Origin of the sequence: Curtobacterium aurantiacum, assembly GCF_018598555.1 — a bacterium.
Lineage (GTDB): Bacteria > Actinomycetota > Actinomycetes > Actinomycetales > Microbacteriaceae > Curtobacterium > Curtobacterium aurantiacum.
The window spans coordinates 57,672-219,720 of record NZ_JAHEWN010000004.1; the positions used below are offsets into that span (position 1 = coordinate 57,672).

152 protein-coding genes, 3 tRNA genes, 1 other RNA gene and 1 pseudogene (1 of these 157 running past the window's edge) are annotated in these 162,049 nt (G+C 71.2%); 87 read left to right on the forward strand and 70 right to left on the reverse strand.

Going from position 1 to position 162,049, the window contains the following annotated elements; genetic code table 11:
• The 11 genes from dnaG to KK087_RS05315 form a co-directional block, all read left to right on the forward strand.
• Positions 1-1,073: the 3' portion of a DNA primase gene (gene dnaG / locus KK087_RS05270; protein ID WP_214564434.1), read on the forward strand. 847 nt of this gene lie to the left of the window's left edge; 1,073 of the gene's 1,920 nt are visible here — the last part of the coding sequence; the start codon falls outside the window, past its left edge; it ends in the stop codon at positions 1,071-1,073.
• Between the two features lie 749 nt (positions 1,074-1,822).
• Positions 1,823-3,454 (forward strand): ABC transporter substrate-binding protein, encoded by a 1,632-nt coding sequence (locus KK087_RS05275; RefSeq protein WP_111224576.1) that lies wholly within the window; start codon positions 1,823-1,825, stop codon positions 3,452-3,454.
• A 48-nt stretch (positions 3,455-3,502) separates the two neighbouring features.
• Entirely contained in the window at positions 3,503-4,600 is a 1,098-nt protein-coding gene (locus KK087_RS05280) for an ABC transporter permease (protein ID WP_439647687.1), read from the forward strand.
• Between the two features lie 2 nt (positions 4,601-4,602).
• On the forward strand, positions 4,603-5,646 hold the full coding sequence (locus KK087_RS05285; RefSeq protein ID WP_214564435.1) for an ABC transporter permease: 1,044 nt from the start codon (positions 4,603-4,605) through the stop codon (positions 5,644-5,646).
• Complete coding sequence (locus tag KK087_RS05290) at positions 5,643-7,340, forward strand: ABC transporter ATP-binding protein (protein WP_214529832.1); 1,698 nt, start codon at positions 5,643-5,645, stop codon at positions 7,338-7,340. The genes KK087_RS05285 and KK087_RS05290 overlap by 4 nt, the downstream gene beginning before the upstream one ends.
• Before the next feature lie 147 nt (positions 7,341-7,487).
• Positions 7,488-8,417 carry an ATP-binding cassette domain-containing protein gene (locus KK087_RS05295; RefSeq protein ID WP_214529833.1) on the forward strand — a complete coding sequence of 310 codons (930 nt, stop codon included), beginning with the start codon at positions 7,488-7,490 and terminating at the stop codon, positions 8,415-8,417.
• Positions 8,414-9,424 carry a D-isomer specific 2-hydroxyacid dehydrogenase family protein gene (locus KK087_RS05300; RefSeq protein ID WP_307859995.1) on the forward strand — a complete coding sequence of 337 codons (1,011 nt, stop codon included), beginning with the start codon at positions 8,414-8,416 and terminating at the stop codon, positions 9,422-9,424. The genes KK087_RS05295 and KK087_RS05300 overlap by 4 nt, the downstream gene beginning before the upstream one ends.
• A 114-nt stretch (positions 9,425-9,538) precedes the next feature.
• Positions 9,539-9,611: transfer RNA gene (locus tag KK087_RS05305), tRNA-Asn, on the forward strand.
• A 129-nt stretch (positions 9,612-9,740) separates the two neighbouring features.
• A complete protein-coding gene (locus KK087_RS17290) occupies positions 9,741-11,273 on the forward strand; it encodes a hypothetical protein (RefSeq protein WP_250893047.1) in 1,533 nt (510 codons plus the stop codon).
• Positions 11,270-11,977: a pentapeptide repeat-containing protein gene (locus KK087_RS05310; RefSeq protein WP_307859996.1), complete on the forward strand. Its 708-nt coding sequence runs from the start codon at positions 11,270-11,272 to the stop codon at positions 11,975-11,977. The genes KK087_RS17290 and KK087_RS05310 overlap by 4 nt, the downstream gene beginning before the upstream one ends.
• 74 nt (positions 11,978-12,051) lie before the next feature.
• Positions 12,052-12,546: a hypothetical protein gene (locus tag KK087_RS05315; RefSeq protein ID WP_214564437.1), complete on the forward strand. Its 495-nt coding sequence runs from the start codon at positions 12,052-12,054 to the stop codon at positions 12,544-12,546.
• Between the two features lie 58 nt (positions 12,547-12,604).
• Here KK087_RS05315 and def read toward each other — a convergent pair whose 3' ends face one another.
• Positions 12,605-13,180 (reverse strand): peptide deformylase, encoded by a 576-nt coding sequence (gene def, locus KK087_RS05320; RefSeq protein WP_214529837.1) that lies wholly within the window; start codon positions 13,178-13,180, stop codon positions 12,605-12,607.
• A gap of 39 nt (positions 13,181-13,219) precedes the next feature.
• On the opposite strand from def, the gene KK087_RS05325 reads away from it, so the two are divergent.
• The 6 genes from KK087_RS05325 to KK087_RS05350 all read left to right on the forward strand — a co-directional run bounded on the left by KK087_RS05325 (position 13,220) and on the right by KK087_RS05350 (position 18,182).
• Entirely contained in the window at positions 13,220-14,134 is a 915-nt protein-coding gene (locus KK087_RS05325; RefSeq protein WP_214544528.1) for a DMT family protein, read from the forward strand.
• 113 nt (positions 14,135-14,247) lie between these two features.
• Positions 14,248-15,459, forward strand: a complete 1,212-nt coding sequence (locus KK087_RS05330; protein WP_214564438.1) for a glycosyltransferase — start codon at positions 14,248-14,250, stop codon at positions 15,457-15,459.
• A 13-nt stretch (positions 15,460-15,472) separates the two neighbouring features.
• Positions 15,473-15,547: transfer RNA gene (locus tag KK087_RS05335), tRNA-Ile, on the forward strand.
• Positions 15,548-15,554: 7 nt separating this feature from the next.
• Positions 15,555-16,679 (forward strand): AI-2E family transporter, encoded by a 1,125-nt coding sequence (locus KK087_RS05340; RefSeq protein WP_214529840.1) that lies wholly within the window; start codon positions 15,555-15,557, stop codon positions 16,677-16,679.
• Complete coding sequence (locus KK087_RS05345) at positions 16,676-17,512, forward strand: DUF1684 domain-containing protein (RefSeq protein WP_214564439.1); 837 nt, start codon at positions 16,676-16,678, stop codon at positions 17,510-17,512. Before KK087_RS05340 ends, KK087_RS05345 begins: the two co-directional genes overlap by 4 nt.
• A 169-nt stretch (positions 17,513-17,681) precedes the next feature.
• Positions 17,682-18,182, forward strand: a complete 501-nt coding sequence (locus KK087_RS05350; protein ID WP_027465337.1) for a DUF3145 domain-containing protein — start codon at positions 17,682-17,684, stop codon at positions 18,180-18,182.
• Positions 18,183-18,404: 222 nt separating this feature from the next.
• On the opposite strand, the gene KK087_RS05355 is transcribed toward KK087_RS05350, so the two are convergent.
• From KK087_RS05355 to aceE, 6 genes are all read right to left on the reverse strand, one after another.
• Positions 18,405-19,649 carry a beta-ketoacyl-[acyl-carrier-protein] synthase family protein gene (locus tag KK087_RS05355; RefSeq protein ID WP_027465338.1) on the reverse strand — a complete coding sequence of 415 codons (1,245 nt, stop codon included), beginning with the start codon at positions 19,647-19,649 and terminating at the stop codon, positions 18,405-18,407.
• Positions 19,650-19,736: 87 nt separating this feature from the next.
• Positions 19,737-19,985: an acyl carrier protein gene (locus KK087_RS05360; RefSeq protein ID WP_017886710.1), complete on the reverse strand. Its 249-nt coding sequence runs from the start codon at positions 19,983-19,985 to the stop codon at positions 19,737-19,739.
• A 122-nt stretch (positions 19,986-20,107) separates the two neighbouring features.
• Complete coding sequence (locus tag KK087_RS05365; RefSeq protein ID WP_250893048.1) at positions 20,108-21,160, reverse strand: beta-ketoacyl-ACP synthase III; 1,053 nt, start codon at positions 21,158-21,160, stop codon at positions 20,108-20,110.
• Positions 21,157-22,098, reverse strand: coding sequence for an ACP S-malonyltransferase (locus KK087_RS05370; protein ID WP_214564440.1), 942 nt, complete (start codon positions 22,096-22,098; stop codon positions 21,157-21,159). Before KK087_RS05370 ends, KK087_RS05365 begins: the two co-directional genes overlap by 4 nt.
• A gap of 119 nt (positions 22,099-22,217) precedes the next feature.
• On the reverse strand, positions 22,218-23,444 hold the full coding sequence (locus tag KK087_RS05375; protein ID WP_214529843.1) for a PucR family transcriptional regulator: 1,227 nt from the start codon (positions 23,442-23,444) through the stop codon (positions 22,218-22,220).
• 7 nt (positions 23,445-23,451) lie between these two features.
• Positions 23,452-26,196 carry a pyruvate dehydrogenase (acetyl-transferring), homodimeric type gene (gene aceE / locus KK087_RS05380; protein WP_214564441.1) on the reverse strand — a complete coding sequence of 915 codons (2,745 nt, stop codon included), beginning with the start codon at positions 26,194-26,196 and terminating at the stop codon, positions 23,452-23,454.
• Between the two features lie 242 nt (positions 26,197-26,438).
• Here aceE and KK087_RS05385 point away from each other — a divergent pair, with 242 nt between their 5' ends.
• Entirely contained in the window at positions 26,439-26,927 is a 489-nt protein-coding gene (locus KK087_RS05385; protein ID WP_110862105.1) for a peroxiredoxin, read from the forward strand.
• Positions 26,928-26,983: 56 nt separating this feature from the next.
• Positions 26,984-27,910, forward strand: a complete 927-nt coding sequence (locus tag KK087_RS05390; protein ID WP_214564442.1) for an alpha/beta fold hydrolase — start codon at positions 26,984-26,986, stop codon at positions 27,908-27,910.
• 15 nt (positions 27,911-27,925) lie between these two features.
• On the opposite strand, the gene KK087_RS05395 is transcribed toward KK087_RS05390, so the two are convergent.
• From KK087_RS05395 to KK087_RS05415, 5 genes are all read right to left on the reverse strand, one after another.
• The gene (locus tag KK087_RS05395; RefSeq protein WP_214564443.1) at positions 27,926-29,512 is read right to left on the reverse strand and encodes an alpha/beta fold hydrolase; all 1,587 of its coding nucleotides are present in this window, start codon (positions 29,510-29,512) and stop codon (positions 27,926-27,928) included.
• Entirely contained in the window at positions 29,509-30,480 is a 972-nt protein-coding gene (locus KK087_RS05400) for an amino acid--[acyl-carrier-protein] ligase (RefSeq protein ID WP_214564444.1), read from the reverse strand. Before KK087_RS05400 ends, KK087_RS05395 begins: the two co-directional genes overlap by 4 nt.
• Positions 30,477-31,652, reverse strand: a complete 1,176-nt coding sequence (locus KK087_RS05405) for an acyl-CoA dehydrogenase family protein (RefSeq protein ID WP_214564445.1) — start codon at positions 31,650-31,652, stop codon at positions 30,477-30,479. The genes KK087_RS05400 and KK087_RS05405 overlap by 4 nt, the downstream gene beginning before the upstream one ends.
• Positions 31,649-31,948, reverse strand: a complete 300-nt coding sequence (locus KK087_RS05410; protein ID WP_214564446.1) for an acyl carrier protein — start codon at positions 31,946-31,948, stop codon at positions 31,649-31,651. Before KK087_RS05410 ends, KK087_RS05405 begins: the two co-directional genes overlap by 4 nt.
• Positions 31,949-32,028: 80 nt before the next feature.
• The gene (locus KK087_RS05415) at positions 32,029-32,403 is read right to left on the reverse strand and encodes a holo-ACP synthase (RefSeq protein WP_214544516.1); all 375 of its coding nucleotides are present in this window, start codon (positions 32,401-32,403) and stop codon (positions 32,029-32,031) included.
• A 106-nt stretch (positions 32,404-32,509) separates the two neighbouring features.
• Here KK087_RS05415 and KK087_RS05420 point away from each other — a divergent pair, with 106 nt between their 5' ends.
• Together KK087_RS05420 and KK087_RS05425 are read left to right on the forward strand one after the other, a co-directional pair.
• Positions 32,510-33,562, forward strand: coding sequence for a nitroreductase family protein (locus KK087_RS05420; protein WP_214564447.1), 1,053 nt, complete (start codon positions 32,510-32,512; stop codon positions 33,560-33,562).
• Positions 33,559-35,133, forward strand: coding sequence for a phenylacetate--CoA ligase family protein (locus KK087_RS05425; protein ID WP_307859999.1), 1,575 nt, complete (start codon positions 33,559-33,561; stop codon positions 35,131-35,133). Before KK087_RS05420 ends, KK087_RS05425 begins: the two co-directional genes overlap by 4 nt.
• A gap of 73 nt (positions 35,134-35,206) precedes the next feature.
• Here the strand turns inward: KK087_RS05425 and KK087_RS05430 are convergent, their stop codons facing one another.
• The 5 genes from KK087_RS05430 to KK087_RS05450 are packed head-to-tail and all read right to left on the reverse strand — an operon-like array spanning position 35,207 to position 38,851.
• Entirely contained in the window at positions 35,207-35,758 is a 552-nt protein-coding gene (locus KK087_RS05430; RefSeq protein WP_214564448.1) for a hypothetical protein, read from the reverse strand.
• Positions 35,755-36,735 carry an aldo/keto reductase gene (locus tag KK087_RS05435; RefSeq protein ID WP_214564449.1) on the reverse strand — a complete coding sequence of 327 codons (981 nt, stop codon included), beginning with the start codon at positions 36,733-36,735 and terminating at the stop codon, positions 35,755-35,757. The genes KK087_RS05430 and KK087_RS05435 overlap by 4 nt, the downstream gene beginning before the upstream one ends.
• 35 nt (positions 36,736-36,770) lie before the next feature.
• Positions 36,771-37,304, reverse strand: coding sequence for a hypothetical protein (locus KK087_RS05440; protein ID WP_214544513.1), 534 nt, complete (start codon positions 37,302-37,304; stop codon positions 36,771-36,773).
• A gap of 42 nt (positions 37,305-37,346) precedes the next feature.
• On the reverse strand, positions 37,347-38,207 hold the full coding sequence (locus tag KK087_RS05445) for a hypothetical protein (protein ID WP_214564450.1): 861 nt from the start codon (positions 38,205-38,207) through the stop codon (positions 37,347-37,349).
• Complete coding sequence (locus KK087_RS05450; protein WP_214564451.1) at positions 38,207-38,851, reverse strand: SatD family protein; 645 nt, start codon at positions 38,849-38,851, stop codon at positions 38,207-38,209. The genes KK087_RS05445 and KK087_RS05450 overlap by 1 nt, the downstream gene beginning before the upstream one ends.
• Positions 38,852-38,936: 85 nt before the next feature.
• Between KK087_RS05450 and KK087_RS05455 the strand changes: the two genes are divergently transcribed.
• Positions 38,937-39,009, forward strand: a tRNA-Val gene (locus tag KK087_RS05455).
• 135 nt (positions 39,010-39,144) lie between these two features.
• Here KK087_RS05455 and KK087_RS05460 read toward each other — a convergent pair.
• Positions 39,145-39,735, reverse strand: a complete 591-nt coding sequence (locus KK087_RS05460; protein ID WP_214564452.1) for a TetR/AcrR family transcriptional regulator — start codon at positions 39,733-39,735, stop codon at positions 39,145-39,147.
• Between the two features lie 40 nt (positions 39,736-39,775).
• On the opposite strand from KK087_RS05460, the gene KK087_RS05465 reads away from it, so the two are divergent.
• Positions 39,776-40,933 carry an FAD-dependent oxidoreductase gene (locus tag KK087_RS05465; RefSeq protein WP_214564453.1) on the forward strand — a complete coding sequence of 386 codons (1,158 nt, stop codon included), beginning with the start codon at positions 39,776-39,778 and terminating at the stop codon, positions 40,931-40,933.
• A gap of 58 nt (positions 40,934-40,991) precedes the next feature.
• Here KK087_RS05465 and KK087_RS05470 read toward each other — a convergent pair whose 3' ends face one another.
• Positions 40,992-41,423, reverse strand: a complete 432-nt coding sequence (locus KK087_RS05470; RefSeq protein ID WP_214564454.1) for a MepB family protein — start codon at positions 41,421-41,423, stop codon at positions 40,992-40,994.
• Between the two features lie 131 nt (positions 41,424-41,554).
• Between KK087_RS05470 and KK087_RS05475 the strand changes: the two genes are divergently transcribed.
• Positions 41,555-41,929 (forward strand): HIT family protein, encoded by a 375-nt coding sequence (locus KK087_RS05475; RefSeq protein ID WP_214564455.1) that lies wholly within the window; start codon positions 41,555-41,557, stop codon positions 41,927-41,929.
• A 338-nt stretch (positions 41,930-42,267) separates the two neighbouring features.
• Here the strand turns inward: KK087_RS05475 and KK087_RS05480 are convergent, their stop codons facing one another.
• The gene (locus tag KK087_RS05480) at positions 42,268-43,152 is read right to left on the reverse strand and encodes an alpha/beta fold hydrolase (protein ID WP_214564456.1); all 885 of its coding nucleotides are present in this window, start codon (positions 43,150-43,152) and stop codon (positions 42,268-42,270) included.
• A gap of 89 nt (positions 43,153-43,241) precedes the next feature.
• Between KK087_RS05480 and KK087_RS05485 the strand changes: the two genes are divergently transcribed.
• Positions 43,242-43,679: a MarR family winged helix-turn-helix transcriptional regulator gene (locus KK087_RS05485; protein ID WP_214564457.1), complete on the forward strand. Its 438-nt coding sequence runs from the start codon at positions 43,242-43,244 to the stop codon at positions 43,677-43,679.
• Here the strand turns inward: KK087_RS05485 and KK087_RS05490 are convergent.
• Complete coding sequence (locus KK087_RS05490) at positions 43,673-44,071, reverse strand: helix-turn-helix domain-containing protein (RefSeq protein WP_214564458.1); 399 nt, start codon at positions 44,069-44,071, stop codon at positions 43,673-43,675. The two genes, KK087_RS05485 and KK087_RS05490, sit on opposite strands and share 7 nt — an antisense overlap.
• A gap of 71 nt (positions 44,072-44,142) precedes the next feature.
• On the opposite strand from KK087_RS05490, the gene KK087_RS05495 reads away from it, so the two are divergent.
• Positions 44,143-44,499, forward strand: a complete 357-nt coding sequence (locus KK087_RS05495) for a putative quinol monooxygenase (RefSeq protein WP_250900851.1) — start codon at positions 44,143-44,145, stop codon at positions 44,497-44,499.
• 15 nt (positions 44,500-44,514) lie between these two features.
• On the opposite strand, the gene KK087_RS05500 is transcribed toward KK087_RS05495, so the two are convergent.
• The 4 genes from KK087_RS05500 to KK087_RS05515 all read right to left on the reverse strand — a co-directional run bounded on the left by KK087_RS05500 (position 44,515) and on the right by KK087_RS05515 (position 48,757).
• A complete protein-coding gene (locus KK087_RS05500; protein WP_214564459.1) occupies positions 44,515-45,438 on the reverse strand; it encodes a PfkB family carbohydrate kinase in 924 nt (307 codons plus the stop codon).
• Positions 45,438-46,931 (reverse strand): purine-cytosine permease family protein, encoded by a 1,494-nt coding sequence (locus KK087_RS05505; protein ID WP_214564460.1) that lies wholly within the window; start codon positions 46,929-46,931, stop codon positions 45,438-45,440. The genes KK087_RS05500 and KK087_RS05505 overlap by 1 nt, the downstream gene beginning before the upstream one ends.
• A 93-nt stretch (positions 46,932-47,024) precedes the next feature.
• Positions 47,025-48,050 (reverse strand): ADP-ribosylglycohydrolase family protein, encoded by a 1,026-nt coding sequence (locus KK087_RS05510; protein WP_250900852.1) that lies wholly within the window; start codon positions 48,048-48,050, stop codon positions 47,025-47,027.
• Positions 48,047-48,757 carry a GntR family transcriptional regulator gene (locus KK087_RS05515; protein WP_214564461.1) on the reverse strand — a complete coding sequence of 237 codons (711 nt, stop codon included), beginning with the start codon at positions 48,755-48,757 and terminating at the stop codon, positions 48,047-48,049. Before KK087_RS05515 ends, KK087_RS05510 begins: the two co-directional genes overlap by 4 nt.
• Positions 48,758-48,930: 173 nt before the next feature.
• On the opposite strand from KK087_RS05515, the gene KK087_RS05520 reads away from it, so the two are divergent.
• Together KK087_RS05520 and KK087_RS05525 are read left to right on the forward strand one after the other, a co-directional pair.
• Positions 48,931-49,590 (forward strand): hypothetical protein, encoded by a 660-nt coding sequence (locus tag KK087_RS05520; protein WP_214564462.1) that lies wholly within the window; start codon positions 48,931-48,933, stop codon positions 49,588-49,590.
• 62 nt (positions 49,591-49,652) lie between these two features.
• Positions 49,653-50,144 carry a hypothetical protein gene (locus KK087_RS05525; RefSeq protein ID WP_214564463.1) on the forward strand — a complete coding sequence of 164 codons (492 nt, stop codon included), beginning with the start codon at positions 49,653-49,655 and terminating at the stop codon, positions 50,142-50,144.
• Between the two features lie 143 nt (positions 50,145-50,287).
• Here KK087_RS05525 and KK087_RS05530 read toward each other — a convergent pair whose 3' ends face one another.
• Positions 50,288-52,459 carry a phosphocholine-specific phospholipase C gene (locus KK087_RS05530; RefSeq protein WP_214564464.1) on the reverse strand — a complete coding sequence of 724 codons (2,172 nt, stop codon included), beginning with the start codon at positions 52,457-52,459 and terminating at the stop codon, positions 50,288-50,290.
• Between the two features lie 239 nt (positions 52,460-52,698).
• Here KK087_RS05530 and KK087_RS05535 point away from each other — a divergent pair, with 239 nt between their 5' ends.
• Positions 52,699-53,448 carry a GntR family transcriptional regulator gene (locus KK087_RS05535; RefSeq protein ID WP_214564465.1) on the forward strand — a complete coding sequence of 250 codons (750 nt, stop codon included), beginning with the start codon at positions 52,699-52,701 and terminating at the stop codon, positions 53,446-53,448.
• 84 nt (positions 53,449-53,532) lie between these two features.
• On the opposite strand, the gene KK087_RS05540 is transcribed toward KK087_RS05535, so the two are convergent.
• The gene (locus KK087_RS05540; RefSeq protein ID WP_214564466.1) at positions 53,533-54,867 is read right to left on the reverse strand and encodes a nucleotide disphospho-sugar-binding domain-containing protein; all 1,335 of its coding nucleotides are present in this window, start codon (positions 54,865-54,867) and stop codon (positions 53,533-53,535) included.
• 377 nt (positions 54,868-55,244) lie between these two features.
• Here KK087_RS05540 and KK087_RS05545 point away from each other — a divergent pair, with 377 nt between their 5' ends.
• Complete coding sequence (locus tag KK087_RS05545; RefSeq protein WP_214564467.1) at positions 55,245-56,582, forward strand: cation:dicarboxylate symporter family transporter; 1,338 nt, start codon at positions 55,245-55,247, stop codon at positions 56,580-56,582.
• Between the two features lie 17 nt (positions 56,583-56,599).
• Here KK087_RS05545 and KK087_RS05550 read toward each other — a convergent pair whose 3' ends face one another.
• Positions 56,600-57,112: a hypothetical protein gene (locus KK087_RS05550; protein ID WP_214564468.1), complete on the reverse strand. Its 513-nt coding sequence runs from the start codon at positions 57,110-57,112 to the stop codon at positions 56,600-56,602.
• A gap of 132 nt (positions 57,113-57,244) precedes the next feature.
• Between KK087_RS05550 and KK087_RS05555 the strand changes: the two genes are divergently transcribed.
• Positions 57,245-58,087 carry a hypothetical protein gene (locus tag KK087_RS05555; RefSeq protein WP_214564469.1) on the forward strand — a complete coding sequence of 281 codons (843 nt, stop codon included), beginning with the start codon at positions 57,245-57,247 and terminating at the stop codon, positions 58,085-58,087.
• A gap of 24 nt (positions 58,088-58,111) precedes the next feature.
• Here the strand turns inward: KK087_RS05555 and KK087_RS05560 are convergent, their stop codons facing one another.
• The 3 genes from KK087_RS05560 to KK087_RS05570 all read right to left on the reverse strand — a co-directional run bounded on the left by KK087_RS05560 (position 58,112) and on the right by KK087_RS05570 (position 60,711).
• Entirely contained in the window at positions 58,112-59,203 is a 1,092-nt protein-coding gene (locus KK087_RS05560; protein WP_214564470.1) for a tyrosine-protein phosphatase, read from the reverse strand.
• 191 nt (positions 59,204-59,394) lie between these two features.
• Positions 59,395-60,189, reverse strand: coding sequence for a trypsin-like serine protease (locus KK087_RS05565; RefSeq protein WP_214564471.1), 795 nt, complete (start codon positions 60,187-60,189; stop codon positions 59,395-59,397).
• A 24-nt stretch (positions 60,190-60,213) separates the two neighbouring features.
• Positions 60,214-60,711, reverse strand: coding sequence for a hypothetical protein (locus KK087_RS05570; RefSeq protein ID WP_214564472.1), 498 nt, complete (start codon positions 60,709-60,711; stop codon positions 60,214-60,216).
• Between the two features lie 187 nt (positions 60,712-60,898).
• Between KK087_RS05570 and KK087_RS05575 the strand changes: the two genes are divergently transcribed.
• Positions 60,899-61,552 (forward strand): TetR family transcriptional regulator, encoded by a 654-nt coding sequence (locus tag KK087_RS05575; protein WP_250900853.1) that lies wholly within the window; start codon positions 60,899-60,901, stop codon positions 61,550-61,552.
• A 37-nt stretch (positions 61,553-61,589) separates the two neighbouring features.
• Here the strand turns inward: KK087_RS05575 and KK087_RS05580 are convergent, their stop codons facing one another.
• From KK087_RS05580 to KK087_RS17840, 6 genes are all read right to left on the reverse strand, one after another.
• The gene (locus tag KK087_RS05580) at positions 61,590-61,961 is read right to left on the reverse strand and encodes a COG4315 family predicted lipoprotein (RefSeq protein WP_250900854.1); all 372 of its coding nucleotides are present in this window, start codon (positions 61,959-61,961) and stop codon (positions 61,590-61,592) included.
• Positions 61,962-62,246: 285 nt separating this feature from the next.
• Positions 62,247-62,759: a hypothetical protein gene (locus KK087_RS05585; RefSeq protein ID WP_214564475.1), complete on the reverse strand. Its 513-nt coding sequence runs from the start codon at positions 62,757-62,759 to the stop codon at positions 62,247-62,249.
• A gap of 47 nt (positions 62,760-62,806) precedes the next feature.
• Positions 62,807-63,229 (reverse strand): hypothetical protein, encoded by a 423-nt coding sequence (locus KK087_RS05590; RefSeq protein ID WP_214564476.1) that lies wholly within the window; start codon positions 63,227-63,229, stop codon positions 62,807-62,809.
• Complete coding sequence (locus KK087_RS05595; protein WP_214564477.1) at positions 63,226-63,798, reverse strand: TetR/AcrR family transcriptional regulator; 573 nt, start codon at positions 63,796-63,798, stop codon at positions 63,226-63,228. The genes KK087_RS05590 and KK087_RS05595 overlap by 4 nt, the downstream gene beginning before the upstream one ends.
• Positions 63,791-64,639, reverse strand: coding sequence for an alpha/beta fold hydrolase (locus KK087_RS05600; protein WP_214564478.1), 849 nt, complete (start codon positions 64,637-64,639; stop codon positions 63,791-63,793). The genes KK087_RS05595 and KK087_RS05600 overlap by 8 nt, the downstream gene beginning before the upstream one ends.
• Positions 64,640-64,755: 116 nt before the next feature.
• Positions 64,756-65,103 carry a cyclophilin-like fold protein gene (locus tag KK087_RS17840; RefSeq protein WP_214564479.1) on the reverse strand — a complete coding sequence of 116 codons (348 nt, stop codon included), beginning with the start codon at positions 65,101-65,103 and terminating at the stop codon, positions 64,756-64,758.
• Positions 65,104-65,432: 329 nt separating this feature from the next.
• Between KK087_RS17840 and KK087_RS05610 the strand changes: the two genes are divergently transcribed.
• Both KK087_RS05610 and KK087_RS05615 read left to right on the forward strand, forming a co-directional pair.
• Complete coding sequence (locus KK087_RS05610; protein ID WP_307860001.1) at positions 65,433-66,632, forward strand: MFS transporter; 1,200 nt, start codon at positions 65,433-65,435, stop codon at positions 66,630-66,632.
• Between the two features lie 32 nt (positions 66,633-66,664).
• Positions 66,665-67,240: a GrpB family protein gene (locus tag KK087_RS05615; RefSeq protein ID WP_307860002.1), complete on the forward strand. Its 576-nt coding sequence runs from the start codon at positions 66,665-66,667 to the stop codon at positions 67,238-67,240.
• 24 nt (positions 67,241-67,264) lie between these two features.
• Here KK087_RS05615 and KK087_RS05620 read toward each other — a convergent pair whose 3' ends face one another.
• The 3 genes from KK087_RS05620 to chrA form a co-directional block, all read right to left on the reverse strand.
• Positions 67,265-68,209, reverse strand: coding sequence for a nuclear transport factor 2 family protein (locus KK087_RS05620; RefSeq protein ID WP_214564481.1), 945 nt, complete (start codon positions 68,207-68,209; stop codon positions 67,265-67,267).
• Between the two features lie 229 nt (positions 68,210-68,438).
• Positions 68,439-68,834 (reverse strand): arsenate reductase ArsC, encoded by a 396-nt coding sequence (locus tag KK087_RS05625; protein WP_214564482.1) that lies wholly within the window; start codon positions 68,832-68,834, stop codon positions 68,439-68,441.
• Between the two features lie 14 nt (positions 68,835-68,848).
• On the reverse strand, positions 68,849-70,069 hold the full coding sequence (chrA, locus tag KK087_RS05630) for a chromate efflux transporter (RefSeq protein WP_214564483.1): 1,221 nt from the start codon (positions 70,067-70,069) through the stop codon (positions 68,849-68,851).
• Between the two features lie 45 nt (positions 70,070-70,114).
• On the opposite strand from chrA, the gene KK087_RS05635 reads away from it, so the two are divergent.
• On the forward strand, positions 70,115-70,783 hold the full coding sequence (locus tag KK087_RS05635; protein ID WP_214564484.1) for an arsenate reductase/protein-tyrosine-phosphatase family protein: 669 nt from the start codon (positions 70,115-70,117) through the stop codon (positions 70,781-70,783).
• 165 nt (positions 70,784-70,948) lie between these two features.
• On the opposite strand, the gene KK087_RS05640 is transcribed toward KK087_RS05635, so the two are convergent.
• Positions 70,949-72,082 carry a glycosyltransferase family 4 protein gene (locus KK087_RS05640; protein ID WP_214564485.1) on the reverse strand — a complete coding sequence of 378 codons (1,134 nt, stop codon included), beginning with the start codon at positions 72,080-72,082 and terminating at the stop codon, positions 70,949-70,951.
• A 532-nt stretch (positions 72,083-72,614) separates the two neighbouring features.
• Between KK087_RS05640 and KK087_RS05645 the strand changes: the two genes are divergently transcribed.
• Complete coding sequence (locus KK087_RS05645; protein ID WP_214564486.1) at positions 72,615-72,953, forward strand: DUF4333 domain-containing protein; 339 nt, start codon at positions 72,615-72,617, stop codon at positions 72,951-72,953.
• Between the two features lie 28 nt (positions 72,954-72,981).
• Here KK087_RS05645 and KK087_RS05650 read toward each other — a convergent pair whose 3' ends face one another.
• Positions 72,982-73,479 (reverse strand): hypothetical protein, encoded by a 498-nt coding sequence (locus KK087_RS05650; RefSeq protein ID WP_214531409.1) that lies wholly within the window; start codon positions 73,477-73,479, stop codon positions 72,982-72,984.
• Between the two features lie 136 nt (positions 73,480-73,615).
• A complete protein-coding gene (locus KK087_RS05655; RefSeq protein ID WP_214564487.1) occupies positions 73,616-74,449 on the reverse strand; it encodes an SDR family oxidoreductase in 834 nt (277 codons plus the stop codon).
• Positions 74,450-74,578: 129 nt separating this feature from the next.
• On the opposite strand from KK087_RS05655, the gene KK087_RS05660 reads away from it, so the two are divergent.
• The gene (locus KK087_RS05660) at positions 74,579-74,953 is read left to right on the forward strand and encodes a hypothetical protein (RefSeq protein WP_214564488.1); all 375 of its coding nucleotides are present in this window, start codon (positions 74,579-74,581) and stop codon (positions 74,951-74,953) included.
• A 15-nt stretch (positions 74,954-74,968) separates the two neighbouring features.
• Here the strand turns inward: KK087_RS05660 and KK087_RS05665 are convergent, their stop codons facing one another.
• Positions 74,969-75,298, reverse strand: a complete 330-nt coding sequence (locus KK087_RS05665) for a hypothetical protein (RefSeq protein WP_214564489.1) — start codon at positions 75,296-75,298, stop codon at positions 74,969-74,971.
• 131 nt (positions 75,299-75,429) lie between these two features.
• On the opposite strand from KK087_RS05665, the gene KK087_RS17845 reads away from it, so the two are divergent.
• From KK087_RS17845 to KK087_RS05680, 3 genes are all read left to right on the forward strand, one after another.
• A complete protein-coding gene (locus KK087_RS17845; RefSeq protein WP_214564490.1) occupies positions 75,430-76,386 on the forward strand; it encodes an AraC family transcriptional regulator in 957 nt (318 codons plus the stop codon).
• A 91-nt stretch (positions 76,387-76,477) separates the two neighbouring features.
• Positions 76,478-77,080 carry a DapH/DapD/GlmU-related protein gene (locus KK087_RS17850; protein ID WP_307860003.1) on the forward strand — a complete coding sequence of 201 codons (603 nt, stop codon included), beginning with the start codon at positions 76,478-76,480 and terminating at the stop codon, positions 77,078-77,080.
• A gap of 226 nt (positions 77,081-77,306) precedes the next feature.
• Entirely contained in the window at positions 77,307-77,723 is a 417-nt protein-coding gene (locus KK087_RS05680) for a VOC family protein (protein WP_214564491.1), read from the forward strand.
• On the opposite strand, the pseudogene KK087_RS05685 reads toward KK087_RS05680, so the two are convergent.
• Positions 77,704-78,650: pseudogene (locus tag KK087_RS05685) on the reverse strand (methyltransferase family protein). The gene KK087_RS05680 and the pseudogene KK087_RS05685 sit on opposite strands and share 20 nt — an antisense overlap.
• A 75-nt stretch (positions 78,651-78,725) precedes the next feature.
• Positions 78,726-78,872, reverse strand: a complete 147-nt coding sequence (locus KK087_RS05690; protein WP_214549988.1) for a hypothetical protein — start codon at positions 78,870-78,872, stop codon at positions 78,726-78,728.
• A 272-nt stretch (positions 78,873-79,144) separates the two neighbouring features.
• On the opposite strand from KK087_RS05690, the gene KK087_RS05695 reads away from it, so the two are divergent.
• Complete coding sequence (locus KK087_RS05695) at positions 79,145-79,483, forward strand: DUF3140 domain-containing protein (protein ID WP_214564492.1); 339 nt, start codon at positions 79,145-79,147, stop codon at positions 79,481-79,483.
• 23 nt (positions 79,484-79,506) lie between these two features.
• The gene (locus tag KK087_RS05700) at positions 79,507-79,722 is read left to right on the forward strand and encodes a hypothetical protein (protein ID WP_139179681.1); all 216 of its coding nucleotides are present in this window, start codon (positions 79,507-79,509) and stop codon (positions 79,720-79,722) included.
• Between the two features lie 65 nt (positions 79,723-79,787).
• Here KK087_RS05700 and KK087_RS05705 read toward each other — a convergent pair whose 3' ends face one another.
• A complete protein-coding gene (locus KK087_RS05705) occupies positions 79,788-80,642 on the reverse strand; it encodes a glycoside hydrolase family 16 protein (protein ID WP_214564493.1) in 855 nt (284 codons plus the stop codon).
• Between the two features lie 165 nt (positions 80,643-80,807).
• Complete coding sequence (locus KK087_RS05710) at positions 80,808-81,068, reverse strand: hypothetical protein (protein ID WP_214531398.1); 261 nt, start codon at positions 81,066-81,068, stop codon at positions 80,808-80,810.
• A gap of 75 nt (positions 81,069-81,143) precedes the next feature.
• Here KK087_RS05710 and KK087_RS05715 point away from each other — a divergent pair, with 75 nt between their 5' ends.
• Entirely contained in the window at positions 81,144-82,106 is a 963-nt protein-coding gene (locus tag KK087_RS05715; RefSeq protein ID WP_214564494.1) for an SDR family NAD(P)-dependent oxidoreductase, read from the forward strand.
• 234 nt (positions 82,107-82,340) lie between these two features.
• Here the strand turns inward: KK087_RS05715 and KK087_RS05720 are convergent, their stop codons facing one another.
• The gene (locus KK087_RS05720; RefSeq protein WP_214564495.1) at positions 82,341-83,567 is read right to left on the reverse strand and encodes a cobalamin-independent methionine synthase II family protein; all 1,227 of its coding nucleotides are present in this window, start codon (positions 83,565-83,567) and stop codon (positions 82,341-82,343) included.
• 335 nt (positions 83,568-83,902) lie between these two features.
• On the opposite strand from KK087_RS05720, the gene KK087_RS05725 reads away from it, so the two are divergent.
• Positions 83,903-84,925: an SLAC1 family transporter gene (locus KK087_RS05725; protein WP_214564496.1), complete on the forward strand. Its 1,023-nt coding sequence runs from the start codon at positions 83,903-83,905 to the stop codon at positions 84,923-84,925.
• A gap of 68 nt (positions 84,926-84,993) precedes the next feature.
• On the opposite strand, the gene KK087_RS05730 is transcribed toward KK087_RS05725, so the two are convergent.
• Positions 84,994-85,554, reverse strand: a complete 561-nt coding sequence (locus KK087_RS05730; protein ID WP_214564497.1) for a histidine phosphatase family protein — start codon at positions 85,552-85,554, stop codon at positions 84,994-84,996.
• Positions 85,555-85,601: 47 nt separating this feature from the next.
• Between KK087_RS05730 and KK087_RS05735 the strand changes: the two genes are divergently transcribed.
• The 4 genes from KK087_RS05735 (at position 85,602) to KK087_RS05750 (ending at position 90,029) form a co-directional block, all read left to right on the forward strand.
• Entirely contained in the window at positions 85,602-85,853 is a 252-nt protein-coding gene (locus KK087_RS05735; RefSeq protein ID WP_214531713.1) for a DUF4287 domain-containing protein, read from the forward strand.
• A gap of 141 nt (positions 85,854-85,994) precedes the next feature.
• Positions 85,995-86,975, forward strand: a complete 981-nt coding sequence (locus KK087_RS05740) for a putative endonuclease domain-containing protein (protein WP_214564498.1) — start codon at positions 85,995-85,997, stop codon at positions 86,973-86,975.
• 79 nt (positions 86,976-87,054) lie between these two features.
• A complete protein-coding gene (locus tag KK087_RS05745; protein ID WP_214564499.1) occupies positions 87,055-88,479 on the forward strand; it encodes an alpha/beta fold hydrolase in 1,425 nt (474 codons plus the stop codon).
• Positions 88,476-90,029 carry a GMC family oxidoreductase gene (locus tag KK087_RS05750; RefSeq protein ID WP_214564500.1) on the forward strand — a complete coding sequence of 518 codons (1,554 nt, stop codon included), beginning with the start codon at positions 88,476-88,478 and terminating at the stop codon, positions 90,027-90,029. Before KK087_RS05745 ends, KK087_RS05750 begins: the two co-directional genes overlap by 4 nt.
• Before the next feature lie 25 nt (positions 90,030-90,054).
• Here the strand turns inward: KK087_RS05750 and KK087_RS05755 are convergent, their stop codons facing one another.
• Positions 90,055-90,621, reverse strand: coding sequence for a GIY-YIG nuclease family protein (locus tag KK087_RS05755; protein ID WP_214564501.1), 567 nt, complete (start codon positions 90,619-90,621; stop codon positions 90,055-90,057).
• A gap of 421 nt (positions 90,622-91,042) precedes the next feature.
• Positions 91,043-91,888, reverse strand: coding sequence for a siderophore-interacting protein (locus KK087_RS05760; RefSeq protein ID WP_214564502.1), 846 nt, complete (start codon positions 91,886-91,888; stop codon positions 91,043-91,045).
• An 84-nt stretch (positions 91,889-91,972) separates the two neighbouring features.
• Between KK087_RS05760 and KK087_RS05765 the strand changes: the two genes are divergently transcribed.
• From KK087_RS05765 to KK087_RS05805, 9 genes are all read left to right on the forward strand, one after another.
• Complete coding sequence (locus KK087_RS05765) at positions 91,973-92,665, forward strand: biliverdin-producing heme oxygenase (RefSeq protein ID WP_214564503.1); 693 nt, start codon at positions 91,973-91,975, stop codon at positions 92,663-92,665.
• Positions 92,666-92,835: 170 nt separating this feature from the next.
• Entirely contained in the window at positions 92,836-95,490 is a 2,655-nt protein-coding gene (locus KK087_RS05770) for a phosphoenolpyruvate carboxylase (protein ID WP_214564504.1), read from the forward strand.
• A gap of 323 nt (positions 95,491-95,813) precedes the next feature.
• Positions 95,814-96,149, forward strand: a complete 336-nt coding sequence (locus KK087_RS05775) for an STAS domain-containing protein (RefSeq protein ID WP_017886068.1) — start codon at positions 95,814-95,816, stop codon at positions 96,147-96,149.
• Positions 96,149-96,562, forward strand: a complete 414-nt coding sequence (locus KK087_RS05780) for an ATP-binding protein (RefSeq protein ID WP_214564505.1) — start codon at positions 96,149-96,151, stop codon at positions 96,560-96,562. Before KK087_RS05775 ends, KK087_RS05780 begins: the two co-directional genes overlap by 1 nt.
• 103 nt (positions 96,563-96,665) lie before the next feature.
• Positions 96,666-97,649, forward strand: coding sequence for a helix-turn-helix transcriptional regulator (locus tag KK087_RS05785; RefSeq protein ID WP_214564506.1), 984 nt, complete (start codon positions 96,666-96,668; stop codon positions 97,647-97,649).
• 47 nt (positions 97,650-97,696) lie between these two features.
• Entirely contained in the window at positions 97,697-98,275 is a 579-nt protein-coding gene (locus KK087_RS05790) for an RBBP9/YdeN family alpha/beta hydrolase (protein WP_214564507.1), read from the forward strand.
• A 107-nt stretch (positions 98,276-98,382) separates the two neighbouring features.
• Positions 98,383-99,384 (forward strand): hypothetical protein, encoded by a 1,002-nt coding sequence (locus KK087_RS05795; RefSeq protein WP_214564508.1) that lies wholly within the window; start codon positions 98,383-98,385, stop codon positions 99,382-99,384.
• A 78-nt stretch (positions 99,385-99,462) separates the two neighbouring features.
• The gene (locus KK087_RS05800; protein WP_214544695.1) at positions 99,463-100,308 is read left to right on the forward strand and encodes a Nif3-like dinuclear metal center hexameric protein; all 846 of its coding nucleotides are present in this window, start codon (positions 99,463-99,465) and stop codon (positions 100,306-100,308) included.
• A 2-nt stretch (positions 100,309-100,310) separates the two neighbouring features.
• On the forward strand, positions 100,311-101,045 hold the full coding sequence (locus tag KK087_RS05805; RefSeq protein ID WP_214564509.1) for a zinc ribbon domain-containing protein: 735 nt from the start codon (positions 100,311-100,313) through the stop codon (positions 101,043-101,045).
• A gap of 404 nt (positions 101,046-101,449) precedes the next feature.
• Here KK087_RS05805 and rnpB read toward each other — a convergent pair.
• The 3 genes from rnpB to map all read right to left on the reverse strand — a co-directional run bounded on the left by rnpB (position 101,450) and on the right by map (position 103,675).
• An RNA gene (gene rnpB, locus KK087_RS05810) (RNase P RNA component class A) lies at positions 101,450-101,810 on the reverse strand.
• A gap of 169 nt (positions 101,811-101,979) precedes the next feature.
• Positions 101,980-102,735 (reverse strand): polyphosphate--glucose phosphotransferase, encoded by a 756-nt coding sequence (ppgK, locus tag KK087_RS05815; RefSeq protein WP_214530461.1) that lies wholly within the window; start codon positions 102,733-102,735, stop codon positions 101,980-101,982.
• A gap of 76 nt (positions 102,736-102,811) precedes the next feature.
• Positions 102,812-103,675 carry a type I methionyl aminopeptidase gene (map, locus tag KK087_RS05820; protein ID WP_214564510.1) on the reverse strand — a complete coding sequence of 288 codons (864 nt, stop codon included), beginning with the start codon at positions 103,673-103,675 and terminating at the stop codon, positions 102,812-102,814.
• A gap of 149 nt (positions 103,676-103,824) precedes the next feature.
• Here map and KK087_RS05825 point away from each other — a divergent pair, with 149 nt between their 5' ends.
• The 6 genes from KK087_RS05825 to KK087_RS05850 all read left to right on the forward strand — a co-directional run bounded on the left by KK087_RS05825 (position 103,825) and on the right by KK087_RS05850 (position 113,568).
• Positions 103,825-104,004 (forward strand): SPOR domain-containing protein, encoded by a 180-nt coding sequence (locus KK087_RS05825; protein ID WP_027465448.1) that lies wholly within the window; start codon positions 103,825-103,827, stop codon positions 104,002-104,004.
• Between the two features lie 96 nt (positions 104,005-104,100).
• Positions 104,101-105,438 (forward strand): type I glutamate--ammonia ligase, encoded by a 1,338-nt coding sequence (glnA, locus tag KK087_RS05830; RefSeq protein ID WP_027465449.1) that lies wholly within the window; start codon positions 104,101-104,103, stop codon positions 105,436-105,438.
• A gap of 36 nt (positions 105,439-105,474) precedes the next feature.
• The gene (locus KK087_RS05835) at positions 105,475-108,426 is read left to right on the forward strand and encodes a bifunctional [glutamine synthetase] adenylyltransferase/[glutamine synthetase]-adenylyl-L-tyrosine phosphorylase (protein ID WP_214564511.1); all 2,952 of its coding nucleotides are present in this window, start codon (positions 105,475-105,477) and stop codon (positions 108,424-108,426) included.
• Positions 108,427-108,975: 549 nt separating this feature from the next.
• On the forward strand, positions 108,976-110,589 hold the full coding sequence (locus KK087_RS05840; RefSeq protein WP_214530464.1) for a glycosyltransferase family 2 protein: 1,614 nt from the start codon (positions 108,976-108,978) through the stop codon (positions 110,587-110,589).
• The gene (locus tag KK087_RS05845) at positions 110,582-112,144 is read left to right on the forward strand and encodes a glycoside hydrolase family 26 protein (RefSeq protein ID WP_214564512.1); all 1,563 of its coding nucleotides are present in this window, start codon (positions 110,582-110,584) and stop codon (positions 112,142-112,144) included. The genes KK087_RS05840 and KK087_RS05845 overlap by 8 nt, the downstream gene beginning before the upstream one ends.
• The gene (locus tag KK087_RS05850) at positions 112,141-113,568 is read left to right on the forward strand and encodes a UDP-glucose dehydrogenase family protein (RefSeq protein ID WP_214530466.1); all 1,428 of its coding nucleotides are present in this window, start codon (positions 112,141-112,143) and stop codon (positions 113,566-113,568) included. Before KK087_RS05845 ends, KK087_RS05850 begins: the two co-directional genes overlap by 4 nt.
• Before the next feature lie 431 nt (positions 113,569-113,999).
• Here KK087_RS05850 and glnA (KK087_RS05855) read toward each other — a convergent pair whose 3' ends face one another.
• The gene (gene glnA / locus KK087_RS05855) at positions 114,000-115,424 is read right to left on the reverse strand and encodes a type I glutamate--ammonia ligase (protein WP_017886082.1); all 1,425 of its coding nucleotides are present in this window, start codon (positions 115,422-115,424) and stop codon (positions 114,000-114,002) included.
• Positions 115,425-115,564: 140 nt separating this feature from the next.
• On the opposite strand from glnA (KK087_RS05855), the gene KK087_RS05860 reads away from it, so the two are divergent.
• Complete coding sequence (locus tag KK087_RS05860) at positions 115,565-116,020, forward strand: RDD family protein (protein WP_214564513.1); 456 nt, start codon at positions 115,565-115,567, stop codon at positions 116,018-116,020.
• Positions 116,021-116,380: 360 nt separating this feature from the next.
• Here KK087_RS05860 and KK087_RS05865 read toward each other — a convergent pair whose 3' ends face one another.
• Entirely contained in the window at positions 116,381-117,097 is a 717-nt protein-coding gene (locus tag KK087_RS05865; RefSeq protein ID WP_214530468.1) for a DUF4191 domain-containing protein, read from the reverse strand.
• Between the two features lie 128 nt (positions 117,098-117,225).
• On the opposite strand from KK087_RS05865, the gene KK087_RS05870 reads away from it, so the two are divergent.
• Entirely contained in the window at positions 117,226-118,026 is an 801-nt protein-coding gene (locus KK087_RS05870) for a hypothetical protein (protein ID WP_214564514.1), read from the forward strand.
• A gap of 74 nt (positions 118,027-118,100) precedes the next feature.
• Here the strand turns inward: KK087_RS05870 and sucB are convergent, their stop codons facing one another.
• The 3 genes from sucB to KK087_RS05885 all read right to left on the reverse strand — a co-directional run bounded on the left by sucB (position 118,101) and on the right by KK087_RS05885 (position 122,697).
• A complete protein-coding gene (gene sucB / locus KK087_RS05875) occupies positions 118,101-119,606 on the reverse strand; it encodes a 2-oxoglutarate dehydrogenase, E2 component, dihydrolipoamide succinyltransferase (RefSeq protein WP_214530470.1) in 1,506 nt (501 codons plus the stop codon).
• A 73-nt stretch (positions 119,607-119,679) separates the two neighbouring features.
• Positions 119,680-121,053, reverse strand: coding sequence for a dihydrolipoyl dehydrogenase (gene lpdA / locus KK087_RS05880; RefSeq protein WP_214530471.1), 1,374 nt, complete (start codon positions 121,051-121,053; stop codon positions 119,680-119,682).
• Between the two features lie 153 nt (positions 121,054-121,206).
• The gene (locus KK087_RS05885) at positions 121,207-122,697 is read right to left on the reverse strand and encodes a leucyl aminopeptidase (protein ID WP_214564515.1); all 1,491 of its coding nucleotides are present in this window, start codon (positions 122,695-122,697) and stop codon (positions 121,207-121,209) included.
• Positions 122,698-122,773: 76 nt separating this feature from the next.
• Between KK087_RS05885 and KK087_RS05890 the strand changes: the two genes are divergently transcribed.
• The 13 genes from KK087_RS05890 to KK087_RS05950 all read left to right on the forward strand — a co-directional run bounded on the left by KK087_RS05890 (position 122,774) and on the right by KK087_RS05950 (position 137,912).
• Positions 122,774-123,703 (forward strand): proteasome assembly chaperone family protein, encoded by a 930-nt coding sequence (locus KK087_RS05890; RefSeq protein WP_214530473.1) that lies wholly within the window; start codon positions 122,774-122,776, stop codon positions 123,701-123,703.
• A gap of 157 nt (positions 123,704-123,860) precedes the next feature.
• The gene (locus KK087_RS05895; protein WP_214564516.1) at positions 123,861-125,180 is read left to right on the forward strand and encodes an MFS transporter; all 1,320 of its coding nucleotides are present in this window, start codon (positions 123,861-123,863) and stop codon (positions 125,178-125,180) included.
• A 193-nt stretch (positions 125,181-125,373) separates the two neighbouring features.
• Positions 125,374-126,633: an RNA polymerase sigma factor gene (locus KK087_RS05900; protein WP_027465462.1), complete on the forward strand. Its 1,260-nt coding sequence runs from the start codon at positions 125,374-125,376 to the stop codon at positions 126,631-126,633.
• A gap of 4 nt (positions 126,634-126,637) precedes the next feature.
• Positions 126,638-127,897 (forward strand): MurT ligase domain-containing protein, encoded by a 1,260-nt coding sequence (locus tag KK087_RS05905; RefSeq protein WP_214564517.1) that lies wholly within the window; start codon positions 126,638-126,640, stop codon positions 127,895-127,897.
• Positions 127,894-128,667, forward strand: coding sequence for a type 1 glutamine amidotransferase (locus KK087_RS05910; protein WP_214564518.1), 774 nt, complete (start codon positions 127,894-127,896; stop codon positions 128,665-128,667). Before KK087_RS05905 ends, KK087_RS05910 begins: the two co-directional genes overlap by 4 nt.
• A 127-nt stretch (positions 128,668-128,794) precedes the next feature.
• Positions 128,795-129,244, forward strand: coding sequence for a hypothetical protein (locus KK087_RS05915; RefSeq protein WP_214564519.1), 450 nt, complete (start codon positions 128,795-128,797; stop codon positions 129,242-129,244).
• 148 nt (positions 129,245-129,392) lie between these two features.
• Positions 129,393-134,729, forward strand: a complete 5,337-nt coding sequence (locus tag KK087_RS05920) for a DUF6531 domain-containing protein (protein WP_214564520.1) — start codon at positions 129,393-129,395, stop codon at positions 134,727-134,729.
• A 14-nt stretch (positions 134,730-134,743) separates the two neighbouring features.
• Positions 134,744-135,208, forward strand: coding sequence for a hypothetical protein (locus KK087_RS05925; protein WP_214564521.1), 465 nt, complete (start codon positions 134,744-134,746; stop codon positions 135,206-135,208).
• A gap of 176 nt (positions 135,209-135,384) precedes the next feature.
• The gene (locus tag KK087_RS05930) at positions 135,385-135,735 is read left to right on the forward strand and encodes a hypothetical protein (RefSeq protein ID WP_214564522.1); all 351 of its coding nucleotides are present in this window, start codon (positions 135,385-135,387) and stop codon (positions 135,733-135,735) included.
• Entirely contained in the window at positions 135,732-136,289 is a 558-nt protein-coding gene (locus KK087_RS05935) for a DUF6188 family protein (protein WP_214564523.1), read from the forward strand. Before KK087_RS05930 ends, KK087_RS05935 begins: the two co-directional genes overlap by 4 nt.
• Positions 136,286-136,702: a DUF6188 family protein gene (locus KK087_RS05940; protein WP_214564524.1), complete on the forward strand. Its 417-nt coding sequence runs from the start codon at positions 136,286-136,288 to the stop codon at positions 136,700-136,702. Before KK087_RS05935 ends, KK087_RS05940 begins: the two co-directional genes overlap by 4 nt.
• Positions 136,703-136,761: 59 nt before the next feature.
• Positions 136,762-137,424, forward strand: a complete 663-nt coding sequence (locus KK087_RS05945; protein WP_214564525.1) for a hypothetical protein — start codon at positions 136,762-136,764, stop codon at positions 137,422-137,424.
• Positions 137,421-137,912: a hypothetical protein gene (locus tag KK087_RS05950; protein ID WP_194630606.1), complete on the forward strand. Its 492-nt coding sequence runs from the start codon at positions 137,421-137,423 to the stop codon at positions 137,910-137,912. The genes KK087_RS05945 and KK087_RS05950 overlap by 4 nt, the downstream gene beginning before the upstream one ends.
• On the opposite strand, the gene KK087_RS05955 is transcribed toward KK087_RS05950, so the two are convergent.
• Complete coding sequence (locus KK087_RS05955) at positions 137,909-138,250, reverse strand: ribonuclease E inhibitor RraB (protein ID WP_214564526.1); 342 nt, start codon at positions 138,248-138,250, stop codon at positions 137,909-137,911. The two genes, KK087_RS05950 and KK087_RS05955, sit on opposite strands and share 4 nt — an antisense overlap.
• Positions 138,251-138,661: 411 nt before the next feature.
• Between KK087_RS05955 and KK087_RS05960 the strand changes: the two genes are divergently transcribed.
• Positions 138,662-139,006, forward strand: a complete 345-nt coding sequence (locus KK087_RS05960; protein ID WP_214564527.1) for a hypothetical protein — start codon at positions 138,662-138,664, stop codon at positions 139,004-139,006.
• Between the two features lie 355 nt (positions 139,007-139,361).
• Here the strand turns inward: KK087_RS05960 and KK087_RS05965 are convergent, their stop codons facing one another.
• Positions 139,362-140,585: an alpha/beta fold hydrolase gene (locus tag KK087_RS05965; RefSeq protein ID WP_214564528.1), complete on the reverse strand. Its 1,224-nt coding sequence runs from the start codon at positions 140,583-140,585 to the stop codon at positions 139,362-139,364.
• Positions 140,586-140,608: 23 nt separating this feature from the next.
• On the opposite strand from KK087_RS05965, the gene KK087_RS05970 reads away from it, so the two are divergent.
• From KK087_RS05970 to KK087_RS05985, 4 genes are all read left to right on the forward strand, one after another.
• Entirely contained in the window at positions 140,609-141,190 is a 582-nt protein-coding gene (locus KK087_RS05970; protein WP_214564529.1) for a DUF3000 domain-containing protein, read from the forward strand.
• A complete protein-coding gene (locus tag KK087_RS05975) occupies positions 141,187-142,518 on the forward strand; it encodes an HRDC domain-containing protein (protein WP_439647688.1) in 1,332 nt (443 codons plus the stop codon). The genes KK087_RS05970 and KK087_RS05975 overlap by 4 nt, the downstream gene beginning before the upstream one ends.
• A gap of 128 nt (positions 142,519-142,646) precedes the next feature.
• Positions 142,647-143,864, forward strand: coding sequence for a thiolase family protein (locus tag KK087_RS05980; RefSeq protein WP_214564530.1), 1,218 nt, complete (start codon positions 142,647-142,649; stop codon positions 143,862-143,864).
• A 2-nt stretch (positions 143,865-143,866) separates the two neighbouring features.
• Complete coding sequence (locus KK087_RS05985) at positions 143,867-146,005, forward strand: 3-hydroxyacyl-CoA dehydrogenase NAD-binding domain-containing protein (RefSeq protein WP_214564545.1); 2,139 nt, start codon at positions 143,867-143,869, stop codon at positions 146,003-146,005.
• 117 nt (positions 146,006-146,122) lie between these two features.
• Here KK087_RS05985 and dxs read toward each other — a convergent pair whose 3' ends face one another.
• From dxs to dut, 5 genes are all read right to left on the reverse strand, one after another.
• The gene (gene dxs, locus KK087_RS05990; RefSeq protein ID WP_214564531.1) at positions 146,123-148,060 is read right to left on the reverse strand and encodes a 1-deoxy-D-xylulose-5-phosphate synthase; all 1,938 of its coding nucleotides are present in this window, start codon (positions 148,058-148,060) and stop codon (positions 146,123-146,125) included.
• 132 nt (positions 148,061-148,192) lie between these two features.
• A complete protein-coding gene (locus tag KK087_RS05995; protein ID WP_214530485.1) occupies positions 148,193-151,030 on the reverse strand; it encodes an aconitate hydratase in 2,838 nt (945 codons plus the stop codon).
• A 128-nt stretch (positions 151,031-151,158) separates the two neighbouring features.
• Positions 151,159-151,938 carry a DUF3159 domain-containing protein gene (locus KK087_RS06000; protein ID WP_214564532.1) on the reverse strand — a complete coding sequence of 260 codons (780 nt, stop codon included), beginning with the start codon at positions 151,936-151,938 and terminating at the stop codon, positions 151,159-151,161.
• A 32-nt stretch (positions 151,939-151,970) separates the two neighbouring features.
• On the reverse strand, positions 151,971-152,693 hold the full coding sequence (locus KK087_RS06005) for a DUF3710 domain-containing protein (protein WP_250896641.1): 723 nt from the start codon (positions 152,691-152,693) through the stop codon (positions 151,971-151,973).
• Positions 152,690-153,181: a dUTP diphosphatase gene (gene dut, locus KK087_RS06010; protein WP_214564533.1), complete on the reverse strand. Its 492-nt coding sequence runs from the start codon at positions 153,179-153,181 to the stop codon at positions 152,690-152,692. Before dut ends, KK087_RS06005 begins: the two co-directional genes overlap by 4 nt.
• A 63-nt stretch (positions 153,182-153,244) precedes the next feature.
• Between dut and KK087_RS06015 the strand changes: the two genes are divergently transcribed.
• Positions 153,245-153,676 carry a DUF3093 domain-containing protein gene (locus KK087_RS06015; protein ID WP_214530482.1) on the forward strand — a complete coding sequence of 144 codons (432 nt, stop codon included), beginning with the start codon at positions 153,245-153,247 and terminating at the stop codon, positions 153,674-153,676.
• Between the two features lie 174 nt (positions 153,677-153,850).
• On the opposite strand, the gene KK087_RS06020 is transcribed toward KK087_RS06015, so the two are convergent.
• On the reverse strand, positions 153,851-154,150 hold the full coding sequence (locus tag KK087_RS06020) for a DUF4193 domain-containing protein (protein ID WP_017886098.1): 300 nt from the start codon (positions 154,148-154,150) through the stop codon (positions 153,851-153,853).
• A 297-nt stretch (positions 154,151-154,447) separates the two neighbouring features.
• Here KK087_RS06020 and sepH point away from each other — a divergent pair, with 297 nt between their 5' ends.
• The gene (gene sepH, locus KK087_RS06025; RefSeq protein WP_214564534.1) at positions 154,448-155,476 is read left to right on the forward strand and encodes a septation protein SepH; all 1,029 of its coding nucleotides are present in this window, start codon (positions 154,448-154,450) and stop codon (positions 155,474-155,476) included.
• Positions 155,477-155,510: 34 nt separating this feature from the next.
• On the opposite strand, the gene KK087_RS06030 is transcribed toward sepH, so the two are convergent.
• Positions 155,511-156,677 (reverse strand): alkaline phosphatase family protein, encoded by a 1,167-nt coding sequence (locus KK087_RS06030; RefSeq protein ID WP_214564535.1) that lies wholly within the window; start codon positions 156,675-156,677, stop codon positions 155,511-155,513.
• 43 nt (positions 156,678-156,720) lie between these two features.
• Between KK087_RS06030 and KK087_RS06035 the strand changes: the two genes are divergently transcribed.
• Positions 156,721-159,207 (forward strand): DNA gyrase/topoisomerase IV subunit A, encoded by a 2,487-nt coding sequence (locus KK087_RS06035; protein WP_214564536.1) that lies wholly within the window; start codon positions 156,721-156,723, stop codon positions 159,205-159,207.
• A gap of 275 nt (positions 159,208-159,482) precedes the next feature.
• Here the strand turns inward: KK087_RS06035 and KK087_RS06040 are convergent, their stop codons facing one another.
• A complete protein-coding gene (locus tag KK087_RS06040; protein WP_071244557.1) occupies positions 159,483-161,609 on the reverse strand; it encodes a DNA gyrase/topoisomerase IV subunit B in 2,127 nt (708 codons plus the stop codon).
• A gap of 167 nt (positions 161,610-161,776) precedes the next feature.
• On the opposite strand from KK087_RS06040, the gene KK087_RS06045 reads away from it, so the two are divergent.
• Positions 161,777-162,001, forward strand: a complete 225-nt coding sequence (locus KK087_RS06045; protein WP_017886093.1) for a DUF7455 domain-containing protein — start codon at positions 161,777-161,779, stop codon at positions 161,999-162,001.
• Positions 162,002-162,049: the final 48 nt, after the last annotated feature.

Below are 162,049 nucleotides of genomic sequence, written 5' to 3' on the forward strand. Positions count from 1 at the left end.
TCGCCACCTGCGGCACGTCGTTCGGCGTCGACCACATCAAGGTGCTCCGACCGATGCTCGGCGACCTGGCCGGAGCCGACCCGAACGCCAACGGTGAGGTCGTGTTCACGTTCGACCCGGACGAAGCCGGGCAGCGTGCCGCGTCGCGTGCGTTCGCCGAGGAACAGCGATTCGCCGCCCAGACCTACGTCGCCGTCGCGCCCGGCGGGCTCGACCCGTGCGACCTCCGGCTCGCCCGCGGTGACGACGCCATCCGCCGCCTGGTCACGAACAAGCGCCCGATGTTCGAGTTCATGATCCGTCGCACGCTCGACGGCCACGACCTCGAGACCGTCGAGGGGCGCGTCGGTGCCCTGCGGGCGGCCGCGCCCGTGCTCGCCGGCATCCGCGACCGCTCGCTGACCCAGGGCTACGTCCGCGAACTCGCCGGCTGGCTCGGCATGGAGATCCCCGAGGTCCGTCGGTCGGTCGAGACGGCCAGGCGCCGTGCGGGCTCCGCCGGGCAGGACGACCGGTCCGCGGGCTCGGGGCGCGATGGCCGTGCCGGCAACGGTACCGACGGGGCCGACACCCCCGACGAGCCCGTCGCCGGGATCCGCTCGCTGCCGAACGACCCGATCAGCCGCATGGAGCGCGACGCCGTGATGGCGATGGTGCAGCAGCCCACGTCCGTCGGCGCACCGATGCTCGGGCTCGCCGCGTCGGCCACGTTCTCGACGCCGATGCTCGCTGCGGTGCGGGACGCCGTGGTCGCCAACGTGGACGTCATCGGCGCGGGGGACTGGCTCGACCGCCTGCTGGCCGACGTGCCGGCCCCCTTGCGCACCCTGACGCACGAGCTCGCCCTCGCGCCGATCCCCGCTCGGAACGCCGAGGACCTGGCGGCCTACTGCCGGAGCATCGTCGTGGCCCTGGTCGAGCGCGACCTGCTCGCCCGGAAGGCCTCGTTGCTCGGACAGCTGCAGCGCGCCGACCCACACGAGCAGGCGGAGCGCCGCGCCGAGATCCAGCGGCAGCTCGTCGACATCGACGGGCAGCGGATGCGGTTGCGCGCCGACGCCGAGGCCTCCTAGCGCTCCTCGCGCGCCTCGAGCTCCCGCCGGCGCGTCGGGTCGTCAGCGGCCCCGAAGTCGTACGACGCACCCGACGCACGACACTCCGCCTGCCGTTCGCCCAGGTTCCGAAATCTGCGCATCTTCCGGCGTTCGAGCGGCACTTCGTGGAACCTCGGCGGGCCATGGTGGGGGCGGGACGCGACCGGACGTCGTAACCGAGGCCGTGCGGCGCGACCGCGTCGCAGCGGTGACGGGCGCTGTGGAGGTGTGGCGGGCCTCCCGGTCGATGCCCGAGGTTCCACAACACACCGCGTGCGGTGCGCCGAGATGCGGATGCGGGGCCGCACGTCCGCCGACATGCCGAGATTTCGGAACCTGGGGTGGGCGGGAGGTGTCCGCGCAACGCACGACGGGCGGGTTCGGGGGCATTCCTGTTCGGCGCGCCGAGGTTCCAGGAAACGCCGTGTGCGATGCGCCGAGGTGCCGATGCCGGGCCGGACGAGCGCCGACATGCCGAGATTTCGGAACCTGGGGCGGCCAGAGCGCCCCGGTTGCACCGCGCAACATTCCTGTGCGGCGCGCCGGACCGATGCGCACGAATCATGCATCACGCGACCGGGCCGTGCATTACAGCGGTGTAAACAAATCGCCCTCGGCTCGTTGGGTTCCGTGACAGGGTGGTACCAATGAGCGTTCCTGACCGGGCACACAGACGTTCCACCTCCGGCTCAGGGCCCTTGCATTCATCTTCAAGAGAGGCATCGAACATGGCATCCGTGTTCAAGAAGCACACAGGCACGTGGGGCAGGCGCGGCATCGCGCTCGGCGCCGGAGCAGCAGCGACGGCGCTGGTGCTGACCGGCTGCGCGAGCAGCAGCGTGAGCGACACCGAACTGAACGGCATGAGCATCGGGACGACGGACAAGGTGACGTCGCTCGACCCCGCCGGTTCCTACGACAACGGCTCCTTCGCCGTGCAGAACCAGGTGTTCCCGTTCCTGATGAACACGCCCGTGGGCAGCCCGGACGTCGAGCCGGACATCGCCACGAAGGCGGAGTTCACCGACCCGACCACCTACGAGGTCACCCTCAAGGACGGGCTCGAGTTCGCGAACGGCAACGAGCTCACGTCGAGTGACGTGAAGTTCTCGTTCGACCGTGAACTGAAGATCAACAACGAGAACGGCCCGCAGTCGCTGCTGGCCAACCTCAAGAGCATCGACACCCCGGACGACACGACCGTGGTGTTCAACCTCGACCACGCCGACCAGACCTGGCCGCAGGTGCTCTCGAGCCCCGCCGGCCCGATCGTCGACGAGGACGTGTTCTCGGCCACCGAGCTCACCAGCGCCGACGACATCGTCAAGGGCAAGGCGTTCGCCGGGCAGTACGAGATCACCTCGTACAAGGAGAACGAGACGATCCAGTACAAGGCGAACAAGGCGTACGACGGCCTCCTCGGCAAGGCGAAGACCGACGAGGTCACCGCCAGCTACTACACCAAGGAGACCGACCTCAAGCTCGCCGTGCAGAAGGGCGACGTCGACGTGGCGTACCGCTCGCTGACCCCGACCGACATCGCCGACCTCCGCAAGGACGACTCGCTGAAGGTCACCGACGGCCCCGGTGGCGAGATCCGCTACGTGGTGTTCAACCTCGACACGCAGCCCTTCGGCGCGAAGACGGACGACGCCGACGAGGCCAAGGCCCTCGCGGTCCGTCAGGCCGTGGCCGACGTCGTCGACCGCTCGGCGATCGCCGAAGAGGTCTACAACGACACCTACTCGCCGCTCTACTCGATGGTGCCGGACGGCCTCACGGGTGCGGCGAAGCCGTTCGAGGAGATGTACGGGGACGGCGACGGCGGCCCGGACGTCGACAAGGCGAAGAAGACCCTGTCCGACGCCGGTGTCACGGGGAAGGTCTCGATCGACCTGCAGTACTCGCCCGACCACTACGGCTCCACCTCGGACGACGAGTACGCGGCCCTGAAGACCCAGCTCGAGAACTCGGGCCTGTTCACCGTGAACCTGCAGTCCACGGTCTGGACGACCTACTCCGAGGAGCGCGTGAACGACGCCTACCCGGTGTACCAGCTCGGCTGGTTCCCGGACTTCTCGGACGCCGACAACTACCTGTCGCCGTTCTTCTCGAAGGACAACTTCGTCCAGAACCACTACGACGACGCCGAGATCCAGGACCTCATCGCCGCCGAGCAGCAGGAGTCCGACGCGGACAAGCGCGCCGACCTCATCGAGCAGGTGCAGGAGCGTGAGGCCACCCAGATCTCGACGCTCCCGCTGCTGCAGGGCAAGTCGGTGGCGGTCGCATCGAAGGACGTCAAGGGCCTGACCCTCGACTCCTCGTACAAGTTCCGTTACGCCACGCTCAGCAAGTAACACCAAGCCCCGCGTGCCTGTGCAACGGCGACGAAAGGCACCCACCCCGTGACCCTCAGCACCCCCGAGGCGATCGAGACCGAACCCACCAAGCCCCAGGCACAGCGACGTGCCGGCGGCGGTGGCGGCGGACTCGGCCGGTACATCCTCGTCAGATTCCTCCTCATCATCCCGACCGTCTTCATCCTGGTGACGCTCGTGTTCTTCCTGATGCGCGTGATCGGGAACCCGATCACCGCGTCCGTCGGCGGACGGCTCACCCCGGACCAGCTCCAGGAACGCCTCGCCGCCGCCGGGTACGACCGCCCGGTGCTCGTGCAGTACTTCGAGTACCTCGGCAACATCCTGCGCGGCGACTTCGGCACGACGTCGACCGACAACCGGCCGATCACCGAGGTCATCGTCACGTACGGCGGCGCGACCGCGGAGCTCGTGTTCTACGCGCTCATCGTCGCGCTGGTGATCGGCATCCCGCTCGGCATGGTCGCCGCCTACGTGCGCGACAAGTGGCCGGACGTGCTCTTCCGTGCGCTGGCGATCCTCACCTACGCGACGCCGGTGTTCTTCGGCGGGCTGCTGCTCAAGCTCGTGTTCTCGGTGTGGCTCGACTGGCTGCCGCTCGGCGACCGCGCCTCGACGCGGGTCTCGTTGATCCTCGACAACATCCCGGGGGCGAGCGGCATCTACATCGTCGACGCGCTCCGCACCGGCAACGCCCAGGTCATCGGCAACGTGCTCCAGCACGCCGTCCTGCCCGCGCTGACGCTCGGTCTGCTGACCGCCGGCATCTTCCTGCGCCTGGTGCGCGCGAACATGATCGGCTCGCTCGGCTCCGAGTACGTCGACGCCGCCCGGTCGCGCGGCGTGCGCGAGTCGCGGCTCGTCCGGACCCACGCGTTCCGTCCGGCGCTCGTCCCGATCATCACCGTGATGGGGCTGCAGATCGCGATGCTCCTGGGCGGCTCGGTGCTCACCGAGACGACCTTCGGGTGGCGTGGCCTCGGCTTCGAGCTCAACGAGTACCTGTCGGCCCGTGACTTCGTCGCGGTGCAGGGCATCGTCGCGATGCTGGCGGTGATCGTGGCGGTGACCAACTTCGTCGTCGACGTCGTCGCCGCACTGATCGACCCGAGAGTGAGGTTCTGACGATGGTCGACACCACCCTCGTCGACCGCCACGAGCCGCTGTGGAAGCGGCTCCCCGTGGTGGTCCAGCTGCGCAAGAGCACCGGCTGGCAGCGCGCCATGCTCATCGTCGGCGTGGTCATCTGTGCCCTCTACCTGCTCATCGCGGTGTTCGCCCCGCTCCTCGCCCCGTACGGCTTCGGTCAGCTGCAGGGCGCGGACGGCGAGAGCTTCCCGCGCACCGGCGCCCCGAGTGCCGAACACATCTGGGGCACCACGGTCGGCGGCTTCGACGTGTTCAGCCGCGTGCTCTACGGCGCCCGCACGGCCGTGCTCGTCGTGATCGTCGCCGTGATCGTCTCCATCACCGTCGGCGTCCTGCTCGGCATGGTCTCCGGCTACCTCGGTGGCTGGCTCGACCGCGTCCTGGTGGTCGTGGCCGACGCCGTCTACGCGTTCCCGTCCCTGCTGCTCGCGATCATCGTGTCGATCGTCATCTCCGGCGGCAACTCGAGCTACTCGGGTGGCATCATCGCGGCGGCGATCTCGATCACCGTCGTCTACGTGCCGCAGTACTTCCGCGTGGTCCGTGCCGAGGCCGTCCGGCTGAAGAACGACGCGTTCGTCGAGTCGGCGCGCGTGATGGGCACGAACCCGTGGCGCATCATGACGCGGCACGTCCTGCGGAACTCGACGCGCTCCCTGCCGCTCATCCTGACGCTGAACGCCAGCGACGCGATCCTGACCCTGGCCGGTCTCGGATTCCTCGGGTTCGGCATCGGCCCGACGTCCGGCGCCGAGTGGGGCTACGACCTCAGCCGTGCGCTCTCGGACGTCGCGAGCGGTGTCTGGTGGACCGGCGTGTTCCCCGGCGTCGCCATCGTGGTGCTCGTGCTCGGTGTGACCTTCATCGGCGAGAGCCTGAACGACATCTCCGACCCCCGCCTGCGTGCACGACGCCGGCTGAAGCAGCTGGTGTCCACGCGCGACACGCGCGGAACCCAAGCACCGCGCGGAGCCGACGATGCGCGCAAGGCCGGGAACGACACGGAAGGGACGGGCGCATGACCCCGACCACCCGCCTGCAACCGGGCGACACCACCACCGAACCCGTCGTCGTCGTCGACGACCTGACGGTCACCTTCGCGACCGACGGTGGCGCCGTCGACGCGGTCAAGGGCGTCAGTCTCGACGTCCGCCCGGGCGAGGTCCTCGCCCTGGTCGGCGAGTCCGGCTCCGGCAAGTCCGTCACGGCCCGCAGCATGCTGCGACTGATGCCCGAGACGGCGACGCTCGGCGGCGCGGTGCTCCTCGACGGCACCGACGTCGTGTCGGTCGGTTCGCAGAAGCTCCGCGAAGTGCGCGGGACCGCCGGCGCGATGGTGTTCCAGGAGCCCTCCACCGCCCTCAACCCGGTCTTCACGGTCGGGTGGCAGATCGCCGAGGGGCTCCGCGCCCACGGCGGCATGTCGAAGAAGGAGGCGCGGGCGAAGGCGATCGACTACCTCGGTCGTGTCGGCATCCCCGACCCCGAGACCCGCGTCGACCACTACCCGCACCAGTTCTCCGGCGGGCAGAAGCAGCGCGTGGTCATCGCGAGCGCGCTGGCCCTCGAACCGAGCGTGATCATCGCCGACGAACCCACGACCGCGCTCGACGTGACGGTGCAGGCCGAGATCCTCGACCTGCTGCGCCGATGCCGCGACGAGTTCGGCACCGCGATCGTGGTCATCACGCACAACATGGGCGTCGTCGCCGACCTGGCCGACCGCGTCGCCGTGATGTACCAGGGCGAGATCGTCGAAGAAGCGACCGCGACGGCACTCTTCGCGACACCGCAGGCCGAGTACACCAAGCGGCTGCTCGCCGCGGTGCCCCGGCTCGAGGCGTCGACCGGGGTCGCCCGGCGCGCCGCGATCACCGAGGACGTCACACCCCTGGTCGAGGCGAAGGGTCTCGAGATCGAGTACCCCGGTCGGCTCGGTGCGCCGGCGTTCCGGGCGGTCAAGGGCGTCGACCTGGCGATCCGTCCCGGCGAGGTCCTCGGCCTGGTGGGGGAGTCCGGCTCCGGCAAGACCACCATCGGCCGCGCGATGGCCGGCCTGACGAAGGTCACCGGCGGCTCGCTGAAGGTCCTCGGCGCCGAGATGCTCGGGTACCGCGAGCGCGACTTCAAGCACCTGCGCAAGGACATCGGGTTCGTGTTCCAGGACCCGGCGACCTCGTTCAACCCGCTGCTGACGATCGCCGAGTGCGTCGCCGAGCCGCTGGTCGTGCACAAGGAGGTCTCGAGCCCCCGTGCCGCCCGCAAGCGCGTCGACGAGCTGCTCGAGGCGGTCCAGCTGCCGGCCGCGTACGGCGACCGCTACCCGCACGAGCTCTCCGGTGGGCAGCGCCAGCGCGCGTCGCTCGCCCGGTCGCTCGCGCTCCGGCCGAAGCTGCTCATCGCCGACGAGCCGACCAGCGCGCTCGACGTCTCCGTGCAGGCCCGGGTCCTCGAGCTCTTCCTCGAGCTGCAGCAGGACCTCGGGTTCGCGTCGCTGTTCATCAGCCACGACCTCGCGGTCGTCGGCGCGCTGTCCGACCGGATCGCGGTGCTGTACCGCGGTGACCTGGTCGAGACCGGCACGACCGCGCAGGTGCTCGGTTCGCCGCAGCACCCGTACACGCAGCGCCTCCTCGCGTCGCTGCCGGTACCGGACCCAGCGGAGCAGGCGGAGCGACGGCGTACGCTGGAGCGACTGGAGAACGCCGGGTCCTGACCCGACGTGACCGCCCTGGAGGCCCGCCCTGCGTCGACGACGCACGCCGGGCCTCCAGGGCGGTCGCCTCCACTGCTGTACGCACGACGGGCCTGCCAGGGCGGCCCGTCGCGAACCGCCGCCAGGGGGCGGCGTGGAAGGGGACCCATGATCGCGGTCAACGGACCGGCGGTCGTCGCGGACGACGTGTCGATCGAGTACCGGGGCGGACGCGGGGGCGAGTCGATCCGGGCCGTCGACGGCGTGAGCCTCACCGTCCGTCAGGGGGAGATCCTCGCTCTGCTCGGTGAGTCGGGCTCGGGCAAGTCGACGTTCGCCGCGGCCATCGCCGGCCAGCTCGGATCCCACGGCGAGGGCGAGGGCGCGCTGCGTCGCCACATCGTCGGCGGCGAGCTCACCGTGCTCGGGCAGAAGACCCGGGGCCTCCGTCCCTCGTCCCGCAAGCTCGAACGGCTGAGCGGCCGGATCGGCTACCTGCCGCAGGACGGCGCGGACCGGCTCAGCCCGGACCTGACCGTGGGCGAGGCCGTCGCCGAACCGATCTACGCGCGCGACCGCCGGTTCGACCGGCGCGAGGCGGGGCTCATCGTCGCGCGGCTGCTCGACGCCGTGCACCTGCCGCTCGGGACGATGCGTCTGAACACGTGGGAGCTCTCGAGCGGTCAGCGTCAGCGGGTCGCCCTGGCGAAGGCACTCGTCCTCGAACCCCAGCTGCTCGTGGCCGACGAACCGGCCCGTGGTGTCGACGTGCTCGTGCGGCAGTCCGTGCTCGAGGCCCTCGCGACCCTGCAGCGCGGGCGGCAGTTCTCCGCCGTCGTCGTGTCGAGCGACCTGCGCGAGGCCCGCGCCCTCGCCGACCGTGTCGCCGTGATGGCCGACGCGCGGCTCGTCGGGCTCGGCACCTTCGACGAGGTCCTCGACAACCCCGTCGACCCCTACGTGAAGACGCTCGCGTCGACCGCTGCCCGGGGCGTGAAGCGTCGCCCGGCACCGACCACGGCGCGCCGTTCGTCGGCGCCCCGACGCCCGCTCGCCGCCGGCACCGGCCCCCGGACCGACCGTCAGGAGAACCCGTGAGCACCACGGACCGAGTCCAGCGCGGTCACCGCGCCGTCGTCCCGACGTCGGGTGCGCCGCTGCCGATCGACGCCCCGCAGGCCGGCCCCGTCGCCGTGCTGCCGGAGCCGACCGACCTGCACGCGGACGCCGTGACCGAGGCCGGTGGCACCGTCGCGCCGCTCGACACCGACACCCGCGGGATCGTCTGGCTCGACGCCTCCGACCCGTCCGGCCTCGCCGACGCGCTGTCCGCGGCCCCGGGGGTGGGCTGGGTGCAGCTACCGTTCGCCGGCGTCGACGCCTTCGCCCACCTGATCCAGGAGCACGGGGACCGCGTGCTCTTCACCTCGGCCAAGGGCGCCTACGCGGAACCCGTCGCCGAACACGCCCTGGCGCTGACGCTCGGCACGCTGCGGGTCCTGCAGAAGCGCGCCCGTGCGTCGTCGTGGGCGACCGAGCCCGAGGGCGTCTCGCTGTACGGGCGGAACGTCGTCGTGATCGGTGCCGGCGGCATCGCGCTCGAGTACCTCCGGCTGCTCGCCCCGTTCGACGTCGACGTGACCGTGGTGCGCCGTTCGGCCGACCCCGTGCCCGGCGCTGCGCGGACCGTCACCACCGACGACCTCGACCAGGTCCTGCCGGATGCCGACGTCGTGATGATCGCGGCGGCCATGACCTCGGGCACCGCGAAGCTGTTCGGCGAGCGGCAGTTCCGGATCATGAAGCCGTCGGCCCGGCTCGTGAACATCGCCCGCGGCGGACTCGTCGACACCGACGCCCTGGTCGCCGCACTGCGCGAGGGGGAGATCGCCGCGGCGGGCCTCGACGTCACCGACCCCGAGCCGCTGCCCGACGGTCACCCGCTGTGGTCCGAGCCCGGCGCGGTCATCACCCCGCACCAGGCCGACACCCCGGAGATGGTCGCGCCCCTGCTCGCGGAGCGCGTCCGGCTCAACACCACGGCGTTCCTCGGCGGCGACGGCGAGGGCTTCGTCGGGGTCGTCGACCCGGTCGCTGGCTACTGACGCGGGGCCTCGTCGCGCGGCGCGCCCGGGCGGCGTGTCCGATGCGGTGGAGGGCGCCAGGGTGCTGCTATGCTGTTACCCGTTGTTCGCACGTCTTTCGCCAGTGAACAGTGATCCTCGATAGCTCAATTGGCAGAGCAGCCGGCTGTTAACCGGCAGGTTGTTGGTTCGAGTCCAACTCGGGGAGCGACAGGTCCTCATCCCTCCGGGGTGGGGACCTTTTGCGTTGCGAGCGGCCCGCTGGCCTCCCCGTCCCCGAGGGGCGGCGCTGCTAGCCTGAGCCAGCGCACCCAGATCCACGGAAGGCCACTGTTCGATGTCGTTGACCACCGAGTCCGTCAGCGGGCCGACGGTCGGCGGGTGGGGCGAACGGGTCCTTCGTCGGACGGGCCGCGTCCTGGCGTCACGAGCGGCGTTCGTCGTCGTGCTCGTCGCCTTCGTCCTCATGGGGTTCCTGTTCGCCGTCACCATCCACGTGCCGGCGTCGGCCGCCCCGGATGAGGTCCGGCACATCGGCAACATCCTGCTCTACGCGGAGCGGCCCTGGACCGCCGGGCCGTTCCTGCACGACGTCGCGGCCTCCACGCTCCGGCTCGGTGAGGTCACGCGGTTCCCCGCGTACCTCTACTACTACGGGATGTCGTTCCCGGCGAAGGCGGCGCTGGCGATCGGCCTCGACCAGGAGCGCACCGTGATGGTGCTGCGCGGCATCGACGTCCTCGCTGCGGGCGCCGGTCTGTACGCCCTCCGCGTGATGTTCCGGAACGCCGGGGTCCCCGCCGCGATCGGTCTGCTCGCGATCGTCGCGACCGCCTTCACCGGTCGGTACGTCTGGCAGGCCGCGACGATCAGCTACGACGCACCCTCGATGGCGGCCTTCTTCCTGTTCGCCGCGGTGGCCGTGAAGGTCGTGCGGGGTGGCGGCCTCCGCACGCTCGCGTGGTTGGTCGTCACCGCGATGCTCGCCCTGATGCTCAAGTACTCGCAGGCGCCGCTCATCCTCGCCGGCGCGTTCTTCGCGATCCTGTTCCGGTACCGCGTCGACGGTTTCACCTGGCTGCGGCACCCCGTCCGCCGGGCGGTCGCCGGCTTCCGCGAGCGGCCGGGGCGGTCGCTCGTGCTCGTCGTGGTCGGCGCGGCGCTGCTCGCCCTGGTGCTCGAGCGGTTCGGCGTGAACCTGCTCGTGTACCGGGCACTGAACCCCGACTGCTCCGCGATCCACAGCCGTGCGGCGTGCATGAACTTCGACATCTTCCGCCGCAACTACAACGCGACGCGGACGCACGACCTGGCCGCCGCTGCCGGGACCCTCGAACCGTTCCACCCGCTCGCGTTCCTGTGGGCGTGGGCCACCACCTACTTCCGGTCGCTCTTCTTCTTCTGGGGCCCGACGCTGCCCTGGCGACCGAACCTGGCCGTCGTGGTCTTCGGCGCGACCGCCGTGCTCGCGGCCACCGTCGTCGCCACCACCCAGCTGCGTCGTGTGCTGCGCTCGGCCTCGACGTGGTGGCTCGCGGTCGTCCCGGTGGCCTACACGCTCGCGGTGCTGTGCTTCAACGCGGCGACGACCGTGAACCTGCGGCAGGAGTTCGCGTTCTCCGGTCGCTACCTGCTGCCGGTGATGCCGATGATCGTCGCGGTGGTCCTGCTCGGCGTGCACGCGTGGCTCCGCCGGCTGCGGGGGCGCGCCGCGACGGTCGCATGGACCGTCGTGGTCGTCGTCGGCGTCGCGCTGTTCGCGCTCTACAACCCGATCAGCGCCTTCTTCCCCTACGCCTCCTCGCCGGCGTGGTACTCCGGATGGGCGCAGAACGTGCTGCCGCACTGGCTGACCGGGGTCCGCTCGTGACCGCGTCACCGCGCATCCGCACGGTCATCGTGGTGGCGCTCACGGTCCTGTTCTTCGTGGTCATCGGCGTCGCGGCGTTCGCCCGCACCGGTGGCACGAGCGCCGGTGAACGCCAGGTCGGGTCCTGCACGGTGCGCATCGCCCCGCAGCCCGGGTCCGTCACGACGTGCGCCGGACAGGACCTCGGCGGAGTCGACCTCGCCACCGAGGACCTCCGGCTGGCCGACCTGCACGGCGCGGACCTGCGAGGCGCGGACCTGCGGCAGGCCGTCCTGTTCGGCGCGGACCTGCGGGGCGCGGACCTGCGCGGTGCCGACCTGCACGGGGTCGACCTGTACGCCGCCGACCTCACCGGGGCGGACCTCCGGCGGACGAGCCTCGTCGGCGCGAACCTCGTCGGCGCCGACATCACCGACGCGCGCCTCGACGGTGTCGACCTGACCAGCGCGAAGATCGAGCGGCTGACGGTCCGTGGAACGCCGATGGAACTCGTCGACCGCCGGCTGCGCAGTCCCGACGGCGAACGGGTCACGGTGCAGGTCGACCTGGACCTCCCGCGCGGGGTCACCTCGCGGAGCTGCGTCGACCGGGTACTCCACGCGAAGGTCGGCGTCACGGAACTCCGGTGCCGCATGAGCACCGACGCGCGACAGGGCCGGCTCGACCAGCGGGCCACCGTGACGGTCACCGCTCCGACGCGCTGACGGTCACCGCCCCGACGCGCTGACGGACGTCGGTCGTACGGCTGCCGCCCCGCCGATGCTGTTAGCGTTCACAGGTGCACCGTTCCCGTTCGCCTCGACTCGCCCTGCTCGGCGTGGTCGTCGCCGTGACGGCGGCGCTCTCCGGCTGCAGCAGCGTCGGCCCGGACACCGATGCGTCCGAGGACCCGACGAGCTCCGACACCGGACTCGGTTCGGGCGCGTCGCCCGTCGTGTTCGCCTTCGTGTGCGACGGCGACGGCGACGGAGCGGACCGCGAGACCTACACGACCTACTCGGCGGTGTGGGAGGCCGGTCGGTCCGACTGCGCGGCGAAGCGACTCACCGGCTCGGTGCCGTCGAGCCAGCAGCAGGCAGCGGTCGATGCGGCCCGTGGCGACGCCACCCTGGTCGAGCTCGCGAGCGCCTGCGCCGTGCGCGGCTCCGACCCGTGGACGTCGGCGGTCGCCGACGACCGCGGTGCGCACGTGGCCGCAGGGCTCCTGCGGTACTGCCCGGGCCACCCGGAGACCGACCGACTGCGGGACGCGCTGACGGCGTACCGGGGCTGAGCCGGGCCTCCAGGCCGACCGTCGGACCAGCGACGGTCCGACGGCGGCGGAACGGGCGTCAGCCCTCGGGGTGGTCGCGACCCGGCAACCAGGACTGGCCGGGGCCGCCCCAGCTGCTCTTCCGGATCGCCTTGGCGACCTGCTTGCCGTAGGGGTGCACCAGGCGGTCGGCGTAGAGCCAACCGTCCAGGTGGTCGTACTCGTGCTGGAAGATCCGTGCCAGCCAGCCGTGCGCCTCGACCTCGAAGGGCGTGCCGTGCTCGTCGACGGCGCGCAGCAGGGCGCCCTCGGAGCGGCGGAGCGGGAAGCGCTCGCCCGGGATCGACAGGCAGCCCTCCGACTCCTCGTCCTCGTCGAGCTCCTCGACGGACTCCGGGACCGGGGGCGTGATCCACAGGACGGGGTTCACGGCGGCGCCGCGGTGCAGGACCTCGTCGTCATCGGTGTAGGAGTACACGAACAGGCGCTTGCCGACGCCCACCTGCGGGCCGGCCAGGCCGACGCCGGGCGCCAGGTCCATGGTCTCGAACATGTCGGCGACGAGGGTGCGGAGGTCGTCATCGAACGCGGTGACCTCGGCTGCACGCTCGTGCAGGACGGGTTCGCCGGTGATGCGGATCGGGAGAACGGCCATTCACCCAGGTTATCCGGCGGGGAACGGTAGCCTCGACGCGTGACGACGGACCTCCAGCTGCCCGACGCCGTGAGCAACCTCACGCCGTTCCAGGCGCTGATGATCCCGGTGGCCCTGATCGGCGCGGTCTTCCTGTCGCTCGGGGCGCAGTTCCAGAGCCGTGGGGTGCAGCGGGTCGAGGCGCGTCTCGGTCGGCAGTCGAAGGGGCTGAGCGTCCGGCACGTCGTCGCGCTCGTCTCGAGCGGCTACTGGGTGCTCGGCACGCTGATGCTCGGCATCGCGGTGGTGCTGCAGCTCGTCAGCATCGCGTTCGCCCCCCTCATCGTGGTGCAGCCCCTCGGCGCGGTGGCCCTCGTCATCACGACGTGGTTCTCGTCGCGGTCGTCGGGCGTGCCGCTCGGTCGCCGTGCGCGACGAGCGGTGTGGACCTGCATCATCGGCGTCGGCATCTTCGTGGGGATCGCCGCGTTCGTGGGCAACGAGAGCGCGATCACCCGGCAGCAGCTCGTCACCGTCCTGGTGATCCTGGCCGTTGTGCTCGTCCTGGTGCTGGTGTCGTTCCGCCTGATGGCGAAGCACCGCAGTGCCCTCTACTACATCGTCGGGGCCGGGGTGCTCTACGGGTTCGTCGCGACGCTGGCCAAGGTGGTGCTGAACCGGTTCGTGCACAGCACCTTCGACTGGCTGACGGTGCTCGCGATCGTGGGGGTCGTCGTTGCGGCGTCGCTCGGCGGGTACTTCGTGCAGAACGCGTACTCGAGCGGTTCGGCCGACCTCGTGATCGCGGGGTTGACGGTGATCGACCCGATCGTCGCGGTCGGCATCGGCGTGATCGTGCTCGCCGAGGCATCGGGGGCGCCGTGGTTCGCGGTCGCCGGGTTCGTGGTCGCCGCGGGCATCGCCATCACCGGGGTGTTCCTGCTCGCCAAGCACCATCCCCAGACCCGGGCCTGATGCCGCACGCCCAGCCGTCGCCACCCTCATCCGCGCGGCTGACGCGGCCGTCGATCCTGGTGCGATAGCGTCACTGCCGACCAGCCATCGCCCACGAGAGGACGAACTCAGCCGTGTCAGGAGACGCCACCACCGCCACCGCCGGATCGACGGGTGCGACGGGCGGTCACCGACCGTTGCGCGTGCTGATCGCAGCGGACACCTTCGCCCCCGACGTCAACGGCGCCGCCACCTTCGCCGAACAGCTCGCCGTCGGACTGGCCGAGCGCGGGCACGAGGTGCACGTCGTGGCCCCGGCCTCGAGCCGCCAGTACGGCACGTTCGACGAGGAGCACCACGGCGTCACCCTGGTCGTGCACCGCCTGAAGTCGTACAAGTGGCCGCTGCACCCGTGGCTGCGCTTCGTGTGGCCGTGGAGCGTCCGGAAGTGGACCGGCCCGATCCTCGACGCGGTCGAGCCCGACGTGCTGCACATCCAGTCGCACGTGGTCATCGGCCGCGGCATGGTGCACGAGGCGAACGACCGCGGGATCCGGGTCATCGCGACGAACCACTTCATGCCGGAGAACCTGCTCGAGTACACGCCGTTCGGCAAGTGGACGCTGCCCATCGCGCTGAAGATCGCGTGGAGCGACGCTGCCAAGACCTACCGGCTGGCGGACACCATCACGACGCCGACCAACCTGGCCGCCGACTACCTGCGGAAGGCCATCGCCGGCCAGCAGGTCCTCGCGATCTCGTGCGGCATCGATGCGTCCCGGTACGTCGCCCGCGAGGGCCGCCCGGCGAACAACGACATCGTGTTCGTGGGCCGTGTGGCCCCCGAGAAGAACCTCGACGTGCTCGTCCGGGCGGTGGCGCTGCTGCCCGCCGAACTGTCCGCGACCCTGACCATCGTCGGCGACGGCGAGATGATCCCGAAACTCACCGCGTTGGCGAAGGAGCTCGGCCTCGAGGACCGCGTGCGGTTCCTGGGGTTCGTCTCCGACGAGCGCAAGCAGGAGGCGCTGACGAACGCGACGGTGTTCGCGATGCCGTCGACGGCCGAGCTGCAGAGCATCTCCTCGCTCGAGGGGATGGCGTCGGGACTGCCCGTCGTCGCGGCCGACTCGATGGCCCTGCCGCACCTCATCGACGGCAACGGGTACCTGTTCGCCCCGGGCGACGTGGACGACCTGGCGGCGAAGCTCACGACGGTGCTCACCGCGCCGGAGTCCGAGTACGTGGCGATGCGGGACCGCAGTCTGGCCATGATCGAGGCACACGACATCAACCGCACGCTGTCGACGTTCGAGTCGCTGTATCGTGGTGAGCCGGTGGCCTGAGGGTCTCCGGCGAGGGGCGGTAGCCAAGCTGGTCAAGGCAGTCGGCTCATAACCGAACGATCCGCGGGTTCGAGTCCCGCCCGCCCTACGTGCACATGCCAAGGAAGCGCGACACGTCGCAGGACGACCACGCACCGACACCGAACGTCACCTTCGAGGTGACCCGTGGCGGCACCGGCGTGCGCGTGAACGCCTTCCGCATCGGGTTCATGGGCGCCATCGGCGTGCTCGTCGCGCTGCTCGCCGGGTCGATCATCAACGAGCTGAGCACCGTCCTGGTCTACATCGGGGTGGCGCTGTTCCTCGCGCTCGGCATCGATCCGCTGGTGTCGTTCCTCGAGCGGATCATCCCGCGTTGGTCCGCCATCACGATCGTCGTGGTCGCGGTGCTCGGAGCCTTCGCCGGCATCGTGTTCGCCGTGGTGCCGATCCTGGTGGAGCAGGCGTCGAACCTGATCCAGAACTTCCCCGAGATCGTGCAGGACATCTCGCAGCAGCAGTGGGTGCAGGACCTGTCGAAGCAGTTCGCCGGGTCGTTCGACATCGACCACGCGCTGCAGTCGCTGCAGTCCTTCGTCGAGAAGCCGGGCAACCTGCTCAGCGTCGGCGGCGGGATCCTGGCGGTGGGCAGCGGCATCCTGTCCGGCGTCACCGGGGCGCTCATCGTCATCATCCTGATGCTGTACTTCCTCGCGTCGATGCGGGGCATGAAGCGTGCGACGTACCGGTTCGTCCCGGCGTCGCGTCGTCAGAACTTCATCGACGTGAGCGAGCAGATCACCCAGGCGGTCGGTCGGTACGTGGTCGGGCAGGTGTCGCAGGCGCTCATCAACGGCATCCTGAGCTTCGTGTTCCTGATCATCATCGGTGCGCCGTTGCCGGTGCTGCTGGCGTCGTTCGCGTTCCTCGGGTCGCTCATCCCGCTCGTGGGCACGCTCGCCGCGGCGATCGTGATCTCGTTGCTCTGCTTCTTCGCGTCGCCGGCGACCGCCCTCGCCGCCGCGATCTACTACCTCGTGTACATGCAGGTCGAGGCGTACCTGATCTCGCCGCGCATCATGTCGCGTGCGGTGCAGGTGCCCGGCGCGCTCGTGGTCATCGCCGCGGTCGCCGGCGGCACCATCGGCGGTGTGCTCGGCGCGCTCGTCGCGCTGCCGGTGGCCGCGTCGGTCATCATCATCGTGCAGAAGGTCATCTACCCCCGCCAGGAGCAGGCATGACCAGTGGCGCCGCGCGTACCGAGGGGGACGCGTTCGCCGCCCACGTTGAGGATCGCGACCGCTGGGCACGCGGTGCTCGCGGCCCGCTCGCCCTGGTGAACGCGCAGCACGTCGACCACCCGCAGCCGGTCTGGCCGGTCCCCGGCACGTGGGCCCCGGCTCCCGGCGGACTCACCGTCACGGCCGAGGCATCCGAAGGCATCGTGGTCGACGGCGTCCCGGTGGACGGCACGGTCCTGGTGGCGGGCGACACCGCCGTCGTCCCGTCCAGCGTCGCGTTCCCGGACAGCTTCGCCGGCACCGTCAGCGGTGACACCCTGCGCGTCTGGGACCCCGCTTCCGAGGCGATCGCCCGCTTCTCGCACATCGCGCGCTTCGAGCGGTCCGACGAGGGGGTCACGTCCGGCAGGTACGTCCCGCTGGTGGGCGACGACCTGGAGGCCCGTGGCAGCGTCCGCGACGCCGCCGGCGACGCCCTGCCGGTCGCCGGGCACGTCGAGACCACCGTCGGGACCGCCACGATGCGGTTCGTCGCCGTCCGGTCGGCCCCGTTCCGCGGAGCCCCGCGACTGCAGCTCATCGTGCAGGACGCCACGGGTGCCCTGCCCGAGGACGACCCGGGCAGCACGTACGCGATGGGGCGGTTCCTGTTCCTCGACGACCCCGGCACCGAGGCCACCGTCGAGCTCGACTGGAACCTGCTCGTGCTGCCGCCCTGCGCCTTCTCGTACCAGTACGCGTGCCCGATCCCACCGGACGAGAACCGTGTCCCGGTGCCGATCACGGCGGGGGAACGGCACCCGGTCGACGCGAGCGGGGCCGTCCTGCACTGATCGGTGCACTGATCCGGGTGGGTCCTTGCCGTTCCCAGGCGCGGCGCTGCATAATGGGCGTGTCCCGTCGGGACATCACAATCGCATACCGATGGTTCCGTGGCCCCTCGGGTCAGGGTCCTCCGCACCAGGTCGATGGGGAAGTCGCACCTGACGTATCGGAGGAACCGTGAACGGAACGACGACAGGAGTGCTCTACGTGCACTCCTCACCCCGCGCGCTCTGCCCGCACGTCGAATGGGCGGCAGGTCGTGCGATGAACCGTGCCGTGAACTTCTCGTGGCTCGACCAGCCCGCGCAGGACGGCGCGCGCCGGACCGAGTACACGTGGACCGGTGCGGTGGGCGCCGGTGCCGCGATCGCCTCGGCGCTTCGCGGCTGGGAGCACCTGCGTTACGAGGTCACCGAGGAGCCGACGAGCGCCTCCGACGGTGGTCGCTGGATGCACACGCCGGACCTCGGTGTGTTCTACGCGCAGACCGACGTCACGGGCAACATGGTCATCCCCGAGGACCGCGTGCGCTACGCGATGGAGGTCGCGGGCAGCAACGCCCTCGAACTGCACCGTGAGCTGCGACTCGCCCTCGGTCAGGCCTGGGACGACGAGCTCGAGCCCTTCCGCCACGCCGCCGAGGGCAACCCGGTCGTCTGGCTGCACCGCGTCGGCTGACCTGGACTCACGACACACCGGCGTCTCGGGTGCGCCAGACGCCGGCGTGTTGTCCTGACACCGCCACAGACTCGAGACGCCGCCGAACACGGCGGCGTCTCGTCGTTCCAGGGGCATCACGGCGACACGACGGCGTGCGCGGGCGGGGCGGTGGACCGGCCACCGGACGACGGAAGCCCGCCCCGACGACGCGGGACGGGCCTCCAGGAAGGGTGCGACGGATCAGACGCTGCGGAACGCGACCACGGCGTTGTGGCCGCCGAAGCCGAACGAGTTGCTGACCGCGAGCAGGTCGCCCTCGGGCAGCGCACGCGGTTCGCGGGCCACGTCCATGACGATCTCCGGGTCCTGGTCGTGCAGGTTGATCGTCGGCGGGGCGACGCGGTTGTGCAGTGCGAGGACGGTGAAGACCGCCTCGATCGCACCCGCACCACCGAGCAGGTGACCTGTCGACGCCTTGGTCGCGGACACCACGACGTCGTCGAGGTGGTCGCCGAAGACCCGACGCATCGCGTGGTACTCGGCGACGTCACCGACGGGGGTCGACGTGGCGTGCGCGTTGACGTGCACGACGTCCTCGATGCTCGCGTCGGCGTGCTCGAGGGCCTGCAGGACCGCACGGGCGGCGGCGCTGCCCTCGGGGTCCGGCGCGGTGATGTGGAAGGCGTCCGAGGTGATGCCGGAACCGGCGACCTCGGCGTAGATCGTCGCGCCGCGGGCCTCGGCGTGCTCCTTCGACTCGAGGATGAGCGCCGCGGCGCCGTCACCGAGCACGAAGCCGTCACGGGTCACGTCGTACGGACGTGAAGCGGTCTCGGGGGAGTCGTTGCGACGCGACAGGGCCTGCATGGCGGCGAACGCGGCCAGCGGGAGCGGGTGCAGGGCAGCCTCGGCGCCACCGGTGATGACGATGTCGGCGTCGCCGTCGGCGATGTGCCGGTACGCCTCGGCCAGCGACTCGGTCGAGGACGCGCAGGCGGAGAGGTAGGTGCGGGCACCGCCACGGGCGCCGAACTCCATCTCGATGGCGGCGGCCGGACCGTTCGCCATGAGCATCGGGACCGTCATCGGCAGGACGCGACGCGGACCCTTCTCGCGCAGGGTGTCCCAGGCGTCGAGCAGCGTGTTCACGCCGCCGATGCCGGTGGCCCAGTCGACGATGAGGCGCTCGGGGACGACCGACTCGTCGTCGATGCCGGCGTCGGCCCAGGCCTCACGCGCGGCGACGAGGGACAGCTGCGACGACGGGTCGAGGCGCTTGGACTCCGGGCGGGTGAGCTGGTCGGTGAGGAACCGACGTGCCTGGCCGGCGAACTCAACGGGGAGCTCGAGCTCGGCGTAGCGCGGGTCCTCGATGCGGGTGATGCCGGACTTGCCGGCGAGCAGCGCGTCCCAGGTGTCCGGGGCGGTCGCGGCGAGGGGTGAGATCGCACCGATCCCGGTGACGACGACGGTCTTCTTGGTCATGGGACGACGTGTTCTTTCGTTGGGGTGAACAAGATGAGCGCCACGGCCCGCAGGGGTCCGCGGGCCGCGGCGCTCAGGAAGCTCGTGTCAGGCCTGGGCCTTGACGATGTAGTCGACCGCGTTGCCCACGGTCTTGAGGTTCTTGACCTCTTCGTCCGGGATCTTCACGTCGAACTTCTCCTCGGCGTTGACCACGATGGTCATCATCGAGATGGAGTCGATGTCGAGGTCGTCCGTGAAGGACTTGTCGGCGGCGACGGTGTCGGTGGCGATACCGGTCTCGTCGTTGATCAGCTCGGCCAGGCCGGCGAGGACTTCTTCGTTGGACAGGGCCATGAGTGTTCTCCTTGAAGGGGGGTGTCGTTTGACCGTGGACCAGCCTAGGGCACGCGGGGTCCGGGTGCGCGGAGGCTCGTCGGGATGGGGACCGGTCGCGCGGGTGCGCGACCGGGGTGGGTTCAGGGGAGGACGACCACCTGGGCACCGAACACGAGCCCGGCGCCGAACCCGATCTGCAGGGCGAGGCCGCCCGACAGGTCCGGGTGCTCCTCGAGCAGGCGGTGCGTGGCGAGCGGGATGCTCGCGGCGGAGGTGTTGCCGGTGGTGGTGATGTCGCGGGCGATCGTGACCGTCTCGGGCAGGCCGAGCTGCTTGGCGAACTCGTCGATGATGCGGATGTTCGCCTGGTGCGGCACGAAGGCGGCGAGGTCCTCGGGGCGGACCCCGGCGGTCTCGAGCGCCTGGCGGGCGACCTTGACCATCTCCCAGACGGCCCAGCGGAACACGGTCTGACCGGCCTGACGCATGGTCGGACGGGGTGCCCCGGCCTCCCACTCGTTGTAGGTCGCGGTCATGCCGATGGCGTCCCACTTCGAGCCGTCGGAACCCCAGATCGTGGGGGCGATGCCCGGGAAGTCGCTCGGGCCGACCACGGCGGCGCCGGCACCGTCCCCGAGCAGGAACGAGATGGAGCGGTCGGTCGGGTCGACGACGTCGCTGAGCTTCTCGGCCCCGACGACCAGGACGTGGTCGGCGAGCCCGGACTTGATGAACGAGTCGGCCTGGGCGATGCCGTAGGCGTACCCGGCGCAGGCGGCGCTGATGTCGTAGGCGGCGGCCGGGGTGGCACCGATCCGCTCGGCGAGCAGCGACGCCATCGACGGGGTGGCCACCGTGTGGGTGACGGTGCTCACGAGCACGACGCCGATCTGGGACGGGTCGATGCCGGCCTTCTCGATGGCCTCGCGCGCGGCGGCCTCGGCGAGGTCCACCGCCTCGACGTCCTTGCCCGCGCGCTTGCGGGTGATGATGCCGGTGCGCTGGCGGATCCACTCGTCGGACGAGTCGATCGGGCCGACGAGGTCGTCGTTCGGCACGACGTTCTCGCCGCGGGCGGCGCCGAACGCCAGGATGCGGGTGAACTCGTGGCCGCGGCGCTGCTGGAGCAGCGGACGCGCGGATCCGGTCGGGAGGCCCGTGGGGGCGTCCGTCGGGGTGGTCGGGTCGGTCATGCGGTTGCGTCTGCTTCCTGGCCCGCGCGCTGCAGCAGGTCGATCGCTGCAGGCAGGTCGTCGGGGGTCTTGATGGCGACGGTCGGCGTGCCGCGGAGACCGCGCTTCGCCAGGCCGACGAGGGCACCGGCGGGTGCGAGCTCGATGATGCCGGTCACACCGGCGGCGGAGAAGGACTCCATGACCGCGTCCCAGTGCACGGGGCTCGCGATCTGCTGGACCATCAGGTCGACGAAGCGACGGCCGTCGTCGACCCGGGAGCCGTCGGCGTTCGTCCAGATCGGCAGGGTCGGGTCCTGCACCGTGGCGGCGGCCGCCAAGGGGGCGACCCGCTCGACGGCGGGGGCCATGTACCGGGTGTGGAACGCGCCGGCCACGGCGAGCGGGATCACGCGGGCCTTGGCGGGCGGGTCGGCGGCGAGGGCCGCGATCGCGTCGGCCGCACCGGCGACGACGGTCTGGCCGCCACCGTTGTGGTTCGCGGGCACCAGGCCGTGCCCGGCGAGGGCTGCAGCCACGGCGTCGGCGTCGCCACCGAGGACGGCGGCCATCGAGGTCGGCTCGAGCGCGGCGGCGTCGGCCATGGCTCGGCCGCGCTCGGCCACCAGGGCGACGGCGTCGGTCGGCTCGAGGATCCCGGCGACCGCTGCGGCGGTGAACTCGCCCACCGAGTGTCCGGCGACCCCGCCCACCAGGGCACGGCGGCCCTCGGCGAGCAGTGCGTCGGCGGTGACCAGGCCGGCGGCGACGATGAGGGGCTGCGCGAGCGCGGTGTCCTTGATGGTGTCCGCGTCGGAGTTCGTGCCGTGCTCGGCGAGGTCGACCCCGATCGACTCGGACCACTGCCCGACGCGTTCACGGACGGTGGCGTCCTCGAGCCAGGGGGCGAGGAAGCCGGGGGTCTGGGAGCCCTGTCCGGGCGCGACGACGACGATCACCGGACAATCCTCGCGTTCTCGTCCCGCGGGGCCCGTGTGGACTTCCCACACGAATCCGCGCGGGACATTGTCGGTTCTCTACCGTTCGGCGCGTTCGGCGCGTTCGGCCGTCGGGTGTTCTAGCGCCGGGGCGTGATGCGTCGGCGTCCGGTCGCGGACTCGGACATCGCACCGAGGATGAGCGCCGACTGCACGATCAGGGCGTCACGGGCGTGCGTGGCGTCCCACCCGATGATGTCGGCGACGCGGCGCAGCCGGTAGCGCACGGTGTTCGGGTGCACGAAGAGCTCCCGCGCCGTGGCCTCGAGCGAGCGGCCTGTGTCGAGGTAGCACCAGAGCGTCTGCAGGAGTTCGGTGGACTGGTCCTTGAGCGGGACGTAGATGCGCTGGACCAGGGCCGACCGGGCGAGGGGGTCGCCGGCCAGGGCACGCTCGGGCAGCAGGTCGTCGGCGAGGGCCGGTCGGGGCACCCCGCGCCAGGCACGCGCGACCGCGAACCCGGCGAGGGCGGCCTTCGCGCTGGTCGAGGCGTCGACGACCCCGGGGACCTCGTTGCCGAGCACCAGGTAGCCCTCGCCGAACAGCGGTTCGAGGGCCTGCGCGATGGTGGTGAAGGAGACGGGTTCCTCGCCCTCGGGCACGTCGTCGCGCGGGGTGGCACGACCGATGACGACGACGAGCCGTGATCCCTGGACCCCGACGAGGACGTCGGCGTCCAGGTGTCGTGCGGTGCGACGGACCTGGTCGACCTCGAGCTGCTTCGGCGCGGTGCCGACGAGCACCGCGACCTCGCCGTGCCCGTGCCACCCGAGGGCGGCGATGCGGGACGGCAGCTCGTCGTCGTACTCGCCGGAGAGGATCGAGTCGACCACGAGTGCTTCGAGCCGGGCGTCCCACAGGCCGCGGGCCTCGGCCGCGCGGGCGTAGACGTCGGCGGCGGCGAACGCGATGTCGCGGGAGTACTTGAGGATCGCCTCCTGCAGCATCTCGTCGTCGGCGGCGCGTTCCTCGACCACGGTGACCACCACGCGGATGAGCTGCAGGGTCTGCTGCAGGCTCACCGAGCGCAGGAGCTCACGCGGCGCGGAGCCGAAGACGTCGGCCGCGGCGATCCACGGCGTCGACGCGGTGCCCTCGAGCCAGCTGATGAACGAGGTGATGCCGGCCTGGGCGACGAGGCCCACGGCGGAGCGACGCCCCGGCGGCATCTCGCTGTACCAGGGGAGCGTGTCCTCGAGCCGCTTGATCGTCGCGGTGGAGAGTTCTCCGGACACCTGACGGAGCCAGGAGAGCGCACGCTCACGCGCGCTCTCCTGGCTCTCGTGGTCCGGGCGGACCGTCGTCACGGGTTGATCAGCTCTCGCCGCCCGCGCTGCCGGTGGTGCCGGCGGTGACGTCGTGCAGACGGTACTTGTCGATCGCCTGCTGGACGAGCGCGCCGTCGACCTTGCCCTGGCGGGCGAGCTGCTGCAGCGTCCGCACGACGACCGAGGGGCCGTCGATGTGGAAGAAGCGGCGAGCGGCCGGACGGGTGTCCGAGAAGCCGAAGCCGTCGGCGCCGAGCGTGGCGTAGTTGGTCGGCACGAACGGACGGATCTGCTCCTGCACCAGGTGCATGAAGTCGCTCACGGCGACGACCGGGCCCTCGGTGCCGAGCAGACGCTCGGTGACGAACGGCGTGCGGGCCGGCTCGTTCGGGTTGAGGAACGCCTGCTGCTCGGCGGCCACACCGTCGCGGTACAGCTCACCCCAGCTCGTGACGCTCCAGACGTCGGCCGACACGCCCCAGTCCTCGGCGAGGAGCTGCTGCGCCTCGAGGATCCACGGCACGGCGACACCGGACGCGAGCAGCTGGGCCTTCGGGCCGTCGTGCTCGCTCGGCTTGAGCAGGTACATCCCCTTGAGGATGCCCTCGACGTCGACGCCCTCGGGCTCGGCCGGCTGGACCAGCGGCTCGTTGTAGACCGTCAGGTAGTACATGACGTTCGGGTCGGCGTGCTTGGGCGAGCCGTCCTCGTTCGTGCCGTACATGCGGTCGAGGCCGGCCTTGACGATGTGGCCGATCTCGTAGCCGTACGCCGGGTCGTACGAGACGACGGCGGGGTTCGTCGTGGCGAGGAGCGGCGAGTGGCCGTCCGCGTGCTGCAGGCCCTCGCCCGTCAGCGTGGTGCGGCCGGCGGTCGCGCCGATCATGAAGCCACGGGTCATCTGGTCGCCGGCGGCCCAGATGGCGTCGCCGGTGCGCTGGAACCCGAACATCGAGTAGAAGACGTAGACCGGGATGAGCGGCTCGCCCTGCGTCGAGTACGAGGTGCCGACCGCGGTGAACGCCGCGAGGGCACCCGCCTCGTTGATGCCGACGTGGATGATCTGGCCCTGCGGGCTCTCCTTGTAGGCCAGGAGGAGCTCACGGTCGACCGACGTGTAGTGCTGGCCGTTCGGGTTGTAGATCTTCGCCGACGGGAAGTACGCGTCCATGCCGAACGTGCGGGCTTCGTCCGGGATGATCGGGACGACGCGGTTGCCGAAGTCGGGGGAGCGCAGCAGGTCCTTCAGCAGGCGGGCGAACGCCATGGTCGTTGCGACCTCCTGCTTGCCGGAGCCCTTCTTCACGACCTGGTACTTCGAGTCGTCCGGCAGCGTGAGCTGCGTGTACTTCGTGCGACGCTCCGGCACGTACCCGCCGAGCGTCCGACGACGCTCGTGCATGTACTGGATCGCCTCGTCGTCGTTGCCCGGGTGGTAGTACGGCGGCGTGTAGGGGTTCTCTTCCAGCTGCGCGTCGGAGATCGGGATGCGCATCTCGTCGCGGAACTGCTTGAGGTTGTCGAGCGTGAGCTTCTTCATCTGGTGGGTCGCGTTGCGCCCCTCGAAGCTCGGGCCGAGGCCGTAGCCCTTGACCGTCTTCGCCAGGATGACCGTCGGCTGGCCCTTGTGCTCGGTCGCGGCCTTGAACGCGGCGTAGACCTTGCGGTAGTCGTGGCCACCGCGCTTGAGGTTCCAGATCTGGTCGTCGGTGTAGTCCTTGACCAGTTCGAGCGCCTTCGGGTCGCGCCCGAAGAAGTTCTCGCGGACGTACGCGCCGTTCTCGGCCTTGTACGTCTGGTAGTCGCCGTCCGGCGTCTGGTTCATCAGGTTGAGGAGCGCGCCCTCGGTGTCGCGGGCGAGCAGGTCGTCCCACTCGCGGCCCCAGACGACCTTGATGACGTTCCAGCCCGCACCGCGGAAGAACGCCTCGAGCTCCTGGATGATCTTGCCGTTGCCACGGACCGGACCGTCGAGTCGCTGCAGGTTGCAGTTGATGACGAAGTTCAGGTTGTCGAGACCGTCGTTCGCGGCGACCTGGAGCTGTCCGCGGGACTCGACCTCGTCCATCTCGCCGTCGCCCAGGAACGCCCAGACCTGCTGGTCCATGGCGTCCTTGATGCCGCGGTTCGACAGGTACTTGGCCTGCTGCGCCTGGTAGATCGCGTTGATCGGGCCGATGCCCATCGACACGGTCGGGAACTGCCAGAAGTGCGGCATGAGGCGCGGGTGGGGGTACGACGAGAGACCGCCGCCGGCGTGCGACTTCTCCTGCCGGAAGCCGTCGAGCTGGTCCTCGGAGAGACGCCCTTCCATGTACGCGCGGGCGTACATGCCGGGGGAGGCGTGGCCCTGGAAGAAGACCTGGTCGCCACCGGACGGGTGGTCCTGCGCGCGGAAGAAGTGGTTGTAGCCGACCTCGTACATCGCGGCGCTCGACGCGTAGGTCGAGATGTGCCCGCCCACCGCGATGCCCGGACGCTGCGCGCGGTGCACCGTGATGGCCGCGTTCCAGCGGATCCAACGGCGGTACCGGCGCTCCAGCTCTTCGTCGCCGGGGAACTCCGGCTCGTTCTCCGGCGCGATGGTGTTCACGTAGTCCGTCGTCGGGACCATCGGCACACCGAGGTGCAGTTCCTTGGACCGCTTGAGCAGGCTCAGCATGATCTCGCGACCGCGCTGGTGTCCGTGGGTCTGGACCAGCCCGTCGAGGGACTCACGCCATTCGGCGGTCTCCTGCGGATCCTGGTCGTTCGCCCCGGTGCTGTACGGGTCCTGGTCGTTCACCGTCACCCTTGACCTCGTTCGTTCTCGTGGTGGTGGACATGGTGGCTCCGGTGGTCGGGTCACGACCGGCTGGGGCCCCGTCCACTCTAGGCCCCAGGACCGACGCTGATGCTGATGGTGACGTGCAGGTGGACGGGTGCTTGCATTCACGTGTCGTCGGCGTAGCATGGCCGATCGTGCGCACGCGATCTGCGAGTGCACGGACCCGACGGGCACACCCCACGCCCGAGGAAGAAGCACACGTAGCGATGGCACTGGAGATCGGCTCACTCGCGCCGGACTTCGAGCTCCCGAACCAGTTCGGTGAGCACGTCCGACTCAGCGACTTCCGCGGCAACCGCCCGGTCGCACTCGTCTTCTTCCCGCTGGCGTTCTCGTCCGGGTGCACGAACGAGCTCTGCACCCTGCAGGACAACATCACGATGTTCCAGGACCAGCGCATCGAGCTCCTCGGCATCTCGGTCGACTCGAAGGCGACGCTCCGGTCGTTCGCCGAGACGAACGGCTACGACTTCGAGCTGCTCGCCGACTTCTGGCCGCACGGCGCGGTCTCGAAGGAGTACGGCGTGTTCCTCGAGAAGAAGGGCTTCGCCACCCGCGCGACCTTCGTCATCGACGTGCAGGGCCGCATCAAGGCGTCGATCATCACCGAGCCCGGCCTGCAGCGCGACGTCGCCGAGTACAAGGCGGCCCTCGACCGGCTCGCCGCCTGCTCGGCACCCGTCCCCGTCGGTTAGCGTTCCGAATCCCTCCTGACGGACGCATCCGCGTCGACGGTCGGACAGGAGGCCCGGTGCACGCCATCGACACCGACCCACGTGGTCACGGGGTCGCCGCTGATGCGTACGCCCCATACCCGGTGCGCGTCACGCCCGGCGCCTGGGGGCTGAACCGCACGCTCGTGGCGGCCCCGACCGGGCCCGTCGTCGTGCACCACCGCGCCGGCCCGGACCCGCTCCTGCTGCTGCACGGCGTCGCCGGCTCCTGGTCGACGTGGACACCGCTGCTGCACGCCGCGGACGGGATCGGCGACCGCGGGCTGGTGCTCGTCGACCTGCCCGGCTGGGGATCGTCGCCGGCTCCGGACGGTCCGCTCGGGCTCGACGCCGTCACCGGTGCCGTGTCGGCCGTCCTCGGTGCGCTGGGCCTCGGCGCGGTCGACGTCGTCGGGCACTCGATGGGCGCGTTCGTCGGGCTGCACCTGGCGGTGGTGGCGCCCGAGCGGGTGCGGTCGCTCGCCCTGGTGTCCGGCACCACGGTCGCGACCGCCGGGGCTGCTCGGCACCCCGTGCGCGGGCTCCGGACGCTGCCGGCGTTCACCCTGCTGCGTGCGGGCCTCACGGTGACCGGGGGCGCCGCTCGCCCGCTCCTCCGGGGGATCGCGCGGATCGGGCTGCTGCCGCTCGTCGCCGCGCCGGTGTTCACGCACGTGCGGCGGCTCGACCCGAGCGTGCTCGACGCCTTCGTCGAGGAGCTCCGGCCGGAGCAGTTCACCGAGGCCGCGCGGTCGGCGGCGGCGTACGACGTCGACCGGTGGCGCACGATCACCTGTCCGGTGACCGCGATGGCCGGGCGCGACGACGTGTTCGCGCGGGTGTCGGACCTCGCGGCGCTGCGGGAGCTCCTGCCGCAGACGCGCACCGTGCTGCTCGACGACTGCGGGCACTTCGCCCACGTCGAGCGTCCCGACGCGGTCGCCGGGACACTCGGCCTCTGCTGAGCCGGTCGGGCCGCGTCAGGCGGGGACGGGGAACGTCGCGGCGACGCGGGAGCGCACCTCGGCGACGACGGCCTCGCGCATCGCGGGGGAGAACAGCGCGTGGTCGCCGTCCTCGACGCGGACGACGGACACCGACCCGCGACGGTCGTCACCGGGCCAGCGCCGGACGGCCTTCTGTCCGCCGAGCCGGTCGAACAGGGCGGCGTCCTCCGGGGCGACGATCACGACGACGTCGGTGCCGTGCTCGACGAGCGGGCGGACGTGGCCGACGACCCCGCCCATCCGGTCACGGCGTGCGATCCGGTCGCGGACGGCCTTCGGCACGAACCGGTTGTAGCGCTCGCGCACCCACATCCGAGCCGGTGAGGGAGCGTCGACCGCCCGGACGCCGTCTGCGTACGAGCCGGGCTCGGCCGGGCCGCGACGGTAGTCGTTCGGGCTGATCTCGATGACCAGGCGCGGGGCCTCCTCGACGGCGCGGCCCGCGACCCAGGCGCCGGCGCACATGCCGACGAGCACGAGCCGGTCCGAGGGAGTGGCGAGTGCGGTGACGACGGCGGACTGGTCCTCCACCCACTCCTGCGCGAACAGGAAGCTCCGCTCGTCCTCGTGCACGCCGGTGCTCTCGCCGGTGGCACGACGGTCGACCCGGACGACCCGGACACCGTCGCGGGCGAGCGCGCGGGCGAGTTCGACCTGGTAGTCGGTGGCCCCCACGCGGTGCTCGGCGCCGCCGCTGTGGAGCACCACGACGGGGGCGTCGTGGTGCTGGGTCGACGAGACGGTCTCGATCCCGAACAACCCCTGTTCGCCGAGGCGGACGATCCGCTCGGAGACGCGGCCGTCGACGTCGAGGATCTCCTCGAGGACGGGCGCCGTGACGGGCACCGCCACATCGGGTGCCCAGGAGTCGAGCCAGGCGACGACGGTGTCGACGGCGGCCCCGGGGATGCGGGCGTGGATGCTCGTGCCGTCGAGGAGCTCGGCGCTGCCGGTGACCTCGGTGACGGGCACGCCGCCCAGGCCCTTCGGCGGGGTCGCGCCCGGACGGACGAGTGCGACGGTGGGCCCGGTTCGCGGGGCGAAGGCGAGGTCCGACAGTGCGGCGGCCTCGTCGGGCTCGACGTCGAACCCGATCAGGCTCTCGACGTCGTCGACCACGCGGTCCGCACCGATCGTGATCGTCGCCAGGGCGCGCTGCCGACGGAGCCAGCCCTTGCCCGATGCCGGTGCGTCCCAGACGACGAGGCCGTCCGCGTCAGCGGCCGCGTTCGCCGCGACGAGGGCGGCCGAGGCCAGCCCGACGAAGGCGACGTGCTGCACCCCCGTCGTGCGGAGCACGGCGGCGGCGTGGCGTGCGGACCGGACCTGCGCGTCGGGCGTGGTGTCGGGGGCGCCGTCACCACGTCCGGACGGGTCGTAGCGCACCGAGGCGATGCCACGGGCCTCCAGGCGGTCCGCCAGCAGACGGAGCGTGCGGTACGCGATGACGCCCTCCTGCCCGAGCGGTGGACAGATGACGACGCCGGCGCGCGCCGTGGCGGGCAGCTGGACCGCGGCGCGGATCGCCGGCGATCCGGACCAGCCGTGCAGCGTGGTCACAGGACGAGGGCGGCACGGGTGGACGCCGGCCAGGCGTCGACGTCCGTGCCGTGGGCGGCGAACAGGGCGATGGTGATGCGCTCGAGGCCGAACGCGATGCAGGCGCTGTGCGCGACCTGTCCGTCCTCGGTGCGGAGGCCGAACGAGGTGCCGAAGTGGTCCTCGTGCAGGTTCGCGGAGCTGATCGCGGTGGCGTCGTGGTCGGGGCCGTAGACCGGCGTCACGAACTCGAACTTGAGCGCCTGCGCGACCTGGTTGCGGGCGAGCATCTGCCCGACGCGGCCGAAGAACGGGTCGTTCGCCGGCACGACGTCGATCTCGAGGCCGAACGACTCGAGCAGGGCGCGCATCACGGGGATGCTGCCGTCGCGGTGGGCGGCTGCGGAGGCGGGCGTGCCGACGTGCACGAACTCGTGCATGTGGAAGGCCTGCAGGCGCATCGGGTCGAGCGAGGGTTCGCGGCGGAACGAGTCGCCGAGGATGTCGAAGAACCGGCCCTGCTGGGGCACGGTGTCGCCGATCAGGCCGTAGACCGGGTGGCAGACGGCGGGGGTGAGCATGAGGTCGGCCGGCTCGAGGAACCCCTCCCAGCGCTCACCGTGCTCGCGGGCGGCGAGCAGTGCGCGGTGGGTGCGGTCGTCGCCGGTGAACCCTGAGATCGACGCGGCGAGGTCCGGGAACGACGCGATGTAGTCCGTGCGCTCGAAGGACGCGAGCGGCTCGACCGGGGGGAAGCGCAGGACCTCGGCGCCGAGGTGCTCCTGGCTGCGGACCGCGGCGGCGTCGACGGCGGTGTACACGCGCTCGAAGACGCCGGTACGGCCGTAGAGGCCGGGGGCGCCGAGGTCGAGGAGCACACCGTCGGTGAGCAGGCTGGCGCGGAGGGCGGCGCGGGCGGCGTCGAGTGCCGCGGGCGTGTCCGTGGTGGCGGTCGCGGTGGTGCTGGTGGTGGTGTCCGTGGGGGTCACAGGATCACTCCCGTCATGAGGGCCAGGTCGGCGTCGTTCTTGAGGAGACGGTCGTTGCTCACCATGACGGCGGCGCCGTGGGCGTCTCGGAGGTGCCGGGCGATGCTCATCGGACCCGAGGCCGCGTAGCCCGCGATCCCGACGATGCGCAGCGCCTTCGTGACGATGTCGGTGACGCGCTCGGACGCACCGATCTTCAGGGCGTTCGCGGCGAGGGCGTACGCGCTCGAGGCCAGCACGTCCGGGTCGTCGGCGGCGGCGTCGAACCGTTCGGCGGCGTGGCGCACCGAGTCGGCGAGGGCCTGCAGGTCGACCAGGAGCTCGGCGAGCCGGAGCGCACCGGGCGGGGTCGTCCCGACGGCGGCCCGGGCCTGCTTGCGGACGGCGCTGCGGGCACGTTCGGCGGAGGAGACCGCGATGCCGAGCCAGACCGAGGCCCAGAGCACGTGCGACACCGGCAGGACGGTCTGGGCGGAGATCGTGGCGTAGTCGTCGCGGAACACCCGGTCGGTCGTCGTCTCGGTGTCGAGGATCCACCCGTTGCTGCACGTGCCTCGGAGCCCCATGGTGTCCCAGGTCGACGTCTGCGACAGGAGCATCGCGTCCGTCCGGCAGATCAGCAGGCGCTGGTCCGACGCCGGGGCGTCCGGGTCGCGACGGGCGGTGACGAACACCGCGTCGGCCTCGGTGGCGTACGAGATCACCGGCGCGTCCTTGCGCAGGCGGATCCGGCCGTCGTCGGTCGGCTCGATGGAGCAGGTGGAACGCCGGGCGTCGCCGCCGACGCCACGCTCGGTGGTGGCTGACGCGACGAGTGCCCCGCCCCGGACGGCTTCGATGGTCTCGAGCACGCCGGCACCGTCGCCGCCGTGCCGCCAGAGCGCCACGACCTGGCCCTGGTGCATCGCGAACACCATGCCGGTCGCGGCACACGCCCGCCCGAGTTCGGTCGCGATCGCGGAGAGCTCCGACACGGAGGCACCCTCGCCACCGTGCTCGAGCGGCACGGCGGCGGCGAGCAGTCCGTACTCCCGCATCGCGGCGATGGCCTCGCGCGGGGGCCGGGCGTCGCGGTCGACCTCGTCGGCGAACTGTGCGGCGACCTCGGCCACCGCGCTCGCACGCTCGGCGAAACGGTCGACGACCGACGGTGCCGGCAGGACCAGGGTCACGAGACGAGCTCCGCGGCGAGCTCCGCCGCGGCGGTGATCGACTCGACGGTCGCGAAGGTGGACCTGTTGAGGACGGAGTCGGGGAACTCGACGTCCAGGTCGGACTCCACCGCGAGCATCACGTTGACGGTCGCGTGCGAGGTCAGGCCGAGGGCGTACAGGTCGGCGATCGAGGCGACGTCCCAGGCGTCGACCGTGAGCCGACCGTGGTCGGCGAGGGCGCGACGGACGGCCCGGTCGGTGGCCGGGTCGGCGATCGTCGCGGTGCTGCTGGAGGGGTTCGGGTCCTGTTCCATGACGGCAACCATAAGGAAGGTCCGGCCTCGGGAAACCGCCGTGCGGGTGCGGGAAACCGCACGGTGTCCGGAGCCGGCGGTCAGCGCTGGGAGAGGGCCACCGCCGTTGCCACCGCGAGGCCGCGTTCGTGCGCCAACGACACCGCGATGGGGCCGCAGCCGATCGACTCGGCCAGGGCCGCGGCAGCTCCGGACAGCTCGACGGTAGGGGCGCCGCTCGCGTCGAGCACGATGGCGATCTCGCGCAGTGGTACCGCCTGCTCGGGCGTCGGCCGCAGCAGCTTCACGACGGCCTCCTTGCCGGCGAAGCGTGCGGCGAGGCGCTCCGGGTCGTCGCCGGTGTCGGTCCGTTCTCGGGTGGTGAAGACCCGGTCCAGGTACCGCTCACCGTGGGCAGCGACGGCGTCGACGACGTCCTCGACCGCGGCGAGGTCGGTGCCGGTGCGGATGGTCATCACGAGGAGCAGGCTACGCACCGGTTGTCCACAGTGCATGCCCTGACCGGCATGGGGCACGCCGGGGGTTCGTATGATCGTCGCCAGGGACCACCGAGGGGGAACGATGGCATCACCGTGGACGGGCATCATCGAGGACGCGCGGCACTACCCGTCGCCGCACAACTCGCAACCGATCGTCGTGCGGGTCGAGGACGACCACACCGCGACCGTGTTCTACGACCTGCGACGGGGGTTGCCGGCGGAGTCGTTCGGCATCCCGTTCGGGCACGTCTGCGCCGGGGTGTTCCTGGCCGGGCTGGACGTGGTGGCGCGGGCGCACGGGTTCACCGTGCAGGAACGGCTCGACCACGCCGAGATGGACTTCGGTCGCCTGGACGCCGCAGGTGTCGACGCGGCGGGGGACGACCACCTGCACCGGCTGGGCACGGTGACGTTGCGTCCGCACACGGTCACCGCGGACGACCGGGAGGCCCTGGCCGGTTTCCTCGCACGGCGCACCTCACGCAGGCCCTACGACGCAACGCTCGTCGACGCCACCGCGATCGAGGCCGCGTCCGCCATCGCCTCGGCGGCCGGGCACCGCTTCCGCACCACCGACGACCGGGCAACCGTCGACGAGATCGTGCGCGTCAACCAGGAGACCCTGTTCGACGACCTGCGGCACGACGCCGTGCACGACGAGATCCTGCACTGGCTGCGGTTCTCGAAGCGGCAGGCGGCGGCCACCGGCGACGGGCTCTCCGCCGAGACGATGCTCATGCCCGGGGCGGTGCTCCGGTTCGCCATGGAGCACCGCGGACTCTGGCAGGCCCCGGGCGTCGGCGGGGTCTTCCGCCGGGTGTACCTGTCGACCATGCGGGGCGTCCGACAGCTCGCCTGGCTCGAGGGACCGTTCAGCACCCCGGCCGAGTACGTCGAGGCCGGACGGGTCTTCATGCGCATCTGGCTCGAGTTCTCCGCCCGCGGCATCGCCATGCACCCCTTCGGCACCGTGATCACCAACCCGCGGTCACACGCCGCGTTCGTGGAACGTGCGGGCGTCGACGAGTCCGACGGGCGGATGGCCTGGATGCTGTTCCGCTTCGGCCACAGCGACCCACCACCCCTGGCACACCGCCGACCCGCAGCAGCGATGACCGTCGGGGGGACCCGGTGAAGCGTGCAGCGGTGTTCTCGGTGGTGTGGGTGGTCGAGACGTTCGTCGCGCTGTTCATGCCCCGCGTCGGCACCCACAAGCTCCTGCTCACGCCGGGCATCGAGCCGCTCCGCTGGACCCTCGGACGCTGGCGCGCCTGGCGGACCGCGGAACGGGCTGCGAAGCGGGTCCCCGCGTACCGGGCGTTCCTGGCGGAGTCCGGACGCGCCTCCCGGCTCGACACCCGCGGCGGGATCGCCGCGGCGATGTCGGGACTGCCCGAGATGGACAAGGACTCCTACGTCAAGCGCTGGAGCATCCCCGAGCGCTGCGTCGACGGACGCCTGCCCCGGCGCGGGGTCGTCGTCGACGAGTCCAGCGGGTCGAGCGGCACCCCGACCAGCTGGGTGCGCGGCCCCGACGAACGCCAGGCCACCCGACAGCTGCTGCAGCTCGGGTTCTCCCGCACAGCGAAGGACCTGTCCAAGCAGCCCTTCGTGCTCAACGCCTTCTCGCTCGGGGCATGGGCCACCGGGATGAACGTGACCGCCTCGCTCACCGAGTCGTCCATGATCAAGTCGATCGGCCCCGACCGCGACAAGATCGTGCAGACGATGCGGGAGTTCGGCACCGACTTCACCTACGTCATCTGCAGCTACCCGCCGTTCCTGAAGGCCCTGTTCGAGGACGACCGGCTCGACTGGAGCCAGTACACGATCGTCGCCGCGTTCGGGGGCGAGGGCATCAGCGAGAACATGCGCGCCCACATCGAGCAGTACGCGCAGGCCGTGCTCGGCTCCTACGGGGCGAGCGACCTCGAGATCAACCTCGGCATCGAGACCCCGTTCAGCGTGCAGCTGCGCCGGGCGATCGCCGCCTCACCGGAACTCTCCGCCGCCCTGACCAAGCAGGCCGACTACGGGGTGCTGCCGATGGTGTTCCAGTTCAACCCGTTCGGGTACCTGATCGAGACGAACGACCTCGGCGAACTCGTCGTGACCATCGCCCGCTCCGAGAACATCAGCCCTCGCATCCGGTACAACATCCACGACCGCGGACACGTTGTGCGGATGAAGGAACTCCGGTCCGTGCTGCGGGCGACCGGGCACGCGGCGCTCGCCGACGAGGCCGAGCTCGACCTGCCGCTGCTGTTCCACTACGGCCGGTCCGACCTGTCCGTCGACTACAACGGGGCCGTCGTCGCACCCGACGTGGTGCGGGACGTCGTGTACGGCGACACGGAGCTGCTCGAGGCCGTCGAGAACCACCGGCTGATCAGCTACGAGGACGACCACGGCGACCGGCAGCTGCACATCGCGTTCCAGCTCGCCTCGGGTGCCGGCGGGTTCGACGCGGACGCCGCCCGCGGCGACGTGATCGCCGAGCTACGCCGGCTGAACAAGGACTTCTCGAACGCGATCCGCACGGCCCCGCCCGGCACGCTGCCGACGGTCGCGTTCTACCCGTACCGGACGGGGCCGTTCCGCGAGGACGGCAAGAAGCTCAAGAACGAGTACGTGTGGCAGCTGCCGGCCGGGTCGGTCGAGCAGTGGGACCTCGACCTGTCGTGGGTCGCGGCGAAGGAGGCCTGAGCGCTGCCGCGGTTCCGTGCACGGTGCGAGGTCCGACGGGGCGCACCGAGGACGGAACCTCGCACGGTTCGCGCTAGTCGTACTGCGGCGGCCAGTCGAAGGGGGCCGGCAGGTGGGGGACCTCGCCGACCGTCGTGACGATGAGGACGATCTGCCGCAGGTCCGTCAGCTCGATCGAGCGCGGGTTGCCGATCCGCCGGTGCCCGTCCACCCACACCGACAGTTCGCCGCGCAGGCCGCCGACGTGTTCTGGGCCGAGCGAGACACCCCACTCGTCGAAGAACTGCCCGAGCGTGAACGTCTGCTCCGTCGGGGACTCGACGTGCACGATGCCCGAGGTGTCGTGCGTGTGGATCTCAGCGGCGAACTTCCTGCTGTCGGAGTGTCCGACGTTCGCGGGGACGGTCACCGGTTCGTCGCCGTCCAGGATCGTCAGGTGCGTGTGCACGTGCTCGGCCAGCCGTTCGCCCCACACGTTCCGGAGCCCGGCGGACTCGGCGCGGGCCGTCAGGTCGGTCGGCCGTGGCCAGGGCGGAGCGTCGCGGGTGGTGGCCGGTCCGGATGCGGCACACCCGGACAGCAGCAGGAGTGCGGCCACCGCGACCGCGACGCTCCGCAGGGTCACCAGCGGTCGTGGACGCTCGCGCGGAACCATGTGTCGTACAGGTCGTGCACGGTGGCGTCGAGGCCTTCGATCGGTGGCAGGTCGCCGGCGGCGGCGTTCGACCGCGCCTGCTCCGGGTTGCGCGCGCCGGGGATCGCCGCGGTGACGCCGTCCTGCGCGATGATCCAGGCGAGCGCGGCCTGCGGGACCGAGACGGCGTCCGGCAGGGACGCCGCGAAGGTCTGCGCCGCACGCACGCCGTCGTCGTAGTCGACGCCGCTGAAGGTCTCGCCCTGGTCGAAGGCCTCGCCGTGACGGTTGTAGTTGCGGTGGTCGCCCTCGGCGAACGACGTGTCCGTCGTGTACTTGCCGGAGAGCAGCCCCGAGGCCAACGGGACGCGCGCCAGGATGCCGACCCCTGCCTCCCGGGCCGCCGGCAGCACGCGGTCGAGCGGCTTGAGCCGGAACGCGTTCAGGATGATCTGGACGCTCGCGACGCCGGGGCGGGCGATCGCGGTGAGCGCCTGGTCGGCGGTCTCGACGCTGACGCCGTAGGCGGCGATCGAGCCGTCGGCGACCAGCGCGTCGAGGGCGTCGTAGACGGCGTCGTCCTCGTAGACCGGGCTCGGCGGGCAGTGCAGCTGCACGAGGTCGAGGGTGTCCTGACCGAGGTTCTTCCGCGAGCGGTCCACCCACTCGCGGAAGTTCGCGGCGACGTAGTTCTCGGGGACCTGGTCGGCGCGACGGCCCATCTTCGTGGTGATCGTCAGTGGCACGTCGGGGTTCGCGGCTCGCCACGCGCCGATGAGCTGCTCGCTGCGACCGTCGCCGTAGACGTCGGCGGTGTCGAACAGGGTGACGCCCGACTCGACGGAGGCGTCCATGACGGCGTTTGCGTCGGCTTCGGATACGGGGCCCCAGTCACCGCCGAACTGCCAGGTGCCGAGACCGATGGGGGAGACGGAGCGGCCGGTGCGGCCGAGGGTGCGACTCTGCATGGGTCCGAGCGTAGTCAGGCGCGCACGGGCGGGGTTCAGCCGATCGTGGAGACGCCGCGGCGCAGGAGCGCTCGCGCCGCCCGGGCGCGGGGGATGACCCAGACGGCTGCCCACAGGGCCATCGCGCTCCACAGCAGGATGAGCATCGTCGTGATGAGCGTGCCGTGCTGGTCACGCATCGACCAGGTCATCGCGATCCACAGCACGCCGAGGACGACCTTGCCCCAGCCGGCGCCCTCGCGGTCGGCCTGCGCCTGGACGAGCGGGATCCACTGGTCCGCCGGGACGCCCGCGGGGACCTCGCCCTCGGCGATCCACTCGCGCACCGCGATCGAGCGCTCGTACCCGCCCTCGGCGCGCCACGCGCGGCGCTGCAGGACGACGGCGATCGCGGCACCCGCCGCCGCGGTCGGGATGCCGACCGAGACCAGGACGGTGGTGGTCGCCTCGGTCCACGACGACAGGACCAGCATGACCAGGACGACGGCGAAGGCCGCACCCGTCACACCCGCACCGAGCAGGCGGAGCCGCCCGGCTTCGTCGAGGACACCGACTCCGACACCGTTCACGGGGGAGAGCGTACCTGCGGTGGTCGGGGGCCGGGGCGTTCGTCAGCCCAGTGCCAGCAACCAGCACATGCCGGCGGCGGCGAAGGCCATCGCCCAGCTCACCAGGCTGCCGATCAGGAAGTACTCGGCCTGGTACCCGGTCGTCTCGCGGCGGATCTCGGGGAACCGGACGATCCCCTTCGCGGCGATCAGCGCGGCGACGACGGGGAAGGCGCCGGCCAACGAGAATCCGGCGAGCAGCAGGCGCTCGATCGGGCCGATCATGCGGCCGCCCTTGAGGGTGACCGTGCGGTCTCCGGGCCGGTCGTCGTCTTCGTCCGACGCCCTGCCGGTGCGTCGTCGGCCGAAGCGCTTCGGTCGGCCGGATGCTGCTGCCGCCGCTGTGCGCTGGGCGTCCGGGGAGAGTTCTGCTGGCAGTGCCTGGGCGACGACCACGTTGGCCGAGTCGACCAGGAACAGCGCCGATCCGATCCCGGCGACGATCGCGGCGAGCGGCACCGCGCCGACGAAGGCCGGGCCGACGTCCCGGTGCCAGTCGACCACGAACCCGGTGGCGTCGGCAGCTGGCGCCCAGAGCAGCAGGACCGCGACGGCGACGGCGAGCAGTGCTGCCGGCCAGGACCCCGAGCGGCGGAGCCAGGGGAGTGCTCGGTCACGGCTGCCGGCTCCGCCCCCGGACCGGACCGGGATCGTGGTCGCGACCCACGCGGCGGCGAGGACGACCGTGACCAGCACCGACCAGACGGCGAGGCCGAGGCCGAGCACCGCCACGGCCGTCGCGGCGACCCAGAGCAGGACGACCACGATGGTGGTCAGGACCCGCCGTTGTGCCGCGTCGGTCCCGGTCCGTGCGCGGACGACGTCGGCGAGCCCGACGAGGGTCAGGAGGACTCCGGCGAGCATCAGCGGCCCCCGTCCCCGAGGACACGCATGCCCTCGACCAGGGCAGCGACGCCCGACTTCTGCACGGACTGCGACACCGCGGACGGGGTGATGCCCTCGTCCGCGGCGATCTGGGCCTGGGTCCGGCCCTGCACCAGACCGAGTGCGATCCGGCGGGCGCGGGGTGCGAGTCGCGAGACGACGTGGTCGCGGCTGAGGAAGTAGGCGTTCACGAGTCGTTCCGTCGTTCCGTGGCGGTCGTCGGCGTCGTGGTACCAGGACCGCAGGAACGCGGTCCGGCCGTCCTCGCGCCGGTGGGTCTCGTTGATGGCGTCCCGCGCCGACCACCAGCCCGGGCCGTCCTGCAGCGGGCCGGCGCCGCCGGTGCCGATCGTCCGGACCTGCCCGCGGCCGATGCCGAGCCGGATCTGCACGGTCGGGGGGAGTGCGAGGGTCGCGGCCGTCGTGGCCAGCAGCGCGTCGGTGAGTGTGGCGTAGATGACCTGGAACTCGTCGCCGACGGTGGCGCGGAGAGGGTCGAGTGCGCTGACGTCCGGGGTGCTGTCGAAGGCGTGCTCGACGTCCTGCTGGGCTGCGGAGCGGTCCTCGAGCGTGCGGGAGTCGACGAGGTCGACAATCACGGCGATCACCGGTTCGGACTGCATGGGTTAAGCGTAGAGCTTCATATCGTCGAAAGTAAGTCTGGGGCTAAACTTCCTCGACTGCCGTGACGCTCTAGGATCGTCGTGAGGGCCTTTAGCTCAGCTGGTAGAGCGCCACGTTTACACCGTGGATGTCGTCGGTTCGATCCCGGCAGGGCCCACTGATGGAACCCCGGGTCGGCGTCTGCTCCGGGTGTGATGCTGGTCGTGGGGAAGACGACCTCGGCTTCAGCTTCGCCACGCGATGCATCGTCGGAGCCCTGTGGGCGGACACCGTCGCTCCGGTGGACGACCGACTATCCGTGCGACGGTGCGAGCGAGGCGCGCAGAGCCGGTGTGAGTTGTCGGATCACGTCGCCGCGGCTCGCCGTCCGGATCGGGCCCATCCCCAGCAAGTGGCGGGTGAAGAGCAAGCCGGCGATCGTGGTGAGCGCCGCACTCGCCCGGGCGGTCGCGGCGGGTCCACCGAGATGGTCGGCGAAGCGTGCGACGAGTTCGCGTTCCAGGAATTCCACAAGCGCCCGGCGGAGTTGGGGCTCTGCGAGAGCAGCGGTGACGACGCTCCGCAGCGACTGACCGTCGACGGGGTCATCCCACACGGCCAGTGCGACAGCCAGCAAGCGTTGCGGCAGTTGTTCGGCATCACCCTGCAACGCGATCGCCAGCGCCTCCGGCGGAGACACCGCTTCCAGGATCGCCTCGCTGAACAGGCCCCGCTTGGAACCGAAGTAGTAGCCGATCAGGGCGACGTCGACATCTGCCGTGGCGGCGACTGCTCGGAGCGTGGTCCGGGTGTAGCCGCGCTCGAGCAGACTCCCACGGGCCGCGTCGAGCAGTCGCGCCCGTGCGTCGGTCCTGCCGGACGGCCGTCCACGTCGTTTATTCATCAGCGTTGAGCGTACGGAGTCAGCTCGCCACGATCAGCGCATGACTCGCAACACTGTTCGCCCTGTCGACGTCCTGGTGGTCGGAGCCGGTCCCACCGGGCTCGCTGCTGCGATCGAGCTGCGTCGGCGCGGATGCCAGGTGCTGATCGTCGATGCTGGCGCCGAAGGCAGCAACACTTCCCGAGCGGCGCTCATCCACGCGAGGACCCTGGAGGTACTCGAACCGATCGGGGTGACGCCGAAGCTGCTGGCGGAAGGTGTCGTCGTACCGAGGTTCAGCCTGCAGGAGCGGGCAAGGGTCCTCGCGCGTCTCGACTTCTCGCACTTGCCCACGGAGTACCCGTTCACGCTGATGTTGCCCCAGTACCGCACCGAGCAACTGCTGACACAGCACCTGACGGAGCTCGGCGTGGTCGTTCACCGACAGGTCAGGCTCACTCGCCTGCAACAGGGGGACGGCTTCGCGGAGGCCGGGCTCACTGATGCCCGGGGTGTCGCGACGAGTGTCACGGCGCGCTTCGTCGTCGGTGCGGACGGTCTGCGCAGTACTGTCCGTGCACGAGCCGGCATCGCGTTCGACGGCAGCAGCTCCACCCAGCAGTTCGTGCTGGCCGACGTCAGGATGGACTGGCCGCTGCTGAACGACGAGGTGCAACTGTTCTTCTCCCCGTCCGGTCTCGTCGTCGTCGCACCGCTCCCGCACGGCCAGCACCGCGTCGTCGCGACTGTCGGAACGGCCGAGAAGCGCCCGGGTCTGCCCGAGGTGCAGGCACTGCTCGATGCGCGCGGGCCGGGCGCGACGCGCTTGCGCGAACTCGTGTGGTCGTCGCGCTTCCAGGTGCAGCACCGCGTCGCAGCCCGCTACAGGTGGGGAACGGCATTCCTGGCAGGAGATGCCGCACACGTGCACAGCCCCGCTGGTGGACAAGGCATGAACACCGGCATCCAGGATGCTGTCGATCTCGCCACGACCATCGCCGAGGTCCTCGGCGGCGCCGACCCCGCGACGCTCGATGGATACGAACAGCGTCGCCGCCCGGTCGCCCAGGAAGTCGTGCGGTTCACCGATCGGATGACCCGGGTGGCGAACCTGCGATCGCCCGTTGCCCGCCGCGTCCGCAACACGCTCCTCTCGACCGTGCTCCGCACCCCGTCCGTGCAGTTGCGCGTCGCGCAGCGGCTCGCGGAACTCCGCTGAGTCAAACCGCGATCGCACCCGGCCATGCCGATGGGCGATCGACTGCGGGCACTGCAGCTCACAACTCCTGGAACGCGGGAGCTTGAGCGCGTTGCGTCGTCGCGGCCTGCACGTTCAAGCCCACGCACCAGCTCGGGTACACCCGGAACCCACGTTTGCCCGGCCGCTCTCCTGACGTGATGCCGAGCTCAGTGAGCTGTGCACGGGTGAACCGGAACAGTCCCCGCCGACCATGGTGCTCCACGAAGACGAGCAGCCCTGCAGCGGGATCGTCATCGCTGAACGGCGCCGTGTTGCCCGCTTCGTCGCGGTGCCAGAACGCGACGAAGGCGCCCGGCTTGGTCGGGGTGTTCCGCCCAGTCCGGACGCGCCAGGCCTCGTCGCCGATCTGGACGATCCCGGACTCGTAGTCACTGTTCTGCATCTCCGGGATGACTTCAGCGGTCATGCCCATCCCGGCCGAGTAGGCCGCGAAGGCGTTGAACCGCATACAGCCACGCTATCGTGCCGAGCCGGCAGCCCTCGGGCCGAGGCGCCGAACACCAGGAGACGGCCCGCCGAGCGCTCCGGTTCCGACGACCGGTCGTTGAACCAGACGCGGAAAGACGGTTGAGTGGGGCAATGACAGCGACGTCCGTGTTCGAGCAGATCCCGCCCGACGAGTGGATCGCTGACAACGCTCTGGTGTTCGCGATCCGTGACGCGAACCCGGTTTCGCCTGGGCATTCCCTCGTCGTACCGAAGCGAGCGGTGGTGAGCTGGTTCGACGCAACCGCTGACGAGGTCGTCGCGATGACCGAGCTGGTGGCCGTCGTGAAGCGCCAACTCGACGAGAGCCACGGTCCGGACGGCTACAACGTCGGTTTCAACGACGGGACGGCAGCTGGCCAGACCGTCTTCCACGCCCACGTGCACGTCATCCCACGCTTCGACGGGGATGTTCCGTCGCCGGCGGGCGGCGTCCGTCACGCCGTGTCGGGCAACGGGTACTCCTGACCGAGCGTCCGGGGAACGCCGGGTCGCCCCCGGACCCACCGGTGGCGTCGCCGTCGAAGTCCCGGCGGTTGCCGGCGATCACCTGCTGGTGTTCCCGCACCCAGTCGGCGAGGGTGAGGGCCACGTACTGCAGCGACCGCCCGAGGTCGGTGAGCTCGTACTCGACTCGACTCGACTCGACGCAGGGCGGGGCGGGGCGGGGCGGGGCGGGGCGAGGCGAGGCGAGGCGAGTCAACCCTGCCCTCGACCAGTTCACAGAGCTGGCCGACGAGCTGCGCCTCCGGTCGGGATCGCCGCGGGCCTCGGTGATCGGTCCGGCACGTGCCGCTCCGGTGGGGTCAGTCCTGCTGGGTGAGGAAGGCCGTGATCGCGCCGGCGAGCCGGTCGGGCGCTTCCAGGGCGACGTAGTGCCCCACTCCGTCGACGAGGACACTGTCGACCGGCCCCTCGACGACCTGCGCGACGGTTCGCTCGGTGAAGGGCCCTCCGAACCCGCCGATCGCCAGTGCGGGGAGCGTGAGCTTCTGCTCGGCTCGGGTCTGGAAGTCGGCACCCTCGGAGAGCATCGACCGGTAGAGCCCGACGGCGCCGTTCCAGCCGTCGTGGCGGGAGTAGGTCCGGGCGAATTCGGCGATGTCGGCAGCGGTGACAGCGTCCGGGTCGGCCGACATGGACGGGAACGCCCACGTGCCGAGGACTTCCTCTTCGCGGCCGGTGAACAGCAAGTCGGCGATGCCCGGAGCGGCGAGCACGCCGATGTGCCAGGAGCCGCCGTGCGTGATGTCGCCGAGACCTTCCAGGCCGAAGCCGGCGAGTCCCATCTCGGTCGCGATGAGGCTACGGACGTCTTCGGGGTGCTCCGAGGCGAGTCGGTAGACGACCCCACCGGAGATGTCCTGGGCGGCGACGTGGACCGGCCCGACGCCCAGCTCGGCGATGAGGGCGTGGAGGTCCTCTGCGGCGTCGGCGCTGGTGAAGTCGTCGTCGGCGGTGGCGGAGTCGCCGAACCCGCGGAGGTCGACGGCGAACACCCGGTGGCCGGCGGCGAGCAGCGGGATCAGGCGGTGGAATGCCCACCAGCTCTCCGGGAACCCGTGGACCAGCAGGATCGGGGATCCGCTGCTGCCCGCTGAGACGTAATGCAGAGCGGTCCCGTTGACCGCGGCGGTGTGGTGCTGGACCTCGGGGATGGTGGCCCCGGGCGCGGCGATGGTGGTGTGCATGACATGCTCCTTGTTTGACAACCTGGTTGCCATCAGAACAGTAGTCAACCAGGTTGTCAAGCAGGGGTGGCGGTCGGTAGCGTTGCGGCATGGACGTCACCAGCGGCACGCAGTTCGCGCAACTCCTCATGCGGGCGTTCGAGGTGATGGTCGCGGACGTCCGCGTCAGCCTCGAGGAAGCCGGCCACCCCGGCCTGACGGTCACGAACGAGCTGGCGATGCAGGCGATCGACCACGGGGCTTCCAGTGCGGCGTCGCTCGCCCGCGAGACCGGCGTGAGCCGACAGGCGGCGGCGAAGACGATCAGCACACTCGAGACACTGGGGTACGTCACCCGAGACGTCGACCCGGCAGACGCTCGGAAGAAGAGCTTGCGCGTGACGCCAACGGGGCGAGCCGCCATCACTGTCGGAGCGGCAGCCTTCGACCGGGTCTTCGTCCGGTGGGAGCGCCAGGACGAAGCCGGTGCACGCGCGGCGATCGCGGCCCTCCAGCAGCTGATCGCGTCGGGTCAGGTCGATCAGTAGCCGGCACGCGCGGCCGTGCGGTACCGCCCCGGAGGGGAGGAGCGTTCGCGGCGGAAGGCACGGCTGAAGGCGTAGACGGAGGTGTAGCCGACGTCGGCGGCGATCTGCTCGAGCGTGTCGTCGGTGTCGCGGAGCCGATGCGCGGCGAGGTCCATGCGCCTCCGTGTCAGGTACGCGCCGGGCGTGGTCCCCGCGAACGTCGAGAAGCGGCGGGTGAGGGTCTGCTTCGACGTCGCGACCGCACGCGCGAGGGACTCGGTCGTCCACGGGTGCCCAGGGTCTTCGTGCATCCGGGTGACTGCGCGCAGGAGGAGCGGGTCGCGGAGCACGCCCCACCACGACGCGTCTGCCTGCGGGGAGGTGGCGAGCCAGGTGCGGAGTGAGTGCGCCATCGGCCGCTCCTAGCGTGGAGTTCGTCCCGAGCGCACGCCCGTGACGACCACACACGCAAGAAGGAGTCACCATGAGCACGACCGAGGACACCGTCCCCGACGGCCTGATGCCCGCCGACGTCCTGGCCTCGACCACCCCGGTGGCCGTCTACGGCTTCGCCCGCGCGAAGGCCGGCAAGGAGCGCGAGCTCGGGGAGGCGATCCGAGCGATCATCCCGGCGGTCCGGGTCGAGCAGGGGTACGAGCAGTACGCGGTCCACACGTCGGAGGAGCAGCCGGGAGCGTTCGCGTTCTACGAGCGCTGGTCGTCCGGGACGGACATCGCCCGCCACGTGCAGCAGCCGCACATGCAGGACTACTTCGGCAAGCTGGCCGACCTCGTGCAGGGTGACCTCGAAGCCGAGTGGCTCCGGCCCCTCAGCGACTGACCGCTGACGGCCGCGTCATGCGAGCCGGGTGAGGAACGCGTCCGTCTCCGCGGCCGTCGGGGCCGTGGCGGGGCCGTTCCTGGTCACCGCGAGCGCTGCCGCGGCGTTCGCCCGCCGGACGGCGTCGACGAGCGACGCGCCCCGGGACAGCGCGGCGACCAGGACCCCGCCGTGGGCGTCGCCCGCACCGTTCGAGTCCACCGCGTCGACCCGGAAGCCGGGCACCAGGACCGGAGGGGTGCCGGCCTCGACGACCCAGCAGCCCGCTGCGCCGTCGCGGACCAGGGCGGTGCCGCGGGCGGCCGCGGCGATCGTGGCGACCGCCTCAGGGAGCCCCGCGGACGTCGGGGACATGAGCCGAGCCTCCCGTCCATTGGCGCTGACCAGGTCGGCACGCGCCATGACGGAGCCCAGCACCGCCGGGGCCAGCGTGGCCACCAGTGGTGACGGGTCGAGGAGGACACGGACGGCGTCCGGCGCCGTGCCGAGCCAGTCGGCGATCGCCGGCCCGTTGACGGCGTGGGCGAGGCCGTAGCCGGACACGAAGACCGTGTCGTCGGGTTCGAGGGTGATGCGGTCGAGGTCCGCGCGGCTGAGGCGCCCCTCGGCGCCGACGCTCGTGACGAAGGTGCGCTCGGTCGAGTCGTCCACGAGCGCGACGCAGTACCCGCTGTCGACGTCGTCGAGACCGGGCTGCAAGACCTCGACGCCGGACGAGGCGAGCGCGCTGCGGACGACGTCGCCGAACGGCCCGGTGCCGTACTGTCCGCCGAAGGCGACGTCGAGCCCGTCCCGGGCGGCGGCGACCATCGTGTTCAGGCCGCCGCCCGCCGTGATCTCCGAACCGGAGGCGATGACGTCACCGCCGGGTTCCGGGATCGCACCGACGCGCATGACGATGTCGACGATGACGTTGCCGACCGAGACGAGGCGGGGCATCAGGCGCCGACCTCGGCATCGGTGGTGGTCGCCGGTCCGTGCTCGGTGAGCCGACCGCGTGCCCCGCCGGTGAGCAGGTACACGGCGGCAGCGACGATGAAGGTGACGATCCAGCCGAGGCCGTTCGCGCCGATCCACGTCCCGGACAGTGCGCCGACGAAGACCGGGGCCGCGTCGCCGACCTGCACCTTGGTGAAGAGGAACCCGATCACGATCGCGGCGATCCAGGCGGCGAGGGCGCCCCAGGCGATGCCGCCGCGGTACCAGTAGCGGCCACCGGCGCGCAGGTCGAGGAGCGCGGCCGGGTCGTACCAGCGCCGCTTCACCATGTCGGCGATGAAGACCCCGAGCCACGCGGTGATGGGGACGGCGAGGACGGAGATGAACGTGATGAAGGGGGCGTAGAAGCCGTCGGCGACGAGCATGAAGTACATCGCGCCGAGCGTCGTGACGACCACGTCGACCGCGACGGCCCAGACCCGCGGGACCTTGATGCCGAGCGTCAGCGTGGTGAGGCTCGCCGAGTACACGGACAGGTGGTTCGACAGCAGGAGGCCACCGAACGCCGCGATGAGGTAGGGGATCGCCATCCAGCTGGGCAGCAGGTCGCGGATCGCGGCGACCGGGTCGCCCGCCTGCGCCAGCGTCGGGTCGCCCGCGGAGACGAGCGCGCCGAGACCGACCAGGACGACGAGCGGGATGCCCGCACCGGCGGCGCTCGACGCGATCAGGGCGCCGGCCTTCACCGAGGTGCGGGTGTAGCGGGCGATGTCGGCTCCGGCCGTGGCCCAGCCGATGCCGGTGCCGGCGGCGATGGTGCCGATGCCGATGACCATCGCGGCGACGGGGCCCGCCGGCTGGGACCCGACGACGTCCCAGTCGACACGCAACACCAGGAAGACGGCGACGAACACGTTGAGCGCCCCGAACACCCACGTCGCCCACTTCTGCACGGCGACGATGAACGCGTGCCCGAGGCCGGAGACGAGCACCGTGGCGACGACGAACACCAGGATCGCGACGATCGTCAGCACCGGGTTCGCCTTCGCGTCACCGCCCGTGCCGAAGAGGATCGTGAACAGCGACAGCAGCACGAACGCCGCCGTGGTGGTGTTCACCGTCTCCCAGCCGAGCCGGGACAGCAGTGACACGAACGTCGGGCCGATGTTGCCCCGGACGCCGAACACCGCACGGCTGAGCGTCAGGCCAGGAGCCCCGCCGCGACGACCGGCGATCGAGATGACGCCGACGACCGCGAAGGAGCCGGCGGCGCCGATCACGGCGACGAGCAGCGCCTGCCAGATCGTCAGGCCCTGGAACGCGACCAGGGTCGCACCGAGCGGGAGGCCGAGGATGGAGATGTTGGCAGCGAACCAGACCCAGAACAGCGCGCCGGGAGTTCCGGTCCGTTCGTCGTGGGGCACGGGCTCGATGCCCCGCTGCTCGATCGTCGTCAGCGTGCCGCTGCTGAGCGTGGTGGGCTTCTCGGACATGGTTCGGTTCCTCTTACGTCGTTGGAAGGGTGGTGCACGAAGGTGGGCGGCGGTCCGTCGGGAGACGCCGCAGCCGGGGGAGGGGGAGGTGGGTCAGCTGCGCGTGCGGAGCAGGAGCAGCCCGTCGACGAGGTGGTCGAGCCGCAGGCCGTTGACGGTCATCACGGTGGTGACGGCGTCGGCGGGCCAGGCCTCGGGTCCGTGCACGGCACCGAGCACGGCACCGGCCATCGCGGCGATCGTGTCGGTGTCGCCGCCGACCGACGCCGCCGTGCAGAGCGTCTCCCACGGGTCGAGGTCGAGCGCGACGAGGGCGAGCGCGGCGACGACGGACTCCTGGCTGGCGACGCTCGTGCCGATGAGCCGCGCGACGGTTTCGATCCGTTCGGACTCGGGCACGGTCGGAAGGTGCCCACGCGCCCACGTCGTCTTCGCTGCGATGTCCGCGCCGGCGACCCAGTGGCCGCGCTCCGCGCCGATCGTGGCCGCGGCGACCGCGGCGTCGAGTGCGCCGGACCGGGTCGCACCGTCGATGCCGGCGCTCACGGCCGCTGCGACGGCACTCGCTCCGGCGATGCCGAGTCCGGTGTCGTGCGTGACACGGCTGGCGTCCTGGACGGCGTCCACCAGGTGGGCGAGGTCACTCGACGGCACCGCGACCCCGACCGGCGCGATGCGCATGGCGGCGCCGTTCGTCGTGCCGGTCGAGCCGGCCTCGGACGCGGGGACGCCGTCGAGGATCCGCTGCACCGCGGTCTTCGTGCTCGGGCCGAGCAGGTCGAGCGAGCCCTTCGCCTCCATCCTGCGCTCCCAGGCGATGAGCGCCTCGGCGAAGCGGGTGGGGTCCAGCCGTCCGCCGCCCTCGAGCAGCAGCTCGGCGACCATCACGGCCTGCTCGGTGTCGTCGGTGATCGAGCCCGCCGGCATGCGGGCGGCGATGCGCTGGTTCGGCCCGGCGTCCGCGAAGCCGCTGATGGTCCCGTGGTCGGCGCGGATCTGCGCACGCGACATCGACTGGGTCGGCATGCCGAGGGCGTCGCCGATCGCCAGCCCGGTCAGGCTGGCGAGGGCGTGGGAACGGAGGCGGAGCTGGTTCACGGAGTCCTGTCGCTGGGTCATCGTGCTGTGCCGAACCGCATGTGCAGCCGGAAGCGGTCGGGGTCGAGGAGGCTGTCGACGCGTTCGACGAACGCACCCTCGGTGGTGCGCGAGACGCGGCGGCTGCGCAGGAACGGCGTGCCCGCGGCACGGTCGAGGAGTGCTGCGTCGTCGACGTCGAGGGGGACGACGTCGATCCACTGCTCGGCACTGGCCGGCACCAGACCGGTCTCGGCGATCGTGGCGGTGAGGGAGTCGTCGACGAGTCCGTCGGCGGTCGCGGCAGCCAGGCGACCGGTGTGTGGCACCACGCTGCGCTCCAGTGACACCGGACTGCCGCCGACGACGATCCGCAGACGGTCGACCGCGACGAACGTCGCGTCGGCGGCGTCCACCTCGGCCTGGAGGGCCGCGTCGTCGAACCGTGCGATCCGCAGGATCCGGGTGGACACCTCGGTGCCCGACGCGGCGATCGACCGCGCCCAGCCGCCGCGGGGGTCGAGGGCAGCGCCGTCGAACGTGACGACTGACCCGATCCCGCCACGGGTGGCGATGTACTCGTCATCGGCGAGGTCGGCGAGGGCGGCTCGGACGGTACCGCGGCTCACCGCGAAGCGCTCGGCCAGGTCGTGCTCACCCGGCAGGCGCTCGCCCGCACGGTACCTGCCGGTCGCGATCGCGTCACGGAGGGCGTCGGCGACGAGGCGTCGCTTGGAGGTGACCGGCATGCTCCGACCATACATGTACAAGACCTGTTCTCTCAAGCGCCTGTCGTGTTCACGAGCACTGCCCACGCCGCACCGGAACGCCAGCACACGGGCGCGCCGTGCCACGGACCCGTAGGCTCGCGGGCGGACCCACCGGTGCAAGGGGCGCACGGCGGGATCCGAGGGGGAACCACATGTCCATCACATCCAGGATCACCACCGCGGGCACGGCGACCGTGATCGTCGTGCTCGCACTGTCCGGCTGCGCCGGCACCGGCACCACCGCACCGGGGACGGAGCGGGCGGCACCGCGGTCATCGGCACCGACACCGACCCAGGCACCGACGGAGACGCCGACTGCGCCGGCCACCGTCGACTCGGCAACGAAGGACCTCACCTTCGAGGACGGCGACGCGCTCTCGGCGAGCACGCTGCCCGCGTTCGGGCTCCAGGTCTCGGCGCTCGACGGCTGGGAGCAGACCGGCGAGGACCCGACCACCGGGTCGCGGGAGTACTCGAACGCCGACGGCTCCGTGGCGACGATCACGCAGCAGCGGCTCACCGACCTCGACCCGACGATCGGGGATCGCGCCGCCACCGAGCAGCTGTTCACCGCGGCGGGGCTGCCGGCCGACCGACTCGAGGAGCAGCTCCTGCCGACGATCACCGGCGGCACCGCGCAGTTCCTGTCGATCGCCGGGCACAACACGGACGGGTCCTGGTCGGCAACGGTCGCGCGTGCCTTCGCGAAGCCCGGAGCGGCGCTCATCGTGAAGGTCCGGACGACCTCGCAGGATGCGCTCCGTCCCGACCTGCACGACATCCTGGTCAACGCGCAGGTGGTCGTCGCCTAGCGAGCCGGTGCGACGGGGGCGCCGCGTCGGGCCGCCGGGACGGGTCCCTATGCTGAGTCCTCGTGCGCCGCTCCGTCCGTCTCCTGACCGTCCTCGTGATCGTCACCCTGTTCGCCGTCGGGGTCCTGTCGGCGGTGGTGTTCATCCAGCGTGTGCTGGCGGATCCGGCGAGCGACGTCGCCTGGGTCGGCACCGTCCGAGCGATGGGGTTCATCGTCATCGGGGTCATGCTGACACTGCTCGGACGGCGAGCGATGCCCGCGGCCGTCGACGCGGTCAACCTGCCCGCCAGCGCCGGTCCGGTGCGGCCGCTCACGGTCGTCGTGTGGGTCGTCCTCGGCGCCACCATCTACTCGATCCTGCGCGGCTGGACGGTGATCGTCCCCGTCGCGGCCGTCGTCGGCGCGATCGTGGTGGCGTTGCCGTTCGTCGAACGGTTCCTGGACCTTGTACTCGCCCGACAGGCGGCGCGAGCCGACGCCGACGCCGACGCCGCCGACGCCGCGACCCCGGTCACACCGGTAGCACCCGCCGGGACCGCCGCCGACGCGTGAGACGACGAGCGAGACGGCACGCGGGACGGACGTGAGACGGTCACGAGACGGGACGGGAGGCCCGGTGCCAGCTGGCACCGGGCCTCCCGTTCGTCGTCGACGCGGCCTGACCGTCCCTGCCGACCCACACGGGTCGGCGCGCGTCAGCGCTCCGCGCGCCCGGCGAAGCGGTACCGGAACCCGGGCACACCGTCCGCGGTGACGACCACGTCGTAGTACCCCCACTCGTCGAGCGGCCAGTGCATCGTCTTGTGCCCGGAGCCGCGGACGTGCGCGGTCTCGCGGTGCTGCACGAAGTCGTTGGCCACGAGCACGAAGCGGAGCTCGGCCCTGCCGGTGTTCTCGAGCAGGAGCTGCAGGGTGCGCCGACCGCGGGTGTCCCGGACGACCGAGACGTGCGGGACGCCACCGGTCGCCCGACCACCGACCGCGACGGTGCCGGCGAAGCGCCGGAGGAACCGGTCGGGTCCGTAGACGCTGACGTCGTAGGCGCCGTCGGTCGTCGTGGTGTCCCATGCCCAGTCGGCGGTCGCGCCCACGGGGACGGTCTTCGGGTGGGCGGCGAACGGCAGCGCGGTGTTCGGGTAGACCAGGAAGTTGACCCCCTGGCGACCGTCGTTCGTGAGCGTCACGGTGACCCGACCGGTGCTCCGGTCGACGGTCGCGTCCGCGTGCTGCCGGTAGGGCAGGCTCCGACGGCGGACGGTCCCGGGCTCCTGGACGGGCACGGTCTGCGCGCCGATCGCGGGTTCCTCGATGGGTGGCTTCACCTGGTCGGCGTCGGCGGCCGCCACGAGCGCCCGGGTCTGCTCGATGCCGGGGACGACGTCGGGGCCGGGGATGCTCGGGTCGATCGCGCTGAAGTCGAAGCAGCTCGTGAGGTCCCCGGAGACGGTCCGTCGCCAGGCGGAGATGTTCGGCTCGCGGACCCCCGTGACGTGTTCGAGGAACTGGATCACGGACGTGTGGTCCGCCACCTGCGAGTTGACCCACCCGCCTCGGCTCCACGGGGACACCACGGTCATCGGCACGCGGGCGCCCATGCCGATGGGCAGACCGTCGACGTACTCGTCGGGGGTGCCGGGTTCGGCGAACGGGGGGACGACGTGGTCGAAGTACCCGTCGTTCTCGTCGTAGTTGACGAGCAGGACGGTCGAGGCCCAGGTGTCCGGGTTGCTGAAGAGCGCCTGCACCACGGCGTTCGTGTAGTGGGCGCCGTAGTCCGGGCTGGCCGCCGGGTGCTCGCTCCAGCCGTAGGGGGCGACGACGTACGACACGGTCGGCAGGCTGTTGGTCGCGCAGTCCTGGCCGAACTGGCTGAGCAGGTGGGTGACGTCGAGGCCCTTGCCCGAGTTCGGCTTCCACCCGTCGTGCAGCCCCGCCCGCGCGGCGAGCTCCTGCTGGGCGGGGTCGGAGGACGCGAGCGCGCGGTGGTACTGCTCGAACAGCCAGAGCGGGTTGTCGCCGTAGTCGCCGACGTACGGGTCGGCGGAGCTGTCACCGACCTCGTCGTTGGCGTAGGTCTTCCAGGTGACCCCGGCCGCCTGCAGTCGTTCGGCGTAGGTGGTCCAGGCGAACACCGGTTCGTAGTCCGCCGGGTTGTCGGTCGCCGGTCCGCCCTGGGCGCCGCGGGGGTCGATGGTGCCCGACCACTGGTACAGGCGGTTCGGCGTCGTGGGCCCGTTGAGCGAGCAGTGGTAGTCGTCGCAGACCGTGAAGGCGCTGGCGAGTGCGCGCTGGTAGGGGATGTCCTCGCTGGTGAAGTAGCCCATCGTCTGGGCGCTCTTCGCGTCGACCCACCGGTTCCAGGCCCCGCCGTTCCACGCGGTGTGCCCGCCGCCCCAGGAGTGGTCGAGGCCGTCGGCGTTCTGCGCGTTGAACCGGGTGGTGTCGAGCCGGAACGGCAGCATGGCGCCCCCGTCGGTGCGGGCCGCCGCCGGCTGGTGGAAGACGTCGTGTCCGGTCGGCAGCTCGAGCGACTGCTTGTCCGAGAACCCGCGGACTCCGGGCATCGTGCCGTAGTAGTGGTCGAACGACCGGTTCTCCTGCATGAGCACGACGACGTGCTTCACGTCGGCGATCGTGCCGGTGGGGACGGCACGAGCGGTCGCCGCGCTGGCGCGGTCGGCCGCGCCCGGTCCGAACGCGGACCCGGCGGCGACGCCGGCCATGATCGCGGCTGCGCCGCCGACCAGTACCGTCCGGCGGCTCAGACCGGGGCGGACCGCGGCGGTGTACGCGGCGTCCGGGGTCAGGGGTGGTGCGGCGCCCAGGCTGACGTCGGGTGCGCCGTGTTCGGGCTTCCTCGTGCTCATCGCAGGCCTTCCAGGTCGGTGGGAGTGCGGGCGCCGCGGGGGAGGAGCGCCCGTCAGCATGACAACGAGGTGCGCTGAACCGTGCCTGGCCCGGTCGTGGCAGCGGGGTGAACGCGTCCGGTGGAGTCGGGATCGACCTGTCCAGGTGCGCCGCGGCTCGGCCCTGTGGTTCCGAGGCCGATCCACGAGAACTCCGACGCACCTGGACAGCTCGAGCCGCAGCGCGGGAGGATCACCGGGTGCGACCACTGTTCCGGGACATCGCCGAGGACATCGCCGACCGGGTGCTCCGCGGTGAGTTCGACGCCACCGGCGTCCTGCCGGGCGAGCACGACCTCGCCGCCGACTACGCCGTTGCGCGGGGCACCGTGCGGAACGCGCTCGGGCTGCTCCGCGACCGGCAGGTCCTGACGGCACGTTCCGGCTCCCGCTGGCGCGTCCGCACCACGACGCTCGGTCACGACGCCGGCGCGCTCGAGTCCTTCGGCCAGTCGGCCAGGGCACGGGGGCACGAGCCGGGTGGGCGTGTGGTGGCGGTCGAGGAACGGCCGGCAACCGTGCGTGAGCGGCGCGTCTTCCGCGCCGCGCACGACGAGCCCGTCCTGCACGTCGTGCGGGTGCGGTCCCTCGACGGTGTCGATGTCATGCTCGAGCGCACCGCCTACGCCCCGTGGGTCGCAGCCGTCATCAGGACGATCCCCGGTGGGCAGACGTCGGTGTCGGCGACCCTGGAGGACCGGTTCGGCATCCGGGTCGGTTCCGCCGTCACCACCGTGGACGCGCTGTTGGCCGACGACGCCGACGCCGCGCTCCTCGGTGTCCGGCCCGGCGCGGCGCTCCTGCAGGTGCGTCGGTCCAGCACCGCCGAGGACGGCCGCCCGCTCGAGGCCGGCGACGACCGGTACGTCGCGGGGACCGTGCCGCTCCGGATCCGGACGGCGTCCGCACCGGCACCGCGGGACCGCGCCGGGCACGACGACGCGGGATGAGCCGGACGGGAGGCGCGGTGGCAGCTGGCACCGCGCCTCCTGTCCGCATCTGCGCGACCCCACGACGTGGGCCGGCAGGCGGGATCAGCGTCGCAGGGTGCGGTCCGCGGCGGCTGCGACCGCCGCCGCCAGCCCGGCCTCGATGACGTCGACGGGGTCGGGCAGGGCCGCGATCGACGCCGCGACCCGACGGCCGCGGGCGCGGTGGGCCGGCGACGCCAGGACCTCGCGGACCGCCCGACGGATCGCGTGTGGCCGCGGTGTCCCCGAGCGCAGGTTCCGCCCGCACCTGGCCCACGCGACCCGGGCGGCGACCTCCGGCTTGTCCTCCGTCGACCCGGCGACCACCAGCGGCACGCCATGTGCGAGGGCACGCTGCACCCCGCCGAACCCGCCGTTCGTGACGACGACGCTGCACCGCGGCAGCAGCTGGTCGTAGGGCAGGAAGGTCGCCACCCGGGCGTTCGCGGGCAGCGCCGTGCCGAGCGCCCGTTCGACCTGGTCGACCGGGCGGCCACCCGTGGTCGCGACGACGAGGACGTCCTCGTCCGCCAGCGCGCGCAGGGTCGGCGCGAGGAGCCGGCCGAGGTCGACGGTGTCGATCGTGCCCTGGGTCACGAGCACCACCGGGGTGTCGGTGTCCAGGTCGTCCCACCACGAGGGCAGGTCGGCCTCGGCCGTCGGCGCCGTGCGGGTCACGACCGGACCGACGAACCGGACCGAGTCGGGGAGCTCGCGGCGCGGGTACTCGAGCTCCGCGACGCTCAGCTGGAACAGGGTGTCGAACGCGCGGTACGCGAAGTCGAACGTCCCGATCTGCGACGGCGGTGCCCCCATCTCGGCGAGCACGGCGTCGACGGCTTGCTGCAGCGGCCGGGTGAGGACGGGGCGGATCGCCGCCGTCAGCAGTCGGTTGCGCACGCGAGCCAACGGCCCGCGACCCGGCGCGAGCGCGGTGCCGAAGGGGGCGGCGTCGACGCTGGTGAGCGTCACCGGGGTGGTCGCGATCCCGAGCACGGGCAGGCGGTCGCCCGGCGGCAGCGCGAGGTACGGGGCGAGCCCGGTGAACGTCGCCTCGCCGAGCACCGCGTCGAACCGGCTCGTTGCCAGCAGGGCCGTCAGCGCGCGGTACTGGGAGGGGATCGGCCGGACGAACATGGCGATGATGCCCTCGCGGACGACCGCGATTCCGCGTGCAGCAGTGGCGTCGGCGAGCCGGTCCTGCAGGTCGGCGTCGTCGAAGTCGGCGTCAGCAGGCAGGGCCACGAAGCGGAGCCCGGCTCCGACGACGAGCTCGCGGTACTTGGACCCCGTCAGCACGGTGATCTCGTGGCCGCGCTCGGTGAGGGTGCGTCCGACCTCGACAAGGGGCGCGAGGTGGCCGTAGACGGGCGGGGCACAGAGCAGGTACGAGGACACGGGGGCCGCTTCCGTCGGGGGATGGCCGGACGTTCGGAGCGTAGGTGCGGCGAGCACGCGCGTGGCGCGGCACGGACTGGGAGTGGGTGAGAGTCCTCGAGCATCGGCACCCTGGTGACGGTCGGCATGCTCGTGAGGCGCGCGGTCGAGGCGAACGGCAGCGAGCTGCCCGCGGTGGCGCGTGCGGCCCGCGACGTGAGTGGATGACGGACTGGAGGCCCGGTGCCAGCTGGCACCGGGCCTCCAGCCCGTGTCGTGACGGCCCAGGACGTGGGCCGTCACGCGCGGGCCAGCCACCTGTTTCGGTGGGCACGCGGCGCGGCAGGTGGGAACAGGATCGCAACGTCGACGAAACACGCGCGCGGTGGGGTGGATGCATGGACGTCACCGCCACGGATCGTGCTCCCGCTCGCTGGTACCACTCGCTGTTCGTGCAGATCGCGATCGGGGTGGCCCTCGGCATCGCCGTCGGGGTCTGCTTCCCCGCGGCAGCGCCGGTGCTGAACGTGGTCGGGCAGGGGTTCATCCGGCTGATCGAGATGGTGATCGCGCCGCTCGTGTTCATCGTCGTGGTGACGGGCATCGTGCACGTCGGCGATCTGCGGTCCGTGGGACGGATCGCCGGCAAGGCGATGATCTACTTCCTGCTCGCGTCGTCGTGCGCGCTCGTGTTCGGGCTGCTGGTCGGCAACCTCGTGCGGCCCGGGGCCGGCCTGCGGATCGACCCGTCGTCGCTCGACGCCTCGGCCGTCGCGGCGAAGACCGCGGGCGGCACGGCTCCGGACGCGGGGACCTTCATCCTCGACCTCATCCCGTCGAGCGTCGCGAACGCGTTCGCGACCAACGACATCCTGCAGGTGCTCGTCTTCGCGGTGTTCGTCGGAGCGGCCGTCGCAGCGATCGGGAGTGACCGTGCGCGGCCGCTGGTCCGGGGCCTCGACCTGTGCCTCGAGGTCGTCTACCGCATCCTGGGCTGGGTGATGCGTCTGTCGCCGCTCGGTGCGTTCGGGGCGATGGCGTACGTGGTGGGGCAGTACGGCATCGACACCCTGGGGTCGTACGGACTCCTCATCGCCGCCTGCTACGGCGCCGCGGCGGTGTTCATCGTGGCGCTGCTCGTCGGCGGGCGGCTGCTGTCCGGGGTGCCGATCTGGCGGTTCGTCTGGCACACCCGCGCGGAGTTCGGGCTGGCCCTGGGGACGGCGTCGATCGAGGCGGTGCTGCCGCGGATGATCACCCGGCTCACCGAGGTCGGCGTTTCCCGCAGTGTCGCCGGGCTCGTCGTGCCGACGGGGTACTCGTTCAACCTCGACGGGGCGGCGATCTACCTGTCGATCTCGCTGCTGTTCCTGACCCAGGCGTTCGGGGTGCCGCTGACGCTCGAGCAGCAGGTCGCCGCCCTCGGGGTGCTACTGCTGACGTCGAAGGGCATGGCCGGGGTGCCGGGATCGTCGTTCCTCGCGCTGTCCGCGACGGCGACGAGCCTCGGGCTGTTCCCGGTCGCGGGCGTCGCGCTGCTGCTCGGTGCCGACCGGATCATGGACGCGATGCGGGTGAGCGTCAACCTGCTCGGCAACTGCGTCGCGACGCTCGTGGTGGCGCGGTGGCAGGGCGCGCTCGACCGTGAGCGGGTGGACGCGGTGCTCCGGCCTGGGCGCGGGGTGCGGCCGTCGCCGTCGCCGTCGACGTCGCCGTCGCCCTCACCGGTTCGGTGAGGGCTCGCGGCGCGCGGTCAGCGTTCGAGGACGGCGCGCTGCTGGTCGTACTGCTGGCGGGTCCGGTGTCCGCCCATCTTGCGGACGACGGCGCCCGAGGGGTCACGGGTGATCCGCCACCAGATCGCGGTGCAGAGCGCGTCGACCGGGACGATCGCACCGAGTCCGACCAGGAGCTGCCGACCGAGGTCCGTGCGCCACGGCAGCCCCGAGACCTCGAGCGCGGTCACGACGAGCAGGCACACCACGATGGTGATCGGGCTGAGCCAGAGCTTCCGCACGGTGCGTTGACGTGCCACGTCGATTTCCGCCAGCTGCGCCAACGGCAGCGTCGAACCGACGAGCTCGCGCGGCTCGCCACCGACGATGACGGCGGCAGGGCCGGGGGTGGGAGCTGTGTCGTCCGCGTCCGTGGCGGGTCGCCACACGACGTCGTCCAGGTGCTCCAGGTCGTCGTCGATGCGGAACCAGCCGCCTTCGAAGCCGTCGGCAGCGGCGTCGGGATCGGCGCGAGGCGTGGTCGTGGTCACGTCGGTCATCCTGGCAGGAACAGGGGCCGCTGGGGCACCACCGCTTCGGGGGTGGGGCGGAGGCGTCGCCCGCGGGCCCGGGGCGCGTTCTGCTGACAGGATGGTCCCGACACCACGGGGGCGGGGGCCGGTATGGGCACGGAACAGCAGGACTGGCGAGACCAGGGGAAGGGCCCGACGACGGGGCGGGGCAACGCGATCGCCATCGCGCTCGTGCTGCCGGTGCTGCTCGTCGTGAGCTGGGCGGTCCAGATCGGGGCGTACTTGGCGCGCGACTTCGGGTCGATGGACGACCGGCTGGGCGCCGTGGGCGTGTTGGCACGGCTGGTGATCGGCGCCGTGCTCGCCGTGGGGATCCCCGTGGTCGTGCTCGTCGTGCAGGTCCGGGCTCGGCGGCGTGCACCGCGGCACTCGCTGGCCGCCGTGGTCGCGGCGATCGTGGTGCTGGTCATCGCCGTGCCGTGGAACGGCCTGGTCCTGACGTCGCAGCTGCGGAGCATGGCCACCGACGCCCGGCAGTGGGCGCAGCCGGCGACCGCCGCCGAGCGGCACTTCGCCGACGGCGACGCCCGGGCCACGCTCGAGCGGATCGGGGACCGCACCGTGCGGATCCTCGGCGGCGACCGGAAGTCCGCCTACCGCGATGGTGAGCGAGCCGGTGGTGCGTACAGCGAGGAGTGCCAGCTGTCGAACGCGCACCAGGGAGTCCGGTGGCGGTACTGGTACCACCCGAACAACTACACCGACGAACACGGCGAGGAACTCCTGCCCGAGGACCACACGCTGATCGAGGGCGCCAACCGTGACGTGGCCGGCGTCCGCGCGTACTGGGCATCCGAGGGCATCGGTGCCCGCTCCGAAGCGGACATGGTCCCCGGCCAGATCGCGCCGACAGCCGACTGGCTCGAGAGCGGCTTGTCGTACACGCGGCCCGGTCCCGACGTCGACTTCAGCACGATCTGCCTGGTGCGCTGAGGACGCCCGGCCATCCGCTCATGGTCAGCGGTGCGCCGTCGTTCGACGAACGGTCAGGCGGTACCCCTTGGTCGTGGTGCCGTCCTGGGCGGTGACGGTGATGTGCGCGGTGCGGCCGGAGACGTGCACGCTCGTGACCGCGTTCGGGTTCGTGGTGTGCACGTGGACGTCGGCGACGCGCAGTGTCCGGACTGGGGCTGTGACCGTCGCGCCGTGCGACGAGGCAGCGGCTGGCAGGTGGACACGCACGCCCGCGACCGCGATCGAGGACACGGTGGCGTCGTTCGACACGAGGAAACGCTCGCGCAGGGCGGCGGCCTCGTGCTTGGTCACGCCGATCGTGTCGGCCAGGTACGAGCCCGTGCCGCCGTACTCGGTCGCGATGTCCTGCTCGAAGGTGCCCTGCAGCAGCTGCGGTGTGGCCCAGGTCACCCCGAGCTGCGTGTTCGAGAGCAGGTAGTCGTGCAGGATGTCCGCGCTGTCGACGCCGAGGATCCGGTCGAGCAGGTCCACCACGGTGCCGGTGCGGTCCATGCCGTGCGAGCAGTGGATCAGGACCGTGCCACCGGTGTGCGTGGCGAGGACCCGGAGCACCCGGCGGTAGGCGGTGATCATCGACCCGGGTGTCGCCTGGTCGACCCGTCCCTTGTCGACCAGGTCGTGGTACATCGCGGTGTCGTCGCTGTAGTCGCCGTCCGCGCCGAACATCGAGATGTCGACGTGTCGTGCGCCGGGGATCGCGACGTCCGGCTTCGCGGCGATCTGGGACGGGGTGCGCAGATCGACGACGAGGTCGACGTGGTACTCGTCGGCCAGGGCCGTGGCACCGGCCGGGGTGACCTTGTCCAATGACTCCGAACGGATCAGGCGCGGGGCGTTCACGGTCTGACCGGACCGGCCGTGGACCGCGGCGAGCTCGCGACCGTTGACAAGTCCGGGGACGTCGGTGATCGGGTGGTCGGCGCCGGTGAACGCCGGCTGCAGCGTGTCGTCGGCGTGGGCTGCTGTGACGGAGAACGCGGCGGAGGCGACGACGGCCAGGCCGGCGAGGGCGGTCGCGGCGACGCGGGTGGTGCGCGGGGAGCGGGTGAGTGGGGAGCGGCGGAGCGGGGACACGGGGCAACCTCGATCTGATCAGGACCCGGGGGTCGTGGGGAGCCGGACGTGGTGCCGTCCGGCTCCCCGCAGGATCGCGGCGCGGGTCGTCGGCGGTGTGGCGGCGAGGTGGCCGGGGCGTGTCCGGGTGATGAGGCAGCGCTCAGTCGCCCACCCGGCCGTGGGCGGGTGTCGACCCGTCCGCGGCCCACTCAGGAGGCAGGGGCCAGCCGGTACCGGAACAGCTCGGTGAGCATCTGCTGCACGGGTGTGTAGAGCATCACGGTCGTGCTGGTCGCTGTCGTCGTCGAGCTGCCCGAGATGATCCCGTAGAGCCGGTTCGTGGCGCTGAGCACCGGTCCGCCGGCGTCACCCGGCGCGACGCCCACGCCCACGGTGGAGCGTGCGGCGGCGAGGTGTCGGGAGTCGGCTCCGCTCCCCGCAGGGACGCCTGTGGGGGTCCAGGAGCACAGCACGCCGCTCACCGCGCCGCTGCTGCAGAAGGGATCCGCGTCCGGCCGACCGGTGCCGGTGACGGCTGCCCGTGCGAGGACCCCGTCGACGCGGGTGAACACGCGACCGGATGCCCGTGGGGTGAAGGTCGCGACGGACGGGTCGCAGGAACCGCTCGCCGCCCGGGCACGGGTGCACGCCAGGGGCGGGACGACGGCGAGTTCGAGGTCCGACTCCGCGGACTGCCAGACCACGCTGCCGACGGTCGCGCCGTCGAGCTGCACGGGCGCTTGCAGCGGCGCGCAGTGCTTCGCGAGCACGACCCACCGGGTCGCCCGCTGGTACTGCTCGAGCTGGCTCCGGAACCCCTTGGCGGCCAGCACGGCACCGACGGTGCAGGACCCACCGGGGACCCCGACCTCGGTGCCGGCGATGATCGGCGCTGCGACCCGGTCGGGGGCGCTCGTGGTGGCCGAGGCCGACGGGACCCAGGCGAGGGTGGCCCCGACGACGGCCGCCAGGGACACGGCGACGGCCAGGGTGCGGACGAGCATCGGTTGCGCGTGGCGGGACACGGGTCAGCCGAGCGTGCGGGTGCCGTTGACGCGTCCGATCACCGACAGGGTGTCCGGGTCGCTGAGACGGGCGTGCCAGTGCAACGTCGTCGTACCGCGCGGCAGGTCCGGGAACGCTGCGGTGAAGCGGTAGTGGCCGCTGGCACTGACGACGTCGTGCCCCGAGGTGACTTCGGCGATGTGCTTGTTGAACAGGCCGCGCGGCTTGCCCGGTGCGTCGTAGTAGACGATGACCAGGGTGCCGGGCTTCCCGGTCCCGGCGAAGGTGATGTCGGTGAAGCTCGTCCGGTCGGGCCCGCCGTGGGTCTTCGCGGTGAACGCCACGGCCGCAGCCCGAGGCGATGTGTGTGTGGCGTGCGTCGTGTGGGAGATCGTGGCGGCTCCGGCCTGTGCGGGGACCAGGACGCCGGCAGCGAGCGCACCGCCGAGGGTGACGCACGTCGCGAGCACGGTCAATCGGCGGACCGACGGGGAGCGGTGGGTGGACGGGGTGGAACGCATGGGGACTCCTCGGTTCGTGGGGGTGCGGGCCGGGGTGGCTCGGTGTGCGTGAACGCTAACAATGCGTCAGACGATCGTCTAGCGAAATCTTGAAGCTGAGGGGATCGGAGGCATCGCACTCGGCATGACTGCCGCCCTCGCCTGGTCAGACGTTCGTATGATGAACAAGACCCGACCGAGGAGTGCGATGAACCAGCGGCAGCAGGCGAAGACCCGGACCCGCGAGCAGATCATCGAGGCTGCGGCGGCGGCGTTCGCCAGTCACGGCTACGCGGGGACCTCGTTCGCCCGGGTCGCCGCCGCGATGGACCGCCCGAAGTCGGCGATCGGCTACCACGTGTTCTCGTCCAAGCACGAACTCGCCTTCGCCGTCATCGAGCGGCAGCAGGCGCGTTGGGCGGCGATCGACTCGTGGATCGATCAGCCCGCGGGGCTGGAGCACCTGCTCGTGATGCTCACGTCCGCCTGTTCGGACGCGATGCGGTGCTCGGTCGCTGCCGGGGCCATCCGCCTGAGCCACGAACTTCGCGGAGCGGGGGAGGCACTCCCGCGCACCTTCGTCTGGGACGACTACGTCCGTGGTCATCTCTCGGCTGCGACTGGCGGCGCCGGCCCTGCCGCCGACCCCGAGTGGGCACGTGCGGCGGACCTGGTGCTGACGTCGACCTTCGGGGTGATGTGGGCCCGGACGAGCGCGCGGCTGACGCGGGACACCGAGGGGCAGCTCCGGGATCTGTGGGCGGCGCTGTTCACCGGGGTCGGGCTGCCGGGTGTGCACGCGCTGCTCGAGCAGGTGCAGCCCGTGCGGGTGGGCGGGGACCCAGGCCCGGCCGAGGAGTGACCCCGGCGGTCCCGGCATCCCTGCCGTCCCGCCGGGCCTACTTCTTCTGCTCGGTGCCGTCCGGGTTCACGACGTACCAGACGCCCTTGTCGCCCTGACCCGTCACGTCACCGGCCTTCTTGTCCCCGACGAACGTGTAGATCGGTCGGCCGTCGATCGTGATCTGCCGTCCGCCGTCCACGCCCGTGATGGTGCCGACCTTGCCGGTGATGCCGGACACCTTCGGTGTCGCCGTCGTCGCCTCGATCGCGGGCCACGCGGTGGCGCAGCCACCGGTGCAGGAGCTCTTGCCGGAGCCCTTGACGTCGGCGTCGAAGTAGTAGGCGGTCATGCCCTTGCCGTCGACGACGACCTTGCCGAGGGTCGTCGCGGCGACGGTCACGTCGACCGAGGGGGACGAGTCGGTCATCGCGGGTGCGTCGCCCTGCGCGGCGGGGGACGGTGAGGGCGAGGGTGCTGCGGATCCGGCCGTGGAACAGCCGGCGAGTCCGAGGGTCAGGAGCAGCGCGACCCCGAGTGCGATGGACGCAGGTCGGGATGACGGGGTTCGGTGGGGTGTCGACACGGAGGCTCCTCGAGGTCAGGTCTCGCCGCTGACTGCTGGCTAGACGTTCGTCTAGCGAACGTATCCGCAGGACGGGACGTGAGCCAGCACCCTGCGCGCCCTCTCATCGAGCCGGCCGTGGATCGGTGGTCAACGCTCCGTGTGCTCGACGAGGTGGACGCCCTCGACGCGGCCGATGACGGCCAGTGACGCGGGGTCGATCAGTCGGGCGCTCCAGGATGCCCGATCGGCGTCACGGGGCAGTTCGGGCAGCGCTGCCGTGAAGGCGAACCGGCCGGTGGAACCGACGGCGCTGCTGCCCGGCTCGACCTCCGCGACGCGCTCGTTCCCGGAGTCGTCCCGGGGGCTGCCGTAGTGGACGACCACGACGGCACCGGGTGTGCCCGCCCCTGCGAACCGCACCCTGACGACTCCGCTGTTGCCGACCGTCCGTGGTGGGCGGATCGCGAACCGGTGCGCGCCGCTCGTCACGGCCGGTGCCCCGAGTGCGGCGCCGAGCGCCCCCGATGCCCCGAGTCCGAGCGTTTCGGGACCCGGCGCGGTCGGCGTCGGCGCGGGCAGGGCGAAGGCGACGGCGAGCGCGGTGATCCCGACGGCGAGGACGATCGGAGACGCCCGGACCCGATCGGTGCTCCGCGGCATGGTCGACCCCTTCGTGGACGGCTGTGGCGGAAGTCGCCACGCTCACGCTACCGCTTGGCCAGACGATCGTCTGTGCGCTCGCGCTCGCGCCGCACCAGCGCGCGCCACCGCGGCTGTTCCGAGACGACGACGGCGATGCACAGGACGGTGACGACGATCGCGACCGCCGTCGGCCACACGGCCCAGGCTGCCGCGACCGCCCCCACGAGGTGCGCGAGGACCGAAGCGATCGTGACCATCCCCGGTGCCGCGACGGGCGGGTCACCGCCGGGGCGGTCGCCCGGGGTGCCGAACACCGCCGGCGGCACGACGACGAGCAGCACGGCGGCGATCGCGAGCATCGGCGAGTGGGGCCAGAGCGCCCAGGGCACGGCCACCCACGCGACGAGCTCCGCCAGGAACCGCAGGCCGCCACCGACCGGGCCGTGACCGACGGGCATCGGCGGGCGCGCCGCCGTGGTGACGGTCATCGTGTCGTCGCGGCACGGAAGCCGCGGTCCAGGAAGTCGACCATCCACGCAGCACTCCCATCGACGTCCGTGTCCATCTGGAACCCGCCGGACGCCTCGATCGTGGCGAACCCGTGCAGGACGCTGCGGAGCACCCGGAGAGCGTGGACCTCGTCAGCCGGGTCGAGTGGGTGGTCGCGGAGCGCCGCGGCGAAGGAGGCCAGGGTGCGGCCGAGTGCGACCGCCAGGGGGTCCTCGGCATCGGTCGGCCGGACGGTCACGGCCGCCTGGTACCGCGCCGGGTGCTCCCGCACGCTCCGGCGGACGGTCTGCACCGCCGCCTCGATCGCGCTGCGGCCGCTGCGTCCCTGCATGGCGTCGCGGAGTGCGTCGCCGAGTTCGTTCGCCCCGAGGATCGCGATCCGGCGGGTGAGGTCGCCGAGTCCGTCCACGTGCTTGTACAGCGACGGTGCCTTCACCCCGAGGCGGTCGGCGACGACGCTCATGCTCAGCTGGGCGAGGCCGATCTCGTCGGCCAGCGTCGCCGCCGCGTCGGTGACGGTCGCCGGGTCGAGCCCCGCCCTAGGCAACGGGGCCTGCTGCGGGGAGCGTGCGGGCGAGGAACGGCAGCAGCAGGGCGAGGAGTGCAGCCGGCGTCTCGGTGTGGGGGTAGTGGCCGGCGCCGTCGATCACGGCGAGTTCGCCGAGGCCGTCGGGCAGGTCGGCGAGGATCCGCTCGCCCTCGGCGCGGGGGTCGGCCCAGTCCGGGTCGGCACTGCCCTCGACGACCAGCACGGGGCACCGGACAGCACCCAGCTGCTCGCCGGCGTCGGCGGGTGACGTCCGGGTCATGGCACGGAGGACCGCCATCCGCTCCGGTTGCCGCAGGGTCGTCTCGATGCGGCTGCGCTCCGTCGCCCAGTCGGCGGGCTTGGCGGGGACCGCGATGTCGAGGTACGCGAGCCATCCGGGCAGGCTGCCGCTCGTCATGACCCGCGCGAGCTGGACGGTGCCGGCTCGGTGTCGGCGGTTGCGCAGGAGTCCGCCCAGGTCGACGGACTGCTTGCGCGTGAACGGCGCCAGTTCGACGATGCCCGCGACCAGGTCCGGGGCGGTCGCTGCGGCGATCGTCGCCGCACCCCCGCTGATGGACTGCCCGACGATCACGGCCGGGCCACCGAGGTGTCGGGCGACCGCGACGAGGTCGCGAGCGATGTCGGCGCGCTCGTAGCCCGCCCACCCCGTGCTCGAGTCGCCGCAGCCGCGGAGGTCGACGTTCGCCACCCGGTAGCCGGCCGCGACGAGCTCCGGCACGACGAAGCGGTAGGCGCGCCGGCTGTCGCCCATGCCGTGGGCGAGGACCACGAGCGGCCCTGTCCCGGAGAGGTCGTAGGCGATCGTGCCAGCTTCGGTGTCCAGGTGTTCGAGCATGACGTGGCTCCTTCGGCTACGGGTAGTAACTCAAAAGCTAATACCCGTAGCCAGAAAAGGCAAGGGCTGTCGTCACGCGTCGGAGTCGAGCGTGGTCGACCGCAGGAGGACGGACCTCAGCCGCGCACTCGGACGGTGGCGGCCCCGGACGGCAGGTCGCGTACCGCCGCGACGTCGTCGACGGTGCCGATCGGCACGATCCCCGAGAAGCTGCCGACGTCCGTGTAGTACAGGACGATCGACTGGTCCGGCGCGTAGTACGCGATGGTGCCGGCCGGCGCATCGCTCGCGCTCGGGGCGCCGGTGGTGTCGAGCGGCGCGGGGAGCCGAGCGATCTGCTCCTGGCCGCCGTAGTCGGCGAACGTCAGCGTCGCCGGCAGCTGGGCTGCCAGCGCGCGTGCCGTCGCACTGTCGGTCAACCGGCCGGTCAGGGTCTCGCCGTCGAGCTCGATGGTGATGCGCACGGGGTCGGCCTCCGTCGGGGTGGTGATCGTGGGAGCTGCAGTCGCAGTCGCAGTCGCAGTCGCCGCCCCGGGCGTCTCCGCGCGGTCGACGCCGCTGCACCCGGCGAGCGCCCCTACCACCAGCACGACGACCGGAGCCAGCGCGAGCGGACCCAGCGCGACGTGCAGGCCCACGGCGGGACGGCGTCTGGTGCGGAAGTGCATCGGGGCTCCCTCGGTTGGTGGACACCACCATCGAAGCCCCACCACCCCGCGCCCAGTGAGGCTCCGGCGAAACGGGGTCCTGCAGAACCTCCCTGTGCCGCGGCACCTGCCCCTACCGTCGGTCCGTGACCACGACGACCTCCGACCTCCCCACGACCGACCGGGCGACCGACGGCCGACTGCCCTGGTTCCCGCTCGCCCTGCTCGCCGCGATCGGGTTCCTCCTCGTCGCCATGGAGACGATGCCGGCCGGGTTGCTGCCGGCGATCGCCGACGGGATGGGCACGAGTGAGGGCACGGTCGGCCTGTTCGTCAGCGCGTACGCGATGGGCACGGTCATCGCCACGGTCCCGGCGATCGCCCTGACCCGCGGCTTCCGCCGCAAGCCGCTCATCGTGGCCGCCATCGCCGTGCTGCTCGTCGCGAACACCCTGACGGCGTTCGCCCCGAACGTCACGGTCGCGCTGGTCACCCGGTTCGTCGCGGGCGCGATGTCGGGGACGATCTGGGGCATGTTCGCCACCTACGCCCGGCGGATCAGCCCGGCCCGCTTCGCCGGGGTGTCGCTCGCGATCGTCTCGACGGGCGCGCCGGTGGGGTTCGCGCTGGGCACCCCGGTCGGGTCCTTCATCGGCAACGCCCTGGGCTGGCGGTCGTCGTTCGTCGGGCTGAGCCTGGTCGGCGTGGTGGTCCTGGCGCTGATCGCGCTGTTCGTGCCGGACGCCCCGGGGCAGACGAGCGCCGCGAAGCTGTCCGTCGTGAAGGTGTTCCGGATCCGCGGCATCGCGGTCATCCTCGCCGTGATCGCGACGTGGATGGTGGCGCACAACACGATCTACACGTACATCTCGCCCTACCTCCGGGCGACCGGCACCGACCTGAGCGCCGGTCTGGTGCTGCTGGTCTACGGCGTCGCCGCGGTCCTGGGCGTCGTCATGACCGGCGCCCTGCTCGACCGGCACCCCCGACCCCTGCTGCACGGCAGCGTCGGGCTGTTCGTGCTGGCCGGCGTGGTCCTGCTCGTCGGGCACACCTCGCCGGTCGCGGTCCTGGTGGCCGCTGGACTCTGGGGCATCGGCTTCGGTGGTTCGTCGACGCAGCTGCAGGCCGCCCTGACGACCGCCGGGGGCGAGGATGCCGACGTCGCGAGCGCGTTCCTGCCGGTCGCGTTCAACATCGCGATCTTCGCCGCCGGCCTGTTCGGGGCCGCCCTGCTGACGGCCTTCGACGGGCTGGTGCTCGCCGTGGTGATGATCGTGTTCGGGTCGGTCGCGGCGCTCCTCACCGTGATCGGCCGCCGGTCGGCGTTCCCGCCGACCCTCTGACACGCATGACCGCAGGCTGCCATCATGTCCGGGTGCACCACGACGCAGACCACCCCCGGCAGGACGTCACGACCGTCGAGATCATCGGCGGTCCGGAACCGGTCACCGTGACCCTCCACCCACCGGACGCCGGGTGGGCTGCGGTCTTCGCGGACCACCGGCGACGCATCCTGGAGGCCCTCCCCGGCTCCGGTACGGACGCTCCGGTCGTCGAGCACATCGGCTCCACGGCCGTCCCCGGCCTGGCCGCGAAACCGATCGTCGACATCGTGGTGGTCGTCCCCGACATCACCGACGAGGCCACGTACCTCGACCCGCTGCTCGCCGCCGGGTACGAGCTCCGCGTCCGTGAACCCGGCCACCGCCTGGTCCGGACGCCCGCCCGTGACGTCCACGTGCACGTCTACGAGCGGGGTGCCACCGCGATCGACGAGTACCTGCTGCTCCGGGACCACCTGCGCGCTGACGCCTGTGACCGGGCGCTGTACGAGCGCACCAAGCGGGAGTTGCTCGACCGGAGCTGGGGCGACATGAACGAGTACGCCGACGCGAAGACCGCGGTGATCGCCGCGATCAAGGAGCGGGCGCACCGGAGCCGCGCGTCCTGAGACGCGCGGCTCCGGTGTCGAGCCTCAGCTCGTCGGGACGACGTCCCAGTGCTCGCGGATCAGGTTGCCGTCGACGCGGAACAGGTCGGCGGCGCCGAACGGTGCGTCGGCCTTCGCCCCGACCTGCTTCGAGAACGTCCACACCAGGTCGCCGTCGGCGAGTGAGATGACGGACTCCTGCTTCGGCAGGCTCTGCGCGGCGCTGCCGGCGAAGAACTGCTCGAGCGCGGCGGTGCCGTTCGCCGCGACCGAGTTGTGCTGCAGGTACGCCGGGTCGAACCGCTCGTCCAGCACGGACACGTCGTGGTCGCGGAACAGTCGGTCGTACGCGGTCACCGCGAGCACCCGGTTGTGCTCCTCCTGCCGCTCGGTCAGGTGGCGGTCGCGCTTCGCGGCCGGGTACAGGTCGCTGAACATGCTGTTCGTGTTGCCGCTGGCCGGGGTGCCGGTCGGTACGGCCTGGCGGAGCGCCCACCACTCGCTGATGCGACCGTTGCGCATGCGGAAGAGGTCGACGGCGGCGTCACCGGTGCGTTCGTCCTTCGGCTTCGCGGTGATCTGCCAGTGCACGGCCACCAGGTCGGCGTCCCCCGCGACGTGCTTGATCACCGCGTGGGCACCGGGCACCCGGGCGCGGTCGGCGGTGAACTCGGCGAGCAACGCGGACGGACCCGAGGCGCTCGTCGCACCGTGGGCGACGGCACCGGTCGCGACGGCGGTCCGAGCAGTCGCACGGGCCTTCGCGGACCCGGGGGACCGGAACGCGCACCGGAACAGGTGCCGGACCGTGGCCTCGTTGCGCTGCTCGGCGCGACGGTCGAGCCGTGAGACGGACGTGCCGCCCGAGGTCGTCCGCGCTGCACGGTTGACCGTGTGGTGCGCGGAGGTCGTGGAGGTGGAGGTGTGGAGGGGTGCCGCCACGGCCGGACCGGCCACGAGCGACACGGCGATGGCGACCGGAGCTGCCACCGCACACGCCTTGGCGATGATGGGGAGAAGTGATGTCGTCTGCACGCCAGAACGATGGAACCGGACCCTGGAAGCCCGCTCGTGCCCTGGAGCCGCCACGCGCTGCGACCGTGACCGGCCTCTCAGTCGCCGTGCGCGCCTCCAGGCTGACCTGCGAGCGCGCTGCCAGCGTGACCCGTTCCCGCTGGTGATCGACGGCCCGGACCTGTGGGACGGCTCACCCCGTCGCTCAGGCGATCGCAAGCCCGGAGAGCAGCTCCTGCACACGCGCCCGCACGTCGTCACGGATCGGCCGGACGGCGTCGAGGCCGAGCCCGGCGGGGTCGGTCAGCTCCCAGTCCTCGTAGCGCTTGCCGGGGAACACCGGGCACGCGTCGCCGCAGCCCATGGTGATCACGACGTCCGCGGCGCGCACCGCGTCGGTGCTGAGCAGCGCGGGCTGCTCGCTCCGGATGTCGATGCCCTCCTCGAGCATGGCCGCGACGACCACGGGGTTGAGCTGGTCGGCCGGTTCGGAGCCGGCGCTCCGGACGTCGACGCGGTCACCCGCCAGGTGCTGCAGGTAACCGGCGGCCATCTGGGAGCGACCGGCGTTGTGGACGCAGACGAACAGGACGGTGGGCATGCGGGGTGCTCCGATCAGAGGACGACGGCGCCGAGCAGGCCGGCTCCGATGACGACGGCCCACGGGGGAGCGGACCAGCGGGTGAGGGCGATGAAGGCCGCGACGGCGAGCGCCAGTGCCGGTGCCGAGCGGACCCCCTCGGTGATGACGGGGTCCCACAGGGCGGCGGCGAGCAGTCCGACGACCCCCGCGTTGACGCCGGCCAGCACGCGGCGTGCCCACGGCAGGGCGCGCAGGGCGTGCCAGAACGGCAGCGCCCCGACGACCAGGAGCGCCGCCGGCAGGAAGATCGCGACGAGTGCCACCGCCGCTCCGAGGAGTCCGCTCGGACTGCCGTCGGCGACGGCACCGAGGTACGCGGCGAAGGTGAACAAGGGCCCCGGTACGGCCTGTGCTGCACCGTACCCGGCCAGGAAGTCCGCGTGCCCCACCAGGTGTGTGGCCACGGTCTGGGACTCCAGCAGCGGCAGGACGACGTGCCCGCCGCCGAAGACCAGTGAGCCCGCCTGCGCGAAGACCCCGAACAGGCGGACGGCCCCGGTGCCGCTCGCGGCGATCGGCGCCACGACGAGCAGGACGGCGAACGCGGCGAGCGCCGACACCGCGACCCAGCGGGGGAGCCGCACGGCGAGCTGGGAGCCGGCGTCCTCGGTGCCTGCGACCTCGTCGACCGGGCCGACGACCCGACTCAGCCACAGCACGCCGACCACGCCGCACACCGCGATCACCGCGACCTGCGGCCCCGGGCCGGGGACGAGCAGCACCGTGATCGCAGCGGCGGCCGCGATGGTCGCCCGACGGCGGTCCGGTGTGAGCGAGCGCGCCATGCCGAGCACCGCCTGCGCCACGACCGCGGCGGCGGCGGCCTGCAGTCCGAGCAGCCAGCCGGCTCCGGCCAGGTCGGGTGCTCCGGACACGAGGAGGGCGAAGGCCACGAGCAGGACCGCGGACGGCAGCGTGAACCCGCACCAGGCGGCGAGCAGCCCGAGCAGGCCGGCGCGCTGCAGTCCGAGCGCCATCCCGACCTGGCTCGACGCCGGCCCGGGCAGGAACTGGCACAGCGCGACGAGGTCGGCGTAGGCGTCGTCGCTCAGCCAGCGCCGCCGGACCACGAAGGCCTCGCGGAAGTACCCGAGGTGTGCGACCGGTCCGCCGAACGAGGTCAGTCCGAGCCGCAGGAACACCAGGAACACCGACGTCACGGACGACCGCAGGGGCTCGGGGCTCGTCGTCACCCGCTCATCTTGACGACGGCAGATGGTTCAGTCAACATTGAACCGATGAACATCCGGCAGCAGGACATCGAGCGGCGCGCGGCGCAGCACGCGGCCCTCGGCGACGTCGCCCGCCTGGCGATCGTCGACCTGCTCGCCGCGTCCGACGCCAGCCCGAGCGAGGTGCGGGCCGCCCTCGGGCTCTCGGCGCCGCTGCTGGCACACCACCTGCGGGTCCTCGAACAGGCCGGACTCGTCAGCCGCCGACGCTCCGACGGCGACGGCCGACGCAGCTACCTGCACCTCGAGCCGATCGGTGTCCCGCACGGGTCGGCGGCGGTGCCGGGGCCGGTGTCCCGCGTGCTGTTCGTCTGCACCGGCAACTCGTCGCGCTCCCCGCTGGCCGCGGGCGTCTGGGCGCAGGTCAGCGACGTCCGGTCCCTGTCCGGCGGGACGCGTCCGGCCGCGGCCATCGCGCCGGGGGCGGTCGCCGTCGGCGAGCGCCACGGTCTCGACCTCGGCCGTCACGTCCCGCGTGCCTTCCGCGACCTCGTCGCCGACGGGGACCTCGTCGTCACGGTCTGCGACCGCGCGCACGAGTCGATCGACGACGGCGACAGCCTGCACTGGTCGCTGCCGAACCCCTCGCGCGTCGGCACGCCGGGCGCGTACGAGGCCACCTACGCGGACCTCCGGTCCCGCGCCACGGCGCTCGCTGAGCGTCTCGCCGCCTGACGCGGTCCCACGAACGGAACGCCCCGATGAGATCCCCCCTCCTCATCGGGGCGTTCTCCTTGCTCGACCACCTACGGACGGGAGGCACGGGGCGGGCCCGCACCGTGCCTCCCGTCCGTCGCGTGGTGCGCCCAGGGCGGCGCGCGCTCGCGGGGGAGCCCGCACTCAGGACCGGCGGCTGCCGGCGACCAGCCGGAGGACCTGATCGGTGTGCCGTTCCGACGTGCCGAGGCGGGCGTGCTCGATCGCGGCGGCGGTGTGCGGAGCGAGCAGTGCCCGGTCGGAGGCGAGTTCGATGATGGTCGTGGCGAGTCCGAACGCGGTCTCGTCGTCGGTCAGGACGGCGGCGGAGCCGAACTCGCTCGCCAGGCGGATGTCGGAGACGATTACCGGACGGTGGTCCCGGAACGCCTCCAGCGCGGTCATCGGCTGGCCGTCGTGCTCGAGCGAGCAGACCACCGCAGCGTGCCCGCAGAGCAGCAGGTCGTGGACGCCCTGCAGCGGCAGGCGGCCGTGCACCCGGACCGAGACCGGCGTGCGGGTCGGGGGGACGGTCCCGCCGGCGACGTCGACCCGCACGGCGTGGGCCCCGAGCCGGATCTCGACCAGCCGGATCGCGTTGAAGAGGACGTCGAGGCGCTTGTCCGGGGTGAAGCGCGACGCCCAGACGAGGCGGAGCGGGCCGGTCTCGGGCGGGGGCGATGGGGTGACCGGTCGGTTGCCGAGGGCGTTGGGCACGACGTGTACCTCTTGCAGGCCGGCGGCCCGCAGGACCGCGGCCTGTCGCGTCGTCGAGGTGACGACGACGTCGGCGGCCCGGGAGACGGCAATGGTCATGTTCCGGCGCGCGTCGTCCATGGCGCGCCCCGTGGTGCGGTGCCGTGTGGGCCGGAGCCCGGTCACGACGCGGTGGGTGTGCTGTGCGAGGGGGGCGAGCGCCGCCGCGGTCCGCCCCCGGAACGGTGCGGAACCGTGCACGGTGTGGATCGTCGGCAGACCGAGGGAGCGCGCTGTGGTCAGGGCAGCGGCGGCGAGACCGAAGTCCGAGTGCGTGACGACGAGACCGATCCGCTCCTCGAACATCAGCGTGCCGAGGGACCGGCGTACCCGGACGGAGTTGCGGACCACCGGCAGGTCCGCCCCCGGGACGGTGATCGACGGCTCGACCTCGGCCAGTCGGACGCCGGACTTCCGTAGATCGGCGGTGTCGCTCGTCGGGGGAGTCGCGACCCAGACGACGTGCCCGGACTCGGCGAAGGCCTTCGCCTGCTGGACCAGGGCGGCCCGTTCGCGACGCATCGCTGACAGGGGGAAGTCGCTGACCAGCAGGACCGTGATCTTCGCAGCCCCCACCGTCAACGGCCGGTCTGGGGGGAGGGGGTGGTCTGGCGCAGGGGACGCATGCGATCTCTCACGGGTCGGAGCAGGACGGGGTGCTGGGAACCGTAGGCGTTCAGAAGACGATCGTCTAGTGAAGCGCTCTGCTGCTGAGCGGGCCTTCACGACTCCCCAGGCGTACGTCCAGTCCGGGGTGCGCGACGGACGGGCGGAAGATGTCCGGTTCTTGCGGAACCTGTACAGGTCCGAGCCGTGGTCGTCGTACAGTCGCGGGAAGCTACCCCGTCGGACCCTACCGGCGGGTGCCCGACCCCCCGTTACCGGGCTGGCCTCGTCATGACCACCGCGTCGAACCCGACGGCGTCGTAGCGCGAGGACGTCTGCTCCTGACCCGAACTCGTGGCAGACGTCCTCGCACCTTCCCGCTATCGTCGAGGAACGGCCGGTCCCCGATCTCGGGGCGGCCAGCGGCCAGGGGACCACGGGGGACACCATGCAGCACCAGCGCGCCATCACCGCACTCACCACGACGATCGCCCTGGCGGCGACGCTCAGCGGGTGCACGGTGTCGGCATCGTCGTCGGCGTCCCGGACCGTCACACCGGACGCCTTCGAGCGGGTCGTCGTCGACGCGTTGGCGGACATCTCCGACGCGACCCCCGAGGTCGACTGCGGCGAGGACGACATCGCGATCGAGGACGGTGCCGAGGTGCACTGCGACGTGAACACCGCCGGCTACGACGTGGTCTACGACTCGGTGTCGACGATCAGCACCGACGGCGGCGACGACTACCACGTGGACGTGCAGGTGGCCGACCAGCCCAAGGGCTGATCGGCCACGGGACCATCCATCCCGACGACTAGCGGTCGGACGCCTCGACGACGCAGCTCTCGACCTGCTCAGCGGCCTTCGAGTCGTCGGCGAACGGCGACGGCGCGTCCGAGGTGGTGGTCGTCTCGTCGGCGACGGCCTGCTTGGCGACGTCGTTCACGGCGTACAGCGGCCCGTCGAAGTCGTCGGCCGACGGGTCAGCGGTGGTCGCCCAGATCGTGACCTCGTCGTCGTTCGAGTCGTTGCTGTCGGCGGGGACGATCGCCGCACCGAGGTACCAACCGCCGTCACCCTTCTGGGTGTTCGCGAACTCCGTGGTGTCGTGCGAGCCGACGGCCTCGTCGATCATGTCGACCACGGCGCTCGAGGCCACGTCGCACTGCGCCGACTGGGACTTCTCCTCGGAGCCCGGCACCTTGCCGACGGGGTTGATGTTCTGCGCTCCGCCCGGGTCGCAGGCGGTGAGCATGAGGGCAAGGGTGGCGGCACCGAACAGTGCCGTGACGGTCTTCGCTCGCGTGGACATGGCCCTGAACGTAGGCCGCGGGCGGTGGGTGGGGATTCAGGAGCAGCGTCCCCCGATGGCGGACGGGAGGCCCGGTGCACGACGTGCCCCGGGCCTCCCGTCCGCCTCCTGGTCCCGTTGCCGGGCCGGCGGCCCGCTACAGGATCGGGGTGCCGCCGGTGACGGCGACCCGCGCTCCGGAGACGTAGCTGCCGTCGTCACTGGCGAGCAGCACGTAGACGGGCGCGAGCTCGGCCGGCTGGCCGGGACGGCCGAGCGGCGACTGCTTGCCGAACTGCTCGACCTGCTCCGGCGGCATCGTCGAGGGGATGAGCGGCGTCCAGATCGGACCGGGCGCGACGCTGTTCACGCGGATGCCACGTTCGCCGAGCAGCTGCGCGAGTGCGGCCGACAGGTTCGCGACGCCCGCCTTCGTGACGTCGTACGGGGCGAGGTTCGGCTTCGGGTTGTCGGAGTTCACCGAGCTCGAACCGATGATCGACGACCCCGGTCCGAGGTGCGGCAGCGCGGCCTTGACCAGGTGGAAGTAGGCGCTGAGGTTCGTCGCGAGGGTGTGGTCCCACTCCTCGTCGCTGATCTCCTCGATCGTCTCGTGGGTCATCTGGTAGGCGGCGTTGTTCACGAGGACGTCGAGCCCGCCGAGCTCCGAGACAGCCTGGTCGATGACCGATCGGCAGTACGCGGGGTCGCTGACGTCGCCGGGGAAGAGCACGGCCTTCCGACCGGCCTCCTCGATCCAGCGTTTGGTGTCCTGCGCGTCGTCCTCTTCTTCCGGCAGGTAGCTGATCAGGACGTCAGCACCTTCGCGGGCGAACGCGATCGCGACGGCCTTGCCGATGCCGCTGTCCCCGCCCGTGATGACGGCGCGCTTGCCGGTGAGCTTGCCCGAGCCGCGGTACGACTCCTCGCCGTGGTCGGCCTGCGGTGTGAGCTCCTGGTCGCTCCCCGGGGGCTGCTGCTGCTCGGTCATGTCTCTCCCTGTGGTCGGTTTCCCTGGACGCCCCCGATGGTGGGCGACCCTGACTGAGCACCGGTCCAGGGTCGAGGCGTACCCCGTTTCGTCGGCGAAGATGTGTAGCGGGGACGACGACGGCCTACCGTGGCACCGGATCAGGGAGCCGTCACCGCGGCGGATGCTCCTCTTCGCCAGGGAGCAATTGTGAAGTACGTGAACTACGCGGGCACGGTCCGTGTCCTGACGAGCGATCCGATCGCGAACGCGGTGATCCGGTACGCGGCCGCGCTGCACCAGAGCCGGCTGAGCGACGTCGTGTCGATCCCGACCGCTGACGACTTCGGGGTGGCGAGCACCGTCGAGGTGTTGCTCGCGCAGGGGATCCCGGTCGCGATCGAGCCTGCACCGGACGACGACCTGGAGCCCGAGGGCGCCGCGTTCCTGCTCGAGATCGGGCGACGCACCGAGGCCGTGCTCGCCGTCGACACCAGCGCGGAACCGCCGGACATCGGGCGCTGAGCCCGCGCGCTGCCGCTACGCCATCGGCCCCTCGGTCAGGTCCGAGCGGGTGTCCGCGTGGATCACGTCGTCGTGCTCGAACGTCATCGCGGCGGCACGCAACCGTGCCACGAACACAGCGTCCTCGCGCTCGAGCTCGTCCTCGTCGGCGTCCTCGACGACGAGCTGGCTCGACGGGCCGATGAGCACCTTGGTGGTCGTCATGGTGCCGTCCTCGGCGACGGCCGGGATCGCCACCGTGTCGGCTCGGTTGCCGCCGGCGAGGGCGGCGGCGTACTCGATCACGGCGTCGGCCACGTCGTCGCTCGTCAGGATCGTCGAGCGGTCGTACTGGATCTGCTTCATGTGGCGACCTCCTGCAGCACAGCCAACAGCCCGGTTGCTGGTCGCCGCACAGGTACGCGCGGCGCCGCTCGTTGCGCGGACGCGGCGCGCCGCTCGTTGCGCGGACGCGACGATGCCGGGAGGATCATCACGTGCCCGAGACGATGCACCGCCTGTTGCGGGAGATCCAGACCGCCGATCCGTCGGTCGCGGCCGAGGCGATGGCGCGCACGCACATCACCCACGGCCTGTCGGTCGAGCCGACGGACGCCGAGTTCGTGTTCGAGGAACGCGTGCGCGGGACGGGGCTGCTGTCCCTCGAGTCGACCCGCTGCACCGGGGTCCTGAGCGGCGCGATCGAGCCGGGCGACGCGATGATGATCTTCTGGATGAAGTCGGGTGTCGCACAGCTCGACGAGAACCCGGTGAAGATCGGCCGGCCCACACTCTTCCGGCAGGGGCCCCAGCGGTTCCGCTGGATCGACTGCAACAAGGACGTCCTGCGCATCGACCGCACGATCGTCGAGCAGGTCGCAGCCGAGCGCGGTGACTGGGCTCCTGGTCCCATCGAGTTCCGTCCGCGGCACGTCCCGGAGGGCGCACCGCTGGCCGCCTGGTGGCTGATGGTGCGGTCCGTCGCACAGGAGGTCCTGGCCGGGCCGGACGCCGTGCCGGTCGAGCGCGAGCGGGAACTCGCGCGGTTCGCCGCGGGCGGCCTGCTCACCGCCATCCCGCACTGGCCGGTCGGGCAGCACGAACCCGCTGTGGCAGCCACCGCGCGGTTCGCCCGCGCCGAGACCTTCCTGCTCGAGCACGCCACCGAGCCGATCACCGTCGACGACGTCGCCGAGGCCGCGGGCTTGAGCGTGCGCGGCGTGCAGGCGGCGTTCCAACGACACCACGGGATCACTCCGACGATGTACCTGCGCCGCATCCGGCTGCTGCTCGCGCGCGAACAGCTCGAGTCGGGGGACGGCCGGAGCGTCGCGGAGATCGCCCGGGCGACCGGGTTCGCCCACCTGGGCCGGTTCGCGGGCAGCTACCGCGAGGAGTTCGGCGAGCTGCCCCGGCAGACGGCGTCCTCCGCGCGGGACGGCGCGCGCGCCTAGCCGCGCAACCGCCCGTCGTCCGGCCGGTCGACGATGATCGTCGCCCTACGTTTGCGCTGCAGGACATGCAGCCACGACGACTGGAGACCCCGTGGCCGGCTCAGCCGCACCACCCCGCCCGACCTCGGCGCCCGTCCCCTCGACGTTCGGCCGCCGGCTCGTCGAGGACGCCTCGCACGCGCGGGAGCACCTCGTGTTCACGGCGCTGCTCGGGTCGGTGTTGCTCCCCCGGATCGTCCGACGGTTCCTGCTGCGTGCCGCCGGGTCCCGCGCCGAGTCCGGCGTGGGTGCGGGCTTCTCGCTGACCGGCAACCCGAAGCACCTCACGATCGGCCGCGGCGTCTTCTGCAACCGGAACGTGACCGTCGAGGCCGTGGCCCCCGTGACCATCGGCGCGAACACCGCGATCGGGATGCAGGTGCTCATCATGACGAGTCACCACGAGATCGACGCCGAGGGCCGGTGGAGCGACGTCGCGACCGGCCGCCCCGTGGTCATCGAGGAGCACGTCTGGATCGGCGGTCGCGCCACGGTCCTGCCGGGGGCCCACATCGAGCACGACGTCGTGGTCGCCGCCGGGGCCGTGGTCGTCGGCCGCCTGACGGCGTACGGCGTCTACGCCGGCGTCCCCGCCAAGCGGATCCGCGAGCTGGCCCCGTCAGCGCGGCCGCCGGTCGTGGACGCCACCGTCTGAGGGTCGGGAGGCCCGTGGCGGCGCCGCCACGGGCCTCCCGTCCGACGTCGGTGCCGTTCTCAACACGCCGGTGTGGTGCTGCGACGCCGCCCCGCCGTCGAGACGCCGCCGAATCCGGAGGCGTCTCGACGACCTGGCGGCGCCGGACGAAGACGACGGCGTGTTCTTCATGCCAGCATGATCACGACGCGGGCGACGGCGCCCGCGCAGGACGAGGGAGACCGTCATGACCGTTCGCCTCAACCCCTACCTCGGGTTCCGGAACGGCGCCCGCGAAGCGCTCGAGTTCTACCACTCCGTCTTCGGTGGCACGCTCACGATCGGCACGTTCGGTGAAGCCGGCATGAGCCAGGACCCCGCTGACGCCGACAAGGTGATGCACGGCCAGCTCGACGGCGACCAGGGACTGCTGCTGATGGCATCGGACGCACCGTCCGGCATGCCCACGCCGGCGGAGAGCAGCATCTCGTTGTCGCTCAGCGGCGACGACCACGAGGTGCTGACGCGCTGGTGGAACGGCCTCGCCGAGGGCGCGACGATCGTCGAACCGCTCACCGAGGCACCCTGGGGCGACACCTTCGGCATGCTCACCGATCGCCACGGGGTGTCGTGGCTCGTGAACATCAGCGGCGCGACGCGCTGAGCGGCACCGAACCCACCCGCGCCGGCACCGGCCAGCGCGGCACCCAGCACCGGACCTCGTCGGCGTACCGGCGGAAGTGGTCGCCGAACCGTTCCTCGAGGTCGGATTCCTCGAGCGGGCGGACGATGCAGTTCCAGACCACGGAACCGGCGACCGCGTAGACGACGACGAGCCAGGACGACAGCAGCAGGCCGACGGCGACACCCTGGGTGATGCCGGCCAGTGCCATCGGGTTCCGCACCGACCGGTACGGACCGGCGACCACCAGACGGTTCGCGGTCGCCGAGGGCAGCGGGGTGCCGTCGCCCTTCGTCGACATCGCAGCGGCCGACGCGATGCCGAGCGCACTCGCTGCCAGCAGGACGACCGCGCCGAGCACGGTCAGGCCGGTGACCAGGGGCGTGGGCAGCGCGGGGTGGAGACCCCACCGGTGCTCCGCGAACGCGATGACGAGGGGGAGCACCCCGAGGAACAGGCCCCAGAACACCACGATCTGCAGCACGTCGCTGCGACGTGCCGGGAACGCGGGGCGTCCGCATCGGCGGGACGGATCCGCAGCGGGCCCGTCGTCACCCACTCGGTCGGGACCCGTCCGAGCAGGACGAGTGCGAGGGCGAGGACGGAACCGACGGTCGCGGCCAGCATGACGAGCACGCCCCAGCCGGCCTCACCGGTGACGGTCGCCCAGACGGCCAGTCCGCCGAACACCAGGGCGGTCCACACCGTCGTGACCACCGCGGCCGCCCGGACACCGGCCGACGCCAGGGCTGAGCCGACGACGAACAGCGGCACGTCGAACACGGCGACGAGCACCGGGTCGAGCGAGCCGAGCGTCGACGTCCGGACCCACGGCAGGGCCGCCACGGCGAGCCACCACGCCACTCCGCCGACGGCTTGCAGCGCGTAGTAGCGCCGGCCCCAGGACATGGGTGCACGGTAGCAGTGCTCGGCGACGGGACTGGCCGTCGGTGGGCCGTGCGGGCCGTCGCTCCCGCCGAAGGGTCAGTCGGTGTGGTTGATCTGCCCGAGCCAGCGGCCGAAGGACGGGGTGCGCTCGTCGTGCAGGCTGGGAAGCACGGGCTTCGGCAGGCAGGCGCGCTCGTCGGTGACGGTTCCGGTGCCGGTGCTCTTGTGGAGGTCGAGGCTCATGGTGGGCTCCTTCGTGGTCGGTGGAGAGTTCGACACCGGGCGGGGCCGATCCATTCCCACCCGGTGTCGTCGTGGTGCGGTCGCAGCGCGGTCCGGTCAGGCGGTGCCGATTTCGACCTTGATCCAGCCGTGCCACACGACTGCGCGCATGATGTGCCTCTTCCTGTTCAGGTGCGGGTCCGCCCGATCAGGAAACGCGCGACGGGCTGGGCGCCGTCGGAGCCGCGTCCGCCCTGCGCAGTCGTCCAGCAGCACCCGGTTGGCTCGACCCCATGAGCGAGCACGACGACGAGCAGACCCGGGCCGACTTCGACGACGCGGTGAACATGACCGCCACCGAACTGCGGACGTGGCTCGACACCGACGAGTCGAAGTCCGTCGGCCAGAAGCCCTCCGGCGGCGGTGAATCCACCGGACACGAGAGCGGTCGGCACATCATCCGGATCCTCGAGGAGCACCGGGCCGACCGCACCGACGACGACCTGGCGCACATGCGGAAGGTCGTCGGCTACGTCGCCCGGCACTCGGAGCAGCGGCCCGACGGCGACGTGCACGACACACCCTGGCGGTACTCGCTCATGAACTGGGGCCACGACCCGGAGAAGCACTGACCGCATCAGGCAGAATGGGTGGCGTGAACGAGACGGGCATGCCGCGCTTCCGACGGATCTGGTCGACCGTGCAGGTCGGTGTCCTCGCCATCGCCGTCGTGTTCTGCGTCGTGATGCTCGTGATCGGGCAGGGCAAGCTCGACCGGGTCTACGCGGTGGCGGCCGTGTTCTTCGGGCTCGCGCTCGTCGGCCACAGCACGTACCTGTGGCTCGTCGCCCGGGCCAACCGCCGTCCCTGACGAGCAGAACGGGCGGTCGAGCGGGTCGGCCGACTGAGCGGGTCGCCGGTGGAGCGGGGGGGCGATCAGGCGTTCTGGTACACCCGCAGCCAGTCGACGGTCATCTGCTGCGGGAACGGCGTCGAGGCGTCGGGCGAACCGGGCCAGGTGCCGCCCACCGCGACGTTGAGGATCACGAAGAACGGCTTGTCGAACACCCACGGGTTCGCGCCGACGTCGGCACGGGTGACCGTCCGGTACGCGACACCGTCGACCGTCCAGGTGATCGAGCCGGGGCGCCAGTCGACCCCGTACACGTGGAAGTCGTCGGCGAACGGCGCTCCGGACGGGCTCGGGAAGGACGCCGAGACGCCCTGCGCGCCGGAGTACCCGGGTCCGTGCACCGTCCCGTGCACGATGCCGGGCTCGTACCCGACGTTCTCCATGACGTCGATCTCGCCGCACGCCGGCCAGCCGACCTGCCCGATGTCGGCGCCGAGCATCCAGAACGCCGGCCAGATGCCCTGGCCGCGAGGGATCCGGATGCGCGCCTCGATGCGGCCGTACTGCGCGGTGTAGGTGCCCTCGGACTTCAGGCGGGCCGACGAGTACGAGCCGTCGGCCTCGCGCCGCGCGGTGATGACGAGGTTGCCGGCACCGTCGAGCGCCGCGTTGCGCCGGGAGTCCGTGTAGGTCTGCAGCTCGGCGTTGCCCCAGCCGCCGGCGCCGAGGTCGTACCGCCAGATGCCGGGGTTCGGTGCGGTGCCGGCCGGGCCGTCGAACTCGTCGGCCGCGAGCAGCACCGGCTCCGTGGGGGTCGCGGCGGCCTCCGCGGCCTGCGCCGTCCCGCTCGAGCCGATCGCCGTCGTGCCGAGGGCGGTGGCTGCGGCCCCCGCGAGTCCGAGCGCCACGAAGCGCCGTCGATCGATGTGCTGGTCCAAGCCGTGCTCCCTGCAGCGCGATGGTGGTGTGGTCGTCGGATCATGCACCATCAGGCCGCGTCTCACCAGGGTCGGCCCGTGGTTCGTCCGCGGGGCGCACGTGTCGACCCCGGGAACCGCCGGGAACAGCCGGGAGCAGCCGGGAACCGCCGACTGCCGCGACCGTCAGCCGAAGCGCAACGCCAGCGGCACGAGCAGCCCCGCGACCCAGACGAGCACCATCACGAGGGCCCCGACCGCGATGAAGCGCCGGCGGCGCCGCAGCTTCGGGCTCCGCTCCTCGCCCCACACCTGCGCACGGACGAGCACCCGGTTCGCCTGCTCGACGACCTTCCGCACCTCGGGGTCGTCGACGTCGAGCGCACCCGAGCGGGCGTGCTCCGCGATGACCGTGGCTTCGTCGACGGTCAGGTCGTCCTTGCGCATGCTCCATCTTCGCACCGGGCACAGGGGTACGACCCGGCTGTGCGGGAACGGACCAGCGGCGGGTACCAAGGACGCATGGGACATCGGTACCGCGGGAAGATCGTCGTCATCACCGGAGCATCGAGCGGCATCGGGAGGGCCGCCGCACACGAGTTCGCCCGGCAGGGCGCCACGCTCGTGCTCGCCGCACGAGGACGCGACAGCCTGGAGGCAGCAGCGGCGGAGTGCCGGAAGCTCGGCGCCGAGGCGATCGCCATCCCGACCGACGTCGCGGACGAGCACCAGGTCAAGGACCTGATCGGCACCGTCACGAGCCGGTTCGGCCGCATCGACGTCTTCGTCGGCAACGCGGCGCTGTTCGTCTACGGCCTGTTCGAGCAGACCCCCACCGAGGCGTTCAAGCGTGTCGTCGACACGAACCTGTACGGGCACCTCAACGCGATCACGCACCTGCTGCCGCACTGGAAGCAGCGTGGCACCGGCACGTACGTGCTCGTCGGCTCGATCCAGTCGCTGCTCTCCGCGCCGTACCAGTCGGCGTACGTGACGAGCAAGCACGCTGCGCTCGGCCTGGTCGACGTGCTCGGCGACGAGTTCGCGGGCACCGGCATCAAGTTCACCGCGCTGCTGCCGTCCACCATCGACACGCCGATCTACCAGAACGGCGCCAACTACACCGGCAAGACCTCGCACCCGCTGCCGCCCACGGTCTCCGTCGAGCGGGCGGGCCGCGCGGTCGTCCAGGCCGCGACCCACCCGAAGCGCTACCGCTTCGTCGGCCGGATCCAGGCCTCGCTCGTGCCGCTGCAGTACGTGTTCCCGGGCCTGTTCCACAAGATCACGAAGCCCATGGTGGAGACGTTCGCGCTCCGTGGCAAGGGCGCCCCGACCGACGGCAACCTCTACGCCCCCGCCGACGCGGACAACGCCACGAACGGCGGCTGGGTCGCGAAGCGACGCCGCGTCACGCGCCCCCTCGTCTGGCTCGGCGTCGCCGCTGCCGGCGCGGCGGTCGTGCTCGGTCGCTCGCGTCGGTAGACGCACTCGCTGACGGACTGGAGGCCCGGTGCCAGCTGGCACCGGGCCTCCAGTCCGTCGCTGCGTACCCCCGCAACCGGGCGTACCTCCACGAACCGGGCGTACCTCCACGAACCGGGCGTACCTCCACGAATCGGGCGTACCTCCACGAACCGGGCGTACCTGCCGTGTTCTTCGTGGCAGGTACGCCCGATTCGACCTGGGATCGCAGCCGTTCTGGGAAGGAACGGACTGCTAGAAGAGCTTCGCGCTCGCGCGCCGTGCACCCTCGCCGAGGGACTCGAGCTTCGCCGCGGCGATCTGCGGGTGGACCCGGCCGCCGAGGCCGCAGTCGGTGCCGGCGATGACGCGCTCGCGCCCGACGACCGAGGCGAAGCGCTCGATGCGCTGCGCGACGAGGTCGGGGTGCTCGACGACGTTCGTGGCGTGACCGACGACGCCGGGGACGATGACCTTCCCGTCGGGCAGGGAGACGTCCTGCCACACGGTCCACTCGTGCTCGTGGCGGGCGTTCGCGGCCTCGAACGAGTAGGCGCCGGCGTCGATCTCGAGCATGAGGTCGACGATGTGGCGGAGCTCGATGTCGGTGGTGTGCGGGCCGTGCCAGGAACCCCAGCACAGGTGGAAGCGGACGCGGCTGGTGTCGAGGCCCCTGAGTGCGTGGTTGAGCGCCTCGACCCGGATGCGCGTGAAGGCGCGGTAGTCCTCGATGCTCGGTTCGGGGTTGATCTGGTCCCAGTTCTCGGCGATCGAGGGGTCGTCGATCTGCAGCACGAGGCCGGCGTCGAGGATGGTGGTGTACTCCTCCCGCAGGGCGTCGGCCCAGGCCCAGATGTGCTCCTCGTCCGTTGCGTAGTACTCGTTCGCGATCCTGGCCGCGGAGCCGGGGGAGAGCGCGGTGATGAAGCCGTTGTCGGCGCCGGCAGCCTCGACCGCGTGCTTGAGGTTCGCGGCGTCGGTGGCCGCGGCCTCGTGGCCGGTGTAGGTGATCGGACCGGTGGTGGTCGGGAACGCGGTGGCGTTCTTGCCGGTGCCGATGCCCGACTCGGGGTCGGTGTAGGCGTCGCGGAAGATCGTCCAGTCGCGGCGGTCCGGGAAGCTCGTGAGGCGGATGTTGCCCGGGGCGGAGCGGACCGGCTGCTGCGAGAAGATGTTCTCGTCGGTCAGGCTCAGGCCACTGACGCGCTGGAACGAGTAGCCCCACCAGGCGCCGTAGTCGACGCTGTTGGACATCGCCTTGCCGAACTCGCCGTCACCGGGCTGCGTGATGCCGAGCGCGGTCTGCCGGGCGACGACGTCGTCGACGGCCGCGCTCGTCAGGGCACGGACCTCGTCGGTGGTCACGAGCGTGAAGCCGTCGGCTGCGACGGGTCGCGCGGCGTTCGCGGCGATGAGTTCGGGGGTGCGGGGGAGCGATCCGGCCGTGGTGGCCTGGATGCGGTCGGTGTTCTCGAAGGGCATGCGCTGCCTTCCTCTCGATGGGGTCTGGACTGTCGGGAGTCGGGGGCCGCGCGCGAGGCTTCGCGGTGCGCTGCAGAGCCACTCTTCCACGAGGGGTCCGGCCCGTTACGTTCTGCGTCCACGGCTTCGTGCGGACGCCGAACGACAGGGTCGTCGTCGTACGACACCGACTCGGTCGCCTGTTGCGTGCGCGGACGGTTGCACGCGCGTGTGAACGACAGGATCGATGTCGTACGACGTCGACGGTGTCGTTCCCCGTCGACCCTGCCACCGCCCTGACCCCCGGCCAGGGCACGCACGGGCGAAGCCCACACGTCCGGAAGAATGGTGCAGCCATGCCACGCCCCACTTCCCGCATCCCGCTCAACACCCTCGCCGTCCCGTTCGGCCTCGCCGGCTTCGCCGAGACGTGGTCGTACGCCGCCCCCGTGCTGCACCTGCCCGCCGTCGTGCCGCAGGTGTTCTGGGCGATCGCCGCCGTCGCCTGGGTGTGGATGCTCGCCGCCCACACCGTCCGGGGGCTCCGCGTCGAGGAACGGCTCGTCGACCAGCTCCGCCACCCGGCGCAGGGTCCGATCGCGGCGCTCGTGCCCGCGACGGCGATGCTGCTCGGGGTCGACCTCGCGCGGTTCGCCCCCGTCGCTGGACAGGTCGTCGTGCTCGCCGCCGTGGCCACCGCGGCCGGGTTCGCCGCCTGGCTGCTGAGCACCTGGTTCGAGGGCCGGCTCGCCCTCGAGTCCGTGCACGGCGGCTACCTGCTGCCGACCGTCGCCGCGGCCCTGGTCGCCTCGGTCGCCACCCACGAGGTCGGCGTCGGCTGGCTGTCCTGGCCGGCCCTCGGCGTCGGCGTGTTCTTCTGGGGCGTCATGACCGGCCTGCTGCTCATCCGGCTCGCGTTCCGACCCGCTCTGCCCGGACCGCTCGTGCCGACGATGGCGATCCTCGTCGCGCCGCCGGCGGTCGCCACGGTGTCGGTCTTCGCCCTCACTGACGGTGCCGTGACCCTGCCGGTGCAGGCCATCGCGGGGCTGGGCGTCCTGATGGTCCTCGTGCAGCTCGCCCTGCTGCCGCGGTACGTCCGCCTGGCGTTCTCGCTCGGGTTCTGGTCGTTCGTGTTCCCGGCCGCCGCGGTCGCCACCGCCGCGGTGGAGTGGTTCCGCGCACTCGCGCTGCCGTCCGCCTGGATCCCCACCACCGCGTTGCTGGTGCTGCTGAGCGTGCTCGTCGCGGTCGTCGGTGCCCGCTCGATCGGCCTCGCCGTGCACCACCTGCTCGGGCAGGCGGAGCGGGCGCTCCACGACGCCGACGACGAGGACGCCGCACCCGGCCCCGTGACGGGCGCGACGCGGGTGGTCTGATGAGGGGGCGGTCGGGTCGCGCAGGCGGCGGACGGGAGGCCCGTGGCGGCCCCGCCCCGTGCCTCCCGTCAGGTCGCGGGGACGCGTCTCCAGCCGCTGGTCGCCCGCCAGGCGGGCACGTCGAAGTGGAAGACGCTGCCCATGCCGGGCTGGTCGAGGGCGCGCGTGACCGGGACACCGCGCAGGTGGGCGAGGAGGAGCGCGCCGACCGCGCCGTGCGACACGATCGTGACGTCGCCGGTCGCGCAGAGTCGGCGGACGGCCGCGATGATGCGCTCCTGTGCGTCGACCGCCCGTTCCCAGCCGCGGACCGACTGCTCGGGCTCGGCGAAGAACGCGTCGACGACGGCCTCGAACTCGGAGGGCGGCAGGTAGCCGGTCGCGCTCCGGTCGATCTCGCCGAGCAGCGGGTCCCGGTCGACCGGCAGTCCCACCGAGCGGGCAAGGAGGTCGGCGGTCTCGACGGCCTTGCGCTCGGCGCTCGAGACGATCCGCCGGGAGCCCGGGGTCCACGCGAGCCGGTGCGCAGCGGCGGCGCGGGCGCGGCCCTCGGGGGAGAGGCCCCACGACTCGATCGCGACCGCGGGGTCGACGACCACCTCGGCGTGGGTCAGGAAGGACGAGACCATCCGCCGATCCTCGCACCGAACGACGCCCCGAGCGCTAGCGTTGCGCCATGACAGCGCATCGTGTGACCGCCCCGGAGTCCCCGGCCGACGGGGCGAAGGCGAAGGGGCCGGCGTCGTACTTCCCGAGCATCGAGACGACGTACGGTCGCCCGGTGCAGGAGTGGCTCGACCTGGTCGCCGACCGGCTCGACGACCACCAGCACATGGAGGTCGTCGGCTGGCTCAAATCCGAGCACGGCCTCGGGCACGGGCACGCGAACGCCCTGGTCGCCTACGTGAAGCACGCGCTGGCCTCCTGAGGCTTCGAGCGTGCCGCGGTGTCGCGGCGGGATCGGTCGCGCTGCGTGGGGCGACGGGTGGTGGTCGCGCTGCGTGGGGCGGCGGTGTCGGTTGTGCTGCGTGGGGCGGCGGGTGTCGGTGGTCGTTCCTAGCGTGGTGGCGTGGCCGAACCCGTCGATGCGTGGTGGCGCCGGCGACAGTGGTCGCGCGGCGAAGCGGTGCCGTACGCCGTCGGACAGTTCCGCGCCGAGTGGGCGCCCTACCCGGTGCTCATCCGCCAGTACCACCCCGACTGGAACCACGGCGTCGTCCTGACCCAGGTCCCCCCGGCTGCCGAGGTCCTGCTCACGTGGGAGTGCGACGTCGGGCACGTCTTCGTCGCGACCCCGTCCGAACAGCGGTCCCGCCCGGGCCGTGAACGTCGGCGATCCGTCTGGTGCCCCGAGTGCGCGGTGCAGGCGCAGCCGCAGCGGTGGCCGGAGCTGCCGTCGGACTGGCCCCAGGCGGTGCCCGTGCCGCAGCGGGTCGTCCGGAGTGCCGGACGACAGACGCTGCCTGCGGCTCCGGTGCGCGGGATCCCGGCCGGAGCCGTCGCGTCGAGCCGCTCCCGCCCCCGTCGGCCCGTCGCCGGGGCGGCCGGTGGGGCACCACGGCGGACCACCCAGTCCGCTCCCCGCACGATCTGCCCGAAGACCCCGCGGCTGCCGTCGGGTGAGTCGTTCACGAGCGTCTGCGCCCCGGCGACGGCCTCGGCAGTCGAGGCCGAGCTGCGGGCGATGCTGTCGGAGCGGTTCGCGTTCACGTACGACCACTCCGCGATCCGGCTCGACCGCCCGTTCTTCGACCACGTCGAGGCCTGGCCGGACATCATCCTGCCCGAGCTCCGCGTCGCCATCGAGTACGACTCCACCGGTCGGCACGGGCTCGAACACGTCGGACCCCGGCAGGAGACCGACCGGAAGAAGGACCGCGCCGTCCGGGCCGTGGGGTGGGAGGTCGTCCGCATCCGAACCGGACGGCTCCCGGCACTCGGCCCGTACGACCTCCAGGTCTCGGGCATCTCCAACCGGACGGTGGAGCGGCTGGTGGACACCCTGCGCGAGCTCCGGGGCGCGCTGTTCGTCGACGCGTACGCCCGGTGACGCCGTCGATCGGGGTACGCGGACGACCCGACGGGGTACGACTCGGCTGGGAGCGGTCGCGAGCGACGGGTAGGTATACATGGTGACCACCGTCTTCTGTCTCCATGCCCTCGGCGCCAGTTCCGAGGAGTTCGCGCTGCTCCGCGCCGAACTCCTCGGCGACCTCGACCTGATCGGCATCGACCTGCCCGGCTTCGGTCGCAGCCCGGCGTCGTCCGGCACCACCGTCGAGGAGATGGCCGTCCTGGTGGAGCGCGCGATCGGGGCGAGCGGCTCGACGGAGTGGATGCTCCTCGGGCACTCGATGGGCGGCAAGGTCGCCACAGTGGTGGCCGACCGCACGATCTCCGGCGCGAACGGCCTGTTCGGGCTGCGAGCCGTGGTGCTCCTCGCCGCGTCCCCGCTCGCCCCGGAGCCGATGGACGACGACCGCCGCTGGACGATGCTGTCGTGGGCTGCCGGTGGCCCGATCTCCGCCGAGGACGCCGAGGAGTTCGTCGCCGCCAACACCGCCGCACCCCTGGCACCCGCGCGGCACAGCCGGGCGGTGCAGGACGTCGAGCGGACCGACCCCGCGGCCTGGACGGACTGGCTGTCCCGCGGCAGCCGCGAGGACTGGTCGGACGTCGCACCGAACCCGGTGCCCGCCCTGGTGCTCGCCGGCGCCGAGGACGGCGACCTCGATGCCGACGCCCAGCGCCGCCTGACCCTGCCGCACTGGCCGAACAGCGAGCTGCACGTCGTCGACGGGGCTGCCCACCTGCTGCCCTGGGAACAGCCCGAGACCGTGGCCGAGCGCATCCGCGACTTCTGGCAGCGCCGCGTCACGGGATCGCCGGTCGTCCCGGTGGAGCACGCACGCGTGATCGCCTCCCCGCGGGTCAGCGCCCGGACGCGGGGCCTGCTCGCCGAGCGGGCCCTGCCCGACGACCCGGCCGCAGCACCCCACGCACTGACGCCGACGCAGTTGGACACCCTGCGTGCCGTCGCGCGGATCGTCGTCCCGCAGCCCGGCACCGACCAGGTCGACCTCGCACTGCGGGTCGACGCGCAGCTGGCCGCGGGGCTCGGCGACGGCTGGCGGCCGGACGGCCTGCCGGTGGACAGCGAGGCCTACCGTGCCGCGCTCGACGTGCTCGCCGCACCCGCCCGCGACGGGGTGCTCGACCAGGCCCTCGAGGCCGTGGCCGCCGGGCGGTACCGCGCCGATGGTGGTCTCGACGCCGAGCAGCTGCGCGCGTGGTTCGAGGACGCCAGCGTCGACCTCGTGAAGCACTGGCTCGCACACCCCGCGACGATGGCCGCCATCGACTTCGACGGCTACGCGAACGGCGGCGACGGTGTCCGCAAGCAGGGCTTCCAGCTCCTCGCGGCGGGCGAGCGCGAGGCCTGGGAACCGGACGCCCCGACGGGGGCCGGTGCCGCGACCCAGAAGGACGCACCCGCCGGTGTCCCCGCCGCCACCACGATCGACACCGCACCGACGACCGGAGCAACACGATGAGACTCGACGGACAACGCACGTACGGTACGGACGACGTCGTCGACGTGGTGGTGGTCGGCACCGGGGCCGGGGGAGCACCGCTCCTCGCATCGCTGGCCCGCCGTGGCCTGTCGGTCGTCGCGCTCGAAGCCGGTCGCAACACCGAGCCGGGCGACCACGTGCCGGACGAGGTCGCCGCCCCCGGTGACATCAACTGGATGGACGAGCGGCTGAGCGGCGGTGGAGCCCCCACGGCCTTCGGCCCGAACAACAGCGGCACCGGTGTCGGCGGCTCGACGCTGCACTGGGGAGCGTTCACCCCGCGACCGAGCGAGCACGACCTGCGACTCCGCACCGAGAGCGGCGCGGGGCAGGACTGGCCGATCAGCCACGCCGAGCTCACCGGCTGGATCGAGCAGGTCGAGCACGACGTCGGCGTCGCCGGCCCCGAGCACTACCCGTGGGACCCGTCCCGCCGCTACCGGATGCGTCCGCCGGCCCGGAACGCCTCGTCCGACATGATGATGCGCGGCACCGCAGCGGCAGGGATCATCGCGACCGATGCCCCGGTCGGCCTGACCACCGAGGACCGCCACCAGGACCACCACGGACTGCGTCAGGCCTGCGTCGCGTGCGGGTCGTGCCACCAGGGCTGTCGCAACGGCTCGAAGGTGTCGATGGACACGACCTACCTGCCCGCCGCCGTGGCGTTCGGTGCTGAGATCCGTCCGGAGTCCTTCGTGCACGGCATCGAGTTGGACGCCGCGGGTCGGGTCGAGGCGGTCCTGTACACCGCTGGCGGGCGCGAGCACCGTCAGCACTGCCGGTCCCTCGTTCTCGCCGCGGGCGGTGTCGAGACGCCGCGGCTGCTGCTGCACACCGGCGTCGGGAACGGCAGTGGGCAGGTCGGCCGGAACTTCACCGCGCACGGAGCCACCCAGGTGTGGGCACGGTTCGACGAGTCGATGCGGTCGTACCGCGGGTACCCGTCGTCGATCATCACCGAGGACTTCGTCCGACCGGCGGACGCGGACTTCGCGGGCGGCTACCTCATCCAGAGCCTGGGCGTGCAGCCGCAGACCTTCGCGACCTCGCTCGTCCGAGGTGGCGGACTCCGCGGCGCCGAGCTCGTCCGCGCGCTGCAGGACTACCCGTTCTCGGCCGGCGTCGGCATCAACGCCGAGTGCCTGCCCTACGACGACAACCGGCTCGAGCTGACCGACGAGCTCGACGAGCACGGTGTCCCGCGTGCCCGGGTCTCGTTCACGCCGGGCTCCAACGAGGAAGCGATCCGCCGCCACGCTGTCCGCACCATGACGACCATCGTCGAGGCAGCGGGTGGCACGGACGTCCGGGTCCTCGACCGCACCGCGCACACGATCGGCACGGCGCGGATGGGCACCGACCGTGAGTCCTCGGTGGTGGACCAGGACGGCCGCTCCTGGGACGTCCCGAACCTGTGGATCGCCGACAACTCGGTGTTCCCGAGCGCGGTCATCGCGAACCCCGCCCTGACGATCATGGCGCTCTCACTCCGCACCGCCGACCGCATGCTGCAGGCCGCGGCCTGAGCGCCGTCGGTCCGACACTGGAGGGTCAGCCCCGCAGCGCGAGCGCCTCGCTCGTCCACCGGGCGTGCAGGTCCCACGGGTCGTCGACCCCGGCGGCGACGGCGTCCACGTGGGCCAGGAGTTCCGGCGTCACCCGGAACCACTCGGTGCCCGGGTACCGGCTGGCGGCGAAGGTGGCGTGGCGGCGGCGTTCCAGCGTCCGGTCGCCCCGCTCGAAGGCCAGTAGGTCCTGGTGCGGGATCGCCGCGAGCCGCTGCCGCGGGTTCATCGTCGTGCCGATCTTGATGCGGTCGCCGAAGTCGTCCCGCATCCGCAGGTAGTAGACGACGTCGACCCGAGGGGGAGCGAGGTCCCCGTCGGGCACGTCACCCCAGCGCCACTCGCACCGGGCACACACCGCACCGGAGGCGTACCGCACACCGATCCGCGACCCACACGCCGGGCACGGGCCGGGCAGGGCGTCCTCGATTCCCGGGTGCTCGGTGGCGAACTCGGTGACCAGCGCGACGTGCGCGCCGCAGAGCGGGAGGCCCGCGAGCCCATCAGCGGGCTCGCCCGCGCAACCCGGCACGCAGCACGAGGAGGTGACCATGCGCCGAACGCTAGCCCGACCCACCGACGTGCCCCGGGCCTCCCGGCCGCTCGGCCGCCGCTGACGTACCGGGCGTCCTTGGCGGAACCGGGCGTACCTGGTCGAATCGGGCGTACCTGGTCGAATCAGGCGTACCGGATCCGTTGTTCCGACCAGGTACGCCCGTTCCCACCAGCCATCGCGCCCGCTCTGGGAAGAACCGGGCATGCCTGCCAACACCGGGCGTACCTACCAAGAACGGGCGTACCTACCAAGAACGGGCGTACCTGATCCGTTGTTCCGACCAGGTACGCCCGTTCCCACCAGCCATCGCACCCGCTCTGGGAAGAACCGGGCATGCCTACCAAGACCGGGCGTACCTGCCAAGACCGGGCGTACCTGCGAGAACCAAGCACCACCACCACCAGCCCGAACACCGCCGTCAGTCGGTGAAGATCACCCCGACGGGCTCGCGCTTCTCCTCCTGGAACTCGTCCTCACCACGACCGAGCGCCCAGTACGCCGACAACGACATCTCACGCTTCTCCAGCCCCCAGTCGTCCTGCAGCAGCCGACGGATCGCCTTCATCGCGGTCCGCTCGCCGTGCGCGAAGACCTGCACCGGCCGGGAGGCACGTGGCAGTCCGCGGGCCGTCTCCAGCAGGAGCGTGCCCGGCTGGGCGCCGGTGGCGTCCCGGTGCAGCCACCGCAGGTCGACCCCGGCCGGGTGCCGGAGGTCCTGCTCGTCTGCGGGCCCGGCCACCTCGACCAGGGCGACGCCCGTGGCGGTGTCGGGCATCGACTCGAGTGCGGCGCCGATCGCGGGCAGGGCGCTGTCGTCACCGAGCAGCACGTGCGTGACCGTCGGGTCGGTGGTCGGCGCGTAGCCACCACCGGGTCCGGACAGGGCGAGTCGATCGCCCGGCTGCGCGGACGCTGCCCAGGGACCGGCGAGGCCCTCGTCGCCGTGCACGACGAAGTCGATCGCAATGGTGCGGGTGGTGTGGTCGACCGCGCGCACGGTGTAGGTGCGGCGGGCGGGGCGGTCCTGCTTCGGCAGGGTCTCGCGCAGGGCCTCGAGGTCGTAGGGCGGCACGAGTCCGAGCAACGGCTTCGCGAGCAGGAGCTTGACGTACTTGTCGGTCGCGGCGAGCCGGTCGGGGTCGGCCTGGGCGACGAAGTCCTCGAAGGCCGAGCCGCCCAGGTGCACGCGCACCATGTGGGGCGAGAGCCGTTCGGTGCGGTCGACGACGAAGACGTGCTGGGGGCGCTTGGGTTTCGAGCTCATCGTGGGGGAGCTTCCTCTCGCAGGTTCGGCGTCACCTGGGTGATCCCTGCTTGACGCGCGCAGCACTAAGGTTAGCCTTACCTCATGGACTCGACCGTCATCCCGTTCTCCGAGCTGCTGCGGCGACGCACGCGGCGCTCGCACGGTGCCTCGGCCACGAGCGGCTTCATGCAGGACCTGCTCGGCGGTGACTGCGACGTCGCCGACTACGCGGACCTGCTCGGTCAGTACGCCTTCGTGTACGACGCGCTCGAACGGGCCGCGGAACGCATGGCGGACCACCCCGTGGCGGCACCGTTCGTCACCGCGCAGCTCACCCGGATGCCGGCGATCCGCGCCGACCTCGAGTACCTCATCGGCCCGGACTGGTCCGAGCTGGTGTGCCCACTCCCCGCGACGACGGCGTACGTTCGCCGGCTCAACGAGGTCGCGGCCGAGTGGCCCGGCGGCTTCGTGGCGCACCACTACACGCGCTACCTCGGCGACGTGTCCGGCGGCCACGTGATCGGCCAGGTGCTGGCCGAGCGGTTCGGGTTCGACACGAACGGTGTCCTCTTCTACATCTTCGACCAGGTCGCCGACCCGGGCGACTTCGAGCACACCTACCGGGCACAGCTGGATGTCGCGCCCTGGTCGGCCGAGGAGCAGGAGCAGGTCATCGCCGAGGTCGAGCTGGCCTACGAGCTGAACCGCGGGCTGCTCGCGGGACTCGATGCCCGGCGTGCTCCGTTCCGTCAGGAGCCCGGCGGCGCGTCGATCGGCGCCGTCACGGCCTGACCCCAGCGCCGGACCCGTCCGCGACGGCACCGTCACGGCCTGACCCGGCACCTGGACGGGTCCGCCTCGGTGCCGCGCGTCCGTCCGGACGGTCGACGTCATGCGCCCCCGCGTGCCGATACGCTGCTGGGACCCGGGACCAGCCTCCCGGACGACCCGGAAAGGACTCCATGACGGCGATCGACGGATCTGCACGCCACGAGCGCGCGCGGGACGACGTCAGCGGCGCGGTCGACAGTGACCTGCGCGCCGACGTGCGGTACCTCGGCAACCTGCTCGGCCGGGTGCTGCGGGAGAACGGGGGCGACGAACTGCTCCACGACGTGGAGTCGTTGCGCGCCGCCGTGATCGACGCCTACGAGGGCGACCACGCCGAGGGCGCAGCACGTGCCCAGGCCATCGTCTCCGGCATGTCGGCCGAACGCGCCGAGGCCGTGGCACAGGCGTTCACCACCTACTTCCACCTCACCAACCTGGCCGAGGAGCACCACCGCGTGCGGGTCCTCCGGCAGCGCGGCGACGACGGCGGCGTGGCGGGGGACTCGTTCCCCGCCACCTACGCCGAGCTCGTCGCCGAGGTCGGCGAGGCCGAAGCCGCCGAGCGGCTCCGGACCCTGCGGTTCCACCCGGTGCTGACGGCGCACCCGACCGAGGCCCGCCGGCGAGCGGTCACCACGGGCGTCCGCCGCATCACCGACCTCATCGACGAGCGCGACCGTGCCCGCAACGCCACGGCCCGCGCCGAGAACGAGCGTCGCCTGCTCGAGGAGATCACGACCCTCCTGCGCACCTCGCCGCTCCGGACCACCCGGCCGACCCCGCTCGACGAGGTCCGCACCGCCATGAGCGTGTTCGACCAGACGCTGTTCGAGATCGTCCCGCAGGTCTACCGCCTGCTCGACGACCGGCTGCAGGGCGACGACGCCGGCCGTGCTCCGGTGATCGCGCCCGCCTTCGTGCGCTTCGGCACCTGGATCGGCGGCGACCGCGACGGCAACCCGCACGTCACGGCCGAGGTCACGCGCCAGGCGGCGGAGATCGCGGCGGAGCACATCCTGCTCGGCCTCGCCCGCGCGACCACCCGCATCGGCAGCGCCCTGACCCTCGACGCGAGCGACACCCCGGCCGACGCCGGGCTCACCGCACTCGTCGCGTCGCAGGAGTTGCTCGACCCGGGCATCGCGGAGCGCATCGGTGTCCGCGCACCGAACGAGACGCACCGACGTGCGCTCCTGTTCGTCGCCGCGCGCATCGACGCCACCCGGACCGGCACCGCGCTCGCCTACGACGGCCCCGAGGCGCTGCTTGCCGACCTCCGTGTCATCCAGGCGTCGCTCATCGCCGCCGGTGCGATCCGACCGGCGAACGGCGAACTGCAGAACCTCATCTGGCAGGTCGAGACCTTCGGCTTCCACCTGGCCGAGCTCGAGGTCCGCCAGCACTCGCAGGTGCACCGTACGGCCTTCGCCGAAATCCGCGCCGGTGGCGAACTGAGCGAGACCACGGAAGAGGTCCTCGCCGTCTTCCGCACGATCGCCGGGCTGCAGTCCCGTTACGGCGTCCGCGCGGCGAACCGGTACATCGTGTCCTTCACGCAGTCCCCGGCGGACCTCGCGAACGTGCACGAACTCGCGGTCGCCGCCCTCGGGTCGGCCGAGGCCGCTCCGGTGCTCGACGTCATCCCGCTGTTCGAGACCTTCGCCGACCTGCACGCCAGCGTCGACATCCTCGACGAGGCCGTCCGCACCGAGGCGTTCCAGCGGCGCCTCGCCGCGACCGGTCGTCGGCTCGAGGTCATGCTCGGCTACTCGGACTCGTCGAAGGACGTCGGCCCGGTGTCCGCGAACCTGGCGCTCTACGACGCCCAGGCCCGCATCGCCGACTGGGCTCGCGACAACGACATCGAGCTGACCCTGTTCCACGGCCGCGGCGGTTCGCTCGGCCGCGGTGGCGGTCCCGCCAACGAGGCCGTCCTCGCACAGCCGCCGGGGTCGATCGACGGTCGGCTCAAGCTCACCGAGCAGGGCGAGGTCATCTTCGCCCAGTACGGCGACCAGGACATCGCAGCCCGCCACCTCGAGCAGATGGCCTCGGCGACGCTGTTCGCCTCGTCGCCGTCGAACGAGGCGCGCACCGCCGCCGCGGCCGCTCGGTTCGCCGACCTCGCCCAGCAGCTCGACGACGTCTCGCGCGTCGCCTTCTACGACCTGGTCAAGGCCGACGGCTTCGCGCCGTGGTTCGCCCGGGTCACCCCGATGGAGGAGATCGGCCTGCTGCCCCTCGGCTCCCGCCCGGCCCGTCGTGGCCTGTCGGTGGAGTCGCTGGAGGACCTCCGCGCAATCCCGTGGGTGTTCTCGTGGACGCAGGCGCGCATCAACCTCGCCGGCTGGTACGGGCTCGGCTCCGCGCTCGAGGCCGTCGGCGACGTCGACGTGCTCCGCGCCGCGTACACCGAGTGGCCGCTGTTCGCCGCGATGATCAAGAACGTCGAGATGTCGCTCGCGAAGACCGACGAGCACATCGCCCGCCGGTACCTCGAGCTCGCCGACCGCGACGACCTCGCCGCGAAGGTGCTCGACGAGATGGTGCGCACCCGCGACTGGGTGCTCCGTGTCTCCGGCGGCAGCGACGTGCTCGAGGACCGCCCCGTCCTCGCGCGCGCCGTCCGGCTCCGCAGTCCCTACGTCGACGCCCTGTCGCACTTGCAGCTCCGTGCGCTGCGCGCCATCCGCACGTCCGGCAGCACCGACCCGACGGACGCCGACCACCGGCTCCTGCTCCTCACCGTGAACGGGATCGCCGCCGGCCTGCAGAACACGGGCTGACGCCCGGAACCGCCGGACGGGAGGCCCGGTGCCAGCTGGCACCGGGCCTCCCGTTGCGTCCGTGCGCACGTCCGGGGCCGCTCCGCCGCGTGCTCGGGACATGCCGCGTGAGCGCTGGCGAGATGTCGCGAACCGTCGGACGCGCGGTCGCCGAGCGAACAATCGTGACCTCTCGGCGGACGTGAGCGGGGTGTCGTGACCGCTCGCGGCGGCGTCAGTCATGGTCCAGGTGACGGCGACTCGGCGACATCGTGACCATTCCGAGGCGTCGAGCCGGTAGGTTGCTGCTTGCAAGGCGCACCGATCTGAGGAGACCAACCGAGATGGACATCGTCGTACACGAGGCGGAGACCGACACCGCCGTCCTGGAGTGCAGCGGCCGACTCAACATGGTCTCGGCGCCCACGTTCCGCGAAACGGTCGCGCAGATCGTCGGGAACGGGCGTTCGCGGCTCGTCGTCGAGCTCTCCGGGGTCGAGTTCATGGACTCCTCCGGCCTCGGCGCACTGGTCGGCAGCCTGAAGACCGCCCGACAGGCCGGCGGAGACCTCCGTATCGCGGCACCGTCGGAGCAGGTCCAGATGGTCCTGAAGCTCTCGAACATCGACAAGATCCTGCGGACGTACCCCGACGGGGACGCCGCGGTGACCGACTGGTGATGACCGCCCCCGTCGCCGAGCACATGCTCGCACTGGCGTGCCCGCCGGACGACGTGTCGGCCGTGCACGACTTCCTCGCGGGCGTGTGGCAGCACGACCCCACCGTCTCCGCCGAGGACCGGATGGCCCTCGAACTCGCCCTCGTCGAGCTGACCTCGAACGTCATCGAGCACGGCGCCCGAGCCGACGGCGTGTCGTGCGAACTCCGTCTCGAGATCGGCATCGAGCGGTTCCAGGCCCTGCTGTCCGACGACGGGGTCGCTGCGACGGTCGACCCGGACGCGGCCGAGCTGCCGGACGACTTCGCCGAGGGTGGTCGTGGTCTGGCCCTCGTCCGCATGGTCGTCGACGACCTGCGGTACGAGCGCATCGCCGACCGGAACCGGTGGACGGTCCTGCGCGAACGCCACTGATCGCTCCGGACGGTCATCCGCGCAGCGCACTCGACGGGCCGTAAACCGCAATGACGCGGTGGGGATTGCTGCGCATCCCGGACACCGTGTCACGATCTGCGCGATGACTGTCGAACCCGATCCCCGGATCCGGTTCGAGACGTCCGGTTCCGGACTCGACGCCGCCGTGCAGCTGTACGAAGAGGCCTACGAGAGCAGCGGGTTCTCGGCGTCCCGGACCGATCGCCCGTTCGCGTACCGGTTCCAGGTCGTGGGCAACGACGCGATGACCTTCCGCTCCACCCGGTTCGACGGGCGGATGCAGGGCGAGGTCGAGGTCCCCGACGAGTACGTCGTGATGTGGACCTCCGACGGCGGGGGACGGGTTGACGTCGGGCGTCAGGAGGTCGACTTCGCGCCAGGGACGCCCCGGGTCTTCCCCACCAGGCGCCCCTTCGTGTTCGACCTGCAGGACATCCGGCAGAGCCTGGTGCAGTTCGACCGTGCGTACCTCGAGGGTGTCGCCGCCGAGGTGCACGGCACCCGGCCCGGTCCCCTCTTCTTCGACCACACCGCCGTGCCGCGGCCCGAAGACCTCCGCGCCTGGAACGCGCGGGTCCAGCGCGCCGCCTCGGTCGTGCTCGGCCGGGCGCCGCTCACCGAACTCGCCCTCGCCGAGACCGTGCGCGAGACCGCGCTGTCCTTCCTCCAGACGTTCCCGCACGAGTCGATCGCCCCCGACGTCGCCCTGCCGCAGGGCGCCACCGGCCGGGTACGCCAGGCCCTGGAGTTCATGCACGCCTTCGCCCACACGCCCGTGACCACCACCGACGTCGCCGAGCATGTCGGACTGAGCGTCCGCGGGCTGCAGCAGGCCTTCCAACGGCAGGTGGGCACGGCGCCGAACGCGTTGCTCCGCGGTATCCGGCTGGACCGCGTGCACGAGGAGCTCCGTCGGGGGTCGGCGGGTGAGCTCACCGTGGCGAGCGTCGCGCTGCGCTGGGGCTTCGCGCACCTCGGCCGGTTCTCGGCGGCCTACGCGGCGCGCTTCGGTCAGTACCCGCGCGACACCCTGCAGCAGCCGCGCGGCGCGGTCCCGCAGCCCTGACCCCGCGACACCGCGGTCCTCGCCGGCCCGTTCGCTACGCTGCCGGGGTGAGCAGACCGCGACCGTGGGTGATCGTCCCCGGGATCTGGAACTCGGACCCGGACCACTGGCAGTCCGTCTGGCAGCGGGAGCATCATCAGCGGCGCGCCGTCGTCCGCATCGCTCCGGCCTCCTGGAGCGAACCCGACCCGGACGACTGGCGTGCCGCGATCTCGAGGGCAGTTGCCGCGTGTCCCGAACCCCCGGTGCTCATCGCCCACAGCCTCGGCGTGCTGGCCGTCGCCGACTGGCTCGCCAGCACCACCGATGCGCCGGACCGTGTCGCCGGGGCGTTCCTCGTTGCCCCGCCCGACCCGCTCGGTGGATCGTTCCCGGCCGAGGCGTCCGGCTTCGCGGCGCCACGGCCCGTGCCCGCGGGGCAGCAGGTCCCGACGCGCCTGGTCGTGAGCGATGACGACCCGTACTGCAGTGCGGATCGAGCCCTCGCCTTCGCGCAGGTCATGGGCGCGCAGAGCGTGCGCATCGGGGCCCTCGGACACGTCAACGTCGCGAGTGGTGTGGGGCCGTGGCCCGCCGGTCGAGCACTGCTGCGGACGTTCGAGGACGGCATCCGACCGCCACGGTGAACCATGCGCGCGACACGCCGTTCAGGTTCGGCCCGATATGGCAGGCCGTGCAGCGACACACCGCGGATGTCCGACGTTTCGGCGTCGGCGATATTTATCCTTCGGACATGGAGACCCAGTCCGGCGCACGCACCCCGCTCGTGGACCCGTTCGGCCGCGAGCTCGAGGAGTGGCTCCGCGACGCCCCGGCGACCCGCGCCCCGTACGTACCGGACCTCGTCGTCCCACCAGTCACCGGGCCCGTGCAGCGCCCCGGCTTCACCGTGGCGCCCACGGCCGACGAGGCGGCCGCACCGGCACCGATCGGCGCTCCCGCCTTCCGTCGCGACCGTGCACGCCACGCCGCCGTGTGCGCCCCCTCGTTCCCGGAGCCACCCGAGCGCCTGGCGCTCCGCATCGAGGACCTGGCCGTCGAGGTCTCGTCGTCCACCGGCCGCAGCACCGTCGACCGCATCGTCCTGCTCGAGGACGAGGTCCGCCGCCGCGACGAGGACCTCGCACGCCTCGCCGCGTGGGAAGCCACCGTCGCCGGCTCCGACGACCCCGAGGTGACGGCCGCCCGCGCCTTCGCCCACACCGTCTTCGCCGACCTGCTGGCCGACGCCGCCGCCGAGGCGGACCGCCGCGACCGCGCAGCAGCCCGTCGCGCCGCGACGACCCCCGTCCCGCTCGTCACCCGGCGTGCAACGGCATCTGCACGGGCACAGGCACCCGCGCCGGCTGCCGCTTCCGCCGGGGCACCGATCGCGACCGTCGCGCCGGCCGTGGAACTCGTCACCCCGGAACGCGACGAACCCGTGCGACCGGTGCCGGGCCTCCCGGCCGTGTCCCCGGTGTCCGCGGCCACGCGACCCACCCCGCTCGTCCTGCCCGCCACCGGGCCGACGGTCATCGACCGCGCGGCCTTCGCCGCAGCGCTCACCGCGCACCAGGGCGTCACCGCCAGCACGCCGGTTGTCCTGCCGGACGCCGTCGCGGCGCCGGTCCTCGACACGTCGGACACCCTGACCGAGGCTCCGGCCGAAGCCGCCGAAGCCGCCGAAGCCGCTCCCGCCGGCTGGTGGTCGCGACTCGTCGCCCGTCTGCTCGGCCTGCTCGGTCGCCGCTGACGGACTGCCTGGAGGCCCGGATCGCCCCACGCGGACCGGCTGCCCCTGCCGGGGCGGCCGCCTCGGTAGACTGACGGGATGCCGACGCTCCGCGAACTCCAGGCCGTGATCGAGGACCTGTGGCCCGCCGCCGGTGCCGAGTCGTGGGACGCCGTCGGGCTCGTCGCGGGCGACCCGGACGCCACCGTCGAGCACGTGCACCTCGCCGTCGACGCGGTCCCGGCCACCGCCCGTGAAGCCGTCGAACTCGGCGCCGGTCTCCTCCTGACGCACCACCCGCTGCTGCTCCGTGGTGTCACGACCATCGCCGAGTCGACGTACAAGGGCAGCGTCCTCGCGACCCTCGTGCGCGGCGGCAGCGGGCTGCTCGCGGCGCACACCAACGCCGACGTCGTGACGACCGGCACCTCGGCCGTCCTCGCCGACCGCCTCGGTTTGACGGAGCAGCACCCCCTCGACCCCGGGGCGGACCCCGCGACGGGGATCGGTCGCGTCGGCGTGCTGCCGGAGGGGACGACCCTCGGCGCCCTCGCCCGGAAGCTCGTCGACCTGCTGCCGCCCACGGCGACCGGCGTCCGCGTCTCCGGCGACTTCGACCAGCCCCTCCGCACCGTGGCGCTCTGCGCGGGCGCGGGTGACTCGCTCCTCGGGCACCCCGCCGTGCTCGACGCCGACGTCTACATCACGAGCGACCTGCGCCACCACCCGGCCTCCGAGTTCCGCGAACAGGCGCTCCTCGGCGGCGGGCCGGCGCTCATCGACACCTCGCACTGGGCCACCGAGTGGCTCTGGCTCGACGTCGCGGCGGAACAGCTGCGCAGCCGCGCCGGGGTCCGCGTCACCGTGAGCGACCTCCGCACCGACCCGTGGGACTTCGCCGTCCTGCCGGCCGCCGAACCCACCACCCCCACAGAAGGAGCCTGACCATGAAGGCAGCACCCGAGGACCAGGTCATCCTCCTCGACGTCCAGCGACTCGACAACGACGTCACCCGGATCACGCACCGCATCACCTCGTTGCAGAAGGGCGACCAGCTGACCGAGCTCGGCAAGCAGGCCGCGGCGCTCCGGAGCGAGCTCGTCGCCGCCACCGGAGAGGTCGAGGACGCCGAGCGTGAGCTCGCCCGGCTGGAGTCCGACACCGCGATCGCGCAGGCCCGGGTCGAACGTGACACCACGATGCTGCAGAACGTCGGCAACGCGAAGGATGCCGCCGGGCTGCAGAGCGAGCTCGAATCGCTGCAGCGGCGCATCGGTGGTCTCGAGACCGCCGAGCTCGAGATCATGGAGAACCTCGACGGGCTCCGCGGCCGGGTCGGTGACATCGAGGCGAAGCTCGCCGACGTCGAGGCCGCCCGCGGTGGCCTGGTCGCCGAGCGTGACGCCGCGATCGCCCGGCTGACCGCCGACCGCGAGAGCGCCGAGCAGGCCCGCGCCGACGTCGCCGCCAAGGTGCCGGCCGAGCTGCTCGCGCTGTACGACCGGCAGCGTGCCCGCTACGGGTTCGGTGCCTCGCTGCTGCAGGGCGGCGTGTCGACGGCCTCGGGCGTGGCGCTCAACAACTCCGACCTGCAGACGATCCGTCGGGCCGCGCCCGACGACGTCGTGCTGTGCCCCGACAGCGACGCCATCCTGGTGCGGACGGCCGAGTCCGGGCTGTAGGCGCGCGACACAGACGGACGGGAGGCGCGGTGCCAGCTGGCACCGCGCCTCCCGTCCGTCGTGGGCCGGTCGCAACGCGTCGCTCGCCTGGCGCCGAGCGGTCACGAACCGTCGGTTGCGGTCGTGCCGGCCGACAGTTGGTGACCACTCGGCGAACCTGAGCGGGGAGTCGTGACCGCGCGCGCCGCCTGACGGGAGGCCCGTGGCGGCGCCGAACCGTGCCTCCCGTCCGTCGCGGGGTGGTCGCAACGCGTCGCTCGCCTGGCGCCGAGCGGTCACGAACCGTCGGCTGCGGTCGTGCCGGCCGCCAGTTGGTGACCACTCGGCGAACCTGAGCGGGGAGTCGTGACCGCGCGCGCCGCGCGCGCCGACCGATGCGGGCCAACCCGGCACGGAGAAGGGGGCGAATGGGCCGGCCGTACGCCGGGTTCTGTCCCGCCGCTTGCACGGCGGTGACGGCCATCTCTCTCGGACCGACGTTGCCGTCGGCCTCCAGCGGTCTACCCGAGGACTCGGCGAGCAGCCTCAGCGTCCTCTGTCTGACCTTGCTCCGGGCGAGGTTTACCGAGCGGATCCGGTCACCCGGACCCCTGGTGGTCTCTTACACCACCGTTTCACCCTTACCGACGTCTCCGCCGGCGGTCTGCTTTCTGTGGCACTGTCTCGCGGATTGCTCCGGGTGGGTGTTACCCACCGCCCTGCTCTGTGGAGCCCGGACGTTCCTCGGCGCTCCCGGGGGAGCGACGCGACCGTCTCACCGACCCATTCGCTGGTGCGAGTCTACCCGGCTCCACGGTGCCTGACGAGAACGGGCGTACCTGGAGAGAACGGGCGTACCTGGAGAGAACGGGCGTGCCTGGCGAGAACGGGCGTACCTGACGAGAACGGGCGTACCTGGTCGGAAGTTCCGACCAGGTACGCCCGATTCGACCAGCTATGCCGAGACGCTGCGCGCGGCCAGGGTCGCGGCGCCGATGATGCCCGCGTTGTTGCGGAGCGTCGCCGGGATGATCTCGGCCTGCAGGTCGAGCAGCGGGAGGAACTCCTCGTACTGCTTCGAGACCCCGCCGCCGACGACGAACAGCTCGGGGGAGAGCAGCGCCTCGAGCGTCGAGTAGTACTTCTGCAGGCGCTTCGCCCAGTGCTTCCACGACAGGTCGTCGCGCTCCTTGGCGGCGAACGAGGCGCGCGACTCGGCGTCGTGTCCCTCGATCTCCAGGTGCCCGAGCTCCGAGTTGACGATGAGCACGCCGTCGTTGATGAGCGCGGTGCCGATGCCGGTGCCGAGCGTCGTCACGATGACCAGCCCGTCCTTGCCCTTGGCCGCACCGAACTGCTGCTCGGCGAACCCGGCGGCGTCGGCATCGTTGACGAAGTGGATGGAGCGGCCGAGTTCCTTCTCGAACAGCGCCTCGGCCTCGAAGCCGATCCACTTCTTCGACACGTTCGCGGCGGACATCGTCTTGCCGTCCCGCACGATCGCCGGGAAGCAGACGCCCACGGGGACGTCGTCGGCCGGTGCGAGCTCGCCGATGATCTCCTTCACCACCGCCGTGATGTCCTGGGGCTTCCCGCCCTCGGGCGTGGCCTTCTTGATGCGGTCCGTGGTCAGGGCGCCGGACGCGACGTCGACGATCGCGCCCTTGATGCCCGTACCACCGATGTCGACGCCGACTGCGAGGGAGGTCATGAGGTTGTCGTGCCTTTCGGTTGCCTGCCGGAGGTGCCCGGTCAGGAAGAGGGTCCCGGTCCGGGAGCGGTCCCGGTCAGGAGACGGTGAGGAGCTCCGCGCCGCGTTCGGTGACGACGAGGGTGTGCTCGAACTGCGCGGTCCACGACTTGTCACGGGTCGAGACCGTCCAGTCGTCGGACCAGATGTCGGCCTCGATGCCACCGAGCGTGAGCATGGGTTCGATGGTGAACACCATGCCGGGTTCGATCACCGTGTCGTACTGCGGTGCGTCGTAGTGGGGGATGATCAGGCCGGAGTGGAACGCCCGACCGACGCCATGTCCGGTGTAGTCGCGGACGACGCCATAGCCGAAGCGCTTCGCGTAGGCCTCGATCGCGCGGCCGATCACGTTGACCTGCCGGCCCGGGGCGACGGCCTTGATGCCGCGACGCAGTGCTTCTTCGGTCCGGTTCACCAGGTCGGCCACCTCGGGCGCGGCCTGACCGACGACGAACGTGCGGTTCGTGTCGCCGTGCATGCCGTCCCGGTAGGCGGTGATGTCGATGTTGACGAGGTCGCCCTCCTGCAGCACGGTGTCGTCGGGGATGCCGTGGCAGATGACCTCGTTGAGGCTCGAGCAGAGCGACTTCGGGTAGCCGCGGTAGCCGAGCGTGGAGGGGTAGGCGCCGTGCGCGACGACGAACTCGTGCCCGATGCGGTCCAGCTCGTCGGTGGTCACGCCGGGGCGGATGGCCTCGCCGACGGCGTCGATGGCCTGCGATGCGATGCGCCCGGCGGCCCGGATGCGCTCGACCTCGTCCGGCGTGTAGGTGTCACCGAGACCGTGCTCGTGGGGCTCGACCTTCCCGACGTACTCCGGACGCTCGATGTCCTTCGGGACGGCGCGGTGCGGGGAGATGCGGCCGGCGGTCAGGTGTCCGTGTTCGTCCCGGGGCATGCGGACCACTCTAGCCGCGGCGCGACGCGCCGAGCGCAACCGCCCCAGGGTGCGGCCCGACGGGGTGGGCGCGACTGCCTGGAGGCCCGGTGCCGGTCCGCCGGACCGGCACCGGGCCTCCAGACGGTTGCGTGGGTACGGTGGGCGGCATGAGCGAAGACCGCATCGAGTCCCAGTGGTGGTTCAACGACAAGACCGGCCAGGTCGAGCAGGGCCCGCAGTCCCCGCAGCGCGACCGCATCGGCCCGTTCGCGACGCGCGAAGAGGCGCAGCACGCGCTCGACCGCATCGCCGCGAACAACGAGAAGTGGGACGCCGAGGACCGCTGAGCACCGCGGCGCGTCGCACGGACCCGCGCACACCGCCGGACCACTAGCCTGGGACGAGGCCCGCCAGCGGCCACCCGATACACGGAAAGGTCGTGCATGGACAAGCAGACGGACTTCGTGCTCCGCACCATCGAGGAGCGCGGGATCAAGTTCATCCGACTCTGGTTCACGGACGTCATCGGGACGCTGAAGTCGGTGGCGATCGCCCCGGCCGAGGTCGAGGGTGCGTTCGCCGAGGGCATCGGGTTCGACGGCTCCGCGATCGAGGGCCTCACCCGTTCGTACGAGGCCGACGTCCTGGCCCACCCGGACCCCTCGACCTTCCAGATCCTGCCGTGGCGTGGCGAGATCGACCCCACCGCTCGGATGTTCTGCGACATCACGACGCCGGACGGGCAGCCCGCCGTGGCCGACCCCCGCAACGTCCTGAAGCGCACCCTGGCGCGGGCGAGCGACCGTGGGTTCACGTTCTACACGCACCCCGAGATCGAGTTCTACCTGCTGAAGAGCCGCGAGTGGAAGGACGGCGGGCCGCAGCCCGTCGACCAGGCCGGCTACTTCGACAACGTCCCCGGCGGCAGCGCGCACGACTTCCGCCGCCGTTCGGTCCGCATGCTCGAGGACCTCGGCATCTCGGTCGAGTTCTCGCACCACGAAGCCGGGCCCGGGCAGAACGAGATCGACCTCCGCTACGCCGACGCACTGACGATGGCGGACAACATCATGACCTTCCGCACCGTGGTGAAGGAAGTCGCGATCGAGCAGGGCGTGTACGCCACGTTCATGCCGAAGCCGATCTCGGGCCAGCCCGGTTCGGGCATGCACACCCACGTCTCGCTGTTCGAGGGCGACCAGAACGCCTTCTACGAGGCCGGCGGCCAGTACCAGCTGTCGCAGACCGCCAAGCACTTCATCGCCGGTGTGCTCAAGCACGCGCCGGAGATCACCGCGGTGACGAACCAGTTCGTCAACTCGTACAAGCGACTCTGGGGCGGCGACGAGGCCCCGTCCTTCGTCACCTGGGGCCACAACAACCGTTCGGCCCTGGTCCGCGTCCCGCTGTACAAGCCGAACAAGGGCCAGTCCTCGCGCATCGAGTACCGCGGCATCGACTCGGCGGCGAACCCGTACCTGGCGTACTCACTGCTGCTCGCTGCCGGGCTCAAGGGCATCGAGGAAGAGTACGAGCTCCCCGCAGAGGCCGAGGACAACGTCTGGAGCCTCAGCGACTCGGAGCGCCGGGCCCTGGGCTACAGCCAGCTGCCCGCGAGCCTCGACCACGCCCTGAGCCTCATGGAGGACTCCGAGCTGGTGGCCGAGACCCTCGGCGAGCAGGTCTTCAACTTCGTCCTGCTCAACAAGCGGCAGGAGTGGAAGCGCTACCGCGACCAGGTCACCCCCTTCGAGCTCGACACCAACCTCGGCGCGCTCTAGAACCGAGCGCCCAGACCCCTCGGGAGCACGTTCCACATGACCGGTCGGACGACGACGTCACGTTCGGAGCTGGCCCGACTGGGGTTCGCCGAGCTGTCGGAGAGCCTCGCTCGGGCTGTCGATCTGGAGGCCCGGTTCGGCCCCGACGTGCCGCTGCCGGTGGGCGGGTCTGCCGTGCTCTGGGGCGGCACCGCCGACCCGGACGGCGCCTTGCGGATGCTCGAGCGGTTGCTCGAGCGCGCGCCGGAGGAGCTCCGCCCCGTCCTGACGGACGACGTGGCCACCGAGCGCCTGATCCACCTGCTCGGGGCGTCGATCGGCCTCGGCGAGTTCCTGCACCGGCGTCCCGCCGAGCTCGCCCTCTTGCTGGACCCGGTCGGAGCACCGTGGTCGCAGGAGCGGTACACGGCCTCGCTGACCGAGGCCGTCGACGGCGCGACAGGTGAGGACGCCCGGATGCGCCTGCGGGTGCGCTACCGCCGGCACCTCGCCCAGATCGCCCTGTACGACGTGCTGCACCCGGTGCCGACGGAGGCCTTCCCGGCGGTCGCTGCCGGGCTCGCCGACCTCGCCGGCGCCACCCTCGACGTGGCGGTCGACATCGCCCGGCGCGAGGTCCCGTTCCCCGCGGCCGAGGTGGCGGCGACCCCGCTCGCGGTGATCGCGATGGGCAAGGCCGGCGCCCGCGAGCTGAACTACGTGAGCGACGTGGACGTCATCTTCGTCACCGAGTCGACCGACGAGGTGTCCACCGACCGTGCCGTGCTCGTCTCCACCAGGATCGCGATCGCCGCCATGCACGCGATCACCGACCTCGCCGCCGAGCCCGCGCTGTGGGAGGTCGACGCGAACCTCCGGCCGGAGGGCAAGGACGGCGCCCTCGTCCGGACGCTCGAGTCGCACGTGGCCTACTACGAGCGCTGGGCGAAGGGGTGGGAGTTCCAGGCACTGCTCAAGGCCCGTCCGATCGCCGGGTCGGCCGACCTGGGGGAGCGCTACGCCGAGGCGGTCGCGCCGTTCGTGTGGAACTCGTCCACGCGGCCGGGGTTCGTCGAGTCGGTGCAGCGGATGCGCGAGCGGGTCACCGAGCACATCCCGGACGCCGACGTCGACCGGCAGCTCAAGCTCGGCCCAGGCGGGCTGCGCGACGTCGAGTTCACCGTGCAGCTCCTGCAGCTCGTCCACGGGCGTGACGACGTGTCCGTGCGGGTCCGCTCGACGTTGGAGGCGATGGACGCCCTGACCGACGCGGGGTACGTCGGGCGCGCCGAGGCCGCTCGGTTCGGGCCGGACTACGCCCTGCTCCGCGTGCTCGAGCACCGCATCCAGCTCCGCCGTCTGCAGCGGACGCACCTGATGCCCTCCGACGAGGAGGAGCTGCGGGTCCTCGCCCGGTCGAGCGGCGTCGCGGCGTCGGCCCAGGCCCTCGACGCCCGGTGGCGTGCCGTGAAGCTCGAGGTCCGCGGCCTGCACGAGCGCCTGTTCTACCGCCCCCTCCTGTCCGCCGTCGCCTCCACCGAGGACGAGATCGTCCTGACGAACGACCAGGTCGTCGACCGGCTCGCCGGTGTCGGGTTCGTCGACCCCGCCGGCGCCGTCCGGCACATCCGTGCGCTCACGCAGGGCACGAGTCGGCGCGCGGCGATCCAGCGCAACCTGCTCCCGGTGCTCCTCCGCTGGATGGCCGAGGGGCCCGCTCCGGACCGTGCGTTGCTGGCCTTCCGACGGTTGAGTGACGGCCTGGGGGAGTCGAGCTGGTTCCTCCGCATGCTCCGAGACTCGTCCGGTGCCGCCCACTCGCTCACCACCGTGCTGTCGGAGTCGGCGTTCCTGTCCGGGCTGCTCGAGCGCTTCCCGGAGGCCGTCGCCTGGCTCGACGAGCCGGAGTCGTTGCTGCGTCCGCGGCCGATCGACTCCCTGCTCGCCGAGATGACCGCGACCACCGCCCGGCACGGCAACGACGTCGACGGATCGGCCGCGCTGCTGCGTTCGGCACGGCGGCGGGAGACCCTGCGGCTCGGCATGGCCGCGGTGCTCGGGTCGCTCGACGTCGACGGGCTCGGGCCGGCACTGAGCGACGTCACCGAGGCCACGTTGGCCGGTGCCCTCGCGCTCGCCCGCCGTGACGCCCCGGAGGGCTTCGAGTTCGGGATCATCGCGATGGGTCGGTACGGCGGTCGTGAGCTCGGCTTCGGTTCGGACGCTGACGTGCTGTACGTGTACCGCGCACCCGACCTCGCCCCGGAGGTGGCGTCCCGCACCGCCCAGACGATCGTGCGGGAGCTCAACCGCCTCACCGAGGACACGATCCACCCGCTCGACCTCGACATCGACCTGCGCCCGGAGGGCAAGAACGGTCCCGTCGTGCGCACGCTCGAGTCGTACGGCGCGTACTACGCCCGCTGGTCGCTCACGTGGGAGGCGCAGGCGCTCCTCCGTGCCCGCGGCGCGGTGGGCGACGCGCAGCTCCTCCGCGACTTCGAGCACCTCGCCGACCGGACCCGGTACCCGGAGCAGATCGACGACCACCAGGTGCGCGAGGTCCGCCGCATCAAGGCCCGCGTCGAGTCGGAGCGGCTGCCCCGCGGCGCCGACCCCGCCCGGCACCTCAAGCTCGGCCGGGGATCGCTCAGCGACGTCGAGTGGTTCGTGCAGCTCCTGCAGCTGCAGCACGCGCTCGAGATCCCGTCGCTCCGGACCACGTCGACGCTGGAGGCGCTCGACGCCGCGGTCGACGCCGGACTGGTCGGCGCCGAGGACGGCGAGCGGCTCGGGGCCGCCTGGCGCTTCGCGTCGCGGACCCGCAGTGCGCTCGTGCTCTGGTCGGGCAAGACCACCGACGTCCTGCCCGTCGACCGGGTGCAGCTCGAGGGCGTGGCGCGGCTCATGGAGTACCCGCCCGGGTCCGCGAGCCGCCTCGAGGACGACTACCTCGGCGTCACCCGTCGTGCCCGTCAGGTGTTCGAACGCGAGTTCTACGGGGCCTGACGGGGCGCCTGGCCGACGCCTTGACGGGGCGCCCGGCGGGCCCCTGACAGGGTGCGACACGCCCGGGCGTCCTCCGAGCGGCCCGAGATGAGCAGCCATCGAAGGTGAATTCTGCGCGTCGCGCCGCGTCCCCCGATGTGACGTCGTTCGTACCCCTGTTCGAAGCGGCCTCCATGCTGTTACCGCACCGTGACCGGACTCCCACCGGACCGCCAGGGGACCTTTTCCGGTGCCCCCCGAACTACCCGGTGACCACCCGCTGACCGGGGCTTTCCGGCTGAGGGAACCCGCGCCTCCACACCGCACCTGTCGCCCATCCGGGCCGCCACCGACGCATGATCGGTCCGCAGGAGTGCTGTCAGCACGACGGGGGACCACTCTGACCCGCCGAGAGGGGGACCAGTGTGTACCCCGTAACGCGCCCGTAACGCCCCCGGACGGGGGTCGCGTTGCGCGGTCGTCCAGGTTCTGCATCAATTGCATCACCCGAACCGGCCCTGATTCCCCGATGAAGCGGAATCTCCACCTCGAACGTTGAAGCAGGGATCAGTGTTCACCTTCATTCTGCAGATCAGGCAGATGGTCGAAGGGCACCCCGAGTTCTACCTGTTCGCCGTGTACTCCGCGGTGATCTGGTTGCTCTGGTTGCTCAAGGTCGTCATCTCCGCCCGCTACCGCCCCTTCACCGGCACCTTCGTCGGTACCACCAGCGTCGTCGTCCCGGTCGTGGACGAACCGCTCGACCTGTTCCGCGACGTCATCGGCCGCATGGTCGAGCAGCGACCAGGCGAGATCATCGTCGTCATCAACGGCGCCCGCAACGAGGCGCTGGAGGAGGTCTGCGACGAGTTCGCCCCGCTCGTCCGCTGGACCCACACGCCCATCCCGGGCAAGCGCAACGCCGTCAAGGTCGGCACCGAGATGTCGAACGGCGACATCACCGTGCTCGTCGACTCCGACACCGTCTGGACCCCCGGCGCGCTCGAGGAGCTCCTCAGGCCGTTCGCCGACGAGTCCGTCGGTGGCGTGACCACCCGGCAGCGCATCCTCGAGCCGGAGCGCAGCTGGATCACCCGCTGGGCCGACTGGCTCGAGAACTCGCGGGCGCTGTACTCGATGCCGGCGCAGAGCGTCCTCGGGCAGATCGGCTGCCTGCCCGGGCGCACCATCGCGTTCCGTCGGAGCATCCTCATGCGGGTGATGGACCGGTTCATGCACGAGAAGTTCATGGGCGTCTTCCTCGAGGTCTCCGACGACCGCACCCTGACGAACCTCACGCTCAAGGAGGGGTACCGGACGGTCTACCAGTACACGTCGCTGGTCTACACGGACGCCCCGCTGCAGGTGAAGAAGCTGTTCAAGCAGCAGCTCCGCTGGGCCCGCGGCTCGCAGTACAACACGCTGCGGATGCTGCCGTGGATGCTCGGCCACGCCCCGATCCTGGCGGTGTTCTTCGTCACCGACATCATCCTGCCGTTCATGCTCTTCGGCGTGATCGCCGGCTGGATCTACCGGGCCTTCACGGGTCAGGGCGAGAACCTCTACCAGGGCATCCTGTCCCAGTACGGCTTCTCGACCGGCTTCGTCTACGTCGCGGCGCTCATGGTGATCTCGAGCGTGCTGAGCATGGCGATCCGCCAGATGCGGCACCTCTCCGAGAAGCCGAGTGACTTCTTCCGCCTGCCGATGTTCATCATCGTGTCGACGTTCTTCCTGATGCCGATCCGGCTCATCGGCTTCTTCCGCCTGGCGCACGCGTCCGGTTGGGGGACCCGAGCCGGTGCCTACGCCGGTGGGCCGATGCAGGAGGACCCCGCGGACGCCGCCCAGCCGCTGTCCTCGACCGCGCAGATCCCGGTCAGCCCGATCGACGCGGAACGGGCCCGGGCGACCGGGTCGGCGTCGGCGGCCCCGATCGACACCGTCGACCAGGTGGCCGTGGACCGAGCGTTCGACGAGCTCTTCGGTGCCGACGCGGCGACCAACTCCACCACGACCGTGCTCGCCACCCGCCGCGAGGCCGCAGCCGCGGTCGCCCAGCAGGAGGCCCAGCGAGCAGCCGCGCCGGCCCCCGCCCGAGCCCGTCGCTACAACCCGTACGCAGCGATCCCGTACGTGATCGGCATCGCGATCTTCGCCCTGGAGGCGTTCCTCATTGTCTGACATCATCCGTTCCTCGAGTGCGTGGTGGGCCCAGTCCAGCAAGCACGCCCGCCGGACGGCCATCGGCACGACGGCCATCGTGCTGGCCCTCGGGCTCATCACCTGGTCGGTCTGGATCTCGCCGACCGGCCCCGTCTCCACCGCCGTGCACCACGCGCTCGGCGTCGAGGCGCCGAAGGCCAAGAAGGTCTCGGCTGCCCAGTTGCAGACGCAGCTCGACGCCGCCCAGGAGCGCATCTGGGCGCTCGAGGGCAAGCTCGACTCCCGCACGGCCCAGGCCGGGTCGCGTGGCGACCAGATCACGGAGCTCAAGGCGCAGATCGCGTCGCTCCAGTCCCAGCTCGGTGCCGCGAAGAGCTCGGGAGGCTCGTCCAGCGTCAACGCATCGGGCTCCGGTGACGGCGGCTCGGGCTCCGGCGGTGCCGGTGCCGGTTCCGGGAACGGATCCGGTTCGTCGGACAACGGGTCCGGCAGCGGCTCGGGTTCGGGCAACGGCTCGGGCAACGGGTCCGGCTCCGGGTCGAAGCCGAACCCCGGCCCCTCCACCGACCCGGGTGCGACCCCGGTCGTGACGCCGACGAAGGCCGAGATCCTCGGGCAGCAGTCGCGCTGGTACGGGCTGTACACCGAGCAGTCCCCGTTCAACTGGGCCGAGTACGACGAGGTCTCCCGGCAGGTCGGCACCGCGTCGAACATGACCGGGTTCTTCCAGGGCTTCGACCAGGAGTTCAACGCCGCCGCGGTGCAGCGCTCCTGGGCCAACGGTCGCGTCCCGCTCATGACGTGGGAGACGGTGCCGGCGCAGACCGGCAACGACCAGAAGTACGTCCCCGGGTACACCAACGAGGACATCTCCGGCGGGTCGTTCGACGCCTACCTGACCAAGTACGCCAAGGCGCTCAAGGCCAACGGGCAGCCGATGGTCATCCGGCTCGACCACGAGATGAACGGCTCCTGGTACAACTGGTCCGAGGGTGAGGCCCAGAAGAACCCCGCCGGCTCCTACGTGAAGATGTGGCAGCACGTGCACGACGTCTTCCAGGCGAACGGTGCGAACCAGTACGTCATCTGGGACTGGTCCCCGAGTCGCATCGACAAGCTCGGCAACCCGAAGTACCAGACGCTCGACTACATGCGGCAGTACTACCCGGGCGCGGACTACGTCGACTGGGTCGGCATGAGTGGCTACTACCGCGACGCCACCGAGCAGCCGACCTTCGCCACGACGTTCGGTTCGACGCTCGCGCAGCTCCGGCAGATCGCGCCGGGCAAGGGCATCATGCTCAACGAGATCGGGGCGACCGAGACCGGCACCAGTGTCGCCAACCCGCAGAAGACGCAGTGGATCAACTCGCTCTTCGACGCCCTGGCGGACCCCGCCAACAGGGACATCGTCGGGTTCGCGTACTTCAGCGAGACGGCGACGACCATCGTCGACGGCAAGCGCACCACGAACGACTGGCGACTCAACTCCCGCGCCGACTCCCTGCAGGCATTCGCCCAGGGCATCAAGCGCAACGACATCGACTACGACCTGCAGGAGGTCAAGCAATGACCGCGTCCAAGAAGTCGCCCGACCAGGCAGACACCCGTCCCGCTCCCGTCATCAGCGTCATCGGCACCGGCTACCTCGGTGCCACCCACGCGGCCGCCATGGCCGAGATGGGCTTCGAGACCATCGGTGTCGACATCGACCCGTCGAAGCTCGCCGCACTGTCCGCCGGCGAGGTCCCGTTCTTCGAGCCCGGGCTGCCCGAGCTCATCACGAAGCACGTCGCGAGCGGCAAGCTCCGCTTCACGGCGGACATCGCCTCCGCGGTCGCCGCAGCGGACGTCCACTTCGTCTGCGTCGGCACCCCGCAGAAGGCCGGCTCGCACGCCGCGAACCTGGCGTACGTCGAGAGCGCCACCCGGGGCGTGGCCGAGAACCTCACCCACCCGGGCCTGATCGTCGGCAAGTCGACGGTCCCGGTCGGCACGGCAGCGCGGCTCCGCGGCATCGTCCGCGAGTTCACGCCCGCCGGCATCGACGCCGAGCTCATCTGGAACCCCGAGTTCCTGCGTGAGGGCAAGGCCGTCGAGGACACCCTGCACCCGGACCGCCTGGTCTGGGGCGGTGCCTCCGAGGCCGCCGACGCCGTGATCCGCGAGGTCTACGCGGCACCCATCAGCGAGGGCACGCCGGTGATCACGACCGACCTCGCCACCGCCGAACTCGTCAAGGTGAGTGCCAACGCGTTCCTCGCCACGAAGATCTCGTTCATCAACGCGATCTCCGAGATGTGCGCGATCACCGGGGCCGACGTGACGACGCTCGCCGACGCCCTCGGGCACGACGCCCGCATCGGCCGGAAGTTCCTGAACGCCGGTCTCGGGTTCGGTGGCGGCTGCCTGCCGAAGGACATCCGGGCCCTCATGTACCGCGCCAACGAGATCGGCGCTGGCCAGGTCGTCGGCCTCATGCAGCAGGTCGACGAGATCAACATGGGCCAGCGCCAGCGGGTCATCGACATGGCGATCGACTCCGCCGGGGGATCGGTGCTCAACCGTCGCGTGGCCGTCATCGGCGCCGCGTTCAAGCCCCTCACCGACGACGTCCGGGACTCCCCGGCGCTCAACGTCGCCGCCGCGCTGCACCTCCGCGGCGCCCAGGTGACGCTCTGGGACCCCGAGGCGATGGAGCCGGCCAAGCGCTCGTTCCCCACCCTGAGCTACGCCGCCTCGATGACGGACGCGATCGAGGGCGCCGACGTCGTCCTCGTGCTCACCGAGTGGGACGACATCATCACCGCCGACCCGGTCGCCCTCGGTGACCTCGTCGGTCGCCGCGTCGTGATCGACGCGCGCAACTGCCTCCCGGTCTCCGACTGGGTGAAAGCGGGGTGGACCGTCCGTTCCCTGGGACGTCCCACGCCGGTCACGGGTGCACCCGTGAGCGTCGCAGCGGGGACGAACGACGCGTTGGCCACGAGCCGCTAGTCACCGTTCGCGAGACGGGGTCCGTGCCGGGCGGCGCGGGCCCCGTTCCCGTGTGCCCGGGGTCCGTGGTCGTTTCGGGCGTACCTGGTCGGTTCGGGCGTACCTGGTCGTTTCGGGCGTACCTGGTCGATTCGGGCGTACCTGGTCGGGAGTTCTGACCAGGTACGCCCGATTCCGCTTTCCAGTCCACGTGCGATGGGAAGGAACGTGCGTCGCGACCGCCTGGAGGCCCGGCACCCGGCCGCCGGACCGGCACCGGGCCTCCAGGCGGTCGCCTCCGCGCCCCGCGCTCACGGTGGCCGCGTCGGCACGCGCTGGGCGACACCTCACGGGCGGCGCAGCCCGTGAGGTGTCGCCCACCCCGAAACGTGGCCGGCACGGCGAAGGGCCCCGCACCTGACGGTGCGGGGCCCTTCGTGCTGGCAGAGAACTCAGACGCCGAAGTACAGCTCGTACTCGAACGGGTGCGGGCGCTGGGCCAGCGGGAGGATCTCGTTCTCACGCTTGTAGTCGATCCAGGTCTGGATGAGGTCCTCGGTGAAGACGTTGCCCTTCGTGAGGAACTCGTGGTCCGCCTCGAGTGCGTCGAGTGCCTCGTCGAGGGAGCCGGGGACCTGGGGGATGCCCTTCGCTTCCTCCGGGGGGAGCTCGTAGAGGTCCTTGTCGACCGGCTCGTGCGGCTCGATGCGGTTCTGGATGCCGTCGAGGCCCGCCATCAGCTGCGCGGCGAAGGCGAGGTACGGGTTGCCGGAGGCGTCGGGCGCACGGAACTCGATGCGCTTGGCCTTCGGGTTCGTGCCGGTGATCGGGATGCGGATCGCCGCCGAGCGGTTGCCGGCCGAGTAGACCAGGTTGACCGGGGCCTCGAAGCCCTTGACCAGGCGGTGGTACGAGTTGATCGAGGGGTTGGTGAAGGCGAGCAGCGCCGGGGCGTGCTTGAGGATGCCACCGATGTACCAGCGGGCGAGGTCCGACAGTCCGCCGTAGCCGTTCTCGTCGTAGAAGAGCGGCTTGCCGTCCGACCAGAGCGACTGGTGGGTGTGCATGCCCGAGCCGTTGTCGCCGAACAGGGGCTTCGGCATGAACGTGGCGACCTTGCCCCACTGGTCAGCGGTGTTCTTGACGATGTACTTGAACTTCAGGATGTCGTCCGCGGCGTGGACCATCGTGTCGAACTTGTAGTTGATCTCCTGCTGGCCGCCCGTGCCCACCTCGTGGTGCGAGCGCTCGAGCTCGAAGCCGGCGTCGATCAGCTTGAGGGTGATGTCGTCGCGCAGGTCGGCGGTCTTGTCGACCGGCGACACCGGGAAGTAGCCGCCCTTGTACGGGGTCTTGTTGGCGAGGTTGCCGCCCTCTTCGTCACGACCGGTGTTCCACGCGCCCTCTTCCGAGTCGACCGCGTAGAAGGACTCGTTCTGCGTGACCGAGTAGCGGACGTCGTCGAAGATGTAGAACTCGGCCTCGGGGGCGAAGAACGCGGTGTCCGCGATGCCCGTCGACGCGAGGTACTTCTCGGCCTTCTTCGCCACCTGGCGCGGGTCGCGGCCGTAGATCTCGCCGTTCCGCGGGTTGTAGATGTCGAAGATCATGATGAGCGTGCGCTCGGCGCGGAACTGGTCGACGTACGCCGTGGTGACATCGGGGATCAGCTGCATGTCGGACTCGTGGATCGACGCGAAGCCGCGGATGGAGGAGCCGTCGAACAGCTGGCCGACCGAGAAGAAGTCCTCGTCGACGGTGGATGCCGGGATGTTGAAGTGCTGCTGCACACCGGGCAGGTCCGTGAAGCGGATGTCGAGGAACTTGACGTCGGTGTCCTTGATGAAGGCCAGGACCTCGGAGGAATCGCTGAACATGGGGCCGATCTCCAATGGGTTGGGTGATGTCGGAGGCACCGGTCAAGGCACCTCCGACGAGGCTATTGACACGGGGTTTCCCGGACATGACTGGATTGTTTCAGGCGTGTTACGCCCGGGCCGTCGCCTACGCTGGGACCATGGCCCGCAGCACCCCCAGTCCGTCCGCGTCCTCCGAACACCCGGACGGGTGGCCGGGCAAGGACCTCGGACTGCCGGAAGAGGGGCCGCGGAGCGTCGGTCGCATCGGTCGGCGGGTCGTCGCACTGCTGATCGACGGGCTCCTGGCCGACCTCGTCGCGTACGTCACCGGCGTGTGGTCGCCGATGAACGGCTCGGGTGACATCGCCCACACCTGGATCCAGCTCGCCATCTTCGCCGTGCTGCAGATCGTGTTCATCTGCCTGCTGTCCGGGTCGTTCGGGCACATCTGCGTCGGGCTGCGGGTCGTCCCGATGCGCGGCGGCTACGTCGGGGTGTGGCGGGCGATCGTCCGTACGGTGCTGCTCTGCCTGGTCGTGCCGGCGCTCATCATCGACCGCGACAGCCGGGGCGCGCACGATCGGATCGCCGGGACGGTGCTCGTCCGGCGCTGATCGCGTCGGCCGCGGGTGCGGCGCGCGGGCCATCCGCATCCGCACGGTGCGAGGTTGGTCGTCTGGTGCGAGGTTGCGTACTCCGTGCGCGCTCCGTCCCCTCGCACCGAGTACGCAACCTCGCACCATGCAGGGCCTCCGCTGCTCGCCCTCGCACCGTGCGAGGTTGCTCATCGGATCCGAGCTTGCCCGCCCCGTGCGCGGTCGGAGTCCCGCACCGAACTGGGAACCTCGCACGGTTCAGCGAAGGTCGCACGGTGCGGGCGTCGCGAACATCGACGCCCCGCCGTCACCTCACCCACACACGAGAACGCCCCCGACCATCTGGTCGGGGGCGTTCTCGTGCATGTGGAGCTTGGGTCAGCGCGGCCGTCCGGCACGGGCGCGCATCGGGTCCATGCCCTTCGGGATCGCTGCGGCGGGGCTCTGCGTCAGGGAGTCGAGGCGGTTCGCGACGGCCAGGACCTCGTTGCGGTTGAGCGACTTCTTCAGCTTGTTCATCGCGCGGGGGAGCTTGTGCAGCGTGAGGCTGTCACCCGTGCCGTCACCCACGTGCAGCACGTGCACGGCGACGTTCGGGACGATGCGCTGGACCTTGCGGCGCTCCTCGTCGACCTGGCGGTTCAGGTTGCCACGCTGGCCCTCGGTGATCAGGACGACACCGGGACGGCCGACTGCGCGGTAGACCGCCGCCTGCGACCGGCCGTGGACCGCGACGGGCATCTCGCTCGAGCGCCACTGGCGACGGAGGGAGTTCGACAGCACAGCGCCGACGGCACCCGGCTGCCCTTCGATCTGCGAGTACGCGGCCCGTTCGGCGAGACGCCCCAGCACGATCAGGAAGAGCAGCACACCGAGCAGCACACCGGCGACGATCCACAGGATGATCGCGAGCCAGTTCTGCCCCGGCAGGAGCAGGGCCAGCAGGACACCGAGGACGACCGGGCCGACGAAGGCGAGGGCGAACCACCAGACCGACGACGGGTCGGCCTTTCGGGTCATCTGGAAGACCTGGAACATCTGCTTGAGACGCCCCGGCTCCTTCGCCTTCTTGTCTGTGGAAGAGCTGCGTGCCATGCGAACAGGATACGGCCTCCGTGCGCCGGGGGAGACCGTCGCGCGTCCGGCTGTGCGCGAACACGTCTTGTCCACAGGTGCTGCAGGACAGCCTGGAGGCCCGCCCCGCCTCCGCCACCCTGGTCACCATGGAGACGAGCACCGACCACCACCCCGACCGCTGGATCGCCACCGGCGACGAGACCGATGTGCTCACGTGGGTCGCCGACCGCTCCGCGGCCGTCGAACGACACCTCGTCCCGGTGGCCGCCGTCGGTCGGACCCCGACGGGGCATCTCGTGGTCGACCTCGACCGGCCGACCGGCACACCACTCGTGGCGGCCCTCGAGCGACTGGGCACCCCCACCACCGGCGTCGCGGTGACCCTCGCGGTACCGCTCCTCGAGCTCCTCGTGGCGGCGCACGACGGCGCCGTCCTGCTCGGTACCGCCGGCATCGACGACGTGCTGGTGGACGACTCCGGCGCCGTCGTCCTCTGCGACCGCCCGAACAACGCGACGACCCCGACGACCCCGACGACCCTGACGCGCATCACCCACCCGGCGGACGCGACCCGGACCCTCGTGCTGGCGGCCCGGACGGTGTGGGACCGCGTCGACTCGGCCGAGCCCACCCAGGTCCAGGTGCTCGAGGCGCTGCAGGACGCCCTCGACGGCGACGGTCCGAGCGCCAGAGCGGCACTCGACGTCGTCCGTGCGAGTGCCCCGCCCCGCCCGTTCCGGTGGACCCCGGTGCCGAGCGACCTCGTGTTCGCCGAGCCGCCGACACCGAACGGGCAGGACGGACTGCTCGAGCGCCTCCGCGACGTCGTCGAACACGGCGTCCCGCTCGGAGCCGACCGGACACTCCCGCTCCGCCGGGTGCTCGTGGGGCTCGTCGTCGCCGTCGGCTCGGTGGTCGCCGCCCTCACCCTGCTCAGCCGCGGTTGACGTCGAACGCCCGGCAACGGGGACGGCCCCGGCCCCCACGAGGGGAACCGGGGCCGTCGGCCGTGCTGCTGGGATCAGTACCCGAGGTTCGGGGCGAAGTTGCCCTCTTCGAGGCGGTTCTTCACCGCGACGAGGTACCGCGAGGCGTCCGCCCCGTCGATGATCCGGTGGTCGTACGACAGCGCCAGGTAGACGAACGAGCGGATGGCGATGGCCTCCTGGCCGTCGACCTTCACGACCGCCGGACGCTTCGTGACGATGCCGGTGCCGAGGATCGCCGACTGCGGCAGGAACACCACGGGGGTGTCGAACAGCGCGCCGCGCGAACCGGTGTTGGTCAGCGTGAACGTGCCGCCGGCGAGCTCGTCGGGCTTGAGCTGGTTGTTCCGGGTGCGCTCGGCGAGGTCCGCGATGGACTTCGAGAACTGCGCCAGGTCCAGCGAGGCCGCGTCCTTGATGACCGGGGTCAGCAGGCCACGCTCGGTGTCCACCGCGATGGAGACGTTCTCGGTCTCCGGGTAGACGATCTCGTCGCCCTCGACCGTGGAGTTGATCTTCGGGTGGGCCTTCAGCGCCTCGGACGCCGCGAGGGCGAAGAACGGCATGAAGGAGAGCTTCGAGCCGGTCTTCTCGAGGAACTCCGCCTTGTGCGCGTCGCGGAACTGCGCCACCTTCGTGACGTCGACCTCGACGACGCTCGTGAGCTGTGCGGTCGAGGTCATCGACTGCACGGCACGCTCGGCGACCACCTTGCGCAGGCGGGTCATCTTCTCGCGGGTTCCGCGCAGCGGCGAGACCTCGGCGACGAACGGGCCGGACGCGGCGGCAGGTGCTGCTGCGGCCGAGGCGGCCGGAGCCTTCGCGGCGGCGGCGAGGACGTCCTCCTTGCGGATGCGCCCCCCGACACCGGAACCCGTGACGGTCGAGAGGTCGACACCCTGCTCGTTGGCGAGCTTGCGCACCAGCGGGGTGACGTAGCCGGAGGCTGCGCCGTCCTGCGTGGGGTTCGGGACCGCGGCGGCGGCCGTGGCGTTCGGCGCGGACGCCGGAGCCGGTGCAGCTGCCGGAGCGGCCTGGGCCGGGACGGCTGCCGGGGGAGCGGCGGCGGGCGGCGGGACCGGCGCGGCGGCCGGGACCGGTGCCGCGGCGGGCGGAGCGGACGGAGCCTGCGGCGCAGCCGGCTGCGTCTGTCCGGCCGGGGCCGGCTCGGGCTCGGTGGGCTCGGGCGCGGGGGTCTCGGACTCCTGCTCCGTGCTCGGAGCGGCTTCGGGCTCCTCGGCGTCGGCCGCGGCGGCGTTCGCGTCGGAGTCGGACGAGTCCGAACCACCGTCGGACGAGCCGGAGCCGTCGCCGATCTTCACGAGGGCGGTGCCGACCTCGACGGTCTCGTCCTCTTGCACCAGGATCTCCTCGACGACGCCGGCGATCGGCGACGGGATCTCGGTGTCGACCTTGTCGGTCGAGACCTCGAGCAGCGGCTCGTCGACCTCGACCCGGTCACCGACGTTCTTCAGCCATCGGGTCACCGTGCCCTCGGTGACGCTCTCGCCGAGCGCCGGGAGGTTGACGGATTCGCTCATCGGGTGGACTCCTCTTCGCGGGGGATTGCAGTGGTTGGTGTTGTCATGGTCACAGTGCGCGGACCGGTGCCGGTCACAGCGCGTGCAGCGGCTTGCCCGCGAGGTGCAGGAAGGCTTCGCCGAGGGCTTCGTTCTGGGTCGGGTGACCGTGCACCAGGGGAGCGATGTCCTCCGGGTAGGCCTCCCAGTTCACGGCGAGCTGGGCTTCACCGATGAGCTCGCCGACGCGGGCACCGATCATGCTGACGCCGACGACGGGGCCGTCCACGACGCGCACGACCTTGACGGAGCCGGAGGTCCCGATGATGTGGCTCTTGCCGTTGCCGGCGAGGTTGTACTCGTACGAGTCCACCTTGTCGGCGCCGTACTGCTCCTCGGCCTTGGCCTGCGAGAGTCCGACCGACGCGACCTCGGGGTCGGAGTAGGTGATCTTCGGGATGTTCTTGTCCTCGATGACCACCGGGTTGAGGCCGGCGATCTCCTCGGCGACGAAGATGCCCTGCTGGAAGCCGCGGTGGGCGAGCTGCAGACCGGGGACGATGTCGCCGACGGCGTAGACGTTCGGGATGTTCGTGGCGAGACGCTCGTTCGTGGTGACGAACCCGCGGTCCATCGCCACGCCGACCTCGTCGTAGCCGACGTTCTGCGTGACCGGGCCACGGCCGACGGCGACGAGCAGGACGTCCCCGTCGAAGGTCTTGCCGTCCTCCAGCGTGACGACGACGCCGTTCTCGTGCTGCTCGACGCCCTGGAACCGGACACCGAGCGAGAACTCGATGCCGCGCTTGCGGAACGCACGCTCGAGCTGCTTCGACATCGACTCGTCCTCGGCGGGGACGAGGTGCGGCAGGCCCTCGACGATGGTGACCTCGGCGCCGAAGGACTTCCACACGCTGGCGAACTCGACGCCGATGACGCCGCCGCCCAGGATGACGACCTTGTTCGGGACGTAGTCCATGCGGAGCGCGGTCTCGGAGGTGATGACGCGGCCGCCGATCTCGAGCCCCGGCAGGGACTTCGAGTAGGAGCCGGTGGCGAGCACGATGTTCTTGCCGGTCACGGTCTGGTCGCCGACCTGCACGGTGTTCTGCGAGGTCAGGCGGCCCCAGCCCTCGACGACGGTGATGCCGCGAGCCTTGATCAGGCCCTGCAGGCCCTTGTACTTGGAGTTGATGACGCCCTGCTGGTAGTCGATGACCTTGGGCACGTCGACGCCGGCGAACTCCGCGAGCACGCCGTACTTCTCGGCGTCACGCGCGCCGTCCGCGATCTCCGCGGCGTGCAGCAGCGCCTTCGTCGGGATGCAGCCGCGGTGCAGGCACGTCCCTCCGAGCTTGTCGCCTTCGATGAGCGCGACGCTCATGCCGAGTTCGGCGGCCCGGAGCGCTGCGGCGTACCCACCGCTCCCGCCACCGAGGACCACGACGTCGTAAGTCTGTTCCGTCACCTGGTGCAACTCCCTCGTGCGTGTCGGGCCGATCGGGCCCACTGGACACCGCGGTGGCGGCGTCCGACGGTCGGACCGCATGGTTCCGGTCCCGTCCCGTGCAGTACCGGTGGGAGGCGCGTCGGTGCGCCGTTCCCACCGGTACCAAACCTACTACTCGGACTGGAGGTCTTCTGCGAGAGCGATGAGCGTCCGGACCATCACGCCCGTCGCACCCTTGCCCAACCAGGCGTACCCGCCGCCCTTGTTCTCCGACGGACCCGCGATGTCGAGGTGCGCCCAGGGGACACCCTCGCCGGCGAAGCGCTCGAGGAACTTGCCCGCGAGCAGCATGCCGCCAGCCGGGTTCCCGACCGTGGCGTTGACGATGTCGGCGACGTCGCTGGACAGCCGGGCCTCGAGCTCCTCGGGCAGCGGCATCGGCCAGATCGGCTCCGCGACGCCCTCGGCGACGGCACGGACCTTCGCGACGAGGTCGTCACTGCCCATCAGGCCGGTGGTGCGGTCGCCGAGCGCGACGACCTGGGCACCGGTCAGCGTGGCGACGTCGACGAGGGCGTCGGGCTGCTCGAGCGACGCGGCGGCCATCCCGTCGCCGAGCACCAGGCGGCCCTCGGCGTCGGTGTTCGTGACCTCGACCGTGGTGCCGTTCTTCAGCGTCAGGACGTCGCCCGGGCGGGTCGCGGTGCCGGAGGGCATGTTCTCGGCGAGGGCGAGCCACGCGGTCACGCGCACGTTCAGCCCCAGGCGGGCGGCTGCGACGGTCGCGGCGAGCACCGTGGCGGCACCGGTCATGTCGGTCTTCATGCCGAGCATCGACGCCGCGGGCTTGAGCGAGAGGCCGCCCGAGTCGAAGGTGATGCCCTTGCCCACGAGGGCGAGGTGCTTCGTGGCGGACTCCGGCGCGTACCGGACGACGACCAGTCGCGGGGGACGCGCCGAACCGCGGCCGACGCCGAGGATGCCGCCGAACCCCTGCTCCTCGAGCGCCTGCTCGTCGAGGACCTCGACGGTGAGCGGCAGGTCCGAGGCGAACCCGGTCGCGACGTCGGCGACGTCCTGCGGCCCGAGGTCGCCCGCGGCGGTGTTCACCAGGTCGCGCACGAGCGACGCGGCGTCGGCGACGATCGCGGGGCGCACGGCGGCGTCGGCTGCGACGTCGGCCGGGGCGACGACCTCGATGCGCTGGTCACCGCGGGCCGGGGCCTTGGTGCCGGTGCCCTTGTGCCGGGTGAAGGCGTACGCGCCGAGCGCCGCGCCCTCGAGGGCGGCGTCGACGAGCTCGGCCGAGTCGGTGGGCAGGGCGAGCGTGATCGAGTCGACCCGGGGGAGCTGGCGCACCGCGCTGCCGGCGGCCGCACGGATCGCAGCGGCACCCGTGGCGGAGCCGAGACCGATCAGCGCGACGGACTTGGCGCCGACGCCGGTGGCGGGCAGGCGGACGAGCTGGTCCTTCGCGCCGGTCACCCCGATCGCGGCGAGGTCGAGTCCGGCGAGGGCGTCGACCGTCCCCAGGGCGGTGGGGGCGAGCACAGCGGTGCTGTCGGCCTCACCGGACGAGCCCGGACGGACCCCGACGACGAGCACGTCGGCGGTGGTGGTCTCGGGGGGTGAACTGGTGGTGGAGAGCGTCGGTCGGACCATGCCCCAACCCTACCGACGGCCTGTTCGCTGTCGGCGTGGTCGTCGCGCACCGGGGACGTCGGACGCCCCGCCTAGCATGGGGACGGTGAACCACCCCGAGGAGCTCTACACGTTCGATGCGGACGCCCCGACCGTGCCAGCAGGGTTGCACCTGATCGCCGGGCTGACCGGTTTCGCCGACGCTGGATCGGCCGTCGCGCAGGTGACGAACTCGATCCTCGAGGACCTCGACACCGAGCTCGTCGCGGAGTTCGACCCGGACGTGCTGCTCGACTGGCGTGCCCGTCGCCCCGTCATCACCTTCGAACACGACCACATCAGTGCCGTCGAACCGCCCCGTCTGGCGCTGCACCTGGTCCGCGACGAGATCGGCCAGCCGTTCCTGTTCCTGTCGGGCTACGAGCCGGACTTCCAGTGGAACCGCTTCGTCCGTGCCGTCACCGGCCTCGCGGCCGACCTGCAGGTCGCCGACACCACGTGGGTGCAGTCCATCCCGATGCCGGTCCCGCACACCCGTCCGATCAGCCTCACCGTCTCCGGCACCCGGGCCGACCTCGTCGAGCAGATGAGCGTCTGGAAGCCCGAGACCCAGGCCCCGGCGAACGTCCTGCACCTGGTCGAGCACCGGCTCAGCGAGACGGGGAAGCAGGTCACCGGGCTCGTGCTGCTCGTGCCCCACTACCTGTCGGACACCGAGTACCCGGACGCCGCCGTCGCCGCACTGTCCGGCATCGCGGCCGCCACTGGCCTGATCTTCCCGACCGACCCCCTGCGCGAAGCGGGCCGCGAGTTCCTCACCCGCGTCGACGAGCAGGTCGCCGGCAACGCCGAGCTGCAGCGGCTGGTCTCCGTGCTCGAGGAGCGGCACGACACGTACATGGAGGGAAACCCCGTCGCGTCGCCGCTCACGGGCGTCGACGGCGAGGTGCCCACCGCCGACGCGATCGCAGCCGAGCTCGAGCGCTTCCTGGCCGACCGACGCACGCAGGGCGACACGACCGACTAGCGGTCGCGGGATCCGGACGTTCCGACAGGACGGCCTGGAGGCCCGTGGCGGGCCCGCACCGCGCCCCCAGGCCGACCCGTGGTCGCCTTCACGGCGTGACGCGCGTCGGCGACGGTCGTCGCGTATCGACGCGGGGACGCGTCGGTAGCCTGGTCCGGTGAACTCCCGTCGTGCCTTCCTGATCTGGGGCGTCGCGGTCCTCGCGTACGTCCTCGCCGTCGTGCAGCGGTCCTCGCTCGGGGTGTCCGGTGTCGACGCGCAGGACCGGTTCGCCGTCTCCGCCGCCGTGCTGTCCACCCTCGCCGTGGTGCAGATCGCCGTCTACGCCGGTCTCCAGATCCCGGTGGGGATCGCACTCGACCGGGTGGGGCCGCGCAGGCTCGTGCTCCTCGGCGCCGCGCTGCTGGTCGTCGGGCAGGCGGTCGTCGCGGTCTCGCCGTCGATCGGGCCGGCCATCGTGGGGCGGGTGCTGGTCGGGGCCGGTGACGCGATGACCTTCATCTCGGTGATCCGCCTGGTACCGATGTGGTTCAGCGGTCGGATCCTGCCGCAGATCTCGCAGTGGACGGGCAACCTCGGGCAGATCGGCCAGATCCTCTCGGCGTTCCCGTTCGCGGTGCTCCTGCACACCGTCGGCTGGACGCCGGCCTTCGGGGTCGCGGCCGCTGCCAGCGCGGTGGGTCTCGTCCTCGCCGTGGTCTTCGTGCGGAACGGTCCCGTCCCGGTGCGCACCGACACGATCCCGCTGCCGCACTCGTGGGGTGCCGCGTTCAGCACCTTCGGCCACGCGCTCCGGCGCCCGGGCACGCAGCTCGGGTTCTGGTCGCACTACGTCACCCAGTCCTCGGGCACGGTGTTCTCGCTGCTGTGGGGCGTGCCGATGCTCCGGGGGCTCGGGTACTCCCCGGGTGAGGCGGCGGGGTTCCTCACGATCATCGTGGTCGTCGGGTTCGTCGCCGGCCCGGTGCTCGGTGTGCTCTGCGCACGGTTCCCGATGCGTCGGTCGAACCTCGTGCTCGGCGTGGTCGTCCTGCTCGCGGTGCTCTGGACGGCGATCCTGCTCTGGCCCGGGCACCCGCCCACGTGGTTGCTCGTGCTGCTGGTCGTCGCGATGGGGATCGGCGGACCCGGATCGCTCATCGGGTTCGACTTCGCCCGCACCTTCAACCCGGTCGGTTCGCTCGGGTCGGCGAACGGTGTCGTGAACGTCGGCGGGTTCCTCGCCGCCTTCGTGATGATGTACCTGATCGGCGTCGTGCTCGACGTCGCTGCGCGGGCTTCGGGCACCGAGGTGTTCGCCTGGGAGAACTTCCGGGTCGCCCTCACCGTGCAGTACGTGGTGGTCGGTTTCGGTGTCGGGATGCTCCTGCACGCCCGTCGTCGGACCCGACGGGTGCTGCACTCGGAAGAGGGAATACGTGTCGGGCCACTCTGGGTTGCACTCGTTGCACGCCTGCGGAAGCGGCACGTGCAATAATGTTCACGGACCCGTTCGGGACCCCTGTCTGTCGGAACACTTCGGTGCGCCGGTGAACTCGGGGGACTTGACATGGGTCCTAGTGCTGCCCTGAACGGTAGGACTCGTACGACGCGGGGGACTGCGGCGCGGGACCTGGGCGGCGAGGGAGGCCACGACCCCACGAACGTGGCACGACGAGAGAGGTGATCGCATGGCTGCCCGGAGCACGACGATCGATCCCACGAAGGACACCGAGCCCGAGGGCGCTGTGGCAGAGGACGCCACGGACACCGAGGGCACCGCAGCGCCGAAGAAGCGCGCCACGAAGGCCCCCGCCAAGAAGGCGCCCGCCAAGAAGGCGGCGCCCAAGGCGAAGAAGACCGACGCCGTCGACGAGGCGATCGCCTCCGACGAGCCCGTCGAGGAGCCGACCGACGAGGCCGACGACACCGACGACAAGACGGCCAAGCCGGACGCCGCTGCCGCGGTCGCCGCCGGTGCGCTCGTCATCTCGCAGACCGACGACGACGAGGCGCCGGTCTACTCGACGACCATCACGGGCGCCACCGCCGACCCGGTGAAGGACTACCTCAAGCAGATCGGCAAGGTCGCCCTGCTCAACGCCGAGCAGGAGGTCGAGCTCGCGATGCGCATCGAGGCCGGCCTGTTCGCCGAGGACAAGCTGCAGCACGCGACGGGGCTCTCCAAGCCCGCCGAGCGTGAACTGCGCTGGGTCGCCCGTGACGGACAGCGTGCGAAGTCGCACCTGCTCGGCGCGAACCTCCGCCTGGTCGTCTCGCTCGCGAAGCGGTACACCGGTCGCGGCATGCAGTTCCTGGACCTCATCCAGGAGGGCAACCTGGGCCTGATCCGTGCGGTCGAGAAGTTCGACTACACCAAGGGCTTCAAGTTCTCGACCTACGCGACCTGGTGGATCCGCCAGGCCATCACCCGCGCCATGGCCGACCAGGCCCGCACCATCCGCATCCCGGTGCACATGGTCGAGGTCATCAACAAGCTCGCCCGTGTCCAGCGCCAGATGCTGCAGGACCTCGGTCGCGAGCCCACTCCGGAAGAGCTCGCCCGCGAGCTCGACATGACCCCGGAGAAGGTCGTCGAGGTGCAGAAGTACGGCCGCGAGCCGATCTCGCTGCACACGCCCCTGGGCGAGGACGGCGACTCGGAGTTCGGTGACCTCATCGAGGACACCGAGGCGGTCGTGCCGGCCGACGCGGTGGGCTTCACGATGCTGCAGAAGCAGCTCGAGAGCCTGCTCGACTCCCTGTCCGAGCGCGAGGCGGGCGTCATCCGCATGCGCTTCGGCCTCGGTGACGGCCAGCCGAAGACCCTCGACCAGATCGGTGACACGTTCGGCGTGACGCGTGAGCGCATCCGTCAGATCGAGTCGAAGACGATGGCGAAGCTCCGCCACCCGTCGCGGTCGCAGTCGCTGCGCGACTACCTCGAGTAAGCCGGTGCGCTTCTTCATCCCGATCCTGATCGGGCGGATCCTCCGCGCCCTCGCCCGTGCGCGGGGCGGCGGGTCCGCGTACCCGGGGTTCATCGTCCTGAAGCTCGTGCCGGACTTCCTGCAGCACGTGACGAAGCAGTTCCCGAACGGCGTCGTCTTCGTGCTCGGCTCGAACGGCAAGTCGACGACGACGCACATGATCTCCGACATCGTGCGTGCCCACGGGCTCCGTGTCTTCACGAACCCGTCCGGCGCGAACCTCCCGCAGGGCATCGCGTCGGCACTGCTGTCCGAGGTCTCGCTGACCGGTCGCCTCAAGGCGGACATCGGCATCCTCGAGGTCGACGAGGCCTTCGCGGTCGAGCTCGCCGGCATCCTGTCGCCCTCGACGGTGACGATGCTCAACGTGCAGGTCGACCAGCTGTACCGGTTCTTCGAGACCGAGCGCGTGGCCACGATGATGCTCGACACCGCCGCACTGTCGACGGCGAACGTCATCACGAACCACGACGACCAGTTCCTCGACGGCTACACCGGCACCCCCGGGCAGCGCGTCCTGCGGTTCGGCGCGAGCGACGAGGTCATCGCGGCGGCACCGAACGGCCTGCAGAACGCCGACTCGTTCGACGCCGGTGACCGTGCTCAGCACACCGTCGACGCCGAGGTCGTGGCCCACACGGGCGACGGCGCGACGATCCGCTTCGACGGCACCGAGATCCCGGTCCGTCTGCCCGCCCGCGGCCTGCACTACGCGGTCGACGCGGCTGCGGCCACCGCGACGGCGAGTGCGGCCCTCGGAGCGCAGTTCCGCGCCGAGGCCGTGACGAAGGCGTTCGGCACGATGAAGCCGGCGTACGGCCGTGGCGAGCGACTGCCCATCGCGGGTGAGTCCGCCGAGTTCACGATGTTCAAGAACGCCGCGAGCCTGCAGCTCAACCTCGACGCCCTGCCGGACCAGCCCGAGCAGGTCCTCATGGCGATCGACGAGGGCACGCCGGACATCTCGTGGATCTACGACATCGACTTCTCGAAGCTCGACCACGTGGACGTCGTCTCCGGTGACAAGGCCTGGCAGATCGCGATCGCGCTCGAGCACGCCGGTGTCCGCATCGGTCGGGTCGAACCCGACGTCGAGGCAGCCATCAAGCACATGGAGCAGCTCGGCTCGACGACGCGCGGGACGAAGAACTTCATCGTCAACTACGAGATCATGATGATCGCCCGCAAGGCCCTCGGCCACCCGGACATGGAGAAGACCGCATGACGGCCGACCGGCTGACCATCCTGCACGTCTACCCCCGGCAGATGGGCGTCTCGGGCGACCGCGGCAACGTCGCGGCCCTCGTGCGCCGTGCGGCCGCCGCGGACATCGACACACAGGTCCTCGAGTACGCGCCGGGTGACGAGCTGCCCACCGCGGCCGACGTCGTCGTGATCGGCAACGGTCCGCTCAGCGCGATGCGGTCCCTGGCTGACGACGTCACGCGCATCGGCGGCGCGCTCCGGGCGTTCGCGAACGACGGTGTGCCGGTCGTCGCCGTCGGCGGTGGTTTCGACCTCGCGACGAACGAGGTCGTGCCGACCGAGGGTGCTCCGGTCGCGGGGTTCGGGGTGTTCGACGCCCGTGCCGTCCGCGGCGCCGAGCGTCGGGTGAACTACTTCGTGCTCGAGACCCGGTACCCGCTGCTCCCCGGAGCACCGAAGCGTCTCGCCGGGTTCGAGGACCACGCCACCACGATCGAGCTCGCGCCCGGGGTCAGCCCGTTCGCCGACGTCGTGTCCGGTGGTGGCAACCAGGCGGGAGCCCCGGTCGAGGGTGCGATCGTCGGGACGTCGTTCGGCACGCACACGCAGGGCCCGATCCTGCCGCTCAACCCGCAGCTGACCGACGGCGTCCTCGCCGCGGCCACCGCACGGCTGGGCCGGGCGTACGCGCCGGACGCGGAGCAGACGGCGACCATCGACCGCTACGCACGTGAAGCGCGCGCCACGGTCGACCGCTACGTCGACAAGGCGTTCAAGCGCATCGCCTGACGCACGAAGCAGAAGGCCGGGTCCCGAGGGGGCCCGGCCTTCTGCATGCGCAGAATGGCAACAGTTGCCAAGAGCGTCCACTCGGATTCAACATCTGACATGTTGGAAGTCGACAAAGGAGGCTCCCATGCACCACAACAAACTCGTCCTCGCCCTGGTCGGTGGACTCATCGTGACCCTGACCACTGCCGGCACGGTCGCCCAGACGGCTCCGGCTGAGGCCGCGACGACGCGGATCAGCTCCGCCTGCAGTTCGGTGCCGACGACCACGACCGAGTCGGACGGCGTCCCGGGGCCGATCTTCTACAAGCGACTCCAGTGCATGGCCAGCAGGGCCGGGTACTCAGGTGATATCGATGGTCGTATGACGTCGCCCGCTTGGTTCTTCGTCGCGAAGCGCCTCGCGGTCGGCGGGTACTACCAGTCGGGGAACTTCTACGGAACTGAGCACCCCCTGACCATCGCAGCGCTGCAGCGGTGGGCGGCCGCCCACGACCGCTACAGCGGTCCCATCGACGGGGTGTGGGGACCGAACAGCTATCGGGGCGCCGCCTGGGCGCTGAACCGCGAGTTCTAGGACGGGCTGCAGACAGACAGGAGGCGCGGTGCCAGCTGGCACCGCGCCTCCTGTCCGTTGCTCGTTTCGGATGCATGCGGTCCTCTGGCATTTCAGTCGCCGGCCGTGACAGGATGGGCCGGTCAGCACCATGGGGGGGGAATTGACGATGGCGAAGATCCACGGGAACGATCCGACCGGCTACTCGTACAGCGCGGCGGACGCACTCAAATCGGCTTCGACGGCGCTCGCGTCGGCGATCGGCGGCCAGTCCGGGTCGCGGTCGTCGTCGGTGACGACCGCGAGTGCGGAGTTCCGGGGGTACTTCTCCGAGGTCTTCGCCGACAACGCCGACATCGGAGCGCGCAGCGCGACCAAGCTCGTCGAGTCGTTGCAGAGCCTGTCCGGGTTCGTGCAGGAGCTCCGCGACGCCGCGAAGGACGAGGACGACCGCCGGAAGCAGGCGAAGGCGTGGGACGCCCGCAAGCGTGAACGCGAGGAGAACCTCCTCGTCGCTGCCGGGCACGAGGTCTCGACGTGGTTCGGCGGGGGCGACGACCCGAAGCCGCCGGAGCCCGAGCCGGAGCCGCGACTGCAGGCGGAGGAGGTCAACGTCAAGGGGCGGGAGATCCCCGCGGGTGGAGGGACCAGCGGTGGGACGTCGTCGGCCGTCCCCGAAGACCTCCGCTCCTTCGAGGCGAACACTCGCACCTTCGACGCCGACCTGTCGGGTGCCGTCTCCACGTTCCGCAACGCCCTGAGCGACTACGAGGCCGAGTGCAACCCCTGCTGGGGCACGCTGAACGCCCAGTCGCTGCTCACCGCCGTGAACGACTGGCTCGCCGCGAACGGGCAGGACGCGGACTGGGCGGGCACCGTCGCCACGCAGTTCGAGGCCGCCGGTGGTGGTGCCGGGCCCGCGACACTGTCGGACGCTGCGATCGCGGCGGCCCTGTCCGCGGCGGGGATCGACGCCGGCCGTGACGACTTCACCATCGGGCCGTTCTCGGCGATGGGGACGCCCCCGACGAACGGGTTCGCCGACGATCCCGTCAACACCGCCACGGGCAACTTCCTGGAGCCCGAGACCGACCTGTCGTTCGCCGGGCAGGCGTCGTCGCTCCGGCTCACCCGGATGTACAACTCGCTCGACGGCCGTGTCGGGGTGTTCGGGCTCGGGTGGTCCTCGATCCTCGACACCCGGCTGGAGATCACCGACGACGCCGCGTCGGTCGTGCTCGACGACGGCCGGCAGGTCGACTTCCCGCGGCAGGGCGACGGCTGGGACCGCGCGGTCGGCGAAGACTTGTGGCTCCGGGCTGAGGATGACGCCCTCGTCGTCCACGACAACGCAGGCGGTCGCTGGGCGTTCACGCGGTCCGGACTGTGGTCGAGCTGCGGTCGCGGAGCCGGCACCACCGTGACCGTGCGGCGTGACGAGCAGGACCGCATCACGCGCCTGTCGCACGTGTTCGGACGGTTCATCGACGTCGAGTACGCGGGCGACCGCGTGGCGTCGACGACCGCCTCGGACGGACGCCGCGTGGAGTACCACTACGACGATGCTCGTCGACTCGTCCGTGCGACGGACGCCGTCGGCAGTCGTCGGTACCGCTGGAACGACGGCGGGCTGATCGACCGCGTGACCGCTGCGACGGGTGTGGTCGAGTGCGAGAACACCTACGACGACCGCGGCCGCGTCGTCGAGCAGCGCACGCCGTTCGGGCGGTGCGTGCGGTTCGCGTACCTGCCGGGCCGCGTCACCTCGGTCTCCGACGTCGACGGGGACCACACGAACACGTGGATCGCCGACCGGAAGGGTCGGGTCGTCGGGATCATCGACACCGACGGGCAGCGCCAGTCGATGTCGTACGACCCGCACGGCAACCTCGTCTCGGTGACCGAGCGCGATGGTCAGGTGACCGTCCACGGGTACGACGAGCGGGGACGGCGCGTCCGGACCGTGACGCCGGAGGGCGCCGACCTGACCTTCGGGTACGACGAACAGGACCGCATGACCACGGTGGTCACCGCGAACGGCGGGGTCGTCGAGTACGAGTACGCGGGCGACGACCGGAACCCCTCCGTCGTCATCGACCCTGTCGGCGGTCGCACGCTGCTCGAGTGGCGGGACGGTCTGCTCGTGGGGACGACCGATCCGATGGGCGTCGTCGTCTCCTTCCACCACGATGCGTCCGGTGAGCTCATCGGGGTCGAGAACGCCGTCGGCGACACCGCGCAGTTGGTCCGCGACCCCGGCGGCAGGATCATCGAGGCGGTCACACCGCTCGGCAGCCGGACCCGGTACCGCTACGACGCCGCCGGACTGCTCACCGCGCGTGAGGACCCGGACGGCGGGCTGTGGCGGTTCGAGCACGGCGACGGCGGTCGGGTCACGGCGACGATCGATCCGACCGGTGCCCGCACCGAGGTCACCTACGGCCAGCACGGCGAGATCGTGTCCACCACGGATCCCCTCGGTCGCGTCGTGACGAAGGACTTCGACGCCTTCGGCAACGTGTCGAGGATGACCCTGCCCGACGGTGCCGAGTGGGCGTTCGTGCACGACGCGCTCTCGCGGCTCGAAGCCGTGGTCGACCCGGCCGGCGGCACCTGGAAGCGGGAGTACGACGCGGTCGGAGCCCTCGGTGCCACGGTCGACCCGACCGGTGTCCGCACCGAGGTGCGTCGCTCGCGCGCGGACGGCGTCTCCACGGTCCGCGACGCCTTCGATGCCGTGTCCGTGACGACCGACGAGTTCGGACGCCCGACCCGGCTCGAGCACGCGGATTCCTCTGCTGAGCTGACGACGTACGACGCCTGCGGCCGACCGGTCGAACTCGTCGATGCGGACGGCGGGCTCACCCGGATCGAGCGTGACCTCGCCGGCCGGGTCGTCGGTGTGACCACCCCGGCAGGCCGCACCACCCGGTACGAGTACGACGCGTGCGGCCGCCCGGTCAGCGCGATCGACCCCGCCGGCGCACGCACCACGCTGACCTACGACGCCGATTCACGGGTCGTCGCGCGCACCCTGCCGACCGGCGAGGTCGCCCGGACCGAGTACGACCGCCAGGGCCGAGTCGTCCATGCAGACGTCCCCGGAGTCGGCACCGCGCGGTACCGGTACGACCGCGTGGGTCGGGTCGTGTCGGCGCGCGACACCCGTTTCGGCCAGCGGACCTTCCGCTACGACGCCGCCGGACAACTCGTCGCTGCGGTGAACGGGCTCGGCGGCACCACCCGGTACGAGTACGACCAGCGTGGGCGCCTCGTCCGCACCGTCGATCCGCTGGGTGGGGTGACCGTCCGCACGTACACGCAGCTCGACAAGGTGGCCTCGTCCACCGATCAGCTCGGTCGCACGACGACTGCGACCTACGACGCGGCCGGGCGCCAGCGCACCCAGACGGACCCGGACGGCAGCGTCCTGCGGTGGGAGTACGACGCGGCCGGACGTGAATCCGCGCAGTACGCCGGTGACCGGTTGATCGGCCGCATCGACCGCGATGCGCGTGCTCGCACGGTGACGATCACCGACGAGACCCGTCCGGACTCCCCCGCCACCCACGTCCTCGAGTTCAGCCGAGTGGGCCAGCTCGTCCGCCGTGCCACCGGCGCGCGCGAGACCCTGTGGACCCACGATGCCGACGGACTCCGCACCTCGGTGCAGTCCCCTGACGGGTCCACGACCCGGTACGAGCACGACGCCACCGGGCGGGTCGTCCGCGTCGACCACTCGGCCTTCGGCGAGGTCCGGTACGAGCACGACGCGGCGGGGCGGCTCCTGCAGGCCCGCGCCGGCGATCAGCTGCAGACCTGGGAGTACGTGAACGGACACGTGGTCCGGCACGCGCGCATCGACGCGGACGGCACGCACGCCAGCACGATCGAACGCGACGCCGACGGGCGCATCACCCGGGTCGACGGACCCGGCGGGAGCACCACCTACGAGCACGACGATGCCGCGCAGCTGGTGACGTCCGCCCAGGACGCCCGTCGCACGGACTGGGTCTACGACGCCGCCGGTCGTCTGGTCGAGGAACGGACGGACTCCGGGGGCCGACGGTTCCGGCACGACGCCGCCGGTCAGCTGATCGGCGTCGACGCCGTGGACGGGTCGCCCGAGGTGGAGTACGCCTACGACGGCGCTGGTCGTCGGGTGCAGGCGCTCCGAGCCGACGGCGTGACGACCACGTACGGCTGGACCCCGCAGAGTCACCTCACCCGGGTGGCGGAGACCACCGCGGCAGGCAGCACCACGACCGACCTGCACGTCGACGCCCTCGGTGAACTCGCCGATGTCGACGGCGTCCAGATCGACTGGGACACCGCCGCGTTCGCGCCGACGCTCCTCGCTGTCGGCGACACACCAGTCGTCCGTGCTCCCGGTGGTCTCACCGGCGTGGACGACGGGTGGGCCACCAGCGGTCGACGCACGACCAGAGCAGCCGACGATGCCGACCCGTGGCAGACGCTCGTCGACCTCGGCGGCTCCGGCCTGCCGGGCGGGGTCGCCCTCGGCGCCGACGGTTCGCTGCAGGTCGCCGGCCTGGAGTGGATGGGTGCTCGCGCCTACGACTCGTCGACGCGCGGCTTCCTGTCCGTCGACCCGATCAGCGCGCCCGCCGGAGCAGCCTGGGCCGGCAACCCGTACTCGTTCGCCGGCAACGACCCACTGCACGCCATCGATCCGCTCGGTCTCGCGCCCGTCACCGACGCGGACCTGGAGGCCTACGCGGCAGCCGAACAGGGTCCGCTCGCCCGGGCCGCTGCAGCCACCGGTGACTGGTTCGCGGACAACTGGGAGTACGTCGCCGGCGGTGCCATGGTCGTCGCGGGCGGTGTGCTCGTCGCCACCGGCGTCGGCGGTCCGGTCGGCATGATGCTCATCAGCGCCGGTGCCGACACCATCATCCAGAAGGCCACGACCGGCGAGGTGAACTGGGGCCAGGTCGCCGTCAGCGGGGCCTTCGGTGCGGTCGGCGGAGGTGCCGGTGCCCTGATCGGGAAGCACCTGCTCGGCAACGCCGCAGAGGGCGCGGTCGAGAACGTCGCCAACTACGCGGTGAGTGGCCAGCCCGTGACCCCCGGTGGTCTGCTCCGGAACGCGGCCGAAGGTGCCGCGACGTCGGCGGCCACCGGCGGCACGATGTCGAAGGTCCACCTGCCGACAGCCGTGAACAAGCTCGGGGACGAACTCCCCGTTCCGAAGACTCCTGACGGGAGTTGGTTCCCTCATCGACCGCTACCAAGCTCACAGAAGGGAGTTCGGTTGCCGGAGTCGGAGTACCCGCACACGGAACTTGGTTGGCGCGAGAGCAAGAGCGGGACTAGCTATCCTCAGGCGCGAGAATTTGACGGGGATGGTGAGATCGTTCGAGACATTGATTTCACTGACCACAACCGACCAGCAATCCATCCAAACCCACATTTCCACCCGTACGAGCCCAATGCGACGGGCGGAAGCCGCACGCGCAGCAAGACCGCCCTACCCCTCTTCTAGTTGAATCGGATCCAATGCTGCGACTTTTTTCTCATGAATCCGAGCAGAGCGATACCGAATGGTTCGACCTCGCCGACGTTGTGGCCTCCCTCCATCTGCCCGAGCTTTCATGGACGGCTGAGGACATATTCGTCAACGTGTCGAAAGATCCCGGACTGGACGTCGCGGAACTGGAGCAAGTGTCTAGCGCGCCCCACTTGCCAAATCCGGTACTCGACAGTGCCTCGTTCGCGCGACTCGCCGAAGCCACACATCAGTTCATCGAGGGCGAGTTCGTCGGATTCCACCCATTCGATGTCGGAAAAATCGACAAAGCAGTCATCCGCCTCGACATGAGTGACGGCTCGTTGTGGACGATCATCATCGACACAGATCAGGTCAAAATAGGGGACACATTTTCTCGAGTGTTTGGGTCGGGAACGCAAGTACCGGCGATGACCACCCGCGCTACAGGACCTTCGACCGAAATGCCCTCGTAAGCAACTGACGGTCGCGAGCCTGGAGCCTGGAGCCTGAGGAGAGCGGGACGGCAAACGAGGACGAACTTTACTTTCTTGGCCCTATCGGTCCGCGCAGGGAAGCACTGCTGGCGGGATCTCTCGCGTCGGCACTGTGTACATCCCCAAAGAGGCAGCTACAGAATGAGGACAATATGTTGACGTGGACAGAAGATGAATCACGGCTGCACGATCTCGTGCGCATCTGCCTGAGTCATCTCAAAACACCCGAATCAATGGCATTGCAGCATCAAGCACAAACGATTCGGGGATTTCGAACAATTGCTCCGAGAATCTGGCAAATAGACCTTGACGACCACCCTATCGCCAAGCTGCCGGACGGGCCCCTCCCCAGCAGATCCTATTACCTGGATGGGCAGGCGGAAATCGGCGGGGAGGTCCTCATATGGGCGAAAAATGGAAAGATTGACAGTCTCGAACTCCCCTGGTTCAGCGACGCAATGCCGCGCGAAATCCCCCGGACCAACCAGGTTGCATTCGAGGAATGATCGATTGCTTCACAATCTCCTGGCGCAGAATTGTTCGGCCTGAGGATCCCAACACCCTTGTCACCGACTACGTGCCGGTCCCCAGATGCCGGTCGGAGTCCGTGCAAGGAGGGCTCCGTCATTACCAGGGGAATGACGCGCAGGGGGGCGAGGGCATGAGGAATTCCGAAGAGGCGATCCCGGCGGTCATCCCTGCAGACACGCTCGACTTCATCGGCGTCGACTTCCGGCTCGAGCTGCGCTTCACCGACGGCGCAAGCGTGCAGCTCGAATCTGCCTTCACCGTCACGGATGGATCCCGGGGCAGCGGGGTCGTCGATCCGGAGCGCAAGGATTCGCTGCTCCCCATCCTGCGGTTGTTCGGCACAGAACTCGTTCGGCGATCCGTCGAGGGCGACACGCTCACGCTGGTCTTCGCTGACGGAGCAACCCTCGTCGCCGGTCCCGATGCCGAGTTCGAGTCCTGGCAGGTCTCCGGGCCGAAGGGTCGCCCGGCCCGCACCGAGCCACCGACCGGAAGCACGAGCACGGGCCCGGAAGGAGATCGAGGATGAGCGGCGTTCCGCGCCAGCCCTTCGCGCTGGACATCGCCGGCGACACCGTCGACCTCATCAGCATCGGACCAGACGTGACGATCCGCTTCTCGAGCGGTGCGTCGCTCCGGTTCGAGACCGACTTCGCGCTGACCGGCTCTGACGGGGAGCACGCGTTCCTCGATCCCGGCGACAAACCGTCCCTGCTCTACCTCCTTGCCCTGCACAACAAGGTCGTCTTGGACGGTGCAGTCACGGGCGCGCGGATCGCCATCCGGTTCGCCTCGGGTGAGTTGCTCGAGGGCTGGTCGAACCGCCGAGGTCCGTCCTGGCACTACAGCGAACCGGGCCGCGCACGGGTGGACATCGACGCCCTGCCCGACGGTGACATGCAGTACCAATACAGCCCGTCGTCCGCGGGAGTCCGACGGTGACGGGCGCGCCCTCGGACGTCTCGGTCACGCACCTCCGAGCGGTCACCAACGAGACGACGGTGGAGCTGCCAGACCGTGTCGTCGATGTCCTCGCCGCAGTGGGATCGGACGCGGAGGTGCTCGTCTCCGACGTGTCCGCACGCTCGTTCGCAGCCGTCATCCGGCGGACCTACTCGAAGCAGTCGCCGAACCTCGTGCCGTTCATCGACCCACTCGAAGCCCTCGGGGACGAGCTCGTCCTGATCTGTCAGGTCGAGCACGGCGACGAACTCGTGACGGTCGTGTTGCGCGCGACGGACCGGACGCTCGTGGCTGCCACGGCGATCGACCGCTCCGTCGGACTCGTCCACATCACCGTCCAGGAGCTGTGCAGGCGCCTGCGCGCATCAGACGCCCCGGGGGCGGAACTGGCGCTCGAGGTGGCATCGCAGTGTCCGGCCGAGGTCCGGGTCCGCATCTTCGAACAGGGCGCCCTTTCGACGGCACGGACCTTCCTGACGAAGTACACGATGGCCGCCGACAGTGGCTCCGACGTTCGCGGGCTCGACGAGTTCGCCCGTGTGCTCGCACCGCTCGGCGACGAGCAGCCGGGGCTCTCCACCGTGCAGGCTGACACCGCAGTCGCGATCATCGCGTTCACGCCGGGCAGGACCGACGTCCTCGCTGCCATGAGCGTGGGCGGCTTCTCGCCACAGGTCGAGACAACAGAGGAGACCGGATGACCACGACGTTGCCGAACGACCTCGAGATGGTCACGTACACGATCCCCGCTGATCACATCGTGCTGCCCGATCTGGTCCAGTTCTTCTCAGAGCTCGATTCACCCGAGCTCGTCTGGGTCCTCACGACGCTGTACGCCGTCACGTCCCCTGACCAGTTGGTCGAGGCGCTCCCGCTCGAACGCCGCGTCAACGCGGCAGAGGAACCAGGGCTCATCCTCAGCCACGCCGAGGCGACGGAGATCGCTGACAGCATATGGCAGCTCATCGACGGCGAGTTCCTCGGGTACCTCCCCGGCTCGGACCTGACCGACGAGACGAACCTGGTCGTCCGCATCGACGCATTCGACAGCGGCGAATGGACGGTGACGGTCCGACCGCCGCTCACGACGATGAGCGATGCCTTCGACCGGGCGCACGGCCCAGCGCAGCCCGGCCGACCGGCGACCCGTCTCGAGGAGTTCGGGCGAGGCCAGCAAACGACGATCTAGATGCTCGCCTCGTAGCCGTCCCACTGCGCGCCGGAGGTCTCCGCGGTGATCCCTTCGAAGAACCGCACCGCCTCGCCGAGTCGGGCGTCGTCGACGAGCACGTTCTGCTGATCGGCGGCGACGTACCACTCCGCACCCGACGGCTTGACTGCGACGTTCCACCCGGCGGCCGCGATCCGCTCGGAGGCTGCCCTGGCGGACGCTTCGTCCGGGAAGTACACGAAGTGCACCCAGTCACGCGGCTCCGACAGGTCGCCGCCCCGCAGCACGATCTGCTGCAGCACGGGGTTCGTCGGCAACGAGGGCTCGGACTCGGGGCGCTTGCGGAACGGCCACATGGGTCGAGTGTCGCAGACGGCACCACCGACAGACGGGAGGCGCGGTGCCAGCTGGCACCGCGCCTCCCGTCCGCTTTTCGGTCACGTCTACCGCGCGCTGGCCGCGCCGCGCCGCTGGACCACCTCGGTGAGCCACGCGAGGATCCGGGCGTCGTGTCTACGGCGGAGATGCTCAGGCGACCGGTGCCTCGTGGTCGCCCCCCTGGTTCTGTTGCCAACTACCGCGACGTCGCAGGACTACCGTCAGGGAAGACCGAGCCCGACTACAGCGTGAACTCGGGGCAGTTCCTGCTCGAAGGTACGTTGAGCGACCCCTCCCGAACGGCATCGAGAAGGGCGCGATCCAGCTCGATCGCGTCAGCGGCATCAATCCGGAGTTCTGACATGCAAGAAGTCTTTTTTCTCTCGTCCATGGACAGCAAGCGGTTCTCGTCCGTCTTCCGGTGCGAAGTGGAACGACCGATCGAGCTCCCGAACGGTCACCATGCGCTGATGGTCAGCTGCGATCCGCCGCTGAACGGTCAGGAGCTCGGCCACCCGCTGGGCGTCGGGGAGCTGTTGCTCTGGAGTCGCTTCGAAGACGAAGACCTCTGGACCTTCCCCGCCTTCCCGCACTTCGTGCAGATATGTCTCCCTGACGTCGATCTGCCTGTCCATGCCATGCCTCCGAGCATCGCATGGGGCGAGATCTACAAGACCGAGGCAGACGCGCACGCCCACGAGATGAGCGCTCGCCCGCGCTCCTCGACGAAGTGATCGATCTGGACGCCAAGCTCCGGCAGACTCGCGAACCGCCCGACGAGGCAGCAGGAAGCGATCCGTGAGAGCGAGCACATGAAGACCGTGTCGTTCCGCAGGAGATCAGGCCGCCCGGCACTCAACCTCAGCCACGCCGAGGCGACGGACATCGCCGACAGCATCTGGCAGCTCATCGACGACGAGTTCCTCGAACGGAACGATCGCCGGACCACCCGCTTCGTGAGCAGGAACGGTCGGGTGTCGGACGGCGACCCGACCATTTCTGCTCACCAAGCGACCGAACGGACGCATCGACAGACAGGAGGCGCGGTGCCAGCTGACACCGCGCCTCCCGTCCGCCGTTCGGTCGCGTCTACCGCGCGCTGGTCGCGCCGCGCCGCTGGACCACCTCGGTCAGCCACGCGAGGATCCGGGCGTCGAACCAGTCGGCATCGTGGTTCCAGAGCTTGGTGTGCCGGGCCGTGGTCTGGATCTCGAGCCGGACCAGGTCGGGCCGCGCGCGGGCCAGGTCGTGCGAGGCCGAGGACGGCACGAACCCGTCGTCGTCGCTGTGCAGCAGCAGGATCGGCACCGTGAGCTCGTCGGCGCGGGTGACCATGTCGAGCTCGCGCAGGTCGACGGGCCGCTGCAGCCCGGCCAACCGGTAGAGCACCGGCGTGCGGAGCAGGCGCTGTGCGACCTTGCGGACCGGACGGGGCAGGCGCAGGAGCTGGCTCTGCGACTTCAGCACCGCGTGCCAGTCGACCACCGGGGACTCGAGCACCACCCCGTCGACCAAGCCGGCGAAACGTGAACGGAGCAGGGTCTGCAGCACGACGGCACCGCCCATCGACCAGCCCATCAGCACGACGCTCTGGGCCTGGTGCGCGGTGAGCCAGCGGAGGACGGAGTCGACGTCCTCCCACTCGGTGCTGCCGAGGCCGTAGCGACCGTCGACGCTCGGCGGGGCGACGCCGTCGTTGCGCCACGAGGCGAGGACGACCGAGTACCCGGCGGCGCGGAAGACAGGGACGGCGCGGATGGTCTCGGCTCGGGTGACGCCTCGGCCGTGCACCAGGACGGCCCACGGGGCGTCTGGGTCGTCGGCGCGGACGACCCACGCGGGCGCCGGGCCGTTCGGGGTGGGGATGTCGACGTCCTCGACGGGCACGTCGAGTTCTCCGGGCGTCAGGTAGAACCAGCCACCCCAGCGTCCGCGACGAGCGGCGGTCGGGTCGCCGGCGTCGATCGCGATGATGCGGCGCGTGACGGTGGTGTCGGTGGTGCCGAGCACTTCGCCGACGCGCATGTGGCCGGTGCCACCCCCGAACCAGAGCGAGTAGCGGCCCTGCAACTCGGTGTCGGCGGTGCGCTCGATCGTGACGGTCTTCCGGACCGGGTCGACGGCGTGGATCGGGACGCGTTCGTTGCGCTTGCGGTCGGGGGTGACGACGGCGCGGGCGACGGCGGCGACGAAGCCACCGATGACGGCCGTCCCCACCGCGGCTGCTGCCAGACCGGCGCCGAGTGCGATGAACCCGGCCGATCGTGCGGTCTCCTGGACGACGTCCTCGGCGGGTCGCGCGGATCGGGACATGGCCCGGAGCCTAGTCTGCATGTGTGTCCGAAACCCGAGAGCCCGACGCCTTCGCGCGGCTCCGCGCGTTCGTGTCCGGCGGCAGCGGCCGTGCCGAGACCACCGTCACCGAGATCCCCTCGCCGACCCGGATCGCACCGTTCTCGATCGCCCTTGCGGCGGACGTGTCCGGCACCGCGCACGGCGTCGAGTCGGACCTGGGCACCGGCCGGTTCATCGCCCTGTACGACCCGGAAGAACCCGAGGGCTGGGGCGGCGCGTTCCGGGTCGTCTCGTTCGCGCAGGCGCCGCTCGAGCCGGAGATCGGTGTCGACGAGTTCGTCGCCGACGTGACCTGGAGCTGGCTCGTCGACGCGCTCGAGTCGTACGGTGCGACGTACGACCACGCCTCGGGCACGGCCACCAAGATCATCTCGCGCGGCTACGGCGACCTCGCTGCACAGGGCGACGGCGCCCAGCTCGAGCTCCGCGCATCGTGGACACCACGCGGCGACGACCTCACCGCACACGTCCGGGCCTGGCAGGACATCGTCGCCATGCTCGCCGGTCTGCCGCCCGCATCGGACGGCGTGACCCTGCTGGCCCCGAGGAGGCTCGCCAAGTGACCGACCCCGCTCCCCAGGACGCCGCTGGATCGACCGGCCCGGCTGCGCCCGCAGCCACAGGTGCCGGCTCGACTGCTGCCGCTGCCGGCCCGACTGCTGCCGCCGCCAGCCCGGCCTTCGAGGCGTCGCACGACGCCGTCAAGGTCATCGACACCCGCGAGGACTACCTCGCGGCGGTCGCCGCGATCGCCGCCGGCCACGGCCCCGTCGCGGTCGACGCCGAACGCGCCAGCGGCTACCGGTACTCGCAACGCGCCTACCTGATCCAGGTGTTCCGCCGCGGTGCCGGTGCGTTCCTGTTCGACCCGATCCCGATCGGCGACTTCTCCGAGCTGCAGGCGGCCATCGTCGACGAGGAGTGGCTGTTCCACGCCGCCTCGCAGGACCTGCCGTGCCTGCAGGAGGTCGGGCTCGTCCCGACCCGCATCTTCGACACCGAGCTCGGCGCCCGCATCGCCGGGTTCCCCCGCGTCGGCCTCGGCGCCGTCGTCGAGCAGCTGCTCGGTATCACGCTGGCGAAGGCGCACTCGGCCGCCGACTGGTCGACCCGTCCCCTGCCGCAGTCGTGGCTCGTCTACGCGTCGCTCGACGTCGAGCTGCTGCCCGACCTCCGCGACGCCCTCGCCGAGAAGCTCGACGAGGCCGGCAAGACCCGCATCGCCCAGCAGGAGTTCGACGCGGTCCTGCACCGCGCGCCGAAGCCGGCCCGTGCGGAGCCCTGGCGTCGACTGTCCGGCATGCACGCGCTCCGTGGTGCCCGGGCGCTGGCGATCGCCCGGTCGCTCTGGCTCGCCCGTGACGAGTACGCCCGACAGGCGGACATCGCCCCCGGGCGTACGATCCCCGACTCGGCGATCGTCGCCGCCGCGGCCGCCGCACCCGAGTCCCGCGCCGAACTCGGTGCGCTGAAGACCTTCACGGGCCGCGCCAGCCGTTCCGAGCTCGACCGCTGGTGGGCCGCCGTCGACGAAGGCCGCACCACCGAGGACCTCCCCCGTCTCCGCGGTGCCGGCGAGGCCACCCTGCCCCCGCCCCGTGCCTGGGCGGACCGCAACCCGGCCGCCGACCGCCGGTACAAGGCCGCGCGGGCCGCGGTGACGAAGCGTGCCGAGGAGCTCGACATCCCGCTCGAGAACCTGCTCACGCCGGAGACGCTCCGGCTCGTGTCGTGGGCCCCGCCGTCGCCGCCGTCGACCGAGCTGGTCGGCGCCGCCCTGGCCGAGCACGACGCCCGCCCGTGGCAGGTCGAGGAACTCGCGTCGATCATCGCGTCGGCCTTTGTCGCTGCTGCACAGCGGCCCGCGGCGACGGACGACGACGAGTCGTAGGAACTGCCCAACCGGCATGCGGCCGCCCAGGCTGGGGGCATAGCGTCGGGAGGGTCGCCGGGCGAGGCCCGGCCAGGCCGGAGCGACCTGCGTTCCGGCCCGATCGATGAGGATCTGGGAGGCCCGGATTGCCAAAGGCATCAGACGTCGTGTTCGTGGACGGCGTTCGCACACCGTTCGGACGAGCCGGCGAGAAGGGGGTGTTCTGGAAGACCCGGTCCGACGACCTCGCGGTGCACGCGATGCGCGGACTGCTCGACCGGAACACCTTCGACACCGCAGCCGTGGACGACGTCGCCGTCGCGGCGACCACGCAGCAGGGTGACCAGGGGCTGACGCTCGGCCGCACGGTCGGCATGCTCGCGGGTCTGCCGAAGTCGGTGCCCGGCTACGCGATCGACCGCATGTGCGCCGGTGCCATGACGAGCGTCACGACGCTCGCGGGTGCCATCGCCTTCGGCGCCGCCGACGTCGCGATCGCCGGTGGTGTCGAGCACATGGGGCGTCACCCGATGGGCTTCAACGCCGACCCGAACCCGCGCTTCGTCGCGGAGCGCATGGTCTCGAGCGACGCCCTCGTCATGGGCGCCACCGCCGAGCGCCTGCACGACCGCTTCCCCGCGATCACGAAGGACCGCACGGACGCCTACGCCGTCCAGTCCCAGCAGCGCTACGCCGCCGCCTGGGCGAACGGCAAGCTCCAGCCCGACCTGATCCCGGTCGAGGTCAACAAGGGCGACGGCTGGGACGTCGTCAGCGCCGACGAGCCGCCGCGGCCGGGGACCACCCTGGAGGCGCTGGCCGCGTTGAAGACGCCGTTCCGGCCCCACGGACGGATCACCGCCGGCAACGCCGCCGGTCTGAACGACGGCGCGACCATGAGCCTGCTCGCGTCCGAGGACGGCGCGAAGCAGCACGGCCTGTCGACGAAGATGCGCATGGTCTCGTTCGCCTTCGCCGGCGTCGAGCCCGAGGTCATGGGCGTCGGCCCCGTCCCCGCCACCGACAAGGCCCTGTCGAAGGCAGGCCTGTCGATCGACGACATCGGCCTGTTCGAGATCAACGAGGCGTTCGCCGTCCAGGTGCTCGCGTTCCTCGACAACTACGGCATCGCCCAGGACTCCCCGAACGTGAACGCGTGGGGCGGCGCGATCGCCGTCGGCCACCCGCTGGCGTCGAGCGGCGTCCGCCTGATGAACCAGCTCGCCGCGCAGTTCGCCGAGCGACCGGACGTCAAGTACGGCATCACCACGATGTGCATCGGGCTCGGCCAGGGCGGCACCGTCATCTGGGAGAACCCGCACCACAGCAAGTCGGCCGAGCGTTCGGCTCGGAAGGGGGCGTGACCATGACCATCGTCGACAACGACCGACTGGCCGAACTCAGCGAGGACGAGGTCGTCACGCACTCGTTCGTCAAGCACGTCACGATGCCCTCCGGTGGCACGCTGGCGCTCATCACGCTCGACAACGGCAAGGACTACAAGCGGCCGAACACTCTCGGGCCCCGCACGCTCCGGGAGCTGGCCGGCGTGCTCGACACCCTGAAGACCGAGGCCGCAGCCGGCACGATCCAGGGCGTGGCGATCACCGGCAAGGAGTACTGCTTCGCCGCCGGAGCCGACCTGTCCCAGGCCGCCGCGGTCCCGTCGCGCGAGGCCGCCCACGACCTGGCCGCCCTCGGGCACGCCACGCTCCGCAAGTTCGCCGACCTCGGGGTGCCGTCGTTCGCGTTCGTGAACACCCTGGCGCTCGGCGGTGGGCTCGAGATCGCCCTGCACTGCACCTACCGGGCGTTCTCGTCCGCGGCGCAGGGCATCGGGCTCCCCGAGGTGTTCCTCGGCATCATCCCCGGCTGGGGCGGCGCGACGCTGCTCCCCCGCCTGATCGGGCCGGAGCGCGCGCTCCGCGTCATCGTCGAGAACCCGCTCAAGAACAACCGCCTGATGGACGGCCCGGCCGCGGTCGAGATCGGCATCGGTGACGTCCTCGTCCCGTCGGTGACGTTCCTGCCCTCCGCGGTCGCCTGGGCCGACGGCGTCATCACCGGTGCGACCAAGGTGGTGCGGAAGAACGAGCCGGGCATGCTCGAGAAGGCCGCATGGGGCACCGTCGTCAAGGTCGCCCGCGGACAGGTCGCGTCGAAGATCGGCACCGTGCCGAAGTCGCCGTTCCGCGCGCTCGACCTCGTCGCCGCCGCCAAGTCGGGTTCGCTCGACGAACGCTTCGCCGACGAGGACGAGGCCCTCGCCGACCTCATCTCGGGTGACCAGTTCGCCGCGTCGATGTACGCGTTCGACCTCGTGCAGAAGCGTGCGAAGAAGCCCGTCGGCGCTCCCGAGGGCGTCAACGCGAAGAAGATCACGAAGGTCGGCGTCCTCGGCGCCGGGCTGATGGCGTCGCAGTTCGCGCTGCTCTTCGCCCGGCGCCTCGGGGTCCCCGTCGTCATCACCGACGTCGACCAGTCCCGCGTCGACGCCGGCGTCGAACGGATCCGCGGCGAGGTCGCGAAGCTGCTCGACAAGGGCCGCATCTCCCCCGACGACGCGAACCGCATCACCGCGCTCGTCAGTGGGTCGGTGTCCTACGACGCCTTCGCCGACGCGGACTGGGTGATCGAGGCCGTCTTCGAGGAGATGACCGTCAAGCAGGAGGTCTTCCGGAAGATCGAGCAGGTCATCGCCCCGGACGCCATCCTCGCCACGAACACGTCGTCGCTCTCCGTCGACGAGATGGCGTCGGTCCTCACCAACCCGGAGCGACTCGTCGGCTTCCACTTCTTCAACCCGGTCGCGGTGATGCCGTTGCTCGAGGTGGTGCGCGCGGCGAAGACCTCGGACGAGGCCCTCGTCACCGCACTCGCCGTCGCGAAGACCCTGAAGAAGACCGCGATCATCACCGCGGACCAGCCGGGCTTCGTCGTGAACCGCGTGCTCGCACGGGTGCTCGGCGAGGCGATGCGCGGCGTCGAGGAAGGGACCTCGTTCGACACCGTCGCACAGGGTGCCGCGCCCCTCGGACTGCCGATGTCGCCGTTCGAGCTGCTGGAGCTCGTCGGCCTGCCGGTCGGCGCGCACGTGCTCGACTCGCACCACGCGGCCTGGCCGGAGCGCTTCTACCCCGGCGACGGCCTGAAGAAGATCGCCGAGCACGGGACGATCCTGACCCGCGACAAGAAGGGCAACGCGACCGGGTACGACCCCGCGGCCGTGAAGCTCGTCGCGCCGTCCAAGAAGGACGCGAAGCCGGTCGACGCCGCCGAGATGCAGCGCCGGTTCGAGGACGCCCTGGCCGACGAGCTGCACCGCATGCTCGAGGACAAGGTGGTCGAGCACGTCGAGGAGATCGACCTCGGGCTCATCCTCGGCGCAGGCTACCCGTTCCAGGCCGGCGGGATCAGCCCGTACCTCGACCGCAGTGGCGCTTCCGAGCGTGTCTTCGGCGCGACGTTCCACGCCCCGCGCATCGTCGGCCCTGCTTCCCGCTAGGTCCCATCACGCAAAACACCGGTGTTCGCGCACCGAACACCCGCAAACCGCGGCGTGGAGCGCGAACACCGGTGTTTTGCTGAACGGACCCGACCGAAGCGGCCGAGCGCGGCGTGACTAGCGGTCCGAGGCGGCGGACTCGCGGGAGCGGGCGGGCTTCGCCTGCGGCAGCTTCGTCCCGACGACCTGGTCGATGACGTCGCGGGCGATGGCCTGCGCCGTCAACCCGGCATCGGCGAGGATCTGCGACCGGGTCGCGTGGTCGATGAACGCGTCGGGCAGCCCGAGCTCGTTCACCCCGGTGTCGACCCCGGCGGCGCGCAGGTCCTGCCGCAGCCGGGTCCCGACGCCGCCGACCCGCACACCGTCCTCGATGGTGATCACGAGCCGGTGCGTCCGCGACAGCTCGATGAGCGACACCGGGATCGGCACCACCCAGCGCGGGTCCACGACGGTGACGCCGATGCCCTGCGCCTCGAGCAGCGCCGCGGCCTCGAGTGCCACCGGCACCATCGACCCGACGGCGACGAAGAGCACGTCCTCGACGTCGTCCGTGGCGGCGTGCAGCACGTCCACACCGTCGGAGAGACGACGGACCGCGGGGATGTCCGGTCCGACCTGCCCCTTCGACCACCGCAGCACGGTCGGGGCGTCGTCGACGGCGATCGCCTCGCGGAACTCCTCGCGCAGCGTCACAGCATCGCGGGGAGCCGCGATCCGGATCCCCGGCACGACCTGCAGCAGCGCGAGGTCCCACATGCCGTGGTGCGAGGGGCCGTCCGGGCCGGTGATCCCGGCACGGTCGAGCACGAACGTCACGCCGGCCCGGTGCAGGGCGACGTCCATCAGCACCTGGTCGAACGCACGGTTCAGGAACGTCGCGTAGAGCGCCACGACCGGGTGGAGCCCGCCGTACGCCAGGCCCGCGGCGGTCGTCACGGCGTGCTGCTCGGCGATGCCGACGTCGTACACGCGGTCGGGGTGCTGCTCCTGGAACAGGTGGAGCCCGGTCGGCCGGAGCATCGCCGCCGTGATGGCGACGATCCGAGGGTCCGAGGCGCCGGCATCGGCCAGGGAAGACGCGAACACCGAGGTCCACGACGGGCCGGACGCGGCGTCGAGCGACTCCCCCGTCTCCGGGTCGATGTGCCCGACGGCGTGGAACTGGTCAGCCTGGTCGCGCAGGGCCGGCTCGAAGCCGTGGCCCTTCTCCGTGATGACGTGCACGATCACGGGAGCGCCGTACTCCTTGGCCTGCCGGAGCGCCGCTTCCATCGCCTGCTGGTCGTGCCCGTTCACCGGGCCGATGTACTTGATGTCGAGGTTCGAGTACAGCGCCTCGTTGTTGGTCAGCCGCGACAGGAAGCCGTGCAGGCCCCCGCGCATGCCCCGGTACACCGCACGACCCGGAGCACCGAACCGCGCCGCCACGGCCTGCGTGCCCTCGTACAGGGCCCGGTACTCGCGGCGTGTCCGCACGGAACTCAGGAACCGCGCCATGCCACCGATGGTCGGCGCGTACGAGCGGCCGTTGTCGTTCACGACGATGACCAGGCGCCGGTCGTTGTCGTCGGAGATGTTGTTGAGCGCCTCCCACGTCATCCCGCCGGTGAGCGCACCGTCACCGACGACCGCGACGACGGTGCGGTCGGTCTGCCCGGTCTGCCCGAACGCGCGGGAGATGCCGTCCGCCCAGGACAGCGACGACGACGCGTGCGAGGACTCGACGATGTCGTGCTCGGATTCGCTCCGCTGTGGGTAGCCGGCGATGCCGCCGCGTTCGCGCAGCTTCGAGAAGTCCTGGCGCCCGGTGACGAGCTTGTGCACGTACGACTGGTGTCCCGTGTCGAAGACGAACGGGTCCTTCGGCGAGTCGAACACGCGGTGCATCGCGAGCGTCAGCTCCACGACGCCCAGGTTCGGCCCGAGGTGCCCCCCGGTCTTCGCGACCTCGGCGACCAGGAAACGTCGGATCTCGGCGGCGAGGTCGGTCATCTGCGCGTCGGAGAGACGCTTCAGGTCGCGCGGCGACGTGATGCTGCTGAGCAGGCTCACGGGCGCTCCTTTCGTGGGGCTGTCGGCCCACTCTATTCTCGGGACCCGACAACCGACGGGAGGCCCGTGGCGGGTTCGCCACGGGCCTCCGGTCCGATCCGTAGTCGCGTCAGCGACCCGTGCGCACCTCGCTCAGACGAGCGAACGGAGCACGTACTGCAGGATGCCGCCGTTGCGGTAGTAGTCGGCTTCGCCCGGGGTGTCGATTCGGACGACCGCGTCGAACTCGATCGGCTGCTTGCCGGCGGGCGAGTGCTCGCTCGGCGTCGCGGTGACGTGCACGGTCTTCGGGGTGCGGCCCTCGTTCAGCTCGGTCAGCCCGGAGATCGAGACGACCTCGGTGCCGTCGAGGCCGAGGGACTCGACCGTCTCGCCCACCGGGAACTGCAGCGGGACGACACCCATGCCGATGAGGTTCGAGCGGTGGATCCGCTCGAAGCTCTCGGTGATGACCGCACGGACGCCGAGCAGGTTCGTGCCCTTGGCCGCCCAGTCACGCGACGAACCGGATCCGTACTCCTTGCCACCGAAGATGACGAGCGGGATGCCCTGCTCCTGGTAGTGCTGCGAGGCGTCGTAGATGAACGACTGCTCGCCGTCCGGCGTCGTGAAGTCGCGAGTGTACCCGCCTTCGACGCCGTCGAGCAGCTGGTTGCGCAGGCGGATGTTCGCGAACGTGCCGCGGATCATGACCTCGTGGTTGCCGCGACGCGAGCCGTAGGAGTTGAAGTCCTTGCGGTCGACGCCGTGCTCGGCGAGGTACTGACCGGCGGGGCTGTCGGCCTTGATCGAACCGGCCGGCGAGATGTGGTCGGTCGTGACCGAGTCGCCGAGCTTCGCGAGCACGCGGGCACCGGAGATGTCCGACACCGCGTCGGGCTGCATCGTCATGCCCTCGAAGTACGGGGGCTTCCGGACGTAGGTCGACTCCTGGTCCCACTCGAAGGTGTCACCGGTCGGGGTCGGCAGGTTCTTCCAGCGGTCGTCACCCTCGAACACGGAGCCGTACTCGTGGGTGAACATCTCGGTGTCGATGGAGGTGTCGATGACCTGCTGCACCTCGGCCGCGTCGGGCCAGATGTCGGTCAGGTAGACGTCGTTGCCGTCCTGGTCCGTGCCCAGTGCGTCCTTGTCGAAGTCGAAGTGCATCGACCCGGCCAGGGCGTAGGCGATGACCAGCGGCGGCGACGCCAGGTAGTTCATCTTGACGTCGGGGTTGATGCGCCCCTCGAAGTTGCGGTTGCCGGAGAGCACCGCGGTGACGGCGAGGTCGTTGTCCTGCACGGCCTGCGAGATCTCCTCGGGCAGCGGGCCCGAGTTGCCGATGCAGGTGGTGCAGCCGTAGCCGACCGTGTAGAAGCCGAGCTGCTCGAGGTAGGTGGTAAGACCGGCCTTCTCGTAGTAGTCCGTGACGACCTTCGACCCGGGCGCGAGGGTGGTCTTCACCCAGGGCTTCGCGGTGAGGCCCTTCTGCGCGGCGTTCCGGGCGAGGATGCCGGCGGCCATCATGACCGACGGGTTCGACGTGTTGGTGCAGGACGTGATCGCGGCGATCGCGACGGCGCCGTGGTCGATCGTGAAGGGGTCACCGTCGGCGATGGCGACCGAGGTCGGCTTCGAGACGGTGCCGGGGGCGCTCGAGGCGTGCACGGGGACCTCGGAGCCGGGGGCGTCCTGCAGGTCGTCCACCGCGTGCTCGTCACCGGGGGCAGCGGCCACCGGGTCGGACGCCGGGAACGTGTCCGCGACGGCCTTGTCCTCTTCGCTGTGGTCGATGCTCGCGTAGTTGGCGAGGTCGACCTCGAACTGGCTCTTGGCGTTCGTCAGCTCGATGCGGTCCTGCGGACGCTTCGGGCCGGAGATCGACGGCACGACCGTGGACAGGTCGAGTTCCATGTACTCGGAGTAGTTCGGCTCGACCGAGGCGTCGTGCCACAGGCCCTGCGCCTTGGAGTACGCCTCCACCAGGGCGATCTGCGCCTCGTCGCGTCCGGTCAGGCGGAGGTAGTCGAGCGTGACGTCGTCGACCGGGAAGATCGCTGCCGTGGAGCCGAACTCCGGCGACATGTTGCCGATCGTGGCGCGGTTCGCGAGCGGGACGGCGCTGACGCCCTCGCCGTAGAACTCGACGAACTTGCCGACGACGCCGTGCTTGCGGAGCTCCTGGGTGATGGTGAGCACCACGTCGGTCGCGGTCACGCCGGCCGGGATCTCCCCGGAGAGCTTGAAGCCGACGACCTTCGGGATGAGCATCGAGACGGGCTGACCGAGCATCGCGGCCTCGGCCTCGATGCCGCCGACGCCCCAGCCGAGCACGCCGAGCCCGTTCACCATCGTGGTGTGCGAGTCCGTGCCGACCAGGGTGTCCGGGTACGCGTAGGTCTCGCCGTCGAAGTCACGCGTGTAGGTGACCTTCGCCAGGTACTCGATGTTGACCTGGTGGACGATGCCGGTGCCCGGCGGGACGACCTTGAAGTCCTCGAACGCGGTCTGACCCCAGCGGAGGAACTGGTAGCGCTCACCGTTCCGCTCGTACTCGAGGTCGGTGTTGCGCTGGAGGGCGTCCGTGCTGCCGAACAGGTCGGCGATGACGGAGTGGTCGATGACCATCTCGGCCGGGGACAGCGGGTTGATCTTGTTCGGGTCGCCGCCGATGTCCGCCATGGCCTCGCGCATCGTGGCGAGGTCGACGATGCACGGCACACCCGTGAAGTCCTGCATGACGACGCGCGCCGGCGAGAACTGGATCTCGGTGTCGGGCTCCGCGTCGGGCTTCCAGGAGCCGAGCGCCCGGATCTGCCCCTCGGTGACGTTCTTGCCGTCCTCGGTGCGGAGGAGGTTCTCGAGCAGCACCTTCAGGCTGTAGGGCAACTTCTCGTGCCCGGGAACCGAGTCGATCCGGTGGATCGCGTAGTCGACACCCCCAACCGACAGTGTGTCCTTCGAGCCGAAGCTATTGACTGCAGCCACCGTGCCGCCTCCCTACTGATCGGTTTGCCCTCATCCTCGCGGGCCGTGGACCGTCCCACCAGCAAGGCAAACCTAATCCCGCGAGCACGAACGCGCCCGGCGAGAACTATCTCGATGTCGAGACAACTCTACACCGCGGGGACGTCGTCCCGTCGCACGAACACGGTGCGGACCAGCAGCCAGGTCACCCAGAGCACCGCAGCGTAGAGCGGGACACCGAGGACCAGCTTCACCGCGGCGAGGAGCTCGACCTGGGCCGTCACGTAGAGCGGGACCTCCACCGCGAGCCGGAGCGCGAACAGCCCGACCCAGATCCACGTGGCGACCGTCAGCACCCGGCGCTTCGCCGGGTCGGCCCGCCAGTCCACGTGCGAGCCGTCCTCGTTCGCCGGCAGCAGGAACCCGACGACGACGCCGATGAGCGGCCAGCGGATCGCCAGTGTGACGAGCAGCCCGACGAGCCAGACGGAGTTGATCACGATGCCGGGGATGAAGTTGCTCTCCGCCTTGCCCGTGATGAGCGCGAGGCCGGCCGAGACCGCAACACCGAGGATCCCCGCGAACGACATCGTCACCGACTGCCGTTGCACCAGGCGCAGCACCACGAAGACGAGACCGACGGCGACGGGGATCACGACGCTCGGCACGAGCTCCTTCGTGATCGCGTAGACCACCAGGAACGCCAGGCCGGGCAGCACCGACTCGGCGAGCCCGCGCACGCCGCCGACGGCACCGAGCAGGGCCCGGCCGGACGGCGCCTCGCCGGGCGCGACACGCGCGATGCCGGCGTTCTGCACGGCGTCGCGGAACTGCGCGGAGAACGACGGCGCCGCCGCCGGCTCAGCCGACGGCGTGACGGGGTCGGACCCGACCGTCTCGTGTCGTGGGGTGTCGTCGTGGTCCGGCACCGTGCCTCCAGGCGGGGTTGGTCGTCAGTCCGTCAGATCGCGGTCTGCGTCGACTTGGGCATGTGCAGCGGGATGAGGTCGCGCGGCGGCATCGGCGTCGTGCCGCGCACGACGACCACACTGCGGAACAGTTCCTCGATCTCGCTCGCGTCGTCGGGCTGCTCGGCGGCCTTGCCGGCGATGACACCGCGCAGGAACCAGCGCGGGCCGTCGACCCCGACGAAGCGGGCCGGACGGGAGCCGGCGGTGCCGCCGTCGCCGTCCACGGCGACCGGGACGGACGCACGGAGCTCGGGGCCGAACGGGCCGTCGACCTCGGTCACGACGCCGCCCTGGCGCTCGATCTGCTCGGCGATCTGGGCGCGGATCTCGTGCCACAGGCCGGTGGACCGGGGCGCCGCGAACGGCTGGACCTGCAGCGTGGACTCGTCGTAGTCGAGCCCGACCGCGACGACGCGCTGCGAGCCCTCCTCGACCTCGAGGCGGAGGTGCAGGCCCTCGCGCGGGAGCACCTTCACCCCGCCCAGGTCGACGTACGGGCGGACCAGGTTCGCCTCGGTCTCGTCGTGGGGGCCGTTCTCGGCCCGGTCCTCCGGTGCGGACTTGTCCGTCGGGGCGACCGCGTCGACCTCGTCGAGGTCCGCGTCGGCGTCCGTCGCGATGTCGACCTCGGGGGACGTGTCCGCGACCTCGATGTCGTCGGCGACGGCGTCCGCCACCTCGACCTCGTCCTGCTTGCGTCGGCCGAACTTCATGCGCGCGTCCCTTCCTGAGCGTCTGCGGCGGCACCGGTCACGGCGTCGCTCCGGTCACCGTAGCCCGACGAGCCGAACCCGCCCTGTCCGCGGACGCTGTCCGGCAGCTCGTCGACACGGGTGTAGGTCACCTGCGGCACCGGCATCACGATCAGCTGTGCGATGCGGTCGCCGACGTGCACCTCGTAGGGTTCCGCCTGGTCGGTGTTGAGCAGCGCGACCTTGATCTCACCGCGGTAGCCGGAGTCGACCGTGCCCGGGCTGTTCACGATCGTGATGCCGTGCTTCGCCGCCAGGCCGCTCCGCGGGACCACGAACGCGGCGTACCCCTCCGGCAGCGCGATCCGCAGCCCCGTCCCGGCCAGGCGTCGCTCGCCCGGCTGCAGCACGAAGGCCTCGATGGAGACGAGATCGGCACCCGCGTCACCGGGGTGGGCGTGGCCGGGAGCGTGCTCCCCGGTCCAGAGGACGTCGACTGGTTCGGTCACGTGACGAGGGTAGTGCAGCCGTGACCGTTCCGTGACCTCGCTCGCTCGTGATCGAATGGACCCGTGACCCTGTACCGCGAACGACTCTGGGCCCCGCCCGCCCTCTACCTGGCGACGGCGCTCGTCATCCCCGCCACCCTGCTCGTCTTCCTCCCCATCAGCGTCCTGGCCGGCGTCCTCGTGGCGATCGGGATGGAGCTCGGAGTCCTGGTCCTCCTGTGGGCACTCGCACCCACCATCGAGGTCACCGACACGGAGTTCCGCGCGGGCAAGGCGCACCTCCCCCGCTCGCTCGTCGGCACGACCGAGGCGTTCGAGGGCGCGGCCGCCACCGAGCAGCGCGGCCCGGCGCTCGACGCCCGCGCCTGGACCCTCTTCCGCGGCTACGTCCGCGGGGTCGTCAAGGTCGAGGTGCGCGACGACGCCGACCCGACGCCCTACTGGCTGGTCAGCGTCCGGCACCCGGGCAAGGTCGTCGAGGCGCTGCGGTCCTGACGGACCACGACGGGCGGTCTGGAGGCCCGGCTCGCCCCCGCCCCGCCGCACACGACGAAGGCCCCGCATCCCTGGAGGATGCGGGGCCTTCGCTGATCGTTGCGTCGAGAGCGAAGCGGCTGTGCCCGCGAGAGCGAAGCGGCTGTGCCCGCTAGAGCGAAGCGGCTGTGCCCGCTAGAGCGAAGCGCACTCCGCGCAGACCGGTCCGAGCTTCGACTCGTGGTCGAGCTGGGAGCGGTGCTTCACGAGGAAGCACTCGACGCAGGTGAACTCATCGACCTGCGGGGGCAGCACCACGACGTCGAGGTCGACGTCGCTGAGGTCCTGCCCGGCGAGTTCGAAACTGCCGGGGTTGTCGGAATCATCGTCGACGACCCCCGACATCTTGTCGGGAACGCGCTCCTTGAGGGCCTCGATCGACTCCGAGTCGGAGTTGTCGTCGGTCTTCCGGGGGGCGTCGTAATCGGTGGCCATGCCCATCCATTTCTCGTATCGAGAGGTCGTCGCCGGGTGATCGGCGGCGACAGTTTGCACCACGCCCCGCCAGAGCGCAAACCGAGTGCTGCGGCGGGTCGTGCTGGCGGTGCAACCCGTGACCTGGACCGGACATTCCCGACACCCGTTGCCGGGGCGTCCGGGTCACGAGATCGCCCTCCGGATGTCCGCGGCACGCCCGTGCGCCTCCGCGGAAACGGTCCGTCCTCCCTGCATACTCACGGGGTACGACAGCAGGACCGTACGCGACGCTGGGAAGGCGGAACCATGCAAGACGTGAGAGTCATCGGAGTCGAGTCCGGCGCACTCCTCCTGGCGACCGACGGCGGCACCGAGTTCCGGTTGCCCGTCTCGTCGTCGCTGGCGGGTCAGGTGCGCCAGGCGAACCCGGACGCCGGTCCGCAGAAGCGGGTCTCCCCCAAGGACGTGCAGGCACGGATCCGCGGTGGCGCCGACGCCGCCGACGTGGCCGCCGCGCTCGACGTCGACGTCGAGTACGTCCGCCGCTTCGAGGGCCCGGTCCTCGCCGAGCGCGCCTTCATCCTCGACGCCTCGCACCGCGTCCCCGTCACCCCGGTCGACGACGAGTCCCCCGACACCTTCGGCCCCGCGATCTCCGCGAAGCTCGAGGCCGGCGAGGCCAGCGCGATCTCGTGGGGCTCCTGGAAGCACCCGGAGAGCGGCTGGCAGGTCCGCGTCCGCTACACCGCGGGCGAGGTCGAGCACGACGCCCAGTGGCGCTTCGACCCCAAGACCTCGACCCTCGCGCCGGACAACGGTGACGCGCACCGTCTGTCGCACACCGACGACGAGGGCATCGCCCCGCGCCTGCGTGCGGTCGAGTTCGAGCAGCAGGACGACGACGGTACCCGCTTCGACTCCGGCGCCTTCCGCGTCGACGAGCCCGAGCAGCCGGCCGCCGACCCCGAGCCCTCCCAGCACGCACCCCTCCGTGCCCCGCTGCCCCGCATCGGCCAGGCCGCCGTGGAGGAACGCGCCCCCGGCAACGAGACCGCCGACCTGCTCGAAGCGCTGCGCCGTCGCCGCGGTGAGCGCGAAGCAGCGTCGTTCGGCGAACAGCGCGACGAGACCGCCCGCGGCACCTCGATCAGTGTCGTCGACATCCCGCTGCAGGGCTTCGAGGACGGCGGCGCGAACGACACCGCGCCGCAGTCGGCCGACGCCCGTCCGGCCTCGGCACCCGAGCCCGAGAGCCGCGGCGAACGCAAGAAGCGCAACCGCCGCTCGATGCCGAGCTGGGACGAGATCGTCTTCGGCACCCGTCCGGACGACGACCCCGCCTGACCTGGCGTCCGTCGGCTCGTCGGCGCCGTCGCTCCTAGTGCGCGAACGCCCCGGCGAGCCGGAGCGGCACGATCGTCTCCTCGTCGGTCATCGCGCCGTGCTGGCCGATCATGCGCTTCGGCGTCTCGTCCTCACGCAGCGCACGGTCGTCGTTGAACGCCCACGAGCCGCGCGCCACGACGAGCACGTCACCGATGCGGGGCACCACCTGGTCGGACACGTGCCCGAACCACCCGGCCTCGATCGCCTCGGCACGGCTGGCGACGGACGCCTTCTTGCCGTAGCGGGCCCGGAACGCGCCGACGAGGGCGCGCACGTCGGTGCCCGGCGCGACCGTGAGCTGGCGGCAGCGCGGGTCACCCGCGACGCCGACGACGTCGGTGAGCAGCAGCGGGTCGATGGCGATGTTCGCGTGGTCCGGCACGTCGAGCACACCGTGGTCGGCCGTCACCAGGACCCCCACGTCGTCCGAGCTGCGGGCGTCGAGCCGGGCGAGTTCCCCGTCGAGCAGCTCGAGGGCGGCCGTCCACCGATCGGACTGCCAGCCGTTCTTGTGTCCGATCGAGTCGAGCTCCGGCACGTACAGGTAGACGAGCGAGCGGCTGGTGGCGGTCTCGGCGAGTGCGGCGTCGACGCGCTCGGGGATCGTGTCCGCGGACACGTACCGGGCGCCGCCGAGCACGTTCGCGGTCATCCCGGACGAGCGGTACCGGTCCGGTCCGACGACGACGGGGTCCAGCCCGAGCTCTGCAGCCCGGGTGAACAGGGTCGAGGTCAGGAACCAGTCGGCAGGGACCTCGGTGTCCCACCCGCCCAGCAGGTTCATCACGGCGCCGGTGTCCGGGTTCCAGCCGCTGTACCCGACCACGCCGTGGGTGCCGGGCGACCGGCCGGTGGTCAGCGTGCTCAGCGCCGCCGCCGTCGTCGTCGGGAACCCGCTCCGCAGTTTCTTCGCGGTGCCGCTCCCCTTCGCGGCGGTCAGCCAGCGAGCGTGCCCGGCGCGGGCCGACAGCGCGGCGGAACCGAGGCCGTCGACCAGCACGACGATCGCGGAACGGGCGGGGCGGAGGGTGATCCGGGCCTCCAGGCCGTTGTCCCGCAACCACGCGTCGTCCGCAGCGCCGAGCGCCACGAGGCAACTCGGGAAGACGTCGGCGAGGTTCGCGACGCCGTCGGGGGCCGTCGGTACGCTTGTTCCCATTCCACGAGTCTTCCAGACGACTCTGGTTCTCCAGAAAGGTGCCATGGCACGCACGGATGTAGTCGGCCTGCCCGACGGTGAGCGCATCGAGGACGTCGACGTCTCCGAGGAGATGCAGGGCTCCTTCCTCGAGTACGCGTACTCCGTCATCTACTCACGGGCGCTGCCCGACGCCCGCGACGGCCTGAAGCCGGTGCAGCGTCGGATCCTGTACCAGATGGCCGAGATGGGGCTGCGGCCCGACCGCGGGCACGTCAAGAGCGCCCGCGTCACCGGCGAGGTGATGGGCAAGCTGCACCCGCACGGCGACGGCGCGATCTACGACGCGCTCGTCCGGATGGCCCAGCCGTTCACGATGCGCGTGCCGCTCGTCGACGGCCACGGCAACTTCGGCTCCCTCGACGACGGTCCCGCTGCCGCCCGGTACACCGAGGCACGGCTCGCCGAACCGTCGATGGCCATGACCGAGGGCCTGGGCGAGGACGTCGTCGACTTCGTCCCGAACTACGACAACCAGATCATGCAGCCGGGCGTGCTGCCGGCGGCGTTCCCGAACCTGCTCGTCAACGGTGCCTCGGGCATCGCGGTCGGCATGGCGACGAACATGGCGCCGCACAACCTCGGCGAAGTGGTCGAGGCCGCCAAGCACCTGCTCATGAACCCGCAGGCCAGCCTCGAAGAGCTCATGGAGTTCGTGCCCGGCCCCGACCTGCCGTCCGGCGGCACGATCGTCGGGCTCTCCGGGGTCCGCGACGCCTACGCGACCGGCCGTGGTTCCTTCCGCACCCGCGCCAAGGTGAGCGTCGAGAACCTCACGCCGCGCAAGGTCGGGCTCGTCGTCACCGAGCTGCCCTACCTGGTCGGCCCCGAACGAGTGATCGAGAAGATCAAGGACGGCGTCCAGTCCAAGAAGCTCGTCGGCATCTCGGACGTCAACGACCTGACCGACCGCAACCACGGGCTCCGGCTCGTCATCGGCATCAAGAGCGGGTTCAACCCCACCGCCGTGCTCGAGCAGCTGTACAAGCACACCCCGCTCGAGGACGGCTTCGGCATCAACAACGTCGCACTGGTCGGCGGATCGCCCCGCACGCTCGGGCTGCGCGAACTGCTCGACGTCTACGTGCAGCACCGACTCGACGTCGTCACCCGCCGGTCGCAGTACCGGCTGGCGCGCCGCAAGGAACGACTGCACCTGGTCGAGGGACTGCTCATCGCGATCCTCGACATCGACGAGGTCATCCAGGTCATCCGAACCTCCGACGACTCCGAGGCGGCGCGCAACCGCCTGCGCGACGTCTTCGACCTGTCCGAGGTGCAGGCCGAGTACATCCTCGAGCTGCGCCTGCGTCGCCTGACGAAGTTCTCGCGGATGGAGCTCGAGGCCGAGCGCGACCAGCTGCTCGCCGACATCGCCGCCCTCGAAGAACTGCTCGCGTCCGACGAGCGGCTCCGCGCGCAGGTCGCCCTCGAGCTGACCGAGGTGTCCGACAAGTTCGCCACGCCGCGCCGCACGCTGCTCACCGAGGCCGACGCCCCGGTGAAGGGCGGTCGGAAGGCCGCGGTCGACCCGGAGTCCCTGCAGATCGCCGACTCGCCCTGCCGTGTGCTGCTGTCGACCACCGGGCGACTCATCCGCGTCGACATCCCGACGTCGGAGCTCGGCATCGTCCGCGTGCCGAAGCGCTCGAAGCACGACGCCGTCCGCTCCGCCGTGGTGAGCACGGTGCGCGGGCAGATCGGCGCGATCACCTCGACCGGGCGGGTCCTCCGGCTCTCCCCCGTCGACGTCCCCGCCGTGCCGCCCGCCGCGGTCCGGCTCGACGCCGGCGTCCGGGTCACCGACTTCCTCGCGCTCACCAAGGGCGAGACCGTCGTGGCGATCGTCGACCTGTCCGGCGCCTCGTCGGACTCCCTCGCCATCGGGACCGCGCAGGGCGTCGTGAAGCGCGTCGTGCCCGGCGCCTGGCCCGACAAGCCGGAGTTCGTCGCCATCGGCCTGAAGCCCGGCGACCACGTGGTCGGTGCCGCCCAGGCCCCGGAGTCCGACGACCTGGTGTTCATCAGCTCGAACGCGCAGCTGCTGCGCTTCCCGGCGTCCGTCGTCCGGGCGCAGGGGCTGCCCGCCGGTGGTGTGGCCGGCATGGCCCTCGCAGACGGCGCCTCGGTGATCTGGTTCGGGTCGGTCGCACGCTCCGACGACGCCGTGGTCGCCACGGTGTCCACCACCTCGACCGCCCTGCCCGGCACCGACGCCGGCCGCGCCAAGGTGTCGGCGCTGTCGGAGTTCCCGGCGAAGGGCCGCGCCACCCAGGGTGTCCGGGCGCACGCGTTCCTGAAGGGCGAGGACGGCCTGACCGTCGGCTGGGCCGGCATCGCGCCGCCGCACGCCGTCGGCACGGACGGCGCCGCCCGCACCCTGCCCGACTGGCTGTCGAAGCGCGACGGGTCGGGTGCACCGCTCGAGGCCGTGATCGGCTCGATCGGCGGCAGCGCCGCGACGCTCGACGGCACGGCCGGCGAGGCGTAGGCGCGCGCTGGCGCGCGCTGGCGTCCGCCACGTTTCGCGCCTGGCGACACCTCACGCGCCTGGGGCCCCGTGAGGTGTCGCGCTGCGCGTGAGAACGCGGGGCGCACGGCCTGGAGGCGCGGGGCGGCGCCGCCACGGGCCTCCCGTCCACCGTCACCGTGTCGCGGGCGCGGGGCGGTTTCGCGCTGAGCGACAGCTCACGGGCCGCGGGCCGCGTGAGGTGTCGCTCAGCGCGTGAGCACGCCAGGCCGCTGCGCGGCCCGGACGTGAAGGCGCTACGCGTCGATGCGGTCGCGGTCCAGGCCCTCGCCCGCGAGGATGAACTCCTTGCGCGGCGCGACGTCGTTGCCCATGAGCAGCTCGAACACCTTCGCGGCCCCCTCGGCATGGGTCACGTTCACCCGGCGCAGGGTGCGGTGCGCGCGGTCCATCGTTGTCTCCGCCAGTTGGTCCGCGTCCATCTCGCCGAGGCCCTTGTACCGCTGGATGGGCTCCTGGTACTTCTTGCCCGTCTTCTCGAGCTTCTTCAGCACCGTCTGCAGCTCCTGCTCGGAGTACGTGTAGAGCGTGTCGTTCGGCTTGCCGCGGTTCACCACGACCACCCGGTGCAACGGCGGCACCGCGGCGAAGACCCGGCCCTGCTCGATCATCGGCCGCATGTACCGGAAGAACAGCGTCAGGAGCAGCGTGCGGATGTGGGCGCCGTCGACGTCGGCGTCCGACATGATGATGATCTTGCCGTAGCGGGCCTGGTCGATGTCGAACGTGCGACCCGAGCCGGCGCCGATGACCTGGATGATCGACGCGCACTCGACGTTCGAGAGCATGTCCGACACGGACGCCTTCTGCACGTTGAGGATCTTGCCGCGGATCGGCAGTAGCGCCTGGTACTCGCTGTTGCGGGCGAGCTTCGCGGTGCCCAGCGCCGAGTCGCCCTCGACGATGAAGAGCTCCGTGCCTTCGGTCTCCTGCGAGCGGCAGTCGGCGAGCTTCGTCGGCAGCGAGGAGTTCTCGAGCGCGTTCTTGCGGCGCTGCGTCTCCTTGTGTGCCCGCGCCGAGATGCGGGTCTTCATCTCGGACACGACCTTCTCGAGCAGGGCCGCCGACTGTGCCTTCTCGGTGCGCTGCGTCGAGGTGAGGATCTCGGTGATGCGCTTCGACACGACCTGGTCGACGATCTTCCGGACCGCCGGGGTGCCGAGGATCTCCTTCGTCTGCCCCTCGAACTGCGGCTCGGGCAACCGCACGGTCAGCACGGCGGTCATACCGGCGAGGACGTCGTCCTTGTCGAGCTTGTCCTGCCCGACCTTGAGCTTGCGCGCGTTCGCCTCGACCTGGGCACGGACGGCCTTGACGACGCCCGACTCGAACCCGGCCTGGTGCGTGCCGCCCTTCGGCGTCGCGATGATGTTCACGAAGCTGCGGAACACGGTCTCGTAGCCACTGCCCCAGCGGAGCGCCAGGTCGACCTCGCACTCGCGCTCGACCGAGGTGGAGACCATGTGGCCCTTGTCGTCCAGCATCGGCACCGTCTCGGTGAAGGTGCCGGTCCCCTGCACGCGCCAGACGTCGGTGAGGGGGCTGTCGACGGCGAGGTGCTCGACGAACTCGCCGATCCCGCCCTCGTACCGGAAGCGCTCGACCACCGGCCCGGCGGCCACGGTGGTCCCCGTCGCCTCGGCCCGGGCGGCAGCGGCGTCGATCGACGCCGCGCGCTCGTCGGTGATGGTGATGCCGAGCCCGGGCACGAGGAACGCGGTCTGCCGTGCACGGGTGACCAGGTCGTCGGTGCTGAACCGGGCGTCGGCGGTGAAGATCTGGCGGTCCGCCCAGTAGCGGATCCGGGAGCCGGTGACACCCTTCTTGACCTTGCCCACCACACGCAGCTCGCTGCCCGAGGTGAAGGGCGCGAACGGAGCGTCCGGGCCGATGCCCTTGCTGTCGTCGAAGATGCCGGGCTCGCCGCGGTGGAACGACATGGCGTAGGTCTTGCCGCCCCGGTCGACCTCGACGTCGAGGCGCTCCGACAGCGCGTTCACGACGGAGGCGCCGACGCCGTGCAGCCCACCGGATGCTGCGTAGGACCCCGAGCCGAACTTGCCACCGGCGTGCAGCTTGGTGAACACGACCTCGACCCCGGTCAGACCGGTCTTCGGTTCGACGTCCACCGGGATGCCACGGGCGGTGTCACGCACCTCGACCGAACCGTCGGCGTGCAGCACGACACCGATCTCGTCACCGTGCCCCGCGAGGGCTTCGTCGACCGAGTTGTCGATGATCTCCCACAGGCAGTGCATGAGGCCCCGGGAGTCCGTCGAGCCGATGTACATGCCCGGCCGCTTCCGGACCGCCTCGAGCCCTTCGAGGACGGAGAGATGGCGTGCGGAGTAGTCGGAGCTCACCGTCGGAGTTTACCGAGCGGCACCGACAGCTCCGTGTGGACACTCGCACTGGGGCCAACCGATCCGCGCTGAGCGAAACAGGCCGCGACAATGCGTCGCTCCCAGGCATCACGTGTTGAAATGGTGCAACCACCCGGCACCACCTGCGATCCGTGAGGAGCACAGCAATGACCCAGACCGTGCAGGACCCCTCCATCGACGAAGTCAGCAACCACCAGCTGACCGCCGCCGACCGTTGCGACAGCTGCGGGGCGCAGGCCTACATCCGAGCCACCATGTCGAGCGGCGAGCTCTACTTCTGCGCCCACCACGGCGCCGAGTTCAAGGACAAGCTCGCGGCGACCGCCATCGAGTGGCACGACGAGAGCAGCCGACTCTACGAGTCGAAGTAGTCGCGACCGACACACGGACAGGAGGCGCGGTGCCAGCTGGCACCGCGC

Coding starts and splice junctions, on each gene's coding strand:
- KK087_RS05275 (WP_111224576.1), top strand. CDS start 1,823: ATGGCATCCGTGTTCAAGAAGCACACAGGCACGTGGGGCAGGCGCGGC.
- KK087_RS05285 (WP_214564435.1), top strand. CDS start 4,603: ATGGTCGACACCACCCTCGTCGACCGCCACGAGCCGCTGTGGAAGCGG.
- KK087_RS05290 (WP_214529832.1), top strand. CDS start 5,643: ATGACCCCGACCACCCGCCTGCAACCGGGCGACACCACCACCGAACCC.
- KK087_RS05295 (WP_214529833.1), top strand. CDS start 7,488: ATGATCGCGGTCAACGGACCGGCGGTCGTCGCGGACGACGTGTCGATC.
- KK087_RS17290 (WP_250893047.1), top strand. CDS start 9,741: ATGTCGTTGACCACCGAGTCCGTCAGCGGGCCGACGGTCGGCGGGTGG.
- def (WP_214529837.1), bottom strand. CDS start 13,180: ATGGCCGTTCTCCCGATCCGCATCACCGGCGAACCCGTCCTGCACGAG.
- KK087_RS05340 (WP_214529840.1), top strand. CDS start 15,555: ATGCCAAGGAAGCGCGACACGTCGCAGGACGACCACGCACCGACACCG.
- KK087_RS05345 (WP_214564439.1), top strand. CDS start 16,676: ATGACCAGTGGCGCCGCGCGTACCGAGGGGGACGCGTTCGCCGCCCAC.
- KK087_RS05355 (WP_027465338.1), bottom strand. CDS start 19,649: ATGACCAAGAAGACCGTCGTCGTCACCGGGATCGGTGCGATCTCACCC.
- KK087_RS05360 (WP_017886710.1), bottom strand. CDS start 19,985: ATGGCCCTGTCCAACGAAGAAGTCCTCGCCGGCCTGGCCGAGCTGATC.
- KK087_RS05365 (WP_250893048.1), bottom strand. CDS start 21,160: ATGACCGACCCGACCACCCCGACGGACGCCCCCACGGGCCTCCCGACC.
- KK087_RS05385 (WP_110862105.1), top strand. CDS start 26,439: ATGGCACTGGAGATCGGCTCACTCGCGCCGGACTTCGAGCTCCCGAAC.
- KK087_RS05410 (WP_214564446.1), bottom strand. CDS start 31,948: ATGGAACAGGACCCGAACCCCTCCAGCAGCACCGCGACGATCGCCGAC.
- KK087_RS05415 (WP_214544516.1), bottom strand. CDS start 32,403: ATGACCATCCGCACCGGCACCGACCTCGCCGCGGTCGAGGACGTCGTC.
- KK087_RS05420 (WP_214564447.1), top strand. CDS start 32,510: ATGGCATCACCGTGGACGGGCATCATCGAGGACGCGCGGCACTACCCG.
- KK087_RS05435 (WP_214564449.1), bottom strand. CDS start 36,735: ATGCAGAGTCGCACCCTCGGCCGCACCGGCCGCTCCGTCTCCCCCATC.
- KK087_RS05445 (WP_214564450.1), bottom strand. CDS start 38,207: ATGCTCGCCGGAGTCCTCCTGACCCTCGTCGGGCTCGCCGACGTCGTC.
- KK087_RS05450 (WP_214564451.1), bottom strand. CDS start 38,851: ATGCAGTCCGAACCGGTGATCGCCGTGATTGTCGACCTCGTCGACTCC.
- KK087_RS05460 (WP_214564452.1), bottom strand. CDS start 39,735: ATGAATAAACGACGTGGACGGCCGTCCGGCAGGACCGACGCACGGGCG.
- KK087_RS05465 (WP_214564453.1), top strand. CDS start 39,776: ATGACTCGCAACACTGTTCGCCCTGTCGACGTCCTGGTGGTCGGAGCC.
- KK087_RS05470 (WP_214564454.1), bottom strand. CDS start 41,423: ATGCGGTTCAACGCCTTCGCGGCCTACTCGGCCGGGATGGGCATGACC.
- KK087_RS05475 (WP_214564455.1), top strand. CDS start 41,555: ATGACAGCGACGTCCGTGTTCGAGCAGATCCCGCCCGACGAGTGGATC.
- KK087_RS05480 (WP_214564456.1), bottom strand. CDS start 43,152: ATGCACACCACCATCGCCGCGCCCGGGGCCACCATCCCCGAGGTCCAG.
- KK087_RS05485 (WP_214564457.1), top strand. CDS start 43,242: ATGGACGTCACCAGCGGCACGCAGTTCGCGCAACTCCTCATGCGGGCG.
- KK087_RS05490 (WP_214564458.1), bottom strand. CDS start 44,071: ATGGCGCACTCACTCCGCACCTGGCTCGCCACCTCCCCGCAGGCAGAC.
- KK087_RS05495 (WP_250900851.1), top strand. CDS start 44,143: ATGAGCACGACCGAGGACACCGTCCCCGACGGCCTGATGCCCGCCGAC.
- KK087_RS05500 (WP_214564459.1), bottom strand. CDS start 45,438: ATGCCCCGCCTCGTCTCGGTCGGCAACGTCATCGTCGACATCGTCATG.
- KK087_RS05505 (WP_214564460.1), bottom strand. CDS start 46,931: ATGTCCGAGAAGCCCACCACGCTCAGCAGCGGCACGCTGACGACGATC.
- KK087_RS05510 (WP_250900852.1), bottom strand. CDS start 48,050: ATGACCCAGCGACAGGACTCCGTGAACCAGCTCCGCCTCCGTTCCCAC.
- KK087_RS05515 (WP_214564461.1), bottom strand. CDS start 48,757: ATGCCGGTCACCTCCAAGCGACGCCTCGTCGCCGACGCCCTCCGTGAC.
- KK087_RS05520 (WP_214564462.1), top strand. CDS start 48,931: ATGTCCATCACATCCAGGATCACCACCGCGGGCACGGCGACCGTGATC.
- KK087_RS05530 (WP_214564464.1), bottom strand. CDS start 52,459: ATGAGCACGAGGAAGCCCGAACACGGCGCACCCGACGTCAGCCTGGGC.
- KK087_RS05545 (WP_214564467.1), top strand. CDS start 55,245: ATGGACGTCACCGCCACGGATCGTGCTCCCGCTCGCTGGTACCACTCG.
- KK087_RS05555 (WP_214564469.1), top strand. CDS start 57,245: ATGGGCACGGAACAGCAGGACTGGCGAGACCAGGGGAAGGGCCCGACG.
- KK087_RS05565 (WP_214564471.1), bottom strand. CDS start 60,189: ATGCTCGTCCGCACCCTGGCCGTCGCCGTGTCCCTGGCGGCCGTCGTC.
- KK087_RS05570 (WP_214564472.1), bottom strand. CDS start 60,711: ATGCGTTCCACCCCGTCCACCCACCGCTCCCCGTCGGTCCGCCGATTG.
- KK087_RS05575 (WP_250900853.1), top strand. CDS start 60,899: ATGAACCAGCGGCAGCAGGCGAAGACCCGGACCCGCGAGCAGATCATC.
- KK087_RS05580 (WP_250900854.1), bottom strand. CDS start 61,961: ATGACCGACTCGTCCCCCTCGGTCGACGTGACCGTCGCCGCGACGACC.
- KK087_RS05585 (WP_214564475.1), bottom strand. CDS start 62,759: ATGCCGCGGAGCACCGATCGGGTCCGGGCGTCTCCGATCGTCCTCGCC.
- KK087_RS05590 (WP_214564476.1), bottom strand. CDS start 63,229: ATGACCGTCACCACGGCGGCGCGCCCGCCGATGCCCGTCGGTCACGGC.
- KK087_RS05600 (WP_214564478.1), bottom strand. CDS start 64,639: ATGCTCGAACACCTGGACACCGAAGCTGGCACGATCGCCTACGACCTC.
- KK087_RS05625 (WP_214564482.1), bottom strand. CDS start 68,834: ATGCCCACCGTCCTGTTCGTCTGCGTCCACAACGCCGGTCGCTCCCAG.
- KK087_RS05635 (WP_214564484.1), top strand. CDS start 70,115: ATGAACATCCGGCAGCAGGACATCGAGCGGCGCGCGGCGCAGCACGCG.
- KK087_RS05640 (WP_214564485.1), bottom strand. CDS start 72,082: ATGCGTCGCGAACGGGCCGCCCTGGTCCAGCAGGCGAAGGCCTTCGCC.
- KK087_RS05645 (WP_214564486.1), top strand. CDS start 72,615: ATGCAGCACCAGCGCGCCATCACCGCACTCACCACGACGATCGCCCTG.
- KK087_RS05650 (WP_214531409.1), bottom strand. CDS start 73,479: ATGTCCACGCGAGCGAAGACCGTCACGGCACTGTTCGGTGCCGCCACC.
- KK087_RS05655 (WP_214564487.1), bottom strand. CDS start 74,449: ATGACCGAGCAGCAGCAGCCCCCGGGGAGCGACCAGGAGCTCACACCG.
- KK087_RS05665 (WP_214564489.1), bottom strand. CDS start 75,298: ATGAAGCAGATCCAGTACGACCGCTCGACGATCCTGACGAGCGACGAC.
- KK087_RS05680 (WP_214564491.1), top strand. CDS start 77,307: ATGACCGTTCGCCTCAACCCCTACCTCGGGTTCCGGAACGGCGCCCGC.
- KK087_RS05690 (WP_214549988.1), bottom strand. CDS start 78,872: ATGAGCCTCGACCTCCACAAGAGCACCGGCACCGGAACCGTCACCGAC.
- KK087_RS05695 (WP_214564492.1), top strand. CDS start 79,145: ATGAGCGAGCACGACGACGAGCAGACCCGGGCCGACTTCGACGACGCG.
- KK087_RS05710 (WP_214531398.1), bottom strand. CDS start 81,068: ATGCGCAAGGACGACCTGACCGTCGACGAAGCCACGGTCATCGCGGAG.
- KK087_RS05715 (WP_214564494.1), top strand. CDS start 81,144: ATGGGACATCGGTACCGCGGGAAGATCGTCGTCATCACCGGAGCATCG.
- KK087_RS05720 (WP_214564495.1), bottom strand. CDS start 83,567: ATGCCCTTCGAGAACACCGACCGCATCCAGGCCACCACGGCCGGATCG.
- KK087_RS05725 (WP_214564496.1), top strand. CDS start 83,903: ATGCCACGCCCCACTTCCCGCATCCCGCTCAACACCCTCGCCGTCCCG.
- KK087_RS05730 (WP_214564497.1), bottom strand. CDS start 85,554: ATGGTCTCGTCCTTCCTGACCCACGCCGAGGTGGTCGTCGACCCCGCG.
- KK087_RS05735 (WP_214531713.1), top strand. CDS start 85,602: ATGACAGCGCATCGTGTGACCGCCCCGGAGTCCCCGGCCGACGGGGCG.
- KK087_RS05745 (WP_214564499.1), top strand. CDS start 87,055: ATGGTGACCACCGTCTTCTGTCTCCATGCCCTCGGCGCCAGTTCCGAG.
- KK087_RS05750 (WP_214564500.1), top strand. CDS start 88,476: ATGAGACTCGACGGACAACGCACGTACGGTACGGACGACGTCGTCGAC.
- KK087_RS05755 (WP_214564501.1), bottom strand. CDS start 90,621: ATGGTCACCTCCTCGTGCTGCGTGCCGGGTTGCGCGGGCGAGCCCGCT.
- KK087_RS05760 (WP_214564502.1), bottom strand. CDS start 91,888: ATGAGCTCGAAACCCAAGCGCCCCCAGCACGTCTTCGTCGTCGACCGC.
- KK087_RS05765 (WP_214564503.1), top strand. CDS start 91,973: ATGGACTCGACCGTCATCCCGTTCTCCGAGCTGCTGCGGCGACGCACG.
- KK087_RS05770 (WP_214564504.1), top strand. CDS start 92,836: ATGACGGCGATCGACGGATCTGCACGCCACGAGCGCGCGCGGGACGAC.
- KK087_RS05775 (WP_017886068.1), top strand. CDS start 95,814: ATGGACATCGTCGTACACGAGGCGGAGACCGACACCGCCGTCCTGGAG.
- KK087_RS05780 (WP_214564505.1), top strand. CDS start 96,149: ATGACCGCCCCCGTCGCCGAGCACATGCTCGCACTGGCGTGCCCGCCG.
- KK087_RS05785 (WP_214564506.1), top strand. CDS start 96,666: ATGACTGTCGAACCCGATCCCCGGATCCGGTTCGAGACGTCCGGTTCC.
- KK087_RS05795 (WP_214564508.1), top strand. CDS start 98,383: ATGGAGACCCAGTCCGGCGCACGCACCCCGCTCGTGGACCCGTTCGGC.
- KK087_RS05800 (WP_214544695.1), top strand. CDS start 99,463: ATGCCGACGCTCCGCGAACTCCAGGCCGTGATCGAGGACCTGTGGCCC.
- KK087_RS05805 (WP_214564509.1), top strand. CDS start 100,311: ATGAAGGCAGCACCCGAGGACCAGGTCATCCTCCTCGACGTCCAGCGA.
- ppgK (WP_214530461.1), bottom strand. CDS start 102,735: ATGACCTCCCTCGCAGTCGGCGTCGACATCGGTGGTACGGGCATCAAG.
- map (WP_214564510.1), bottom strand. CDS start 103,675: ATGCCCCGGGACGAACACGGACACCTGACCGCCGGCCGCATCTCCCCG.
- KK087_RS05825 (WP_027465448.1), top strand. CDS start 103,825: ATGAGCGAAGACCGCATCGAGTCCCAGTGGTGGTTCAACGACAAGACC.
- glnA (WP_027465449.1), top strand. CDS start 104,101: ATGGACAAGCAGACGGACTTCGTGCTCCGCACCATCGAGGAGCGCGGG.
- KK087_RS05835 (WP_214564511.1), top strand. CDS start 105,475: ATGACCGGTCGGACGACGACGTCACGTTCGGAGCTGGCCCGACTGGGG.
- KK087_RS05850 (WP_214530466.1), top strand. CDS start 112,141: ATGACCGCGTCCAAGAAGTCGCCCGACCAGGCAGACACCCGTCCCGCT.
- glnA (WP_017886082.1), bottom strand. CDS start 115,424: ATGTTCAGCGATTCCTCCGAGGTCCTGGCCTTCATCAAGGACACCGAC.
- KK087_RS05860 (WP_214564513.1), top strand. CDS start 115,565: ATGGCCCGCAGCACCCCCAGTCCGTCCGCGTCCTCCGAACACCCGGAC.
- KK087_RS05865 (WP_214530468.1), bottom strand. CDS start 117,097: ATGGCACGCAGCTCTTCCACAGACAAGAAGGCGAAGGAGCCGGGGCGT.
- KK087_RS05870 (WP_214564514.1), top strand. CDS start 117,226: ATGGAGACGAGCACCGACCACCACCCCGACCGCTGGATCGCCACCGGC.
- sucB (WP_214530470.1), bottom strand. CDS start 119,606: ATGAGCGAATCCGTCAACCTCCCGGCGCTCGGCGAGAGCGTCACCGAG.
- KK087_RS05885 (WP_214564515.1), bottom strand. CDS start 122,697: ATGGTCCGACCGACGCTCTCCACCACCAGTTCACCCCCCGAGACCACC.
- KK087_RS05890 (WP_214530473.1), top strand. CDS start 122,774: ATGGGGACGGTGAACCACCCCGAGGAGCTCTACACGTTCGATGCGGAC.
- KK087_RS05900 (WP_027465462.1), top strand. CDS start 125,374: ATGGCTGCCCGGAGCACGACGATCGATCCCACGAAGGACACCGAGCCC.
- KK087_RS05910 (WP_214564518.1), top strand. CDS start 127,894: ATGACGGCCGACCGGCTGACCATCCTGCACGTCTACCCCCGGCAGATG.
- KK087_RS05915 (WP_214564519.1), top strand. CDS start 128,795: ATGCACCACAACAAACTCGTCCTCGCCCTGGTCGGTGGACTCATCGTG.
- KK087_RS05920 (WP_214564520.1), top strand. CDS start 129,393: ATGGCGAAGATCCACGGGAACGATCCGACCGGCTACTCGTACAGCGCG.
- KK087_RS05925 (WP_214564521.1), top strand. CDS start 134,744: ATGCTGCGACTTTTTTCTCATGAATCCGAGCAGAGCGATACCGAATGG.
- KK087_RS05935 (WP_214564523.1), top strand. CDS start 135,732: ATGATCGATTGCTTCACAATCTCCTGGCGCAGAATTGTTCGGCCTGAG.
- KK087_RS05940 (WP_214564524.1), top strand. CDS start 136,286: ATGAGCGGCGTTCCGCGCCAGCCCTTCGCGCTGGACATCGCCGGCGAC.
- KK087_RS05950 (WP_194630606.1), top strand. CDS start 137,421: ATGACCACGACGTTGCCGAACGACCTCGAGATGGTCACGTACACGATC.
- KK087_RS05955 (WP_214564526.1), bottom strand. CDS start 138,250: ATGTGGCCGTTCCGCAAGCGCCCCGAGTCCGAGCCCTCGTTGCCGACG.
- KK087_RS05960 (WP_214564527.1), top strand. CDS start 138,662: ATGGACAGCAAGCGGTTCTCGTCCGTCTTCCGGTGCGAAGTGGAACGA.
- KK087_RS05965 (WP_214564528.1), bottom strand. CDS start 140,585: ATGTCCCGATCCGCGCGACCCGCCGAGGACGTCGTCCAGGAGACCGCA.
- KK087_RS05985 (WP_214564545.1), top strand. CDS start 143,867: ATGACCATCGTCGACAACGACCGACTGGCCGAACTCAGCGAGGACGAG.
- KK087_RS06005 (WP_250896641.1), bottom strand. CDS start 152,693: ATGAAGTTCGGCCGACGCAAGCAGGACGAGGTCGAGGTGGCGGACGCC.
- KK087_RS06020 (WP_017886098.1), bottom strand. CDS start 154,150: ATGGCCACCGATTACGACGCCCCCCGGAAGACCGACGACAACTCCGAC.
- KK087_RS06030 (WP_214564535.1), bottom strand. CDS start 156,677: ATGGGAACAAGCGTACCGACGGCCCCCGACGGCGTCGCGAACCTCGCC.
- KK087_RS06035 (WP_214564536.1), top strand. CDS start 156,721: ATGGCACGCACGGATGTAGTCGGCCTGCCCGACGGTGAGCGCATCGAG.
- KK087_RS06045 (WP_017886093.1), top strand. CDS start 161,777: ATGACCCAGACCGTGCAGGACCCCTCCATCGACGAAGTCAGCAACCAC.